The organism is Arthrobacter sp. 9MFCol3.1 (assembly GCF_000620385.1).
In the GTDB taxonomy this organism is placed as follows: Bacteria; Actinomycetota; Actinomycetes; order Actinomycetales; family Micrococcaceae; genus Arthrobacter.
In genome coordinates this window covers 401784-578011 of sequence record NZ_JIBJ01000003.1, presented here as the reverse complement: position 1 = coordinate 578011, position 176228 = coordinate 401784, and the positions used below count along the sequence as shown (strand labels likewise).

At 65.6% G+C, this 176228-nt stretch carries 159 protein-coding genes, 7 tRNA genes, 3 pseudogenes and 1 riboswitch (1 of these 170 only partly in view); of the genes and pseudogenes, 100 read left to right on the top strand and 69 right to left on the bottom strand.

Features of this window, described 5'->3' with window-relative positions:
* Positions 1–315, bottom strand: a pseudogene (locus C560_RS0102730) (lipoyl synthase); the annotation flags it as partial.
* A complete protein-coding gene (gene lipB / locus C560_RS0102725; protein WP_026537043.1) occupies positions 312–980 on the bottom strand; it encodes a lipoyl(octanoyl) transferase LipB in 669 nt (222 codons plus the stop codon). The pseudogene C560_RS0102730 and the gene lipB, both read right to left, overlap by 4 nt.
* A 107-nt stretch (positions 981–1087) precedes the next feature.
* Between lipB and C560_RS0102720 the strand changes: the two genes are divergently transcribed.
* Entirely contained in the window at positions 1088–2725 is a 1638-nt protein-coding gene (locus C560_RS0102720; protein ID WP_026537042.1) for a serine/threonine protein kinase, read from the top strand.
* Positions 2726–2785: 60 nt separating this feature from the next.
* Here C560_RS0102720 and C560_RS0102715 read toward each other — a convergent pair whose 3' ends face one another.
* Positions 2786–3679 carry a TIGR01777 family oxidoreductase gene (locus C560_RS0102715; protein WP_026537041.1) on the bottom strand — a complete coding sequence of 298 codons (894 nt, stop codon included), beginning with the start codon at positions 3677–3679 and terminating at the stop codon, positions 2786–2788.
* 74 nt (positions 3680–3753) lie between these two features.
* Here C560_RS0102715 and C560_RS0102710 point away from each other — a divergent pair, with 74 nt between their 5' ends.
* Positions 3754–7359 carry a S41 family peptidase gene (locus C560_RS0102710; protein WP_026537040.1) on the top strand — a complete coding sequence of 1202 codons (3606 nt, stop codon included), beginning with the start codon at positions 3754–3756 and terminating at the stop codon, positions 7357–7359.
* Positions 7360–7473: 114 nt separating this feature from the next.
* Here C560_RS0102710 and C560_RS0102705 read toward each other — a convergent pair whose 3' ends face one another.
* Entirely contained in the window at positions 7474–7902 is a 429-nt protein-coding gene (locus C560_RS0102705) for an OsmC family protein (protein WP_026266249.1), read from the bottom strand.
* Positions 7903–8111: 209 nt separating this feature from the next.
* On the opposite strand from C560_RS0102705, the gene C560_RS0102700 reads away from it, so the two are divergent.
* Positions 8112–8504: a VOC family protein gene (locus C560_RS0102700; protein WP_026537039.1), complete on the top strand. Its 393-nt coding sequence runs from the start codon at positions 8112–8114 to the stop codon at positions 8502–8504.
* A 106-nt stretch (positions 8505–8610) separates the two neighbouring features.
* Here C560_RS0102700 and C560_RS0102695 read toward each other — a convergent pair whose 3' ends face one another.
* The 4 genes from C560_RS0102695 to C560_RS0102680 all read right to left on the bottom strand — a co-directional run bounded on the left by C560_RS0102695 (position 8611) and on the right by C560_RS0102680 (position 14200).
* Entirely contained in the window at positions 8611–8961 is a 351-nt protein-coding gene (locus tag C560_RS0102695; protein WP_018772389.1) for a hypothetical protein, read from the bottom strand.
* A 149-nt stretch (positions 8962–9110) separates the two neighbouring features.
* Entirely contained in the window at positions 9111–10883 is a 1773-nt protein-coding gene (sucB, locus tag C560_RS0102690; RefSeq protein WP_026537038.1) for a 2-oxoglutarate dehydrogenase, E2 component, dihydrolipoamide succinyltransferase, read from the bottom strand.
* Positions 10884–11009: 126 nt separating this feature from the next.
* Positions 11010–12395 (bottom strand): dihydrolipoyl dehydrogenase, encoded by a 1386-nt coding sequence (gene lpdA / locus C560_RS0102685; RefSeq protein WP_018772391.1) that lies wholly within the window; start codon positions 12393–12395, stop codon positions 11010–11012.
* 263 nt (positions 12396–12658) lie between these two features.
* Positions 12659–14200, bottom strand: a complete 1542-nt coding sequence (locus C560_RS0102680; protein WP_026537037.1) for a leucyl aminopeptidase — start codon at positions 14198–14200, stop codon at positions 12659–12661.
* 379 nt (positions 14201–14579) lie between these two features.
* Here C560_RS0102680 and C560_RS0102675 point away from each other — a divergent pair, with 379 nt between their 5' ends.
* The 4 genes from C560_RS0102675 (at position 14580) to C560_RS0102660 (ending at position 20094) form a co-directional block, all read left to right on the top strand.
* A complete protein-coding gene (locus tag C560_RS0102675; protein ID WP_018772393.1) occupies positions 14580–15518 on the top strand; it encodes a proteasome assembly chaperone family protein in 939 nt (312 codons plus the stop codon).
* 34 nt (positions 15519–15552) lie between these two features.
* Positions 15553–16884 (top strand): MFS transporter, encoded by a 1332-nt coding sequence (locus C560_RS0102670; protein ID WP_018772394.1) that lies wholly within the window; start codon positions 15553–15555, stop codon positions 16882–16884.
* 139 nt (positions 16885–17023) lie between these two features.
* On the top strand, positions 17024–18472 hold the full coding sequence (locus C560_RS0102665; RefSeq protein ID WP_026537036.1) for a DUF4192 family protein: 1449 nt from the start codon (positions 17024–17026) through the stop codon (positions 18470–18472).
* Between the two features lie 284 nt (positions 18473–18756).
* Positions 18757–20094: an RNA polymerase sigma factor gene (locus tag C560_RS0102660; protein WP_018772396.1), complete on the top strand. Its 1338-nt coding sequence runs from the start codon at positions 18757–18759 to the stop codon at positions 20092–20094.
* A gap of 257 nt (positions 20095–20351) precedes the next feature.
* Here the strand turns inward: C560_RS0102660 and C560_RS23750 are convergent, their stop codons facing one another.
* Positions 20352–20573 (bottom strand): DUF7455 domain-containing protein, encoded by a 222-nt coding sequence (locus C560_RS23750; RefSeq protein ID WP_026266251.1) that lies wholly within the window; start codon positions 20571–20573, stop codon positions 20352–20354.
* 250 nt (positions 20574–20823) lie between these two features.
* On the opposite strand from C560_RS23750, the gene C560_RS0102650 reads away from it, so the two are divergent.
* Together C560_RS0102650 and C560_RS0102645 are read left to right on the top strand one after the other, a co-directional pair.
* Positions 20824–22932, top strand: coding sequence for a DNA gyrase/topoisomerase IV subunit B (locus C560_RS0102650; RefSeq protein ID WP_026537035.1), 2109 nt, complete (start codon positions 20824–20826; stop codon positions 22930–22932).
* A 185-nt stretch (positions 22933–23117) separates the two neighbouring features.
* Complete coding sequence (locus C560_RS0102645) at positions 23118–24644, top strand: M20/M25/M40 family metallo-hydrolase (protein ID WP_026537034.1); 1527 nt, start codon at positions 23118–23120, stop codon at positions 24642–24644.
* 116 nt (positions 24645–24760) lie between these two features.
* Here the strand turns inward: C560_RS0102645 and C560_RS0102640 are convergent, their stop codons facing one another.
* Together C560_RS0102640 and C560_RS0102635 are read right to left on the bottom strand one after the other, a co-directional pair.
* Positions 24761–25750, bottom strand: coding sequence for a M56 family metallopeptidase (locus C560_RS0102640; RefSeq protein ID WP_026537033.1), 990 nt, complete (start codon positions 25748–25750; stop codon positions 24761–24763).
* A gap of 6 nt (positions 25751–25756) precedes the next feature.
* The gene (locus C560_RS0102635; protein WP_018772400.1) at positions 25757–26143 is read right to left on the bottom strand and encodes a BlaI/MecI/CopY family transcriptional regulator; all 387 of its coding nucleotides are present in this window, start codon (positions 26141–26143) and stop codon (positions 25757–25759) included.
* 318 nt (positions 26144–26461) lie between these two features.
* Here C560_RS0102635 and C560_RS0102630 point away from each other — a divergent pair, with 318 nt between their 5' ends.
* The 4 genes from C560_RS0102630 (at position 26462) to C560_RS0102615 (ending at position 33902) form a co-directional block, all read left to right on the top strand.
* A complete protein-coding gene (locus tag C560_RS0102630; RefSeq protein ID WP_026537032.1) occupies positions 26462–28057 on the top strand; it encodes a cytochrome ubiquinol oxidase subunit I in 1596 nt (531 codons plus the stop codon).
* A gap of 62 nt (positions 28058–28119) precedes the next feature.
* On the top strand, positions 28120–29169 hold the full coding sequence (gene cydB / locus C560_RS0102625) for a cytochrome d ubiquinol oxidase subunit II (protein ID WP_018772402.1): 1050 nt from the start codon (positions 28120–28122) through the stop codon (positions 29167–29169).
* Between the two features lie 8 nt (positions 29170–29177).
* Positions 29178–32804, top strand: coding sequence for a thiol reductant ABC exporter subunit CydD (gene cydD, locus C560_RS0102620; RefSeq protein WP_026537031.1), 3627 nt, complete (start codon positions 29178–29180; stop codon positions 32802–32804).
* A 21-nt stretch (positions 32805–32825) separates the two neighbouring features.
* The gene (locus tag C560_RS0102615; RefSeq protein WP_026537030.1) at positions 32826–33902 is read left to right on the top strand and encodes a GNAT family N-acetyltransferase; all 1077 of its coding nucleotides are present in this window, start codon (positions 32826–32828) and stop codon (positions 33900–33902) included.
* An 81-nt stretch (positions 33903–33983) separates the two neighbouring features.
* On the opposite strand, the gene C560_RS0102610 is transcribed toward C560_RS0102615, so the two are convergent.
* The 11 genes from C560_RS0102610 to C560_RS0102560 form a co-directional block, all read right to left on the bottom strand.
* Positions 33984–34502 (bottom strand): DinB family protein, encoded by a 519-nt coding sequence (locus C560_RS0102610; RefSeq protein WP_026537029.1) that lies wholly within the window; start codon positions 34500–34502, stop codon positions 33984–33986.
* Positions 34503–34594: 92 nt separating this feature from the next.
* Positions 34595–35218: a DUF305 domain-containing protein gene (locus tag C560_RS0102605; protein ID WP_026537028.1), complete on the bottom strand. Its 624-nt coding sequence runs from the start codon at positions 35216–35218 to the stop codon at positions 34595–34597.
* Positions 35219–35354: 136 nt separating this feature from the next.
* Positions 35355–35885, bottom strand: coding sequence for a hypothetical protein (locus C560_RS0102600; protein ID WP_026537027.1), 531 nt, complete (start codon positions 35883–35885; stop codon positions 35355–35357).
* Between the two features lie 98 nt (positions 35886–35983).
* The gene (locus C560_RS0102595) at positions 35984–37435 is read right to left on the bottom strand and encodes a multicopper oxidase family protein (protein WP_081801594.1); all 1452 of its coding nucleotides are present in this window, start codon (positions 37433–37435) and stop codon (positions 35984–35986) included.
* 8 nt (positions 37436–37443) lie between these two features.
* Positions 37444–37701: an SHOCT domain-containing protein gene (locus tag C560_RS0102590; protein ID WP_026537025.1), complete on the bottom strand. Its 258-nt coding sequence runs from the start codon at positions 37699–37701 to the stop codon at positions 37444–37446.
* A gap of 132 nt (positions 37702–37833) precedes the next feature.
* Entirely contained in the window at positions 37834–39138 is a 1305-nt protein-coding gene (locus C560_RS0102585; protein WP_026537024.1) for an MFS transporter, read from the bottom strand.
* 96 nt (positions 39139–39234) lie between these two features.
* The gene (locus tag C560_RS0102580; RefSeq protein WP_026537023.1) at positions 39235–40644 is read right to left on the bottom strand and encodes an MBL fold metallo-hydrolase; all 1410 of its coding nucleotides are present in this window, start codon (positions 40642–40644) and stop codon (positions 39235–39237) included.
* A gap of 140 nt (positions 40645–40784) precedes the next feature.
* Positions 40785–41081, bottom strand: a complete 297-nt coding sequence (locus tag C560_RS0102575) for a rhodanese-like domain-containing protein (RefSeq protein ID WP_026537022.1) — start codon at positions 41079–41081, stop codon at positions 40785–40787.
* A gap of 31 nt (positions 41082–41112) precedes the next feature.
* On the bottom strand, positions 41113–41454 hold the full coding sequence (locus tag C560_RS0102570; RefSeq protein ID WP_026537021.1) for a rhodanese-like domain-containing protein: 342 nt from the start codon (positions 41452–41454) through the stop codon (positions 41113–41115).
* A 37-nt stretch (positions 41455–41491) separates the two neighbouring features.
* Positions 41492–42250, bottom strand: a complete 759-nt coding sequence (locus C560_RS0102565; protein WP_026537020.1) for a sulfite exporter TauE/SafE family protein — start codon at positions 42248–42250, stop codon at positions 41492–41494.
* Entirely contained in the window at positions 42247–42858 is a 612-nt protein-coding gene (locus C560_RS0102560) for a rhodanese-like domain-containing protein (protein WP_026537019.1), read from the bottom strand. Before C560_RS0102560 ends, C560_RS0102565 begins: the two co-directional genes overlap by 4 nt.
* A gap of 125 nt (positions 42859–42983) precedes the next feature.
* On the opposite strand from C560_RS0102560, the gene C560_RS0102555 reads away from it, so the two are divergent.
* Both C560_RS0102555 and C560_RS0102550 read left to right on the top strand, forming a co-directional pair.
* On the top strand, positions 42984–43241 hold the full coding sequence (locus tag C560_RS0102555; protein WP_026537018.1) for a metal-sensitive transcriptional regulator: 258 nt from the start codon (positions 42984–42986) through the stop codon (positions 43239–43241).
* A gap of 86 nt (positions 43242–43327) precedes the next feature.
* Positions 43328–43711 carry a VOC family protein gene (locus tag C560_RS0102550; protein WP_018772409.1) on the top strand — a complete coding sequence of 128 codons (384 nt, stop codon included), beginning with the start codon at positions 43328–43330 and terminating at the stop codon, positions 43709–43711.
* Positions 43712–43840: 129 nt separating this feature from the next.
* Here C560_RS0102550 and C560_RS0102545 read toward each other — a convergent pair whose 3' ends face one another.
* Positions 43841–46381: a DNA gyrase/topoisomerase IV subunit A gene (locus tag C560_RS0102545; RefSeq protein WP_026537017.1), complete on the bottom strand. Its 2541-nt coding sequence runs from the start codon at positions 46379–46381 to the stop codon at positions 43841–43843.
* Positions 46382–46448: 67 nt separating this feature from the next.
* Between C560_RS0102545 and C560_RS0102540 the strand changes: the two genes are divergently transcribed.
* From C560_RS0102540 to C560_RS0102530, 3 genes are all read left to right on the top strand, one after another.
* Positions 46449–49160, top strand: a complete 2712-nt coding sequence (locus C560_RS0102540) for a bifunctional acetate--CoA ligase family protein/GNAT family N-acetyltransferase (protein WP_026537016.1) — start codon at positions 46449–46451, stop codon at positions 49158–49160.
* 80 nt (positions 49161–49240) lie between these two features.
* Complete coding sequence (locus C560_RS0102535) at positions 49241–49984, top strand: DUF5998 family protein (RefSeq protein ID WP_026537015.1); 744 nt, start codon at positions 49241–49243, stop codon at positions 49982–49984.
* 1 nt (position 49985) lies between these two features.
* Positions 49986–51275 carry an alkaline phosphatase family protein gene (locus tag C560_RS0102530; RefSeq protein WP_231494235.1) on the top strand — a complete coding sequence of 430 codons (1290 nt, stop codon included), beginning with the start codon at positions 49986–49988 and terminating at the stop codon, positions 51273–51275.
* A 67-nt stretch (positions 51276–51342) separates the two neighbouring features.
* On the opposite strand, the gene sepH is transcribed toward C560_RS0102530, so the two are convergent.
* A complete protein-coding gene (gene sepH, locus C560_RS0102525) occupies positions 51343–52770 on the bottom strand; it encodes a septation protein SepH (protein ID WP_026537013.1) in 1428 nt (475 codons plus the stop codon).
* 332 nt (positions 52771–53102) lie between these two features.
* On the opposite strand from sepH, the gene C560_RS0102520 reads away from it, so the two are divergent.
* Positions 53103–53402 carry a DUF4193 domain-containing protein gene (locus C560_RS0102520; RefSeq protein ID WP_018772415.1) on the top strand — a complete coding sequence of 100 codons (300 nt, stop codon included), beginning with the start codon at positions 53103–53105 and terminating at the stop codon, positions 53400–53402.
* Between the two features lie 123 nt (positions 53403–53525).
* On the opposite strand, the gene C560_RS0102515 is transcribed toward C560_RS0102520, so the two are convergent.
* Complete coding sequence (locus tag C560_RS0102515; protein ID WP_026537012.1) at positions 53526–54011, bottom strand: DUF3093 domain-containing protein; 486 nt, start codon at positions 54009–54011, stop codon at positions 53526–53528.
* Positions 54012–54175: 164 nt separating this feature from the next.
* Here C560_RS0102515 and dut point away from each other — a divergent pair, with 164 nt between their 5' ends.
* From dut to C560_RS0102495, 4 genes are all read left to right on the top strand, one after another.
* Entirely contained in the window at positions 54176–54694 is a 519-nt protein-coding gene (dut, locus tag C560_RS0102510) for a dUTP diphosphatase (protein ID WP_026537011.1), read from the top strand.
* A gap of 306 nt (positions 54695–55000) precedes the next feature.
* Positions 55001–55732 carry a DUF3710 domain-containing protein gene (locus tag C560_RS0102505; RefSeq protein WP_026537010.1) on the top strand — a complete coding sequence of 244 codons (732 nt, stop codon included), beginning with the start codon at positions 55001–55003 and terminating at the stop codon, positions 55730–55732.
* The gene (locus C560_RS0102500) at positions 55725–56180 is read left to right on the top strand and encodes a hypothetical protein (protein WP_026537009.1); all 456 of its coding nucleotides are present in this window, start codon (positions 55725–55727) and stop codon (positions 56178–56180) included. Before C560_RS0102505 ends, C560_RS0102500 begins: the two co-directional genes overlap by 8 nt.
* Positions 56177–57025, top strand: a complete 849-nt coding sequence (locus C560_RS0102495) for a DUF3159 domain-containing protein (RefSeq protein ID WP_026537008.1) — start codon at positions 56177–56179, stop codon at positions 57023–57025. The genes C560_RS0102500 and C560_RS0102495 overlap by 4 nt, the downstream gene beginning before the upstream one ends.
* An 84-nt stretch (positions 57026–57109) precedes the next feature.
* Here C560_RS0102495 and C560_RS0102490 read toward each other — a convergent pair whose 3' ends face one another.
* Together C560_RS0102490 and C560_RS0102485 are read right to left on the bottom strand one after the other, a co-directional pair.
* Entirely contained in the window at positions 57110–57853 is a 744-nt protein-coding gene (locus tag C560_RS0102490; RefSeq protein ID WP_026537007.1) for a potassium channel family protein, read from the bottom strand.
* A complete protein-coding gene (locus C560_RS0102485) occupies positions 57854–58525 on the bottom strand; it encodes a potassium channel family protein (protein ID WP_018772422.1) in 672 nt (223 codons plus the stop codon).
* Between the two features lie 154 nt (positions 58526–58679).
* Between C560_RS0102485 and C560_RS0102480 the strand changes: the two genes are divergently transcribed.
* The 11 genes from C560_RS0102480 to C560_RS0102430 all read left to right on the top strand — a co-directional run bounded on the left by C560_RS0102480 (position 58680) and on the right by C560_RS0102430 (position 73704).
* Complete coding sequence (locus C560_RS0102480; RefSeq protein WP_197026095.1) at positions 58680–60656, top strand: APC family permease; 1977 nt, start codon at positions 58680–58682, stop codon at positions 60654–60656.
* The gene (locus C560_RS0102475; protein ID WP_026537005.1) at positions 60653–62029 is read left to right on the top strand and encodes a class I SAM-dependent RNA methyltransferase; all 1377 of its coding nucleotides are present in this window, start codon (positions 60653–60655) and stop codon (positions 62027–62029) included. The genes C560_RS0102480 and C560_RS0102475 overlap by 4 nt, the downstream gene beginning before the upstream one ends.
* Positions 62030–62261: 232 nt before the next feature.
* Positions 62262–65075 carry an aconitate hydratase gene (locus tag C560_RS0102470; RefSeq protein ID WP_026537004.1) on the top strand — a complete coding sequence of 938 codons (2814 nt, stop codon included), beginning with the start codon at positions 62262–62264 and terminating at the stop codon, positions 65073–65075.
* 180 nt (positions 65076–65255) lie between these two features.
* Positions 65256–67229: a 1-deoxy-D-xylulose-5-phosphate synthase gene (gene dxs / locus C560_RS0102465; RefSeq protein WP_026537003.1), complete on the top strand. Its 1974-nt coding sequence runs from the start codon at positions 65256–65258 to the stop codon at positions 67227–67229.
* A 75-nt stretch (positions 67230–67304) separates the two neighbouring features.
* On the top strand, positions 67305–67862 hold the full coding sequence (locus C560_RS0102460) for a hypothetical protein (protein WP_018772427.1): 558 nt from the start codon (positions 67305–67307) through the stop codon (positions 67860–67862).
* Positions 67863–67928: 66 nt separating this feature from the next.
* Positions 67929–68147, top strand: coding sequence for a hypothetical protein (locus C560_RS0102455; RefSeq protein ID WP_026537002.1), 219 nt, complete (start codon positions 67929–67931; stop codon positions 68145–68147).
* 69 nt (positions 68148–68216) lie between these two features.
* Positions 68217–69194 (top strand): aldo/keto reductase, encoded by a 978-nt coding sequence (locus tag C560_RS0102450; protein WP_026537001.1) that lies wholly within the window; start codon positions 68217–68219, stop codon positions 69192–69194.
* A gap of 83 nt (positions 69195–69277) precedes the next feature.
* Positions 69278–70306 (top strand): nucleoside hydrolase, encoded by a 1029-nt coding sequence (locus tag C560_RS0102445; protein ID WP_043422278.1) that lies wholly within the window; start codon positions 69278–69280, stop codon positions 70304–70306.
* A gap of 144 nt (positions 70307–70450) precedes the next feature.
* On the top strand, positions 70451–71269 hold the full coding sequence (locus C560_RS0102440) for a hypothetical protein (RefSeq protein WP_026536999.1): 819 nt from the start codon (positions 70451–70453) through the stop codon (positions 71267–71269).
* A gap of 66 nt (positions 71270–71335) precedes the next feature.
* A complete protein-coding gene (locus C560_RS0102435; protein ID WP_026536998.1) occupies positions 71336–72094 on the top strand; it encodes an energy-coupling factor transporter transmembrane component T in 759 nt (252 codons plus the stop codon).
* Positions 72091–73704 carry an ABC transporter ATP-binding protein gene (locus C560_RS0102430; protein WP_026536997.1) on the top strand — a complete coding sequence of 538 codons (1614 nt, stop codon included), beginning with the start codon at positions 72091–72093 and terminating at the stop codon, positions 73702–73704. Before C560_RS0102435 ends, C560_RS0102430 begins: the two co-directional genes overlap by 4 nt.
* Positions 73705–73949: 245 nt before the next feature.
* On the opposite strand, the gene C560_RS0102420 is transcribed toward C560_RS0102430, so the two are convergent.
* The 9 genes from C560_RS0102420 to C560_RS0102380 all read right to left on the bottom strand — a co-directional run bounded on the left by C560_RS0102420 (position 73950) and on the right by C560_RS0102380 (position 84295).
* Complete coding sequence (locus tag C560_RS0102420) at positions 73950–76142, bottom strand: 3-hydroxyacyl-CoA dehydrogenase NAD-binding domain-containing protein (RefSeq protein ID WP_026536996.1); 2193 nt, start codon at positions 76140–76142, stop codon at positions 73950–73952.
* Entirely contained in the window at positions 76139–77458 is a 1320-nt protein-coding gene (locus C560_RS0102415; protein WP_051532956.1) for an acetyl-CoA C-acyltransferase, read from the bottom strand. The genes C560_RS0102420 and C560_RS0102415 overlap by 4 nt, the downstream gene beginning before the upstream one ends.
* Before the next feature lie 162 nt (positions 77459–77620).
* Positions 77621–78979, bottom strand: coding sequence for an HRDC domain-containing protein (locus C560_RS0102410; protein WP_026536994.1), 1359 nt, complete (start codon positions 78977–78979; stop codon positions 77621–77623).
* Positions 78980–79040: 61 nt separating this feature from the next.
* Entirely contained in the window at positions 79041–79688 is a 648-nt protein-coding gene (locus C560_RS0102405; protein WP_026536993.1) for a DUF3000 domain-containing protein, read from the bottom strand.
* A gap of 72 nt (positions 79689–79760) precedes the next feature.
* On the bottom strand, positions 79761–80849 hold the full coding sequence (locus C560_RS0102400; protein ID WP_026536992.1) for a threonine aldolase family protein: 1089 nt from the start codon (positions 80847–80849) through the stop codon (positions 79761–79763).
* 101 nt (positions 80850–80950) lie between these two features.
* Positions 80951–81703: an SDR family oxidoreductase gene (locus C560_RS0102395; protein WP_026536991.1), complete on the bottom strand. Its 753-nt coding sequence runs from the start codon at positions 81701–81703 to the stop codon at positions 80951–80953.
* Complete coding sequence (locus C560_RS21075; RefSeq protein ID WP_043422275.1) at positions 81700–83103, bottom strand: DUF6421 family protein; 1404 nt, start codon at positions 83101–83103, stop codon at positions 81700–81702. The genes C560_RS0102395 and C560_RS21075 overlap by 4 nt, the downstream gene beginning before the upstream one ends.
* Before the next feature lie 164 nt (positions 83104–83267).
* Entirely contained in the window at positions 83268–83702 is a 435-nt protein-coding gene (msrB, locus tag C560_RS0102385) for a peptide-methionine (R)-S-oxide reductase MsrB (RefSeq protein WP_043422396.1), read from the bottom strand.
* A gap of 104 nt (positions 83703–83806) precedes the next feature.
* A complete protein-coding gene (locus C560_RS0102380; RefSeq protein ID WP_018772443.1) occupies positions 83807–84295 on the bottom strand; it encodes a hypothetical protein in 489 nt (162 codons plus the stop codon).
* Positions 84296–84432: 137 nt separating this feature from the next.
* Here C560_RS0102380 and C560_RS0102375 point away from each other — a divergent pair, with 137 nt between their 5' ends.
* Complete coding sequence (locus C560_RS0102375; RefSeq protein ID WP_026536989.1) at positions 84433–85797, top strand: alpha/beta hydrolase family protein; 1365 nt, start codon at positions 84433–84435, stop codon at positions 85795–85797.
* Positions 85798–85846: 49 nt separating this feature from the next.
* On the opposite strand, the gene ybaK is transcribed toward C560_RS0102375, so the two are convergent.
* The 3 genes from ybaK to C560_RS0102360 all read right to left on the bottom strand — a co-directional run bounded on the left by ybaK (position 85847) and on the right by C560_RS0102360 (position 87833).
* A complete protein-coding gene (ybaK, locus tag C560_RS0102370) occupies positions 85847–86344 on the bottom strand; it encodes a Cys-tRNA(Pro) deacylase (protein ID WP_026536988.1) in 498 nt (165 codons plus the stop codon).
* 27 nt (positions 86345–86371) lie between these two features.
* Positions 86372–86845, bottom strand: coding sequence for a SufE family protein (locus C560_RS0102365; RefSeq protein ID WP_197026094.1), 474 nt, complete (start codon positions 86843–86845; stop codon positions 86372–86374).
* Positions 86846–86915: 70 nt separating this feature from the next.
* A complete protein-coding gene (locus tag C560_RS0102360; RefSeq protein WP_018772447.1) occupies positions 86916–87833 on the bottom strand; it encodes a sulfurtransferase in 918 nt (305 codons plus the stop codon).
* A gap of 226 nt (positions 87834–88059) precedes the next feature.
* Here C560_RS0102360 and zapE point away from each other — a divergent pair, with 226 nt between their 5' ends.
* Positions 88060–89097 (top strand): cell division protein ZapE, encoded by a 1038-nt coding sequence (zapE, locus tag C560_RS0102355; protein ID WP_026536986.1) that lies wholly within the window; start codon positions 88060–88062, stop codon positions 89095–89097.
* Positions 89098–89181: 84 nt separating this feature from the next.
* Here zapE and C560_RS0102350 read toward each other — a convergent pair whose 3' ends face one another.
* The 6 genes from C560_RS0102350 to C560_RS0102325 all read right to left on the bottom strand — a co-directional run bounded on the left by C560_RS0102350 (position 89182) and on the right by C560_RS0102325 (position 90237).
* Positions 89182–89451 carry an antitoxin gene (locus C560_RS0102350; protein WP_018772451.1) on the bottom strand — a complete coding sequence of 90 codons (270 nt, stop codon included), beginning with the start codon at positions 89449–89451 and terminating at the stop codon, positions 89182–89184.
* A 241-nt stretch (positions 89452–89692) separates the two neighbouring features.
* A tRNA-Val gene (locus C560_RS0102345) sits at positions 89693–89767 on the bottom strand.
* 38 nt (positions 89768–89805) lie between these two features.
* Positions 89806–89878 (bottom strand) — tRNA-Gly (locus C560_RS0102340).
* Positions 89879–89936: 58 nt separating this feature from the next.
* Positions 89937–90008, bottom strand: a tRNA-Val gene (locus tag C560_RS0102335).
* Positions 90009–90047: 39 nt separating this feature from the next.
* A tRNA-Cys gene (locus tag C560_RS0102330) sits at positions 90048–90118 on the bottom strand.
* A 46-nt stretch (positions 90119–90164) separates the two neighbouring features.
* Positions 90165–90237, bottom strand: a tRNA-Gly gene (locus C560_RS0102325).
* Positions 90238–90614: 377 nt separating this feature from the next.
* Here C560_RS0102325 and C560_RS0102320 point away from each other — a divergent pair.
* The 15 genes from C560_RS0102320 (at position 90615) to hisF (ending at position 102680) form a co-directional block, all read left to right on the top strand.
* Positions 90615–90686: transfer RNA gene (locus tag C560_RS0102320), tRNA-Val, on the top strand.
* A gap of 86 nt (positions 90687–90772) precedes the next feature.
* Positions 90773–91618: a hypothetical protein gene (locus C560_RS0102315; protein ID WP_026536985.1), complete on the top strand. Its 846-nt coding sequence runs from the start codon at positions 90773–90775 to the stop codon at positions 91616–91618.
* A gap of 94 nt (positions 91619–91712) precedes the next feature.
* Positions 91713–92285: a peptide deformylase gene (gene def / locus C560_RS0102310; protein ID WP_018772453.1), complete on the top strand. Its 573-nt coding sequence runs from the start codon at positions 91713–91715 to the stop codon at positions 92283–92285.
* The gene (fmt, locus tag C560_RS0102305) at positions 92282–93202 is read left to right on the top strand and encodes a methionyl-tRNA formyltransferase (RefSeq protein WP_026536984.1); all 921 of its coding nucleotides are present in this window, start codon (positions 92282–92284) and stop codon (positions 93200–93202) included. Before def ends, fmt begins: the two co-directional genes overlap by 4 nt.
* A complete protein-coding gene (locus C560_RS0102300; RefSeq protein ID WP_026536983.1) occupies positions 93199–94764 on the top strand; it encodes an RsmB/NOP family class I SAM-dependent RNA methyltransferase in 1566 nt (521 codons plus the stop codon). The genes fmt and C560_RS0102300 overlap by 4 nt, the downstream gene beginning before the upstream one ends.
* A 67-nt stretch (positions 94765–94831) precedes the next feature.
* Positions 94832–95488, top strand: coding sequence for a ribulose-phosphate 3-epimerase (gene rpe / locus C560_RS0102295; protein ID WP_026536982.1), 657 nt, complete (start codon positions 94832–94834; stop codon positions 95486–95488).
* Positions 95489–95620: 132 nt separating this feature from the next.
* Positions 95621–95772: riboswitch (FMN riboswitch) on the top strand.
* Between the two features lie 94 nt (positions 95773–95866).
* A complete protein-coding gene (pnuC, locus tag C560_RS0102290) occupies positions 95867–96565 on the top strand; it encodes a nicotinamide riboside transporter PnuC (RefSeq protein ID WP_026536981.1) in 699 nt (232 codons plus the stop codon).
* Between the two features lie 131 nt (positions 96566–96696).
* Positions 96697–97776: a bifunctional diaminohydroxyphosphoribosylaminopyrimidine deaminase/5-amino-6-(5-phosphoribosylamino)uracil reductase RibD gene (ribD, locus tag C560_RS0102285; RefSeq protein ID WP_051532974.1), complete on the top strand. Its 1080-nt coding sequence runs from the start codon at positions 96697–96699 to the stop codon at positions 97774–97776.
* Entirely contained in the window at positions 97776–98462 is a 687-nt protein-coding gene (locus C560_RS0102280) for a riboflavin synthase (RefSeq protein WP_026536979.1), read from the top strand. Before ribD ends, C560_RS0102280 begins: the two co-directional genes overlap by 1 nt.
* Complete coding sequence (ribB, locus tag C560_RS21070; protein ID WP_026536978.1) at positions 98459–99181, top strand: 3,4-dihydroxy-2-butanone-4-phosphate synthase; 723 nt, start codon at positions 98459–98461, stop codon at positions 99179–99181. Before C560_RS0102280 ends, ribB begins: the two co-directional genes overlap by 4 nt.
* Before the next feature lie 46 nt (positions 99182–99227).
* Positions 99228–99890 carry a GTP cyclohydrolase II gene (gene ribA, locus C560_RS0102270; protein ID WP_026536977.1) on the top strand — a complete coding sequence of 221 codons (663 nt, stop codon included), beginning with the start codon at positions 99228–99230 and terminating at the stop codon, positions 99888–99890.
* Between the two features lie 45 nt (positions 99891–99935).
* Positions 99936–100421, top strand: coding sequence for a 6,7-dimethyl-8-ribityllumazine synthase (gene ribH / locus C560_RS0102265; protein WP_026536976.1), 486 nt, complete (start codon positions 99936–99938; stop codon positions 100419–100421).
* A 198-nt stretch (positions 100422–100619) separates the two neighbouring features.
* A complete protein-coding gene (locus C560_RS0102260; RefSeq protein WP_018772463.1) occupies positions 100620–100883 on the top strand; it encodes a phosphoribosyl-ATP diphosphatase in 264 nt (87 codons plus the stop codon).
* Between the two features lie 105 nt (positions 100884–100988).
* Positions 100989–101831 carry an ATP phosphoribosyltransferase gene (hisG, locus tag C560_RS0102255; RefSeq protein WP_026266261.1) on the top strand — a complete coding sequence of 281 codons (843 nt, stop codon included), beginning with the start codon at positions 100989–100991 and terminating at the stop codon, positions 101829–101831.
* A gap of 72 nt (positions 101832–101903) precedes the next feature.
* Positions 101904–102680, top strand: coding sequence for an imidazole glycerol phosphate synthase subunit HisF (gene hisF, locus C560_RS0102250; RefSeq protein ID WP_026536975.1), 777 nt, complete (start codon positions 101904–101906; stop codon positions 102678–102680).
* A 98-nt stretch (positions 102681–102778) separates the two neighbouring features.
* On the opposite strand, the gene C560_RS0102245 is transcribed toward hisF, so the two are convergent.
* Positions 102779–103423: a TIGR03085 family metal-binding protein gene (locus C560_RS0102245; RefSeq protein WP_026536974.1), complete on the bottom strand. Its 645-nt coding sequence runs from the start codon at positions 103421–103423 to the stop codon at positions 102779–102781.
* A gap of 178 nt (positions 103424–103601) precedes the next feature.
* On the opposite strand from C560_RS0102245, the gene hisI reads away from it, so the two are divergent.
* The 11 genes from hisI to pyk all read left to right on the top strand — a co-directional run bounded on the left by hisI (position 103602) and on the right by pyk (position 119111).
* Positions 103602–104045: a phosphoribosyl-AMP cyclohydrolase gene (hisI, locus tag C560_RS0102240; protein ID WP_018772467.1), complete on the top strand. Its 444-nt coding sequence runs from the start codon at positions 103602–103604 to the stop codon at positions 104043–104045.
* Positions 104046–104182: 137 nt separating this feature from the next.
* Positions 104183–105760 (top strand): anthranilate synthase component I, encoded by a 1578-nt coding sequence (locus C560_RS0102235; protein WP_018772468.1) that lies wholly within the window; start codon positions 104183–104185, stop codon positions 105758–105760.
* Positions 105760–106440 carry a Trp biosynthesis-associated membrane protein gene (locus C560_RS0102230; protein ID WP_026536973.1) on the top strand — a complete coding sequence of 227 codons (681 nt, stop codon included), beginning with the start codon at positions 105760–105762 and terminating at the stop codon, positions 106438–106440. The genes C560_RS0102235 and C560_RS0102230 overlap by 1 nt, the downstream gene beginning before the upstream one ends.
* A gap of 101 nt (positions 106441–106541) precedes the next feature.
* Positions 106542–106829, top strand: coding sequence for an HGxxPAAW family protein (locus C560_RS0102225; RefSeq protein WP_018772470.1), 288 nt, complete (start codon positions 106542–106544; stop codon positions 106827–106829).
* A gap of 2 nt (positions 106830–106831) precedes the next feature.
* Entirely contained in the window at positions 106832–107650 is an 819-nt protein-coding gene (gene trpC, locus C560_RS0102220) for an indole-3-glycerol phosphate synthase TrpC (RefSeq protein ID WP_026536972.1), read from the top strand.
* A gap of 127 nt (positions 107651–107777) precedes the next feature.
* Positions 107778–109124: a tryptophan synthase subunit beta gene (gene trpB, locus C560_RS0102215; RefSeq protein WP_026536971.1), complete on the top strand. Its 1347-nt coding sequence runs from the start codon at positions 107778–107780 to the stop codon at positions 109122–109124.
* The gene (trpA, locus tag C560_RS0102210) at positions 109121–109954 is read left to right on the top strand and encodes a tryptophan synthase subunit alpha (RefSeq protein WP_026536970.1); all 834 of its coding nucleotides are present in this window, start codon (positions 109121–109123) and stop codon (positions 109952–109954) included. Before trpB ends, trpA begins: the two co-directional genes overlap by 4 nt.
* Positions 109955–109957: 3 nt before the next feature.
* Positions 109958–111190, top strand: coding sequence for a prolipoprotein diacylglyceryl transferase (gene lgt, locus C560_RS0102205; RefSeq protein ID WP_026536969.1), 1233 nt, complete (start codon positions 109958–109960; stop codon positions 111188–111190).
* Positions 111191–111458: 268 nt separating this feature from the next.
* Entirely contained in the window at positions 111459–116075 is a 4617-nt protein-coding gene (gltB, locus tag C560_RS0102200; protein ID WP_026536968.1) for a glutamate synthase large subunit, read from the top strand.
* The gene (locus C560_RS0102195) at positions 116068–117525 is read left to right on the top strand and encodes a glutamate synthase subunit beta (protein ID WP_026536967.1); all 1458 of its coding nucleotides are present in this window, start codon (positions 116068–116070) and stop codon (positions 117523–117525) included. The genes gltB and C560_RS0102195 overlap by 8 nt, the downstream gene beginning before the upstream one ends.
* Positions 117526–117608: 83 nt before the next feature.
* A complete protein-coding gene (pyk, locus tag C560_RS0102190; protein WP_043422273.1) occupies positions 117609–119111 on the top strand; it encodes a pyruvate kinase in 1503 nt (500 codons plus the stop codon).
* 144 nt (positions 119112–119255) lie between these two features.
* On the opposite strand, the gene C560_RS0102185 is transcribed toward pyk, so the two are convergent.
* Positions 119256–119861, bottom strand: coding sequence for an ANTAR domain-containing response regulator (locus C560_RS0102185; protein WP_018772478.1), 606 nt, complete (start codon positions 119859–119861; stop codon positions 119256–119258).
* A 205-nt stretch (positions 119862–120066) separates the two neighbouring features.
* Here C560_RS0102185 and C560_RS0102180 point away from each other — a divergent pair.
* Together C560_RS0102180 and C560_RS23265 are read left to right on the top strand one after the other, a co-directional pair.
* Positions 120067–120148, top strand: a tRNA-Leu gene (locus tag C560_RS0102180).
* A gap of 534 nt (positions 120149–120682) precedes the next feature.
* A complete protein-coding gene (locus C560_RS23265; RefSeq protein ID WP_155855717.1) occupies positions 120683–121513 on the top strand; it encodes a hypothetical protein in 831 nt (276 codons plus the stop codon).
* Between the two features lie 656 nt (positions 121514–122169).
* Here C560_RS23265 and C560_RS24065 read toward each other — a convergent pair.
* Together C560_RS24065 and C560_RS21065 are read right to left on the bottom strand one after the other, a co-directional pair.
* A complete protein-coding gene (locus tag C560_RS24065; protein WP_442853136.1) occupies positions 122170–122433 on the bottom strand; it encodes a hypothetical protein in 264 nt (87 codons plus the stop codon).
* Positions 122434–122506: 73 nt separating this feature from the next.
* Positions 122507–122962 (bottom strand): annotated as a pseudogene (locus C560_RS21065) (IS256 family transposase); the annotation flags it as partial.
* On the opposite strand from C560_RS21065, the gene C560_RS0102160 reads away from it, so the two are divergent.
* Both C560_RS0102160 and C560_RS22900 read left to right on the top strand, forming a co-directional pair.
* Positions 122961–123605, top strand: a complete 645-nt coding sequence (locus C560_RS0102160) for a replication-relaxation family protein (RefSeq protein ID WP_197026093.1) — start codon at positions 122961–122963, stop codon at positions 123603–123605. The pseudogene C560_RS21065 and the gene C560_RS0102160 sit on opposite strands and share 2 nt — an antisense overlap.
* Entirely contained in the window at positions 123578–123760 is a 183-nt protein-coding gene (locus C560_RS22900; RefSeq protein WP_081801593.1) for a hypothetical protein, read from the top strand. Before C560_RS0102160 ends, C560_RS22900 begins: the two co-directional genes overlap by 28 nt.
* 979 nt (positions 123761–124739) lie before the next feature.
* Here the strand turns inward: C560_RS22900 and C560_RS23260 are convergent.
* The 5 genes from C560_RS23260 to C560_RS22565 are packed head-to-tail and all read right to left on the bottom strand — an operon-like array spanning position 124740 to position 128011.
* Positions 124740–125264 (bottom strand): hypothetical protein, encoded by a 525-nt coding sequence (locus tag C560_RS23260; RefSeq protein WP_155855716.1) that lies wholly within the window; start codon positions 125262–125264, stop codon positions 124740–124742.
* 44 nt (positions 125265–125308) lie between these two features.
* The gene (locus C560_RS0102145) at positions 125309–125944 is read right to left on the bottom strand and encodes a hypothetical protein (protein ID WP_026536962.1); all 636 of its coding nucleotides are present in this window, start codon (positions 125942–125944) and stop codon (positions 125309–125311) included.
* Between the two features lie 6 nt (positions 125945–125950).
* Positions 125951–126619: a hypothetical protein gene (locus tag C560_RS0102140; protein ID WP_026536961.1), complete on the bottom strand. Its 669-nt coding sequence runs from the start codon at positions 126617–126619 to the stop codon at positions 125951–125953.
* Between the two features lie 3 nt (positions 126620–126622).
* Entirely contained in the window at positions 126623–127108 is a 486-nt protein-coding gene (locus C560_RS0102135) for a hypothetical protein (protein ID WP_026536960.1), read from the bottom strand.
* 54 nt (positions 127109–127162) lie between these two features.
* Entirely contained in the window at positions 127163–128011 is an 849-nt protein-coding gene (locus tag C560_RS22565) for a TIR domain-containing protein (protein ID WP_155855715.1), read from the bottom strand.
* A gap of 444 nt (positions 128012–128455) precedes the next feature.
* On the opposite strand from C560_RS22565, the gene C560_RS23925 reads away from it, so the two are divergent.
* The 5 genes from C560_RS23925 to C560_RS21050 all read left to right on the top strand — a co-directional run bounded on the left by C560_RS23925 (position 128456) and on the right by C560_RS21050 (position 131221).
* A complete protein-coding gene (locus tag C560_RS23925; RefSeq protein WP_269320007.1) occupies positions 128456–128584 on the top strand; it encodes a hypothetical protein in 129 nt (42 codons plus the stop codon).
* On the top strand, positions 128585–128911 hold the full coding sequence (locus C560_RS0102120; RefSeq protein WP_026536959.1) for a hypothetical protein: 327 nt from the start codon (positions 128585–128587) through the stop codon (positions 128909–128911).
* Between the two features lie 281 nt (positions 128912–129192).
* Entirely contained in the window at positions 129193–130080 is an 888-nt protein-coding gene (locus tag C560_RS0102115) for a hypothetical protein (RefSeq protein ID WP_026536958.1), read from the top strand.
* Positions 130080–130775, top strand: a complete 696-nt coding sequence (locus C560_RS23560; protein ID WP_197026092.1) for a hypothetical protein — start codon at positions 130080–130082, stop codon at positions 130773–130775. Before C560_RS0102115 ends, C560_RS23560 begins: the two co-directional genes overlap by 1 nt.
* A gap of 104 nt (positions 130776–130879) precedes the next feature.
* The gene (locus C560_RS21050; RefSeq protein WP_051532952.1) at positions 130880–131221 is read left to right on the top strand and encodes a hypothetical protein; all 342 of its coding nucleotides are present in this window, start codon (positions 130880–130882) and stop codon (positions 131219–131221) included.
* A 126-nt stretch (positions 131222–131347) separates the two neighbouring features.
* Here C560_RS21050 and C560_RS0102100 read toward each other — a convergent pair whose 3' ends face one another.
* Positions 131348–132523 (bottom strand): MFS transporter, encoded by a 1176-nt coding sequence (locus C560_RS0102100; protein ID WP_269320006.1) that lies wholly within the window; start codon positions 132521–132523, stop codon positions 131348–131350.
* Positions 132524–132767: 244 nt separating this feature from the next.
* Here C560_RS0102100 and C560_RS24060 point away from each other — a divergent pair, with 244 nt between their 5' ends.
* A complete protein-coding gene (locus C560_RS24060) occupies positions 132768–133133 on the top strand; it encodes a ClpX C4-type zinc finger protein (RefSeq protein WP_026536956.1) in 366 nt (121 codons plus the stop codon).
* Between the two features lie 85 nt (positions 133134–133218).
* On the opposite strand, the gene C560_RS0102090 is transcribed toward C560_RS24060, so the two are convergent.
* From C560_RS0102090 to istA, 3 genes are all read right to left on the bottom strand, one after another.
* On the bottom strand, positions 133219–133599 hold the full coding sequence (locus tag C560_RS0102090) for a hypothetical protein (RefSeq protein WP_043422268.1): 381 nt from the start codon (positions 133597–133599) through the stop codon (positions 133219–133221).
* A gap of 165 nt (positions 133600–133764) precedes the next feature.
* The gene (istB, locus tag C560_RS0102085; protein WP_026536954.1) at positions 133765–134589 is read right to left on the bottom strand and encodes an IS21-like element helper ATPase IstB; all 825 of its coding nucleotides are present in this window, start codon (positions 134587–134589) and stop codon (positions 133765–133767) included.
* Positions 134586–136259, bottom strand: a complete 1674-nt coding sequence (gene istA, locus C560_RS0102080) for an IS21 family transposase (RefSeq protein ID WP_026536953.1) — start codon at positions 136257–136259, stop codon at positions 134586–134588. Before istA ends, istB begins: the two co-directional genes overlap by 4 nt.
* Before the next feature lie 158 nt (positions 136260–136417).
* Here istA and C560_RS24055 point away from each other — a divergent pair.
* The 3 genes and pseudogenes from C560_RS24055 to C560_RS22885 all read left to right on the top strand — a co-directional run.
* Positions 136418–136546, top strand: a pseudogene (locus C560_RS24055) (DnaJ domain-containing protein); the annotation flags it as partial.
* A 113-nt stretch (positions 136547–136659) separates the two neighbouring features.
* A complete protein-coding gene (locus tag C560_RS0102075) occupies positions 136660–137091 on the top strand; it encodes a hypothetical protein (protein ID WP_026536952.1) in 432 nt (143 codons plus the stop codon).
* Positions 137092–137153: 62 nt separating this feature from the next.
* On the top strand, positions 137154–137381 hold the full coding sequence (locus C560_RS22885) for a general stress protein (RefSeq protein WP_081801592.1): 228 nt from the start codon (positions 137154–137156) through the stop codon (positions 137379–137381).
* 27 nt (positions 137382–137408) lie between these two features.
* Here the strand turns inward: C560_RS22885 and C560_RS0102070 are convergent, their stop codons facing one another.
* Together C560_RS0102070 and C560_RS0102065 are read right to left on the bottom strand one after the other, a co-directional pair.
* Positions 137409–137888, bottom strand: coding sequence for a hypothetical protein (locus C560_RS0102070; protein ID WP_026536951.1), 480 nt, complete (start codon positions 137886–137888; stop codon positions 137409–137411).
* A complete protein-coding gene (locus tag C560_RS0102065; RefSeq protein ID WP_026536950.1) occupies positions 137888–138421 on the bottom strand; it encodes a hypothetical protein in 534 nt (177 codons plus the stop codon). The genes C560_RS0102070 and C560_RS0102065 overlap by 1 nt, the downstream gene beginning before the upstream one ends.
* Before the next feature lie 272 nt (positions 138422–138693).
* Between C560_RS0102065 and C560_RS23250 the strand changes: the two genes are divergently transcribed.
* The 4 genes from C560_RS23250 (at position 138694) to C560_RS0102040 (ending at position 140414) form a co-directional block, all read left to right on the top strand.
* Positions 138694–138879 carry a hypothetical protein gene (locus C560_RS23250; RefSeq protein WP_155855714.1) on the top strand — a complete coding sequence of 62 codons (186 nt, stop codon included), beginning with the start codon at positions 138694–138696 and terminating at the stop codon, positions 138877–138879.
* Between the two features lie 107 nt (positions 138880–138986).
* Positions 138987–139241, top strand: a complete 255-nt coding sequence (locus C560_RS21045) for a transglycosylase SLT domain-containing protein (protein ID WP_051532951.1) — start codon at positions 138987–138989, stop codon at positions 139239–139241.
* A 14-nt stretch (positions 139242–139255) separates the two neighbouring features.
* The gene (locus C560_RS0102050) at positions 139256–139543 is read left to right on the top strand and encodes a hypothetical protein (RefSeq protein WP_026536949.1); all 288 of its coding nucleotides are present in this window, start codon (positions 139256–139258) and stop codon (positions 139541–139543) included.
* Between the two features lie 502 nt (positions 139544–140045).
* Positions 140046–140414: a hypothetical protein gene (locus C560_RS0102040; protein WP_026536948.1), complete on the top strand. Its 369-nt coding sequence runs from the start codon at positions 140046–140048 to the stop codon at positions 140412–140414.
* Between the two features lie 149 nt (positions 140415–140563).
* Here the strand turns inward: C560_RS0102040 and C560_RS23245 are convergent, their stop codons facing one another.
* The 4 genes from C560_RS23245 to C560_RS0102015 all read right to left on the bottom strand — a co-directional run bounded on the left by C560_RS23245 (position 140564) and on the right by C560_RS0102015 (position 143768).
* Entirely contained in the window at positions 140564–140725 is a 162-nt protein-coding gene (locus C560_RS23245; RefSeq protein WP_155855713.1) for a hypothetical protein, read from the bottom strand.
* A 704-nt stretch (positions 140726–141429) separates the two neighbouring features.
* Positions 141430–141747 carry a histone-like nucleoid-structuring protein Lsr2 gene (locus C560_RS0102030; RefSeq protein ID WP_026536947.1) on the bottom strand — a complete coding sequence of 106 codons (318 nt, stop codon included), beginning with the start codon at positions 141745–141747 and terminating at the stop codon, positions 141430–141432.
* Between the two features lie 445 nt (positions 141748–142192).
* The gene (locus tag C560_RS0102020) at positions 142193–142810 is read right to left on the bottom strand and encodes a hypothetical protein (RefSeq protein WP_155855712.1); all 618 of its coding nucleotides are present in this window, start codon (positions 142808–142810) and stop codon (positions 142193–142195) included.
* A gap of 85 nt (positions 142811–142895) precedes the next feature.
* A complete protein-coding gene (locus C560_RS0102015) occupies positions 142896–143768 on the bottom strand; it encodes a hypothetical protein (protein WP_026536944.1) in 873 nt (290 codons plus the stop codon).
* Positions 143769–143859: 91 nt separating this feature from the next.
* On the opposite strand from C560_RS0102015, the gene C560_RS0102010 reads away from it, so the two are divergent.
* The 3 genes from C560_RS0102010 to C560_RS24050 are packed head-to-tail and all read left to right on the top strand — an operon-like array spanning position 143860 to position 145296.
* Positions 143860–144594 carry a hypothetical protein gene (locus tag C560_RS0102010; protein ID WP_026536943.1) on the top strand — a complete coding sequence of 245 codons (735 nt, stop codon included), beginning with the start codon at positions 143860–143862 and terminating at the stop codon, positions 144592–144594.
* A gap of 38 nt (positions 144595–144632) precedes the next feature.
* Positions 144633–145082 (top strand): hypothetical protein, encoded by a 450-nt coding sequence (locus tag C560_RS23555; protein WP_026536942.1) that lies wholly within the window; start codon positions 144633–144635, stop codon positions 145080–145082.
* Positions 144970–145296, top strand: a complete 327-nt coding sequence (locus tag C560_RS24050) for an oxidoreductase C-terminal domain-containing protein (RefSeq protein WP_442853135.1) — start codon at positions 144970–144972, stop codon at positions 145294–145296. Before C560_RS23555 ends, C560_RS24050 begins: the two co-directional genes overlap by 113 nt.
* Here C560_RS24050 and C560_RS23545 read toward each other — a convergent pair.
* Positions 145204–145422 carry a hypothetical protein gene (locus C560_RS23545; RefSeq protein ID WP_081801591.1) on the bottom strand — a complete coding sequence of 73 codons (219 nt, stop codon included), beginning with the start codon at positions 145420–145422 and terminating at the stop codon, positions 145204–145206. The genes C560_RS24050 and C560_RS23545 overlap by 93 nt on opposite strands.
* A gap of 739 nt (positions 145423–146161) precedes the next feature.
* Here C560_RS23545 and C560_RS21040 point away from each other — a divergent pair.
* The 4 genes from C560_RS21040 (at position 146162) to C560_RS0101975 (ending at position 150724) form a co-directional block, all read left to right on the top strand.
* On the top strand, positions 146162–146737 hold the full coding sequence (locus C560_RS21040) for an HIRAN domain-containing protein (protein ID WP_197026090.1): 576 nt from the start codon (positions 146162–146164) through the stop codon (positions 146735–146737).
* An 83-nt stretch (positions 146738–146820) separates the two neighbouring features.
* The gene (locus tag C560_RS0101985) at positions 146821–147651 is read left to right on the top strand and encodes a hypothetical protein (protein ID WP_197026089.1); all 831 of its coding nucleotides are present in this window, start codon (positions 146821–146823) and stop codon (positions 147649–147651) included.
* 343 nt (positions 147652–147994) lie between these two features.
* Entirely contained in the window at positions 147995–148771 is a 777-nt protein-coding gene (locus tag C560_RS0101980) for an NERD domain-containing protein (RefSeq protein ID WP_155855711.1), read from the top strand.
* Positions 148772–149698: 927 nt separating this feature from the next.
* Positions 149699–150724, top strand: a complete 1026-nt coding sequence (locus C560_RS0101975) for a hypothetical protein (RefSeq protein WP_026536937.1) — start codon at positions 149699–149701, stop codon at positions 150722–150724.
* A 669-nt stretch (positions 150725–151393) separates the two neighbouring features.
* On the opposite strand, the gene C560_RS23240 is transcribed toward C560_RS0101975, so the two are convergent.
* Complete coding sequence (locus C560_RS23240) at positions 151394–152233, bottom strand: hypothetical protein (protein WP_155855710.1); 840 nt, start codon at positions 152231–152233, stop codon at positions 151394–151396.
* 1777 nt (positions 152234–154010) lie between these two features.
* Between C560_RS23240 and C560_RS23235 the strand changes: the two genes are divergently transcribed.
* From C560_RS23235 to C560_RS22555, 4 genes are all read left to right on the top strand, one after another.
* The gene (locus C560_RS23235; protein ID WP_155855709.1) at positions 154011–155045 is read left to right on the top strand and encodes a hypothetical protein; all 1035 of its coding nucleotides are present in this window, start codon (positions 154011–154013) and stop codon (positions 155043–155045) included.
* Positions 155046–155779: 734 nt separating this feature from the next.
* Positions 155780–156088 carry a hypothetical protein gene (locus tag C560_RS0101955; protein ID WP_026536934.1) on the top strand — a complete coding sequence of 103 codons (309 nt, stop codon included), beginning with the start codon at positions 155780–155782 and terminating at the stop codon, positions 156086–156088.
* A gap of 134 nt (positions 156089–156222) precedes the next feature.
* Positions 156223–156882: a hypothetical protein gene (locus C560_RS0101950; protein WP_026536933.1), complete on the top strand. Its 660-nt coding sequence runs from the start codon at positions 156223–156225 to the stop codon at positions 156880–156882.
* A gap of 396 nt (positions 156883–157278) precedes the next feature.
* Complete coding sequence (locus C560_RS22555) at positions 157279–158322, top strand: PASTA domain-containing protein (protein WP_051532950.1); 1044 nt, start codon at positions 157279–157281, stop codon at positions 158320–158322.
* Positions 158323–159232: 910 nt separating this feature from the next.
* Here C560_RS22555 and C560_RS0101930 read toward each other — a convergent pair.
* The gene (locus tag C560_RS0101930) at positions 159233–160492 is read right to left on the bottom strand and encodes a hypothetical protein (protein ID WP_155855708.1); all 1260 of its coding nucleotides are present in this window, start codon (positions 160490–160492) and stop codon (positions 159233–159235) included.
* Positions 160493–161543: 1051 nt separating this feature from the next.
* Between C560_RS0101930 and C560_RS0101925 the strand changes: the two genes are divergently transcribed.
* Positions 161544–162203 (top strand): SDR family oxidoreductase, encoded by a 660-nt coding sequence (locus tag C560_RS0101925; RefSeq protein WP_026536931.1) that lies wholly within the window; start codon positions 161544–161546, stop codon positions 162201–162203.
* Positions 162204–162756: 553 nt separating this feature from the next.
* Here the strand turns inward: C560_RS0101925 and C560_RS0101920 are convergent.
* Both C560_RS0101920 and C560_RS0101915 read right to left on the bottom strand, forming a co-directional pair.
* A complete protein-coding gene (locus C560_RS0101920) occupies positions 162757–163815 on the bottom strand; it encodes a DUF916 domain-containing protein (protein ID WP_231494233.1) in 1059 nt (352 codons plus the stop codon).
* A gap of 120 nt (positions 163816–163935) precedes the next feature.
* Positions 163936–164460, bottom strand: coding sequence for a hypothetical protein (locus C560_RS0101915; RefSeq protein WP_051532949.1), 525 nt, complete (start codon positions 164458–164460; stop codon positions 163936–163938).
* Between the two features lie 702 nt (positions 164461–165162).
* On the opposite strand from C560_RS0101915, the gene C560_RS0101910 reads away from it, so the two are divergent.
* From C560_RS0101910 to araB, 9 genes are all read left to right on the top strand, one after another.
* Complete coding sequence (locus C560_RS0101910) at positions 165163–166254, top strand: sugar ABC transporter substrate-binding protein (RefSeq protein ID WP_026536928.1); 1092 nt, start codon at positions 165163–165165, stop codon at positions 166252–166254.
* A 69-nt stretch (positions 166255–166323) separates the two neighbouring features.
* Positions 166324–167901, top strand: a complete 1578-nt coding sequence (locus C560_RS0101905) for a sugar ABC transporter ATP-binding protein (protein WP_026536927.1) — start codon at positions 166324–166326, stop codon at positions 167899–167901.
* Between the two features lie 60 nt (positions 167902–167961).
* Positions 167962–168999 (top strand): ABC transporter permease, encoded by a 1038-nt coding sequence (locus C560_RS0101900; protein ID WP_231494231.1) that lies wholly within the window; start codon positions 167962–167964, stop codon positions 168997–168999.
* Positions 169000–169046: 47 nt separating this feature from the next.
* Positions 169047–169997, top strand: coding sequence for an aldo/keto reductase (locus tag C560_RS0101895; protein WP_026536925.1), 951 nt, complete (start codon positions 169047–169049; stop codon positions 169995–169997).
* 41 nt (positions 169998–170038) lie between these two features.
* Positions 170039–171691 (top strand): GMC family oxidoreductase, encoded by a 1653-nt coding sequence (locus C560_RS0101890; protein ID WP_026536924.1) that lies wholly within the window; start codon positions 170039–170041, stop codon positions 171689–171691.
* A gap of 36 nt (positions 171692–171727) precedes the next feature.
* Positions 171728–172441 (top strand): gluconate 2-dehydrogenase subunit 3 family protein, encoded by a 714-nt coding sequence (locus C560_RS0101885; protein WP_026536923.1) that lies wholly within the window; start codon positions 171728–171730, stop codon positions 172439–172441.
* A gap of 149 nt (positions 172442–172590) precedes the next feature.
* Positions 172591–173577 (top strand): LacI family DNA-binding transcriptional regulator, encoded by a 987-nt coding sequence (locus C560_RS0101880; protein ID WP_026536922.1) that lies wholly within the window; start codon positions 172591–172593, stop codon positions 173575–173577.
* A 188-nt stretch (positions 173578–173765) separates the two neighbouring features.
* On the top strand, positions 173766–174857 hold the full coding sequence (locus C560_RS0101875; protein ID WP_026536921.1) for a nitrilase-related carbon-nitrogen hydrolase: 1092 nt from the start codon (positions 173766–173768) through the stop codon (positions 174855–174857).
* 240 nt (positions 174858–175097) lie between these two features.
* Positions 175098–176228: the 5' portion of a ribulokinase gene (gene araB, locus C560_RS0101870; protein ID WP_026536920.1), read on the top strand. It continues 597 nt past the right edge of the window; 1131 of the gene's 1728 nt are visible here — the first part of the coding sequence; its start codon is at positions 175098–175100; its stop codon lies beyond the right edge, outside the window.

Genomic DNA, 176228 nt, shown 5'->3' with positions numbered 1-176228 from the left:
CTTGGTGGGCTCGAACATGTCCACGGGGGAGGGCTTGCCGGTGTCGATCTGGCAGAAGTCGCAGCGCCGGGTGCATTCGGAGCCGCCGATCAGGAAGGTGGCTTCCTTGTCTTCCCAGCATTCGAAGATATTGGGGCAGCCGGCCTCCTCACACACCGTGTGGAGGCCCTCCTTCTTGACGAGGTTCTTGAGCTGGACGAACTCGGGACCCATCTGGACCTTGGCCTTGATCCATTCCGGCTTCCGTTCCACCGGTGTGGCCGCGTTTCGCTGCTCAATGCGCAGCATCTTCCGGCCTTCTGGTGCCAGTGTCACAGTAGAGCTCCTTCTGGGGTTGCAACTAGGGCTTGTTCATTGTTGCGCAGTTCTTCGGTGATCCGCGACACGAGGTCCGCCGGGGTGACGTCCCTGCCAAGTTCCTGGGTGATGGTGGTGACTCCGGCGTCGCTGATCCCGCAGGCGATGATCTGGCCGTAGGGGGCGAGATCGTTGTTGCAGTTGATCGCGAAGCCGTGCATGGTGACGCCCTCGTGGATGCGGATGCCGATGGCCGCGATCTTGCGGTCCGGACCCTTTTCGTCCTGTTCGATCCAGACGCCCGCGCGGCCCTTGATCCGGACGGCTGCGATGCCGTAGTCCGCCAGCACGGCGATGATGACCGCTTCCAGCCGCTCCACGTAGTCGCGGATGCCGGCCTTGTTCCGGAGTTTGATGATGGGGTAGCCAATGAGCTGGCCGGGGCCGTGCCAGGTCAGCTTGCCGCCGCGGTCCACGGCCACAACGGGAGTTCCGTCAAAGGGCCGTTCGTGGTCTTCGGTGCGCTTGCCGGCGGTATAAACCGCGGCGTGTTCGAGCAGCAGTACAGTGCTGGGCGCGGTGCCCGCGAGGACCTTTTCATGCAATTCGCGCTGGATGTCCCATCCGCGCGTGTAATCGATGAAGTCCGGGGCGAGACCCAGCTGTTTGAACTCAAGAGTCATGGCATCAAGCTTAGACCCCGCCGCACCCACTGCCCGTTTGTGTGCTTAAGCTCTCATGCCTGTGGATAACTTCTGCACGATTCCGCGCAATCGACTATTCCTTAGGCATGGAAGATTTTCCGTCGGCCGCCGGTGCGGCCCCCGAGGTTCCCGGTTACGACGTCGGACGCCTGCTGGGGCGCGGCGGCAGCGCCACGGTCTGGCTCGCCACCGAAAAGTCCACGGGCCGGGAATTCGCCCTGAAATGCTTCGATGCAAGCCGCACCACACCAGAGGAATCCGAGGCGGAGGACGTCATGCGGCGCGAAGTCCGGATCCTCTCCGCCCTGGAACACCGCCACCTGGTCCGCGCGCACGCCGTGGTGCGCCTGCCGGCTCACGAGTCCGGCGGCGGCAGCCTCGGGCTTGTGCTGGACTACGCGCCCGGCGGCTCACTGGCGACGCTCGTGGGCAGCCGGGGACGCCTGGGCCCGGGAGAAACGGTGACGGTCCTGACACCCATCGCGCAGGCCTTGGCATACCTTCACAGCCAAGGCACCACCCATGGTGACGTGGCCCCCGGCAATGTGCTCTTTACCGCCGAGGGAAAACCGTTGCTGGCCGATCTCGGCGTCGGGCGCATGGTGGCCGACGCCGCTCCTGTCTCAGAGGCCGGCACGGCAGGATTCCGGGATCCCGCCCCCGTGGACGCTGTGCGGGCCGGGCTCCAGCCCGAGCGCGACATCTACTCCCTGGCAGCCCTGGGCTGGTATTGCCTCACCGGGCGGCCCCCGGAGCCGGGGGCGCAACGTCCACCGCTGAGCCTGCTCGCACCGGAGGTGCCGGCAACGTTGGTGGCGGCCCTCGAGGCGGGCCTGGATGGGGAGCGGCGGCAGCGTCCCGCGGCGGCGGAGTTTGCCGCAATGGTTTACCGAAGCGCCCGGGCGGAGCCCGTCGACTTGTCGGTCTCCGTGCACCCCACGGTCATCCCCCAACTGCTCACGCGCAAGGCCGTGCAGCCCGGTCCGGGCAGGCGGCCAGGCACTGTCCGGGCCGGACTCCACCGCGGACTCCGCAGGACCCCCGCGCGCAGGAACCCCGCGCGGCGGGCCCTGCTGCCCGGTCTCGCGGCTGCAGTCCTGCTCGCCGGTACCTGGCTGCTGGCCGGCGGCGGGCCGGCCTCCGACGCCGTCGCCGGGCTGTTTCCAGGGTCCGTGCCGGGCCACGATGTGCCGGGCCAGGCAGGAAGTCCCGTGGGTCACGAGAGACCGGCGGCCCCGTCGGAGGGTCCGGCGGGCGACCCGCCGCCCTCCGCCGCCGCCGGCGGGGGCAGCGCCATCCTTCCCGATCTTGAGGCACTCCTGGCCTCAGCCGACCCGGTGGAGGCAGTCCGCGGCCTGGCCCGGCTCCGTTCGCTGGCACTGAGCTCCGGCGACTTCAGCCTGCTCGATGCCGTCAACGCCCCGGAGTCGGCGGCCGCCGCCTCCGACAGCCGGATCAGGACCCAGCTCAGCGCCTCCGGTCATGTCCTGGCCGGATTCTCGACCTCCCTGACCCGGATCGAAACCATCGCGGACAGCAACGCCGCCCGGGCCGTGGTGGCCGTCACCACTGAGCCGTCCGCATACCGGGAGGTTGACGGGAACGGCGCCACAGTGGCTGAAGTACCCGCAGGCTCCGCGCAGCAGCTTCGCCTTGTCCTGGTGCCCGTCGACGGGCGGTGGCGGATCCAGGACGTTCTGCCCCCGGGGCGCGGAGCCGGCTAGGGTGCCGCCCGGTGGTCATCCTGGCCCCGGTCACCGAGCTGCCCTGGAAAAGCAACCACGCTAGCCGCGCCCTGCCACCCAGGCGGCGGCCCCGGCGAGGGACGGGTGCTGCCAGGCGAAGCTGTTCTCCGCCAGCACGGCCGGCTCCAGCCGCTGGCTCGCGAGCAGCAGTTCCTCGGCGAGATCGCCCATCACCAGCCGCAGCACCGGGGCAGGAACCCGCAGCGCCGCCGGCCGGTGCAGCGCCGTTGCCAGCTGCGCGATCAGGGAATTCACGTCTGCGGCTTCGGGGGCGCAGACGTTGACGGGTCCGGACACGGGCGCGTTGAGAAGGAAGTAAAAGGCGGCGGCCACATCGGGCAAAGTGATCCACGGCCAGAACTGCCGGCCGTTGCCCAGCGGACCGCCGACGCCGAGGCGCAGCAGCGGCAACAACCGGCCCAGTGCGCCGCCGGAACGGCTCAGGACGACGCCGGTGCGGGGCGTGACCACCCGGACCCCGGCGGGTGCCTCATGCGCCGCGGCCTCCCAGTCGACGCAGATCCGGGACAGGGTGCCGGTCCCGGCAGGCGCGTTCTCGCGCAGCACCGCCGCACCGGCGTTGCCGTAGTAACCGGAGGCCGACTGGCTCAGGAACACCGCGGGCGGCGAGTCGGTCCGCGCCATGGCGGCGGCCAAGGTCCGGGTAGCCCCCAGCCGTGAGGCGCTGAGTTCCTTGACCCGCGCCTTGGTCCAGGGCCGGTCGCCGATTCCTGCGCCGGAGAGGTTGACCACCGCGTCCGCGCCCTTCAGCGCGGTGTCGTCGATCCGGCCGGCGGCCGGGTCCCACTGGAACTCGGCGGGGGACGCGGGGGCACGCCTGACCAGGGCGAGAACGTCGTGCCCTTCGCTGCGCAGTGCGCCCGAAAGGGCCGTTCCAATCAGCCCGGAGGCCCCGGCAATGAGGATTCGCATGATCCATCTCACCATGCCCGGCACGGCCGCGAAACCTCCCGGGCCGCACGGGCCGTTGTCGCTATGATCGAACGATGACCCCCTCGAGTTACTTCCGTTTCCCGCATCTGCACGGCGATCTGGTCACTTTTGTGGCCGAGGACGACGTCTGGATTGCGCCCGTGGGCGGGGGCCGCGCCTGGCGCGTGTCCTCCCTGCAATTGCCGGCCCGCAACCCCCGCTTCACCCCCGACGGCAAGCGCCTTGTCTGGACCGTCGTGCAGGGGACTGCCCCGGAGGTCGTCACGGCCAACGTCGACGGCGGCGGATACAGCCAGCTGAGCTACTTCGGCCACCCTTCCACCCGGGTCAAGGGATTCACGCCCGACGGCGACGTTCTGGTCACCAGCGCATTCCGCCAGTCAGACAGCCGTCACACCCACGCCTACAGCCTCCCCGTGACCGGCGGCTGGGCGCAGGAACTCCCGTTCGGCCCCGTCGAGTCCGTGGCCTATGGTCCCGTCGTCGGCGACGAACGCCCCGTGGTGCTCGCCAGCGTCCTGTCGCGTGAGCCCGCCTGGTGGAAGCGCTACCGCGGCGGCGCCGCCGGCAAGCTGTGGATCGACGCCGACGGAAACGGTGAATTCGTCCGGCTCGCCGCCGCGCTGGACGGAAACCTCACGGACCCGCTGTGGGTCAAGGGTCGGATCGCGTTCCTGTCCGACCACGAGGGCTACGGAAACCTCTATTCCGTGCTGCCTAACGGCAGCGACCTGCGGCGCCACACGGACCACGAGGACTTCTACGTCCGCCACGCCGCCACCGACGGCGAACGCGTCATCTTCGAATCGGCCGGCGAGCTCTGGCTGCTTCCCAGCCTCGACGCCGAGGCCGTCAAGCTCGACATTGTGCTCGGCTCCGCCTCGCAGGCGCGCCGCCCCGCCCCGCTGAAACCCTCGAAGCACCTTGGCGACGTCGTACCGGACCGCACGGGCGCGTCCAGTGCCGTCGAATCCCACGGAACCGTCCACTGGCTGCGGCACAAGGACGGCCCTTCCCGCGTCCTCGAAGCCACACCGGGCGTGCGGGCACGGTTGCCGCGGCCCTTTGGCGAGGGCCGGATCGCCTATGTCGCCGACCACGACGGCGTCGAGGCCCTGTACCTGAAAGCCATTGCGGCGCCCCTGGCCGGCGCGGTTGCGGCAACATCGAAGGCTCCGCAGGCCGCCGCGCAGGCCCCTGTCGAGCCCGCTGCCCAGTCCAACGCCACCTCCGAAGACGCCGGCATACAGTTGCCGAAGCCGGTGTCCGCCGCCGCGCTGACTGGCGCCGGATCAACCCCCGCCACTGCCGGCGGTTCAGTGTCCAGCCCGGTCACAGCGGGCCCGGCCGCGGCTGCTGCAGACGCATCCGGCTCCATCTCCGGCTCCCAGCCCGACCGGGCCGGTGCGGGCACCGCCGTGGAGGCCGCGCCTGCCTCCGATGAGCTGACGCGGATCGACTTCCCCAAACCCAGCCGGGCCAGCGCCATCGAAGCCAGCCCGGACGGGCGCTGGCTGGCTGTCGGCACCGCCTTCGGTGATATTTATCTTGCCGACACACGCACGGGCACGATATCCCAGCTGAGCAGCATCGGCGAGGGCAGCATTGAGGGATTCACGTGGTCCCCGGACTCCGCGTGGCTCGGCTGGTCCGAGCCGGTCACGTCCTTCGGGTCCCGCAGCCGGCTCCGGATCACCCGGATCGACGGCGGCACCGGCACGGCGATCATTGATGTCACCGACGGCCGGTTCCGCGACGAGTCACCGTCGTTCACCCCGGACGGCAAATACCTCGCCTTCCTCTCCAACCGCAGTTTCGATCCGGTCTACGACGGCCACTCCTTCGATCTGTCCTTCCCGAGCCCGATCAAGCCGTACCTCGTCGCCCTCGCCGCCGACACACCGTCGCCGTTCGGTCCGAGCATCGACCTCCAGCTCTCCACTGACGACGCCGCCGCTGCTGCGGGAGGCGCCGCCGCAACAGCAGGTGCTGCGCCCGGGACGCAGCCGGCAGCCAAGTCCGTACCGTCCGTGCGGGTCGACGCCGAGGGCCTGGCCCACCGCGTCATCGGGGTCCCGGTGCCGCAAGGCAACTACGCCGGACTCACCGCCGTCGCCGGCGCCCTGCTCTGGCTGGACAGCGAGCTCGCCGGCACCACCGGTGAGGGCCGGGCCAGCCTCGAGGACAAGGGCGCGGCGCCGAGCCTGGTCCGCTACGACCTGGCCAAGCGCCGCACCGCTACGATCGTTGAGGCCCTGGACAGCTACCGGCTCTCCGGCGACGGCGAAAAGATCGTGTTCATCCAGGACAAGCAGATCCGCGTGGCGCCGGCCGCCGCCAAGGCCGACGAGGACTCCGGCCAGCTGGTCAAGGTGGATCTTGGCCGCATCCGGGTGCAGCTGGACCCGCTCAGTGTGTGGGGTCAGGCCTTTGACGAGGCATGGCGGCTCCAGCGCGACTTCTTCTGGACCGAGGACATGGCCGGCCAGGACTGGGAGTCCGTCCATGCCCGCTATCGTCCGGTGGTCGAGCGCCTCGGCTCCCATGATGACCTTGTGGACCTGCTGTGGGAGCTGCACGGCGAGCTCGGCACCTCCCACGCCTACGTCCGCCCCATCGCCGCCGTCGAGAACGGCAGCAGCCCGCAGGGCCGCCTCGGCGCGGATCTGGAGTTCACCGGCGAGGGCTGGGAAATCACCCGGATCCTCGCGGGGGAGTCCTCGGACCCGCTGGCCACCTCGCCGCTGACCCGGCCCGGCGCCGACGCCAAACCGGGCGACGTCCTGCTGGCCATCGACGGCGTCGAGCTCACGCAGACGCGGACCCCGGCAGTGCAGCTCGTCGGAGCGGCCGGCCGCGCCGTTGAACTCACCCTGCGCAACGGCGCCGGCCACGGTGCGGCCGCGGGCGCCCAGCGCCGCGTGGCCGTGGTCCCGGTCAAGGACGAGGAGCGCCTGCGCTACCAGGAATGGGTCTCCGGCAACCGGCGGACCGTCCGGGAAGCCTCGAACGGGACGTTCGGCTACCTGCATATCCCGGACATGATGGCCAACGGCTGGGCCCAGCTGCACCGCGACCTCGATACCGAAACGGCCCTGGACGGACTGATCGTCGATGTCCGGCGGAACCGCGGCGGACACACGTCCCAGCTGGTGGCTGAGCTCATCGGGCGAAAGGTCACCGGCTGGAGCATGCCGCGCGGCGAAAAGCCGCGGACGTACCCGCACCACGCTCCCCGCGGACCGGTCATCATCCTCACTGATGAGTTCGCCGGCTCCGATGGCGACATCATCACCCAGGTCTCCAAGCTGCGGGGGATCGGGCCCGTCATTGGCACCCGCACCTGGGGCGGCGTCATCGGGATCGACAACCGCTTCGCGCTGGCCGACGGCACCGGGGTCACCCAGCCGCGCTACGCCACCTGGTTCGCCGGTGGCGTTGGCTGGGGCGTGGAAAACTTCGGTGTCACCCCGGATATCGAGGTGACCTTCCCGCCGCACGCCTACGCCGCCGGAACCGACCCGCAGCTGGAGTACGGAATCGGGGCGCTGAAGGAAATGATCCAGGAACTGCCCACGGACCGTCCGCCGCTGCGCGAGGGATACCGCAGGGTCCGGCCCGCACCGCTGCCTGCGCGTCAGCAGGCCGGCCAGGCCTAGGCGCTACTGCCCGCGAGACCCGCAGAGACGGTCCGCGCAGGACAGATGACAAAGGCCCCCGCCGCCCTGGAAAGTCCAGGGCGGCGGGGGCCTCGCGTCGTACTGCGGCCGGAGCTAGGAGGCCAGGGTGGCGTCCAGGGTGATCTCGATGCCGGTCAGGGCAGCGGAAACGGGGCAGCCGGTCTTGGCCTCCTCGGCGAGCCGCTGGAAGTCGTCGGCGGAAATGCCGGGGACCCGCGCGGCCAGGGTGAGGTGGCTGCCGGTGATCCCGGTGCCCGGCTGGAAGGTCACGTCGGCCTTGGTGTTGATCTCCTCGGCCGTGTGGCCGGCCTGGGCCAGGGCGTTGCTGAACGCCATCGAGAAACAGGCGGAGTGTGCCGCCGCAATGAGCTCCTCGGGGCTGGTCTTGCCTTCGGCGGCCTCGGCGCGCGCCTTCCAGGTGACGTCGAAGTTGCCCAGCCCCGAGCTGTCCAGGGTGGTGTTGCCGGCGCCTGTCATCAGGTCGCCATTCCATACAGTGTGTGCGGTGCGTGTTGTTGCCATGTCCACTCCTCGACGTCGTTGTGAATCAGGGATCCGGCGGGTGCCGGAGCCTGCCTTGGTCAATCCTAGGGATTCTGTGCGGCCGCCGCACAGGGGTTCCGCTGTCAGAGGATTGTGACCTGCGCAGAGAGTTCGCTGTTCGGTGTTCGCTGTACAGCGGTTGTCCGTGGGGCGGTTGCCCCTGCAGCGGTTGTCCGTACAGTGTGGTCATGGAAATTACCGAAGATCCGCAGGCGCCAGGGGCGCCCACTGCGCCTACTGCGCGCATCGCCACGATCATGGTCAACGCCGTCGACGCCGGGCGCCTGGCGCAGTTCTGGGCTGAGCTGTTGGGCACGGCGGTCTCCTCGCGCTTCGAACAGTTCGTCTGGCTGGAGCCCGCCGGCCCCGGGGCCCCGCAGTTGGCCTTCCAACAGGTCCAGGAGCCCACGGACGGCAGGCGGCGCCTGCACCTGGACATCCATGGGCCGGACCCTGCGGCGTTGCGTGCCCGCGCCGAGTCCCTCGGTGCCGGGTTCGTGGAGGGCAATGACATTGGCGACTTCCACTGGGATGTCATGCAGGATCCCGAGGGCAACGAATTCTGCATCGCCGGCGAGTGACAGTCCGGCCTCTGCAGCGGCGGCCTATACGACGGGGGGCTTAACGACGGCGGCGCCGCACCCCGGCGGGGGGAGCGGCGCCGTCATGGCCGGTGCAGTCAACCTGTTACTGCCACAGGGTCGCGATCGCAACGTTGAGCAGTGCCAGGCCGCCAACGCTGTTGGCGAGGCCCTTGCTGATCGGCTCGCCCTTCTTGTACTTGCGGCGGCCAATGAAGGCCAGCACGCCGACGATCAGGGCGATGACGAGCTTGACGCCGAGCTTGGCGTAGTTGGCGTTCATGTCCAGGGCCGGGATCAGCCCCATCATGATGATGCCCGTGATCAGCTGCAGCATCGCGCCGTCGAACTGGCGCGGGTGGACGGTGGGCTTCTTCATCTGGCCGATCCAGATGCCGACAATCATGGCGGCGCCGATGATGTGCAGGAAGACCATGACGTTATAGACGATGTTCATGGCATCAGTGTAGCCAGAGTCTTCTACGCACCGTAGTAGGACCCGCCGCAGGCCCCGGGAAGGCACAGCAAACGGCGGCGGCGGCACGGGCACCCGGTGGTTTCCCACCGGAGCCCGCACCGCCGCCGCCGTCGGTGTGCTCTTAGACCTTAGAGGCCGAGGTCGGCTTCGAAGGCGCCTTCCTCAAGGCGTGCCTTCAGCGTCTGCAGGAAGCGTCCCGCGTCGGCGCCGTCGACCAGACGGTGATCGTACGTCAGGGAGAGGTACATCATCGAACGGATGGCCAGCGAGTCATCACCGTTCTCGTCGGCGACCACTACGGCCCGCTTGACGATCGCGCCGGTGCCGAGGATGGCAACCTGCGGCTGGTTGATGATCGGGGTGTCGAACAGGGCGCCCACCGAACCGATGTTGGTGATGCTGAAGGTGCCGCCGGAAAGCTCGTCCGGGCCGATCTTGCCGTTGCGGGTGCGGTCGGCGACGTCGGCGATCTTGCCGGCCAGGCCGGCCAGGTTCAGGTTGCCAGCGTCCGAGATGACCGGAACCAGCAGGCCCTTGTCGGTGTCCACCGCAATCGCCAGGTGCTCGGCGTTGTGGTAGGTGATCTCCTGCTTGTCCTCGTCGTAGGAGGCGTTGACCTTCGGGTGCTGCTTCAGGGCCTCGGCGACAGCCTTGGCGATGAAAGGCAGGAAGGTCAGCTTGGAGCCGTTCTGGGCCTGGAAGGAGTTCTTGGCCTTGGCGCGCAGCTTGGCCACCTTGGTCATATCGACCTCGTGGACCTGGGTCAGCTGCGTGGAGATGTCCAGTGACTCGCGCATGCGGCGGGCGATGACCTGGCGGATGCGCGGGGCCTTCTGCACGGTGCCGCGCAGCGAGGATGCTGCGCCGGCGGCCGGCGCAGTTGCAGGTGCAGATGCGGCGGGGGCCGCTGCTGACGCCGCCGGTGCGGAAGCGGCCGGTGCCGCCTTTGCCTCAGCAGCTGCCAGCACATCCTGCTTGCGGATTCGGCCGCCGACACCGGTGCCGGTCAGGGCCGCGATGTCGACACCCTGCTGGTTGGCCAGCTTGCGGACCAGGGGGGTGACGTAGCCGGACTCTGCCGGTGCGGCAGCTGCTGCCGGAGCCGGAGCAGCGGGAGCAACGGCTGGGGCTGCGGCCGGGGCGGCGGGGGCTTCCTGCTTGGGTGCTTCCGGGGCCGGGGCTGCTGCCGGGGCAGCGGGCGCTTCCTGCTTGGGGGCTTCCGGTGCCGGGGCGGGTGCAGCGGCGGGCGCCGGTGCGGCAGGTGCCGCAGCGCCGGAGCCGATGACGGCCAGGACGGAGCCGACCTCGGCCGTCTCGTCCTCATTGACGCGGATTTCCAGGAGGGTTCCGGCAACCGGGGACGGGATTTCGGTGTCAACCTTGTCGGTGGAAACCTCGAGCAGCGGCTCGTCGACCTCTACGGTGTCGCCGACGCTCTTCAGCCAGCGGGTCACAGTGCCTTCGGTGACGCTTTCGCCCAGGGCCGGCAGCGTGACGTCGTGTCCTTCGCCCGCGGGAGCAGACTCGGGAGCGGCAGCCGGCGCCTCGGCAGCGGGGGCGGCGGGAGCTTCGGCGGCCGGGGCCTCCGCGGGGGCCTCTTCGGCGGCCGGGGCTTCTTCGGCGGGCGCGGCGGCCGGAGCCTCCGCGGCGGCCGGGGCGGCATCGCCGGAGCCGATGCGGACCAGCGGGGCGCCAACTTCAGCGGTCTCGTCCTCGGCGACGAGGATTTCCTCGATCACGCCGGCGATCGGAGAGGGGATCTCGGTGTCTACTTTGTCGGTGGAGACTTCGAGCAGCGGCTCGTCCACCTCTACCCGGTCACCGACCTGCTTGAGCCAGCGGGTGACGGTTCCTTCGGTGACGCTCTCACCGAGGGCGGGCAAGTTAACGGATTCAGACATGTCGTCCCCGTTCTCCTTATTGATCTTTAGTGCGGATGATTGCTGCCTTGGTTGAGCTTAGTGCACCCGGCATTTTCGGCCGGGTGCACCAAGCACAGAGTTCTTGCGGTGGTGCGGGCGGAGCTGCTAGCCGTGGAGGGGCTTGCCCGCCAGCGCCAGATGCGCCTCGCCCAGGGATTCGTTCTGGGTGGGGTGGGCGTGGACCAGCTGGGCCACGTCCTCCGGGTAGGCTTCCCAGTTCACGATCAGCTGGGCTTCACCGATCTGCTCGCCCATGCGGGCGCCGATCATGTGGACGCCGACCACGGGGCCGTCCTTCTGGCGGACCAGCTTGACCAGGCCGGACGTGCCCAGGATGGAGCTCTTGCCGTTGCCGGCCAGGTTGTATTCCTGGGTCTGGATCTGGTCCTCGCCGAACTTCTCCTTGGCGGCCTTCTCGCTGTAGCCGACGGTGGCGATCTCGGGCTCGGAGTAGGTGACCTTGGGGATGTTGACGTCTTCGACGATGACCGGCTTCAGGCCGGCGATCTCTTCGGCGACGAAGATGCCCTGCTGGTAGCCGCGGTGGGCCAGCTGCACGCCCGGGACGATGTCGCCGACGGCGAAGATGTTGCCGACGCCGGTGTGCAGGCGCTCGTTGGTGATGACGAAGCCGCGGTCGATCGTGATCCCGGCCTCTTCGTAGCCGAGGTTCGCCGTGACAGGGCCGCGGCCGACGGCGACGAGCAGGAGGTCGGCTTCGAAGGTCTTACCGTCCACGAGGGTGACCTTCACGCCGTCGTCGTTCTGCTCGACGCCCTGGAAGAAGACTCCGGTGGAGAACTTGATGCCGCGCTTCTTGAAGGCGCGCTCGAATGCCTTCACGATCGTGGCGTCCTCGTTCGGAACCAGCGACGGGAGGCCTTCGACGATCGTGACGTCGACGCCAAAGGACTTCCAGACCGAAGCGAACTCGACGCCGATCACGCCGCCGCCCAGGATGATGGCGCTCTTGGGGATGTAGTCCATGGTGAGGGCTTCGTCGGAGGTGATGACCTTGCCGCCGATTTCCAGGCCCGGCAGCGTGCGGGAGTAGGAGCCGGTCGCGAGGACAATGTTCTTGCCCTTGTACGCGGTGCCGTTCACGACGACGGTGTCGGTGCCCTGAAGCTTGCCTTCACCCTCAATGACGGTGATGCCCTTCTTGCCCTTGATCAGGCCCTGCAGGCCCTTGAACTTGCCGGCAATGATGCCGTCTTTGTAAGCGTTGACAGCGGTGATGTCGATGCTGTCAAGGGTCACGTTGACGCCGTACTTGGCCGAGTCGCGGGCGTGGTCGGCCAGCTCTGCCGAGTGCAGCAGGGCCTTGGTGGGGATACAGCCGTTGTGGAGGCACGTGCCGCCGAGCTTGCCCTTTTCGATGAGGCCGACGGTGAGGCCAAGCTGGACAGCACGGAGGGCGGTGGCGTAGCCGCCGCTGCCGCCGCCGAGTACCAGGATGTCGAATTCTTGCGCAGTTGCCTGATCGGCCACTAAAACGCTCCCTCGCGTGAACGATGACACGAGAGTACGCATCATCTGGTCTTGGAACCTGCCTGCCGTGATTGGGCCGGCCGGTTCCCTTTCATTGGTGACTACTTCTTTTGGTTCTGCTTCTGGGAAACAAGGTTTACCTTAGCGAACCACTAATACATGCTCCACCTTGCCATGGCGTTTGTGGAGCGCTTGTGTCCAGTGTCACGCGGCTTTGTGGCCGGGAAGGCATCGCCGCCCCGGCCACAAAGCCGCCGTGCGCTCTAGACGGCGTTGGCGAGGATGTCCTCGACGTAGGCCACCAAGGTGCGGACGGTGCAGCCCGTGCCCTGTTTGTGGTTGTAGCCGTAGGGGCTGCCGTTGTTGAACGACGGCCCGGCGATGTCGATGTGCGCCCACGGGATCTGTTCCCCGTCCTTGCCCTTACCGACGAATTCGCGCAGGAACACGGCTGCCGTCATCATGCCGCCGTGGCGTTCGCCGATGTTGGCGATGTCGGCGACCTGTGAGTCGAGGCTGGCCCGGAGTTCTTCCGGCAGCGGCATGGGCCAGACGAGCTCGCCGGCACGGTCCGCGGCGGTCTTGATGGCGCCGGTGAGGGAGTCGGAACCCATCACGCCGGCGGTGCGGTCGCCCAGGGCAATGAGCTGGGCGCCGGTGAGGGTTGCGACGTCGATGATGGCGTCCGGGAATTCCTGGCTGGCGGCGACGATGCCATCGGCCATGACCAGGCGCCCCTCGGCGTCGGTGTTGAGGACCTCGACCGTCTTGCCGCCGAAGATGGTCAGCACATCGGCGGGACGCTGCGCGGCGCCGGAAGGCATGTTCTCCGCGATGCACAGCCAGGCGGTCGCCTTGACCGGCAGGCCCAGTTCGGCGATCGCCAGGACGGTGTTCAGCACGACGGCGGCGCCGGCCATGTCGGATTTCATGTCGCCCATGCCGAGGTGCGGCTTGAGCGAGATGCCGCCGGTGTCGAAGGTGATGCCCTTGCCCACGAGCGCGATCTTGGCGGTGGCCTTGGCGGGGGCGTATTCGACCTTTACGAGGCGCGGCTGGCGGGTGGAGCCCTTGCCGACGCCGAGGATGCCGCCGAAGCCGTCCTTCTCCAGGCGCTTCTCGTCCCAGACGGTCACCTTGACGGGCAGGCCCTTGGCCAGTTCCTTGGCGGCGTCGGCAAACGTTTCGGGGTACAGGTGGCTCGGCGGCTGGTTGACCAGCGTGCGGGTGGCGTTGACGGCCTTGCCGATCAGGGCGGCGCGCTCCAGCACGGGTGCCAGGGCCTTGTCCGCGGCGAATTCGGTGCGGATGACGACGTTCTTCACCGGGTCCTTGAGCCCGTCCTTGGAGGACCGGAACTCCGTGTAGGAGTAGGCGCCCATCGCGGCGCCCTCGGCGACCGCCGCGACCTCGGCCAGGGTCGTCGTCGGCAGGGCCAGGGTAACGGTGGCGACGCCGGCCAGCTGGCGGACGGCCGAGCCGGCGGCGCGGCGCAGCGCCTCCTCGGTGAGCGGCTGCTTCCCCGGCACCTTGTTTGCAGGCAGCTTGCCGACGCCGGCGAGCAGCAGGATGGTGGCGCCCGCCTCGGGCAGGCCGGGCAGCCGGTGAGCCTGGTCCGCCGCGCCCGTGATGCCAAGAACGCTCAGTGACTCCGCCAGGGCCTCCGCGGCCTTGGCCGTCAGCGGATTCTCGAGCAGGACCGGACCGTCCGGACCCTGTCCGACGCCGATGACGAGGGCATCGCTGGGGGACTTCTTCAAATCCCCCGCGACTGCACTAAGTTTGACTTCACTATTCTTGACCACGAGGACAGTCCTCAATTCTCTGTGATGGTTCTCGGTGATATTCGGCAGGAACTGCATGTTTGGCACCCTGCCACGGATCCCGGGGCGCCGTCGGTGTGGGACGCAACCCGGTGTCTGCAAAACAAGCCCTGGGGCCACCACCGATCGTAGTCTCTCGACCGCGCGGACATTCAATCGAATGAGAGCTGGAGCACACCCCGGGCAGGAATTAGCCCGGGCGCCGGGGCGTTGTAGTGGTAAAGGCGTTGCCGTGCGGTGAGTGCTCCCTGGCACTGGCCGGCAGGATCTGCCTGACTGGCGGTTCTGCCTGGCACCGGCCTCGGATGACCCGAACCGCGCCCCGCTAGTCCCACCGCCGCCATCGTGAAAGGAACACGCCGTGATTGAACGGATTTCCGGCTCCTTGCTGGATCCCCAGTCGCTTTATGTCCGTGATGACGCGCTGTTCTCCAGCACCGAACTGCGCGGACTCAACCTCGTCATGGGGTTCACCGGCTTCGCCGACGCCGGTCACGTGGTCCGGCAAATCACCGCTGAACTGCTGGACACGCTCGATGCCGAGATGATCGCCGAGTTCGACGCCGACCAGCTGATCGACTACCGGTCACGGCGCCCCCAGATCAGCTTCGTCGAGGACCACCTGCAGGATTACCAGGCGCCGAGCCTGGCCCTCTACCGGTTGGTCGACGGACTGGGCAGCCCGTTCCTGCTCCTCGCGGGGTTCGAGCCGGACCTGCAGTGGGAGCGCTTCGCGCGCGCCGTCGTCGGCCTCGTCGAGGAGCTCGACGTAAACCTCGTGACCTGGATCCACTCGATCCCGATGCCCGTTCCCCACACCCGGCCGGTCGGTGTGACCGTGCACGGCAACCGGCCGGAGCTGATCGAGGGAATCTCTGTCTGGAAGCCCACAGTGGAGGTGCCGGCCGCAGTGGGCCACATCCTGGAGCTGCGGCTGACGGAGGCCGGCCGGAACATCGCCGGCTATGTGATCCACGTGCCGCACTACCTGGCCGAAGCCGAGTACCCCACGGCCGCCGTCGCCGGACTCGAGTACCTGGGCGCGGCAACCTCCCTCATGTTGCCGACCGACCGTTTGCGCGAGGCGGGACGCGAGGTGGGCCGGCAGATTGCCGAGCAGATCGAGGCATCCGAAGAGGTCCAGCAGGTGGTCTCACGGCTGGAGACCCGATATGACGAAAAGGCCGAGGGGACGGTCCGGAGGTCGCTGCTGGCAGACGAGAACGACCAGCTCCCCAACGCCGACGCCCTTGGAGCCGCCGTCGAGGCGTACTTGGCCCGTAAAGAACCCGGCGAATAAATACTATTTATCATGAACCGGGCATAATGGGGGAGTGACCTCTCCCCGCGCCTGGCTGATCTGGATCGTCGGGATCTTCGCCTATCTCGTGGCGGTCAGCCAGCGGACCTCTTTCGGGGTGGTCGGGCTGGAAGCAACGGAACGCTTCCACGCCAGTGCCGCGGAGATCTCCTTCTTCACCGTGCTGCAGCTGCTGGTCTACGCGGCGCTGCAGATTCCCGTGGGCATCCTGGTGGACCGGTTCGGCTCCCGCGCCATGCTCGCCGGCGGCGGTGTCCTGATGGGACTCGGCCAGCTTCAGCTGGCATTTGCCGACAATATTCCCGGCGGAGTCCTGGGACGCGTCCTGGTGGGCGCCGGTGACGCCATGACGTTTATCTCCGTCATCCGGCTCATCCCGCTCTGGTTCGCCCCGGGGCGCGTCCCGCTTCTGACGCAACTGACCGGCATGTCCGGTCAGCTTGGCCAGCTCTTCAGCGTGGTGCCGTTCGCCATGATCCTGCACTCCGCGGGGTGGACTCCCGCCTTCCTGACCCTCGCCGCGATGTCCGGCCTCGCCGTCGTGCTGGTCCTGATCCTGCTCCAGGACCTTCCGCCCGGGCACTCCGCGCCTGCACAGTCCCAGGGGCTGCGCGCCACCGGCATTTCGCTGGGACACGCCTGGCGTCAACCCGGGACCCGGCTCGGGCTGTGGAGCCACTTCACCGTCCAGTTCAGCGGCACGGTCTTTGCCATGACATGGGGCTACCCTTTCCTGATTTCGGCCGAGGGGCTGGACCGCGGCACGGTCTCGGCCCTCATGGCGCTGTACGTCGCCGCCGCCATCGCCGCCGGACCCCTGATGGGCAGGTTCGTTGCCCGGCATCCGCTGCGGCGCTCCACCATGGTGCTGCTCATTTCCGGATGCACTGCCGCCGCCTGGGCAGCGGTCCTGCTGGTGCCGGGACGCGCGCCGCTCTGGCTCCTGGCCGCGCTCGTGGTGACCCTCGCCGTCGGCGGCCCCGGCTCCATGATCGGCTTCGACTTCGCCCGGACCTTCAACCCGGCCCACCGGCTCGGCACCGCCACCGGGATCGTCAACGTGGGCGGCTTCATCGCCGCGCTGGTGTCCATCTACCTGATCGGGCTGGTGCTCGACGTCCTGCATGCCACAGGGTTCTCGCAGGGGGAGCTCTACGGCCTGGATCCGTTCCGCGTGGCCCTGAGCGTGCAGTTCCTGCTGCTGGCCGGGGGAGCAGCCGCCATCATCGTGACCCGGCGGAAGGTCCGGCGCCAGATGGCGGCCCAGGGAGTCATGGTTCCGCCCCTGCTCAAGTCCCTCGCCGAGCAGCGCAGGCTGGTCGCGGAGCGCCGCCGCACGCCCTGAGCCGTTCGTTTGGCAGATTCGGGTGGTTCTGCGGGGAGCCCTTCGGCGTTCGGGCGTCATGCGCCGATTCACGATCGGTTATCCACATAGCGCAGTCCGGTACTGCCGCCGGGAACCCGGCCGCCGCGAAGCTGGGCTTATGACAGCTCCCGATCACCTGAAAATAACCGGCCCCGAAGACATCCTGGGCTTCATCCCGCACTCCCTCGGTTACTGGCCGGAACACAGCCTCGTGGCCATGACCTTGCAAGGCAAACGCCTTGGAGCCACCTTGCGCGTCGACCTCCCCGTGCCCGGAGGCGGCTCAGGCGGCAGGAACTTGCTGGCCGGCTTCGCGCGAAACGTCGTGACCTATCTGCAGGCGGACGACGCGGCTGACGGTTCGCTGCTGGCCTTCTTCACTGATGCTGATGCTGATGCCGGCACGGACGATGACAGCGCCGGAGACGGCAATCCGTGGGCGGCCCTGCTCAAGGAACTCGAGCTTGCCCTGGAGGCAGCCGGATTGCCCGTGAGGGACGCCTGGATTATCGGTCCTGAGTTCTGGCGCAACGCGCACTGCAGCGACCCGGAGTGCTGTGGGATGCCCGGCCGGCCGGTCGAGCAGATCAGGAACAGCAGGCTCAACGCCGAGATGGTCTACCGCGGCAGCAGCGTCGGTGCCGTCCCCGGCGCTCAAGGGACCACCCCGGCGGCGCTGCCCGTCGACCCAGCGGTGAGCCTTGCCGAGTGCGGCTGGGCGGAGCAATTCGCCCCGCGACGGCGGGACCGGGCCCAATTCGACCAGGTCCTCGATGTCTGGACGATGGCCCTGCAGTCCGCCGTTGGCCCGGAGCAGGTTCCTGTCCCCGCCCCGGGTGACGCGGCCGAGGGTGCCGTCCCCGACGCCGGGACCACCGGTTCCGGGGCGCCCGATCCCAGGACCGCGGGCCGGTCCCTGCAGCTGTCGTCGGAACTCGCCGGCTACCTGCGGGCCAGCCTGTGCATTCCGTCATGGCGGGACGCGGTGCTGGTGATGACCGCAGCCGGACGGTCCGCGGCCGAACGCGGCGCTGAGGACTTCGGCATGTTCGACCCGGACCCCGTGTCCGCCGTCTTGCCTGGAAACATGGCTGCCTCACGGCCCGGACCGACGCCCAGCCCCCTGCCGGGTCCAGTGTCCGGCCGCACTTCCGGTTCCAGGTCCGTGCCGCGGATGCCGCTGCCGGACGCGTCCGCCAGCGGAGGCCCCGCCGCTGCCGCCGTGCCGGCTGCCGAGGCCGTTCCCGGTTACGGGGAAGTCCTGCTCGGACTGGCGCCGTCGGTCCCGGACTGGACCCTGATGGTCGGCCTCGAGCGGGTCCTTGAACGGCTCGGCGGTCTTGGCGACGGGGAGCCAACGGCAGCCGCCGTGACGGCACGGGGCTGGATCGAATGGTGCCGTGGCCGGGGCTCCTACGCCGACGCCCTCTACAGTCAGGCCTTGCAGGGCCAGCCGGGGTACAGGCTCGCAGAGCTGCTGGCAGAGCTTGGCCGGCGCGGCACCCTTTGCGGCTGGGCTGCCAGGCGGGAGGCGGCCTGGCAGAAGTTTGCCCCGGACGCGGCATGAGGTCCTGACGCGGTGGGCGAAGCCGCCGCGATATCGACGACCCGGCGTCGCGAAAGGCACCCGGCCTGAAAACCGTGAGACAATGGTTGCCGAGACCCGGTTGGGTCCGTGTATCAAGTGCCCTAAATGTCCCTTGGAAACAGGGAACATTAAGGCCGCCCCAGCAGTTCTACTTAGTGGCTCTGCTGGTCGTGGTTGCACCTGATGTTGAACACGGACTTGACAGGGTCATAGTGGTGTTGCCCGTATGGTGATTCCGCAGACCGCAGCTAGAAAGGTTTTCAGTGACCCCGTCTTCCGCGAAGAAGGAACCCGCCGACCAGGCCGAATTGTCCCCTGAGGAGAAGAAGGCGGCGACCAACGCCAAGCGCGCCGCCACGCGCGCAGCCAACAAGGCTGTCAAGGACGCCGCTTCCGCAGAGGGTGGCGACACCGTAACCGGAGTCGCCAAGCCTGAGCCCAAGAAGCGCGGGCCCAAGCCCGGCGCGAAAGCCGCGGCAGAAGCCGCCGGCAACTCTGCCAGTACGTCTGACGATGACGTCGACGCCGAAGAGGATCTCGACGACATCACCCCCGACGCCGCCGAGCTCGGCGACGAAGTAGAAGGCGAGGAAGTCGCCGGCAAGGCTGCGGCCACCACCGGCTCCGGCTTCGTCTACTCTGACGCCGACGACGACGACGCCCCGGTGCAGCAGGTCATGTCTGCCGGCGCCACCGCCGACCCCGTCAAGGACTACCTGAAGCAGATCGGCAAGGTCGCCCTGCTGAATGCCGAGCAGGAAGTCGACCTGGCCCTGCGGATCGAGGCCGGCCTCTTCGCTGAAGAAAAGATCGCCGCCGACGACGGCACCATGGATCCGAAACTCAAGCGCGAGCTCGAGTTCGTCATCCACGACGGCAAGCGCGCCAAGAACCACCTGCTGGAGGCCAACCTCCGCCTCGTCGTCTCGCTGGCCAAGCGCTACACCGGCCGCGGCATGCTGTTCCTGGACCTGATCCAGGAAGGCAACCTGGGCCTGATCCGTGCGGTCGAGAAGTTCGACTACACCAAGGGCTTCAAATTCTCCACGTACGCCACGTGGTGGATCCGCCAGGCGATCACCCGCGCCATGGCCGACCAGGCCCGCACCATCCGCATCCCGGTGCACATGGTGGAAGTCATCAACAAGCTGGCCCGCGTCCAGCGCCAGATGCTGCAGGACCTCGGCCGCGAACCCACCCCGGAGGAGCTGGCCCTCGAACTCGACATGACCCCGGAAAAGGTCGTGGAGGTCCAGAAGTACGGCCGCGAGCCCATCTCGCTGCACACCCCGCTCGGCGAGGACGGCGACTCCGAATTCGGCGACCTCATCGAGGACTCCGAAGCCGTGGTTCCCGCGGATGCCGTGAGCTTCACCCTGCTGCAGGAACAGCTGCACTCGGTGCTGGACACGCTCTCCGAGCGCGAAGCCGGCGTGGTCGCAATGCGCTTCGGCCTTACCGACGGCCAGCCGAAGACTTTAGACGAAATCGGCAAGGTCTACGGTGTGACGCGTGAGCGCATCCGCCAGATCGAATCCAAGACCATGTCCAAGCTGCGGCACCCGTCGCGCTCACAGGTCCTGCGCGACTACCTGGACTAAGCGCCACTGGTCACAGGCCACGGAAAAGTTCACAGCAACGCGGGGTCCCTTCCCGCCCGTCCTCACCGGAGGAACGGGCCGGAAGGGACCCCGCGTTGCTTTTTACCGCCGCTGCCGGATGCACGGCATTGAACCGAACCGGCACCTGACGAAACGGCACTTAACGAATCAGGGCCCCTCCGGTGTGGAGGGGCCCTGATGCAGTGGTCTCAGGTCGCCCGCAATCCTGTGGGATGCCGGGCCGAAACCGGAGCGGTCTAGTCGACCGGAACCGGAGCCTTCTGGTGAAGGCGGTCAGTCTCGTCATGCCAGTCTGAACTGAGCGGCTTGAGTGTCGGTTCTACGGCGCGTGCGTGGTGGCCGCAGAAAAGAAGCTCACCGCCGGAGGCACCGAGAACAACTCGGACATATGCCTGTGCTCCGCAACGATCGCACCGGTCTGCGGCGGTCAGTGTGCGGTCCGCAACTGCTGTTGTCATGTTCGGCCTCCTTAGTAGATCGGTATACCTATATAACCAGCATTCGGGGCCAAACCATGGCACGGATGGCCTACTTTCGCTGTCCGCGTATCACGTCTCAGTAACGGCGAGTGGCCGGAGAGTCGCTGCAGGGAGTGGCAAACGGTGGATCACCCGGAGTCCGACTAACCTAGGAAGAGCGTCAAATTCTGTGACGGCCGCCTGCGTACGCTGCGGTGGCCGTCCCGATCCTGTAAGGAGTTCACGACCCGTGGCACCCAGTTCTGATTACACCGCCCGGCACCTCTCCGTGCTGGAGGGCCTCGAGGCCGTCCGTAAGCGCCCGGGCATGTACATCGGCTCCACGGACTCCCGCGGACTCATGCACTGCCTCTGGGAAATCATCGACAACTCCGTCGACGAGGCCCTCGCCGGCTTCGGCCACGACATCAAAATCATCCTCCACGCGGACAACTCGGTCGAGATCCACGACGACGGCCGCGGCATCCCCGTGGACGTCGAGCCGAAAACCGGGCTGACCGGCGTCGAAGTCGTGTTCACGAAACTGCACGCCGGCGGAAAGTTTGGCGGCGGTTCGTACACCGCCTCCGGCGGCCTGCACGGCGTTGGCGCCTCGGTGGTCAACGCGCTCTCGGCCCGCCTCGACGTCGAAGTCGACCGCGGCGGCAAGACGTACAAGATGTCCTTCCGCCGCGGGGAGCCGGGCCGGTTCAAGGATCCGGGCACCAAGCCGGACCCCGCGACCCTCTTCGAACCCTTCATCGACGGCTCTGTGCTCGACGTCGTGGGGAAAGCCAAGCGCGGCGTGACCGGAACCCGGATCCGCTACTGGGCGGACCGGCAAATCTTCACCCCCGACGCCAAATTCTCCTACGATGACCTCGCCGCGCGTGCCCGCCAGACCTCCTTCCTGGTCCCCGGACTGAAGCTCACGGTCCGGGACGAACGCAGGATTGCCGGCACCCCCGGCGAATCCGGACCGCATGAGGAGGTCTTCCACCACGACGGCGGCATCTCCGAATTTGTCGACTTCCTCGCCGCCGACCCCGCCGTCACGGATATCTGGCGCCTCCACGGTGCCGGGAAATTCAAGGAAACCGTCCCCGTCCTCGACGAAAAGGGCCACAGCCAGCTCGCGGAGGTCGAGCGCGACTGTGAGGTCGACGTCGCGCTGCGGTGGGGGATCGGCTACGACAGCACGGTCCGCACATTCGTCAACATCATTTCCACGCCCAAGGGCGGCACCCACCAGTCCGGTTTCGAACAGGCCCTGCTGAAGACCTTCCGCAAGGCCGTGGAGACCAATGCCCGCAAGCTCAAGGCCGGCAACGACAAGATCGAAAAAGACGACATCTTCGCCGGCCTGACCGCGGTCCTGACCGTCCGGCTGGCCGAACCGCAGTTCGAGGGCCAGACCAAGGAAATCCTGGGCACCTCGGCCGTCCGGGCCATTGTGGCCAAGGTGGTGGAACAGGAGATCACCGCGAAGCTGACCTCCGCGAACCGCAACGACAAGGCCCAGTCCGCGCTGCTGCTGGAAAAAATCGTCAGCGAGATGAAGTCCCGCATCTCGGCGCGGGTCCACAAGGAAACCCAGCGCCGCAAGAATGCGCTGGAAACCTCCTCCATGCCCACCAAGCTCGCCGACTGCCGCACCGACGACGTCGAACGCTCCGAACTGTTCATCGTCGAAGGTGACTCCGCGCTCGGCACCGCCAAACTGGCGAGGTCCTCCGACTTCCAGGCGCTGCTGCCGATCCGCGGCAAAATCCTCAACGTCCAGAAGGCCTCGGTGGGGGACATGCTCTCCAATGCCGAGTGCGCGGCGCTGATCCAGGTGGTGGGGGCCGGTTCCGGCCGGACGTTCGACATCGGCGCCGCCCGGTACGGCAAAGTGATCCTGATGACCGACGCCGACGTCGACGGCGCCCACATCCGGACCCTGCTCCTGACGCTCTTCTTCCGCTACATGCGCCCGATGATCGATGAGGGCCGCGTCTTCGCCGCCGTCCCGCCGCTGCACCGCGTGGAGGTTGTCAACGCCGGCCAGAAGGCCAACGAGATGATCTACACCTACTCCGAGGCTGAGCTCCACGTCCTGCTGGCGCGGCTCGCCAAGGAGGGCAAGCGCTACAAGGAGCCGATCCAGCGGTACAAGGGCCTGGGCGAAATGGATGCCGAGCAGCTGGCCGAAACCACCATGGACCCGCGCCACCGGACGCTCCGCAAGGTCGGGATCGAGAACGCCAAGCAGGCCGAAGAGACTTTCGACCTGCTGATGGGCTCGGACGTGGCGCCCCGCAAGGACTTCATCATTGCAGGCGCCGCCAACCTGGACCGGGAGCGCATCGACGCCTGACGCCTCGCCGCCGGACCCGTCCCGCCGGCGGGACGGGCCCGCCGACGGATATCCCCGCCCTCGCGGCGGCTTCGCCGGCGTCCGGTTCTCCCAACCTTTGCCCAAGGTGCTTCCGATAGCTTCATCTCACCCATGCGGGCAAGGACGCCCGGAATGGATTCCGCAGCCGAATCCAGGAGAACCCTATGAAGCAACGCCGGAATATCCGCCGCGCGGCCATCGCCGCCTCGATCGGATTGGCGGCCACTTTTGCGCCGCCCGCACTCGCTGACAACGGAACAAACACGGCACCCTTGCGTGCCGCCGTGTCGGCCACGAACATCATGAAGCACCTCGCGGCCCTCCAGGCCGTTGCGGACGCCAACGGCGGCACCCGCGCTGCCAGCACGCCGGGCTACGAAGCCTCCGCCCGGTACATCGAGGGCAAGTTGCGGGCCGCCGGCTACACCCCGGTCCGCCAAACCTTCCCCTACGAGCTCTACGACACCGTCTCGGCGTCGATGGAGCGTCTCTCGCCATCCCCACGAACCTACGCCTATAACGCCCCGGACGGCTTCCTCGATATGAACTATTCCGGTTCCGGCGACGTCACTGCCCCGCTGAGCGCCGTCGACATCAACCTGGCCGGCGACCGGGCCTCCACCAGCGGCTGCGAGGCAGCCGACTTCGGCGGGTTCACGGCGGGCAACATCGCCCTGCTCCAGCGCGGCACCTGCACCTTCCGGATCAAGGCGGACAACGCCGCCGCGGCCGGGGCGGCCGGCGTCATCATCTTCAACCAGGGCAACGACGACCCGACGGACGAGCGCTTTGCCCTCTTCGGCGGCACGCTGGACGCGCCTCAGGCAGGTATCCCGGTGGTCAGCACCAGCTTCGCCACCGGCGCCGAACTCGCCGGGCTGACCGGCGTCAGCATTCACCTCGCCGTGAGCTCCACCGTCACCAAGCTGACCTCGTTCAACATCCTGGCCGACACCGGCGGACGGGCGGACCGCACCGTCCTGGTGGGGGCGCATCTGGATTCCGTGCCGGAAGGGCCGGGCATCAACGACAACGGCACCGGAACAGCCGCCATCCTCGAGACTGCGATCCAGCTGAAGGCGTCGGGCCAGACCCCCGTGAACAGGGTCCGCTTCGCCTTCTGGGGAGGGGAGGAGCCCGGACTTGTCGGCTCCGACTTCTACACCTCCCAGCTGACGGCGAGCCAGATCAAGGCCCACGCGGTCAACCTCAACTTCGACATGGTCGGCTCGCCGAACTTTGTGCGGTTCGTCTACGACGGCGACGGCTCCTCCTTCGGTACGAAGGGCCCCAATGGCTCCGGACTCGTCGAGAAGGTCTTCCTGGACTACTTCAAGTCCCAGAACCTGCCTACTGCCCCTACGCAGTTCGACGGGCGCTCGGACTACTCCGGGTTCATCAACAACGGGATTCCGGCGGGTGGCCTGTTCACCGGCGCGGAAGACCTCAAGACGGCGGAGGAGGCGGCGGTGTTCGGCGGGACACCGAACGTGGCGCATGACGCCTGCTACCACCAGGCCTGCGACACCATCGGCAACGTCAATACCACTGTGCTGGAGCAAGTGGCCGACGCGATCGCCCACTCGACACTGACCTTCGCCATGACCACCTCGGCGATCAATGGAACGTCCAAGGGCAACGGGTCCGGCAACGTCGACCTCCAATTCAAGGCCAGCAAGCTGCTGAAATAGCGGCGCAGATGGCTAACTTGGCGCGAAACCGGCCGCCCCGCCGCTCCTGTGGCGGGGCGGCCGGCGTCTCGGCGGGAAGATCAGGTTCCGCGCGGACCAGGCTGGCGGGGCCGGCCTTAGCCGAGCAGGCCGGGGACCAGCAACAGGGCCGTCGGCACGGCCAGCAGGAGCACGCAGCAGGCCAGGACGGCGGCGCGCAGCGGTTCCGACAGCGGCGGCTGCGGCGAGAGCAGGCGGCTGACGCGGGACGCCGTCGTACCCGCCGAGCCACTGCCTCCGGTGGCGCCGGGCTGGCTGGGGTCGACGTCGGACAGGCGAGGCTCGCCGAACGCCATGCGCACCGCCGGGGCGGCCGGGGACCCGCTGGCCACAATGGCAATCGCCCTGATCAGGGTCGCCTTGCTCTCCGTCTTGAGCGCAACGTCGTCGGCCAGCATCTCGATCAGGGAGTTGACCGACTCCTGCGCCAGCCGGGTGGTGGGCAGCCACGGCAGGGCCTGGCGCCACGCGGCGAAGGCCCACAGCAGGAGGTGGTGGCGCTGGCTCAGGTGGGCGTTCTCGTGAATCAGCACGGCGCGCAATTCATCGGGTTCCAGGGCGGCCATGAGGCCGTCGGAGAGAACAGTCACAGACCGTGCACCGCCGGGCAGGCAGTACGCCACGGGCGAGTCAACGTTCAGGACCATGGTCCCCGGGCCGTCGGAGGATGGTGAGGCCAGAAGGTCCAGCAGCTCGCGGTGGCGCCGGCGCTGGCGCTGGATCTTGTAGTAGGTCAGCAGCAGGGTAAATACCAGGTGCGCCGTCAGCAGGGCCGCGGCCGAGAGCGCAAAGATGTGCCAGAAGCCCAGTTCAGTGGTGGGTGCATTGTGGAAGACCATTCCCCCCAGCGCCCGCAGGCCGGAGAGCAGGTTGTCCCCGACCGGCTCGAGCCCGTAGACCAGCATGGCGCCGATCATGGACAGGCCGCCGGCCAGGGCGATCGCCTGCCACAGCAGCATCGCCGTGAAGGGGGAGCGGGCCGGCCACTGGGCACGGGAGAGCAGGATAGGCACCGGCCACGCCAATGCTATCGCCAGGACCGCCAGAAAATATGAGGTCCAGAACATCGGGCGCTAGCTGCGGCCCAATAGCTTGCGCAGGGTTTCTGCCTCGTTGTCTGTAACGGAACCAATGAACCGGGCCAGGACGGCTTCGCGGTCCGGGGCGGAGCCGAGGACCTCGTGCATGAGTTCCGCGGTGTGGTCCGCGCGGCTCGAGACGGCCTGGTAGCGGTGGGGGCGGGTGCCGCGTTCGCGTTCCACGAGGCCCTTCCGCTCAAGACGCGAGAGCACGGTCAGCACCGTGGTGACCGCGAGGTCCTTGCCCACATGTCCGGCGCTGCCGTCCTGGGGCTGGGTGCTTTGTGCGAGGAGGTCCCGCAACGTGTTGGCTGTCGCAGCTTCTTGGCCTGCCCAGAGCAGGTCCATCACTGCCCGTTCCAGTTCACCGAGACTTGCCATTGCGTACATCCTTCTATGCCTGCCGCGCCGGCGTCATGCTGGGAAACTGCTGATGCCTGCCGGAGCGGTGTATGTGAATACTTCGTCTACAAATTTACCGTGTTTTGCGCATTCTTTCTACATGAAGTAGAACACGGCCGCCCGGCGTGTCGGGCCGTCGGGCGGGGTGGCGGGTCAGGGCCCTTCTTCCATTGCAGGCCGTGACGTGCCGTGGGAGTCTGAGTTACGGGGAGGCGCGGATGTGTTCTACACTCTGTAGAAGAATTACTTCTACGCCACGTAGAAGTTGCTCGGACCTAGCCAAAAGTAGGGACTGCTTTGGACGCCTTGGAAATCGCACGCTGGCAATTCGGAATCACCACGGTCTACCACTTCATGATGGTGCCGCTCACGATCGGCCTCGGGCTGGTGGTGGCTGTGATCCAGACGCTCTGGTACCGCACCGGCAAGCCGGAATACCTGCGCATGACCAAGTTCTGGGGCAAGCTCTTCCTGATTAACTTCATCATGGGCGTGGCCACCGGAATCGTGCAGGAGTTCCAGTTCGGCATGGCCTGGAGCGAGTACAGCCGCTTCGTCGGTGACGTCTTTGGCGCCCCGCTGGCCCTGGAGGCGCTGCTGGCCTTCTTCGTCGAATCAACCTTCCTCGGCCTGTGGATCTTCGGCTGGAAACAGCTCAAGCCCGCCGTCCACCTGGCCTGCCTCTGGGTCGCCGTCGTTGGCTCCGTCTTCTCGGCCTACTTCATCATCGTGGCCAACAGTTGGATGCAGCACCCCGTCGGCGTCGAAATGGTCAACGGCCGGCCCGTCATGACCGACGCGTGGGCCGTCTTCACCAACAACACCGCCCTCGTCGCCGTGCCCCACACTCTCTTCGGCGCCCTCGCGGTCGCCGGAGGGTTCCTGCTCGGCATCGCCTGGTACCACCTGTGGCGCCGCCGCCACGACGGCATCGACACGGTCGGCGCCGACGGCAAGGTGATCCCCGGCGAGGCCGCCGGCATCCTCGGCCGGGACCGCAGTGACCACACCGTCTGGATCCGCTCGCTGAGGATCGGCGCCGTCGTCGCCATGATTTCCTTCGCGGGCACCGCCTTCACCGGAGATCTGCAGGGCAAGCTCATGTTCGAGCAGCAGCCCATGAAGATGGCCGCCGCCGAGGCAGCCTGCCACGATGGCACCGGATTCTCGGTCCTCAGCGTCGGCAACCTCGGCGCGAAGAACTGCGACGACATCGTGGCCGTGATCGAGGTCCCGGGCATCCTGTCCTTCTTGGCCAAGGGCGACTTCACCACCGAAGTCAAGGGCGTCAACAGCCTGCTGGGGGAGTACCAGGCCAAGTACGGCACGACGCTGCCGGACAACCCCATCTACGGGGACCGCGCCGGCCAGCAAATCCAGTACGTGCCCGTCATGGAGGTCACCTACTGGGGCTTCCGGATGATGATCGGCTTCGGCGGCGTGGCCGCCCTGGCCGCCCTCCTGGCACTTTGGGTCACCCGCAAGGGAACCGTGCCGGCGTCCCGCGGTCTGATGCGCCTGGCGGTGTTCGGCATCCTCGCACCGTTCGGTGCCAATGCGGCGGGCTGGATCTTCACCGAGATGGGCCGCCAGCCGTTCGTCGTCGCCCCCAACCCGGACCCCAGCGGCATCGACCAGGTCTTCATGTTCACCGCCGCAGCCGTCTCACCGGGCGTCTCGGCCGGAGAGATCCTGACCTCCCTCGTGGTCCTGACCTCGATCTATGCGGTGCTGCTGGTGGTGGAGGTCAAGCTCCTGGTCAAGTACATCCGCGGCGGCGTGGCCTCGGCCATGCCGGAACTCGCCCACGCCCCCGTTGACGAAAACGAAGACGGCACCCCCCGGGGCGGTCCCGGTAAACCCGACGACGACGTCCTGGCGTTCGCCTACTAGGCGCCCGCCCACTAACCCACCACCCAGCAACCCCACACGAAAAAGCGCAGAGGATTCTCAGCATGGAACTGCTACCCACCATCTGGTTCGTTGCCATCGCGGTGCTGTGGACGGGCTATCTCTTTCTCGAGGGCTTCGACCTCGGCGTCGGCATGCTGATGAAGGGATTCGCCCGGGACAACACGGAACGCCGCGTCCTGATCAACACGATCGGCCCGGTCTGGGACGGCAATGAGGTCTGGCTCCTTACCGCCGGGGGCGCCACCTTCGCGGCCTTCCCGCTCTGGTACGCCTCGCTGTTCTCCGCCCTGTACCTGCCGCTCCTGCTGGTCCTCGTGGCGCTCATCTTCCGCGCCGTCGCCTTCGAATACCGCGGCAAGGTGGACAACCCCCGGTGGCGCGCCCGCTGGGACTGGGCCATCTCGGCAGGGTCGTTCGTGGCGGCCTTCGGCGTCGGCGCCGCACTGGCCCTGACCACCACGGGACTGCCGCTGGACGCCAACGGTGACCGAGAGGGCGGCCCGTTCGCCTGGTTCAGCGGCTATGCCGTGCTCGGCGGGCTCGCCGTCGTCGGGTTCTCCCTCCTGCACGGGCTCGGGTTCCTGGCGCTGAAGACCGACGGCGAGGTACGCCACCGGGCGCGGGCCTGGTTCGTCCGGCTGCTGCCAGTCCTGCTGCTGCCCATGGCCGGCTGGGCGGTGAGCCTCCAGTTCCTCAGCGGCGAGGCCTGGACCATCGCCGCCGTCGTCGCCGCCGTCGTCGCCGCAGTCCTGGCATGGAATTTTGCCCGCAAGGGTGCCGAAGGCCGTGCCTTCATGTCACTGGGGACATTCCTCCTGCTCGGCAGCGCGTCCATCTTCGGTGCCGCCTTCCCCGTGGTGCTTCCGTCCACGCTGAATCCCGCGTTCAATCTCACCGTCTCCAACGCCTCGTCCTCGGACTACACCCTTGGTCTGATGAGCATCGTGGCCTGCATCGGGCTGCCGCTGGTCCTGGCGTACCAGGCCTGGACGTACTGGGTGTTCCGGCGCCGGGTGAGCGCGGCGCACATCCCGGAGGCGCACAGCTTCCTTCCCGCGATCGCCGCCAAAGCGCTGGCACCGAAGGACTAGCTTCCCTGATGAGACCGTTCCCCGCCGGCCCCGCGACCCGTTCCGCCCTCTACCTGCTGGGACTGATTGCCGCCCTGAAGGCGCTCTCCCTGGTGCTCATGGCACAGGCTGTGGCTTCGATGCTCGCCGGGCTCGCCGCTCATGACCCCGCCTGGGCAGACCAGCTGGTTCTGGGTGCCGCGGGGGCAGTGCTGCGCTCATTGACCGTATGGGCCCAGTCCGTGGCCTCACGCCGGGCGGCGCTCGGAGTGAAGGAGGAGCTGCGCTCTCAACTGCTGGAGCAGGCACTGAGGAACGGCACACGGTCGGCCGGGCCCGCCGACGGCGGCCTCGCCGTGCTGGCCACCCGGGGGCTGGATGCCCTGGATAACTACTACACCCAGTTCCTGCCCGCGCTGGTGAACTGCGCGGCCATTCCGCTGCTGCTGGGTGCCCGCATCCTGTTCGCCGACTGGGTCAGCGCGGTGGTGATCGTGCTGACGGTGCCGCTGGTGCCGCTGTTCATGATCCTGATCGGGCGGTACACCGAGGAACGCGTCCGGGACGCCCAGTCCGCACTGGCCCGGCTCTCCGGGCACATGCTCGAGCTCGCCAAAGGCCTGCCCGTCCTCGTGGGCCTGGGCCGGGCCTCCGCCCAGCGCCAGGCGCTGGAAGACATGTCCGAAGAATATCGTTCCCGGACCATGGGGACGCTGCGCACGGCCTTCCTCTCCGCCCTGGCCCTGGAGCTCATCTCGACGATTTCCGTGGCGGTCGTCGCCGTGTTCATCGGCGTCCGCCTGGTCCACGGCGACATGGCGCTTGAGGCGGGGCTGCTTGCCCTCATCCTCGCCCCCGACTGCTACCTGCCGCTCCGGGAGCTCGGCACCGCACACCACGCCAGCGACGACGGCCGGGCAGCGCTCGCCGAAACCACTGCGGTCCTCGCGGACCCGGGGGCGGCGCCGCTGATTCCGGTGCCGGCCCCCGGTCCTGCATCCGGCCCGCCCGCCGTCACCGTGGACGGGCTGACCGTCCGCTTCGGCGGACGCACGGACGCCGCCGTCGGGCCGCTGAGCTTCACCGCCGCCGCCGGCCAGATCACGGCACTCGCCGGGGCCAGCGGCGCCGGCAAGAGCACAGTGCTCGGAGTCCTCGCGGGAACCATCGGGACGGGCGCGGGGACCGTCGTGGCCGGGCGCCTCGGAGGATTCACGACTGCGGAGGTGGCCTGGGTGCCCCAGCACCCCGTCATGGTGGCCTCGACGGTGCTGGACGAGATCCGCCTGTATCTCGGCGTTCCGGCCGATGAAGCCGACGCCGCCGGCACTGCCGTGGGCGCGGAAGCCGATGCGGCTGCGCAGCGGTGCCTCGCGGCCGTGGGCGTGGGGCACCTGGCCGCCAAGCACCCGGCCGAGCTGAGCCCGGGGGAGCTGAGGCGGGTTGCGCTGGCCCGCGGGCTGGCGAGGATCGAGGCCGGCGCCCGCGTACTGCTCCTGGATGAGCCCACCGCCCATCTGGACCGGGGATCGGCCACACTGGTCAACCGGGCCCTCGCCGGGCTCCGTGGACAGGTCACCGTGCTGCTCGTGGCGCACGACCGGCAAACCCGGGACCTTGCCGACGCGCTCGTCGCAGTGGCGCCGGGCGCCAGCGGGCGCCATGGCGGTGATTCTGCGGCCCCCGTTCCGCCGCTGCCGGCATCCGCCGGGGAAGACCCGGGGGTGCACGCGGCGGCCGCCCGGGCGCCGTTCCTCGTGGGCGCCGCGGCGCCGAGCCAAGGCCAAAGGCCGGGCCTTAGCCCGGCCCCGGGTCTGGCCCCGGACGGCCCTGAAACCGGCGCCCCACCTGCCGCGGCCGCGGGTTCAGTGAGCTCGCCCGACGCCGGCGCAGTCGGCTGGTCCGGTTCGGTCCCGGCCCAACTGCGTCTCCTGCTGGCCCCGGTACGGGGCCAGTTTGCCGGCGCCGGAGCCGTGGGCACGTTGGCGGCGCTGTTCGCCGTCGCCCTCGCGGGGCTTTCCGGCTGGCTCATCATCCGCGCCAGCGAACAGCCGCCCATCCTGTACCTGCTGACCGCGATCGTCGGCGTGAGGTTTTTCGGCGTCGGCCGGGCGTGCCTGCGGTACTCCGAACGGCTGCTGCTGCATGACGCCGTGTTTGCCGCCCTGACCCGGCTCCGGGGACGGCTTTGGGAGTCGCTGAGCCGCCGGGCACTGTCCCTGCGCCGGCTCCTGCAGGGCGGCAACGTACTCGGAACGGTGGTGGACGACGTCGACACGGTCCGCGAGCTCTTGCCCCGCGTCGTGCTGCCGCCCGTGACTGCCATAGCTGTTGCCGCGGCCGCGGTGGTCGGAATCGGGCTGCTGCTGCCAGCGGCGCTGCCTGCCGTGGGAGCGGCAGCGCTGCTGAGCATCGTCGTCGCCCCCGCCCTGGCCCTGGCCGCCGACCGCATGTCTGCCGGCACCGAACAAAAACTCCGTTCCGGCGTGCTCCGTCACGTTGCCGCCGCCCTGGACGCCCGCGCAGAACTGAATGCGAACGGCGTGAGCGCCCCTGTGCTTGGTGCGATTGGCCGGGCTGACCGCGCCGCGACGGCGGCCTCTCAGCGGTCGGCATGGGCGGAGGGGCTCGGGCAGGCCCTGACCGTCCTGGCCTGCGCCGGAGCCGCCTTGGCCAGCGCCCTGCTGGCCGCCCCGCTCGCCCTTAGCGGCGCGGTCGAACCCGAGACTGTTGCCGTTGTCGTCCTCGTGCAGCTTGCCCTGGTGGATCCCTATGCGGCCATCACCACGGCCGTGCGGCAGTACCCGGCGCTGCGCGCCGTGATGCGGCGGATCAGCGCGGACGGAGTCCTGGAGCCGGGGGCAAACGGTGACCCGGACGGTGACGCCGCAACGGGGGGACTGGTGCATGTGGCTTCGCGGCCCGGCGGCAGGCCAGGGATTGAACTCGCGGACCTCGCTGCCGCGTGGCCTGGTGGCGGAAATGTCTTTAGTGGGCTCACGGCCGAGGCCGGCCCCGGGCGCTGGCTGGCCGTCACCGGCGCCTCTGGCTCCGGCAAGTCGACTCTGCTGGCCGCGATCCTGGGTTTCCTGCCGGCGGCCAGCGGCCACCTGTACCTGAGTGGACGCGCGGCCTGGTGCCCGCAGGAGGCGCACCTGTTCGACTCGACCATCCGGGGCAACCTTCTCCTGGCGCGGCCGGAACCCGCTCCTGCCAGCACGGACGGTGCGCAGCGTGGACCCGGGGATGCCGTGTTGGCCAAAGGGGACGAGCAGATGCGGGCTGCCCTCGACGCGGTCGGACTCGGCCCGATGCTGGCCCGGCTCGAGGACGGCCTGGACACCCGGATCGGCCCGGGCGGGGCTTTCCTCAGCGGTGGGGAGCGTACGCGCCTGGCCGTTGCGCGCACGCTCATGACCGGGGCCGATGTCATCCTGCTCGATGAACCGACGGCGCACCTCGATGCGGAGTCAGGCAGGCGCATGCTCGCCGAATTGCGCGACGGGCTGCGCGGCCGGACCGTTGTCCTGGTCACCCACAACCCGAACGATATCGACGCCGCCGACACCAGACTGGACCTGGACGCCGCAGCCGCAGCCGCCGCTGCCGCCGCGGGCGATGGTCCGGCGACGGCGGCCGTGCTGGCGCGGGGGTAGCCCGCCTATTAGCCTGTTGCCATGACCCGAAACGGCGAGCTCCACCCCCGGCCCGCACTCGATCCCCGGCTGTACTGGCGGCCGGCGGAGCGCCACGACCTCGACGCGTGGGCCGGGCTGATCGCCCGCACGGCCGCCGTCGAGCAACCCGTCTGGTTTGAGCGCCAGGCGGATCTGGAACAGATCCTGGAGTCGAAGAATAACCCGGTGGCGGCAAACACCATCATCGGCTTCGATCCGGAGGGCGTTGCCCGGGCCTACGGCCGGATCACGAAGAACCGCGACGGTGACAAGGCAAACGGCTCCGGCTGCGTCGATCCTCAGTGGCAGGGGAGCGGGATCGGCACCGGACTGCTGGGCTGGATGGAACAGCGGACCAAAGACCGCTTCGCCCAGGACGCAGGCGGGGCCGGGACTGCCGGGACAGGCGGGGCGGGGAACGCCGGCGACGCCGCCGGCGCCCGGGCCGCGGTCCCGCGCCCGAGGCTGCGGCTCTATGCGGAGCAGCAGCACCAGCACCAGGCCGCATTGTTCGCCGCTTCCGGCTACGGCATTGTCCGCTATTACAACGAGATGCACCGGCCACTGAACCAGGCCGTGCCTGAAACCGCCCTGGACCCCGGGCTGGAGCTCGTCACGTTTGGGCCGGAGTTGCACGAACCGGTGCGGCTGGCGCACAACGCGGCATTCCGGGACCACTGGGGCAGCGAACCCCGCGACCAGGAGGGATGGGGCTTTGTGGTGAACGATCCGCAGGCCCGGCCGGACCTCAGCGGCGTCGTGCTGGACCGTTCCACCGGTACCGTGGCCGGGTACCAGCTGGCCACCCACGACGCCGAGGCCGCCCTGACCCGGGGCTTCCGCGAAGGCTACACGGAGCTCCTCGGCGTCCGGCGGGAATTCCGTGGACGGGGCATCGCGCAGGCCCTCCTGGCCGATGCCATGCGCCGCTTCGCGGCGGCGGGCATGGACGTGGCATCACTGGACGTCGACTCGGAGAACCCGACCGGTGCCCTCGCGCTCTACCTCAAGATGGGCTATGTGGCCGTCAACCGGAGCATGGCGTGGGACAAGGAGCTTCAGCCGGCCGCGCCGTAGGGGCCGTCATAGGAAACCGCAGGCCCGGCGCCTACGCGCCGGCCGTCCGCGCGACTGCCGTCCCCGTGCCGGTTCTTCGCGTCAGCCGTCCACATCGTGGAGGTGGTGGACGACGTCGTGCAGGAAATACTGCGCGAAGGTCAGGACAGTGAACACCGAGCCGTTGCTCCGGGTTCCCTTGCGGTCCCAATCTTCCTCCGGGACCCGCGCGAAGGACGCGGCGATCTGCTCGCCCTCGGCCGTCAGCTCGGCGCCGACCTGGGCCGGGTCGGAGCTGGCGTAGTCCTGCTCGATTGCCGTCTTGTCCTGGTCCCAGTCATCGAATTGGGCATCGTCCTCGGACAGCATCAAGGACAGGCGGTGATCGAAAAGCGTGAAGACGTCCCGGACGTGGCAGCCATACTCGAGGACGGACCACGTGGCCTCGTTGGGGCGTTCCGTCGCGTCCGGCCGGCGGAGGGCTGCACGCCACCGCGGGAGCATGTTGATGACTATCCCCGGCACGGTGGCCGGGGTCGCAGCGGATGCATCGTAACCGCACTCGGGGCAGGGTCGCGACAGGACCCAAGTCCAGTCCTTGGTATCCGGAATGATAGGCATTCCAGCAGTGTAAATGCATTTGCTCCGCTGCGTCGGCCGTGGCCGCCCGGTTGACGGCCCCGGTTCGAAGACGAACCGGGGCCGGGACGCTGCTAGAGGCCGGCCAGCAGGTCCTTCATCTCCTGGATTTCTGCTTCCTGGGCAGCCACGATCGCCTTGCTGAGGCTGAGGGCGTCGGGGTTCTTGCCTTGGCTGGTTTCGGTCTTGGCCATCATCACCGCGCCCTCGTGGTGGGCGATCATCTGGGCCAGGAACAGCTTGGCCGCGTCGGTGCCCTGGGCGGCGTCGAGCTTCTTCAGGTCCTCATCGCCCATCATCCCGTCGCCCATGCCATGGCCGGACGCCATCTGGGCGGGTTCGTTCCAGGTCTTGAGCCAGCCCGTCATCATCTCGATTTCCGGTGCCTGGGCGGCCTTGATCTTGGTGGCAAGGGCGGTGATCCGCGCATCCATGCCCTGTTTCTTGAGCATCATGTCGCTCATTTCCACGGCCTGGGCGTGGTGCGGGATCATCCCTTGGGTGAACATGGTGTCTGCCGCGTTGTGGTCCGCGGTTGCGGGGGCTGAGCTGGACGCCATGCCCATGCCGCCGCTGCCCATGCCCGGCATGGTGCTGGTGGGTGTGCTTCCGGAGGTGCCGGCGCAGCCGGCAAGGGCGATGGCGGCGGAAATGCCGAAGGCAGAAATTGTGGCAGAAACGGTCAGGGTTTTCTTCATGGGGTCAAGTCCTTCAATCATCAAAATGGCGTTGTGGCACGCCTGCGGATGACACGACCGCCCGCGCCGCAGGAAGAACGGGCTGGAGCGTGTCGGGGTAAGTGGGGCGCCGGGCACTATACGGCGCGATCCGTTCTTACGTCCGGCTGATGGACAGATCGCCCGGCGAAGGACTTGCGGGGAGATAGGAGTAGGCCCGGACGGCGGCGTCGCCGTGCGTGTCCGGGTTATGCATTGAGGCCGGTGCCATGCCAGGCGGGGGCGCAGCCAGGGAGGTCACGGCAGCCGACGGCACACAGGCCGAGTGCATCGATGCGGGGTCGGTGCAGCTCGATTGGCATACGCACGACGCCGACGGTGTAGCAGCTTTGGTGTTGCCGGCCGGCTCGGGGCCCGCTGTGGCCGTAGCGGCCGGGGCCATGGAGTCATGGGCCGTCGTGCCGGCGTGCAGGGCAGGGGCAGCCGGATCGGATGCGAGGTTGGTCTCCGGCCGCGAGGACGGCCCCGCGGGTTCCGTGGAGGATGTCACCGCAGTCGTGGCATGGGCGCCATGCATTCCGGTCATGATGTGCATCCCGAGGAATCCAGCCACGACGGCCAGCAGGCCCACCAGCAGGAACCCGCGGCGAAGGGCGGTTGCGGCATGGTTCACGAACGCTGCGGCCATGGCATTCTCCCTCCGGATGGCAGTGCTGGATGTTGCTCAGGTTAAGGCTACAGGCTGGGCGTTGGCCGGGCGGTCGTCGGGATACTTGCTGCCAGTGGCTAGCGGACTTCGATGACGCCCATCATTCCTTGGTCCTCGTGGTCCAGGATATGGCAGTGGTACACGGAGCGGCCCGTGAAATCCTTGAAGTTGATCCGGACCCGCACCTGTCCGTTGGCGGGTATGTTGACGACATCACGCCAGACGGGCGGGCCCGATGTTGGACCCTGCTCCTCGACGATCTGCATCGGCCAGACATGCAGATGGAAAGGATGGTCCATCGGACTGGGATTGAACAGGGTCCACTCCTCCACCGTCTGCGCGGCCACGGTAGTGTCCGTCCGGCCTGCGTTGAATTCACGGCCGTTGATGGTGAAACTCATTCCCATCCCCATACCCATGCCGCCGACGGCGAGGATCAGCCGCCTGTGCGCGGCAACGGCCGCGGTCCTCAGGTCTGGCGGCGCAGGCCGGGCCGGCACCGGCGGAGGAGGAGCGGCCGGGGCGCCGGACGCCGAGAGGGTCGCCAGCACGATATCCCCTGAGCCCTGGCCGCCGTTGGGGGCTGGCCCCGCCGGCCCCATCATGCCGGCCATGCTGCCACGGTTGTAGTAGACGGCGCCAAGAGTGGCGTCGCCCGCGACAGCTGTGACCAGGACATCTGCACGGTTGCCCGGCGCCAGCAGCACCCCGTCCGCGTTCCGGGGTGTGGCGAAGCGGCCGGAATCCATGCCGAGGAGCTGCATCTGCTGCCCGTCCAGGCGCAGCTGCAGATAGCGGGCCACGCAGGTGTTCACGATCCGCCACCGCTCACGCTCGCCCGGCCGGGCGGAAAGTTTCGGGTTGCTTTGTCCGTTGATCAGGACAAGTGCACCTTCCCGGCCGAGCATCCGGTCCATGGGCGAGGCGTCGGCGACGGTTCCGGACCCGTCCAGGGTGATATCAGAGACGACCATCACCCGCTCGCGGCTGACATCCACGGGCTGTGCGTCCTCGACGATGATCGCACCGAACAGCCCAGCGAAAATCTGATCGGCGACCATTCCGTGATGGTGCGGGTGGTACCAGTACACGCCGGGCGGGTGGTCCGCAGGGAGGCGGTACTCGTAGCTGAACGAGTGCCCGGGCTCGACAACGTTGAAAACGTTGTCTCCGTTGCCCTGGGGTGAGACGTGGAGTCCGTGGACATGCAGGTTTGTCGGGACGGCCATGCTGTTGACCAGCTCGACGGCGAGCACGTCCCCACCCCGCAATCGCAGAGTTGGGCCGGGGACTCCGCCGTTGTAGCCAAGCGCCGAGGCCCGCTGGCCGCCGAGCTGCACCGAGCCCGCGGACGCTTCGAGCCGGACCTGCAGCCGGCCGTTGCTGCTGCGCAGCTGCTTCGGCTCGGTGAAATCCCCGCCCGCGACGGGGGCGAACCGGGAACTGACCGTCCACCAGAGCCCGGCGCCGCCGGCGGCTATGGCCGCCGTACCGAGGCCGCCCAGCAGGAGCGCGTTCCGGCGGCTCATTGGGCGCACTATTGGTCCTCGCCGAGAACCTTTAGCTGCTCTCGGTATTGCTCCGCCGTCAGTTCACCTCGGGCAAAGCGTTCATCGAGGATCTGCCGGGCCCGGCTCCTGCCGGGGTAGGGCCCCTGCGGTCCCTGCATCCCGCTGTGACTGCCGCCGCCGGCAAACATGCGCACGGCGACCAGTACCAGCAGCGCTATGCCGATGAGCAGGAGTATGCCCCACATCCACATCCAGGCCATATTCATGCCGTAGCCCCACATCACGACCGGCGTCCTTTCGCCTCAGAGCACTCCTATTCCGATTCTGTGGCCGGCCACGGCTGGCCGGTAGAGGCCGAAGGCCTCCCCGCCCGGGAGCCTTCGACGCCGTCATCCTAAATTCCCCACTTCGGTGTGTCAGCCCGTGGCGCTGTGGTCAGCGCCTCGCATCCTCATTGCTACGAGAATGCCGGAAGCTGCGGTGAGCGCGGCGACGGCCGTGATGGCTGCGGAAATGCCGTAAGCATCGGCGAGGAGCCCGGAGAGCAGGGCGCCGATCGCGAAGCCACCGTCACGCCAGAGCCGGTAGATGCCCACCGAGCGAGCCCGCCACTGCGGGTGGGCGACGTCGCCGATGGCGGCAAGCAGGGTGGGATAGACCATGGCGGTTCCTGCCCCGAGCAGGATGGCCGCGGCGAGCCAGGTTCCAAAGTCGGTTCCGATGGCGACCATGCCCAGCGCTGCGGCCTGGACCAGCATGCCGCCGGTGATTAGCGGTTTGCGCCCGTATCGGTCGGACAGGGCGCCGGTGACGAACTGACCGGCTCCCCAGACGGCAGGGTAGACGGCGGCGAGGATCCCTATTTTTTCGATGCTGAGCCCTGCGCTGGCAAAGAGAACGGGGAAAAGGCCCCAGGCCAGGCCATCGTTGAGGTTGTTCACCATGCCGGCCTGGCTGACGGCGGACAGTGACCTGTCCTTGAAGCTGGTCAAGGTAAAGATTTCCCGGTTGTTCAGCTCCGCGGTGGATCCTGTGTGAACGGCTCTGTGGGTGTCTGCTTCGGCTTTGGCATGGTGGTGTGTTTCGCGGACGGTCAGGACGGAGACTCCGAGGCCGACCGCGACGAAGACTGCCCCGAGGAGGAAGGGCCCGGGCCGCAGCCCGTAGCTGGCGGCGATAAAGCCGGTGGCCAGCGCGGTTCCGGCGACGCCGAGGTAACCGGCGCCTTCGTTCAGGCCCATGGCCAGACCGCGGCGGGAGGGTCCGACGAGGTCCATTTTCATGACCACGGTGGTTGACCAGGTCAGGCCCTGGCTGATGCCGAGGACGATGTTGGCAGCGACAATCCAGTCCCACGAGGGTCCGAAGATCAGCAGCAGCGGCACGGGGACGGCGATGAGCCAGCCGGTCACCAGGACGGGCTTGCGGCCGTAGCGGTCCGAGAGGGCGCCGGCGAAGTAGTTGGTGGCGGCTTTGGCCAGTCCAAACGCAAGGATGAAGGTCAGGGCGCCGGTGTACTGGTCAAGGTGAAAGACCTGGCCGGCGAGCAGCGGCAGAACGGTGCGTTCCTGGCCGAGGGTGCCGCCGACGAGGGCGTTCACGGCGACGAGAAGCATGAATTGCGCCAGGTTCTGACGCAGGCCCAGCGCGACGCCGGTGTGCCGTGGGCGTTCCGGCCGGACTGCGCGGCCTTGCAATGACGGGGTGTTGCCGGGCGTCATCTCTGAACTCCAGTTGTCTGGGACATGCGTTGGCGGCGGCCGGGTGTCCCGGCGGCCGCCACCGCTGTCAATCAAATACTTCAGGTTTTGCCGAGATCAGTTGGTGGAAACGGATTCGCGTGCCTGCTGCCATGAAGCCCATCCGGCGTAGCTGCCAGCGAGTTCGACGACGTCGTAACCGGCCCGGCGCAGGGCGCTCGCCGCGACGGAGTTGCGGACGCCGCTCTGGCAGTAGGTCACGAGAGTGCCTCCGGCCGGGAGTTCATCGAGGTTCCACATGACGCGGCCGCCGCTGAGCTGGTGGGATCCGGGGATGTGCCCGGCGGCGTGTTCGGTGCGGTTGCGAACGTCCAGAACCACGGCGGCGTCAAAGTCGGCCAGTTCGGCAGGCTGGATCAGACGCGGGGTAGACGTTGGCAGGTCTTCGAAGCTGGTGAGGTAGCCGGCGACGTTGTCGATGCCGACGCGGACCAAGTGGTCCCACATTTCCTGCGCGGCAGCCTGAGTGGGGGCCAGCAGAACCAACGGGTTCTTATCGGTTTCCGGGTTCACAACCCAGGCGCCGTAGGTGGCCACGGACTTGCCGGCGGGGATGTTCAGGGAGCCGGTGACGGTGCCCTCGTGGACCTCGGCATTGGGACGGGTGTCCACGAACGTCACGGTGTCCGCGCTGAGGCCGCGGGCGACGTCGTCGGTGGCGAGTTCCGTCAGCGGGGCGCGTTCGCCCATGACGGCGGGGCCCTCACGGTTTTCGCGCTTCATCCGCCCGAAGTAGGCGTGGGCGTCCGGCTGGCCGTCGAGAAGCTCATTGACGAAACCCTGTTCGTCGTTCGCGGCCAGGTAGGGGCCCCACCAGGCGTAGAGCCGTTCGTAACCGACGGTGGAGGAGGGGATGGCGCCCAGAGCCTTCCCGCAGGCGCTGCCGGCGCCATGGGCCGGGTGGACTTGGACGTAGTCGGGCAGGGTCAGGAATTTGTCCCGCAGACTGGCGAAGAGCTGCTTGGCACCCTCAAACCGGGTGTCCACGCCGCCGGCCGCTTCGTCCAGCAGGTCCGGGCGCCCCAGGTCACCGGAGAAGACGAAGTCGCCGGAGAGCAGGTAGCCGGGCTGGTCGCTGAAGGCGCCGTCAGTCACCAGGAAGGACAGGTGCTCCGGGGTGTGGCCCGGGGTATGCAGAGCCTGGATGGTGATGTTGCCAAGGGCGATCCTGTCGCCGTCGTAGAGCCGTTCGCCGTCGAACTCGTACTGCCAGTCCTGGCCGCCTTCGCCGGAGACATAGATCGTGGCGCCGGTCGCTGCGGCCAGCTCGCGGGTGCCGGAGAGGTAGTCGGCGTGAATATGGGTTTCGGTGACGGCCACAATCTTCATGCCGTTCTTTTCGGCCAGATCCTGATAGACCGCGATGTCCCGGCGGCCGTCCACAACAACAGCCTCACCCTTGGCCTGGCAGCCAATCAGGTAGCTGGCCTGGGCGAGGTCTTCATCGTAAATGCGCTCGATAAGCATTGGTGCTCTCCTTCGTGGGGGAAGTTTGGTATCTGATGTTGCGTGCCGGCTGTACCAGGTTTTCGGCACGGCGTTTAGGGGTTCCGCTGTGGCGGGTCGGCCATGGAAAAGGTTGAAAGGCCCGGCCCGTCAGCAGGAGGTCAGGTGGTCGGGAGGCCCTCACGGGTCCAGGCGGTCATGCTGCCGGCCATGGTGTCGGCAGTGAAGCCAGCGCCGTTGAGTGCCTCTGCGACGCGGGCGGACCGGTTGCCGCTACGGCATACGGCGATCACCGGAACTGCGGGGTCCAGCTCTGCCAGCCGTGCCTGCAGCTGCCCCATGGGGATGTGCAGTGCCCCGGGGATCATGCCTTCGGCCACTTCAAAGTCCTCGCGGACATCGAGGATGCAGGCATTGGGACGGCGCTGGTCGGTTTCGTTGATGGTGATTTCAGCCATGGCTTCTCCTTCTGGTCTTCTGATGGTGTTGTTAGCGGACGGGCTCGCCGGCCTGACGCCAGGCACTCATGCCGCCGCGGAGGGAGTACGCCTCATAGCCCTTTCCCGCAAGCAGGCGGGCGGCGGAGGCGGAGCGGACTCCGGACTGGCACATTGCGATCACGGGCCTGGTCTTCTGGACCCCGGCCGTGCCGGCCTGAAGCTTCTCCAGCGGGACATACCTGGCCTGCGGCGCGCGCCCGGAGCGCCATTCCTGGGCGGATCGAACGTCGATCAATATGGCCCCCGAGGCCAGGAGTTCCTTGGCGCCAGCGACTGAGACGGTCTTGTAGGGCTTGCGGAAGGTCTTCTTGAGGGAGCTGATGAGGCCCATGGTGTTCTCCTTTGTTTCGGGTTGGAGGGCTGGCGTGTCAGGCGGTGACGGTGCTTGCTGTGACCCATGCCGCTACGGCAAAGATGAGCACCGCGAAGGAGACCCGGATGTGCTTGTCCTGCAGCCGGCGGGCGAGCCGGGCAGCAAAGAGGGATCCAAGGATGGCCGGGACCGCGAAGCCCAGGACCGTGGGCCACTCGATCGTGAAACCTGCGGCGTGGGCCCCAAAGCCCGCCGCCGAATTGATCACGATGATGGCAAGGGAGGAACCGACTGCCTGTTTCATGCGCAGCCCCAGGAACAGCGTGAGAGCCGGGGTGATCAGGAACCCTCCGCCCACACCCAGCAGCCCCGTGAGGAACCCAACGAGGAGGCCGACCCCCACGGCCTTCGGCGCGCAGGTGCGGAAGGCCCTGGTGGGCCCGATGCTGCAGGAACCGTCGGTTTCCCTGGTCCGCGCGAGCATCCGGATCCCCGCGATCACCATGATCACGGCGAAGGCGAGCATCAGGATGTTCGGATCAAGCAGGCGGCCCAGGGCGGTTCCAGTCCAAGCGGCCGGGATGCCCGCGGCACCGACAATCAGGACCACTGGCCAGTTGATGCCTTCACGGAGCCTGGGGATCAGGGCCGCCAGGGACGAGATGCCCACCACGAGCAGGGAGGTGGGAATGGCCTCCGCGGGGCTCATGCCCACGCCGTACACCAGGGCGGGAACGGCGATGATCGACCCGCCGCCACCCACCACACCGAGTACGACGCCGACGATGAGCCCCAGCGACAGGGCCGCGATCATGCTGCCGGAGTCTGCTCAGCCGGGAAAACCGGCAGCTGCATGATGGCGGTTTCGCGCGTGGGCTCCTTGGCGGACTTGTTCCACGGCATGGCCGAGAGGGCCCGGCCCATGGCGCAGGTGTTGGTCGCCGCGGAGAAGGTCAGGCCGGCGCCGATGACGCCAGCAAGCGTCCGGATCCTGGGGGAGACGAACTTGCCGCCAGCCAGGCCGAGGACCACCAGGGAGCCAGCGGCGAGACGGACCTGCCGCTCCAGGTCCCAGCGGTCCTTGCCTTTGACCACGTCACCCCCGGCCGCAGCGAAGCCTGGGACGCCGCCGGTCAGGACGTAGGCCGTATCGATGCCGGAACCACTGAGGCGCTGGCGCGCCTGTTCAGCGCGGGCCCCCGACTGGCAAACGAGGACGACGCGGCTACCCAGGCGGGCGGCGAGCTCATCGGTGTGCTCGGACAGCAGCGGCAACGGCACGTTGTATGACCCGCGGATGTGCACGGACTCGAACTCAGCGGCCGAGCGGACGTCAATGATCATGAGGTCCTGATGCTCCGTGACCCAGCTGCGCAAGGTCCCCGGAGCGAGAGCGGAAATGGCGGTGGAAGGGGAAGTCATGGCGGGCCTCTCGAAAGGGGTCGTGGGTGGATACCCCACCGAGTATGCCAGATACCCATGGGGGTATGCAAAATACCCCTTGGGGTATAAGGTTGTGGCAAGCCACCTACGCCTTTGGAGACCTCATGCAACTCGATTCGACTGAACTGGCCCCCGTGGTCAATCGCCTCAAACGTGCCCAGGGTCAGCTCGCTGCCGTGACCCGCATGCTGGAAGAGGGCGGGGACTGCAAGGAAATCGTCACGCAGCTGGCTGCCGTCTCGAAGGCTCTGGACAGGGCCGGATTCGCGATCATCGCCAGCGGCCTTGAGCAATGCATCGTCCGCGAAGACATCACCATGGACCGGAAAGAGCTCGAAAAGCTTTTCCTCTCCCTCGCCTGACCAGCCGGGGACAAAGGGCACCGTGTCGCGGGGGACGTGGAGGAGTATCATTCCTTCCGGGGGGCGGGCCTGGAAAGAGAATAGCCATGCTCAAGGACAAGCAAGTCGGCGCAGTGCTACCGGCAGCGGACATCGCCCGTGCACGGGATTTCTACCGCGATAAGCTCGGGCTCGAACCGGAGAACGCGGATGCCGAGGACAACCTGCAGTACAAGTGCGGCGGAGGTACCGGGTTCCTCCTGTACCAGACGCCCAACGCCGGAACGGCCAAGAACACGCAGATCGGCTGGCAGGTCGATGACCTTCCGGGTGCCGTTGCGGAACTCCGAGCCAAGGGAGTCGTTTTCGAGGAATACGATTTCCCGGGCCTAAAAACCGAGGACGGCATCGCCACCACTCCGGACGGAAGCTCGGCCGCGTGGTTCCTGGACACCGAGGGCAACATCCTGAGCCTCAACCACATGACCTAGTAACCTAGGGCCGGCCCACAGGCTGCAGGCAGGGCCTTGCCGGGACTGAGGTCGCCGGAAACGATGCCGATCACGAAGCCCGGCCGGAGCGCGACAGCGCCGCCGGCCGGGCTTCGTATGTCCGCGGTCCTACGCGTCGGTGCCGGCTTCCGGTTCCTCTGACCACGCCATGCTGGGTCCAATGGCGTCTATCGCCTGGGACAGCGGGATTCCGGAGCCGTCGCGGCGGCCATGCTCGCCGGGGAGTGAGCGCGCCACGCCCGCCAGGGAGGACGCCTTGGCCGGACCGTGCCCGGCCCACCCGAGCAGCAGCGTGTCCTCGCCCTTCAGGAAGCGGTGCGCCCGCACGCCGGCAGTCGCCCGGCCCTTGACCGGGTACTCGGCCAGGGCGGTGACCTTCGCAGCCCCGGGCGCTGTGCCCGGCAGGGCACCTTCCGTTCCGGCGATGGTCACGACGACGGCGGCGGCGTCGGCGGGGCTGGCGGCCCCGAAGAACAACACCCGGTCCCCGGCGGCCAGCTTGATCCCGGCCATGCCGCCGGCGGTCCGGCCCTGCGGGCGGACCGCGGAGGCACTGAAGCGCAGCAGCTGGGCCTGGCGCGTGATGAAGACGAGGTCGTCGTCGTCGGACCCGGCCGAGGCAACGCCCACCACGGTGTCCTTGTCCTTGAGCGCGATCGCTTCCCAGTCTTCACGGTTCAGCGGATAGTCCGGCTGCACCCGCTTGACCACGCCCTGGGCGGTTCCGATTGCCAGGACCTGGTCCAGCGGCGCAAAGGCCACCAGCGACTCACCCTTGAGGAGGGTGATGAAATCCTTGGCCGCCACCCCGCCGGCCATGTTCGGGGTCCCCGACGTTGGCGGCAGCACGGGCATGTCCATGACCTGCAGGCGCAGCATGCGGCCCTGCGAGGTCACGGCGGCGATCTCCCCGCGGGCGGTGGTCTTGACCACGGAGGAGAAAACATCATGCCGGGTCCGCGGTCCGGCCTCGGCCAGGCTGTCCTGGTTGGCGGTGCGGGCGATCTGTCCGGACACGGTGAGGATGGCCCAGCAGGGATCGTCCGCGATCTCGAGGGCCAGCGGTGCGGCCTTGCCCTTGGCCCCGGCGGCTGCGCCCACCGCGGCGGCCACGGTGGGGGAGACTGCCTCGGATTCCAGCAGGACGGTCCGGCGCGGCGTGCCGTACTTCTCCGCGATCTCGCCGAGTTCGTCGGACACCAGGGCCCGGAGCAGCGCGGGGGAGCCCAGGATTGCCTCAAGCTCCGCGATCTCCCGGCGGAGTTCCTCCTGTTCCTTCTCCAGCTCGACCCGCGAATACTTGGTCAGCTGACGCAGCCGCAGTTCCAGGATGTAGTTGGCCTGGATCTCGGAGAGATCGTAGATGGACATCAGCCGGGTCCGGGCCGCGGCGACCTCGTCGGAGGACCGGATGATCTGGATGACCTCGTCAATGTCCACGATCGCGACCAGCAGGCCCTCGACCAGGTGCAGGCGGTCCTTCTTCTTGCCCAGCCGGAAGGCCGTGCGGCGCCGGACCACATTGATCCGGTGGTCCACGTAGACCGAGAGCAGCTGAAGCAGCCCGAGGGTCTGCGGCTGGCCGTCGACGAGCGTGACGTTGTTGATACCGAAGGAATCCTCCATCGGGGTGTAGCGGTAGAGCTGCTGGAGCACGGCAGTGGGATTGAAGCCGTTCTTAAGCTCGATGACCAGGCGCAGGCCGTGCTTGCGGTCGGTGAGGTCCACGACGTCGCTGATGCCGGTGAGCTTCTTGCTGTTGACGGCATCCTTGATTTTCTCGATCACCTTCTCCGGGCCCACCATGTAAGGCAGTTCCGTGACCACCAGGCCGGTGCGGCGGGCCGAGAGCTGCTCGATGTCCACCTTTGCCCGGGTCTTGAAGGAGCCGCGGCCCGTGGCATAGGCGTCGCGGATGCCGTCCAGACCCACGATCCGGCCGCCGGTGGGCAGGTCCGGGCCGGGGACGAACCTCATGATGTCCTCGAGCGTGGCGTCCGGGTTGTCGATCAGGTGCCGGGCCGCGGCGATGACCTCCACCAGGTTGTGCGGGGACATGTTGGTGGCCATGCCGACGGCGATGCCGGTGGCGCCGTTGACCAGCAGGTTGGGGAACGCGGCCGGCAGCACGTCCGGCTGGGTCAGCTGGTTGTCGTAGTTGGGAACGAAATCGACGACGTCCTCGTCGAGGTGGTCGGTGAGGGTCAGGGCCGCGGCCGCCAGCCGGGCCTCCGTGTAGCGGGGGGCGGCGGGACCGTCGTCGAGCGAGCCGAAGTTGCCGTGCCCGTCGATCAGCGGCAGCCGCAGGGAAAAGTCCTGGGCCATGCGCACCATGGCGTCATAGATCGCGGCGTCACCGTGCGGGTGCAGCTTGCCCATGACCTCGCCCACCACGCGGGCGCTCTTGACATGGCCGCGGTCCGGGCGCAGCCCCATGTCGGACATCATGTAGAGAATGCGCCGCTGGACGGGCTTCAGGCCGTCGCGGGCGTCGGGGAGGGCCCGCGAATAGATCACCGAATAGGCGTATTCGAGGAACGAGCCTTCCATCTCGGACGTGACATCGATATCGACGATGTTTTCTGTGAATATTCCTGCGGAATCGGGGCTGGGTTCCCCTGCCGGGGGCGTGGTCTGGCGGCGTGCCATAAGGCTGGTGGATCCTTCTGAGGGGTGCTGAACGGGTACTGCGTAAGTTTATGACTAGGCTAAGCCTATGGTGGATCAGCCGGCGGACGGCGTATATCCGGAATATTGGGAAGCCGATGTTGTCCTGCGCGACGGCGGCACAGCGCATGTGCGCCCCATCCACCCCTCCGACGCGGATGCCGTCCAGGCCTTCCACGTGGGCCAGTCCCAGAAGTCCATCTATATGCGCTTCTTCGCCTTCAAGTCCAAACTGTCCAGCAAGGAACTCAAGCGCTTCACCGAGGTTGACTACAAGGACCGGGTGGCCCTGGTGATCACCATCGGCGGCGAAATCCTCGGCATCGGCCGTTACGACCGGCTCGATGACCCGGCAGAGGCCGAGGTCGCCTTCAACATCGCCGACGCCCACCAGGGCCGCGGCATCGGCTCGATCCTGCTCGAACACCTCGCCGCCGCCGCCCGCGAGCACGGGATCCGCAAATTCAGCGCCGAGGTGCTCCCGGAGAACCGCAAGATGCTGATGGTCTTCTCCGACGCCGGCTACGACGTCAAACGCCACTTCGACGACGGCGTGGTCAGCCTCGAGTTCAACATCGACCCCACCGACAAGTCCCGGGCCGTCATGGAATCCCGCGAACACCGCGCCGAGGCCCGCAGCATCCAGGAACTGCTCGCCCCGGCGTCCGTGGCCGTGATCGGCGCCAGCCGCAAATGGGGCACCGTGGGCTACCAGCTGCTCGAGCACATCATCGAAGGCGGCTTCAGCGGCCCGGTCTATGCGATCAACCCGGAGGCCCTGGAACTCGCCGGCATGCTCTCCTTCGCCCGGCTCTCCGAGGTCCCCGGCCCGGTCACGCTCGCCATCATCGCGGTCCCGTACGACGAGGTCCCCAAGGTGGTCCAGGAATGCGCCGCCGCCGGGGTCAAGGGAATTGTGGTGGCCACCGCGGGGTACGCGGACGACGGCGAACGCGGCCTTGCCCGCCAGCGCGAACTGGTCCGGCAGGCCCGCGCCAACGGCATGCGCGTGATCGGCCCGGCATCCCTGGGCATCGTCAACACCAACCCGTCCGTATCCCTCAACGCCTCGATGGCGCCGGCACTGGCCCGCCGCGGCGGCCTGGGGCTGTTCAGCCAGTCGGCCGCGATCGGCGTCTCCCTCTACGCGGCCTCCAGCCGGCGCCGGGTTGGCATCTCGACCTTCCTCTCGGCCGGCAACCGCGCCGACGTCTCCGGCAACGACATGATGCAGTACTGGGAAGACGACGCCGACACCACAGCGGTGGGCCTGTACCTGGAATCGATCGGCAACCCGCGCAAGTTCTCCCGGCTGGCCCGCCGGCTGGCCCGCACCAAACCGGTGATTGTGGCCAAGTCCGACGCCATGGGCCTGAACCTGCCGCCCGGGCACGCCGTCCGCACCACCCAGGCTCCCTCGGAAGCGCTGGACGCCATGATGCGGCAGGCCGGCGCGATCCGGGTCGAGACCATCGAAGAGCTCATGGACGTCGCCCAGATCGTCTCGAGCCAGCCGCTGCCCGGCGGGCCCGGCATCGCCGTCTTCAGCAACTCGCGCGCCCTTGGCAAGGTGGTCGCGGACAGTGCCGCCCGCCAGGGGCTCGGCGTGGAACGGATCGTGACCGACGTCGACCTCGACGCGGGCATGTCCCGGGCGCTGCCGGCCCTGCGCCGGAGCCTGCAGGAAACCCTGACCGCGGATACGGTGCACGCCGCGGTGGTCGCGCTGCTGCCGGCACACGGCCTCACAGTCGAAAAGATCGCCGGAGTGCTGGCCGAATGCTCCGCGGCGTCCGGCAAACCCGTGGTGGCCGCCTTTAGCGGAATCCTTGATCCCTCCATCTACGTGGAGGGCATGGTCGGCGCGGAACCGGAGCAACCACACCAGCCCGCGCCCGCTCCGCCGGTTCCGTGCTACTCCAACCCGGGTGCGGCGGTGGCGGCCCTTGGCGCCGTCGTGCGCTACGCCCAATGGCTGGACCGGGACCAGGGCCTGTTCGTGGAACCCGAAGGGTGCCACCCCGAGGCCGCCCGGGCAGACCTGGAGCTGCTGCTGCGCAATGTGGGCGGAGAGCAGCTGGTCCGACTGGACCAGGACACGGCCGCGCAGCTGCTGGGCCACTACGGCATCCGGCTGGTCCCGTCCGTCGGGTTCGAGACGGCGGAGCAGGCCGTGGCCGCGGCCGGGCGGCTCGGCTGGCCCGTGGCATTGAAGACCACGGATCCGGCACTGCGCCACCGCCTGGACCTCGGCGGCGTGCGGCTGGACATCCAGGACGCCGATTCGCTGCGGCGCAACGTGCTGGAGATGCGCAAGTCGCTCGAAAGGTACGGCTCGCCGTCCCTGGAAGTGCAGACCATGGTGCCCGTGGGTCAGGCCTGCACTTTCCGTGCCATCGAAGACCCGCTGCTGGGGCCCGTGATCTCCTTCGGCCTGGCCGGAGACGCCGTGAACCTGCTCGATGACTGGGCCCACCGCGTGCCGCCGCTCTCCGGCTCCGACGTCCGCGACTTCATCCGGGCGCCCCGGGCGTCGCGGAAACTCTTCGGCTACCAGGGCCTGCCCGCCGTCGACGTCGCGGCGCTCGAGGACCTCGCCGCCCGCCTCACCAGGCTCAAGGACAACCACCCGGAGATCGCGCTGGTGCATTTCAATCCCGTCCTCGCCGGGCCCGATGGTGCCTCGATCCTTGCCGCTGACGTCAGGATCGCAAACGCCGCCCAGCGGACCGACAGTGCGCGCCGGGCGATGCGCAGTTAGGGTCGAACCTCGCGGGCTGTAGCCCGCGTCCGGGGCCCTGCAGTTAGCAAGTCCCCAACTGATCTGTGAAAATGGAGACTATGAGCACCCAGCCTCCAGCACCCAAGCCCCTGGCGACCGTCCCCGCACGCCAGGCCGCGCACCACCACGGCCTCCATGACCACAGTGCGCAGGGCCAGAGCCTGGAAGGGGCCCTCCAGCAGGCCGGTTTCTACCCCCGGCTCGTGGCCGACGTCGTCGCCGATGCGCTGGACGGCCGCGACTGCGTGGCCCACCTCGTTCACCTCGAGACACACTTCGACCGCGCGGAAGTCCGCCGCCACATCACCGTCCTGGTGCTGACCGACGACATGCTGGTCATCACCCACGTCGACGACCAGCAGCTTGACGAGGCCGGCGAGCAGACCGTCGCCCAGGTGTCCACCGAGTCCGTCCCCGTCACCCAGATCCGTTCGGTGGTCCTGAGCTACGTCTACGCCCAGCCGCAGGACTACAAGCCGTCCGACCCTGTCCGGGAGCTGACGCTGTCCATTGCGTGGTCCGGCGGCCAGCGCCTCGACATGGGTCCGGCCAGCTGCGGGGACCCGCAGTGCGAGGCCGATCACGGCTACAGCGGCACCATCGCGCAGGAAGACATCGTCCTGCGGATCAGCGCCGAAGCGGACGGCCTGCAGGCCGTCCAGGACGCCAAGCTGTTCGCCCGCGCCCTGCGTGCGGTGAACACCGGCTCCGCGGCGCCGGTCCCGCACAACGGGCCCGGGCTGCCGCCCCGGCCGCGGATGGGCGTGTTCGGAAACCGCCTCAGCCGCGGCCACCAGCGCTGACATGGCCCAGTTCCGTCAGCCCGAGCCCGCCGAAGACCAGCTGCCAGTCCCGGTATTGACTCCCTCCCTGGCCGGCGCCGGCGCGCCAGGCCCGTTGGCCGCCGGCGCTGGTCCGTCCGCGCTCCCGCCCGCGCCGGCGTTCGGACACCGTTCCATCGCCGAGGTGCTCACCAGCGCCGCCGCAAGCCTGGGTGTCCCGGGGTTTGAGAACAAACTGAACCTTCCGGCAGCAAAACGCGTGTGTGTGGTGCTGGCCGACGGGCTGGGCCGGAACCTGTTGAAGCAGAAGAGCGCCCACACGCCGTTCCTGCGGGCGGTGCAGCAAGCCGGCCAGGGCCAGGTGCCCGTGTCGCTGGACTCGGCCTTCCCGTCCACCACCGCGGCGTCCCTCGCCAGCTTTGGCACCGGACTGTCGGCGGGCCAGCACGGCATGGTGGGCTATGACGTCCTGGATCCGGATCAGGACCGGGTCGTGAACATGCTGGGCAATTGGGACGCCGGCGTGGACCCGCGGACGTGGCAGCCGTTCCCCACCGTTTTCGAACGGGCCGCGGAACACGTCGACGTCACGACCGTCAGCCTGGCGCAGTTCAGCACCTCGGCCATGACCGAGGCCGCGCTGCGCGGCGGCCGCTTCCTCACCGGAACCACGTCGCACGCCCGGACCGAAGCGGCCGCGGAGGCCATGGCCGGCGCCGGTCCCTCGCTGATGTACTTCTATGTCAATGAGCTCGACAAGGCCGGGCACCGCCACGGCTGCCAGTCAGCCCAGTGGGAGCACCAGCTGGAGGAACTCGATGCCACGGTGCGCCGGCTCAACGCCACCCTGCCGGCCGGCACCACCGTGCTGCTGACGGCGGACCACGGCATGGTGGATGTGCCCGAATCGCAGCGGATCGACTACTCCGCGGAGCCGGCGCTGCTCGCCGGCGTGCGGCACACCGCCGGCGAGCCGCGCATGGTCCACCTCTACCTCGAGGATGGAACGGACGACGCCGCCCGCGCCCGGCTGCTGGCAAACTGGCGGTCCCGTTTCGGGGACAGAATCTGGGCCTTCACCCGGGAGGAAGCGATCGCGGGCGGGCTGTTCGGTGACGTGCGGGCCGAGGCCGCCTTGCGGATCGGCGACGTCATGATCGCGGCCCGGGATTCGTTGGCGCTTTACGATACACGCAGGGTCCGGCCCACCGCCCTGGAGGTGGTGGGCCAGCATGGTTCCCTCACGAAAGCCGAGCGGGAAGTCCCGCTGCTCTACTTCCAGGCCGAAGGTAAAAGGGCGCCCCGCGGCTGACTGCTGCTTGTAATCCCTGCTTGAAATCCCAGCCTGAAATCCCTGCCTGGAATTTCGGGTCTGGTTCTTATTGGTCGTTGCGGGTTCCGAAGACGATTTCGTCCCAGCTTGGAACACTGGACCGCTTCGGCTTGGCCGGCTGGCGCTCCGGCTGGTCCGTGCCGGCCTCGTTCCGGGTAGCGGCGTGGGACTCGCGGTGCTGCCGCCGGGACGTTCCGCCGCCGATCAGTTCATCCAGGCCCGGGCTTGCCGTCGGGCCGCTCTTAGGGGCCGGGCGCAATTGCGAGGCCGCGATGGTGACTTCCCGGGTCTCGGTGCTGACGCCGTCGTGCAGTTTCAGGGCATCGTCCTCTTCCGGGAGGCGCGGTGCGAGGGTCAGGCGCGAGAGCATCGACGGCCTGCCGTCGCGCCGTCGCGTGAAGGGGTCGGTTTCTGACGGGGCGGCCGCCTCCGCTGCCGGAACTTCCGGGAGCCCGGGCTTGATGCCGGCCGGGTCGGTGTCGGCCGAGTCCGGATCGCCTTCCGCAGCGGCTTCGGGGGTGGCTTCCGGTTCCGCTGCTTGCGGAACTTCGGTTGCGTCCGGCACCTCCGACGGGCGGGGGTGGGCCGCGGGGACCCCGGTGGTCAGGAGCGTGGCGAGGGCGTCGTCCGCGTCCTCGTCCACGCCGATCCGCTGGCCGCGGCGGGAACGCAGCATGTCCAGCAGCCCGTCGGCGTCCTGTTCCTGGTGGATCCTGTCCTGCTGGAGCAGCATCTGGTGAATAATGCTGTGCTGGCCGGTCGCTGTGCGGGCCGCAGCCTCGGCATCGGTCTCAAAGTCGAAGGGCCGGTCGGAGACGGCCGTGAGGCGCCGCGTCGGCACGGGGCCTTCGAGCGGCTCAAGTTCGCTCAGCTGCTGGGCCCAGCGGTTGGCGTTTTGCAAAGTCTTCCGGGCGGGGTGGAAGGTCCACAGGGCCGGCGGCTCCTCGCCGATTCCGGCCGGTCCGCCGGGCTTGGGCTCAAAGCGGGCCACCACGTTCCAGCTGCCGTCGGGACGGCGCCAGGAATCCCACTCCAGTGTTGAGGGTTCAACGCCGTACGCCCTGAGCCGGTGTTCGACCATGTCGCTGAGGGACGCCGGGTTTTCACCGAACACGGACCGGTAGGCGTCGTGGCCCGGGGCAGGGGAGGCGACCTCCACCTTGCGGGCCTGCTGGGCGATGTACTCGCGTTCGGCCAGGACCGGGCCCTCGTAGCGCTGGACTTTCTCCAGCGGAATTCCGGACAGTTCCGCCACTTCGGCGGCGGTGGCCCCGTTGCGAATCCTGGTCTGGATATCGCGCGGTGACATGGCAATAGGGGGTGCGGCCGCGCTGGACGCGGTCTTCGCCGACGTCCGGCTGGCTGCCACCCGAAGTGCTTCATCGATCGGCAGCTGGAACATCTCGCCGCCGGTGCCACTCAACAGGAGATGCTCTCCGTCGTCGTGGACGCCTACAAGCCGTAGATCCTGCATACAAATCCTCCACCCTGGCATTACTAACAATCGAAACTCTGCCACCAGCGGGACGCATTTCGGGTTAGGACGGCTGGCGCGCCGTGATTTTCCGCGACTTTCCGCGACTTTCCGCCGGTTTTTGCGGGTCTGCGGGAGAGATCGGGGGGAGGGGACCAGTGGGCTCTGGCATTCGGTGGGCGCTTAAGCAAAAATGACCCGACACCGGGCACAAAAACCGCATGTCCGGCGTTACAACGGTGAACCGCTCCCGGAGCCCAGGGTTACCATCCCGGCGGGCCATCCTGGAACGGCGAATCAATCGAACGAATGCGGAGTGTGAGCAACAAATAATGGCGACTGATTACGATGCGCCGCGTAAGACCGAAGAAGACCTCAGTGAGGATTCGATTGAGGCTCTGAAGGCGCGGCGTACGGAGAAGCCTTCCGCTGTGGTGGATGAAGATGAGTCCGACCTCGCCGAAGGCTACGAACTTCCCGGCGCAGACCTGTCCGGGGAGGAACTGCTGGTCCGGGTCCTGCCCGCCCAGGCAGACGAATTCACGTGTGCCTCCTGCTTCCTCGTCCGCCACCGTTCGCAGATTGCCCGCGAAAAGGACGGCCTCAAGTATTGCAAGGATTGCGAGGGCTAGGGACGCGGCAGCTGAGACCGGGAGCCCGGGTCCCGGTCACGCATTTGGGACCCCTGCGCGCCTGGCGGCGCGCAGGAACCGTGGCTGGAAGCCGCGCAGGAACCGTGGCGGAGACGGCCTGAACTAGGCGTTGAGCGCGGCGATCAGCTGTTCGGGGTGGCGGGTGGACGTGAGCCAGTAGGGGGTGCGGTCCGAGGGGTCCTCGATCTCGATCCGGACCACCGGATCCACCCAGCCGCGGATGCACAGGAACGCCAGCCCGTTGAGCCGGGTGCCGCGTTCCGCGGTCGCTTCCTTGCCCCGGAACGCTGTGGCCTTGCCCAGGAACCCGCGTTCAATGGTGGCCCTGCCCACCTTCAGGGTGGTCCTCGTGACAGCAATTGACGGCGTGGACAGGACCAGCAGCACGGAGATGATGATGAAGAGAACGATTGCTGCCGTAATGCCGGCCCAGATGCTGATGGGGGCCAGCATGAGGATCCCGGCGCTGGAGAACCCTGCCGAGACCAGCCAGATCCAGAAGTTCGGCCAAAGCTTCTCGGAGTAAAGGACAGTGGAGTCGCTCGGGGCGCTCTTAGGGGCAGGCGCGGCTGCGCTGGATTCGGGCATAAGCACAGCTTTTCATCTTTCCCGGCCTATTTCACCTCGGCCCCCGCCCGGCTCCAGCCCCGGATCAACCCGCCTCAACCCGGCTCCAGTCCCGCGGGCGCCGTGCGCGGGCAGGCCGGCAGCGGCTAGGACGATGTTCCTCGCGGGCGTTAGAGTGAGGGACTGTGACTGAAGAAAACACCGCCGTCGCCAGTGCCGCCTCCACGGCAAGCGACGCAGCCTACGGAACGCCCACCTTGACGGTACAGCTGAAAATGCTCGACGACGGGCTCGAGCCGCCGTCGTATGCGCACCCGGGCGACGCCGGCGCCGACCTTCGCGCCCGGGAGGACGTTGTCCTCGCGCCGGGGGAGCGCCGCCTCGTCCCGACCGGCGTCTCGATTGCGCTGCCGGATGGTTTCGTTGCGCTGATCCACCCCCGGTCCGGCCTCGCCACCAAGCACGGACTCACGGTGGTGAACGCCCCCGGGACCGTGGACGCCGGTTACCGCGGGGAAATCGCGGTGACACTGCTCAATACGGACCGGCACGAGACGATCGAGCTCCGCCGCGGCGATAGAATTGCACAAATGGTCATTCAGCGCGTGGAGTACGCCAGGTTCCTCCCGGTCGAGGAGCTCGACGGCTCCGTCCGCGGCGGGGGAGGCTTCGGCTCCACCGGCGGTTTCGGCGGACCGGCCTGAGCGCAGGCCCCGGCAAGGCCTCGGGAGCCAACTGCGTTTCTGCAGTGCCGCAGGCACTGCGGCGCATCGGCGCCGAAGCACACAGGCACTGCAGCACATAGACACTGAAGCAACATAGGCATTGAAGCAACATAGGCATTGAAGCAACACGGGCATGACAGCAACACAGGCGCTGGGAAATGATCAGCGATGCAGGAAATGATGCAGGGAACAACGAACCGGCCGCGGGGTAGCGGGCGGCCACGCGGACAGGCGCCAGGACGGCGCCGGGCGGCGGTACAGGACCACAACTGAAGGAGACACCCCATGGTTTTTGGGCGCGGCAGGAAAGCCAAACAGCAGCAGCCAGCAGAGCCGGGCGAAGCCACGGAAGCTGCCAGTGACGCCGCTGCGACGCCGGCCGGGAACGTTGCCGAAACCGCTGGCCGGGCCGCGACCGGGCCCTTCGACGTCTCGGAAATCGAGGACCAGGACGGGTATGTGGACCTCGGCGCGCTGTTGATCGCGCCCCGCGAGGGACTCCAGCTCCGCTTGGAGGTCGAAGAGGCGAGCCAGCGCGTCGTCGCCGTCACCATGGACCTGGAGGGCTCGAGCCTTCAGCTGCAGGCCTTCGCCGCCCCCCGCTCCGAGGGCCTGTGGGATGAAATCCGTGAGCAAATCGGCCAGTCGGTCGGCAGCCAGGGCGGCCAGGTCGAGGAGGTCGAAGGCAGCTTCGGCGTCGAGCTCGTGGCGAAGCTTCCCGCCGGCGGCGCAGACGGCAGCCAGGGGTACCGCGTGGCCCGCTTCATCGGCGTCGACGGTCCGCGCTGGTTCCTCCGCGGGGTATTCGGCGGCGAGGCGGCCCTTGACCGCGACGCGGCGGCCGGGCTGGAGGGGCTCTTCCGGAAGATCGTGGTGGTCCGTGGCGAGAACCCCATGCCGCCGCGTGACTTGCTGCAGCTGCGACTGCCCAAGGACACCGCCGCTGCACCGTCGCCGCAGGCGGCCCCCGAATTCGAACAGCCCGAACGCGGACCGGAGATAACCCAGATTGGCTGATGCCGCCGGCAGGAAAGCCACCGCCGCCATGTCCGTCCGGGACTTGCCGGACCGCGGGCGGGTGCTGTGCCACGGCTTCATCGAGTCCGTGACGTACGTGCCCGCCAACCAGGTGGCCTCCTTCATTGCGATCCTGATCGATCACGACGCACCCGCGCCCGTCAGCCGGTTCCCGGGCCTTGGTGCCAAGGCCGGCTCAGGCGCAGGAGCGGCGAGCAGCCTGCCGGCCAACGGGGTATCCACACACCGGGTGCGCCCCGGCGCTCAGCGCCAGCGGCCGGCCGGTCCCAAGGAGCGGCTGCGCGTCGTATGGCTGGGCCGGCGCCGGATCCCCGGTGTCGACGCCGGAACGGAGCTCCGCCTCGAGGGCATGGTAACCATGCGCGACGGGCTGCCGACGATCTTCAACCCCCGCTACGAAATACTCTCCCGCCAGGAGGAGCAATGACCCTGCCCGAACACCCCGAGCGGGCCCGCCCGGACCGGCCTCAGCAAGACATCGGCCGGCAGGAACCGGGGGAAACCGCCGACGGCGGCCGGGACATTGCCGCGCCGGTGACTTCCCAGCCAACAGCCGCCGGGCCGACGGCCGCCGATCCCGCGGCGTCCCAGCCCACCGTTGCCCAGTTGGCCGGGGACTATGCGGCCAAGGCCGGCCTGCACCGGTCGAGCAACGGCAACATCGACGTACTTAAGAGCGCCGGCGGCATCCAGGGCATCGCCGAAAGTATCCTGCCCGGCCTGGTCTTCCTGATTGCGTTCACCATCGACCGGGAAAACCTGGCGATGGCCGTCACAGCTTCCCTGGCGGTGGCCGCCATCTTCACTGTGGCGCGGCTGGTCCAGCGCAAACCGCTGACGCAGGCACTGGCGGGCTTCATCGGCGTCGGACTCTCTGCCTGGCTGGCCACGTCGACCGGCAAAGCAGAGAACTTCTACGTCCTGGGGTTCTTCACCAACGTCGGCTACATCGTGGCAATGTCGATCTCCGTGGCCGTGCGCTGGCCGATCGCCGGACTGCTCTTCGGCTTCATCCGCAACGAGGGCTTGGAATGGCGCAAGGACCCGAAGCGGATCAGGGCATACAGCATCGGCACGTGGGTGATCGTCGCCGTCCTGGTCCTGCGGCTCGTGGTGCAGGTACCGCTCTACTTCATGGGGGAGCAGGGCCTCGCCGCCCTCGCCACCACCAGGCTCCTCATGGGCGCCCCGCTGTATATCCTCGGCATCTGGATTGCCTGGCTGATCACTCGGCCAGCCCCGGTGCCCACAGCGGCCCCAGAGGCCAACTGACCCATAAATGCGCTATCAGTAATGGCCGTTCCCAAGCCCGGGAACGGCCATTAGTGACAGCGCATCTTTAGGTCAGCAAGGGGATCAGCCGTCGAAGCCGTCGTCCCCGGCCGGCTGGGTGCCGTGGCCGTGCTGGTCCGAGGTCACCGGATGCTGTTCCTCCAGCGGGGATTCGGGTGCCAGCAGGGCGCGGAGGTCGTCCTCGGCCGCGATCGTGGTGACAAAGAACAGCTCGTCGCCGCCGTCGATCACGTCGTCGCGGCTCGGTGTGATGGGCGCCTGGTCCCGCAGGATCGCGACGAGGGTGGCGTCCTCGGGCCACTGGACATCGCCCACGGTCAGCCCGATCACGTGCGAGTCGTGCGGGACCGTGAACTCCACCAGCGAGGACACCCCGGTCTGCAGCGTCAGCAGCCGGACCAGGTCACCGATTTCCACCGCCTCCTCCACCAGGGCGGTCATCAGCTGCGGGGTGTTGACCGCGACGTCGACGCCCCAGGAGTCGTCGAACATCCAGTCGTTCTTGGGGTTGTTGACCCGGCCGACGGTACGCCCGACGCCGAATTCCGTCTTGGCCAGCAGCGAGACCACAAGGTTGACCTTGTCGTCACCGGTGGCGGAGACCACGACGTCGGCGTCCTCGAGTTTGGCGTCCTGCAGCGTGCTCAGCTCGCAGGCGTCACCGACCAGCCAGTGGGCGCCGCGCAGCCCGCTCCGGCCGATGACCTCCGGCTTCTCGTCGATCAGCAGGATTTCGTGCTTGTGGGCCAGCAGCTCGCGGGCGATTGAGGACCCGACGCTTCCGGCACCGACGATGACGACTTTCACTTAGGACTCCTTGGCGGGGGATTTGGCGAGAATGTGGCCGATCTCGGAGCTCCGCTCCACGTTCAGCATGGCGTGGACAGTATCGCCGTCCTGATAGGACGTGGCGGCAGCGGGCAGCATGCCCTCGCCGAACCGGGTCAGATACGCGATCCGGATGCCGGCCGCCTTCTCGATCGAGGAGATCGGGTGCCCGATCCAGTCGGGGTTGAGGTCAACCTCCGCGAGGACCAGCCGGCCCGAGGGTTCCCGGAAGTCACCGGCAATGTGCTGTTCGGGCAGGATGCGGCGCAGCACCTGGTCGGCGCTCCAGCGGACTGCGGCGACCGTGGGAATGCCGAGGCGCTGGTAGATTTCGGCGCGGCCCGGGTCATAGATCCTGGCCACCACATGCGGAACGTGGAAGGTCTCCCGCGCCACCCGGGTGGCGAGGATGTTGGAGTTGTCGCCGCTGGAAACGGCCGCGAAGGCATAGGCTTCCTCGACGCCGGCGCGCTTCATCGTCTCGCGGTCAAACCCGACCCCCGTGACCTTCCGTCCGGAAAAACCTGTGCGGAGCCGCCGGAAGGCACGGTCATCCTGGTCGATGATGGCCACCGAATGCCCGGCGTCCTCGAGCGTGTGTGCCAGGGTCGCCCCGACACGGCCACAACCCATGATCACGAAGTGCGCCACATGGGCCTCCTCTTGGTTCTGCGTCTGATACTGCGTAAAACTCTACCGGCCACGCGGTCCCGGAAGGCCACGGCCACGGGGCGCCGGCTCACGGCCTTGTGTACGCCGGCTTCACCGTCATGACATCGCGTCCGAATCAGACTAGCTTTGTGTGGTGCTGACAATTTTCAATGCCGTGAAGCGGGTGCTGGTAGGCAAGCCCTTCCGGAACGACCGTCTGGCCCACACACTCTTGCCGAAGCGGATCGCGCTGCCCATTTTCGCCTCGGACGCGCTGTCCTCCGTGGCCTATGCGCCCGACGAAATCCTGCTGACTCTGGCCCTGGCCGGCGTGAGTGCGGTGGCCATCTCGCCCCTGGTGGGCCTCGCCGTGATGGTGGTGCTCCTGACCGTGGTGGCCTCTTACCGCCAAAACGTCCACGCCTACCCCTCCGGCGGCGGCGACTACGAGATCGCCAACGTCAACCTGGGCAAGTATGCCGGCCTCACCGTGGCCTCGGCACTGCTGGTCGACTATGTGCTGACCGTGGCCGTGTCCATGTCCTCGGCCGCGACGTACCTGACCACCGCCGTGCCCTCCCTACACGGACAGCAGGCGGCGATTGCCACGATCGGGGTCATCATCCTGGCACTCGTGAACCTGCGCGGCATCAAGGAGGCCGGCAGCGTCTTCGCCGTCCCGACCTACATCTTCATGGCCTCCATCCTGGGCATGACCGCGGTCGGGATCTTCCAGGCCGCCACCGGCCAGCTGGGGCAGGCACCCTCGGCGGCATTCGAAATTGTGCCGGAGCCGGGCTTCGACGAGGGACTTGTCGGCCTGGCCGGCGCGTTCCTGCTGCTGCGTGCGTTCTCCTCGGGCGCGGCTGCCCTGACCGGCGTCGAGGCCATCAGCAACGGTGTGCCCAACTTCCAGAAGCCCAAGAGCAAGAACGCTGCCACCACACTGCTGCTGCTCGGCGTGATTGCCTCCGCCATGCTCGCGGGCATCATCTACCTGGCCAACGCCACCCAGGTCCACATCGTCCTGGACCCGGCGACCGAATTCCTCCTGAACGGCAAACCGTTGGAGGAGGGCTACATCCAGAATCCGGCCATCAGCCAGATCGCACAGACCGTCTTCGGCGAGGGCTCCATCCCGTTCTACATCGTGGTGGCCGCCACCGGCGTCATCCTCGTGTTCGCCTCCAACACGGCGTTCAACGGCTTCCCGGTTCTCGGCTCGATCCTGGCGCAGGACGGCTACCTGCCGCGCCAGCTGCGCACGCGTGGCGACCGGCTGGCCTTCAGCAACGGCGTCCTGGCCCTCGCGGCCGGCGCCATCGTGCTGATCCTCGCCTTCAACGCCGACGTCACAAAGCTCATCCAGCTCTACATCGTGGGCGTCTTCATCTCCTTCACGATGAGCCAGCTGGGCATGATCCGGCACTGGGGCAGGGAACTGAAACTGTCCAAGGACCCCGCCGTGCGGTTGCGCATCATCAAGTCCCGGACCATCAACACGGTGGGCTTTTGCATGACCGCACTGGTGCTGATCATCGTCCTCATCACCAAGTTCTCCCAGGGCGCCTGGATCGCGCTGTTGGCCATGTTCGTGTTGTTCCTGATCATGTGGAGCATCCGGGCGCACTATGACAACGTGGCCAAGGAACTCGCCGTCGACGAGGACTCCTCGCCGCGCGCCCTGCCCACCCGTGTACACGCCGTGCTGCTCGTCTCGCACGTGCGCAAACCGGTCCTGCGCGCCCTCGCCTACGCCCGGGCCTCACGCCCCTCGCGGCTGGACGCCATCACGGTGGACATCAGTGCGGAGGAGACCGAGGCGACTGTGGCGGACTGGGAGAAGCTCGAAATCCCGGTGCCGCTGACCGTTCTGGCCAGCCCTTTCCGTGAAACGGTGACCCCGATCATGGAGTACATCAAGAGCATGCGCCGGGATTCGCCCCGCGACCTGATCGTGGTGTACATCCCGGAGTATGTCGTGGGCAAATGGTGGGAGCAGCTGGTCCACAACCAGACCGCGCTGCGCATCAAGACCCGGCTGCACTTCGAGCCCGGTGTCATGGTGGCCAGTGTGCCGTGGCAGCTGAAATCGTCCGAAGAAGCCAAGAACCTGCAGGATATCCAATGACCCCCGACACCCGGACGCATACCCACACCGATCTCGTCGTCGACGTCGGACCCGTCGCGCACGGCGGGCACTGCGTGGCCCGGCACGAGGGACGCGTCATCTTCGTCCGGCACGGGATTCCCGGCGAAAAGGTCCGCGTCCGGCTCACCGACGACGGCCCGGCCGCGAAATTCTGGCGCGCCGATGTGGTGGAGGTCCTGGAGCCCTCCCCGGACCGGGTGCCGCACTTCTGGGACCTCGCCGATTCCGCGCGCTCCTGGTCGCACCGGCACCCGCCCGTCGGCGGCGCCGAACTCGGCCACATATCCCTGGCCCGCCAGCGCAGCCTCAAGGCCGACGTCCTGGCTGAACAGCTCAAGCGGCTGGCCGGCGTCGAACTTGCGCCCGCAGGACAGATCACAGTCGAGGCCGTCGGCGCGGCCGCGGGCGCCGGCAGTGCGGGGGAGCCGGCCGCGTCCGGCCTGGGCTGGCGCACGCGCGCCGGCTTCGCCGTGACGCCCGCCGGCAAGCTCGGCATGCACGCCCACCGCTCCGATGCCATCCTGCCCGTGCGGGACATGCCGCTGGCCGTGGACGGAATCAACGCGCTCCGGCTCTGGGACATCGACCTGCAGGGCATCGACCGGGTCGAGGTTGCCGCCCCGGCGAACGGCTCCCGGCCGCTGGTGCTGCTGGTGCCCGCCCCGGGAACCCGGTCCAAGCGGCTCAGCGGCATCCTGGCCCAGCTGTCCGACGACGTCTCGGTGGCCAGCCTGGACCCGGCCACCGGAGAGGTGCTGCAGCTGCGCGGCCGCACCTACGTCCAGGAGTCGGCCGCGGGCCACGACTACCGGGTCACCGGCGACGGTTTCTGGCAAATCCACCGGGATGCCCCGGAGACGCTCGTCGGCGCCGTCACCGGCTTCCTGCACGACGGCGGCTACCTCGCGCCGGGCTCGGTGGTGGCGGACCTGTACGCCGGGGCCGGGCTGTTCACGGCACCGCTGGCCGATGCCGTGGGGGTGACCGGATCCGTGCTCTCGGTCGAGGGAGCGCCCGGAACCAGCCGCGATGCACGCAAGAACCTGCACGACGCCGCCCAGGTGGAGATCGTCCAGGGCCGCGTGGAGCGGGTGCTGCGGCAAAAACCCCGCAGCTTCGACGCCCTGATCCTGGACCCGCCGCGTGCGGGTGCCGGCAAGGCGGTAGTCAAGCAGCTGATCGACGCCGGTCCCCGGGCCGTCGCCTACGTCTCCTGCGATCCGGCGTCGTTCGCCCGCGACCTGGGCTATTTCCGGCAGGGCGGCTGGGGCATGGCCGGGCTGCGCGCCTTCGACCTGTACCCGCACACCCACCACATGGAGACTGTGGCGTTACTGACTCCCCAACCGTGATGCCACTAGGATGGGCGTAGTAGTCCGTCGTCGCGCTCCACCAATGGTTAATGGACCACTAATTGACCATTGGCGTTAATTAACCATTGGCGTTAAATTAACGGCCGTTCCCTGTGTTTCTTACCTGCATTGCGTACCTTGATGTACTGATGCCTGTATTAGTTAGGCCGACCTAACTAGCAAGGGTCCAGCGGCGCGACAAAGATGAAACTGTTGCGAGAGGAGTCCTGCGATGAGCATTGTGGACAGCTTCGGTTCAAAAGGCAAACTTAATGTAGCCGGATCCGAATATGAAATTTTCCGGTTGAACTCCGTCGAAGGTGCAGAAAACCTTCCGTTCAGCCTCAAGGTATTGCTTGAAAACCTGTTGAGGACCGAGGACGGTGCCAACATCACGGCCGACCACGTCCGTGCGCTTGCAGGCTGGGATCCCAGCGCCGAGCCCGACACTGAGATCCAGTTCACGCCGGCGCGCGTGATCATGCAGGACTTCACCGGCGTGCCGTGCGTCGTTGACCTCGCCACCATGCGTGAGGCCGTCAAGGAGCTCGGCGGAGACCCCAAGCGGGTCAACCCGCTGGCGCCGGCCGAAATGGTCATTGACCACTCGGTCCAGATTGACGCTTTCGGTAACTCCGGCGCACTGGAGCGCAACATGGAGATCGAATACCAGCGCAACGGTGAGCGTTACCAGTTCCTGCGCTGGGGCCAGACTGCATTTGACGACTTCAAGGTCGTCCCGCCGGGCACCGGCATTGTGCACCAGGTCAACATCGAGTACCTGGCCCGCACTGTCATGACCCGTGAAGTCGACGGCGTTGTGCGCGCTTACCCGGACACCTGCGTCGGCACCGACTCGCACACCACCATGGTCAACGGCCTGGGCGTGCTGGGCTGGGGCGTCGGCGGCATCGAGGCCGAGGCTGCCATGCTCGGCCAGCCCGTGTCCATGCTCATCCCGCGCGTCGTGGGCTTCAAGCTCACCGGCTCCATCCCGGCCGGCGCCACCGCCACCGACGTCGTCCTGACCATCACCGAGCAGCTGCGCCAGCACGGGGTGGTCGGCAAGTTCGTCGAGTTCTACGGTGAAGGCGTCGCGGCTGTGCCGCTGGCCAACCGTGCAACGATCGGCAACATGAGCCCGGAGTTCGGCTCCACCGCCGCGATGTTCCCGATCGACGACGTCACACTCGACTACCTGCGCCTCACCGGCCGGTCCGACGAGAACGTCGCCCTCGTGGAGTCGTACGCGAAGGAACAGGGCCTTTGGCACGACCCCTCCCGCGAGATCAAGTTCTCCGAGTACCTCGAGCTGGACCTGTCCACGGTTGTTCCGTCGATCTCCGGCCCGAAGCGCCCGCAGGACCGCATCATCCTCACCGAGTCCAAGGCCCAGTTCCGCGAGGACCTGCGCAACTACGTGAAGGAAGACCTGGCCGGCGGAAGCCTGGACGAAGCGATCGACGAAAGCTTCCCGGCTTCGGACTCGCCCTCCTTCACCGCCTCGTCGTCGCACCTGAGCGACGTGGCCCCGCACGCGCACGGCCCGAAGTCCAACGGCCGCCCGTCCAACAAGGTCAGCGTCAAGACCGCGGACGGACGCGAGTTCGAACTCGACCACGGCGCGGTGTCGATCGCCTCGATCACCTCCTGCACCAACACGTCCAACCCGTCCGTGATGCTGGCCGCCGCACTGCTGGCCCGCAACGCCGTCGACAAAGGCCTGACGTCCAAGCCGTGGGTCAAGACCTCCGTGGCTCCCGGTTCCAAGGTGGTCACCGACTACTACAACAAGTCGGGCCTGACCCCGTACCTGGAGAAGCTCGGCTTCTACATCGTGGGCTACGGCTGCGCCACATGCATCGGCAACTCCGGTCCGCTTGACGCCGAGATCTCCGAGGCCATCCAGGCCAACGACCTCTCCGTCACCGCGGTGCTCTCCGGCAACCGTAACTTCGAAGGCCGGATCAACCCGGACGTGAAGATGAACTACCTGGCCTCCCCGCCGCTGGTCATCGCCTACGCCCTGGCCGGTTCCATGGACTTCGACTTCGACAACGATGCCCTGGGCCAGGACGAGGCCGGCAACGACGTCTTCCTGAAGGACATCTGGCCGAACCCGGTCGAGGTCCAGGAAGTCATCGACTCCTCGATCGACAAGGAAATGTTCGCCCGCGGCTACGAAGGCGTCTTTGAGGGCGACGATCGCTGGAAGGCGCTCGACACCCCCGCCGGCGACACCTTCGCCTGGGACGAGAAGTCCACGTACGTCCGCAAGCCCCCGTACTTCGAGGGCATGAAGGCCCAGCCGGAGCCGGTCCAGGACATCACCGGTGCGCGCGTGCTGCTCAAGCTCGGCGACTCCGTCACCACGGACCACATCTCCCCGGCCGGTTCCTTCAAGTCGGACACCCCGGCCGGACAGTACCTGCTGGCCAACGGTGTGGAGCGCAAGGACTTCAACTCCTACGGCTCACGCCGTGGCAACCACGAGGTCATGATCCGCGGCACGTTCGCGAACATCCGCATCAAGAACCAGCTCCTGGACGGCGTGGAGGGCGGCTTTACCCGCGACTTCAGCCAGGCTGACGGCCCGCAGGCCTACGTCTACGACGCCGCGCAGAACTACCAGGCCGCCGGCACCCCGCTGGTGGTCCTGGCAGGCAAGGAGTACGGCTCCGGTTCGTCCCGTGACTGGGCCGCCAAGGGCACAGCGCTGCTGGGCGTCAAGGCTGTCGTGGCCGAGAGCTACGAGCGCATCCACCGCTCCAACCTGATCGGCATGGGTGTCCTGCCGCTGCAGTACCCGGCCGGCCAGAACGCCGCCAGCCTGGGCCTGACCGGTACGGAAACCTACGCAGTTGAGGGCGTCACTGCCCTGAACGAAGGCACGACGCCGAAGACCCTCAAGGTCACGGCCACCGCCGAAGACGGTTCCGTCACGTCCTTCGACGCCGTGTTGCGCATCGACACCCCGGGCGAGGCGGACTACTACCGCAACGGCGGGATCCTGCAGTACGTCCTGCGCCAGATCTCCGCGCACTAGCGGAGCTGCCGGGCAGGTTCCGGTAACGCATGCAACGGCCCCGGCCGGTCACTGACCGGCCGGGGCCGTTGCGTTTCCGGGGGCGGGCGCTGGATCAGGGGCGGTGCAGGCCTCCGGCGCGGCGGCCCGCCCGGAGGCGTTAGAGTTAAAAGGCATGTCTACCACCCGAAGGAGGGGCCGTTGGGAATCTTGGACACCATCCGGAATCCGCAGGACCTGAGTAAGTTGTCCGGGGCGCAGCTGGATCAGCTGGCAGCCGAGGTCAGGGATTTCCTGATCGGCAACGTCTCCCGGACGGGAGGGCACCTGGGCCCGAACCTCGGCGTCGTCGAGCTCACCATCGCGGTGCACCGGATCTTCGATTCCCCCCGCGACAGCATTGTCTTTGACACAGGGCACCAGTCCTACGTGCACAAGCTCCTCACCGGACGGCAGGATTTCAGCACGCTTCGCCAGCAGGGCGGCATGTCCGGCTACCCGGACCGCGGCGAATCCGAGCACGACATCGTCGAAAGCTCGCACGCGTCCTCCTCGCTGTCCTGGGCCGACGGCATCTCGCGCGCCCGCCAGCTGACCGGCGACGGCGACCGCTTCGTCGTCGCGGTGGTGGGCGACGGCGCCCTGACCGGCGGCATGGCCTGGGAGGCCATCAACAACATCGCGGCGGACAAGAAGCGCCGTGTCGTGATTGTGGTCAACGACAACGGCCGCTCCTACGCCCCGACAGTTGGCGGGTTCGCCGACTACCTCGCGTCCCTGCGCCCCACGATCGATTCCCTCCGGGCCGCCCCCTCCTATGAAGGCACGCTCGAGTGGTGGAAGCGCAAACTGCAGAACGGCGGCCCCGCGGGGCAGTTCACCTACAAGAGCCTGCACGCCATGAAGAAGGGCATCAAGGACTGGTGGGCCCCGCAGGGCATGTTCGAGGACCTCGGCATGAAGTACATCGGTCCCGTGGACGGCCACGACCTCCAGGCCATGGAAAACGCCCTGTCCACCGCCAAGAACTATGCCGGCCCCGTGATCGTGCACGCCATGACGGAAAAGGGCCACGGCTACGCCCCGGCACGTGCCCATGAGGCGGACCAGTTCCATGCCGTGGGGATCATCGATCCGGAGACCGGCGCACCCACCGAGGCCGGTGGCGCGAAGTCCTGGACCGCGGTGTTCGCCGACGAGATCGCCGACATCGCCGACGAGCGCCAGGACATTGTCGGGATTACCGGTGCCATGCTGATTCCGGTCGGGCTGCACAAGTTCGCTGCCCGGCACCCGGAGCGCGTGTTCGACGTCGGCATCGCCGAGCAGCACGCCCTCACCTCGGCTGCCGGCATGGCGTTCGGGGGACTGCACCCGGTGGTCGCGGTCTACGCGACGTTCCTGAACCGTGCCTTCGACCAGTTGCTGATGGATGTGGCCCTGCACAAAGCCGGCGTCACGATCGTGCTGGACCGGGCCGGTGTCACCGGTCCCGACGGCGCAAGCCATCACGGCATGTGGGACATGGCCATGGTCCAGATCGTCCCCGGGCTGCACCTCGCGGCGCCGCGCGACGCCACCCGGCTGCGGGAGGAACTGCGTGAGGCTGTAGCCATTGAAGACGCCCCGAGCGTGCTCCGCTACTCCAAGGGCAACGTCGGCCCCGAAGTCGATGCGGTCGAACGCCTGGAAGACGGCGTGGACGTGCTGGCCCGCCGGCCCGCGGGCTCGAACGAGAACGACGTCCTGATCGTCAGCGTGGGCGCCATGTCAGAACTCGCGCTGGACGTCTCGAGCCGGCTCGGTGCCCAGGGCATCAGCTCCACGGTGGTGGATCCCCGCTGGGTCCTCCCGGTCCGGCAGTCCATCATCGATCTCGCCGCGCGCCACCGCCTGGTCATTTGTATCGAGGACGGAGTGCGGGCCGGCGGCGTCGGCTCCCGGATCCGCCAGGAGATGCGTGCCGCGGGCGTGGACACCGCCCTCAACGAGGTCGGCCTCCCGGTCGAGTTCCTCGATCACGGCACGCGCAGCCAGGTGCTCGAACGGGTCGGCCTGACCGCCCAGCAGATCACGCACGACGTCGTCGCCCAGGTCCTGGGCACCAAGGTGCCGTTTGCGCGCCCCTTGCCCGGCCAGGAACACCCCAGCACGGGCAGCATCCCGCTGCTGTAGCCAGCACATCCGTTGAGCACTACCCGTGGGGCGCCACTGAATCCGGCGCCGGACGGCCCAGGAAGGAACTGGCATATGAGTGGAATTATCCGAGTTTACAAGCGTGACGAAGAGGGCACCCTGCACTTTAGGGAGGCCTGGTTTGATGAGGACTACAGCCAGTTCGTGATGAACCACGGCGTCGTCGGGCACCAGAGCAAGACGGACGAGACCGACGTCGCGGACGCCGAGGCAGCGGAGCGCCTCATGGACGCCTTCGCGGTGCAGTGCGCCGAGGACGGCTACGCCGAAATTCCGGCGGAGGAGCAGTCCTGGGTCGTGGCCCAGTACGCGCTGAAGACCAAGGAGGGGACCAGCCGCGACCGGTACCTCGAGGAAAAAGCCAAAGACGCCCTGATCAGCCATCTGGCCTGGCGGGGCCTGGGGATCGTGGACCGCAGCGAATTTTCCGACGCCCGGCTCAACATCTTCTGCCTCACCCCGGACGTGAATAAGACGGTCAACGCCATCAAGGTCTGCATCCGCGGCGAAGACCTCGACTTCACAAAACTGAGCATTGGCGCCGCGCCGTTTGGCGAGGATACTTTCAAGCTCAAGCACTCGCCGAAGCCGGCAAACAGCTTCACGCTTTAAGCAGCACGGGCAAGGAGCCGGGCACGGCTCACACCAGTTTGGGGGCACGGACTGAAAGGCAACGCAATGACGCGCAAACCCTCGAAACCAGGCTGCACCCCGCTGCCCGCGGGACTCGCGGCGCCGGCGCGGAAATCGCTCGCGCACGCGGGGGTCGAAACCCTCGAACACCTCGTGCAGCTTGGCCGGCGCCGGCTCGCCGGGATGCCGGGCGTCTGCCCCCGCACCCTCGCACAGCTCCAGGACGCCATGGACGAGCACGGACTGAAGCTGCCGGCAGGGTAGAGGCGGTCCCGCTCCGCCGCCCGCGGCGGCCTGGCCGGGACACCCGCCGGGGCAATATAGGCTAAAACCATGACTGAATACCGCCGCGTTGGAAATTCCGGACTGTCCGTCTCTGTCGTGGGACTTGGCTGCAACAACCTGGGCCGGTCCGGGACCGTGACTGAATCGCAGGAAGGCACCGACGCCGTCGTGCATGCGGCGCTCGACACCGGGATCACCTTCTTTGACGTCGCGGACGCCTACGGCCGCGAGCCCGGCCTCAGCGAGTCAATGCTCGGCAAAGCCCTCGGTGCCCGCCGCGGCGACGCGGTCATCGGCACGAAGTTCGGCATGGATATGCGCGGAACCAACGGCGAGGACTTCGGTGCGCGCGGATCACGCCGCTACATCATCAAGGCGGCGGAGGCCTCGCTGCGCCGGCTCGGCACGGACTGGATCGACCTCTACCAGTTCCACACCCCGGACCCGCTCACGCCCATCGACGAGACGCTCTCGGCCCTCGACGACCTCGTCACCAGCGGCAAGGTCCGCTACATCGGCCACTCCAACCGGGCCGGCTGGCAGATCGCCGAGGCCGAGTACGTGGCGCGCGCCCGCGGGGGAGCCCGCTTCATCTCCAGCCAGAACCACTACAACCTGCTGGACCGGCGCGCCGAGCTCGAGGTGACCCCGGCGGCCGAGGCCTACGGCCTGGGCGTCCTGCCGTACTTCCCGCTCGCCAACGGCCTGCTCACCGGCAAATACTCCGCCGGCCACGCCCCCGAGGGAAGCCGGCTCAGCCACACCCGCACCAACCTGGTCCACGACGCCGACTGGGAACAGCTGGGTGCCTTCGGCAAGTTCGCCGCCGACCGCGGGCTCAACGAAGTCCAGGTGGCGTTCTCCTGGCTTGCCGCCCAGCCGTCCGTCAGCAGCGTCATCGCCGGCGCCACCACGCCGGAGCAGGTGCGCCAGAATGCCGCCGCCGTGGCCTGGAAACCCAGCCATGCCGACCTCGCCGAGCTGGACGACCTCTTCCCGCGCACGCCCAAGGTGGCGCTGTTCTGAACGGTCCGGGCCTGAATGGTGCGGATCTGAACGGCGCCGGGGGCGAGCCCGCGGCCGGCCCTGCCGTCACGCATGCGATCCTCATGGACGTCGACACCGGAATCGACGACGCCCTGGCCCTGGTCTACCTGCTGTCCCGGCCCGAGGTCCACGTCCAGGCGATCACATGCACCGCCGGGAACGTGGGCGCCCGGCAGGTGGCGCTGAACAACCTGGCCCTGCTGGAGCTCTGCGGCCGCGAGGGCATCGAGGTGGCCATCGGCGCCGAGGTCCCGCTGGAGATCCCGCTGGTCACCACCGAGGAGACCCACGGGCCGCAGGGCATCGGCTACGCCGAACTGCCGCCGCCGCACCAGCAGATCTCGGCACGGCACGCCGTCGACGTCTGGGTGGACGAGGTGCGGGCGCACCCGGGGGAGCTCACCGGCCTGATCACCGGACCGCTGACCAACTTCGCCCTTGCCCTGCGCCGGGAACCGGAACTTCCCCGGCTGCTGAAGGGACTCGTGATCATGGGCGGCAGCTTCTACTACCAGGGGAACACCACCCCGACGGCCGAATGGAATACTTCGGTGGACCCGCATGCCGCCAAGGAGGTGTTTGCCGCCTACCGGGGCCTGCCCGAGGACAAGCTGCCGATCCTGTGTTCCTTGGAAATGACCGAGCGGATCGAGATGCACCCGGAGCACCTGCGCCGCCTCGGCGAGGCCGCCGGCGCTCCGGAGCCCGAACTCGTCCTCCCGGAGCAGCCCGAAGGCCAGCGCAGCCAGTCCGGGAACCCCCTCGTCGCCTGCTTGTCCGATGCCCTGCGCTTCTACATGGAATTTCACCGGCTCTATGACCAGGGCTATGTGGCGCACGTGCACGACGCCTTCGCGGCCTGCGCCGCCGCGGGGCGCACACCGTTCGCCACCCGGCTGGCCACGGTCGACGTCGAAACCGAGTCCCCGCTGCTGATCGGCACCACGGTGGCCGATTTCCGCGGGCTGTGGGGGCTGGCGCCGAACGCCAGGATTGTCTTCGACAACAACCCCGGGCACTGCTTCGACGAATTGATTTCCTCGGTCGGCGCCCTCGCGCACGCCGTGGGACCCCGGGCGCCGACGGGCTGAAACCGGACATCCTTGCCGAGCCGAGGCGGGGAGCGCCCGGGCGGGCCTGCAGATCGCTAGAATGGTCGCCGCTCGCTAGGATGGTAGCTGCGCCGAGGTGACATGAGGCGGAACTTGTTGCACCCAGCCAAAGGAACACCCCCCATGTCACAGCCAGCCCTGACCATCACTGCCCCTGGACAGGCGGCCGGCCGCAGGCGCCGCCTGCTCGAAATCGCCGGCGCCGCCGCGATCGCCGCCACGTACGTCTTCTTGGTGCTGACCCAGCCCGCGGACATTGCCAACGGCCCGGCAAGTTTCTCGGCCCTCGTCGCCCTCGGCGGCTTCCTGCTCGGTGCTGTGCTGCTGATTGTGGCCGTCCTGCCGGCGCTGCCCACCTCCACCGTGGTCCTGATCCCGGTGGCCCTGGTCCTGAACGTCGTCCTTGGACAGCTGATGGGCAGCACGGGCCTGCCGTTCTACATCGACGCGATCGGCACCGTCCTGATCGCCATCCTCGCCGGGCCGGCCGCCGGCGCCGCCACGGGTGCGCTGAGCAGCATCGTCTGGTCCTTCTTCAACCCCACTGTCCTGCCGTTCGCCGCCGGTGCCGCCCTCATCGGCTTCCTCGCCGGCATGGCCGCCCGCGGCGGCCTGTTCCGCCGCTTCTACCTCGCCCCCGTCGCCGGCTTCGTCACCGGCATCCTGGCCGGCGTCGTCTCCGCCCCGATCGCCGCGTTCGTCTTTGGCGGCACGTCGGGTCTGGGTACCGGGGCGATCGTCAGCGCCTTCCGCGCCATGGGGGACACCCTCCTGGCCGCCATCACCAAGCAGGCGCTGATTTCCGACCCCATGGACAAGGCGATCGTCTTCACTATCGCGGCGCTGCTCGCCTACGCGCTGCCCCGTCGCACCACCTTCCAGTTCCCCTTCGTGCGGCGCTACCGGGTGCTCGCCGGCAAGGCCCCGGCAGCGGACGCCTGAGCCCCGCGGCGGCCGGGACACCCTGACACTGCGACGCTCTGACACAGCGACTCTGACACAGCGACCATGAAACAGCGGCTGCACCCCTTCACCACGCTGACCCTCGCCGCGTGCGCTGCCGTCGTCACGACGGCGGCCGCGTACTGGCCGCTGTCTGTCGCCGTGGCCCTCGGCGCGGTGGCCCTTGCCGCGCGCCGCGGCGTCGCGGGACGTGTCCTGACCGCAGGAGCGGTGATCCTGACGCCCCTGTGCCTGTCCCTGCTGGTGCTGCACGGCCTCTTTTTCCCTGAAGGCCAGACCGTGCTGGCCCAGTGGGGCCCGGCCAGGGTCACGGCCGAGGGCCTGGGCTTCGCGCTGGAGCTCGGAACGAGGACCACGGCCTGCGTGCTGGTATTCCTGCTCTTTTCCTTCACCGTGAGCGTCCCCGACCTCGTCTCGGCCCTCGCCGGGCGCAGGATTCCACCGCAGTTCGGCTTCGTCCTGGCCTCCACGCTCACCCTCCTGCCCGCCGTCGCGGGCCGCCTGGACCGGATCCGGCAGGCCCAGGAGACCCGCGGGATGGTGGTCGGACGCGGCCTGCTGTCACGCCTCGGCGCCCTCCGCCTGCAGATGGTGCCGCTGGTCCTCGCCCTGATCGACGACGCCGGCAGCCGCGCCCAGGCGCTCGACGCCCGCGGCTTCGGCAGCCCGGGACCCCGCACCAGCTACCGCGAAGTCGCCGACCCGCCCGCCCAGCGGCTCTTCCGGGCTGCCGCGCTCGTGCTCGCGGCGGCCGCTGTCGCCGGACGGATCGTGGCCTCCTGGCCGGCCGGGGTGCCGTCATGACGGCCACCACCCGAACCGCGCTGCAGATCCGGATCGAGGCGTTCACGTTCCACGGCGAGGACACCCCGGTGCTAAGGGACACCGCGCTCTCCGTCACGCCGGGTTCCCTGACCGCCGTCCTGGGCGGCTCCGGGAGCGGAAAATCCACGCTGGGCAAACTATTGGCCGGTTGGCTCCGGGCCGGTCACGCCGGACAATTCCGCGGCAGCCTGGAGCTCGGCGGCACCGTGCTGGACTTCCGCGGCGTGCCCGACGACCCCCGGATCAACCCCGCCGAGTGGTCCCGCCGCGTGGCCTTCGTTCCGCAGGACGCCGCGGCGATGCTCTCCTCGGTGCGCGCCACAGTCGCGGAGGAGCTGGCCTTCGGCCTGGAAAACCGCGCGACGGCCCGGGAGGACATGCTCCGCGCGGTGGAGCGCACCGCCGCCCGCACGGGACTCTCGCGCCTGCTGGACCGGGACCCGGCCACGCTATCGGGAGGCGAGTTGCGCCGGCTCGCCGTGGGCTCCGCCGTCATCACGGAACCGGACGTGCTCATCCTGGACGAGCCGCTGGCATCGCTGGACGCGGCCGGAGCTGCGCAAGTCGAGGACCTGGTCCGCAGCCTCCGCGCCGCCGGGACCGGTGTCGTCCTGCTGAGCCAGGCGGCGGACCGGCTCGCCGGGGAAGCCACGCACTGGACGATCCTAGACGCCCAGCCGACGCTCGACGGCGGGACGGTCACCGCGGCCGGGACGCCCGCGCAGCTGGCCGGTTCGGCCGAACTGGAGCGCGCTGGAGTGGTTGGGGTACACGGGCCGCGCGGTGTCGAGTCCAGCGTTGTTGGGCCCGGCGGCATTGGGTCGGGCGCCGTGGGGTCCGCTGGGTCCGGCGTTGCCGCCGGAGTCCGCCGGCCCCGTCCGGTGCTTGCGGCGGCGCCCGGTCCCGGGCCGGCATCGCTGGAACTGCGCGGGGTTGGGTTCGGCTACGCCCGGGACCCGCGGCTGCCCGGGACCGGTGCGCAGGACCGGGTCCTCCGGGACGTGGACTTCGCTGTGCGCCCGGGCGGGATCATCGCCGTGACCGGGCCCAACGGCGCCGGCAAATCGACACTGCTGCGCCATTTCAACGGGCTGCTCCGGCCCACGGAAGGGGACGTGCTGGTCTGCGGCCGCAGCATTGCCGGCGTGCCGGTGGGAAAAGTCGCGGCCTCCATGGGCCTGTTGTTCCAGCACCCCCGGGACCAGCTCTTCGAACGGACTGTCCTGCGGGAAGCGGCATTCGGACTCCGGCAGCTGTTCGGGAAAGCCGGCGCCGAGGCCAGGTCCCGGGCGGCGCTGGCCGAGGTGGGCCTGTCCGGTACCGAGGAGGCACACCCCGCTGAACTGTCCGCCTCCCAGCAGCGGTTGCTCGCCCTGGCCACGGTCCTTGCCCGCGAACCTGCAGTGTTGGCCCTGGACGAGCCGACCGTCGGGCTGGACCGGCACGGGCTCGAGGCGCTGCAGGGCGCCGTCGGCCGCGCCGCCGCGCGGGGCGCCGCCGTCGTCATGGTCACCCATGACCTGGGGTACGCACGGAGGAACGCGCACCGCGTCCTGGAACTCAGCGGCGGGAGCCTGCGGGACGTCTGACGGGGCAGCGGGGTGGGCGCGAGGCTGCCCGCGTCCACCTGCAGGCCATGGGCCCGGAGGTCACGGAGATCCGGGACAGCCGGTGGCTTAACTTCAAGGACCCCGACGGCAACGTGCGGATGATCTGCGGGGGCTAACAGTGCCATGGCGCCACGGCATGGACCGGCCCTCACGAAAGCAGCGCCGCCGCCCGGACCAAAGTCCGGGCGGCGACGCCAACACAAAGCAGGAGCGGGTGAAGTGCTTTAGACCGGTTCTGAGGCCACGCCGGGGGCCAGGAACTTCTTCCCGTTGACCCGCTCCGAGGCGCCCACCCGGTCCAGATACGGGGTGATACCGCCCAGGAACATCGGCCAGCCCGCGCCGAGGATCATGCAGAGGTCAATGTCCTCGGGGCCGGCCACGACGCCCTCCTCGAGCATGAGTCCGATTTCCTCCGCCAGCGCGTCCTGCGTCCGGCGCAGCACCTCCTCGCCGGTGGACGGGCTGCTGCCGAAGGTCATCAACGCCAGCGTTTCGGCCGGGATGAACGGCTTGCCGTCCGGACCCGGCACGGGTGCCCCATTCTGAACGGCCCAAATGGACTTCACACCGTTGTCGATCAGCGCCTGCAGGTTCTCTGAAACCCTGAAGCGGTCCCCGAACGCCGCGTGCAGCGATTCCTGGACGTGCTGCGCCACGGGAAGGCCCACCATGGCGCCGAGCACAAACGGCGTCATGGGCAGGCCCATCGGCCGCAGCGCGTTGTCTGCCACGTCCGCGGGTGTGCCCTCGTCGAAAGCCGCGGTGACTTCGCCCATGAGGCGCAGCAGGACGCGGTTGACCACAAACGCCCTGGCGTCTTTGACCAGCACGGCGGACTTCTTGAGCCCCTTGGCGAGCTCGAACGCGGTGGCCAGCACGGCGTCGTCCGTCTTCGGTGCCCGCACGATCTCCAGCAGCGGCATCACGGCCACCGGGTTGAAGAAGTGGAAGCCGACCAGGCGCTCCGGGTGCTCAAGGTCCGCCGCCATCGCCGTGACGGACAGCGAGGACGTGTTGGTCGCGAGGATGCACTCGTCCGAGACGATCGCCTCGACTTCCTTGAAGACCTGCTTCTTGACGTTGAGTTCCTCAAAGACGGCCTCAATGACGAAGTCGGCGTCGGCGAAGGCCTCCTTGGAAACGGATCCCGTGACCAGCGCGCGGGTGCGGTTGGCGGCGTCGGGGCTGATCCTGCCCTTCGCCAGCAGTTTGTCCACCTCGGCGTGGACGTAGCCCACGCCCTTGTCCACGCGGGCCTGGTCAATGTCCGTGAGCACCACCGGAACCTTGAGCTGGCGGGCGAAGAGCAGGGCCAGCTGGCTCGCCATCAGCCCGGCGCCCACGACGCCGATCTTCGTGACAGGCCGGGCGAGCTTGCGGTCCGGGGCGCCGGCGGGGCGCTTGGAGCGCCGCTGCACGAGGTCCAGGAAGGCGTAGACGGTGGAGCGGAACTCGTCGGTCTGCATCAGGTCCGCCAGCGTCTCGCATTCGAGCTCAGCGGACTGCGCCTGGGTCAGGGTGCGGTTGGCCTCCATGACGTCCAGGACCTTGGCGGGCGCCGGGGAAGCGTTGGAGGTCTTGGCCTCCACGAACGCCCGGCCCTTGGCGACGGCGGCCGCCCAGCGGGCGGCGACCTCCGGAGCGGACGGGTCCACGGCGTTCGCCCGCTCCGGCGCCACGGCACCGGCAATGACTTTCGCGGCCCAGGCCAGCGACTGTTCCACAAAGTCGGCCGGCTCGAACATCGCGTCCGCCATGCCCAGCTGGTAGGCCTGCGGCCCGGTCAGCGTGCGGTTGTTGCTCAGCGGGTTTTCGATCATGACTTTGAGGGCGTTCTCCGGCCCGATCAGCCGCGGCAGGATGTAGACCCCGCCCCAGCCCGGGATGAGTCCGATAAACGCCTCGGGAAGGGCCAGTGCGCCGGCGCCGGTGGAAACCGTGCGGTAGGTGGACTGCAGCGCGATCTCCAGGCCGCCGCCTAGGGCCAGGCCGTTGATGAACGCGAAGCTCGGCACGCCCAGGTTCGCCAGAGTGGAGTAGACCTCGTGGCCCAGCTGGGCCATCCACAGGCCCTGTTCACGTCCGCTGACGGACTTGACCGTGGACAGGTCGGCGCCGGCCACGAGGAAGTACGGCTTGCCGGTGACGCCGACGCCGACAATCTCGCCGCGGGCAGCGCGTTCCTTCAGCCCTTCCAGGACCGTGCCGAGTTCGATCAGCGTGTTGGGTCCGAGCGTGGTGGGCTTGGAGTGGTCCAGATCGTTGTCGAGGGTGACCAGCGCGAAGGTGCCGGGGCTTTTGCCGTCAGCAGTCTTCCCACCTACGGCGGGTAGTTCGATGTCCTGGACATAGGAGTGGGTGACCGTCTCGTTGGGGAAGAGGTCGGCAAGCTTGCGGAAATCAGCGACGCTCATGCTGTGGCTCCAGTCTCGGTGGTCGTGGTCTCTGCCTGCTGTGCTGCGGCGGGTGCTTCGGTGCCGTAATCCGCGTGATGCGGGTTCTCCCAGATTACGGTGGCGCCCATGCCCAGGCCGATGCACATGGTGGTCATGCCAAAGCGGACCGAGGGGTCCTCCTCGAACTGCCGGGCCAGCTGGTTCATCAGCCTGACCCCCGAGGACGCCAGCGGGTGCCCGACGGCGATCGCGCCGCCATAGCGGTTGACCCGGGGGTCGTCGTCGGCGATCCCGAAGTGGTCCAGGAAGCTCAGGACCTGGACGGCGAAGGCCTCATTGATTTCGAACAGGCCGATGTCCCCGATGCCGAGTCCGGCGTTCTTGAGCGCCTTCTCGGTCGCCGGGACCGGGCCGATGCCCATGACCTCAGGTTCCACGCCGGCGAAGGCATAGCTCACCAGGCGCATCCTGACCGGCAGCCCGAGTTCCTCGGCGGCATCGGAGGAGGCCAGCAGAGCTGCGGTTGCGCCGTCGTTCAGGCCCGCGGCGTTGCCCGCCGTGACCCGGCCGTGGGCGCGGAACGGCGTCTTGAGCGTGGCCAGGTCCCCGAGTGAGGTTCCGGGGCGCGGGGGTTCGTCCACGGTGTTGACCGTCCAGCCCCGGCCCGGCTTCATGGTGGCGACGGGCACGAGGTCGGGCTGGATCTGGCCGTTGGCGTAGGCTGCGGCGAGTTTGTCCTGCGAGGCGACGGCGTAGGCGTCGGTGCGGTCCTTAGTGATGGCCGGGAAGCGGTCGTGCAGGTTCTCGGCCGTGTTCCCCATGTTCAGCGCGGCGGGGTCCACGATCCGTTCGGACATGAAGCGCGGATTGGGGTCCGCGCCGGCGCCCATCGGGTGGTTGCCCATGTGTTCCACGCCGCCGGCGATCACGACGTCGTACGCGCCGAAGCCGATGCCGCTCGCCGTCGTGGTGACGGCGGTCATGGCGCCGGCGCACATGCGGTCGATCGCGAAGCCGGGCACGGTGCGGGGGAGCCCGGCCAGCAGGGCAGCGGTGCGGCCGATGGTCAGGCCCTGGTCGCCCGTCTGGGTGGTGGCGGCGATCGCGACCTCGTCAATCCGGTCCGCCGGAAGCGAGGGGTTGCGGCGCATCAGTTCGCGGATGCACTTGACCACAAGGTCGTCGGCGCGGGTGCCGGCGTAGATGCCCTTTTCGCCTGCGCGGCCGAACGGGGTGCGGACGCCGTCGACAAAGACGACGTCGCGCACGGTCCTGCTTCTTCCGGTGCTCGGGTTTGCGCTGCTGGGTTTTCCGCTGGTGCGGGCTTGGCTCACGGCGTACTCCTCATTGAGACATGGTGCCGGACCCGCGCTAGCGGCAATAAGCCCTGGGCAGGGGTTGCCACAGGCGGGAGGGTCCGAACGACATCATGCATCATGTTACTCGCCAGTAACATAGCTGGCAAGGAGGAATTGGGCAGCCCCGAAAAAGACCTGCTAGGCCGTGGAACCCGACGGCGCCTCCGCGGCGGCCTTGGGCTCCTTCGCGGGCAGCGGCTCGGGGTGCAGGAAGGCCTCGGCAATGAGCGGGGCCGTGATTTCGATCTGCCACTGGCGCGCTCCGAGGTTCGCCAGTTCCTCGGCCACGCCTTCCTCGCTGCACTCTGCCGGTGGACGCCAGGCGACCCGCCGAAGATAGTCCGGGGTCAGCAGGTTTTCCACCGGCAGGTTCAACTCCTCGGCCTTGGCCTGGAGCTTCGGACGGGCCGTGGCCAGCCTGGCGGCCGCCTCCGGGTCCCGGTCCGCCCAGACGCGCGGGGGCGGGGGAGCGTTGGTGGGCAGGTGCAGGGGCGGCAGGTCCTCCAGGGCCCGGGCCACACCGATGCAGCGCAGCCAGCGGGGGGCTTCCCGCTGCGCGGCGCGGCCGTGGAAGCCTTTGGTGCCCAGAAGCTGGGGAACCGTGGAGGGCATCGCCTTGGCGGCGGCGACGAGCGCGGAGTCGGGGATCAGCCGGCCGGGGGCGACGTCACGCTTCTGGGCCAGTGAATCGCGTTCCAGCCACAGCTCCCGGACTGCGGCCAGTTGGCGGCGGTCCCGGATCTGGTGCAGTCCGGACGTCTTGCGCCACGGATCAACGCGCGGCGGGGCCTGTCCGGCCTCGAGGATGGCGGCAAATTCCTGCTCGGCGTATTCCAGCTTTTCGTCCGCCACGAGGAGCTCAATCAGTTCCTCGCGCAGCTCGGTCAGGACTTCGACGTCGAGCGCGGCATAGCGCAGCCACGGTTCCGGCAGGGGTCGGGTGGACCAGTCGGCGGCGGAGTGTTCCTTCGCCAGGCCGAAGCCCAGGAGTTGTTCGATGACGGCGGCAAGGCCCACCCGGGGCAGCCCGGCCAGGCGGGCGGCGAGCTCGGTGTCGAAGAGTTTGTCCGGCCACATGCCGAGTTCGGACAGGCAGGGCAGATCCTGGCTCGCGGCGTGCAGGATCCATTCGACGCCGCGCAAAGCGTCATTGATGATGCTGAGGTCCCCGAAAGGTTCGGGATCGATCAGCCAGGTCCCTGAGCCTTCGCGCCGGATCTGGACCAGGAAGGCGCGCTGGCCGTAGCGGAAGCCCGAGGCCCGCTCCGCATCGACGCCCGCAGGGCCGTGGCCGGCCGCGAGAGCCGCGGCGCAACGTTCGAGTCCGGACTGGGTTTCAATGACCAGCGGCACGCCGTCGCGGGGAATGTCGAGGTCGATCACTTCAGGGACCAGGCTGTCGAAGCCTTCCACGGTGATGTGGGCTGTGGTGTCAGCAGCCTCGGCCGTAGTGCGATTGGCGCCGGCCGTGCTGGTTTCCGGATTCTGAGGGGTCATGGTCTCTACAGTTTACCGACAACATGGCGTATAAGGCCGTGACCGCGGCCGAACAGCCGCCTCATGCGTGTCCGCGGGGGCGGCGGGGAAGGGCCGTCACGCCCTCGGGCAGGGGCGGCAGTCCGGCGAAGGTGCAGACCATGTCCGACCACGCCTCCAGGTGCGAGGTGATGTCCGGGGTGGCCGGGGTCCAGGAGGCCCGGAGCTCAATGTCGATTGAATTCGGCCGGTCCGACAACGTTCCAAAGCTCTCCGAGAGCACCCGGGTGGCGGTGCCGCCGGCGGAGCGGTACGGAGCCTGATGGTTCTCCAGCGCTTCGACCAGCCAGGTCCACGCCACGGACCCCAGGAGTTCGTCGTTGCCCATCTCGGGTTCCAGCTGGGCACGGATGTAGGTGACGATCCGGAATTCCCCGTCCCACACGGCAGAGCCGTCGGGATCGTGGAGCAGAATGAAGCGCCCGGTGGCCAGCTCGACGTCGTCGCTGCCGGTCGCCCGTGCCAGGGCCGCGGCGGCCGGGCCGTGGACCGGTCCGCCGGCGGGGGATTCGCCCGGGCCGATCACTTCCGCGCCCAGGGCCACCGCGAACGGCGCCAGCCTGGACGGGGCCGGAATTTCGTCCAGGTGCAGCTCGCTGCGGCACCGTGCCTGCCGAAGGGTCCCCAGGGCGAAGAGGAAATCTGCCGGAACCTGATCGAGGGAGCTCACCTTGGAAGGTTATGCAACGGCCGGAGCCCTGCCCGGCAGGCTCGCCGCCGGGCAGGGGAAGCCGTGCACGGCTCAGGCAGCGGCGAGCTCGCGCTTGATGGCCGCAATGAAGGAATCAACGTCATCCTCGGTGGTGTCGAAGGAGCACATCCAGCGGACCTCGCGGGCCGCCTCGTTCCAGTCGTAGAAGCGGAAGGACTTGCGCAGCCGGTCCGCAACACCGGCCGGCAGGACGGCGAAGACGCCGTTGGACTCGGTCTTCTGGGTCAGTTCGACGCCGGGGATCGCCTCGACGCCGGCGCGCAGCCGGGCGGCCATGGCATTGGCGTGGGAGGCCGAGCGCAACCACAGGTCACCCTCGAGGAGGGCAATGAACTGGGCGGACATGAACCGCATCTTGGAGGCAAGCTGCATGTTCATCTTGCGCAGGTAGACCAGGCCGTGTGCGGCCTCCGGGTTCAGGGCGACCACAACCTCGCCGAACAGCAGGCCGTTCTTCGTGCCGCCGAAGGAGAGGATGTCCACGCCGGCGTCGCGGGTAAAGGCCCGCAGCGGGACGCCCAGGTGGGCGGCGGCGTTGGCCAGCCGGGCGCCGTCCATGTGCAGCTTCATGCCCTTTGCGTGGACATGCTCAGCGATGGCCCGGACCTCCTCCGGCGTGTAGCAGGTGCCAAGCTCGGTGGTCTGGGTGATGGACACAGCCAGCGGCTGGGCACGGTGCTCATCGCCCCAGCCCCAGGCTTCCTGGTCGATCAGTGCGGGGGTGAGCTTGCCGTCGGTGGTGGGGACCTGCAGCAGCTTGATGCCGCCGATCCGCTCCGGCGCACCGTTTTCGTCCATGTTGATGTGGGCGGTGGAGGCGCAAATGACCGCACCCCAGCGCGGGAGCAGCGACTGCAGGGACAGGACGTTGGCTCCCGTGCCGTTGAACACCGGGAAGCACTCGATGCCTTCACCGAAGTGCTCTTCCATCAGCTGCTGCAGGCGCGTGGTGTAGTCGTCTTCGCCGTAGGAAACCTGGTGGCCTTCGTTGGCGGCGGCCAGGGCAGCGAGAACCTCCGGGTGCACGCCGGAATAGTTGTCCGAGGCGAAGCCGCGGACGGAGGGATCGTGGAGCCGCACCGCAGTGCCGGCAGGGACAGTTTCAACTGTGCTGGTCATCGTTTTGCTCACGCTTTCAGTCTAAGAGGTCGGGCCGCCGGGGCTAAGCCCGGGGCGCTGGATCCGGGCCGCAGATGCTGGGCTGCAGCCGCTGGGCCAGGTCAGTGGCTGAGCAGCAGCCGCTGGCCGTTCAGGTCGCCGGCAGGAGCGCTGAAGAGTCCGGCTGCGGCCGCGGCCAGGTCAGCCACGTCCGTGAAGCCCGGGAACTTGCGGTCCGGGGCCTTGGCGCGCATTTCCGCGTTGACGAGGGCTTTGACCACGAAGATGACGGCGGCGCCGCGCGGCGCGGCGCTGTTCTGTCCGGGAGTGCCGGTGCCGGCGGTCGCGGCGTGGGCCCGGCGGAAGCCGTCCGCGACCGCCAGGGTCCAGGCCTCGGCGGCAGCCTTGGCCGCGGCGTAGCTCGCCCCGGCCGCCGTCGGGGCGCTCACGGCCGTGGAGGACACCATGGCGAAGCGTCCGGCGTCAGAGGCAGCGAGGTCGTCGAAGAAGACGCGGGTGACGTTCCGCAGTGTCGTGACGGCGTTGCGTTCCAGGAAGTCCCAGTCGTCGTCGCTCTGGTCCGTGATGCCTTTCGCGCCGCGCCAGCCGCCCACCAGGTGGACCACGCCGTCGACGCGTCCGGCCAGGCCGGCAATGCGTTCCCGCAAGGCGCGGACGTCGGCCAGGCTGGCGAGGTTGCACACGAGCGGCGTGACGCCGTGGCCGGCCTCAGCGGCCGCTGCCTCGATGCGCGCGGCATCCGAGCCGACCGTGAAGACCCTGTGGCCGGCGTCGCGCAGGGCGCGGGCCGTCGCGATTCCCGACGGCCCGCTGCCCCCCGTGACCAGCACGTTCAAAGTGCGTCCGGCGCTCATCCGGCGTTCAGGGCCCGGGTGGCGTCAGCTTCGCCGGTATCTGAGGACCCTGTGATGCCGGCCGTGGATTCGATGACGGGGCGCATCTTCTTCTCCAGCGCCTCGTAGAACATGGAGAGCGGGAACTCGTCGTCGAGGACCTGGTCCGTGAGGCCGCGGGGCGGACCGTCCAGGGGCAGGGCGTCCGGACCCTTGGCCCAGACCGAGGCCGGGTTGGGCGTGACCGTACCGGAGATGAGCTCATAGGCGGCGAGCCAGTGGGCCATCTTGGGGCGGTCGATCGAGCGCCAGTACAGTTCCTCGATCTTGGCACCGAGTTCAACCACGACGCCGGCAGCCTCGTCCCAGTCGATGCTGAGTTTGCTGTCGGTCCAGTGCAGGACGTGGTGCTGGTGCATCCAGGCGAAGAGCAGCTGGCCGCCAAGGCCGTCATAGTTGCGCACGCGCGTGCCGGTGATCGCGAAGCGGAAGATGCGGTCGAAGATCACGGCGTACTGGACCAGCTTGGCGTGCCGGCGGGCCTCCGGGTCAGCGTCCTCGTCCTTCTCGATCTTCACCGATTCGCGGAAGGCGGTGAGGTCACAGCGCAGCTCCTCCAGCGAGTAGAGGAAGAACGGCATGCGCTGCTTGATCATGAACGGGTCGAAGGGCAGGTCCCCGCGCATGTGGGTGCGGTCGTGGATCAGGTCCCACATGACGAACGTTTCCTGTGTCAGCTCCTGGTCCTCCAGCAGTGCGGCGGCGTCGTCGGGCAGCTGCAGGGAGGTGATCTCGGCGGCGGCGCGCAGGACGCGGCGGAAGCGGGCTGCCTCGCGGTCGGCGAAGATCGCGCCCCACGTGAACGTCGGGGTCTCGCGGACGGCGACGGTCTCGGGGAAGAGAACGGCGGAGTTGGTGTCGTAGCCCGCGGTGAAGTCGAGGAACCGGATCGGGACGAAGAGCTTGTTGGAGTATTCGCCCGTTTCCAGGCCGCCGATGAACTCGGGCCAGATGACCTCGATCAGCACTGCCTCGACGAGGCGGCTGCTGCTGCCGTTCTGGGTGTACATGGGGAACACGACCAGGTGCTGGAGTCCGTTGACCCGGTGCTGCTGGGGCTGGAAGGCCTGCAGGGAATCCAGGAAGTCCGGGACGCCAAAGCCGCCGGCTGCCCAGCGGCCGAAGTCGGTGACCAGCAGGTCCAGGTAGTTCGCGTCATGGGGGAAGGACGGGGCCAGGGCCGCGACCGCCGCGGTGATGGTGTCTACGTAGTCCGCCGCGGCTTCGTGGGCTTCGGCATCCGGCACGGATCCGTCCTGGACCTGGAGGGCGCGCAGGGCGGTGGCGGCAGCCTTGAGCCGCAGCCATTCCTGGTTGCCGGCGGTGATCGGGGCGGGGGCGGTAAGAGCGGTCGTGGTCATCGTCGACGGTCGCCTTTCTGTTTGCTGTGGAGCGTGTCGCTGGATCTAGATCGAGCGTAGCAAGCAAGCAGAGACTCTAATGCAAAATTGCCTTGAGCATAAGAAAGTCTGTGGCAAGTGATTCTGAAAGGCCGTCCCAGCGGAAGGAGAGGCAGGGCTGCCGGCTACTGCCCGGCGTCGTCCGCGGGAACGAGCTTCAGGGACACCGAGTTGATGCAGTAGCGCTGGTCGGTGGGAGTGCCGTAGCCCTCGCCGTCGAACACATGCCCCAAGTGGGAATCGCACGTAGCGCAGCGGACTTCCACGCGGTCCATGCCCATGGTGCGGTCATGGATGTAGCGCACGGTGCCCTCGGCGAGCGGCGCCCAGAACGACGGCCAGCCGCAGTGCGAGTCGAACTTTTCGTTGCTGGTGAAGAGTTCGGTGCCGCAGGCCCGGCACTTGTAGACACCCCGGGTGTGGGTGTCCCAGTATTCGCCGGTGTACGGCCGCTCGGTGCCGGCCTGACGGAGCACGCGGTACTCCTCCGGAGTCAGTTCCTCGCGCCACTGGGCATCCGTCTTTTCGACAGGTTTTTCGGCCGGCGTCCCGGCCGGCATCTGGTCAAACGCCGTGGCGGCGGGGTCGGCTGCGGGTTCGGTCGCTGGTTCGGTGGCGGGCACGGATTTGGGCCTGTTAAAGATGCTCATAGCCTCAATAACGCTCAGGAGTCCCCGATAAATCCCGAACCGGCGTACAGATGCAGGACGGGCAGCCCCAGCTTGTCCTGTGCTTTGGTGGCCCAGTCGGTGTGGAACGTGTCAGCCACGGCGTGCGGGCGGGTGATGACCACGGCCTGTCCGGCGCTGAGTTCCTTGACCTTGGCAACCAGGCCGTCAACGGCCTTGCCCTCGACAACTTCGCCTGAGACCCCGCCGCCCAGGCCGGCCAGCGCGGCCAGCGAGGCCGCCAGGGTGTCGGCTGCTTCGGCCCGCTCCACGGCGGGATCGGAGTGTGCCGTCAGTTCACGGAAGGCCTTGGCGATTTCAAGCATGGAAAGGTTTTCCAGGAAATCCACGACCAGGTGCCGCTCGGTGTTGGCCGGCACCAGGATCAGCAGGGGCGCATCACCGCCGGCAACCAGGGTTTCGATATTGACGCGGTCATCCGCACCGAGGGGCTCTTCTGTCAAAATGACGATTGGATCACTCATGACCCCAGCCTAGTCGCGCTCGTCTTGACCTGCATGGTTGTGTCCCACCCGGCCCCGGCGTGTCTGTGCCGGCCCGGCCGTGCGCCTGAAACCCGGCGAATGCCATGGTTGGGCTGCGCTTCGGTAAGAATGGTGCCATGGCATCCTCCTTGCGCCTCAGCCCGGACCTCCGCCGGGACCTCCGCCAGACCGCTGCCCGCCGGACCGTTGCCCGCGGAGCAGCAGTGCCCGTTGCTGCAGCCCCCGGCGCCGCGACGTCCGGCAGCGCCAAGTGGGCGTTGGGCGGCATCATCGGCGGCAGCGCCGCCGCGGGCGTGCTCGCCGCCGGCTCCTCCGCCCTCGCCCTCTACTTCGCCCGCCGCGTCATCACCCCGGCCCGGTTCCGGGCGGAGGACCAGGAGGTGCTGGCCGTCATCCGCGAGGGGCGGGCGCTGCGGGTCATTTTCGCCGCCACGCCGGACGCCACGGTGGACGGAGTGTACGGGTTCTTCTTCGACGGCGGCCGCGGGCATGCGCGGATCGGCCGGATCCTGTCCTACTCGCCGGCCGAACGCACCGTGCTGCGCGAGGTCGAGCACGTCTACAGCGGGGACATGGCCACCGCCCGGCGGGGCTGGTGGAGCGGTGCGGCCTATCCGGATCCGGCCGCGCTGGGGCTTCCGGTGGAGGACGTGCTGATCGACGTCGACGCCGGGACCGCGCCGGCCTGGCTCGTCCGCGCCGTGCCGGCCGCGGCGGAGGATGTGGCCCGGGATGTCTGGGCGATCATGGTGCACGGGCGCGGGGCCACCCGGCAGGAGGGGCTGCGGGCCGTCCGGACCGCCAGCGAACTGGGCATGTCCAGCCTGCTGATCTCCTACCGAAACGACGGCCTGGCCCCGTCAGCCGGCGACGGGCGCTACGGCCTGGGCTCCACCGAATGGCGCGACGTCGAGGCCGCCATCGGCTACGCCGTGCAGCAGGGCGCCCGCGAGGTGGTTTTGTTCGGCTGGTCGATGGGCGGCGCGATCTGCCTCCAGGCGGCTGACCTGTCCCGGCACCGCCACCTGATCCGGGCCATGGTCCTGGACGCGCCGGTGATCAACTGGGTCGACGTGCTGGCCCACCATGCGGAGCTGAACCGGATCCCGTCCTCCGTGGGCCGCTACGGGCAACTGATGCTCAGCCACCGCTTGGGCCGGCGGCTGACCGGGCTCGCCGCGCCCGTCGACCTCAAAGCGATGGACTGGGTCTCGCGGGCCGTGGAGCTGAGGACGCCGACCCTCATTGTGCACAGCGTGGACGACGAATACGTACCCTACGGGCCCTCCGCGGCGCTGGCCGAGAAAAACCCCGAGATGGTCACCTTCGAGCCCTTCGACAGGGCCCTGCATACCAAGGAATGGAACGTGGACCCGGAGCGCTGGGAGCGTCAGGTCTCGGCCTGGCTCCGGCAGCAGCTGGCGCCCCGCGCCAACCCCGGCGACCAGGAGCCGGCGGCCGGGAACGCCGCGGCGGACTGACAGTTCACTGATAGTTCACGGCAGTGTTTCGTCTCGGCGAGGACGCCGGTCAGTCGCGCCGGGTCCCGATTCTTGCGGTGCGGGCGGCCGTGAGCCGAATGAGCTCGGCCGGATCCAGCTCGATGTCCAGGCCGCGCCGTCCGCCCGACACGAGGATGGTCTCCAGCGCCAGTGCGCTGTCATCCACCACGGTGGGGGAGGCCTGGCGCTGGCCGAGCGGTGAGATGCCGCCGAGCACGTATCCGGTCCGCCGCTGCGCCGCGGCAGGGTCGGCCATCTCTGCCTTCTTGCCGCCCAAGGCCGCGGCCATCGCCTTGAGGTCAAGGTTGCCGCTCACGGGCACGACGCCGACGGCGAGCCGGCCGTCGACGTCGACCATCAGGGTCTTGAAGACCCGGGCAGGGTCGACGCCGAGCACTTCCGCCGCTTCCAGGCCGTAGCTGGCCGCCGCGGGGTCATGGGTGTAGGGGTGGGCGACAAAGGGAACCCCGGCGGCCGCGAGTGCTGCGGTGGCCGGGGTTCCCTGCGACGCGTGCTTGCGGGCCATGTCGGCTGCCTGTTGTGGGGCCGGAGATCAGGACTGTGCCGGCTGCCGCCGGTTTTCGGACGCGACGACCTTGCGCTTGATCCGGCCGAGCATGGCGGTCATTCCGCGCATGCGCAGCGGGGTGATGGCCCGGGTGAGGCCCAACAGTTCGGGCATGTCGTCCGGGACGGCCAGGATTTCCGCGGCGCTGAGGCCGTCGAGTCCTTCGTGGAGCACTCCGGCAAACCCGCGGGTGGTCGGGGCCTCCTTGGGTGCCTTGAAGTAGAGCCGGACGCGCTCGGCAGCGGCGCCGTCGGCCTGTTCGGTCTCGACGGTGAGGAACAGCGGCGTCTGGCACTCCACGACCTGCTCGAGCAGCTCCGGGTGGTCCCGGAGCCGCTCCGGCAGTTCGGGAAGCCCCTGCGAGAACTCGAGGAGCAGCTGCAGCCGCTCTGCTTCGGTCAGGGCTTGGAAATCGTCGACAATGTCCGCCAGCGCGGCGGGGAGGGCTGAAGTATTCATCATTCCCAGCTTACGCACGCGCGCCGATTGTGTCCCTGTCGCGTCCGGTCCCGCTCCATGGTGCCCGCGGCTAACGGCCGGCCGGAACCGCGCCGCGCTCGGCGCCCTTGACGATCGGGACGCGCACGGCGTTGCCCCATTCGGTCCAGGAGCCGTCGTAGTTCCGGACGGTTTCGAAGCCCAGCAGGTACTTCAGCGCAAACCAGGTGTGGCTGGACCGCTCGCCGATCCGGCAGTACGCCACGACGTCGTCGCCTTCGTTCAGCCCGGCCTCGCCGAGGTAGAGGGCCTCGAGCTCGCCGCGGTTCCGGTAGGTGCCGTCGCCGGCCGCCGCGCGGGCCCAGGGGATGGAGGCCGCCGTGGGGATGTGGCCGCCACGCAGCGCGCCCTCTTCCGGGTAGGCGGGCATGTGGGTGCGCTGGCCGGTGTACTCCTCGGTCGAGCGGACGTCGATCAGCGGCTTGCCGAAGTGCGCCAGGACGTCATCCTTGAAGGCGCGGATCGGGGCGTCGTCCCGCTCCACGACGGGGTAGTCGGCGGGGGTGGCGACGGTCGTGACGGTGGAGAGCGCCCGGCCTTCCGCGATCCACTTGTCCCGGCCGCCGTCCAGGAGCCGGACGTCCTCGTGGCCGAAGAGCGTGAACACCCACAGGGCGTAGGCGGCCCACCAGTTCGACTTGTCGCCGTAAATGACCACCGTGCTGTCCCGTGAAATGCCCTTGGCCGCGGCCAGCGCGGCGAAGGCCTCGCCGTCGACATAGTCGCGGGTCACCTCGTCGTTGAGGTCCGTGTGCCAGTCGATTTTCACGGCGCCGGGGATGTGGCCGGTCTCGTACAGCAGGACGTCCTCATCGGATTCGACCACCACGAGATTGCCGCCGTCGAGGGCCCCGTCCTCGATCGCCGTGGCCAACCACTCGGTGGACACCAGGCGGTCGGGGTGGGCGTAGGCGGCAAATTTCTCGTTCTGCTCAACGGGGTAGGACATTGCGATGGCCTTTCACTGGAACGGTCAGGAGGCCGGGCGCGGAAAGGGTGCGCGGCGCCGGGCCTGTTACAACACTAGTCACGGGCCGGCGGGAATGCTCCACCGGGTTCACACGGGGAAATGTGGTCTTCCTCACGCCGGCCGCGGGTCCGCACGGGCGCAGGCGGGCCCGGCAGGCTTTGCCGGTATTCTTGCTGGGGACAAGAGACCAGCAGAACGGACCACCTTGGTACAGATCGAACAGCTCGCCGCCCGCACACCGGCAGTTTCCGTGGATGAACTCCTCAATGGGTTCTATCCGTCGCCGCGGTTCGGCGAGGTGTCGTTTGCCAGCTACCGGCCCGATCCCGCCCAGCCCAGCCAGGCCCATGCGGTCCATGCCCTGCAGCATTTTGCGGCGGGCGTGGGCGCACGCGACGGCGACGGCCTGTTCAAGCGGCTCTTCGGCAAGAAGGACACGTCCCGGGCCGGGATCTACCTCGACGGCGGATTCGGCGTGGGCAAGACCCACCTGCTGGCTTCGCTGTGGCACGCCGCCCCCGGACCCAAGGCCTTCGGCACGTTCGTCGAATACACCAACCTCGTCGGTGCGCTGTCCTTCCGCAAGACCGTCGAGGCCCTGAGCCACTACAAGCTGGTCTGCATCGATGAATTTGAGCTCGATGATCCGGGCGACACCGTGCTCATGTCCCGGCTCATGCGTGAACTCGCTGACGCCGGCGTGAAGCTTGCCGCCACGTCGAACACGCTGCCGGGGTCGCTCGGGGACGGGCGCTTCGCCGCCGTCGACTTCGCCCGCGAAATCCAGGTGCTGGCGGACCAGTTCGACGTCGTGCGGATCGACGGCGAGGACTTCCGCCACCGCGGCCTCCCGGCCGCGCCCGCGCCGCTGCGCAATGATGACCTGACCCACCAGATGCATGCCGAGTTCGACGGCAAGACCGTTGCCCGCGACGAGTTCAGCACGCTGATCAACCACCTGGCCGGCGTGCACCCGAGCCGCTACCGCCAGCTGCTGGAGGGGATCGAGGGCGTCGTCTGGAAGAACGTGCACACGATTACCGAGCAGGCCGTTGCGCTGCGCTTTGTGGTGCTGGCGGACCGGTTGTACGACAAGGACGTGCCCATCCTTGCCAGCGGTGTGCCGTTCGACCAGCTGTTCACCGAGGAAATGATGACCGGCGGGTACATGAAGAAGTACTTCCGCGCCGTCTCCAGGCTCACCGCGCTGGCCCGCGAGGGCCAAAACCACGAACCGTCCTAGCGCCGACTGCCTCCAACGTCGTTAAATGCCGGAGGTGCCGGCGCCGCCTCTCGGCGGGACCGGCACCTCGCTGACGGATCTGGGTCAGAGGCCTGGCTGGCGGGGTTCCCCGGCTACGGGGGGCTCACCGGCTGCGGGAGTCTGATCGGCGACCGGGGCCGGGTTCGGCCGGTCGTTCGCCTTGTCCACGAAGTCGGAAGCGCCACGCTGCACGGCATCGATCTTGTCGGCGTGCTTTCCGCCGGTCTTGGAGTCGACGAAGTCGCCTGCCTTTTCGATGCCGTCCTTGATGGCTTCTTCGTTGCCACCAATAACTTGCTGAGCCTTGCCCTTTAGATCGTCAAGTAAACCCACGGGCACCTCCCTTCGGTCGCGGAGCCAGATCGCTCCTAGCGCTCTCTACCCTAGCGGGAGGCGGCGGGGGTGCCAAGGGTGTCCGCCCAGAGGATAAAAGGTGGAAGGCCAGGTGCACAGGGTAAAAGGGCCCGGAGTACCCCAATCCGCAGTGCACGAACGAAATACATAAAAACGAACCGCACAAAGAAGTACACAAAAGAAGCACACAAAAAAGAGCAGCTCCGGGGAGCTGCTCTTGTGGTGGGCGATACTGGGATCGAACCAGTGACCTCTTCCGTGTCAGGGAAGCGCGCTACCGCTGCGCCAATCGCCCGCAACCGGAAGGATCCGGAGTGGAGTTGTAATGAAGAGAGCGGACGACGAGATTCGAACTCGCGACATCCACCTTGGCAAGGTGGTGCTCTACCAGCTGAGCTACGTCCGCATTTAGTCCATGCCGGCTGGGCCGGTGGTACTGCATCAAGCAAGTTGCCTTGCTTTAGTGGGCGATACTGGGATCGAACCAGTGACCTCTTCCGTGTCAGGGAAGCGCGCTACCGCTGCGCCAATCGCCCCTTGCATCCGATCGAAACCGGAAACCAGGGTTTTCACCGAGGTGGGTACGGGATTCGAACCCGTGTATACGGCTTTGCAGGCCGCTGCCTCGCCTCTCGGCCAACCCACCGTGTAGACAGGATTCCGAAGAACCTTTGCCGTGACAGTGTCCTGCGAGCGGACGACGAGATTCGAACTCGCGACATCCACCTTGGCAAGGTGGTGCTCTACCAGCTGAGCTACGTCCGCATTGTTGGTGTGCATTTCCTTGCCGCATTCGGCATTTCCTCGCGTTCCAACGAGTAAGAACTCTATAGGAGGTTCTGGGAATCTACAAATCGAGGCGCGTCTACCCATGTTCCATGGCCCTGCTTCCCTGAGTTCTAGGGGATTTTGCTAATTACAGCGCTGTAATTAGCGGCGGTCTCAAGCGGTGGCCCGAGGCGGTGCTGGGGCTATTCCCGGGACCACTGCCTGGGAGGAGTGGGTGCCCGTGGAGGATTGCTGGACAGTACCCGCGCACGGGCCTGTTGCGGGGGAGCGTTGGCCACGGATCCGCGGCGCGGCCGGGTTCGCCGGGCCGATTTCTAAAATCCGCCCGGGTGGGCTAGCATTCAATGTCGTTAGGGCGATTGGCGCAGTGGTAGCGCGCTTCGTTCACACCGAAGAGGTCACTGGTTCGAACCCAGTATCGCCCACTAACGAAATGGTCTGTTCCGCTGACTCAGCGGGGCGGGCCATTTTGCTTTTCATCGTTGTCTGACCCCCGTGAAAGAGTCTTCATATGACCGCTCCACTCCTCGCCCACGCCACGGACTATGGCCGCATGTACGCCCGTTCCACGTCCGCACAGTTCTCCGTTCCTTCCATCACCACGGTGATCGGCCAGCAGCCACACGGCCTGGATGGCTGGTTCGGGTATATGGGTGCGAACAGCCTGGCCCAGGATCCCGAGCTCCCCGGCATCCTGGGGAGCCCGGCCAAACTGCGCCAGGCGGTCAGCCGGGCAGCCAGGGCGGCGGAGTCGTACCGGGACGATGCCGCCAAGCGCGGCGACCGGGTCCACAACTACTGCGAGCAGGTTGCGCTGCGCGCGCTCGGCCGGCCGCACCAGATGAAGGAAACACGGGAGGCCCTGGCCGCCAACGGGGAGGAAGCCTTCGCGGCACGCTTCGACGAATGGTGGGAGCTCTTCGACGTTGAACCCATCGCCCCGGAAATTACGGTGTGGAACAAGACGGTCGGCTATGCCGGCACCCTGGACCTCGTGGCACGGATCAACGGCAGGACCTGTCTGATCGACTACAAGACCAAGGGCACCAGCCGGGACGGCACCGTCAAACCCCTGGATGACAAAGTGGTCATGCAGCTCGTGGCGGGCATGAAGGCGGAGGAAAGCCTCGTGGATCCCGTGGCGGGGGAATGGGAGCCCTGGCAGCACGGCGAGTCCCCGATCCTCCTGGCCGTGGCGGTCGGCGAGACCGAGGTCCGTCCGCAGCGGGCCAACCCCGAGGTCCTGAAGCACCACTGGTGGAAATTCTGTGCGCTGCGCCGCGTGTGGGAAATGTCCGCCGACACGGCGACCGCCGGAGCAGCACTGCTCCCGCTGGCGCCGCCGGTGAAGCGCTGAACAGAAGCGCTGAACGGAAGCCCGGACGGAAGCCGGGCAGCTGCAACTAAACTGGACTGGATCCCTAGCCGCCCACCGTGAGGACAGATTGCACATGGCCATTTTGAATATCCGCATCATCGGGGATCCTGTGCTGCGCACAGTCGCCGATCCCGTGACGGAATTCGGGCCTGAACTGGCAAAGCTCGTCGCCGACATGACCGAAACCATGGAGGATGTCGAGGGCGCCGGCCTGGCCGCGCCCCAGGTCGGTGTGAGCCTGCGCGTCTTCACCTACCGGATCGGCGGCGTCGAGGGCCATATCGTCAACCCCGTGCTGGAAAACAGCGAAGACTTCCAGCCGGACCAGGTCGAGGGATGCCTGTCGATCCCGGGCCTGGGCTTCCCCGTCCGCCGCTACCGCCATACCCGGGTGACCGGCGTGGACCTGCAGGGCAACCCCGTCACCGTCGAGGGCGAGGACATGCTGGCGCGCTGCTTCCAGCACGAGACCGACCACCTGGACGGGATCCTCTACACAGACCGGCTCGAGGGCGAGGACCGTAAGGCCGCCCTGCGCGCCATCCGCAATGCCAACTACGACGCCATCACGGAACAGACAACCACCAAGCGCGCGAAGAGCGTCGGGACGAGCTTTGGCGGGTCCAGCTTCGGAATCACCCCGTGAGGGTTCTCTTCGCGGGGACCCCTGCCGTCGCCGTGCCGTCCCTCGACGCCCTTGTTGGCGCCGGGTTCGACGTCGTCGCTGTCCTCACCCGCCCGGACGCACCGCTGGGACGCAAACGCGTCCTGACGCCGTCGCCCGTGGCCGCCAGGGCCGCAGAGCTCGGCATTGAGATCATCCACGCCGCCAAAGTCGATGCCGGGGTCACCGCCCGCATTGCCGCCGCAGCACCGGACGTCGCGGCGATCGTGGCCTACGGCGGGCTGATTCCCCCTGCGGCCCTCGCTGTTCCCCGCCACGGCTGGGTGAACCTGCATTTCTCGCTGCTGCCGGCCTGGCGCGGCGCGGCCCCCGTGCAGCGCGCCGTCATCGCCGGCGACGACGTCACCGGTGCCGTCACCTTCCGCCTGGAGGAGGGGCTGGACACCGGCCCGGTCTTCGGAACCCTCACCGAGTCCGTGCACCCCGCCGATACCGCCGGGGCACTGCTCGAACGGCTCTCCCACAGCGGCGCGGTCCTGCTGGCCCAGACCCTGTCCGCGATCGACGCCGGCAACGCCGTCGCGCTGCCGCAGCAGGGCGACGTCAGCCTGGCACCGAAGCTCAGCCTCGAGGACGGCCGGCTCGACTGGCAGCAGCCCGCACTCGCGATCGGCCGCCGCGCCCGCGGGGTCACCCCGGAGCCGGGCGCCTGGACCCTGCTGGAGGGCCAGCGGATCAAACTGGAACCGGTCCTGCCGGCCGCGGATTCAGCCGCGCTCCGGCCCGGACAGCTGGCCATGGACGGGAAACGGGTCCTCGTCGGTACGGGATCGCACCCGGTGGAATTGACGCGGGTCCAGCCCGCGGGCAAGAAAATGATGGCCGCCGCTGATTGGGCGCGTGGGCAGGCAACACTTGAAAGCGTGGTATTCGAATGAGCGGTTCCGGGACCAGCGGCAGCAGCCGAGGCAGTGGCCAGGGCGCCGGGGGCGGCAGCCGGCGGAATGCCCAGGGCCGGGAACGCAACCGCGGGCCGCAGCGCGGCTTCACCGAGAGCGCCCCGTCCCAGCGGACCCGCCGCGCCGACCCGGCCCGGCTGGTTGCCTTTGAGGTCCTCCGAGCCGTGGCCGCCGAGGACGCCTACGCGAACCTGGTGCTCCCGGCCCGGATCCGGCACCACGGGCTGGACAAGCGCGACGCCGGTTTCGCCACCGAGCTCAGCTACGGCGCCCTCCGCGGCCAGGGCACGTATGACGCCATCCTCGCCCGGTGCGTGGACCGGCCGCTGGACGAACTGGATCCCGCGATCCTCGATGCCCTGCGGATCGGGGTGCACCAGTTGCTCGCCATGCGCGTGCCCGCCCACGCCGCCCTGGACCAGACGGTGGGCCTGGCCCGCGCCGTGATCGGGGCCGGGCCCTCGGCACTGATCAACGCCGTCCTGCGCAAAGTCTCCGCCCGCACCCTCGATGAGTGGCTCGACCTGCTGCTCAGCACCGAGACCGATGCCACCCGGATCGCGTCCATCCGTTACGCCCACCCTGAATGGATCGTCCGCGCGCTCCGCCAGTCGCTCGTAGTCCACGGCCGGCCGGCTGCTGAGATTGACGCGCTGCTCGAAGCGGACAACGCCGCGCCCGTGGTGAACCTCGTGGCACTGCCGGGCGTGGGCAGCCTGGACGAGGCCCTGGAAAGCGGAGCCACCCCGGGTGAGCTCGTCGAGGGATCCGCGCTCTCCAGCGGCGGGGACCTTGGCCGGCTCGCCTCGGTCCGTGACGGAAGCACCCGCGTCCAGGACGTCGGCTCGCAGCTCGTGGCCCGCGCCATGGCCGCCGTCGATCTCGGCACAAACCCCGGCACGGCCCCCGGCGCCGAAGCCGGGACGGACAGCGGAGACGCGGGGGAGCGCTGGCTGGATCTCTGTGCCGGACCCGGCGGCAAGGCCGCCCTGCTCGGCGCCCTGGCCCGGCAGCGGGGCGCCCACCTGCTGGCCAACGAATCCGCCGCGCACCGGGCCAAACTCGTGCGCCAGGCCCTGTCCGCGGTCCCGCGGGAGGCCTGGGAGGTCAGGACCGGGGACGGCCGGGACATCGGCGCCGAGCAGCCGGAGTCCTTCGACCGTGTCCTGGTCGATGTCCCGTGCACCGGCCTGGGGGCCCTGCGCCGGCGCCCGGAGTCGCGCTGGCGGCGCACGCCCAAGGACCTCGTGGACCTTGGCCCGCTGCAGCGCCAGCTGCTCAACTCCGCGATCGACGCCGTCAAGCCCGGCGGCGTGGTGGCGTACGTGACATGTTCGCCGCACCCGGCAGAGACCACCGCCGTCGTCAGTGATGCCCTGCGCAAGCGCGAGGACCTCGAACTCCTCGACGCCGGCGCCGTGCTGGACAGCGTCAGTCTCACCGGCCACCTCGAGGCCGGGCACGAGCTCACCGCCCAGCTCTGGCCGCACGTGCACCAGACGGACGCCATGTTCCTGGCGCTGATTCGCAAGTTGGCCTGAGTTTCGCTGATACTGGGGCACTGCCAGCTAAGAACGATCCAGCTAAGTACGAACGAGAAGGAAATCCATGGCCCAGTGCTGCATCAACCCGAGCATCCTTTCGGCTGACTTCGTCAACCTTGAGGCCGAACTGCGCCGTATCAGCAATGCCGATGCGGTGCATGTGGACGTCATGGACAACCACTTCGTGCCCAACCTGACCATCGGGCTGCCCGTGGTGCAGCGCATCCAGGCCGTCAGCCCGGTGCCGCTGGACGCACACCTGATGATCGCCGACGCGGACCGCTGGGCGCCGGGCTTCGCCGACGCCGGGGTGGCCTCGGTGACGTTCCACGCGGAAGCCTCGATCGCGCCGATCAAATTGGCGCGGGAACTGCGCGCCCGCGGGGCCAAAGCCGGCATGGCGCTGCGTCCGGGGACCGCCGTGGAGCCCTATCTGGACATGCTGCCGGAACTGGACCTGCTCTTGATCATGACGGTGGAGCCCGGCTTCGGCGGGCAGTCCTTCCTGGACCTGACGCTGCCCAAAATCCGACGGGCCCGGGCAGCCATTGACGGTTCCGGCGCTTCAGTGGCACTGCAGGTGGACGGCGGCATCACCGAGGACACGATCGTGCGCGCCGCAGAGGCGGGGGCGAACGTCTTTGTTGCGGGGTCAGCCGTCTACGGCGCCGCGGATCCGGCGGAAGCTGTCGAAAGGCTCCGGGCGGCCGGGTCCCGCTGACGCGCCGGTCCCGGCAGCGAATCCGGCAGTGCACCCGGCAGGAAACTGCTGCGAAGATGACGCCGGGCGTAACATCGGCGTCCGGGGAATAGCCCGGGCAGGCCCGCAGTTGTGTCAGAATAACAAACACACATACGTGCTCCGGGGTCGGTGTAAGTCCGAACCGGCGGTGACAGTCCGCGACCCGCGCGCCAGCGCCTTCCTTCGGGAAGGATGCCGGCAAACGGTTGAACCGGTGAAATTCCGGTACCGACAGTTAAAGTCTGGATGAGAGAAGCACGTACAGCTGTTACTGCGGCGCCCCCACGGCGCCGCATAATTGCGCTGTCGTAGACCCCCGGAGCCATCGCGGTTCTTGAGGGAAGGAACGACACACGCATGGACCCCTTGCGATGGCTCTTCGAAGCGCAGATCCCGGTAGGCGGATCTGTCCTGATTCTTCGTGAAGTGCTAGGCAACATCTTTGGCCTCGCCAGCGCCTTTGGCGGCATGCGCCGCCGGGTCTGGGCATGGCCCGTCGGCATCGCCGGCAACTTACTGCTCCTGACGGTCTTCCTGGGCAACGTCTTCGGTTCCGCCACGCCCGCCACGCTGTGGGGCCAGGCCGGACGCCAGGTCATGTTCATCGGCGTCGCCGTCTACGGCTGGTACCGCTGGCAGCAGGGCAGGCAGCCCGCCAGCAGCGGGGCGGTCCTCGCGCCGCGCTGGGCCAGCAACCGGACCCGGGTGATTCTGGCCCTCAGCCTCGTGGCCGGCACCGCGGCGCTTACCCCGGTCTTCGACTCCCTCGGGTCCTACCCGCCGGTCTGGGCCGACGCCTGGACGTTCATGGGCTCGCTGCTGGCGACCTACGGGATGGCGCGCGGCTGGACGGAGTTCTGGCTCATCTGGGTGGCGGTGGACATCGTCGGTGTGCCACTGCTGTTCAGCGCGGGCTACTACGCCAGCGCCGTCATGTACCTCTTCTACGGCTTCTTTACCCTGACCGGGTTCTTTGTCTGGTGGCGTGCCTCGAAGCTGGCGAACCGGCCGGCCACGGTCGAAACCGCATCCCTTGACTCGCTGGTGGCCAGGTGAGCGCCCCCAACAGCGCCCGTGTGAACGCCGCATCCAGCGCGGCCCCGCGCGGCACCGCTTCGTTCAGCGCTGATCCGTTCAGCGCGGCCACGTTCGACGACGCCCCGTTCAGCGCAGCTGAAAACGCTGCGATGCAGACCGCCCTGGCCGCCGCGGCGCAGGGCCCGCGGGGCGCCAACCCGCTCGTGGGAGCCGTCGTCGTCGGGGCCGACGGGACGCACCTCGCCACCGGATACCACCGCGGAGCCGGGACTCCCCATGCCGAGGCTGACGCGATCGGCCAGGCGAAGGCGGCGGGCCGGGACCTCCGCGGCGCGGCGATCGTCGTGACGCTGGAGCCCTGCAACCACTGCGGGCGCACCGGGCCCTGCGCGCAGGCGATCATCGACGCCGGCATCACCGACGTCATCTACGCCGTCGACGATCCCCACGACCCGGCCGCCGGTGGCGCCGTGACGCTCCGCGCCGCGGGCGTCCGCGTCCGCTCCGGGCTGGCAGCCGATGCGGCGCTGGACCTGAACCGCCGCTGGTTCGACGCCGTCGCCGCCAAACGGCCCTTCGTCACCCTGCATATCGCCCAGACCCTCGACAGCCGCATCGCCGCCAGCGACGGCACCAGCCAGTGGATCTCCAGCCCGGAATCGCTCGCGGACAACCACGCCCTGCGCGGCCGGATTGACGCCATCCTGGTGGGCACCCAGACGGTCCTGATCGACAACCCCCGGCTCACCGCCCGGAACACCGCGGGCGAACCGGCCGGCAAACAGCCGCTGCGCGCCGTCATGGGGTACCGGGGCATTCCCGACGACGCCGCCATCCACGGAGCCGACGGCAACGTCCTGCACCTGGCCACCCGCGACCCGCGCGAGGCCCTGGACGCGCTGTTCGCACACGGCGTCCGGCACCTCATGGTGGAGGGCGGCTCCCGGATCCTGAGCGCTTTCCTGGCCGCCGGCCTGGTCGACGAACTCATCGTCTACCTGGCGCCGACACTGCTTGGCTCCGGCACCGCCGCCCTGGACGACCTCGGCATCACTACCTTGGCCGATGCCCAGCACTGGGAATGGGACCCGGCATCCGGCGGCGCCGTCCAGGTCCTCGGCCGCGACCTCCGGCTGCATCTTCGCCCGGCTGCCCCGGCCACCATCCCTACTTCATCCGATACAACCCCGCGCCGCACCGGCGCGGACACCGCCGCAGGAGGCAATTGATGTTTACCGGAATTATCGCCGAGCAGGGGAAGGTGCTGTCCGTTGAACGCAACGGGGACAGCAGCGCCACCGTTCGGCTCCACGCGCCCGGCACCACGGACGGCCTCGCCCTGGGTGGTTCCATTGCGGTCAACGGCGTCTGCCTCACCGCCACGCAGATCGACGGCAGGGACTTCAGCGTCGACGTCATGGGGGAGACCCTCAACCGCAGCACCATCGGAGAACTCACTGCGGGCGATCCCGTCAACCTGGAACGCTGCGTCCCCGCAGGGGGACGGCTGGACGGCCACGTGGTGCAGGGACATGTCGACGGCGTCGGCCAGCTCGTGGAGCGTGAAGGGCTTGGCAACTGGGACCGGCTCCGGTTCTCGGTGCCGGCCGGGCTGGCCCGGTACATCGCCGAAAAGGGATCCATCGCCGTCGACGGCGTCTCCCTCACCGTCACGACAGTCAGCCCGGCCAACGACCCGGCGCCCTGGTTTGAAGTGGGGCTGATCCCCACCACCCTGGCCGAGACCGGCCTGGGCCAAAAAACGCTCGGCAGCCACGTAAACCTCGAGGTCGATGTCCTGGCGAAGTACACCGAACGCCTGCTGTCCTTTGCCGGCGGTACGTCGCCCGCCGCGCACCGGGCGGCCGAAGGTTCCGCCGGAGAAGCCGCCCGCACGGACGGGCCTGCGAAATGAGCCGGGTCAAGGACCAGCCCGGCCACGACCTGGCCGACGTGCTCCCCGCCGCCGCCGCTGCCGGCACCGGCACCGGGCGTGCTGGCCTCGATCCGATCGAGGACGCCATCAGCGCCATGGCAGCCGGGCGCCCCGTCCTGGTGGTGGACAACGAGGACCGCGAGAACGAAGGCGACATCATTTTCGCCGCCGAGCACGCCACCCCGGCGCTGATGGGCTGGACAGTCCGCTACAGCTCCGGAGTGATCTGCGTGCCGCTCGACGCGGACCGGGCCGACGCCCTGGCGCTGCCGCCGATGGTGGCAATCAACGAAGACGCCAAGGGCACCGCCTACACCGTGTCCTGCGACGCCGCCGTGGGTGTCAGCACCGGAATTTCCGCCACGGACCGCGCCCTGACAGCCCGGATCCTGGCCGACCCGCAAAGCCGGCCAAATTCGTTGACCCGCCCCGGGCATGTTTTTCCCCTCCGCGCCGTTAAGGGGGGAGTGCGGGAACGTCCCGGCCACACCGAGGCGGCCGTGGACCTGTGCCGGCTGGCGGGCCTGGAGCCCGTGGGCGTGATTGCAGAGCTCGTGTACGACAACGGAGAAATGATGCGGCTGGACGGATTGCGAGGCTTCGCCATCGAGCATGGCTGCCCCCTGATTTCGATTGCGGATCTGGTGGCGTACCTTGAAGCGGGACAGCACGGCAGCCACACAGCGGATCCTGTCTGATGGAGGAGAAATAGTGACGACTTCGGAGACCCAAGAAGAGACGGACATGGCCCGTCAGCCGCATCCGGTCAGCGCAGGACCCATTGTCCAGCTGCCCACCGCCTTTGGCGATTTCGTGGCTCAGGCCTGGACCGACCTGGCCACCGGCGCGGAACACCTGGCGGTCAGTTCACCGATGGCCCCGGTTGACGGGCAGGCGCCGCTGGTCCGCCTCCATTCGGAGTGCCTGACAGGCGATGTGTTTGGCTCTTACCGCTGCGACTGCGGCGAGCAGTTGGCCTATGCCCTCGAACTGATCAACGAACTCGGCGGCACCCTGCTGTACCTGCGCGGCCAGGAGGGCCGCGGGATCGGCCTGGCGAACAAGATGAAGGCCTACGCGCTGCAGGAGGCCGGGTTTGACACCGTGGAGGCCAACGAGCAGCTCGGGCTGCCGGTCGACGCGCGCTGCTACAAGGCCGCGGCCCAGATCCTCGCGGAAATGGGTCTCCACGAGATCCGGCTGCTGAGCAACAACCCGGACAAGCAGGACCGGCTCGCGCAGGCAGGCGTCAAGGTAGTGGAGATGGTCCCCACGGAGGTCCCCTCCCGGGAGCAGAACATCCGCTACCTGCAGACGAAGAAGGACCGGATGGACCACCGCCTGGTCCTGGACGTTGAACCCGCTCCGGCCGTGGGCATGTCCGGATTCGAGCACGACCAGGACTGACCGGGCAGCAGCACAACCACCAGACACAACAGCAAGGAATACCCTATGAGCGGCCACGGCGCCCCCCAGATCGACCTCAGCACCTTCAAGCCCGAGGAAACCTCACGGCTCAAACTGGCCATTGTGGCCGCGAGCTGGCACACCCAGATCATGGACGGCCTCCTCGACGGCGCCCTGCGCGCCGCCAAGGACGCCGGCATCAATGAGCCGACCGTCCTGCGCGTACCGGGCACATTTGAGCTCCCGGTCGCGGCCGCCCGGCTGGCACCGCACTTCGACGCCGTCGTGGCGCTCGGCGTCGTCATCCGGGGCGGCACTCCGCACTTCGAATATGTCTGCGAGGCGGCCACCCTGGGCCTGACCGAGGTCAGCGTCCGCACCGGCGTCCCCGTGGGCTTCGGCGTGCTGACGTGCGACACCGAGCAGCAGGGGATCGACCGGGCCGGCCTGCCCGGATCCACCGAGGACAAGGGGCACGAGGCCGTTACCGCCGCCCTGGCCACGGCAGTGACGCTCCAGCAGTTCGGCTGAGCCGCCACGCTGCAGCTTTTGCCGGCGCGGGCTCCACCCTGGCCGCCCGCGCCGGCTGTGTTGACCGTATCGACCGTATTGACCGTATTGACAGTATTTACCGTGATCGCTGTGCTGGATATGTATTGCCTCACACCTTCGCCGTCATGCAACGCCCCGGCGGGCGTTCCCGCGCCGGAAGCAAGTAGGCTTGGGGGCGTGAAGAATTTCGAGTCGCTGTTCGCAGAACTGAGTGAAAAGGCAGCCGTCCGCCCGGAGGGCTCCCGCACCGTCGCCGAACTGGATTCCGGAGTCCACGGCATCGGCAAGAAGGTCGTGGAGGAAGCAGCCGAGGTTTGGATGGCTGCCGAGTATGAATCCGATGAGGCCGCCGCCGAGGAAATTTCCCAGCTGCTGTACCACCTGCAGGTTCTGATGCTCGCCAAAGGACTCACCCTGGAAGACGTCTACAAGCATCTGTAGCCGCGCCCGCACCGGACACCGCCATGACCTGGCTGGCGGATCCCGTGCACTGCGTGGCCGATGTGCCCCAACAGAGACTTCCAAACCCAAGAGAGACTTTTTCCCATGCTTAGAGTTGCCGTCCCGAACAAGGGATCCCTGTCCGAAGCCGCCTCGGCCATGCTTGCCGAGGCCGGCTACCGCCAGCGCCGCGACACCCGCGAGCTTGTCATGGTGGACCCGGACAACGACATTGAGTTCTTCTTCCTGCGCCCGCGCGACATTGCCGTGTATGTCGGCCAGGGAACGCTCGACGTCGGCATCACCGGCCGCGACCTCCTGCTCGACGCCGAGGTCGAGGCCGAGGAGCTGCTGCCGCTGGGCTTCGCCGCTTCCACCTTCCGCTTCGCCGGCCCGGTGGGCGATTTCACCACGATCGACCAGCTTGAGGGCAAGCGCCTCGCCACGAGCTACGACGGGCTGCTGCGCGGCTACCTGGCCGAGCGCGGCATCAAGGCCAAGGTGGTCCGCCTCGACGGCGCCGTGGAATCCTCCGTCCGCCTCGGCGTCGCGGACGCGATTGCCGACGTCGTCGAGACCGGCACCACGCTCAAGGCCGCCGGCATGGAAATCTTCGGCGAGCCGATCCTGAATTCCGAGTCGGTGCTGATCGGCCGCAAGGGCGAGCAGAACCCGGCAACGGAAGTGTTGATCCGCCGGCTCCAGGGCGTCCTGGTGGCCCGGCAGTACGTGATGATGGACTACGACATCCGCAAGGAGCTCGTGGAGCAGGCCGCCGGGCTCACCCCGGGCCTGGAGTCGCCCACCGTGTCGCCGCTGCGCGATTCGGACTGGGTGGCCGTCCGCTCGATGGTGCCCAAGCGGGAAACCAACCGGATCATGGACGAGCTTTACGACCTCGGCGCCCGCGCCATCCTGGTCAGCAGCATCCACGCCTGCCGCATCTAGGCGCCACGCCCGCCGAGTTCCACCCGCAATTCCCCTCCGTCAATAAACCTCCGTCACTACCTAGGAGAAGTCATGACTGTTGCCGTGCGCGTCATCCCGTGCCTCGACGTCGATGCCGGCCGCGTGGTCAAGGGCATCAACTTTGAGGGCCTCCGCGACGCCGGGGACCCGGTGGAACTGGCGCACCGGTACGACAACAGCGGCGCCGACGAGCTGACGTTCCTTGACGTCACGGCGTCCTCCGGCAACCGGGAGACCACGTTCGACGTCGTCCGCCGCACCGCCGAGGAAGTCTTCATCCCGCTGACGGTCGGCGGCGGCGTCCGCGGCGTGGCCGAGGTGGACAAGCTCCTGCGCTGCGGCGCGGACAAGGCCGCGATCAACACCGCAGCCGTGGCCCGGCCGGACGTGATCGACGAGATCACCCGGCACTTCGGTTCCCAGGTCCTGGTGCTCTCCCTCGACGCGAGGCGCACCCGTCCGGGCTCGCAGCCCACGCCGTCAGGCTTCGAAGTCACCACGCACGGCGGACGGCAGGGGACCGGAATCGACGCGATCGCCTGGGCGCGGGAGGCGGCCGACCGGGGAGTGGGCGAAATCCTGCTGAACTCGATCGACGCCGACGGCACCAAGGACGGCTTCGACCTGGAGCTCATCCGCCTGGCGCGGGCGGGGGTCAAGGTCCCGCTCATCGCCTCCGGCGGCGCCGGCAAGCCGGAGCACTTCCCGCCGGCCGTGGCAGCAGGCGCCGACGCCGTCCTCGCGGCCTCGGTCTTCCACTTCGGCCCGCTGGACATGATTGCGCAGGTCAAGGCCGCGATCCGGGACGCAGGCTTCGAAGTCCGCTAGTCCCCACCACCCGCCTTAAACCAACGCGGGGTCACTTAGCGCCCGTCCCGGAGGGGATTATGGGCGGTAAGTGACCCCGCGTTGCTTTGTTGGGGGAGTTAGAGTCCGACTTCGGCGGACTGCAGGAGCGCGACGGCGTCCGGCTGGCCTTCGAAGGTCACGAGGGCGTGGCGGGTGCGGCCGTGGGCGTGCATGAGCAGCTCGCCCGGTTCGCCGACGATGGCCACGGACACAGGGGCGCGTTTGGCGACGTGCCGCGGGCCCGAGGGGCTCACCAGCACAATGCCCAGGTCCACGCCGCGGTACAGGATCGCGGCGCGCTTGACGAGCTCAGCCCACAGCGCGTCCGAGTAGGCCTGGTCCAAGGCCCGCGGGGCCCAGCGGTCCACGGCGCGGCGGACGTCCTCGGTGTGAACGAAGTACTCGATCAGGTTTGAGCTTTCGTCCAGGGCCTTGATCCGCAGCGGGGACAGCGCCGGGGGACCTGACCGGAAGTCGTTAACCAGCTTGGCGTAGTCCTCGGTGGTCTTCAACGTGCCCGCCAGTTCGGCCGTCGCCTGGTCCGAGGCCTTGGACAGGCGCTTGATCAGCAGGCCCAGTCCGACGGCGATTTTCCGCTCGCGCAGGTACAAGTGCGCGGCAAGGTCGCGGGTGAGCCAACCTGTGCAGAGCGTGGCGGCATCAGGGCCGGCCGCCAGCAGGGTTTCGGCCAGGACTTCTCGGGACGGTTCGACGAAATGCATCACTTGTGAAACTAGCACGAGACGGCCGTACGTGGGCACAGGAATCGCCGCCGCAACCGCGCCTGGCGGCACCATCCGGTGCCGGACCGCCGCGGGCGGCCCGATAGGCGACCCAGTGTTAAGCGGCGGGACCTGCCCGCAGGCCGGCGACCGGCCCGAAGGCACTAGACTTGATCTGATGTCTGAGCAGCCCGCCTCCGCCCCCAGCCCCATCAACGGCAGCGCCATCAACGGCAGCGCCGTCGATAGCAGCCCCGTCAGCGGCAGCCCCCTTCCGGCCGGCCTGGCGGACGCGCTCAAGCGCGACAGCGCCGGCCTGGTGGCCGCCATCGTCCAGCAATTCGACACCCACGAGGTGCTGATGCTGGGCTGGATGGACGACGAGGCGCTGCACCGCACCCTGACCAGCGGACGCGTGACGTTCTATTCGCGCTCGCGCCAGGAGTATTGGCGCAAGGGAGACACTTCAGGGCACGTGCAATGGGTCAAGTCGCTCGCGATGGACTGCGACGGCGATGCGCTGCTGGTCCGGGTCGACCAGGTAGGCGCGGCGTGCCACACCGGAACCCGGACCTGCTTCGACGGCCGCGAGCTCGACGCCGTCGTCGGCCACGGAGGCTAGGCGCCCCCGGCAAACAGGCAGAGCAAACAGGCAGAGCGCCCCGGCGCTTCCAAAGCTTCACGAACCGGACCCCAGGCAGGATCCCTCGACCGGATCCGGTGACAGGTCCACCTAAAGAACAGGCGGAAAGCACAGCCATGCAGGACCTTGGAATCATCAGCCCCGGCCTCGAAGAGTTCCGCGAACTCGCAGGCCACAGCCGAGTCATCCCCGTCCGGCTCAAGGTGCTGGCTGACGCCGAAACCCCGATCGGGCTCTACCGCAAGCTCGCCCACGGCCAGCCCGGAACGTTCCTGATGGAATCGGCGGCCGTCGGAGGCGCCTGGTCCCGCTACTCCTTCATCGGCTCCCGCTCCCGTGCCACACTGACCACCAAGGACGGCAGCGCGCACTGGCTGGGCGAGCCCCCTGTCGGTGTGCCCCTGGACGGCAACCCCGTGGACGCCATCCGCGACACCGTCGCCGCGCTGCGCACCGAGCGCTTCGACGGCCTCCCGCCGTTCACCTCCGGCCTGGTCGGGTTCCTGGGCTGGGAAACCGTCCGGCACTGGGAGAAACTGACCAGCCCGCCGGAGGACGACCTCCAACTGCCGGAAATGGCCCTCAACCTGGTCACGGACATGGCGGTCCACGACAACATGGACGGCACCGTCCTGCTGATCGCCAACGCCATCAACTTCGACAACAGCACCGAACGGGTCGACGACGCCTGGCATGACGCCGTCGCCCGCGTCAAAGCCCTGCTCGAAAAGATCAGCCGCCCCGTGGAACAGCCCGTCTCCGTGCTGGAAACGGCCGCCCTGGACTTCGCGTCGAGCGTGCAGGAACGCTGGGACGAAACCGAGTACCTGGCCGCTCTGGACCGCGGCAAGGAGGCGATCGTGGACGGCGAGGTCTTCCAGGTGGTGATCTCCCGCCGCTTCGAAATGGAATGCGGCGCCGACCCCCTCGACGTGTACCGGGTCCTGCGGAACACCAACCCGAGTCCCTACATGTACCTCTTCAGCTTCGAGGACGCCGCCGGCCGCGAATACACGATCGTCGGCTCCTCGCCGGAGGCCCTCGTCACGGTGACCGGACACGAGGTCATCACCCACCCCATCGCCGGCTCACGCCCGCGCGGCAAGACGGTGGAGGCGGACAAGGCCCTGGCCGAGGAACTGCTGGCGGACGAAAAGGAACGCGCCGAGCACCTGATGCTGGTCGACCTGTCCCGCAACGACCTCTCCAAGGTCTGCGTGGCAGGATCCGTCGACGTCACCCAATTCATGGAAGTGGAGCGCTTCAGCCACATCATGCACCTGGTATCCACCGTGGTTGGAGAACTCGCCCCGGCCGCCAAGGCCTACGACGTCCTCAAGGCCACGTTCCCGGCCGGCACCCTCTCCGGTGCCCCGAAGCCGCGGGCACTGCGCCTGCTGGACGAACTTGAACCGCACCGGCGCGGCATCTACGGCGGCGTGGTGGGGTACCTGGACTTCGCCGGGGATATGGACATGGCGATCGCCATCCGGTCGGCCCTGCTCCGGGAAGGACGCGCGTACGTCCAGGCCGGCGGCGGGATCGTCGCAGATTCGGTGAACCCGACCGAGGCCCAGGAAACCGTGAACAAGGCCGCCGCCCCGCTGCGCGCCGTGCACACCGCCAGGTCGCTGCACAACATCAACGCTGATGCAGTCACCGACTCAGCGCCCGACGCCGGAGCGGAGTCCTGATGGGGGAGCCGGAAGCCTCCGCCTCGAACACCGTGAAGGCCACTGTGAAAAGCGCCAAGGGATCCGCCGTCCCGGGCTGGGCCCGCAAGTCCACCCTGGTCCTGGTGATCGCCGCCTTGGCCCTTGCCGTGTTCGGGACCACCACCCAGACCTGGCTCACCGTGCACCTTGACCCCACGCAGCTCGGCGCAGCCGTGGCCAGCCAGGACGGCCTGCAGGTCCAGGGCAGCAAGGCCGCGACCACTGTGACGGCGCTGGCGCTTGTGGCCCTCGCCGGCGGACTCGCGGCCTCCATCGCCGGCCGCGTGGCCCGCTGGGTCATCACGGCGATCATCCTCCTCGCGGCCGCGGGCATCGTCGCCGCGGCAGCCGTCGTGCTGGCGGACCCGCTGGCCGCGGCGCAGGGATCGATTGCGGCCGCCACCGGGATCAGCGGCAGCAGCGTGCAGGTGGACGTCACAGTGTTCCCCGTCCTCGCCGTCGTCGCCGGTGCCCTGCTGGGCCTCAGCGCCCTCGCGATCGTGCCGGCCGGCCGCTACTGGAAGAGCCGCACCAAATATGACGCGGCCTCCACCGCGGCCGCCCCCGGCGGGACTGCGGCAGGCGGTAATGCGCCGGCCGCCGCCGCGGACGAGATTGACAGCTGGGACCGGTTGTCCCGCGGTGACGACCCCACCTGAGCCGATGACGGGCGCGGGGAGCCACGCGACTGGCAGCGCGGCCAAATAACACCGCCAAAAAATGGCAGAATGTAAGCAGTATTCATCCTGAGGAGATTTCAATGAGCAAAGCCACTGTTTCCGCATCCACGTCCGCTGCGCCGAAGGGCGTCTACGACGACGTCGACCACAGCGAAGCGCCGGGTCACGGCAACAGCCCGGCCGCGTGGACCTGCGTGATCGTGATGTTGATCGGCGCCCTCATTGCGTCCATCGCCTTCGTCATCGCCAACACCCCGATCTTTGTTGCGGGCGCGGCGGTTATGGTGATCGGCCTGCTGGCCGGCTGGGCAATGCGCAAGGCCGGCTACGGCGTCGGCGGCAGCAAGCTGAAGAACTCCGGCCACTGAGCGTGAGCGTTCTCGACGACATCAACGCCGGTGTCAGGGAGGATATGCAGGCGCGCCAGCGTCTGGTCACGCTCGCGGAGCTGAAGGAACGTGCCGCCGCGGCGGCGCCCGCCCGTGACGCCTGGGCCGCCCTGGGCGGGACCTCAAGCACCAGGGACCAGCTCAAGGTGATTGCCGAGGTCAAGCGCCGCAGCCCGTCCAAGGGCCCGCTCGCGGACATCGCCGATCCCGCGTCCCTCGCCGCGCAATACGCCGACGGCGGCGCCGCTGTGATCAGCGTCCTGACCGAGGAGCGCCGCTTCGGCGGCTCCCTGGCCGACCTCGACGCCGTCCGGGCCGCAGTGGACATTCCGCTGCTGCGCAAGGACTTCATGGTTGACGAGTACCAGATCTGGGAGGCCCGGGCCCACGGCGCCGACCTGATCCTGCTGATTGTGGCCTCGCTCTCGGACGCCCAGCTGCGTGAGTTTACGGCCCTCAGCCGCGAGCTCGGCATGAACGTGCTGGTCGAGACCCATACCGCCGAGGAAATCGAGCGCGCTGTAGCCGCGGAGGCCCGGATCATCGGCGTCAACGTGCGCAACCTCAAGACGCTCGACGTCGACCGTTCCGTGTTCGCGGAGCTGGCCGGCGGCATTCCCGCCGGTGCGCTCGTGGTCGCCGAATCCGGTGTGCGCGACGTCGAGGACGTCAAGCACTACGCGGCCCGCGGCGCCAACGCGGTCCTGGTCGGCGAGGCGCTGGTCAGTGACGCGACGCCCCGCGAGCGGATCGCCGAATTCATGGCTGCCGGCGCGACGGCAATCGCCGCCCGCGCCTGAGGCCGGCCGGTCCTGGCGCCTCCGTCCGGACCGTGAGCGGTACCGGGCCCGCAATTTTGCCCGGACCAATGAGCGGATCTCATCTGCAGATCCCCAAAGCTAGCAGTGGAACAGGATGGTGAGACTGATGGTCGATGCGCCAGCAGCCGGCTCTGACGAAAGTGCCGTGGACGCGTTCCTGCAGGGCGGCCGCCCCGGGGAGCATCCCGCGCAGGGCGAACCGTCCCTGCGCCACGCCCCGGGGCCCTACTTCGGGAACTACGGCGGCCGGTGGATGCCGGAGTCGCTCATCGCAGCCCTGGACGAGCTCGAGGACACCTTCGAGAAGGCCAAGGCCGACCCCGAGTTCACGGCCCAGATCGCCGAGCTGAACAAGAACTACTCGGGCCGGCCCTCCCTGCTGACCGAGGCCAAGCGCTTCGCCGAGCACGCCGGCGGGGTGCGGATCTTCCTCAAGCGCGAAGACCTCAACCACACCGGCTCGCACAAGATCAACAACGTCCTGGGCCAGGCGCTGCTGGCCAAGCGGATGGGCAAAACCCGCGTCATTGCCGAAACCGGCGCCGGCCAGCACGGTGTTGCCAGCGCCACGGCGGCAGCCCTGCTGGGACTGGAATGCGTGGTCTACATGGGCGCCGAGGACTGCCGCAGGCAGTCCCTCAACGTGGCCCGGATGGAGCTCCTCGGCGCCACCGTCATCCCGGTGACGAACGGATCCCAGACGCTCAAGGACGCCATCAACGAGGCCCTGCGCGACTGGGTGGCGAACGTGGGCAACACGCACTACCTGCTGGGCACCGCCGCCGGCGCGCACCCGTTCCCGGCGATGGTCCGCTACTTCCACGAAGTGATCGGCGAGGAAGCCCGCGCCCAGATCCTGGAGCAGACGGGCCGGCTGCCGGATGCCGTCTGTGCCTGCATCGGCGGAGGCTCCAACGCGATCGGCATCTTCCACGGCTTCCTCGATGACCCCTCGGTCAAGATCTTCGGCTTCGAGGCCGGCGGCGAGGGCGTCGAAACCGGACGCCACGCGGCGACCATCACCCTCGGCAAACCCGGTGTGCTGCACGGCGCGCGTTCCTACCTCATGCAGGACGACGACGGCCAGACCATCGAGTCGCACTCCATCTCCGCGGGCCTGGACTACCCGGGCGTCGGCCCCGAACATTCCTACCTCGCCGACATTGGCCGGGTCGGCTACGAGCCCATCACGGACAGCGAAGCCATGGAGGCCTTCCGCCTCCTGTGCCGCACCGAGGGCATCATCCCCGCCATCGAATCCGCCCACGCCCTCGCCGGCGCCATCAAGGTGGGGCAGCGGCTCGCCGCGGAGGGTGATGCGTCAGACAAGATCGTGATCGTGAACCTCTCCGGCCGCGGCGACAAGGACGTGGCCACAGCCGCGGAGTGGTTTGACCTGCTGGACAAGGACTCGCCCGAAGCCGAAATCGCCAAAGAGGGGGAACAGCTGTGAGCACCAGCCAGGACGGCAACCAGAACACCGCGCAGCACGCCAGCAAGTCGGCCGCGGCCATTGACCGCGCCCGCGCCCAGGGCCGGGCGGCCCTGATCGGCTACCTGCCCGCTGGCTACCCAAGCGTTGAAGACACCATTGCCGCCGGCGTCGCCCTGGCCGAGAACGGCGCCGACCTCATCGAGATCGGCATCCCGTACTCGGACCCGGTCATGGACGGCCAGGTCATCCAGGCTGCCACGACGGAGGCCCTTGCGAAGGGTTTCCACGTCCGGGAGGTCTTCGACGTCGTCCGCGGCATCACGAGCAAGACCGACGCCGCCGTGCTGGTCATGACCTACTGGAACCCCGTGGTGCGGATGGGCGTGGACGAGTTCTCCCGCCGCCTGGCCGAGGCCGGGGGAGCCGGGCTCATCACGCCGGACCTCATTCCGGACGAGGCCGCCGAATGGATGGCAGCCTCGGACAAGTACGGCCTGGACCGGGTGTTCCTCGTGGCTCCCTCGTCCTCGCCGGAACGCATGAAGCGCACGGTCGACGCGAGCCGCGGCTTCGTCTACGCCGTGTCCATCATGGGCGTCACCGGCGCCCGGACCTCGGTCAGCTCCGCGGCCAAGGACGTCGTCGCCGCCGCGCACGCCGCGGGCGCCGAACGCGTCTGCGTGGGCCTCGGCGTCTCCACCGCCAGCCACGTCCGCGAGATCGCCGAGTACGCCGACGGCGTGATTGTCGGCACCGCCCTCGTCGCGGCCATCCGGGACGGCGGCGTGGATGCGGTAGCCTCCTTGACGAAAGACCTCAGCACCGGCCTTACCAAGGAAGAAGCGTAAGCAATGCAGTCAGTCCTCCACGCGGCGGCGATGATTCCCGCGAGCATTCCGAGCCCCAGCTGGTCCGGATTCGACATCCCGCTGCCGTGGGGGTCCCTGCGCATCCACGCCTACGCCCTGTGCATCCTCGCCGGCATTATTGCCGGCCTGTGGCTGACCTCGGTCCGCTGGGCACGCCGCGGCGCCCCCGAGGGCAGCGTCTGGGACATCGCCATCTGGGCCATCCCGTTCGGCATCATCGGCGGACGGCTCTACCACGTGTTCTCCTCTCCGGACGCCTACTTCGGCCCCGGATTCGACGGCACAGGGGACCTGTCCCTGATTCCGCAGATCCAGCGCGGCGGCCTGGGCATCTGGGGCGCCGTTGTGCTCGGCGCCGTGGGCGCCTGGATCGGGTGCCGGCGCGCCGGGGTGAAGCTGAGCGCCTTCATGGACGCCGCGGCCCCCGGGCTGCTGCTGGCCCAGGCGATCGGCCGGTGGGGCAACTACTTCAACCAGGAGCTCTTCGGCGGCCCCACCACGCTTCCGTGGGGGCTGCAGATCGATCCCAACAACCCGAACTTCCCCGCCGGCATGCCGGCGGAGACGCTCTTCCACCCGACGTTCCTCTACGAGTCGCTGTGGAACCTGGCCGGCGTGCTGATCCTGCTGGCCCTGGACCGCAAATTCAGCTTCCGCCGCGGCCGCCTCTTCTGCCTCTACGCCATGTACTACACCCTGGGCCGCGTCTGGATCGAGGCCATGCGGATCGACGACGCCGAACAGATCACCCTCTTCGGGCTCACCACCAGGCTCAATGTCTGGACCAGCATCATCGTGTTCGCCGGGGCCCTGCTCGCCTTCATCCTCCTCGGACTGCGCAAGCGCACCGAACCGGACACCCCGTTCCTCCCCGGCCGCGCACCGGCGCAAGCCCAGCCCGCGGAGGTTACGCCGGCGGAGACGACGACGGCGGAGGAAAAGACGGCAGTGTCAAAGCCGGACGCTGACGCCACCGACGACGACCGCGCCACCGTTCCCGCAGACGCGGCAACCATCCGCCATTCGGACGCCGCTGTCTCAGATAGTGAATCCCGTGCTAATCTCCGGAATAACCAAAGCGGACCAGTTCGCGCATCCGAGGATGCGGACAAGGACTCCACGGGCGGCACCGCGCCCGCCAACGGAGCTCCGGCAGCCGGAGTTTCCGGCCGCCAGGGAACTGGAACCGCGCCGGAGGCTGAGGGCACCAAGTAGCTCAGCGCCGGCACTTCGGGTTGACCGGAGCCACCGCTCACCGGACCCGACTCCACAGCGTCGTGGCAAGAGGGCTTGCCATGGACAGCAGATCGAAGCTGTCCATGCAAGCCCGGGCCAGCACCTGCGTAACTGTTAGTACAGGAGGCCGGGCTGGCCTACAATTCCAGTTAGAAAAACACTCTGTTGCGCCCGTCACACACCGGCGTGCCGAGTGGGGCCAATGTTGTCCCTCCCATACGCACGATCAGGAGGAAGGACGTCTCCAATGACCCAAACTCTTCACGGCCCCAGCTGGTCCGATCCGGACCAGCCCTCGGCTGCCGCGTCACCCTTCACCCGCTTCGCGGCGATTCCGGCCGCTGCCGGACTCTACAACCCGGAGAACGAGAAGGACGCCTGCGGCCTGGCCATCATCGCCACGCTCCGCGGTGAGCCTGGCTACGACATCGTCGACGCCGCCCTGACCGCCCTGCGCAACCTCGAGCACCGCGGTGCCGTGGGCGCCGATGAAGGTACCGGCGACGGCGCCGGACTCCTGATGCAGGTGCCGGACGAATTCTTCCGCGCAGTCACGGACTTCGAGCTCCCGGCCCCCGGCCAGTACATCGTGGGAACCGCGTTCCTGCCCGCCGAGCAGCGCGAATCCGACGCCGCCCGCGCCGGCATCGAAGGCCTCGCCGCGGACGAGGGCCTGACCGTCCTGGGCTGGCGCGAAGTCCCGATCGTGGCCGACCTGGTCGGGGCCATGGCCCGGGCCTGCATGCCGTACTTCTCGCAGCCCTTCTTCGCCTCCAGCACCGGGGAAACCCTCGAGCGCAACGAGCTCGATTCCCGCGCCTGGCGGATCCGCAAGCGCGCCCAGAACAAGTTCGGGGTGTACTTCCCGTCGCTCTCCTCCCGGACCATCGTCTACAAGGGCATGCTCACCACCGCGCAGCTCGAGCCGTTCTACCCGGACCTGTCGGACAAGCGCTTCAAGACCAAGCTCGCGATCGTCCACTCGCGCTTCTCCACCAACACGTTCCCGTCCTGGCCGCTGGCCCAGCCGTTCCGCACCATCGCGCACAACGGCGAGATCAACACGGTCAAGGGCAACCGCAACTGGATGCGGGCCCGGCAGTCCCAGCTCTCCAGCCCGCTGCTGGGGGACTCACCCGAAGAGCTGTTCCCGATCTGCACCCCGGGCGCCTCGGACTCGGCCTCCTTCGACGAGGTGGCCGAGCTGCTCTGGCTCTCCGGCCGGCCCATCACGCACTCGATCATGATGATGATCCCGGAGGCCTGGGAAAACCACGCCACCATGGATCCGGCCCGCCGCGCCTTCTACGAATACCACTCGATGCTGATGGAGCCGTGGGACGGCCCGGCGGCCGTCTCCTTCACGGACGGCAACCTGGTCGGTGCCACGCTGGACCGCAACGGGCTGCGCCCGGGCCGGTACTGGATCACCGAGGACGGCCTGATCGTCTTCGCCTCCGAAGTCGGCGTGATCGACGTCGAACCCTCCAAGGTGGTCAAGAAGGGCCGCGTCTCGCCGGGCAAGATGTTCCTGGTGGACACCGGGGCCGGCCGGATCATCGACGATGCCGAGGTTAAGGCCGAGGTCGCCGCCGCGAACCCCTGGGCCGAATGGGTCAAGGACAACCTGATCGACCTCAAGAACCTGCCCGAACGCGAGCACGTCGTGCACACCGCCGCGTCGGTCAACATCCGCCAGCGCACTTTCGGCTACACCACCGAGGAACTGAAGATCCTGCTGGGCCCGATGGCCCGCACCGGCGCCGAACCGCTCGGTGCCATGGGCTCGGACACCCCGGTGGCCGTGCTGTCCAAGCGCCCGCGGCTGCTCTTCGACTACTTCGTGCAGTCCTTCGCGCAGGTCACCAACCCGCCCCTGGACGCCATCCGTGAAGAGCTCGTCACGTCCCTGACGTGCGCAATCGGCCCGAACGGCAACCTGCTGGACACCAAGCAGGTCCGGCAGCCGCAGGTCTCGCTGCCGTTCCCGGTGATCAACAACGACCAGCTCGCCAAGATCGCGAACATCGAGAGCGCCGACGGCGGCAAGGTCGCCATGAAGGTCCGCGGACTCTACCGCCCCGAAGGCGGCGAGAACTCGCTCCGGGCCCGGCTCACCGAAATCTGCGAACAGGTCTCCGGCGCCATCAACCGCGGCGTCCAGTACGTGGTGCTCTCGGACCGCGACTCGAACGCCCAGTGGGCCCCGATCCCGTCCCTGCTGCTGGTCAGCGCCGTCCACCACCACCTGCTGCGCAGCGCCAACCGCACCAAGACCGCCCTCGTGGTGGAGGCCGGCGACGTCCGCGAGACCCACCACGTCGCCGTGCTGATCGGCTACGGCGCTTCCGCCGTGAACCCGTACCTGGCCATGGAATCCGTGGAGCAGCTCATCGCCTCCGGCGACGTCGTGGGGGTCACCCCGCAGGACGGCGTCTACAACCTGATCAAGGGCCTCGGCAAGGGCGTCCTGAAGATCATGTCCAAGATGGGCATCTCCACCGTCGCCTCCTACACCGGGGCCCAGACCTTCGAAGCGCTCGGCCTCGGCCAGGACCTCGTGGACGAGTACTTCTCCGGCACGCACTCCCAGCTCGGCGGCGTCGGCCTCGACGTCATTGCCGCCGAAGTCCTGGCACGGCACCGGATGGCCTACCCCGAGAACGGCATCGAACTGCCGCACCAGCCCCTGCTCGGCGGCGGCGAATACCAGTGGCGCCGTGACGGCGAACCCCACCTGTTCAACCCCGAGACCGTCTTCCGGCTCCAGCACGCCACGCGTGAACGCCGCTACGACATCTTCAAGGCTTACACCCGCGGCGTTGACGACCAGTCCGAGAACCTCATGACCCTGCGCGGTCTGCTGAAGTTCAAGGCAGGTTCGCGTCCCGCGGTGCCGCTCGAGGAAGTGGAACCGGTTTCCAGCATCGTCAAGCGGTTCTCCACCGGCGCCATGAGCTACGGCTCCATCTCCAAGGAAGCCCACGAGACCCTGGCGATCGCCATGAACCGGCTGGGCGGCAAGTCCAACACCGGTGAAGGCGGCGAGGACGTGGACCGGCTTCTCGATCCCACCCGCCGCTCCGCGGTCAAGCAGATCGCCTCCGGCCGCTTCGGCGTCACCAGCCTGTACCTGTCCAACGCGGACGACATCCAGATCAAGATGGCCCAGGGTGCCAAGCCCGGTGAAGGCGGCCAGCTAATGGCGCAGAAGGTCTACCCCTGGGTGGCCCGGACGCGGCACTCGACCCCCGGCGTCGGCCTCATTTCGCCGCCCCCGCACCACGACATCTACTCCATCGAGGACCTCGCGCAGCTGATCTACGACGCCAAGCGCGCCAACCCCTCGGCCCGGGTGCACGTCAAGCTCGTCTCCGAGGTCGGGATCGGCACCGTGGCGGCCGGCGTCACCAAGGCCAAGGCCGACGTCGTGCTCGTTTCCGGGCACGACGGCGGGACCGGCGCCTCGCCGCTGAACTCGCTCAAGCACGCCGGTGTCCCGTGGGAACTCGGCCTCGCCGAGACGCAGCAGACGCTCATGCTCAACGGCCTGCGCGACCGTGTGGTGGTGCAGGTCGACGGCCAGCTCAAGACCGGCCGCGACGTCGTGATCGCCGCGCTGCTCGGCGGCGAGGAGTTTGGCTTCGCGACCGCCCCGCTGGTGGTCTCCGGCTGCATCATGATGCGCGTCTGCCACCTGGACACCTGCCCGGTGGGCGTCGCGACCCAGAACCCCGAGCTGCGCTCCCGGTTCAACGGCAAGCCCGAGTTCGTGGTGAACTTCTTCGAATTCCTTGCCGAGGAAGTCCGCGAAATCCTCGCCGAACTGGGTTTCCGCAGCATCGAGGAGGCGATCGGCCACGCCGAGATGCTCGACTCCCGCGACGCGATCAACCACTGGAAGGCCGAAGGGCTGGACCTGGACCCGATCCTGCACGGGCTCGAGTTCGACAACGACGCGCCGCTGCGCAACCTCACCGGCCAGAACCACGAACTCGACAAGCACTTCGACCAGCGCCTGATCGCCATGGCGGCCGAGGCGCTGAGCGACCGCACGCCGGTGAAGATCTCCGTCAACGTCATCAACACGGACCGCTCCGTCGGCACCATGCTCGGGCATGTCGTGACGAAGACCTTCAGCACCGACGTCCTGGCCACGGACACCATTGACATCACGCTCAATGGCACCGCGGGCCAGTCGCTCGGGGCGTTCTTGCCGGCCGGCATCACGCTGCGCATGTTCGGCGACTCCAACGACTACGTCGGCAAGGGACTCTCCGGCGGCCGCATCATCGTCCGGCCGGACCGCACCAACGTGTTCCCGGCCGAGCGCAACGTGATCGCCGGCAACGTGATCGGCTACGGCGCCACGAGCGGTGAGATGTTCCTCCGCGGCCAGGTGGGCGAACGCTTCCTGGTCCGCAACTCCGGCGCCACCGCGGTGGTCGAAGGCATCGGCGACCACGGCTGCGAGTACATGACCGGCGGCCAGACGCTCATCATCGGCCGCACCGGACGCAACTTCGGCGCCGGCATGTCCGGGGGCACGGCCTACGTGCTGGACCTGCAGACCGAGCGCGTCAACAAGCAGGCCCTCGAGTCAGGCGAGCTGCAGCTGCGCGAGCTCGACGCCGAGGACCGCGACATCGTCCACGGGCTGCTCGTCAAGCACCTCGAGGAAACCGAGTCGCTGCTCGCGGCGCGGCTCCTCGAGAACTTCGATGACACCGCAGCCCGCATAACCAAGGTGCTGCCGCGCGACTACGCGGCCGTCCTGCAAACCCGTCTTGACGCCATCGAAGAGGGCCTGGACCCCGACGGCGAAGAAGTTTGGTCTCGAATCCTGGAGGTGACCGGTGGCTGATCCACGCGGATTTCTGAAAGTACGTCAGCGTGAAACCCAGCCGCGCCGTCCCGTTCCGGTCCGCATCATGGACTGGAAAGAGGTCTACGAGGCCCAGGAAAAGGGTGTCCTGAAGGCCCAGGCCGGCCGCTGCATGGACTGCGGCGTCCCGTTCTGCCACCAGGGCTGCCCGCTGGGCAACCTCATTCCGGAATGGAACGACCTCGTCTGGCGGGACAAGGGCGAGGAAGCGATGGAGCGGCTGCACGCCACCAACAACTTCCCCGAGTTCACCGGCCGACTGTGCCCTGCCCCCTGCGAGGCGTCCTGCGTGCTGGGCATCAACCAGCCCGCCGTGACCATCAAGCAGGTCGAGGTATCGATCGTGGACCAGGCCTTCGAGAACGGCTGGGTCAACCCGCTGCCGCCGGCACGCCTGACCGGCAAGACGGTCGCCGTCGTCGGTTCCGGCCCCGCCGGGCTCGCCGTCGCCCAGCAGCTGACCCGGGTGGGCCACACAGTGGCCGTGTACGAGCGCGACGACAAGATCGGCGGCCTCCTGCGCTACGGGATCCCCGACTTCAAGATGGAAAAAGAGCAGGTGGACCGCCGGCTGGAGCAGATGAAGGCCGAAGGCACCCGGTTCCGCACCGGGGTGGCCGTCGGCACCGACGTGACATGGGAGCAGCTGCGCCGCCGGTACGACGCCGTCGTCATCGCCACCGGGGCCACCGTCCCGCGTGACCTGCCGATCCCGGGCCGCGAGCTCGACGGCGTCCACTACGCCATGGACTACCTCGTGCCGGCCAACCGGGTGGTGGCGGGGGAGACCGTGGAGAACCAGATCAACGCCGCGGGCAAGCACGTCGTCATCCTCGGCGGCGGCGACACCGGCGCCGACTGCCTCGGCACCGCGCACCGGCACCAGGCCGCGTCCGTGACCACCCTGGCGATCGGCAAGCAGCCGCCCATCGAGCGGGCCGGCCACCAGCCGTGGCCGACGTTCCCCACCCTGTTCGAGGTCGCCAGCGCGCACGAGGAAGGCGGCGAACGCACCTACCTCGCCTCCACCGTGGAGTTCGTCGGGGAAAACGGCAAACTCACCGGCGTCAAGGTCGCGGAGACGGAATTCGTCGGGGGCTTGCGCCTTCCGAAGGCCGGCACCGAGCGGGTCATTCCGGCGGACCTCGTCTTCCTGTCCCTGGGCTTCACTGGCGCCGAGCCGGCAGGGATCACGGACCAGGTCCAGGCCGACTTTGACGGCCGCGGCAACGTGGCACGGGACGGTTACTACATGACCAACACTGAAGGCATCTTCGTCGCGGGCGACGCCGGCCGCGGCCAGTCCCTCATCGTTTGGGCCATCGCCGAAGGGCGCGCCTGCGCGGCCGCGGTGGACAAGTTCCTGATGGGCAGCACCATTCTGCCGGCACCCGTGGCGCCGACCGACCGTGCGATGGCTGTTCTGTAGTCCCACCCCCGTAGTCCCACAGGACCTCCGGGATTCATCCGCACTTCAACTTTATCCATGCAACACACCAGTAGGGTAGGTATATGAGACGCGCTAAAATCGTGGCCACTTTCGGACCGGCAATCGCAAGCTTTGACAACACGCTGGCCGTGCTGGAAGCCGGCGTTGACGTGGCACGCATGAACATGAGCCACGGCGATTACTCCGTGCACGACAACACCTACGTGAACGTCCGCAAGGCTGCGGGACAGCTCGGCAAGGCCGTGGCCATCATGGCCGACCTGCAGGGCCCGAAGATCCGCCTCGGCCGCTTCGTCGACGGCCCCCACCTCCTGGAGGTCGGCGACACGTTCACGATCACCACCGAGGACGTTCCCGGCACCAAGGACATTTGCTCCACGACCCTCAAGAGCCTGACCGAGGACGTCAACCCGGGCGATGCCCTGCTGATCGACGACGGCAAGGTCGCCCTCCGCGCGATCGACGTCGACGACGTCAAGGTGGTCGCCCAGGTGATTGTCGGCGGCTACGTCTCCAACAACAAGGGCATCAACCTGCCCGGCGTTGCTGTCAACGTGCCGGCGCTGAGCGAAAAGGACGAGGACGATCTGCGCTGGGCCATGCGCCGCGGCGTGGACATGGTTGCCCTGTCCTTCGTCCGGGATGCCTCGGACATTGTCCGCGTGCACGAGATCATGGACGAGGAAGGCCGCCGCGTGCCGGTCATCGCCAAGATCGAGAAGCCGCAGGCCGTGGAGCAGCTCCCCGAGATCATCGACGCCTTCGACGCCATCATGGTGGCCCGTGGCGACCTCGGTGTGGAACTTCCCCTCGAGGAAGTGCCGATCGTGCAGAAGCGGGCCATCGAACTGGCACGCCGCTGGGCCAAGCCGGTCATCGTGGCCACCCAGGTCCTCGAGTCCATGATCGACAACCCGCGCCCGACGCGCGCCGAGGCTTCCGACTGCGCCAACGCGGTGCTCGACGGCGCCGACGCGGTGATGCTCTCCGGCGAGACCAGCGTGGGCAAGTACCCGATCGAGACCGTCAAGGTCATGGCCCGGATCATCGAGTCCACTGAGGTCCACGGCCTGGAGCGCGTCCCCCCGCTCGGCACCAAGCCCAAGACCCGCGGCGGCGCCATCACCCGGGCCGCCGTCGAGATCGCCGACCAGCTGGAAGCGAAGTACATCTGTACCTTCACCCAGTCCGGTGACTCGGCACGCCGCCTCTCCCGGCTGCGTCCCATCCGGCCGGTGTTCGCCTTCACCCCGGTGGAGCACGTCTGGAACCAGCTCGCACTGACGTGGGGCATCCAGCCGGTCTTGGTCCCGATGGTGGGCCACACCGATGAGATGACGGCCCAGGTTGACCGCAGCCTGCTGGAACTCGACGTCGTCGAGGACGGCGACCTGGTGGTCATCGCCGCCGGTTCCCCTCCCGGAAAGGCCGGTTCGACGAACCTGCTGAAGGTCCACAAGGTGGGCGACCTCGCCGACATCGGCAGCCAAGGCGAAGCGGCCGTGGCCAAGGACAAGCTCGGCCCGTGGCCGGAAAAGAAGAAGAAGAACCGGGTCCAGGCCTAGTTCTGACAGCGTGAATGCAAAAAGGGAGGATCCCCGCCGGTTGGCGGGGATCCTCCCTTTTTGGTGCTTGGTGCTTGGTGCTTGGTGCTTGGTGCTTCGCGTCCGCGGCTTCCGGCCGCGGAGCGCGGCCGGCGCCGTCGGGGGCTAGTTGACCTGGTTGATGATGGTTTCGGCGACCTCGCGCATGCTGAGGCGGCGGTCCATCGAGGTCTTCTGGATCCAGCGGAAGGCTTCCGGTTCCGTCAGGCCCATCTTGGTGGTCAGGAGGCTCTTGGCGCGCTCCACGAGCTTGCGGGTGGCGAACTGCTCCTGCAGGTCGGTCACCTCGCTCTCGAGGGCCTTGATTTCCTCGTGGCGGGACAGCGCGATCTCCAAAGCCGGGATGAGGTCCGCCGGGGTGAACGGCTTGACCACATACGCCATGGCACCGGCGTCGCGGGCGCGCTCCACGAGTTCTTTCTGGCTGAACGCGGTGAGCAGGACCACGGGGGCGATCCGGGCCTTGACGATCTTTTCGGCGGCCGAGATGCCGTCCATGACCGGCATCTTGACGTCCATCAGGACCAGGTCGGGCTTGAGCTCCTCGGCGAGCTGGACGGCCTTTTCGCCGTTGTCTGCCTCGCCGACGACGTCGTAGCCTTCGCCCCGCAGGATCTCGATGATGTCCAGGCGGATGAGGGTCTCATCCTCGGCGACGACAACGCGGCGCGCCGGCTGGGAAGTGGGGGTTGACTCCGTCTGTTCTGACACGGGAACTCCTTGGAAAGGTACGGCGGGAACTCAACCATCATAGGTTTTGTCCGCCAATGTACTTGGACCGGTTTGGTTCGATGCGGCGTCACTGGCGCGATTCTGGAATTCAGCCTATCTGCATGTAGAGTAATTTCGCGCACTGGAAGCGATCGCGTTGCTCACAGCACTGTGGCAGGCTGATTGTTACACCGGTGTACTCCGCGCCCGAGTGGCGGAATTGGCAGACGCGCCGCACTCAAAATGCGGTATCGAAAGGTGTGTGGGTTCGAGTCCCACCTCGGGCACAGTGTTTCCGCAGGTCAGAGGGTTTCTGCCTCTTTGCTGTTGACAAAGCTTGACTTTTCGGGATTTTCCATGAGTGCGATGCACTGCAGCCCGCGCAACAGTCGCTGGGTCGAACAGCGTCCCCTGCACCTGGCAGATCAACTGTTTCCTTGAAGACTCAACCCAAATCCCTCATCCGAGCCTTAGCGCATTCAAGCCGCACTAGGGGCCGCACAGGGGAGAAGCAGCCAGGTAACCCGATCCTGGTCCCAGACGAGGTCAAACGTGACAAGTTCGTCGCGCCTGCCCAGCCGTGCCTTAAACGTCAATCCGCGGCGGAGTTTCACGGGGTAGTGCTTTAATTCCTTCCACCAGTCAATTCGCTCAAACCAGCGGGCAGGCTCCGCAGTTACGCGTGAGGTACGCCCGTTGTGCTCAAAACTCACCGGCAGACCCGACGCGACGTTTGCACTAGAACGCTTTCCACCCAAAAGGCCACGCCCCGGCCCTGACAGTATGATGGGCCCAACATCAGCTTGGGGGAGGACTAGCCAGTGGATATGGCTTTCTGCGTGGAAGACAGCACATTGTGGCTCGCGAGGGAACTCAGCGACGAGGCTAAAAAGCATCCTGACGAATGGCTGGAGAAGCGTCGCCCGACTTTCATCTGTGGCGGTTGTGAGCAAAAAGCAAGGTTCATCGACGCAACCAAGCGAAACCCTCATTTCGGTGTTGTGCGCGGAAACGACCATGACGATGATTGCGACTTCTTGGGGAACCCTGCCGGAAACAACAACGGCGCAGGGGTACCCTTGCCAGACCGCGGCCCGGCGCACGGGAACAAGGAAATCCGCTATGGGAAGCCCGGCCCCCTCAACCCAACACGAACAGGCGGCAACGGTGGGGGCCGTCGCAACGGCGGCAACAGTGCAGCAGGCAACGGCCCATTGCAAGACACCACCAAGTTGCAACTGCTGCTCAAAAACCTCCGGAACCGCCCCGATTATCCGCCCGAAACCCTGTACCTGGACGTGCCAGCCAGGGGGCCGGCAGTCCGAGCAACTGACTACTTCTACAAGATCGCAGACGTGACTGGGCAAACAGCACACGAGGGCGGCACCCGCGCGTTCTGGGGAGTCATCACCAACGTCACTGATGACGGGGACGGAGGATATATGTGGATCAACTGCGACGGCAAAGGGCACCTACTGACGACCAGGGTTGACCCCGGCCTAAAAGCCGAACTGTATCAACTGCTCGGAATCGAACGCACATGGGACCTCTACGAGGCGCATGTGATCGTTGAAGGAGTCATGGGCGGCTCCCGGAAGATCAGAATCGACGTTACTAACCTGGAAAAAATCGCCTTCCTCCCGAAGCGCTAAGCGCCGTACCGTGAGCGCATGAGAGAAGACGTGCCAGCTTCACTGCGCCCGCCCGCGGAACTGGCCCGGCAAAGCTGTTGCCACCGTCCCGGCTGAGGGCACACTGGCCAGCGGCTGCGTGGACGAGCCCACATGGGACGGCTACAGGGCAGCGATTTTCATAGGCGGACGGCGCCTCTTTGTTCTCGTCCTCACTAGGGCGGTTCTCCGCGGCTCTGGCGGCAGGCGCTTAGTTCGCGCAGGCTTCTTCGGGGAAAACTGTGAGGGCGTCCAGGAGGGTCACGTGGCCGTGCCGCGGAACCTGCGCCGTGTGGCAGGGCGATGGGTTGATGTTTCTTTCTCTCGTTGACCGCTTGGTGATACAACTTAGAGCTCTCCACAGCAACCTGGGCAATTCCAATGAAGCTCCCGCTGCGGTGCCCCTGAAGCTATCGTGAAGCCATGACAGGGGGATAGGTCATACTCTTGAGGCGTTGCTGCTGGCCGGATTTGTTGGTAACCGGCTGCGGGAGTCCAGCGTGCGACACTCTGATGCGGTTCAGAACGCGACAATCTTATGAATGGTCTGGCGCGAGGACGTAAATTGACCGACTGGCAACTAACTACATAAGGCAGGACAGCCGCCCGCTCGTTGCTGGCAGCTGTCCTGGGTGTAACTAAGCGGTGTAAGTGCCTGTGATGTCGACGCAGAGTCGGTTACCGAAGCTATAGTCCAACCACCTGCGTCGATGAAGCTGGTGGACAGCCACGCCGGGCGAGATACCGATTTCGGCTGCTTTTCGCTTTATCTCATTATCGCGAGTCAGGCCTCGGAACTCCTCTATGCCCGATTCCCCGAAAAGCACTTCGAGCGCGAAGCTGTTGGCTGCTTTTTCTGCGGCACTGTTTCGCTTCCTCTCGGTGCTGTATTCGAGATGCATTTCGCCTCGTGGGTCGTTCAGGACATGACCGATTTCGTGGAATAGAGTCCAGATGACGAAGCCATCTTTACCCCTCCGTGATGCGGCTGATGGTGTCTTTGGAGACCTTGGCCCCGTAGACCTCCTCGAAGTGCGCGGCGATTTCCCCGGTGGTCAATCCCCGGGCGGACAGCGAGAGGACGATTTGGTCGATCCCGTCCAAACGTCGTTTTCGCTTGGGCACAATCACCGGCTCGAAAGACCCGTCCCGATCCCGGGGCACCTCAATCTCGACCGGGCCGATCTCGGTCAGCACGGTCTTGGACCTGGTGCCGTTGCGCATGTTGGCTGCGATCGGCGTCTGGCCATGCTCGTGGCCCAGGTGCTCGGTCAGTTCCGCTTCCAGCGCGGTCTCCAGCACATTCCTCGTAAGCTGGTTCAGCAGCCCGCCCGGGCCTACCAGGCTCACGCCCTGCTCCTTGGCCTGCGTGAGCAACCGCTCCGCAAGCTTCTTCTGATCGATGATCTCTCCCGTCACAGGATCGATCATGACCCCTGTCATCTCGGTCGTGGACTCTGACACGGCCGTCTCCTTTCGGATCAGGCCGGAACCTCACACACCGTTTTTCTTACAGTCCCACGACGGAACCCAAGTAAGAGTCAGGAGACACCTAACCCGCTTAGTAAAGCTAGGGGTACTAAAGAGGATGTGGGGAGCCTATGGCGGGAACGTGGAGTACGTGTATCAACTGGCCGCATCCAGGGCTCGGACTCCCGACATGCACACCCTGGACATCTCAGAGCTGTATGTCCGTCTTGTGGAGGCTGGGGCTACCGACATGACGTTCCTGACTGAACCTTGGTGCCATACCCGAGTGGGGCATGTGCAACTCAAACCAGACTTCTATCTAGAGGTTGGGGGAGTGAGCTTATGGGGAGAGCTAGATCGCTCGGCTGAGTGGGAGACGCAGCTGACCGCCAAGTGCCGGCGCTACATCCAAGCGATTGACTCAGGCCACTGGCCGGAAGACCGGGCGTTCCCGCTAGTGCTGTGGACGGTTCCAGACGAAGCCAGGAAGCGCTACCTGGAAAACATCATCCGCAAACTCAACGAGCCGGAGCTTTTCAAAGTAGTCCTGTTCGATGAAGCCGCAGAGAGGTTGACGTGGATAACATCCCCCTCGAACTCCTGACCGCCATGGTGAAACTGACCGAGATACGGGTTAGCCGCCTCCTAGCTCTGGAGTACCCCGAGCCGAAGCGGAGTGGGTTTCTTGATCTGTACGACGAGATGGAAGCCAACCAGCGGCAGCAGGTGGATATCTTCCTCTCCATGGGGCGCAACTAAAAATCCGGTCAACCATATAGGTGTGACCGGAGTGCCCCAGACATCGCATTTCGGGGGCGAGTGAGCGTGCCCGGTGGAGACACGCAACGTTTGCTGTTTGGAGGGTAGGTACTTCGACGCGATTGTCGATACGGCTATTCTGACAAATAATGTCCAACTAATCCACATAGTTATTTTGACTATTGCAACATATACACAAGGGGAATAAAGTAAATCTACAACAAAAAAAGAACCAGGATACAGCTGGCTCTTTCTCCTCTCAAAGTAGCAGAAAGACGCCTACAGCTCAATAGGATCATTTCTGTTGTCAGGTATTGTCCACCAGTAAAAGGCACCGGCACCGACCGAGATGGCGTACATTCATAGGTTGATAGAGAGGGTATCCAAAAAGACTACGTTGGCGTTGTGGCCTCTTCCTGGGAACGGGCTGAGGATAAGGCGCTGAAAAGTAAGGGACTGATGACTTGGCCACGGCCAGCCGAAAGGCGACAAAGTGGGAGTTAAAACATACTGCTACCCGTTGCAAGGTGAATAAGCGGAAATCCTTGCCCCTCTCTACCGGCCTGTGAATACATCAAAGTACTCCTAGCGCGCGCATGGGGTTCAGAACAACAACTAAGCCCTTATGCACATCGTAAGGAGGTGTGTTTGCTGTGTCCCTAAACCCAATAGACCCCAACTACCGACTCCATACTGCCGGTAGGCAACCAATTGAAAAAAGGTTCTCCGAACCTTCAACTGCAACTGACAATTGCAGTTGTGAATGTCATAAGACCAGGGATGAGGTCGACCAGCTCCTCGGAGCCTACGGCGACGTTACGAGCCCAGAGTTCCGCGCCTGGTACTGCAAGGCCATCTATGCCCTGGGCTGTCAGAAGTTCAGCGATCTAGCCGAGCAAGCCCGGACGGGCAAAGCGCCGGCACGATACTTCAGCTCGTTGCTGAAGGCGCAGCTGGGAGGCCGCTTATAATGAACGCCTTAGCCTTCAGCTGCGTTGCGATGTATTTTCGCTATTTTCTGCTCTACCTGGTCGAGCCTGTTCTTTTGCTCAGACTGGGCCTTGGGGGCCTCAAGACGTGGCCTGCCCCAATGGCGGTTCTCAAATAACTCACCACTGATAAACCTGGTCCACCCATTGCCGGCGCTATCCCCGAACTGTGCCCTCGCTTCAGTGACCGTTCCGGATTCAATGACCGCACTCATACTGGACTTCGGAGGCAGCACATCCTCGCTTGATGCAGACGAACCCTTGTGGCTGGTGATCAGAAGGTCGACCCCGAATATTGGCTCCTCGCCGTTGTTGAGGACATAAAACAGGTCTTCGGATTTTCGCCGCGTCCTTGTCCGTGTCACCCCGACCGTAACTAGCTTTGCCTGTCCCCGACGCTGGTCGTTCACCTGCCGGCGAAGCGTCACTGCTCCCACCCATAAAGCCCCCACCGTCCCAACCGCGGCGGCTACGTTGGCTCCGGCGCTAATCCAGTCAGTTACTTCAGTTGTCATAGTTCAACCACTCTGCTTGAGGAGGTTTCGAAAGCCGCGCCACGTCAGTACCAAGTCATATACGTATGCATGGGATCACCCGGCCGCCACATTTCCCTAGGGTCAAAGCCATCTGGCTCCTTCCCTTTCTCCACCAGCGTGCCTTTGGAAGTGCGGGTCCAGGCGACTCCGCCACTGTCTGTAAATTCCGCATAGGCGCTGTGCACTTGACAGCACGAGTCGAAAAGGTGGCCATCATAGTCGCCCACGACTACTTCCTGAGAGAGTGGCTGCCTATCGACCACCAGCCCATCGTCACCAATCGTGTACAGGTTCAATTTGAAGATCGGCAAGTTGGTGGGATTCTTTAGGTCGACCAAGGTCTTGCCGTCCAGCTGCCGCTCTACTCTAACGATAACTTTGCCCGCTTGCTCCCTGCGCTTTTCCTCCAGCTCACGGTGCTTATCAGCTACCTGTCGACTGTAGGTCAAGGCTGCAACCAGGAGGGCTCCGCCGGTCAAAACCACACCCAGGGCAGTCGCCACGACTCCCCAGAACGTCGAGATGGCACTTAGCCACTCGGCTGCGTTGGGCGCTGCATCGGCAGTCGGTCCCTGCATGAAGTACGACAGGGACGAGATGATGGCGATGCTACTAAATATGATGGCAATGCTGGCAATGATCTGAGTTTTACGTCGCATGGGTGATCACAGCTCTTCTAGCTCACCGTTGACGTGGACTTTCCATTTCTGGCCGGAAGCGTCTTCGAAACTAGCCCACACCGTGTCCAGCACCCTTCGATTTTGCTCGAACATGTCATGGGTCATCCCACCCGCGATGACTTGCTGAAACTTCTGGCCCGAATCTTGGCCAGAGTGGTTGAAGCACCTGAGAAGGACGTTCCTGATAGGCATTGTGCTTCCGTTGTGAACCTGAAGGACAACGTGGTTGATGTGCACTTGGGAGGCAGGGGTCAAAATGGACACCTGCATGGCCTGTGCACGCCGCATATTTTCTTCATCCCGCCGAATTTCCCGGGCCTGCCGCCGTCGCTCCTCGGCCTGCCGGTTTTTCTCATCTACCTGGTGTTTGTAGCTGAAGGCCGCGATCAGAAGAGCGCCGGCGGTGCCGATGGCCGCAAGGCCGCCTGCGATGGCACTCCAGAACGTGGACCAGGCACTGAGCCAGGCTGCCGGGCCTTCAGGGGGCGGCGTCGGGGCCGGAGGTCGCGGCATCTCGTTCCGTATGGCGATTGATACCCAAACTATTGCCGTTGCTGCGGCCACCAACAGAACCACGAGGAAGATGGTCTGCAGTTTGGGAACCTTGATAGTCCTAGTAGTGGGCTGGTCCCACATCTCGCGAAGGGTCTTCAAGCGCTACGGAATCCTCGACCCATGCCCGTCATTCGACAGGAATACCGTCCAGCTCGTGCCGCTGCCCTTAATGGACGAGCAGACAAACTGCATCGGAATGGTGTTACCAGCCGGAACGTCGGTGTAAGCGCCTACAGTGTCGTAGCTGTTGTCGGACGCCTTATACGCGGACCGCGTCTTACCGGCCTGAGCCGTAGCCGTAGGGTGCTTCTGCACCAATCGCTTTTCGCACACCGTGTTGGCCTCCACGGCATCCGCAGCTCGCTGGTCATCGATGACTTTCTGAGCCTCATCGACTGCCTTGAGCATTGCGGCGGTACTTGCTTCCGCACTCGCCTTGGCGTCGGCTTCCTGACCCGCCCTAATGGCCTGGGAGCTGACGGCGATAGCAATGACGGCAAGCAACACGACGACGGCTGCTCCAATGATGATGAGCAGCTTGTTGCGGCTCGGCGGAGGCTTTACTTCGGGAGTGGTCTCAACGGACATGATGGTGCCTCTCGGGCGCTAGACGGGGATCAAAACTAGTACGGAAGGCCTCGCCTATTTAGACAGGTGCGGGAATTCCCGCTTGATGATGGCCAGAACCTCGCCGACCACTTCGCGGATGCTCTTATAGGGGACGTGGACGATGCCGTGGACATTAGAGAATTCGTTTACGCCTTCCTTCATGAGCAGGATTGAGCGTTTGCTGCCTAGGCGGCCCTGGAAGTAGCCAACCTCGTGCACGACGCTCTCGCGGGCGCGTATCGTACCGTCCGGCTGCTCGTCTTCGGGTGTGAGAACCAGGAGAGCCAGGGCGTTGCCATAAGCCATACTCTCGATGACTTCGGGGATGGTGTAGCCGGCGCGGGGTTTGGTTTCAAAAGCCTCCACATCGAAACCGTGGTGGTCGTGCAAAGCATCTTTGAGGTCACGCCAATCGTGCGATCGTCCGTGACCGATGAATATTTTTAGTGGGGGCTGGGGCGGGAGTTCGGGCATGACAGGCACGGGGGGAGGGTTCTTATCCGCCCAAGCCCGGAAGACGGCAAAGGGGCGCAGTAGCGTAGCTCGTTCCGAGGCATTCGTGGTGATCGTAGTGACACCGTAGCCGGCCATACTATGCCCGTAGGAAACCGTCAGGCTGGCCTTGGTCTCGCGTGGCCCGTACGCAGGGATCTCAACGGAATACACATAGGCGCATATGTAGCCGGACTGAATGGTTGGGCTGTAATCGACGAAGAACTCGTCATCGTTGTCGTAGTCCCAAGAGACGTTCCCGGTTCTAGTGGAAGCACGTTCCCACTCGATGACTGTTTCATCTTTCACCGCCGCCGCCAGGGACTCTGCGGCCTCCTTCAGGACCGACTCCGGAAAGAACATCCGCTCGAACTTTTCTTCCCTCTGCACTTGAAACCCTTCAAAGCCGTCGTGTTTGCAAGCCGAGTCTATCCTCCGGCACTGACGATCCTGCTCCAGGCCCCGGGTGTCGAGGACACAAAAAAACTCCCGGAGGGTAAGGCGATCAAACCAACTGCGTGCCGGGAGTGTCCTTATAGCTTAGCACTCTCATTATGTAATTGCCAGACTTACTAATCCCCAGCATTATCCACCTGTGCATAACTTCGATAGTTCGGTATTTCCAACAGATACAAAATAAAAGTATTGACCGCCTAAGCATTTTGCTTGATAATGCTTAGTATAAACAAGGCGATCAACCAAATGTCCAAATTACGTTATATTAATTCCCCATCCTGGCGAGAAGGCGGCCGCAATATCGCAGCCCCTCCTCTTCCTCTCCGGATTCTTCCTGAGCCTCATCGTGTTGGCGGTGATGCTGACGGGAGGTGACCGATGAACATCTGGGAGCGCGTTCAATTAGCCAAGGTCTACTACCAGTCAGGAATCTTCTCTAAGCGCGAGTACATCGTTGCTCTCGGCCACCTGTTCAACCAGGCCACGGCGTTGCGGGAGGGCAAGTAGATGTCAACTCAAACTGAACGTATCTACGACAAGCTGGAAGCCGCCGGCGACAAGGGCGTCCTGAACATCGACCTCATGCCCATTGCATGGCGCTACTCCGCCCGCATAGCTGACCTCCGCCGAGACGGCCACCGTATCCGCACTACCCATATCAAAAATGCCGTATGGAAGTTCACTCTTCTCAGTGACGACGACAAGCCCCTAGAACTAGCTGCCGAGCTAGACGAACCCGCTTACATGGAGTTCCTGGAGCTGCTGCGGCCTGGCGACTGCTGCGGGGAGATTGTGGTGGACGGGATGTGTGGAGGCTGCCGTGAACATATCTAAAGTCAAATGCGCCTACTGCCACGAGGCCCGCGGCTTCTCTGCTGACCTGCATGGCTGCGAGCAATCCCGCAAGGCGATGACGTACCTGTCCGAACTCATCGGGAGCATCAAAGACAACCATGAGCGCCCCGGAAGCAGCGAGCAAATGTCCCTGACTGCTCCCCAAAGTCCGAGAGGATCGCCGGCGGGAATACGCATCGTCAATCAACATAATCGGAGGTGGCCTCAAGCCACAGAACTAGGCGAATCAAGCACAACCACTCAATCAAGAAGTAACTGAAGTGGCCGTAGTCGGCGCAGACAACGGGCTAGAGCAGACCAAAGTAGAAATCCTGCTGTCCAACTTTGGCCAGGCGTACGGAAAAGCAAAGGAACTGGCCGCCGGCGCAACCGACATCGTAGTTACGCAGGAAAACCAGACCACCCTCATGCAGGAAGCCCGCACCAAGCGGCTCGCCCTCAAGAACGTCCGCGTCGAAGTCGAAAACACCCGGAAGTCCCTAAAGGAGCAATCCCTGCGCGAGGGCAAAGCTATCGACGGAATGGCCAACATCATCAAGGCGCTTATCGTCCCCGTTGAAGAGCACCTGGAAAACCAGGAGAAATTCGCGGAGATCAAACAGGCGGAGCGTAAAGCCGCCCGGCACGCCGAGCGTGTCGAAAAGCTTTCTAAGTACGTCCCAGATGTGAGCCTCTACAGCCTGGAAGACATGGCCGACGATACTTTCGAAAATCTCGTTGCCAGCTCAAAGGACGCGTTCGAAGCCCAGGAGGCCGCCAAAGCCAAGGCCGAGGCGGAACGCATTGCAGCGGAGAAAGCTGCAGCCGAGGAACAAGAGCGCACCCGCCAGGAGAACATCAGACTCAAAGAGGAAGCCGATGCTCGTGAGGCTGAAATCGAAGCCGAGCGACAGAAGCGACTTGAGCTAGAGCGGGCCGAGGCGGAACGAGTGGCAGCTGAAGCGGCTGATGCGGCAAAGGCGGAAGAGGCCGCCCGCAGAGCTCTACTAGCCCCCGACAAGGACAAACTGGTGGCGCTGGCTATCAGCATTGAACAGCTGGAACTTCCTCATGTGGCCAGCCAAGAGGCCGGCAAGCTCCTAGATGAAACCTGCGACTTTCTGACTCGGATTGCCAAGAACCTTCGTAACAAGGCGGAGGAGCTGTAATGGCAACTGAATCAAAAGACATTTGGGCTGAACTACGGAAGCCCGTCGACCCCAAGGCCGTGGGACAGCTCCCAAAGCCAACCAAAAAGGAAAACCCCAAAGGTATATGCACCGAGTGCGGCGGCTACCACGGTATGCCGGCTGTCCACCTGGACTATGTAGGCCACGCCGCCGTAACTGACCGCTTGATAACCGTAGATCCTGAATGGACATGGGAGCCCGTAGCTCTCGATGAGCGCGGCCTACCGCAGTACGACAATGCCGGTGGTCTATGGATACGCCTGACAATCGGGGGAGTGACACGGCTCGGATATGGCGACGGTGAAACCCCTAAGGAGCGCATCGGTGACGCTCTCCGCAATGCCGCTATGCGCTTCGGGGTTGCTCTCGACCTCTGGAGCAAGGATGAGCTGGAAAGCAACATCGAGAACCCGGACAACAAGAACGTGAAGCCCAGCGAGGCAAAACCGCACGTATCTGAAACCACCAAGCCCGTGCAGACCTACGTGCCGCCGGCTAGCAAGCCTGGACTCATCAACCCCGCTAGCATGGACGAGCTCAAGGCGCTGCTCGTAGCCAAGTCCCTGACCGGCGATAAGGCCACCGAGTACTCCCAGTGGATTATCGGCAAGGACAAGCCCGAGAACGAGTCCGATGTGCAGGGGCTCATTGCCGCTCTGAAGGCCAAGTCGTGAACACCGAAGCATATCCACTCGCTTGGCCCAACGGTTGGCCACGCTCGAAGCGTCCAGCACCTGCCAGATTCGACACTTCATTTGCATCCGCGCGGGATGGACTGATGGCAGAACTCCGGCTCTTAGGTGTGAAGAACATCGTGCTTAGCTCCAACCAGGAATTGCGGCGCGACGGACTGCCCTACGCGAAGAGGCCGCAACCTATGGACCGGGGTGTTGCCGTGTACTTCGAACGCGAAGGCAAGCAGCAGTGCATCCCTTGCGACAAGTGGTCGCGAATCGAAGACAACGTCCAAGCAATTCGCAAAACGATAGAGGCGCTGCGCGGCCTAGAGCGCTGGGGTGCGAAAAGCATGGTCGACGCAGCCTTCCAGGGTTTTCTGGCCTTACCGGCTACCAGCCAAGCCATGCAGCTCGCCGCCTGGTGGGAAGTGCTGGGCGTCTGATTGTGTCAAGTATTTCTGGACCCGGAGGGGCAGTTGAAACTGGCCCTCCCTGCGAAGACGGTGACCGTCGAAAACCGAGCCGCGCTGACCGTGGGCGCCCTTCGGACTTGGAAGGGGGCTGTGGGACTACGGCGCCGCAACGGGGTCAGCATATTCCGGGATGTCTCGTGAGTGGACGCCGAGTTCCTCGGGAAATTCCGTCCAAGACCGAACGGGTGAAAGAAGGATGGGGATGGCGGATGCGGCGGCAACGAGGGCCCATATCCAAAGCACGGGAATGACGCCTGTTGCCAGTGCCAGGACGCCCCCGCCGATACTGGCCACCGGCATGATCCCAAGGGTGAAGAGCCGGTAGGTGGACATGACTCGCCCCATCAGGTGGTGCGGAACGAGCCGGGGAATGATGCCGGCCCCCGCCAGACCGGACAGGATGATGAAGAAGGACCAGCCAAATCCCGAGATACCAATCCACACGACCGGAGCCAGCCCCAGGAAAGGCGCCCCAGGGAGCAGGATGACGAATCCGGCGCTTGCCAGGCTCGCGGCGATCTTGGTTCTGCCGACGCCGAGACGCCGCGTGGTGCGGGTAGCCGTCATGGAAGCGACCAGACCCCCTGCTGCTGAAAGTGCGCCCAGGATTACGAATTGATCCATGGGGATGTTCAGGATTTGGAGGGCGAAAATGACTTTGGCAGCGGCGCCGAACATGCTTGCGGCATTGACCAGGGCAACGGAGATCATCAAGGAGCGTATCAAAGGATGGCTCAGTGTGTAGCCGAGGCCGTCGCGTGCTTCGGACCAGAACTTGTCCGGGGTCTTTGCTCGGGAGGGCGGATCTTGTGGGAGTCTGCCGGTCATGACTGCTGAGAATAAGTAGGCTGCGCCGGCAATGAGGAGCATGGCCGGAGCGGACGCTACTTTGATAATCAGACCTACAATTCCTGGCGTGGCTATGGCCAGGCCGCTCTGCACGGACTGTACTTTTGCGTAGCCGTCTCCCAGTTCGCTTCCCTTCAGCAGCGTCGGCATCATGGCGGACTGCGCCGTCGTGAAAACGACGTCAGCCACGCTGACGACGGCCGCGACGATAAAGAGGTGCCAGATGCTGAGCGTTTCAAGGAAATACGCGATCGGCACAGAGACAACTGCGGCGGCACGGACAACGTTGGCCAGAACCAATGTGGATTTTTTCGACCACCTGTCCACGAGAACGCCGGCCGGCACTCCGAGCAGCAGGAATGCCGCCATGCCCAGCGCGTTCAGAACACTGGTCTGGAAAGCCCCCCCCGCCGAGAAAGGCAACAGCGATAACCGGCAACATCGAGCGGAGTACGTCGTCGCCGATTCCGTCCCCAATGCTGGCCGTGAACAACTTTCGGAAAGCCGCAGGCATAACTAATCTGGCCGGCCGGCGATGCTCTTCCCCAACGCTTCTGCGGTTGCCCGTATTCTTGATGAAAGCCACGATTCGTAAGGTCATACCTGACTATAGTCAGGCTGTTCCTGACATTTGTGGCAGCAACTCGTTTGTCTGGAGAACGTATCGATGTCTAATGACCGCCCACGCGATTCCTGCACCTTCTGCGGGTTGACGCCGCCTTCCGAAACCCGGCTCATAGCCGGGCCTGGAGTCACCATTTGCGAACTGTGCGTCGCCGAGGCAGGGAAGATCCTGCGCGACACCAGCACCGAGGGTCCGTCCAGGGCGATGGGGCCCGTCTGGGACCAAATGTCCGACGCGGAAATCCTCCACCACCTGCCCGAAATCTCCAGGGTAAGCCTCACAGTCGAAGAGCAGCTTCGCATCTGGGTCCGCGCCGCCCGAGAACGAAAGATTACCTGGTCCCAAATAGGAGCGGCCCTGGACATCACTCGTCAGTCGGCATGGGAAAGATTCAAAGAACATCTATGACCGACAGACGTCGAAGTCTCGTCGCTGCAAGGGCGCCCTGAGCGGTGCCAGTTGCCTGCTGCCACGATGTCTGGCGCATCATTCCCTAATGAGGCGCGACCACTATCTGGACGTCGTCTTCGTAAAGAATTCTCCCTGGATCGTTCGAATAGAGTCTCTGCCAGCCGACGTCATAACGGTTTAGAAGGTCCGTGTAGAAATCCACGCCGATCAGCAGGTGCGTGGCCGTGCGCTTGAACCAGGACTGTGCTGACGGGTTGATTGCACGGTCATAGATCGCTGTGTCTACTGTCGAAGGGTCCGCGTATGCGGCGTTATAGTGATCGTTCGCGCTACGCCAGGCAGCCCAGTCCTGATCACTGAGTTTGCCATCGTTTGCCAGACCGTTGGCGAGAGCGAAGATGCCTGGGTGGCGTCCGCGGCCGTTGGGAGAGCTTGCCTCGTAGCGCACAAACTTGGGTTCCATGCCCGCCAGCTAATCACCTGTCCCTTGGTTACCGGCGGATTTGGCTGACTTTGACGAAAACGTCCCGTTGAGAATCCCTGAGCCGACCCAGCGGATATCTCGCGACAAGACCCACTGAATGACGTTGTTGACGGGCCGCATCGACACCTGCCAACCGCCCAAGTCCTACTTTTGGCTATCGGAGATTGCCCGGCTGAGGCTGTGGGCGAGCCGGTAGGAGTTTGCGCCGGTTTCGATGATGGCGCCGTTGAAGGTAAGCCTGTCCACGATGGCGGCGCAGAGGCGGGGGTCGGTGAAGGTTTTGGTCCATCCGGAGAACGACTCGTTGGAAGCGATCGCAATGGAATTCTCTTCCCGTTCGGTGAGGACCTGGAAGAGGAGTTCAGCGCCGCGGCGGTCCAGTTCCATATAGCCGAGCTCGTCGATGCAGAGCAGGTCCACACGCCCATAGCGGGCGATGGTCTTAGCGAGGACCTTCTCGTCCGCGGCCTCGATGAGCTCGTTCACGAGCCGGGTGGCCAGGGTGTATCTGACCCGGTAGCCCTTCTCGGCCGCAGCGGTGCCGAGGCCGATGAGCAGGTGGGATTTACCGGTGCCTGAGTCTCCAATGAGGCAGAGGGGTGCGCCCTTGCGGATCCAGTCCCCGGTCGCGAGAGTGTGGATGGTGGCCGGGTTGATGTTCGGGTTCGCGTCGAAATCGAAATCCCCGAGCCATTTGTCGCGGGGAAAGTTCGCGGCCTTGACGCGGCGAATGGAGGAGCGCCGGTCCCGGTCATCACACTCAGCCAGCAACAATTCGGCCAGGAAGCCCTGGTAGGACAGTTGTTCCTTCCCGGCAACCGTGAGGGCCTCGTCCAGGACCGCGCGGATCGTGGGCAATCTGAGCCGCCGGCAGGCCTGGTCCACGGCAGCGACCGCAGCCTGCTCGGTCAAGCCACGCCGCCGGCGAAGGGTCGGGGTGATGGTGGTGGCCGCTGCGGTGGGGCTCATGAGATGTTCTCCTTCGACACGGTTCCTTCGGGGTGGCTGCGTTTGGCCAACAACTCGTCATAGACACGGACCGATGGCAACGTCCGGGCGTCCGGCGGGAGCCCGGCGATGACCACTGCCGGATCCATGAGCCGGCGCTGTGTGAGGCTGACAACGCGTTGCACATTCACTTCGTCGTGAGCACCGGGATGACGGTCCGAACCGGCCCCACGCGTAGGGATTTTTGAGGCGTGTCTGCGGGCTTCGACGGCGACTACGTCGGCACTGACAGCACCCACTCCCAGCGCCGCGGCGATCCCAGCCTGGACGTCTTCTGCGGCCATGACACGGGGGAGAAGCGGAACATCGATCAGCTCACGGGTGCCGTCCGCATCGCCATTGACCCGGCGCGAAGCGGCCCAGAACGCCTCATGGGCGCTGGTGAACGCCCCGGACTCCCGCGCCCGGGCTAACGCCGTCGAACCGGGCAGCGCGCCGGGTTTGGTTTTGAAGACCTCCAAATAGTGGTCCAGCTGGACGGACTGCCCGCATTTGGCAACAACCCGCGGATGCCGGGCAGCCACGGCACGGCCATCGAACACCACGACCTCTGACGCCCGCAGGGACACCCGGACTTTCCTGCCGATGAACCGGGCCGGGACGGAATACTTCACCATCCGCACCGTGATCATCGAAGACCTGTCCACCCGTGGTGTCAGGACCAGGCCCGGATCAAAGACTTCTCCCGGCAGCGGCGCCAGAAGCGGCTGCTCGGCGGCGAAGTCCTGTGCGACGGTGCGGATCCTGTCATTGATCCGCCGGCGCTCGTCCTGGGCTTCCCATAAGCGAATCCGGTCGTTGAGCTCATCCAAGGACCCAGCAACAGGCATCGGGGAGAGCCTGTTGCGGCGGAACCAGCCCACCTCGCCCTCGACCCCGCCTTTCTCGTGCGCTCCCGCGATGCCGGGCTGGCGGTAGAAGGGGTCGAAGCCGTAGTGCGAGCGGAACAGCACCCAGCCGTCATTCTCCTGGCATTGCCGGCCCTGCCCGAACAACACGGCGGTGACCGCGCTGGTGAGATTGTCATGGCGAATGTGCTTCGTCGGGATACCACCCAGGACCTGGAACGCTTCGATGTGGCCCTCGAGGAAAGCTTCCTGCGCCTGTGTCGGATAGATCCGGTGGATGGCCTTGCCCGAATGCGAGAGCCGGAAAACGAACATGTGGCACTTCGTCTTCACCCCGTTCAGCACGACCCAAACTTCACCGAAGTCCACCTCAGCCTCAGCGCCCGGGGCATGCTCCTGCGGGACAAACACTTCCACCCGGCGGCCGGCCTCCTCATCGATCTGGGCCCGGCGGACCCGCACATGGTCGCGCACGGTCGAATACGAGAGTTTCTCCGCGCCGTGTTCCTCAATGAGCCGGGCCAGGATCCTGCGGGCAGTGTGGCGCTGCTTCCGCGGCGCCGTCGTGTCCTCGATGAGCATCGCGTCGATCGCCTCTTTGAACGGCTCCAGCCGCCGGGCCACCGCTTCTCTTGGCTTGCGCGGCGGAGGGGAGGCTGATTCCAGAGCCTGCCGCACCGTCCTTCGGTGAACCTTGTGCCGGGCCGCCAGCGCACGGACCGAGAGGCCCTCGACTCGGGCATCCCTTCGGATCAGCGCGAACAACTCCACTCTCGACTCCATCCAGACCAGCCTTCCGCCGCATCCATCCCCTGATGAATCCAACGTTGAAGGCGGGCCACATATAACCGTCACAAGCTGCCCGGCGAGTCACGAAGTGGGGCCAGAAATAACCGTCCTACCGGGGCCATCCAAACCTGTCATAGTCAGGCGTCGATAGGAGTGCAACCACAGAGGAAGTTAGGACCGCTTTCAAGGTCCTGGCGAAGAAGCACCACCCTGACCAAGGGGGAGAACCGGAGCGTTACATGCAGATAAAGAACGCATACGAGCAGGGGATGAAGCCATGAACTGCCCCCATCTCTGGACTGTCCGGATCAACTTCTGCCGAGCCAATGAACACAGCCTGTGCCTCCGATGCAATGCGCAGCTACCGAAACTAATCAAGAGGGAAAAGTAAACAATGTCACTCGACATCGCTCAGATGAATCGGATTCATGAGCTGGAAAAGGAAATAGACCAAGCGACGGCCGACCTTAAGGCCATCAAGGAGCGCCGGACGGAACTGGTGACCGAGCTACCAGAGTTCGCCGTCCTGACCGAGGCTCAAGCAGCCGTGAAAGAAGCAGCCGTAAGACTCAAGCTGGCAATCCAGGACGACCGTGAACTCGGCCGGTTGGCAGTCGAGAGGGGAGAGGTGGCCTACCTACTCCACGACCTAAAGGAGCAGCACAGTCACAGCCTCATCGCCTACACGCAAGACACGGGCCGCGCGACGTACTCAAAGATCAGGCCGGGCGGAACCGGCACATCGAACTATCGGCCAAGCTGTCCCGCCCAAGTAAGCGGGTACTCGACCAGGCCAAGCTCCCGTTCAGCCAGCACTTCGGAGTGAGGCAGCCCATCGCGGAAGCACCGGCCAAGAAGCAATTAGAACTGATTCAGGAGAACAAATAGATGGCAGGAACACGTGAAGGGGGATTGAAAGCCGCCGCAACGAACAAGGCTCGCTACGGCGATGGAACGAACGGTAAACCCAATTTCTACAAAGTCATTGGGCATCTTGGTGGGAAGGTTTCCAAGAACAACCCATTCAAGGATCATGACAAAGCTGTGGAAGCCGGCCGGCGCGGGGGTCAAGTCTCCCGCCGGGGTAAGAAGCAGATGGAGGGAGGCCAGGACTAATAAGGGCCCCATGGAGGACTGTAGCGATCAGTCCACGTACGCAGCGTCCTTCTCGGTTAGCCAGATAGAGCTGATGGGATGAATCTTTCCCTTGATGTTGCGAACCCACCTCACGTCGGAGTTATCGCGAAACACCGCAACGGGCGGGTCGTCCGCTTCTAGCTTGCAGGCAAAGTCCTCGCCGGGAAGAACGACATCCTTTGCGCCCAATCGGAGGCCCCTATAGGGGCCGGACCGAACGATGAAACGGACGCTGTATACCGGTTCATCGCTCAGATTCTTGAGAACGTATCGGATCGTATTCCTCCGGCGGGTTTGGCCCGTGGCTTCGTCCTTTTCGAAGGCCGACCCCTCTAAGGTTATGTAAACGACCTTGCGAGCCTGGGCGATGCGACGCACCTTTGCATCTTTGGCAATCACGACTACGGCAGCGATGAACGCGGCGGTAGTGCCGAGGCCGCCCACCCAGTCAGCGACAGTGCCCCAAGTGCCTGGGTTGAAATCCATCAGGCAACCACGTCTATTCCCAGGTCATTCGAAATCCGCACTTCCAGCAGCGCTAAATATTCATTGAATCTCTTGGTTGCGGCGTCATATGCTTCCGTACTCGAGGCCGTCCTTTCCTTTATCGCAAGCAATTCAGTCGTGAGGGCAGTCGTGGACCGCATGACATCCTGGGCCGCGTCGAGGACGACCGTCGGTGCCAGGACACGCAGATTCAGCAACGACAGGTTTCTGGCCTTCTTGGCGAGTTCGCTTGTGTCATTGCTATATCCCATTCCAAGCCATGCCACATGCAGGCCTAAATCATGCGCCTCTTCGAGGAACTTTGAGTACACCTCGACCCTTCTGTCGCGTAGCCAGCGCTCGTGTTCTACTTCGCGATCCGCGTCACGTTGCGCCTCTGCGGCCACTCTTGCAGCCTCTATCGTCGCCAGTGTGTTGCGGCTATTGAATGCCCCGGCGATGAGTGCCCCGAGTAGGCCGGCAACTATCGCTCCACAAGCAACGACGATCAAGCGTATTGTCTCCCCATCCATGAGGACATCCTACTTTGGGGTTTCGTAGTTTCCTCATCGAAGTAGCGGCATGTCAAACAGTGCGGAAAACCGAGCACCGGTTGAGCGTGCCAGGCGCTAAGAAAAAACTTATTACAACTTAAAACTCTGGCAATTGGTGATTTCGAGCGTAGCGTCGCACATTATATGGTGGGCGACTCTGAATGCGACGCGATGAAAGACCACCTCTGCATAACCGTTTGCAATTTCAAAACGCTTGGCGCATAATGCATGCATAAACAAGGCGATCACTTTTGCAACAATTCAAATCAGCTCTGCCCGCGATGGAACACCACATCCTCGTGCTGCTCATCGGAGCGGCCATCGGTTCCTACCTCACTCTGCAAGTAGCGAACCAGGCGAACGCTAAGACCCAGGCCGCCGTCCATGACGCGTTCAAGGCCGTACCGGTCGCAGCAGCCGAGCCAACGTCAAAATAAAGGCTCCGGTCACAGAACCGCCTGCGTCAGAGCAGCCGGAGCCAACCCCAAGTCCCACCCCAGCACCTACAGCAGCCCCGTTACCCGCCAGCTCCCATGCCGATTGGATGACCGCTGCCGGCATAGATCCAGCCAACTTCGGCTATGTGGACTTCATCGTCCAGCATGAGAGCGGCTGGAATCCCAACGCCGTGAATCCGAACGGGGGAGCCTGCGGCTTGGGCCAGCAACTGCCCTGCGGCAAGTGGGCTGGTGCTTGGAATGACCCCATCGCCGCCCTGGTCGCGATGAACAGCTACGTCAGCCGCTACGGGGGATGGGCAGGAGCCTATGCGTACTGGCTGGCCCGCGGAAACTACTAAACAAGGAACGAGTGATGAAAGATGTCACCTGCCCGTATTGCGACCATGATTTTGATCTAAGCCACGACGACGGCGCCTTCTACGATCAGGACCGGGCCGAAGAATGCGAATGCCCGAACTGCGAAAAATACTTCATGGTTTCGAGTTCGATCATTTGGGAACACGAGGCCCATAAGGCGGATTGTCTGAACGGAGGCGAGCACGATTGGAAGCCGATGCTTGGCTATCCAAAGGAGTACTTTGCTGACCGTGAGCGGTGTGATGCCTGCGATGCTGAGAGAAAGGTTGAGGCAGCACAATGAAATGGCTCATCCATCAGCTCAGACTCTGCAACAAAGCTCGCCTCGGATATCGCTGCCGCGGCGGGAACAACTTCGACGAATGTCGTTAGCGATTACCAACTAAACAGGAACTACATCATGTTCGACAAAACTACATACTGGACCCACCGCAACGCAGGTAAGCGAGGACAGGGCACGTATCCCAACCCCGTGGTAGTCATAGATTCCACTCCTCCAACAAGCGCCCGCGGTCTCGGCCTTCGTAAGAAGCGCAAGAACCGCACCTTCACTAGTCCGGCGCATGGCCGGCTGTTCCAAGTTCGAGCCGCGATCCACCAGGCGTGGCTTGGCCGTCAGAAGCGCCGCGAGGCAGGAATCCGATGAAACGCTCCCTCTTCGTCATTGAAAGCGTCGCCTACCCAATCGCCGGTCTACTCACATTCCTGTGGTTCGACTGGAAGCTCTTTGTTCTGTTTATTCTCTGGGGATGTGGCTACATCTCTCAGGCATGGAGGGTAAGCCGATGAAACGCGCCCTCCTAATCTCCGGCCTCATCGCCACCGCCATGACCGCGTTCGGCGCTGCTGGCATAACGTCAGGCGAGCTCGACCTACCCGGCCTGAACCAGCGCATCGACAGCATCGACGCCCGCACCACCGACAACGAGCAGGACATCCAGAAGCTCCAAGAAGCCACGCAGACCGCGCCGGCCGAGCATGTGGCCGTTCCCGTCGTCCAGCCGACCACCGTGAGTCAGCCCAACAGCGTAACTGCCCAGGAGCCCGCACCCACCGTCCCCCCAACTCCCACGCCAATGCCGACACCTTGCCCAACGCCAATGGTTACAAACGCGCCAGGTACGAGCATCGTGGTGATCGGTGGGTGCCAGTAGTGGGTTGGGAGTCAACGCTTTTAGGGTGGCCATCGCGTTCAGCATCTATGGCTGGTGCGTCATTATTGGATATGGCTTTGAGCGCGGAAGGAATGCTGCCACTAAACATCGCAAGGTCTGCGATGTGTGCTTCAGGGATATCGAACGGTTCAACGCCGAACTGGCCCGACAACAAGTCCCACCAACCCAATGACCAGCACCACCGACACCGCCGACAGTCCAAAGGCGTAGGGCGTAGCGGTCGTCACCACCGCGGCGAACATGAGGCCGGCCACCATGCCTAATACCAGGGCACACTTGGAAATCTCCATACTTCGAGCGTGAGGCACGGGGGAGTACAGGGCAATTTGTCAAATCAGGGAGCAAAACGAATCCGTGCGGGTCTGTGGTGCGCTTCTCATATGGGACCTCTCAGCTTGATCTAAGGTAGTCCTCTATACATTCCCCCGTGTGAGTGGGAGACTTCTGCTCTGTCGTGCTAGGCGCAGTCGACAACGTGGGCGTCCTGAGAAGCGGACGTGAAGTAGCACTGCCTAAGCGGTGCTCTCCTCTCATACCATAAGCGGTCTCTCAACATATGAATGGAACCGTCATGCGCAGAAGATTAATTTCGATGTTACTAGCGCTTGCCATGATTTTTGGTCTTGGACTCGTCATTGCCCAGCCCGCCTCGGCAGGGCCGGTCGTGCACGACATAAAGGTTACCGTGACGCAGTTCATGTGCCCTAAGGGTGGAACCGTTAAAGAAGTAAACATCCACATCAGCGAGCCCGGAAGTGTCGGGATTTCGGCGGGCGACACTGCCAGCGGGCTATCTGCATTTTCAGCTCAGCCAGTTGAAATAGATGGCGCAAATTACTGCTCCGTATCGCCGTGGTGGCGAAGCTATTGGAACAGGGGTTGGGTCACTTATCGATACTTCTGGTTCAACGGTCAGCATACTTACATATAGGTTTTGAAAAATGAAGAGGTGTCTCCATGCTATTGGAGACACCTCTTTGGACCCGGCTTAGTGTTAGTGCGCCGCTAGGTACTTTTCCACTACGTCAGCCTGGAGACGGCCACGAGTGTTGACCTGGATACCGTTGTCAGCCGCCCAGAGACGGACAGCTTTGGTATCGACGCCGCCGGTGGACTTTGTCTGGCGCTTGGTCGAGCCGCGTTCTTTACGAGCAGCTTCCTGGAAGCGACTCAGGAAGTCGCGCAGTTCGGAAGCGTGGCCGGAATTGAGGTCAATCGCGTAGGTGACCCCGTCGATACCAAAGCGGATGGTTTCATCGGCGTCGGAACCGTCGAGGTCGTCGAGAAGCCGGGTGTAAGTTTTGGTTGCCATAGAAAAAGGCTATCAGTTATCGGCCAACATAAAGACGAAGAATCCGATGACCACCATGCCTAGGACGCCGTAGACCGAATATGGCCGCAGTTCGGGCCAAAGATGGTTAGTTCCGTCAATACCCCACCAAATGGCGAAACCCAGTGATTCCAGGCCTCCAGCCAAAATAGCAGGGTGGAAGCCAAATCCATCTCGTAGTCGCCTGTACATGATCACGGCGAAGAGGACCGTAAGGGCAATGCAGCCTAGAGAGCCCAGGCCCTCCCAGAACCACGTCAAATCAAACGCCGGTAGTGCGCCAATGCCGGGGGTCGGAGATGGTGATACTTGCACGGGGAGCCTCTCGCTAAGGCGACCTCCCCAGATCCATCGCGGTGTCTCCTGAGTTTACCGGGCGAGCAGCAGGTTTTCCGGTCAAGTTTTGGTCAAAGTCTGGCAGACATACTTAGTCTTTGGTCTCGGCATCGTCTAACTGGGCAATAGCGCGGGCAGCTGATTTCACAAGTCTCTTGGTTGGGTTGTTGACGCCCGCCGCTTCGTATCCGTCGCTCGTCATCTTGTCGGCTTCAGTGGAGAGGATTTTCACGAGCTTACGCTGTAACTCGATCTCATCAAGTTTCAGATTGGAGTCCGCCCGCTTGACGCGACTCTCATTCCAATCATTCTTGACGTCGATGATTTTAGGCATGAGCTTCACTACAGCGGCGACGGCTCCAGCGGAAGCGGTGATGACCGCTAAAATCTCCAACGGGCTACTGAGTGAAACTTTTTCAATGACCACGCCCTTGAGAAGCTCTGCGTGCTCCGTCTGAACTCCCCTCGCAGTACGCAGATACATGCCGGATTTGGAGTAATAGGTTACGCGACGGTAATTGGAGAGCGGCAGCATCCATTTGTCCGCCAGCAACAGTGTCAGCAACGCCTCAACATCTTGGAAGCGCCGACGCAACTCGGGAAGGGTGTAGTCGCGGGAGACGAAGCGTAGTTTCAGCTCCACCCGGTGATCTGCTGCCGTCCGTTCTATCACTGCGGTATCGCCCATGCCGCCGTTGGATTCACTCATTTTTTCCCCCTGATTAGACCGTTAGCTGGCCTACAGCCTACGTGTGCGTGGTCTATTGCCGACCGAGAGACGCGCCCACGATGGCTTAGTAGCGAGACACATACACAGGGTTGGCCGCAGCTTCACTAATCTCTCCAGCCAAGTCGGTGCTCAGTCTGTACCCGTCGGCCTTTTCCTTTAGGAACTCAGCGGTAGCTGCCTTGCGCTTAATTTGGGTGTAGACCCGCTGCCAGGCTGGGTAGGTTCTCAGTTCGTCGGCCAGCTCGGATTTGCGGGCCCGGAAGTCCTGCTCATACTCGTAGACCTTTTCACCGATGATCCTGTTGGCCTCAGGCTGTACCTGCCGGGTCATGAAAACCTCTGGCATTTCCTCCACTCCCGCCTCGGCGAGAATCGACGATACGAGGTGGCGGCGCTTCCCAATCGACTCGCCGCGGTATTTGGGCGAGTTGAGTAACGCCGAAAGGGCAGCTTGGTACGCAGCGCGGTACTGTTCTCGGTGCTCCTCGGATTCGGCCTCCGATTCGGCCTCGGCGTCATCCAGCTTGGCGCGAATCTGCGTCACAAGGGGGTCAATCCAATCAGATTGGGCCACCCATTCGTAAATTAGGCCTTGTGACACCCAGCTCAACGTCAACATCATCAACGACCCATCGTACTTTTGGGCATCACGTAACAGCTTTTCTACCGCGGCCGGAAGCTCTCCGCGTTCCTGGGTGTAGCCGGCACGCGTTTGTTCGGCTGAGTAGATGCTGTCTTCGACCGTGATGAAGGGAGCTCCCACCAGACTGGCCAGCCTCAGGGTGTCGTCAATGTTGGCTTCCTCGCCGTTCAGCAGCACGTCCGCCTCTTTTAGGATGTCGAGGCCCGGAATGATAACCAGGCCAGCTTCGCTGGCGCGGTTCGGAATGCTGGCTGCCATTTCGGACAGATCAGCGGAAGTGTAGGTGAAGGTCATGGTTCAGATACTAGGCTGTCAGCCCTACAAATCTGGGCAGAGATCGTTCATTGCGGAAAACGCTGTCGCTTACCTCTAGTAGCATCGACGGGTGGATAATTTCTGGAAGTGGGTCGGCGAGCAAACCGGCAACATAATCGGCGTTGCAGGGTTGATAACAGGCTTTATCTTCTACTGGTTGTCGCTCCGACCCAAGCGGTTTGGATGGCAGGTGATGAGCCAAACGCCCATACTCAGTGCCAAAAGCGGGCACCTGCCGCTCAAGGTCGTGTACGACGGCAAGGATGTCTCCAGTCCAATCATCAGCCAAGTGAAACTGGGGAACACCGGAAAGATCGAGCTCAAGAGCGATGATTTCGACGGCCCTGTCAAAATGAGCTTTGTCAAAAGTGACATACTTCAGGTCCTCATAAGTGGCCGGTCGAGTGACGATATCAATCCGGCGATCTCTGAGCACACATCTAAGTCAATTAGCTTCACACCGAGCCTTTTGAATCCGGGAGAGTGGATCGAATATCAGCTCATAACGGACGGAGCGCTCGAAGTGCCAACGGTTCGCGCCCGCGTTGCAGGCCAGGGCGCGTCTGCCATTCACGACCGAGCTGAGTTCACAACGCGCCGACAGATCGCCGGGGTATCTACGCTGTTTGGGGGCATGATACTTGCAGTGGTCCTTATCCTTGTTGTCCAGGGCGAAGCGAAGAGCTGGGTGCCGGCGGTGGGCTGGGCCATAGCCATTATCGGAATGGTTATGCTCAATCGCGCCGAGGCTTCAGCATGGAAAAAGCTCCCAAAGAAGAAAAAGACGAAGCGGCCGAAAAAGTAATAATGCTATAATTCGGGCATATCAAGGAACCCGAATCTGTGGCTGATGAAAAGAGTAAAGCGCTCGACAAGCTCCAGCAGGAAGAATTCTGCCAGCTCTACGTGAGCAAGGAGTTCTTCGGCAATGGCGTGGAGACCTACCTGGAGGTCTACGACATCGACCGGAGCAAGCCCAACTGGTACAAGACCGCATGCAGCGCTGCGTCCAGGCTGTTGAGTAATGTCAAGGTCGCTGAGCGTATCAGCCAGCTTTTGGACGACGCTGGCCTCAATGACTCGCACGTCGATAAGCAGTTGCTGTTCCTCATCACGCAGCATGCCGACTTCATCCGTCTGCGTCTGGAGTCGGTCCAGAATGCCACTGATCAGGCCCGTCATGGCGCACGCACCATTCTTGGGGCTCAACACTCCTACACGGAGTTGCCTTGGTTCTGGTCCACTCAGGGCCCACTACCGGCTGCAGATGGCAGGGCTCCCACGGCCCGATGACGGCATGCTGGTCCTGGGAGATCAGGCGGCAGCAAAGTTCTCCGTCCTCTGCTTCAGGGACGGAGTCCTGACGGCTGTGGAATCGGTCAACGTGCCCGCAGAACATATGGCGGCCCGCAAACTACTCGCCGCCGGCACGGGCATCACCCGCGATCATGGTGATCGTCCCGCCCTCAAGGGAGACGAAATCTATCAGCACAAGGAAGAACCGTAGCCCCGTGATGTGGGTGTCGCTCGTGGCCGCGATGATCGAACTGGCTGATTTCGGGGCGTGTACATTGTCCACACTTTTCGCTTCGAATCGGGTTGTACTGACCTCGGACTGCTCCGGTTTCCTCATGTTTTCGCGGTCTCCCAGTGTTTCCAAGGCCTAGAATGCAATTCGAGTCCCACCTCGGGCACAGTGTTTCCGCAGGTCAGAGGCTTCTTAGCCTTTTACTGTTGACAAAGCTTGACTTTCCGCCTTCCGAGGTGTTGTTGCGACGCGCCCTTATGCCCGGGCTTCCAGCTATGGGCTCTTGCATGAACCGGTACTGCGCCTCTTTGATCAGGACTTGGCGCTAAAGATTCCACGTAATGTGTTTTCTGCTTGGATGGTCGCTCGACTGCCTGTTGCGGCCGGCTCCGGCTCCCGGCCCGTGGACCAGCTCGATGACCTGCCGCCGCTCCAGAACCCCGTGGCTGTCTTCGCTGACATGTTCCGGCTCCGGCCCATGAAAAGCCCCGCTGACGGGCAGACCGCCGGGGATCAGGAGCCTCTTGCTAGGGTGCGTTCGGGTACGCGCACCATGCCTAGCAGTGCCTGAACAGCAGCTGTGACGCCGTAGTTATGCAGTCGGTCCGCAGTGGATCTTGCTCAATAGGGCTGCGGGAGTCGGTTCGTTTCCGGCAAACAGGATCGCTTCCAGCGGTTTGGACACCCTCCCCCCTGCCGTTGTCGATACAGTCAGCCTATGGGGATATGGGACAAGTTGAAGACAGCTTTTGGCGGCCAAGCGGAACCGTCTACGGTTTTAGAGCCAAATCTGTCAGCGGTAATGCCGGAACCTGCGCGCGCGCCCGGGGTGACTGTGGAACTAGTGCCTGAGAAACCCGCGGGGCAGCCTCAGCGCCCGCCGGCAGTGCGAAACTACGAAGCGGAGAAGGCTAAGGCGGCGGCCGCAGGCCAAAGCGTCAAGAGCTATCGCGCAGGCTACGTTCGACCGGCAGCTGCCAAGACCGAGCTGGTGGCCGGCCCCGACGGCATGCCGCCCCTTAGGTTGGTACCTTCCAGCAACGGCCTCGATCTGGCCCTGCCGGACGGGGAGTTGATTGATTACAAGATCCTCGCCCTGCGGCACTTTCAGATATTCGCGTTCCGCGTGGTGGGCATGGGCTTCCACGAAGACCCAAACAAGCCCTTCAAGTTCCGAAACGGCCAGCGCGTCCAAGCTATCCGCGAACCCGACAACGAACACGACGGCAACGCCGTCGCAATCCATGCCGGGCGGCCCGTGAATAAAATCGGCTATGTGAACAAGCAGCGGGCCGCGTGGGTCGCAAAGCTACTGGATGCCGGCCAGGAACTGGACGGCATCATCATCCAGAGCAGGGCGGCCTCGCCACGTGTCCTCCTGACTACTCCTGAGATGATGGCGTACCTTCAACGCGACTGAAACGCGGACGACGGCCGGGAGACTATAGGGGCGTCCACCGCCCAGTTTGCTGCGGCGGGATCAAGAGAGGCTGACAGAAACAAATGACGAGGGACTCAAGGAAGGTTGCTGCTCTTCAAACAATCTCACGGTTCGTGCTGCGCGCCCGGCTGGTTCAGGAGCATTCCCTTGCAGCTGATAAGGACACTCTGGAAAAGCACGCTGCATGGACAATGTCCTTTCGTCTCACCCAGATCCTGAAGACCGGGGAGCGTGCCGTGGCTATGGTCCCTGCTCCCTTACTTCCCACCGAGCAGGTTGAGTCAGCGGCCGCCCGGGTGCGTCCCGTCTTTCTCTATAGCGATGGCGTGCATTACGACAGAGTGCTCAACGCACTCGGAGAGTCTGCGGCGTCTTCAGCAGGCTTGAAGGAGAAGCTTGAGGGGTTGCGGGCAAAATTTCGGGCTGCAGACCCGGACTACCCGGACGGCCGCCCGACTGAGCCGCGAAGCAAACCGAGCATGACCAACAAGGAGGTCGCCGGTGCCTGGCTGTACGGTCAGCTGTTGCACGAGGATGAGCTGCGCCGTTCCTATGGCGCCGGCATCAGTGCCGAGGAGATGCTGCTGAATGCAACAAAGACAGTCTGTAGCGAGATGCTGGCCACCGTGGAAGCCCTGCACCTGATTGAACGCTTGGTAGCCGACGGATCGCTGGAGGTCGCCCAAGATCTGTTCACTGAACCCGTCAGCGTGACAGCCACCGAGTGGGCCCCTCAAATTGTCGGTGCCTATGCTGCTGACGTGGGAACAGCTATGCCTGAAAGCCTCATAGAACCGCTCGGCAGCGAATGGAGTGAGGTTCACGATTTGTTCGATTTCAACCCTCCCACTACCGGTCTCTCTGGCCCCTCTAACGCAGACGGCCCTGCCTAGTTCTTCGGTTGGCAACGACTTAGTTTCACGGGGAGGTGCGGCCACTGCGGCCTCCCATCTTCAGCTTTCCTCGGCTCTCGCGCATTGAAGTCCCGCACCTCACCAATCTGGTGGTCGTTTTGATGCTGATCCAGCGTTAGGATCGCTGGATCAGCATCGGACGTGTTGGAACGCGGCTAGAAATTATTGGGGGACAGGTATGGTCCAAGGCGTGCATTCTCTGCGGCAGTACGGCGTGCGGCCTGAGGCCTGGCATTGGTACCGTGTGCACGGCCGGGCTCGCCCGGCCCCTACGGCGCAATACCGGGCGATGAAGCGGCGATCGGCACTAAAGTCCGTGCTCATGCTGGTGCTGGTCGTGGCAGCCGTTGTCCTGGCTATGCCGGTCATTTACTGGTCGGCGGTCCTTCTGCACGTGAGCCTGAACCAGATGGCGCCCGTGACACTGGGTGTCCTGCTGGTGGGCGTGGCACTATTCCTTGCGATCTTCGTTGCATGGGGGGGTGCTGTGCGCGAGGCGCGGGAGGAGGCCATCCGACAGGCCACTCGTGGCCGCATCTTTGGTAGCCCAGGTGGTGTGCTGGCTGCTGCGGGAAAGTTCGGTCAGGGGAGGGTTGAGGCAGGAGCGCGGGGTGAGGGCAGCACGGCCCTTCTACTGGAACTTCTGCTGCGAATCCCTGGGACCGCCGTGTATCACGGACTGCAGTTCCCGGGAAACCAAGACGCTGACGTGGACCACGCGGTTGCCTTCGGGAACATTGTGTACCTGCTGGACTCTAAGCTCTATCGCTGGGGCCAGTACGAATGGAAAGCGTCCGGAGACGGAGACCTGGTTGTCCGCTCGGACGGGTACGGGCGCGGTAAGGCAAACTGGATGCACGCCGCCGCCACCGGGTACCGTTCCCTGTTGGGTCCCGAGGTTGAGGTGATCCCTATGGTCATGATCCATGGTCGTAGCACCTCCGTTGGAGCTTTCAATATTTCGTCCCACGGGGTGCACATGCTTACCGCCCGAGACGCCATGGAACGGATCGGAGACACGATCGCAGGTTCGTTGGGTCTCTGGCAGGATAATCACGCCGTGCGCGCCGCGCTTCTCAGCAAGCTGAAGACGGACTAAGAAGCCCGGCCGGCATCGAAGAGCCGGGCGCGGGTGGGGTAACGCCTGATTGAGGGTCCCGGAGACTACCCTTCTGAGAGGACACCAGTGAGTCTGCCGCGCACCAGGCGCGGCGCCGGGTCGGTACTGCTGTCTGCCAGGGAACTAGGGTGTTGACAATGTCAACACATGCGGATTCAGACTCAGTCCTACCCCGCCCGAACTGGCGCCGATTGCCTATGATCTCGGAAATTTCCAGCCTTTACAAGGCACGGAACCCGGTTCGAGTCCCACCTCGGGCACAGTGTTTCCGCAGGTCAGAGGCTTTTTGTCTTTTTGCTGTTGACAAAGCTTGATTTTCTGGGCATCTCAGCGCTCTGAGATCGACAACAGCTTCGGCAACAGGCGGTCTACCATTGGGAGGGGCGGAGGTGCTGGACCCCGGTCACATTGCGCCAGCACATATCGGAAACGCTCCTTGAGCCTTACGGATCATCTGAGCGATTCCGGTCTCCCCTCCGCGCGCATCTTGAAGGCGTCTCGCCGAGCGTGGCCGACATGCAAGGCAGATCCCGTCGGGCCAGGACCACGGTCCATGCGCTCGGGCTCGCGGGGCTGGCCGGAGGAACGACAATGGTGCCGCACTGTCTACGCGTATGGCGCCAGCTTTGGCAGTCGATGAGCCGGGCTTTTGCCCTGCGTCTCGCCGTGGGCGCCCGACCAAACACCCTCTCAGACTTTGCTGGCCACCGGTAGATGACAGCCCATTCCCTGCTCGGCCAAGAGCCTCGATGTTGCCTGATGTACGCAGCGGCCCTGAGCGGTGTTCGGGAATTGCTGGGTGGACGTGGCTGGCATGCCCCACCGACGGAAAGGGCCCTGTACAGTTTCCATGTGCAAACGACGTCGCCCCAGCAAACGCCCAAAGAACGAATTCACTTCGGGTGGATGGCCGCACTTGTCATAGGCGGGGCGATCCTCGGAGCAGTAGCATTTTTCATCAGTCCGCTGTTCGCTCCCGAGGACACGCAGAACCTGTCGATCTGGCAGTCCATTCTGACTAACTTCGGCACTGGCCTCGTCTCTGCTGGCCTCCTGCTCCTTGTCGAACCGAAGATACGCAGAGCCGTCAAAACCTCAGTGACGAGAGCGACTGTTGACGCAACTGCCAGCATCAGGGAAGGCATCCGCAATGAGGTTCAGGACGATATTGAGCAGAAATTCGCCTCTCTCGAGGAGCGAATAAATTCAAGGGTCCAGGACAAGTTGAGTGATCAGGACAAAAAGCTGACTGATCTCTCGAAGGACTTTACTCGGACAGCTGCGATGGCTGCCCTAAAGTCGGCCGTTGACATGAACAGCCTCCACAATCAGGAAATCATCGTTCAAGCCACCGGAAAGGCGGGGGAACTTCGCATCGGATTGAGGCTGGATCTACCTGCCGAGCTCCGGGCGTACACCCGGTTCGACCGCCCGGAGTGCACCTTGGACGACAACATTCCCTACCTCGTCGCATACTCACCCGACAACAACGGCTTCTACTCTCAAGTTAGCTGGGATGAAAACGAAGATTTCGGTGAAGTCGTTTCGAATCTTTTGATGGAGCTCCAACGTACCGGAAGGTGGGGCCTGGCTGTCCCGATTGACTGGAAGGCCGTCACCGGGCGCCTGGTTACGGGTCTGAAATTCGCAGCGGAATCACGCCGGAAGGAGCCTGGTAGCCCTCACCTCCAAGGCCGGCTCATTGAAGTTATCGGGACGGTTGACCCTTGGTACCTGACAGACGGGTCCATCGAAAACCCGAAACATAACTATGTACTCCCACGGACCGCGTTTCCGGCCCTGGCAGTTCCAAGATTCCCCGGTCAGGTTAAGGTCGTGGAAGAGATTGCACCTAGACCTGAATTTGCCGATCCCGACGAGTGGGACTATGTGCTCGGCAGGGGGTCCGCCGAATTTACAGCCCAATTCTAGGACTAGCCGAATCGGCCCTAACCTTCACGCGTCACTGGATGGGAACCGTGGAGCCGTACAGTCCGGTGCCTGGTTGATTGCAGTTCCGGCATCGAACGCGGCGGATAGATTGCTTCGCGCGCACATGCCGGACGGAGCGCCCATACCGACCCGATCATGAATTCCTTGCGTTAGAGGATTTCCGCGTCGAAGGAGCGCCTCGAGCCAGTGGAGTGAAAGGAACAACGCCAGGCCGAATGGCGCACCACTGATGCAGTCAGGGCCTGGTTCGAGTTCCCCAAGCTGGCCGTCGTGCGTAACGCCGTTGACGCCGTGATCTACGACGTCATCACCGCCCTAAGAAGCGCCAACCGCAACGAGGAGGGCCTGGGTCGGGTAGTGAAACCTTTGTTTGTCGTCGCCCAGCTGGTGCCATCGGGAAAAGAATCGCGCATCGCGCTACCGGGCGAATGGGGCGGAATGCACTTCAATCCCGCGATCGAAGCAGCCTTTCAGGATGCAGCTGGTATCTGGTGGGTGCGCGTAGGTCCCCGAGGTCTCTGCCGTAGGGAGAGTCCTGGTGTTTGCGGAAGTCCGAAATTTTCGCTGCCTCGCAGGCCGGAGATGAACGGCATCGGATCTTTCGGGACCACGTGCCAGCTCGCGGCAAATTCCCGGGGTTATTAGATACTAGAAATTGGCCACTGGTACAAGCTCTTTCCCCAGATCCGGCCAGTTCCAGAGTTGGAGTAAGTCGGGACGCACGTCGCTTTCCAACAGGATTGTGACCTGCATATAGGTGAAAGAATTCGCGATCTCCTCGCCGCTCAACAGGCCTACCACCTCTCCGTCCATAGTATGGGTAAATCCCAGAAGGTCGTGCGTTCTCAGCAGCGCCCTGCGGACAATTTCTAAAATATCTAGTTCCCTTGCTGAGGGAGGGAGTTCGTCCGAAACCTTTCGTAGCCGATAAGTTCGTCGAATCCCGTACTGTTCACCGATGGCGGAATGCTCTTTGTCGAGCATCATTTTGCCGAACTCCGAATCCCATAGCCTATCGATGAGCTCCGCACTCGAGATGTCCCAATCAATGTTCGACGCAATGCTAAGCTTGTGCGTCCTGCCACGGTAGATGCCCATCTCACAAATGCTTCCATCGAAAACCGACTTTTGATGAATGTTTATATTGCGGGCGCGCGTTAGAGCGGGGCCATACTCGTTCTCTCGTATACCTTGCGGAATGTTAGCTAGGTGTTTTTTCCAGTCAGTCCAACGTTTTCGGGTTTCGAGTTCCTTGGTTAGGATTTCCGAGATCGATCCATATGCGGAAAGGAAAGCTCCTAGTGCATAACGAAACTTCTGCGGATCATGATAACCCGCCTCCATTTGGCTTGCGAAATATACTGCTTCTTTGAAGCGGTCCTCCGTTCCCGGGATCAGACAACTTCTGACCGAGTTCGCGTAAACGCATTTCCCCGATCGGAAGCCATTGGAAAAAAATGCATCGTATGCTCCGAATAAGTCACTCATTAGACCTAGCCCAACTGTCAATTTTCTACTGAGCTTCTAACCGTACTGCTCCGCTGTCGACGAGGACTGGCGAAAGGGGGAACGCGTGTCGCAGCCCTCAGCGTCGCCTGCCTCCATGGCCGTTCAGAGGCTACTTTCGTCACTCATCCTGTACTGGAGTGCCGGTGCGCAATCTGACGATCCTCAGACCTTGCCCATTCATAACTGCCGAGACGCGTTCGCCGCTTTACCGCTAGAGAGCCATCAGGTCGCGTCCGTTCTGTTGCTCCATTTGCGGCGTAGCCCGTGCCTGCTTCTACCAGTACGGCGAACCTGCCGACCGCTCGAAGGCGCCGCGGAACGTCACGACGAACACGCCGGCGGAGGAGCGCCAGCAATCAGCCATCGCTGGCCGTCTTGCTGCCAGCCCGCACGGACCCTCTCTTGGTGAGGTTTTACAGGTTTCAACCAGCTACGGAGCAGGGAAGGCCGAACCCCATGCGAATCATTGTCAAAGTGAACGCAATTGCAGATCCGGGGGTGATTGTCGCTGCCCTCGGCACGGCAATCTCCGTCAGCGTCGTCGCATGGCAAGCAGTCGATACTCAACGACCCGTTGCCCGGCACGCAAAAGTGCCAGGGTGCTCGCTCCCGCTTCCACTCATTTTCACGATGTTTAACTCGATCTCCCCAGCTAGGGCCAGCAGGGCGGTGTCGAGTTGTTGTCGCTTGCCGCCACCTAACCGCTCTTGGCGCCCATTGCTCGAGTATTTTCGTCTCAAGTCCAGTTACGGTCGCCCGGTGGACACGAATCGGCTTTATTGGCAAGCGCCCAGGACTAGTTCTCGGAGTCGTGTTTGGGATACGGCCTTCGTCCTTGACCCGCTACAAGACTTGGGATTTAGAACGCTGGCTGGGCTTAGGCGGCTGTGTCTCAGGAATCTCCAATCGGAGTTGGTCCATGGCGGGTAGTAACGTCACGAACCAGTTTCGACTCAGTCTTCATTGGTGCTATCTGTCGGCCTTTGAGAGTGGCCAACTCTGGCAGCGCCGTCTTCGTCGCACCGCCAGCAATACTACGGGGAAGGTCGCGCATCTGGCGGTTGCGGCGTTCGTCTGCCAGCCAGGCGCCCAGGCAATTCCTTGTATGTTCCAGATACATGGTGCCAATGTCCCACCAGTATCTATCGAAAGGATGAGCAGGCTTTTCTGGAGCTGCTGGGTCGAAGGCTTCGGATGCAGGAGGACCGAAACAATGGGCCATCGCCTGCCGCACACTGACTCGGAAGTGCCTGCTCCGCTGGGAGCATGGGTTCCAACGTAAGCATTCACGCTCGAAGTTCTGCATAACAGCGCTAATCTCGGAGCTCGGCGGCATCTTGATGTCAGCATGCTCGATGAGGGCCACGACGGCACCTAGGGATTCGAACACGCTGTCCATCGCACGTCGCCGGGCACTTTCAGGAGCTTTACGACGCTGGTGGATCTCGCCCCGGACCAACGCGACTACCGATATGCCGACTGCGGCGACGCCAACCCAGAACTCAGCACCTATGAGGCGACTCTAATGTTTGGAAGCCTAGGGGCCATGGGCTTCGGCACAACAATGCGCTTCCGCTCGATAACGCTAACTGTGACCATGTGCGTCGTGCTGTCTGCGAATCCGATCTGCAATAAAACATAGGGCCTACGGTCCACCTCCATCCGAAGCGGATGGAACGAGCACCGCCGCGCAATGCTGGCAGCCAGCGTGCACGTAGTTTCACATTTTCGGGCCGGATACTGAGATACTGCGCATATGGCGAACCCTTCTGTCCAAGACGCAGCTCAAACGGCCACAGAGGTCACGACCCATCCGGCAGTGGCGAACTTGATGAATTCGGCCTCGACATGGATGGACGAAGCCCTTAAGGCATACGCGGAGGACGATTACGCAAAAGTGGCCGTGCTTGCGCCTTTGGCCGTCGAGCACCTAGGTAAAGCAGCACTTTGGAGGACAAATCCGGTCCTCGTCGTTCCGCTAAACCAGGATGCAGAACACTCCCTCATTAGCCTGGCAACGAAACCTGATATTTCGAACCCTCGTCTCCGAACTATCAGTCTCGCTGTGATGCTCCGACGCTTGGAGCAAATTCTTGGTGTGTTGCCAATCGACAAGAAGAGGTGCGGGCGCATGGTGGAAATCCGCAACGGGGCTATGCACGTGGGGTCTCCGAGCGAGTCGAGACACGTGCTGCTTGACTCCTTGGCGCTGTGTAAACCGCTTCTAGAACGACTAAAGGAGGATCCCAAGATCTTCTACGGCGACCACTATGGGACCGCACGCTCTCTTCTAGAGGAGAAGCTCTCCGAAGCCGGTCACCGAGTTACCGCAAAACGCGCACGTGCGCGCCATCACCTCAATGTCCTCGAGGCTCGGCTTGGAGAGATCCTTTTTCGGGAGACTACCGACAAACTTGAGGAGCAGGCTGCGGAACTGCTCGACCCAGAGGACTTCGGGAGCGGTTTCTACGGCGTGGATCAGGCGTGTCCTGAATGTGGTTCCAAAGGACGATTGCTCGGTAGGGTCGACGGTGATCCGGAAGCCGATTGGGACGTCGAACCACTGGGAAATGGTCTCTATGAACCAGTCTTCGCCGGCATTTACTGGAAACTTACGTTTCACCCTCACACTTACGCGTGCAGCGTGTGCAGGCTAGAACTTTACGGAACGGACGAACTAAGCGAAGGCCACCTTCCCGCATCCAGCTATGACATCTCGCAGGATGACCTTGGCGAAGAAGCCTACGACAAGCTCATCGAATCAATCGAGTTCGAGCACGATAATTTGTAGTGGCGGTTGCCCTGCAGAAGAGCAAGCCTGTCGCCCGAAACCGTGCTCTTCGAGCTGCTCTAGAAACTGCAACCTCACGCCTACGAAGCCGCCACCGAACTCCTCATCCCCGGCTTCCACGGCCGACTCACCAGCCCCGCCTGGGCATGGATCACCCCGAACGGAGACCACGACCAGGTGAGGTTCGCTTTCTGCGGCTTAGGTTCCGGCCATCGATCCAGGGGTCGTCGTGCCGCGGAGCAGTTCAGCAGATGACCTGCGGCGAACTGGCTAACGGCACTGCTCAACGTCATGGACAGTGTCGCGCTGCAACTCTCTTTAAGCCCCGGGCACGGCACCGATCCTGCGGGCGCGACTGCTCCTGCGCATGGGATTTTCCTGCCTTAACCAGATCGCGTGCGCGCTATCCATTCCGGTCGTGGAGGACGTCGACCCGGACGCAGAGACCAAACTGACGTTTGCGGAATTCAGCGCGGCGGTGAAGATGCTCCGGTCCGTTGGCTACCCGGTCGAACATTCAGCCGAGCATCCAGAGCCGCCTGCTCCATGGGGAAATGGCCACTTTCTCGGGAAGACGAGTCATTCGCTGCCGTACATGCGCTGGCGGGGCCCTGGCGGGATGTGTATGCCCACTACATAGTCACGTTACATAGTCACGGTCGCCTCGACTACGTTTCCCGCGCCGGACCTATGCTTAGGTTAGTGCTTATCCGTCCCGCCGAAGGAGAAATCGGATGTCTCGCATCATTTCGACCGGCTTGGCCAAGACCGGTCTCCTGCTCGGCTACAAGGTCGCCCGCGATACAGGCAACAGGCAGGCAGGCGGCGCTATTTTGGTAGCCTGCGGCTTGGCCGCCTTCGCGGTTTGGAAAAACGACGCCGGCGCGGCGCGGGCTGCCGCACTTACGGGCACGTATATTGCGGCCTTTGGCGCGTCCCACCCCCTGGCTAAGAAGATCGGCGCGTGGCCGGCAGTCTTCACGGTCACCGGGGTCATGGCGCTGGCCTCGATGATCATTGGCGGGCGCCGCAAGGAGGCATAGTGATACAGGCCTGCTAGCTGCACTCAGTTAGCAGGTTGGTTGGTAACATCTGCTGATTGGTGGTCCTGGTGTGCCAAACGAGCGTTTGCTGTAGCCTGATCCGTACTTGGTCAGGGGATCTGAGGAGATTGCAAATGGCCGCTGATGACATTGAGTATGTAACTCTACGCCTTTCTGGTAAGACCTTTACGACCGTGGAATGGGTCGGTGAAGTGCTGTCGAATTGTGAGTATAGCTATAATATCGCCTTGATCGTTTCAAAGATAAATGACCCTGATTATTCGAAGATTTCGCCGGCTGGTCTCTATGCTTTTTTTGATGACTTGGAGAACCATTCCCTCTGGGACCAAAACTCGGCCTTCAGATCTGTCATCCGTGAAGAAGATCTCCTGCGAGTAGAGCGGCTAGTGTCGGGTAATTCGTTTACCTTGCAACTGGCAGGTTTCAGTAAGGCTATCGAGGCCTTGAGGGTTTGGATCGATCCGATTGATCGCGCTAGGCGGCGGGAAGCGAATAGGCATCAGGAAGAGATGAACCGAGCTGAGGAGCAAGCAGCTGCTGACAAGAACATAATGAGACGGCATACGTATGTATCTAAAACACTCGACGATCTCGAGTCCTTGTTCAATCGGCGCGCCAGTGCTGAACTTAGTGAGAGCCAGAGACTCGAGCTGAACGAGAGGATTCAGAGAGAGCGCCTTCGGCTATTGGATAAGTTGGGTTCGAGCCACGTCGAGATCATTGAATCGACTATTGAGCCTGACGACGGCCCTGCAGGTGAGGGAAGTAGCTAACTGCTGCGTCTGGGAGTATCTGAGATTTGGGAAGTATCGCGATTTGCGCCCGTTGACCACCCGTCTTTAATGGCTATGTCATAAAGTGCATTTTTTGTTTTACTCTATAGATATACATGAGCGCCGGAACAATCGAAATCAAATACGGAACGGATAACAGCCTCAGGCTGCATTTTTCAACGAAGGACGCGAACGGCGTCGCCCAGGATATCGGCCTCTGGACAAAGATCGGCTGACCAACCCTACGGTGAGGGGCGCCGGGATCTTGGCTGATCTACACGGAAATCGCCCGGTTTTCCTTCATGACGCTGCCGGCACATATGGTTGGGGTTATCCGCACCCCGGCCACCATCGGGAACGCCATCATCGCATCCGGAACCACTGAAATTGGGGGACATGAAACGCCACATCTCTGCCGTCCTGGCAGCCCTGCTCGTCGCAGCCCTGACGGCCTGCGGGGGAGGGGCGCAGCAAGCGGCCTCCTCCGGCGATGCCGCTGCGGCGAAGAACTCCCGGACGGTCCCGGACGTGATCGGCAAGGAACTGGTCGAGGCTCGAAACTCCGACTTGAAAGACTTTGTCGTCAACCTCTTCGGCAAGGACGGCAACAAATGGCTCGGCTACCTCCCCGACAACGTCACGATCGTCTCAACCGACCCCGCCGCAGGCTCCGTCACCGACAAAGCGGACATTGACGTGACCGTCAGCGTCACCGAGGCTGAGGCGGCGGAGGCGGACCAGAAGGCCCAGGCCCAGGCGACGGAGGCCGCCAAAATGTTCGACGCCAAGGCACAGGAAGCGGCCGCTGCGGAGAAGCTGGCCGCACGCTACACCTTCGACTGCAGCGACACCTACTCGACTTCCGCTGGAACCCAGGGCATCTACAAGACCCTCAAACAGGTCTGGGCCGCCCCCGAGTACAAGACCAGCAGGACCTGCAGAGTAGAGATCGACGGCGAGGCCGCCTACGGCGCGAAGTCGCTGCTGCCCAACGAACGGGCCGTGGCGGACGTCGTCGTTGCGCACGGTGGCGGCACCTACGACAGCCCGGCGGGCGACTTCGGCACCGCACTGGAGCTGTGCGCCAAGCCACCGGTCGACTACGCCGATCGTGTCGGCGGCCGGCCGTCAGCGACCCGCGCCGACGCATACGGCGCCCTGGCCCTGTGCCCGGATGCGCCCCACGCTGAGCTCCTGCGCCAGGTGGCGACCACCATCAAGGTCGGCGACGGCACTAACGTCGTCGGCAAAGACATGGAACCCGGCACGTACCGCACCAAACCCGGCGTCAAAGACTGCTACTGGGCCCGAAGCACCGGCGGAGGCGACATCATCGCCAACAACTTCGTCGGGTTCGCGCCCAACGGGGTCACCGTGACCGTGTACGCCGGAGAGGGTTTCGAATCCCAGCGGTGCGACGTGTGGACGAAGATCGGCTGACCCGAATCCACCCCCAGGACTCCGGCCCGCCGCGACGACGGGCCGGCGTCATTTTCCCTCAGCCGACGGGTCTTTTTCACTCGTCAGTTGTTATCGCTGGAGCGCGGCTTTCGTCCGTGACGCACCCGGCACATATGGATGCGTAAGGGGGCGGGAAAGCTGAACGAGAGGTAAAGGCGGAGGTGTTGACAGTGTCAACGCTTTCGGTGTCGGATGGGGTCGGATCAATGCCTGATCGGGCCGGATTCCGCATGTTTCCTCGGGTCCCCAGCGTTCGCAAGGACTGGAATGCAGTTCGAGTCCCACCTCGGGCACAGTGTTTCTGCAGGTCAGAGGCTTTTTAGCTTTTCGCTGTTGACAAAGCTTGACTTTCTTGACGTTTTCGCGTTTTGAGATCTACAACGCCTCTGCCGACGGGCGCCATACCAAGGGACGGCCGCAGGCGCTGAAGCGCCCTTGCGGCCCCTGCATCAGGGCACCTCATACCCGCTGATGTCGGAGGTGCCCTTTATAGCCCGCGCGTCTACAGCGAATCCTCTACCGAAAGGCGGGATATCGACGCGGTTCTTGGTTCTCCTGACTCGCGTGCTCCGCGGAGAAAACCATCAACGATCAGGCCGCGAAGGGCTACCGGCCCCACGGCGTAACCACCGCGAGCACGGGCAGCAAGGGTCTCGACGGTGATCGCATCCAGGCAAAGATGGTTTTCGAGAGCCTCGGATAATTGCCTATTACGAAACGTGCTGCGGCCGCTGGATAACCCGTTGTACTCCGACCGTGCTGGCGTTCGGTGGGAGTCTGCACTAGTTACATAGTGGCCAAGCCACAGCGCTCAGGGCTTTCTGCCGAGAACCGTGGCGCACTGCCGGTTCTCAAATAGCTGCGCAATGTCAACGGCTCTATAAGTTCATCATTGCCCAAACCCGAAATCCGGCGAGGAAGCTACACGGCCAGCCCGGAGTACCTGCGCGAGGGTCGAAAGCGCCTCGAAGACCCCAAATGTCTCACCGAGGAACTCGAGATAGGTCATCCCGGACGGATCCACATCGCTGGTTACACGGCCTGTCTGCAGGTCGTGGTGCGCTGTCGCGTGTCCGATCGTGTTGCGATGGCGACTATTGAGCAACTCACCGAGCGATTCCCAGCCTGGAACCTGCGAGACGTACGCGAGCTTGTAGGCATTGGGCAGCTTGTCGAACTTCGCGAGGCTCTTGGGGTGTTTATTTTCGGGCACGATCTTGGGGCGATCCTGGCCAAAGTCGTCCGGATTGTTACGTTTCACAGTGTTCTGCGCGGCTACGAGCGGCCAAAGACACTTGCAGGCCAGCTCGAATCCCTGCTGATAGAGATCTCTTATCGTCGAAAATTCGTCGCGGTAGAGCACCAGTTCGTCGAACGCTTGCTGCTCTTGTGGTCCGATAAACCTGACGAGTAATCCCATCTCCCAGGACTCGTGTTGCTCGACGAAACGATTGAGCTCAGTGAACACGTCCCGCTCAAGTGCAGCGGCGGACTGACCTCGCTGCCGGAACGCCAGGAGGTGATCTTGGTGCCGGCCCATCGCTGCGCTGTGCTTTTTCGCGAAGCGGGCGATAACTCTCGCGCTAGAATTCCCGGTGCTGCCCGCGATCGTTGTCGCGACTGTGCCCAGAACCTGGTAGGCGATACTCGTCCGCTGATGAGCTTTGCTTGGCTTCCAGTCGAGGCCGAATTGCTGGGTAGCGATGCGAGTAAACATCTGTGCGTTGCCCTGAAGGTAGTACTGGAAGAGCATGCGGACCTTGGGCCACAAGGATTGACCGGCGTCGAGTGCTTGGTGTCGTTCGGATTCAAATTCAATGAAGGCGTCATGGCCGAGGATCTGAATAAGGGTCATTGTCGGGAAAGCTCCAGTTGGAGCAAACGAGTTGGCTTCGTAGAGAGATGGCACGAACGGGTTGATGGTCACAATGAGCGCGCCCGGAGGCTCTGGGTCAGAGCCATACAACACTTCGCATTCGATGTTGATCCGATGGTTTTCAAGCTCGGAGCCTGACATTGCGCCTCGGATCGGCAGGCGGCAATGCGGACAGGGAAGATAGAAGCGAGTTGCCCTGGTCGGTTCTACACCCAGCCGCGCGATGAAAACGTCCTCGCATCCGGGGCACTTCAGGTTGTAGCGGGAGATCATGGTCTCAGGCTAATGGCCGTCGTGTTTCTTCCCGCCGAGGCACACCGCGGGAAGGTGTCACTTGAACGCTCGAAAGTGTATGCGACCTGCCGCAGAGTCTCCGGTCTTGATCCATCGCTCCCGCCCCTAGGGTAGGTAAACTCAGTCGTCTCTCAATAGCGCTCGGCGACGCTTGGATGCTCCGACCGGCTGATGTCAGGCGATGGTCACGACACCTGTGCCGGGTGAATCGTGGAAAGGCTCTTGAGTTGAGCGACGCTGCCGAACACGTCTCGGACTGGTGGATCACCACGCTGAACCCCTACAGCCACTAGCCAGGTTCCCATCCACGCTGGGGGCCGGGGCGGTAAGATCCGGTTGGCCGGAAATCCAGTCCGGAAGACTCCTGGGCGTAGAACACGAAACTGCCGCGCACCCTGAATGGGGAGCGCGGCAGTCGCCTCGTGTTTGCTCAAATCTCTCATTCGGGGTGTTGACAATGTTAACAGATTTGGCCGCGGATCGGGTCGTGCATCGGCCGGACCGGCTCGGATTCCGCATGTTTCCTGGACTTCCCAGTGTTTGCAAGAGCCGGGAATGCAGTTCGAGTCCCACCTCGGGCACGTGTTTTCCCTATTCAGGGGCTTATGGGCCACTGAATGTGTACAAATCTCCCTTATGGGCCCCTGCGGGGGCCCATTTTTGTTGGTGGTCGTTGCCTCCTCTCGTGTTTGGGTAGGGGTGTCGCTGGTTACGCGTTTATGACTGGGAGGGCCGCTAAATGCATGACGTGACGCTGGCTGGGGGAGTGGGTTGCCTTGGCTGGCTTGCACTCATTGATGTCTCTTCTGTTCATGGCTACTTACCCGGGTAGGCGCATGACCGTGCGCGACTTGTTGGCGGGTTCTGCCCGGCGTGACTGCAGACCCCGGCCAACCGGCTGAACAAGCCGCTGCAAGCGGCGGCTTAAACCCAGGCGTTGCTCCGACTCCCTGACTTTGCCCCGGGAACGCCGCCGATTCTGAGAGCGCAAAGGGTGCCTGGCTGCCGGGACGTGGGACAGAATGGGTCTATGACCCGAATCGCAATCATCGGCGGCCACGGAAAAGTGGCTAGGGAACTCTCTAAAGTCTTGGCTGCGGACGGGCAGGAGGTCACCGCCATCTTCCGCAACCCCGAACATGCGTCCGAAGTCGCGGCAACCGGCGCCACCCCAGTTGTCCTGGACGTGGAAAATGCGACGACGGCGGAAATCGCCGAGACGCTCTCGGGTCACGACGCCGTCGTATGGTCGGCCGGTGCTGGCGGCGGAAACCCCGGGAGGACCTACGCCGTCGACCGTGACGCCGCGATCCGCTCGATGGACGCTGCTGCCCAGTCCGGCGTCGGCCGCTACGTCATGGTGTCCTATCTTGGAGCCGGACCGGACCACGGAGTGCCCCGGGACAACCCCTTCTTCCACTACGCGGAGGCCAAGGCCGCCGCTGACTCCTACCTGCGCGGCACCAGCCTAGACTGGACTATCCTCGGTCCCGGCGCGCTCACGGAAAAGCCGGGCAGCGGCCTGATAGACGTCCACGTCAACGAACCCTGGCAGGCTGCCGAAACCGCCCGCGCCAACGTCGCCCTCGTCGCTGCGGCCGTCCTGGAGCTGCCCGCCGCAATCGGCCGGACTATCGGGTTCCGCGACGGCAGCCAGCCCATCGCTGCAGCCCTGCAGGCGGTGGCCTAGCCCGTTCGGGGAAAGTGGGCACAAGGAGCAGCTGGCACTCATTATGGACTGCTGCTCGCCACGGTGGTCGCTGAAAGCATCACCGTCATCGACCACAACTTCATGGAGTCCGCGGAGAACGGCGCCTCTGGCAGATAGCGCACGGTTCAAGGGTGGATTGGCGGCAGTTCACCGCTGAGGGCAGCATACTTGACGCCCCATCCGTGGAGGCAGCATCGCGGCGACGTTGGCCGCCGTCAATCGCGTCTTCGGGGTTCGGGCAGGAGGCCGCATACTTCGCATGAGAGGTCGGCGGCAAGGTTCTCAGGGGGAATTGAGGACATGGGTGCGGGGATCTTCGCCCTCCTCGGCGCAGCCGGTGCCGTCGCTGGTTCGGCTGTCTGGCTGTCGTTCCTCATCGCCGGCAGTTCAGTGGTGGCTGCCGGCAACCCGTCTTGGGCGAAGGCGCTGGGCGTGTTGCTCATCCTGGTAATGACCGGCCTGAATGCCATCGGCTCGACGGAGGACCTGTCGAAGGCCGGCGGAAGGGCAGAAGCCCCATCTGAACTGTGGTTTACTCGACCATGCCGGAATGATCCCGAACGTGCTTGCTGGCTCGGGTGCGGGGCAACGCAGCCGCAGCACGACTGCGACGCTGCCGGTACAGTACCAGCCAGACTGCTGCCAGGAGGGCGATGAAGAGTCCGGCCGCTACTGCGACCAGGAGCACCCATTGCGTGCCGTCGTCGTTGACCGGAGCGACGGGTTTGCCGGGGCCCGCTTCGGGGAACGTGACGGTCGCGGTGGCTTCGCGTTCGAGAAGGCCGCTCTTGAGTTTGATCTGAGCCGTCCAGGGGCCGTTGGGGAGTATTCGCGGAGGGGTGAAGACGACGGTCTGGGCATTGCCGGGTGCGACGGTCGCTGCTTTCGGGACGCTGAAAGGTCCGGCGGAAAGGCCTCCGGGTCCGGCGGTCAGGCTGAGTTCACCGGTGATGTCGAGGGCCCGGCCGCCGGTGTTCGTGATCAGGGCGCTTAGCTGGGGGGATCCGTCCTTGCTGCGTCCGGCGGTCACGGAGGTGACGGTGAAATCGGCAGGTTTGCCGTTTCCGGGCCCGACGGAGAGGTAGATGCGGACGCCGACCCTGTTGGCCTGCACGACGCCGCCCCTGTCTGCGGGGCTGCGTACCTCGGCCCAGATGGCCCCGTACTGTTCACCTTCCGGCGCGTCTGCCGGGACCGCGATCGAGGCCATAACCTCTGCATGGCTGCCGGGGGCTAGGTAAACCTGCGGCTGGGCTAGCCGGGTCCAAGTGGTGAGGTCGTTCGTGACCGAGGCGTCATCGCCGATGAAGGCACCGGTGTCGATGTGTGCCGCTCCGGGGTAGATACGGATGGTCTGCGGGGTGCCGGTGTTGTTCTCCACCCGGACCCGGCGATTGATCTCGGTGCCGGGTGCGATTCTATCGACGATGTAGGTGCGTGCCCGGGGATCGTTCTGGACGCTGGCCGGGATGTCCAGCAGGCGGATCCCGATGGCTTCCGGCTGAGGCGGCGCAGGCGCGGTGGTGTCAGGGCCGGCGGCCGCGGCCGGAGCCACCGGGGAAGCCAGCAGGATCATCGCGAACAAGAACATCAGGGAACGCAAGAATTGCCTCTGCTTGATTGTAGGGCTCAGGGAGTTGTGGCTGTGGGCATCGCCTTCCCGGGTACAGGCAGTTTTCCGACCCGGGAAGGTGATGTTCGACCGAGTCGCTTAGAGCGACGAGTGGGTCAGCGTGGCCGTGTAGGTGTCAGCCAGCGCGCCGGCCGGGGCGAGGACGCTCAGGTTCGCGTTCCAGGTCGCGGTGTTGTTCCCGGACACTGCTGTCGCTGTCTGGACCGTCTTGGCCGTGGACAGGTCCGACGCGGGGGTTTCCGCCACCGTCGCGGTTCCGGTAACGGTCGCCGCCTCGGGGGTGTAGGTGGCTGTCGTTGCGGGGATGACGTTGGCCGCATTAACGCCTACGAAGTCGGTCAGGGCGACCTGTGCGGACCATCCGGTCACGCCTGCCCTGTCGTCGGTGATCTGTACGCCGGTCAGGCCGACGGAGGCGCTGGCACCAGGAGTCACAGTTCCGAGAGCGGCGGTGGCAGGCGCCGAGATGGAGAGGGTGCCGACGGGGACCTCGACGGTGACTGTGCTGTCCGCCGTCGGCGCGGCAGACGCCGGCAGGGCGACGGAGCCGACGAGGGCTGCCGATACGGCAGCAATAATGGGTACACGGGAAATAGTGCGCATGGTTGAGACCTTTACGAATAGAGTGAGTGACCGCCAAGGCGCGATTTGGAAAACGGCCCTGCCCGCGGGGTGCGCGATCTGACAGGTCCCCCGCGGTCTCTGCCAAGCTAACAAGGCTGCTCCTGCCCGGAACGGCTGTACGCTCCTTTGTGCACAGAATGGCCGATGTATCATCCACGTCTGCACGAAATCGACCTCCATGCCGTCGTCTCCCAACGTGGCCACCCGTAAAATTTTGAATTGAGGCTAGACCCAGCAACTGCTGGTTCTCATTGGCCACCCCGGGGCAGCACCGTCCCGGATACGGTGAGCCTTCGTCGCAGCCCCGTCGTGGGCGCGCAGGAGCGGGCCTTGGACTACATCCGCTCCAAAGCGACCATGCTGATGCTCACTAAACACCGGACTCTGGACGGGATCCGCCGCACCGGACAGGCCGGGCGCTCACTTGCCCCGACGTTTCGATGACACTCGTGTCTGGAATCCTTGCTGAGTTAGCGATAACTCACTGATCTGCATTTTCGCTTCAGCGTCGGAATTAATGAGATCGCGCCCTGATTCTAGGCCAACTTGGATACTGAGCACCAGAACGTAGCTAATCTTGAACAAATTTTCGGCAGGCTCTTGATAGTGCGCTAACTCGCGTGTAACTTTGCTCACACGGCCCCGAAAGCGGGGCTCTCACATACACAAGGGAGTGTTGATATGCGGAGGTTTACAACTGGAATCCGTCGAAGGAGAAGGCTCGCCACGGTTGCCCTGTGCGCTTCGATCCTGACGGTCTCCTCACTCGGGCTGTCCGGGTGTAAGAGCGGCGCTGCAACGGCAGACGGGGGGGAGAAGGCAACAGGCAAGGGGCTGGTCATCGGCTGGAGCCAGCGCGGCATCAGTGGCAGTGACTGGTGGAAGACCCTGGTCGAGGGCGGCCAGGCCGAGGCCAGCAAGGTCGGGGCGCGACTCGAGCTGCTGGATGCCAACGGTGACACTGTGCGGCAAAACGCGGATGTACAGACCCTGATCACCAAGGGCGTGGACGTCGTCGTTATGAACCCGAATGACCCGTTGGGCGTGGGCCCCTCGATTCAGGCGCTGAAGGACGCGGGCATACCGGTTGTGACAGTCAACTCGAGCATTGATAAGTCTCTTGTTCCGGACATGTTCTGCTATGTCGCGGAGGACCAGGAGAAAACCGGCTCGCTTGCCGGCGAGGTTGCTGCAAAGAAGGCGCTCGAGAAGTACGGCGACAGCGGGCAAATCAAGATAGTCGGCATCGGAGGCTTCCCGGGAGATGTGCTGAGCGACCTCCGGTTCAACGGCTTCATGGCCGGCTGGAACCGTGTAATGGAGAAGCACCCCGGTGTGACCACAGTGAAGCTTGATACCAAGTACGGAGAGTGGAAGCCGGACAAGGCTCTGGCCCCTATCCGCGACGTCGCAACCGCCAATCCAGACCTCAAGGTCGTCTACAGCATGAGCGATGTCATGCACGGTGGCATAGTCCAAGGCCTGCAGCAGGCTGGTCTCTGGGGCGACGGGATCATCATGGCCAGCTATGACGGCGGCATGGGAGCCATCAAGGAAATGGTGGACAGCCCGAAGGGGCCGCTCCAGGCTGACGCGTCCAACCAGCCGTGGGACCAGGGAGCTGCCGCCGTGCGCATGGCGATCGCCGCGGCAAAGGGCGACCAGTCCCAGTGCCCGGGCAAGACAAACTACATCGAAACGACGGTAGTCACGCCCGCCGACGCGGCCAAGTACTACGTCCCCACGGACACATACGTCCGCGCCAAGGACTAACGTCCGCCGGCTCGACAAGCGATCTGCAGCCGGCCCGCTCTGCCCCGAAGTCCTAGATAAGGAACAATTATGCCCGCCAACAACCCGGTTCCGGTGGCGCCTGCCACCAGGACGGCAGGGGAATCGCAGTCAGGTGCCCCAGAACTCGAACTCCACGGCATCACCAAGTCCTACCCCGGAGTGAAGGCGCTGAAGGGTGTCAGCTTCAGCGTCCGCCGCGGCTCAGTCCATGCCCTTGCCGGGCAGAACGGGGCCGGCAAGTCCACCTTGGTCAAGATCCTCTCCGGCGCCGAGTCCCCGGACACGGGGAGCATTCGCCTGGGTGGCGAGCTCCAGCGTTTCCGGGATCCGATGGATGCCCAGCAGGCTGGCATCCACACCATTTACCAGGAACTCTCGCTCGTGCCCTCACTGTCCGTGGCCGAGAACATCTTCCTCGGCCAGTTGCCACTGCGCCGCGGTGCGGCCGTGGACTGGCAGCAGATGCAGAACAAAGCGCGAGCGGCCCTCGACCGGGTGGGCTTCGACCTCGACGTGCGGCGCCCAGTGGGCAGCTACTCCACCGCAGAGCAGCAAGCGGTGGAACTCGCGAAGGCGCTGCACAAGGACGCGCGGGTTCTCCTGCTGGACGAGCCCACGTCGACGTTGCCGATGCCCGACGTCGAGCGGCTCTTCACGGTCCTCCGGTCCCTCTCGGAGCAAGGCGTGACGCTCCTCTATATTTCGCACCGCATGGACGAGCTGTTCTCGCTCTGTGACGCCGTAACAGTGCTGCGCGACGGTGTAAATGCCGCGGACCTGAAGACAGCAGAATCCAAGCCGGCCGACGTCGTCACTGCGATGGTGGGAAAGAGCCTCGAAGGGTCCATTGCCGACGCCGCGCTCCGCGGAGAACGCTCGCCACGCCTCGGCCCCGGCGCCGGCGAACGTGTCATCCTCTCCACCCGCGACATCTCCGAGCACGGGTCCGTGGAAAAAGTCTCGTTCGAGCTGCGCGAAGGCGAGGTCCTCGGTCTCTCCGGACTCATCGGCAGCGGCCAGTCCGAGCTGGCAGGCCTCATAGCCGGTGCACGGAAGCGCACCTCCGGAGAGATGAGCGTCGACGGGCAGGCGGTGGATTTCCGTGCGCCACGGGACGCGATCCGCCGCGGCATCGGCCTGCTGCCGCAGGACCGGAAGGCCGCGGGATTCATCCCGGACATGGGTGTTGCCGGCAACATCACCCTGGCCAGCCTGCCGCAGTTCAGCCGGCTGAGCGTAATCCAGTCACGGCGGGAGCGCAGCGTCGCCGTCGAGATGGTCGACCGCCTCGGCATGAAGGTCTCCGGGGTAACCCAACCCCTGAAAACGCTAAGCGGCGGGACGCAGCAGAAGGCAATCCTGGCGCGGTGGCTCGTGCGCCAGTCCCGCATCCTCGTGTGCGACGAGCCCACCCGCGGCGTGGACGTCGGGGCCAAGGAAGACATGTACGAGCTCATCCGCGAGTTCGCGCAGGCCGGAGGAACCGTCGTGGTGGCGAGCTCGGAGATCACGGAGGCGATGATGTGTGACCGCGTCCTCGTGATGGCCCGGGGGCGTGTCGTCGCAGAGCTTGACCATGACGAGATCGATCCCGCCGGCAACGCCATTCTCGAACGCTTCGCCTGACGGCGCCATCCACCAGACTTTCTAACCAGGAGAACAACTATGTCCCGGACCCTGTCACCATTGCCCCAACGCAGTGACACCTCCTCCCCCTCAGCGAGCATCGGCTCGCGTCTGCGAGCGAGCGCCCTGCGCGCCCTGCCGAAGAGCTACCTCATCCTGGTGCTCCTCGCGATCATCGTGGTGGGCTACTACGTCTCGGACGACTTCCTGACGTTCCGTAACGCCGAAAACGTCATCACCGCCGCATCGATCATCGTCATTCTCGCCATCGGCCAGTACTTCGTCGTCCTGACGGGCGGCATCGACCTCTCTGTGGGGTCGATCCTGGCCATGTCCACGGTCCTCACGGCACTGACACTGCAGGCCGGAATGCCCGCTGGCGTCTCCGTTGTGTTCGTGCTTGGCTGCTGCGCCATGGCCGGAGTGATCAATGGCATCCTCGTCGTCTGGCTGAACATCCCGCCCTTTATCGCGACCCTGGCCATGATGAGCGCGGTAAAGGGATTCAGTTACATTATCCAGTCGACTAGCCTGATCGAGATCCGCGATCAGCCGTTCATTCAGGCCTTCTCCCGCGGCAGCTTCCTGGGCATCCGCAACCCGGTCCTGATTTTCATCATCGTCGCCGTGGTCGCGGCGCTCGTGGCGAAATACACGACATTTGGCCGCTCGCTGTACGCAATCGGCGGCAACCCTGAGGCCTCCAGGCTTTCGGGTCTGCCCGTCGCGCGGAACCTGATCCTCACCTACACCATCTCCGGGGTGCTGGCTGGCCTCGCAGGGCTTGTCGCAGCCGCCCAACTGAGGCAAGGAAGCTCGCTCATCGGCGTCGGCTACGAACTTGACGCCATCGCGGCCGTCGTCGTGGGTGGAGCTTCCCTCATGGGAGGCAAGGGCGATCCCCTGAACGCGGTGATCGGCGTGTTCATCCTGACCACAATCATCAACATCATGAACCTCGTTGGGATCTCCTCGGAGCCGCAGCTGGTGATCAAGGGAGCCGTGATCGTCCTGGCCGTCTTCCTCTCCAGCGCCGGCGGCGTCCAGAGGATTTCCGGTTTCTTCTCCAGACACTTCCGGCGTACCCAGCCGGCCTAGTCCGCCAACCATCTTTAGCTCATTCAGCCTCAGAAAGCAGGAATTTCATGTCCATTCGTCCCTTCGGTCGCACCGATCTGACCGTCTCAGACATCTGTGTCGGCACGAGTGCGCTCGGGAGCTTCCCCGCCCAGTACGGTTACGAGGTCGATGAGGACACCGCCGTCGCCACGATCCACCGCGTCTTCGACGGGCCGTTCACCTTCATCGATACTTCCAACGAGTACGGCGGCGGCGCCAGTGAAGAGCGAATCGGCCGGGCGATCGCCGAGCGCGGCGGCATCCCCGAGGGCTACGTGATCGCCACGAAGGTCGATCCGATTCCTGGCACCACAGACTTCTCCGGCGACCGCGTGCGCCGGTCCGTCGAGGAGAGCCTCGAGCGTCTCGGCCTGGACAAGCTCCAGCTCGTCTACCTGCACGACCCCGAGAAGATTTCGTTCGAGGAGGGAGTGGCCAAGGGAGGTCCGTTGGAGGCCCTTATCGACCTCCGCGACCAGGGCGTCATCCAGTACCTGGGCGTAGCAGGAGGTCCCATCGACCTTGAGCTGAAGTACCTTGGGACGGACGCGTTCGACGCCGTCATCAGCCACAACCGCTACACGCTCGTCGAGCAGACGGCCGAACCGCTCCTGGAAGAAGCAGACCGGCGCGGAGTCGCCTTCGTGAACGCAGCCCCGTTCGGCGGTGGGATGCTGGTGAAGGGGCCGCGGGCCGTCCCGCGGTACTGCTACGCATCCGTCGACCAGGCGACAATCGACCGGGTCCTGCGCATGGAAGCGTTGTGTGACCAACACGGTGTGCCCCTCGCTGCTGCAGCCCTGCAGTTCTCCGTGCGCGACGAGCGCGTCGCGTCCACCATCGTCGGAATGTCCCAGCCGAGCCGTGTCGAAGAAACAGTCCGCCTCCTGAGCCATGAGATCCCTGAGGAACTCTGGGACCAGCTCCTGCCACTTGCTCGCGTGGGCCGGCACGGCATTGAAGCCGCGACGGTCTGATCGCCGGGCGCGAAGCAAGATACACGAAAGGAAACCAAGCAATGAGTAGGAAGAAGCAGCCTGAGCCGGTGGATGTCGTCATCGTCGGCGCAGGCGCCGGCGGGGCAACCGCTGCGAAGGTGCTGTCCGAAGCGGGCCTGAAGGTGGTGGGCCTCGAGCGGGGGCCATGGCTGAAGCCCGAGCACGCCTCGGGAGACGAGCTCAAGTTCCTCAACCGGAACTTCATCTGGCAGGACCCGAAGGTCAAGCCCCGGACCTACCGCCCCAACGACAAGGTCGAGGCGGAGATTACTAACTTCTCCGCCACGCCGCAGGTCGTCGGCGGCGGCACCACCCACTGGGGTGGCATGGTGCCGCGCATGGCCGAGAGCGATTTCAAGCTGCGCAGCCTGCACGGTGATGTTCCGGGTGCGAGCCTGGTCGACTGGCCAATCTCCTATGACGAGCTGGAGCCGTACTACACGCGCGTTGAGTGGGAATTCGGCACCTCGGGCCTGGCGGGGGCGAACAAGTGGGAGGCGTGGCGCAGCCGCGGCTACCCGACTAAGCCGTCGCCGCTGAGCCAGATCGGGCGGACTTTTGCCACCGCGATGTCCAAGCTCGGCCATGGCACCTTCCCGATGCCGCAGGGCATGGTCACCGAACCCTACCGGGGCCGTCAGCCCTTCAGCGAGAACGGCTTCTGGCAGCAGTACCCGGACCCGGGCAGCGGCAAATCATCGACCCTGATCAGCTTCATTCCGGACGCGGTCGCGACCGGGCGCTATGACCTCCGCTCCGACTCCTATGTCAGCGAGATACTCGTCGGCAAGGACGGCCGGGCCACCGGTGTCCGCTACCAGGACGAGGACGGCGACGAATTCGTCCAGCACGCGAAAGCCGTGATCGTCTGTGGCGGCGGCATCGAGACCCCGCGCCTGCTGCTCATGTCCAAGTCCGGGCTCTTCCCGGACGGCCTCGGCAACGGCAGCGGCATGGTCGGCAAGAACGCGACCTTCCATCAGTACTCATTCTCGGTTGGCTTGTTTGACCGTGAGGTCAGCGACCCGCTGTACGGGTGGGCGGGCCACTACATGAGCCTGTGTTCGTTCGACTTCTACGAGACGGACGAGAGCCGCGGCCACATTCTCGGGTCGCTGATCTTCCCGTCGATGATCGGCCACCCGGTGAACTGGAGCTTCCCCGGCCGGCCTACCTGGGGCCAGGCGGCGAAGGATGCAGACCGCGAGTTCTTCAACCACAGCATGAAGATCGGCGTCCTGCTGCACGATCTGCCGGTCGAGGACAACCGCGTCGATCTTGACCCGAACGTCAAGGACGCCTGGGGCCTGCCGGTAGCCCGCATTACCCACACGCCCCACTCCAACGACTTCGCCCAGGAACGCTGGCAGGTCGCCAAAAACGGGGAAATCCTCGAGGCCGCCGGCGCGAAAAAGGTCATCCCGGTCAACATGGAGCGGATCACGGGCAACACCTCCCACGAACTGGGCACCGCGCGCATGGGCAACGACCCGGCAACGTCCGTCGTCGACCGCTGGTGCCGCTCGCACGAGGTACCAAACCTCTACGTTTTCGACGCGAGCTTCTTCCCGACCGCGACCGGTATCAACCCGGCCCTGACGATCATGGCGAACGCCTGGCGGTGCTCGGATCGCATCCTCCAGGTTGACCGCCATGGCTGGTCCGAAAACTAATTCAGACTTCACAGGACACGAAAGGACAGATGTCACATGGGACAGGCGGAATGGGCTACGGTGCCCATCTCAACGCGGGACGTCGACGGCCCGGTCTTCTTCACCGAGCACGAGTGGAATACGATCGAGGCGGCCTCCGCGCGGATCATCCCCACCGACCACCACCCGGGCGCGCGTGAGGCCAAGGTGGTGCGCTTCATTGACCGGATGCTCGCGGGAACGCAGTTCATCTTCCCGGCTGCAGACGGGAACGGGTTCCTCCGGATGGAGGGCCGCGACGAGGCGGCGTGGCGGGAGCGCATCAAGCAGCGCCGGGAGTTTTACCGCGAAGGTGTCGTGGAGTTGGACCGCCTGGCGAAAGAGCGCGCTGACGTCGAGTTCCTCGGGCTTTCGGAAGAGGACCAGGACGCCGTGCTCGAGACGCTATCGGGCGCGGCGAAGCCAAACGCATTCTCACTGGAGCACTCCGAAGCGGGGCTCGGGGGCGCGCCGGCAGGCAACCAACCTGTCAACGAGGACTTTCTCGAGTTCTTCCCGCTGCTGGTGCTCAACACCCGTCAGGGGTTTTACGGTGACCCGGTGTACGGCGGTAACGAGAACCGGGTCGGCTGGGGCGTCATCGGCTTCGACGGGCCCCCGTCGCTGGCGTCAACCATGGACGGCAGCTACACGACCCGTAAGTACATGATTGAGGCGGCGGAATGGCCTTACGATCAGCATCCCGAAGTCCTGAGGTACCGGCGCCCGTGATCGGGGGCGCGCCGATCGGAGTCGCGCTCCCGCGCCTGTCGGGGATAGCCGGGGATAATGGAGGTGTGTCCACGACTTCCGCGCCCTCAGAAGCCCGAAACCCCAACGGGCGTGGGGAGCGGCTTGCTTCCAGGTCGAAGGCTCCCCGGATGTCCGACGTCGCCCGGCTCGCCGGCGTCTCCCAGCAGACGGTGTCACGGGTTGTCCGGGGGGCAACCAATGTGGATCCCGACATCCGTCGACGCGTCCAGCACGCAATCGAACAGCTCCGGTACCGGCGAAATCCCGCGGCTGCCGCTCTGGCCAGCAACCGCACAATGACCATCGGCGTTGTCAGCTTCGAACTGTCGGTCCTCGGACCAACGGTGGCCCTGTACGGTATTTCCGAGGAAGCGCGGCAGCATGGCTACGCGACGCGTTTAGTCACGCTGGCAAGCCTCGAACGGAGAGATATCAGGGCTGCTTTCGAGTCCATTAATTCGGACACCGTTGACGGCGTGATCGTGCTCGCGCCCCTCCTGGATGCAATCTCCGTTCTCGACGACCTCGACATCGGCGTTCCCGTGGTGACGTTCCAGCAAGGATCGCAGCCGAGCCCGAATAGCGTTTCCGTTGACGAAGTAAAGGGAGCCCGGATGGTGGTCCGCCACTTGCTGGACCTCGGGCACGAGACAGTGTGGCACGTTCAAGGCCCGCCGGGGTGGATGGCAACATCCGCCCGGGTCCAAGGATGGGCAGCGGAACTGGGGGCGGCCGGACGTCTCGTTCCGACGCCACTTGCAACGTCCGATTGGTCCGCCGCCGAGGGGTACCGAGTCGGCTGCGAACTGGCCGCAAGGCAGGATGTCACGGCGATCTTTGCCGCCAACGACCCCTTCGCGCTGGGAGTGATCAAGGCCCTGGACGAGGCGGGGCGCGACGTGCCGGGCGATGTCAGCGTGGTTGGATTTGACGACGTCAAAGAAGCACCCTACTTTCGGCCGGCACTAACGACCGTAAGGCTTGATTTTGAAGCCATCGGCCACATCGCTGTAGGCCGCGTACTGTCCATGATCAAAGAGGAGGCTGAGGGAGATATCCCTCTGCTGGAACCGCGGCTGATACTCCGCGACACCACGGCCCCTCCACGAAGCTAGGGCCAACACCGGCGGCTCTGACTTCCCACACTCATGCCTTTTTAGCAGCCCCTTTGGCGTGAGTGGCTAAAAGGGCATTGCCCATTTCCCAAAAAGCCAAGACCAAGGTCTTGAAAATCCCTACCAAACCCGACTAACGTGAGTTAGCGCTAACTCAGGTACTCAAAGAAGAGAAGAGAGAGAAAACAATGGTCGATCCATTTGTAGTCGTTGCGGTTTCGCCGCGGACCATCAATGTGAAGAATCCCGGCGACGGCGTTGCCAACGTCAAGCGAATCAATGAATTTATTGACACGGCGGTGATGGTCGGCCGCTGGGAGGGCTCTCCGGTCAAGCTGGTTGTCCTGCCCGAAATGGCGATCCAGGGCATGATCGCCAACACGCCGGGTAACCGCGAGAAGGAGCGCCACTTTGCCGTGACGATCCCTGGTCCGGAGACGGACGAGCTGGCGAAGAAGGCCGTGGAGCTCAACACCTACATCGCCGCCGAGCTGTACATGGTCAAGGACGAGGACTTCCCGGACCGCCACTTCAATGTCGCCTTCATCATCGATCCGCAGGGCGAGATCATCTACAAGCGCTACAAGGCCACCAGTGACGCCTACGAGGGCGGCATGCTCGGCAACATGAACCCGCACGACGTGTGGGACGAGTGGATTGAAAAGAAGGGGAACGGCAACGCGATGGACGCCATCTTCCCGGTGGCGAAGACGGAGATCGGCAACATCGGGTACGCCATCTGCCACGAAGGTGTCTACCCCGAGGTCCCGCGCGGCCTGGCGATGAACGGCGCCGAGATCATTATCCGGGGCACCCTGATCGAGCCGGCCGTGCAGAACGGCATGTGGGAACTGCAGAACCGTGCGCACGCCATGTTCAACTCGGCGTATGTCGTCGCCCCGAACCTGGGACCCGAGGTCCGCGAGGACGGGAGCATGCAGGACCTGTTCGGCGGCCAGTCCATGATCGTCGGTCCCCGGGGCCAGATCCTGACCAAGCAGCAGGGCTGGACCTCGGGTGACTCGTTCGTCTGCACGACGATCGACATCGAAGCGCTCCGCCGGGCCCGGGTGTCGAACGGCCTGTACAACCAGGTCAAGGACCTGCGCACCGAGCAGTATCGGGTCATCTACGACAACCCGATCTACCCGAAGAACCAGTACCTCGAGGCACCCCCGGGCGAGGACTGGCTCGCCCGGGAAGACGCGACCAGGGCCGGCAACATCGCCAAACTCATCGAGCGCGGCGTACTCACGCCGCCCACAGGTTATAAAGCCTAGGTGGGTAGCCCGGCCGGGGTGCGCGTAAGGCGCACCCCGGCCGGCACGACTTCCCCGATTTAGTCTCGTGTCATCGAATTTTGCCCTCAGAGGCCGATACCCCGGACAGCGCCCAGCCCAGGGCGAGGCCACGGAGTCCTCGCACCGCCACCGGGGCTCAGGGCATTTTTCGGCAAATATTGTTAGCGCTAACACTCATTTCAGCCCGTGGATTCGACGGGTGTTTTGCTTGGAGGATTCATGGACGTCTCAGTGGACGGAACCGAAAAATTTGTCATTGGCGTGGACTACGGCACGCTTTCCGGGCGGGCCGTCGTCGTCCGGGTCCGGGACGGCAAGGAACTGGGCAACGGGGTCTTCGACTACCCGCATGCTGTGGTCACCGGCGAGCTTCCGGAGGACACGGCGGGCGCCGGCATCCGGCTTCCGGGCGAGTGGGCGCTCCAGGTGCCCGATGACTACCGGGAGGTCCTGCGCCAGGCCGTGCCCGCGGCGATCGCCGACGCCGGCATCGATCCTTCCGCCGTTGTCGGGATCGCGACGGACTTCACGGCCTGCACCATGGTTCCGGTCAAGGCCGATGGCACCCCACTCAGTGAAGTGGAGGGCTTCGCGGACAGGCCGCACGCGTATGTGAAGCTGTGGCGGCACCACGCCGCGCAGCCGCAGGCGGACCGCATCAACGCCCTGGCCGCTGAACGGGGCGAGTCCTGGCTGCCCCGCTACGGCGGGCTGATCTCCTCGGAATGGGAGTTCGCCAAGGGGTTGCAGCTGCTCGAGGAGGACCCGGAGAGCTACGCTGCGATGGACCGCTGGGTGGAAGCCGCGGACTGGATTGTCTGGCAGCTGTGCGGCAGCTACGTCCGCAATGCCTGCACCGCGGGCTACAAGGGCATCTACCAGGACGGCCGCTATCCGTCCGAAGACTTCCTCGCCGCGCTGAACCCGCAGTTCAAGGACTTCGTGTCGACCAAGCTGGAACACACCATTGGCCGGCTCGGCGACGCCGCCGGCTATTTGACTGCTGAAGCCGCCGCGTGGACGGGGCTGCCAGAGGGGATCGCCGTCGCGGTCGGCAACGTGGACGCGCACGTCACCGCGCCGGCGGCCAAAGCCGTGGAACCGGGCCAGCTCGTGGCCATCATGGGCACCTCCACCTGCCACGTCATGAACGGGACCGAGCTGCGGGAAGTGCCCGGCATGTGCGGCGTCGTCGACGGCGGCATCGTGGACGGGCTCTGGGGCTATGAGGCCGGGCAGTCCGGGGTGGGGGACATCTTCGGCTGGTTTACCAAGAACGGCGTCCCTCCGGCATACCACCAAGCCGCGGCTGCCGCCGGCCTGGACATCCACGAATATCTCACCGAACTC

Excerpts from the sequence above, each read along its gene's own strand:
- lipB (WP_026537043.1), bottom strand. The coding sequence starts at position 980 with ATGACTCTTGAGTTCAAACAGCTGGGTCTCGCCCCGGACTTCATCGAT.
- C560_RS0102720 (WP_026537042.1), top strand. The coding sequence starts at position 1,088 with ATGGAAGATTTTCCGTCGGCCGCCGGTGCGGCCCCCGAGGTTCCCGGT.
- C560_RS0102715 (WP_026537041.1), bottom strand. The coding sequence starts at position 3,679 with ATGCGAATCCTCATTGCCGGGGCCTCCGGGCTGATTGGAACGGCCCTT.
- C560_RS0102710 (WP_026537040.1), top strand. The coding sequence starts at position 3,754 with ATGACCCCCTCGAGTTACTTCCGTTTCCCGCATCTGCACGGCGATCTG.
- C560_RS0102705 (WP_026266249.1), bottom strand. The coding sequence starts at position 7,902 with ATGGCAACAACACGCACCGCACACACTGTATGGAATGGCGACCTGATG.
- C560_RS0102700 (WP_026537039.1), top strand. The coding sequence starts at position 8,112 with ATGGAAATTACCGAAGATCCGCAGGCGCCAGGGGCGCCCACTGCGCCT.
- C560_RS0102695 (WP_018772389.1), bottom strand. The coding sequence starts at position 8,961 with ATGAACATCGTCTATAACGTCATGGTCTTCCTGCACATCATCGGCGCC.
- sucB (WP_026537038.1), bottom strand. The coding sequence starts at position 10,883 with ATGTCTGAATCCGTTAACTTGCCCGCCCTCGGTGAGAGCGTCACCGAA.
- C560_RS0102665 (WP_026537036.1), top strand. The coding sequence starts at position 17,024 with ATGACAGCTCCCGATCACCTGAAAATAACCGGCCCCGAAGACATCCTG.
- C560_RS23750 (WP_026266251.1), bottom strand. The coding sequence starts at position 20,573 with ATGACAACAGCAGTTGCGGACCGCACACTGACCGCCGCAGACCGGTGC.
- C560_RS0102645 (WP_026537034.1), top strand. The coding sequence starts at position 23,118 with ATGAAGCAACGCCGGAATATCCGCCGCGCGGCCATCGCCGCCTCGATC.
- C560_RS0102640 (WP_026537033.1), bottom strand. The coding sequence starts at position 25,750 with ATGTTCTGGACCTCATATTTTCTGGCGGTCCTGGCGATAGCATTGGCG.
- C560_RS0102635 (WP_018772400.1), bottom strand. The coding sequence starts at position 26,143 with ATGGCAAGTCTCGGTGAACTGGAACGGGCAGTGATGGACCTGCTCTGG.
- cydB (WP_018772402.1), top strand. The coding sequence starts at position 28,120 with ATGGAACTGCTACCCACCATCTGGTTCGTTGCCATCGCGGTGCTGTGG.
- cydD (WP_026537031.1), top strand. The coding sequence starts at position 29,178 with ATGAGACCGTTCCCCGCCGGCCCCGCGACCCGTTCCGCCCTCTACCTG.
- C560_RS0102615 (WP_026537030.1), top strand. The coding sequence starts at position 32,826 with ATGACCCGAAACGGCGAGCTCCACCCCCGGCCCGCACTCGATCCCCGG.
- C560_RS0102610 (WP_026537029.1), bottom strand. The coding sequence starts at position 34,502 with ATGCCTATCATTCCGGATACCAAGGACTGGACTTGGGTCCTGTCGCGA.
- C560_RS0102605 (WP_026537028.1), bottom strand. The coding sequence starts at position 35,218 with ATGAAGAAAACCCTGACCGTTTCTGCCACAATTTCTGCCTTCGGCATT.
- C560_RS0102600 (WP_026537027.1), bottom strand. The coding sequence starts at position 35,885 with ATGGCCGCAGCGTTCGTGAACCATGCCGCAACCGCCCTTCGCCGCGGG.
- C560_RS0102595 (WP_081801594.1), bottom strand. The coding sequence starts at position 37,435 with ATGAGCCGCCGGAACGCGCTCCTGCTGGGCGGCCTCGGTACGGCGGCC.
- C560_RS0102585 (WP_026537024.1), bottom strand. The coding sequence starts at position 39,138 with ATGACGCCCGGCAACACCCCGTCATTGCAAGGCCGCGCAGTCCGGCCG.
- C560_RS0102580 (WP_026537023.1), bottom strand. The coding sequence starts at position 40,644 with ATGCTTATCGAGCGCATTTACGATGAAGACCTCGCCCAGGCCAGCTAC.
- C560_RS0102575 (WP_026537022.1), bottom strand. The coding sequence starts at position 41,081 with ATGGCTGAAATCACCATCAACGAAACCGACCAGCGCCGTCCCAATGCC.
- C560_RS0102570 (WP_026537021.1), bottom strand. The coding sequence starts at position 41,454 with ATGGGCCTCATCAGCTCCCTCAAGAAGACCTTCCGCAAGCCCTACAAG.
- C560_RS0102565 (WP_026537020.1), bottom strand. The coding sequence starts at position 42,250 with ATGATCGCGGCCCTGTCGCTGGGGCTCATCGTCGGCGTCGTACTCGGT.
- C560_RS0102560 (WP_026537019.1), bottom strand. The coding sequence starts at position 42,858 with ATGACTTCCCCTTCCACCGCCATTTCCGCTCTCGCTCCGGGGACCTTG.
- C560_RS0102555 (WP_026537018.1), top strand. The coding sequence starts at position 42,984 with ATGCAACTCGATTCGACTGAACTGGCCCCCGTGGTCAATCGCCTCAAA.
- C560_RS0102550 (WP_018772409.1), top strand. The coding sequence starts at position 43,328 with ATGCTCAAGGACAAGCAAGTCGGCGCAGTGCTACCGGCAGCGGACATC.
- C560_RS0102545 (WP_026537017.1), bottom strand. The coding sequence starts at position 46,381 with ATGGCACGCCGCCAGACCACGCCCCCGGCAGGGGAACCCAGCCCCGAT.
- C560_RS0102540 (WP_026537016.1), top strand. The coding sequence starts at position 46,449 with ATGGTGGATCAGCCGGCGGACGGCGTATATCCGGAATATTGGGAAGCC.
- C560_RS0102535 (WP_026537015.1), top strand. The coding sequence starts at position 49,241 with ATGAGCACCCAGCCTCCAGCACCCAAGCCCCTGGCGACCGTCCCCGCA.
- C560_RS0102530 (WP_231494235.1), top strand. The coding sequence starts at position 49,986 with ATGGCCCAGTTCCGTCAGCCCGAGCCCGCCGAAGACCAGCTGCCAGTC.
- sepH (WP_026537013.1), bottom strand. The coding sequence starts at position 52,770 with ATGCAGGATCTACGGCTTGTAGGCGTCCACGACGACGGAGAGCATCTC.
- C560_RS0102520 (WP_018772415.1), top strand. The coding sequence starts at position 53,103 with ATGGCGACTGATTACGATGCGCCGCGTAAGACCGAAGAAGACCTCAGT.
- C560_RS0102515 (WP_026537012.1), bottom strand. The coding sequence starts at position 54,011 with ATGCCCGAATCCAGCGCAGCCGCGCCTGCCCCTAAGAGCGCCCCGAGC.
- C560_RS0102505 (WP_026537010.1), top strand. The coding sequence starts at position 55,001 with ATGGTTTTTGGGCGCGGCAGGAAAGCCAAACAGCAGCAGCCAGCAGAG.
- C560_RS0102495 (WP_026537008.1), top strand. The coding sequence starts at position 56,177 with ATGACCCTGCCCGAACACCCCGAGCGGGCCCGCCCGGACCGGCCTCAG.
- C560_RS0102475 (WP_026537005.1), top strand. The coding sequence starts at position 60,653 with ATGACCCCCGACACCCGGACGCATACCCACACCGATCTCGTCGTCGAC.
- C560_RS0102470 (WP_026537004.1), top strand. The coding sequence starts at position 62,262 with ATGAGCATTGTGGACAGCTTCGGTTCAAAAGGCAAACTTAATGTAGCC.
- C560_RS0102460 (WP_018772427.1), top strand. The coding sequence starts at position 67,305 with ATGAGTGGAATTATCCGAGTTTACAAGCGTGACGAAGAGGGCACCCTG.
- C560_RS0102455 (WP_026537002.1), top strand. The coding sequence starts at position 67,929 with ATGACGCGCAAACCCTCGAAACCAGGCTGCACCCCGCTGCCCGCGGGA.
- C560_RS0102450 (WP_026537001.1), top strand. The coding sequence starts at position 68,217 with ATGACTGAATACCGCCGCGTTGGAAATTCCGGACTGTCCGTCTCTGTC.
- C560_RS0102445 (WP_043422278.1), top strand. The coding sequence starts at position 69,278 with ATGGACGTCGACACCGGAATCGACGACGCCCTGGCCCTGGTCTACCTG.
- C560_RS0102440 (WP_026536999.1), top strand. The coding sequence starts at position 70,451 with ATGTCACAGCCAGCCCTGACCATCACTGCCCCTGGACAGGCGGCCGGC.
- C560_RS0102435 (WP_026536998.1), top strand. The coding sequence starts at position 71,336 with ATGAAACAGCGGCTGCACCCCTTCACCACGCTGACCCTCGCCGCGTGC.
- C560_RS0102430 (WP_026536997.1), top strand. The coding sequence starts at position 72,091 with ATGACGGCCACCACCCGAACCGCGCTGCAGATCCGGATCGAGGCGTTC.
- C560_RS0102420 (WP_026536996.1), bottom strand. The coding sequence starts at position 76,142 with ATGAGCGTCGCTGATTTCCGCAAGCTTGCCGACCTCTTCCCCAACGAG.
- C560_RS0102410 (WP_026536994.1), bottom strand. The coding sequence starts at position 78,979 with ATGACCCCTCAGAATCCGGAAACCAGCACGGCCGGCGCCAATCGCACT.
- C560_RS0102400 (WP_026536992.1), bottom strand. The coding sequence starts at position 80,849 with ATGACCAGCACAGTTGAAACTGTCCCTGCCGGCACTGCGGTGCGGCTC.
- C560_RS0102395 (WP_026536991.1), bottom strand. The coding sequence starts at position 81,703 with ATGAGCGCCGGACGCACTTTGAACGTGCTGGTCACGGGGGGCAGCGGG.
- C560_RS21075 (WP_043422275.1), bottom strand. The coding sequence starts at position 83,103 with ATGACCACGACCGCTCTTACCGCCCCCGCCCCGATCACCGCCGGCAAC.
- msrB (WP_043422396.1), bottom strand. The coding sequence starts at position 83,702 with ATGCCGGCCGGGACGCCGGCCGAAAAACCTGTCGAAAAGACGGATGCC.
- C560_RS0102380 (WP_018772443.1), bottom strand. The coding sequence starts at position 84,295 with ATGAGTGATCCAATCGTCATTTTGACAGAAGAGCCCCTCGGTGCGGAT.
- C560_RS0102375 (WP_026536989.1), top strand. The coding sequence starts at position 84,433 with ATGGCATCCTCCTTGCGCCTCAGCCCGGACCTCCGCCGGGACCTCCGC.
- ybaK (WP_026536988.1), bottom strand. The coding sequence starts at position 86,344 with ATGGCCCGCAAGCACGCGTCGCAGGGAACCCCGGCCACCGCAGCACTC.
- C560_RS0102365 (WP_197026094.1), bottom strand. The coding sequence starts at position 86,845 with ATGAATACTTCAGCCCTCCCCGCCGCGCTGGCGGACATTGTCGACGAT.
- C560_RS0102360 (WP_018772447.1), bottom strand. The coding sequence starts at position 87,833 with ATGTCCTACCCCGTTGAGCAGAACGAGAAATTTGCCGCCTACGCCCAC.
- C560_RS0102315 (WP_026536985.1), top strand. The coding sequence starts at position 90,773 with ATGACCGCTCCACTCCTCGCCCACGCCACGGACTATGGCCGCATGTAC.
- def (WP_018772453.1), top strand. The coding sequence starts at position 91,713 with ATGGCCATTTTGAATATCCGCATCATCGGGGATCCTGTGCTGCGCACA.
- C560_RS0102300 (WP_026536983.1), top strand. The coding sequence starts at position 93,199 with ATGAGCGGTTCCGGGACCAGCGGCAGCAGCCGAGGCAGTGGCCAGGGC.
- rpe (WP_026536982.1), top strand. The coding sequence starts at position 94,832 with ATGGCCCAGTGCTGCATCAACCCGAGCATCCTTTCGGCTGACTTCGTC.
- pnuC (WP_026536981.1), top strand. The coding sequence starts at position 95,867 with ATGGACCCCTTGCGATGGCTCTTCGAAGCGCAGATCCCGGTAGGCGGA.
- ribD (WP_051532974.1), top strand. The coding sequence starts at position 96,697 with ATGCAGACCGCCCTGGCCGCCGCGGCGCAGGGCCCGCGGGGCGCCAAC.
- C560_RS0102280 (WP_026536979.1), top strand. The coding sequence starts at position 97,776 with ATGTTTACCGGAATTATCGCCGAGCAGGGGAAGGTGCTGTCCGTTGAA.
- ribB (WP_026536978.1), top strand. The coding sequence starts at position 98,459 with ATGAGCCGGGTCAAGGACCAGCCCGGCCACGACCTGGCCGACGTGCTC.
- ribA (WP_026536977.1), top strand. The coding sequence starts at position 99,228 with ATGGCCCGTCAGCCGCATCCGGTCAGCGCAGGACCCATTGTCCAGCTG.
- ribH (WP_026536976.1), top strand. The coding sequence starts at position 99,936 with ATGAGCGGCCACGGCGCCCCCCAGATCGACCTCAGCACCTTCAAGCCC.
- hisG (WP_026266261.1), top strand. The coding sequence starts at position 100,989 with ATGCTTAGAGTTGCCGTCCCGAACAAGGGATCCCTGTCCGAAGCCGCC.
- hisF (WP_026536975.1), top strand. The coding sequence starts at position 101,904 with ATGACTGTTGCCGTGCGCGTCATCCCGTGCCTCGACGTCGATGCCGGC.
- C560_RS0102245 (WP_026536974.1), bottom strand. The coding sequence starts at position 103,423 with ATGCATTTCGTCGAACCGTCCCGAGAAGTCCTGGCCGAAACCCTGCTG.
- hisI (WP_018772467.1), top strand. The coding sequence starts at position 103,602 with ATGTCTGAGCAGCCCGCCTCCGCCCCCAGCCCCATCAACGGCAGCGCC.
- C560_RS0102235 (WP_018772468.1), top strand. The coding sequence starts at position 104,183 with ATGCAGGACCTTGGAATCATCAGCCCCGGCCTCGAAGAGTTCCGCGAA.
- C560_RS0102230 (WP_026536973.1), top strand. The coding sequence starts at position 105,760 with ATGGGGGAGCCGGAAGCCTCCGCCTCGAACACCGTGAAGGCCACTGTG.
- C560_RS0102225 (WP_018772470.1), top strand. The coding sequence starts at position 106,542 with ATGAGCAAAGCCACTGTTTCCGCATCCACGTCCGCTGCGCCGAAGGGC.
- trpB (WP_026536971.1), top strand. The coding sequence starts at position 107,778 with ATGGTCGATGCGCCAGCAGCCGGCTCTGACGAAAGTGCCGTGGACGCG.
- lgt (WP_026536969.1), top strand. The coding sequence starts at position 109,958 with ATGCAGTCAGTCCTCCACGCGGCGGCGATGATTCCCGCGAGCATTCCG.
- gltB (WP_026536968.1), top strand. The coding sequence starts at position 111,459 with ATGACCCAAACTCTTCACGGCCCCAGCTGGTCCGATCCGGACCAGCCC.
- pyk (WP_043422273.1), top strand. The coding sequence starts at position 117,609 with ATGAGACGCGCTAAAATCGTGGCCACTTTCGGACCGGCAATCGCAAGC.
- C560_RS24065 (WP_442853136.1), bottom strand. The coding sequence starts at position 122,433 with ATGCATCTCGAATACAGCACCGAGAGGAAGCGAAACAGTGCCGCAGAA.
- C560_RS0102160 (WP_197026093.1), top strand. The coding sequence starts at position 122,961 with ATGACCCCTGTCATCTCGGTCGTGGACTCTGACACGGCCGTCTCCTTT.
- C560_RS23260 (WP_155855716.1), bottom strand. The coding sequence starts at position 125,264 with ATGACAACTGAAGTAACTGACTGGATTAGCGCCGGAGCCAACGTAGCC.
- C560_RS0102145 (WP_026536962.1), bottom strand. The coding sequence starts at position 125,944 with ATGCGACGTAAAACTCAGATCATTGCCAGCATTGCCATCATATTTAGT.
- C560_RS0102135 (WP_026536960.1), bottom strand. The coding sequence starts at position 127,108 with ATGTCCGTTGAGACCACTCCCGAAGTAAAGCCTCCGCCGAGCCGCAAC.
- C560_RS23925 (WP_269320007.1), top strand. The coding sequence starts at position 128,456 with ATGAACATCTGGGAGCGCGTTCAATTAGCCAAGGTCTACTACCAGTCA.
- C560_RS0102120 (WP_026536959.1), top strand. The coding sequence starts at position 128,585 with ATGTCAACTCAAACTGAACGTATCTACGACAAGCTGGAAGCCGCCGGC.
- C560_RS23560 (WP_197026092.1), top strand. The coding sequence starts at position 130,080 with ATGGCAACTGAATCAAAAGACATTTGGGCTGAACTACGGAAGCCCGTC.
- C560_RS21050 (WP_051532952.1), top strand. The coding sequence starts at position 130,880 with ATGGCAGAACTCCGGCTCTTAGGTGTGAAGAACATCGTGCTTAGCTCC.
- C560_RS24060 (WP_026536956.1), top strand. The coding sequence starts at position 132,768 with ATGTCTAATGACCGCCCACGCGATTCCTGCACCTTCTGCGGGTTGACG.
- C560_RS0102090 (WP_043422268.1), bottom strand. The coding sequence starts at position 133,599 with ATGGAACCCAAGTTTGTGCGCTACGAGGCAAGCTCTCCCAACGGCCGC.
- istB (WP_026536954.1), bottom strand. The coding sequence starts at position 134,589 with ATGAGCCCCACCGCAGCGGCCACCACCATCACCCCGACCCTTCGCCGG.
- istA (WP_026536953.1), bottom strand. The coding sequence starts at position 136,259 with ATGGAGTCGAGAGTGGAGTTGTTCGCGCTGATCCGAAGGGATGCCCGA.
- C560_RS0102075 (WP_026536952.1), top strand. The coding sequence starts at position 136,660 with ATGTCACTCGACATCGCTCAGATGAATCGGATTCATGAGCTGGAAAAG.
- C560_RS22885 (WP_081801592.1), top strand. The coding sequence starts at position 137,154 with ATGGCAGGAACACGTGAAGGGGGATTGAAAGCCGCCGCAACGAACAAG.
- C560_RS0102070 (WP_026536951.1), bottom strand. The coding sequence starts at position 137,888 with ATGGATTTCAACCCAGGCACTTGGGGCACTGTCGCTGACTGGGTGGGC.
- C560_RS0102065 (WP_026536950.1), bottom strand. The coding sequence starts at position 138,421 with ATGGATGGGGAGACAATACGCTTGATCGTCGTTGCTTGTGGAGCGATA.
- C560_RS21045 (WP_051532951.1), top strand. The coding sequence starts at position 138,987 with ATGACCGCTGCCGGCATAGATCCAGCCAACTTCGGCTATGTGGACTTC.
- C560_RS0102050 (WP_026536949.1), top strand. The coding sequence starts at position 139,256 with ATGAAAGATGTCACCTGCCCGTATTGCGACCATGATTTTGATCTAAGC.
- C560_RS0102040 (WP_026536948.1), top strand. The coding sequence starts at position 140,046 with ATGAAACGCGCCCTCCTAATCTCCGGCCTCATCGCCACCGCCATGACC.
- C560_RS23245 (WP_155855713.1), bottom strand. The coding sequence starts at position 140,725 with ATGGAGATTTCCAAGTGTGCCCTGGTATTAGGCATGGTGGCCGGCCTC.
- C560_RS0102030 (WP_026536947.1), bottom strand. The coding sequence starts at position 141,747 with ATGGCAACCAAAACTTACACCCGGCTTCTCGACGACCTCGACGGTTCC.
- C560_RS0102020 (WP_155855712.1), bottom strand. The coding sequence starts at position 142,810 with ATGAGTGAATCCAACGGCGGCATGGGCGATACCGCAGTGATAGAACGG.
- C560_RS0102015 (WP_026536944.1), bottom strand. The coding sequence starts at position 143,768 with ATGACCTTCACCTACACTTCCGCTGATCTGTCCGAAATGGCAGCCAGC.
- C560_RS24050 (WP_442853135.1), top strand. The coding sequence starts at position 144,970 with ATGGCGCACGCACCATTCTTGGGGCTCAACACTCCTACACGGAGTTGC.
- C560_RS23545 (WP_081801591.1), bottom strand. The coding sequence starts at position 145,422 with ATGAGGAAACCGGAGCAGTCCGAGGTCAGTACAACCCGATTCGAAGCG.
- C560_RS0101985 (WP_197026089.1), top strand. The coding sequence starts at position 146,821 with ATGACGAGGGACTCAAGGAAGGTTGCTGCTCTTCAAACAATCTCACGG.
- C560_RS0101980 (WP_155855711.1), top strand. The coding sequence starts at position 147,995 with ATGCTGGTGCTGGTCGTGGCAGCCGTTGTCCTGGCTATGCCGGTCATT.
- C560_RS0101975 (WP_026536937.1), top strand. The coding sequence starts at position 149,699 with ATGGCCGCACTTGTCATAGGCGGGGCGATCCTCGGAGCAGTAGCATTT.
- C560_RS23240 (WP_155855710.1), bottom strand. The coding sequence starts at position 152,233 with ATGAGTGACTTATTCGGAGCATACGATGCATTTTTTTCCAATGGCTTC.
- C560_RS23235 (WP_155855709.1), top strand. The coding sequence starts at position 154,011 with ATGGCGAACCCTTCTGTCCAAGACGCAGCTCAAACGGCCACAGAGGTC.
- C560_RS0101955 (WP_026536934.1), top strand. The coding sequence starts at position 155,780 with ATGTCTCGCATCATTTCGACCGGCTTGGCCAAGACCGGTCTCCTGCTC.
- C560_RS0101950 (WP_026536933.1), top strand. The coding sequence starts at position 156,223 with ATGGCCGCTGATGACATTGAGTATGTAACTCTACGCCTTTCTGGTAAG.
- C560_RS22555 (WP_051532950.1), top strand. The coding sequence starts at position 157,279 with ATGAAACGCCACATCTCTGCCGTCCTGGCAGCCCTGCTCGTCGCAGCC.
- C560_RS0101930 (WP_155855708.1), bottom strand. The coding sequence starts at position 160,492 with ATGATCTCCCGCTACAACCTGAAGTGCCCCGGATGCGAGGACGTTTTC.
- C560_RS0101925 (WP_026536931.1), top strand. The coding sequence starts at position 161,544 with ATGACCCGAATCGCAATCATCGGCGGCCACGGAAAAGTGGCTAGGGAA.
- C560_RS0101920 (WP_231494233.1), bottom strand. The coding sequence starts at position 163,815 with ATGTTCTTGTTCGCGATGATCCTGCTGGCTTCCCCGGTGGCTCCGGCC.
- C560_RS0101915 (WP_051532949.1), bottom strand. The coding sequence starts at position 164,460 with ATGCGCACTATTTCCCGTGTACCCATTATTGCTGCCGTATCGGCAGCC.
- C560_RS0101910 (WP_026536928.1), top strand. The coding sequence starts at position 165,163 with ATGCGGAGGTTTACAACTGGAATCCGTCGAAGGAGAAGGCTCGCCACG.
- C560_RS0101905 (WP_026536927.1), top strand. The coding sequence starts at position 166,324 with ATGCCCGCCAACAACCCGGTTCCGGTGGCGCCTGCCACCAGGACGGCA.
- C560_RS0101895 (WP_026536925.1), top strand. The coding sequence starts at position 169,047 with ATGTCCATTCGTCCCTTCGGTCGCACCGATCTGACCGTCTCAGACATC.
- C560_RS0101890 (WP_026536924.1), top strand. The coding sequence starts at position 170,039 with ATGAGTAGGAAGAAGCAGCCTGAGCCGGTGGATGTCGTCATCGTCGGC.
- C560_RS0101885 (WP_026536923.1), top strand. The coding sequence starts at position 171,728 with ATGGGACAGGCGGAATGGGCTACGGTGCCCATCTCAACGCGGGACGTC.
- C560_RS0101880 (WP_026536922.1), top strand. The coding sequence starts at position 172,591 with ATGTCCGACGTCGCCCGGCTCGCCGGCGTCTCCCAGCAGACGGTGTCA.
- C560_RS0101875 (WP_026536921.1), top strand. The coding sequence starts at position 173,766 with ATGGTCGATCCATTTGTAGTCGTTGCGGTTTCGCCGCGGACCATCAAT.